Consider the following 219,463-nt stretch of genomic DNA (forward strand, 5'->3'; position numbering starts at 1 on the left):
GGCGGAGATGGGGGTGGGTGTGGGTGAAGGTAAAAGAACCGATTGGGCGGTTCCGCGCCAGCGCGCGCGCTCGGCACCGTCGAAGCCGGGTGAGATGTGGTGCGGGGTACTGTCGACGCGCACGGTCATGGTGACTCGCTGACGGTCGGCACCGTCGGTGAGGATCGGCGGCGTTCTCGTCTGAGCCTGCGTGGCGACCACGCTGGTAACCAGAGCGACGGACGCGAAGGACACGCTGCAGAGCGTTGCGAGGAGCGCTGCGCGGTGGTTCGTGCGCGCTCGAGGCGGACGCCGTCGAGCGGTCGCCCGCGCGCGCCCGACCAACACCGCGACGAGCAGGGCGCCGGCGGCGAGCATCCAGCAGGCGACCGCGAGCGGGCGGGCGGCATCCGGGGCTCCGATGGTGAGCGCGGCGGCGACCCAGAGGGAGACCGCCGGTGGGATCAGGCGGAGGTCGGGCCTCATACGGTCACCCGGTCTTTGAGGCCGTCGAAGAGTTTCTGGCCGATGCCGGTGATGGCGAGGAGGTCGGCGGGCGAGGTGAAGCGGCCGTTCGCGGCGCGCCAGTCGAGGATGCGGGAGGCGAGGGCGGGGCCGATGCGTGGGAGGGTCTCGAGGTCGGATTGCGTGGCGGTGTTGAGGTTGACCGTGGACGCGGACGAGCCAGACGCGGCAGCACCCGAACCGGCAGCGGGCGGCGGCGGAAGCGGCTCCCCGACGCGCGGGACCGCGAGCTGCTCGCCGTCGGTGACAGGGCGGGCGAGGTTGACGGTGCTGAGGTCGGCATCCTCGGTGAGACCGCCCGCCGCGGCAACCGCGTCGAGCACGCGCGCTCCCGCTGCGAGGGTGACCAGGCCCGGGTTGGCGACGGCTCCGAGCACGTGCACCAGCAGTTCCCCGCCCGGCGTGGGCGACGGGTCACCAGCACTCGACGGCGACGGTGCAGGCGCATCGACCGTGGTCGTGGAGCCTTGCTGGCCGAACGCCGACACGACGACCGTCACCACCAGCGCTCCCAGCAGCAGGACGACGGCAGCGCCTACGCCGAGACGAACCCGCCCCGACCGCGGCACAACGACATCCGCCCCGTCCTCCGCAACACGCGCAACACCCGCAACACCCGCAACACCCGCTTCAGCATCCGCATCCGTCTCCCGCATCCCCTCACGCTACGAACCCCGCACACTCCCCCAGCTCCACACGAAAGACCCGTGGAAAACACCGACGGCCGCCCTCCCTGTGGAGAGCGGCCGTCGAAGCCTGCGCGAACGTACTACCCGCGCGCCCGCGTCGCGATGTTCACGAGGCGCGGCGCGCGCACGATCACGTTCACGATCTCGCGGTCGCCCACCGAGCGCTTCACGGCCTCGGAGGCGCGTCCGAGGGCTTCCAGCTCGTCCGTCGAGATCTTCGGGGAGACCTCGAGGCGGTCGCGGACCTTGCCGTCGACCTGGATGACCGCGGTGACCGACTCCTCGATCAGCAGCGTCGGGTCCGGCTTGCGCCACTGGGCCAGCGCGACCGCGGGCTCGTAGCCGAGCATCGACCACATGTCTTCCGCCGCGTACGGCGCGAACAGGTTCAGGGCCATCGCCGTGACCTCTGCCGCCTCGCGCACGGCGGGGTCGGCGGGGCCCGCGCCGCTGTCGATGGTCTTGCGGGTGGCGTTCACCAGCTCCATCAGGCGCGCGACGACGACGTTGAACTTGAACGCCTCGACCAGTCCGGGCGCGTCGGCGAGGAAGCGGTGGGTGACGCGGCGCAGGGCCGTGTCCCCGTTCTTCCAGACCGCGTCCGGGCTGCTGGTCACGTCGTGGGCGACGCGCCAGGCGCGGGCCAGGAACTTGGCGCTGCCGGACGGCGAGACGTCCGCCCAGTCGATGTCGTCCTCCGGCGGTCCGGCGAACGACATGGTGAGGCGGACCGCATCCACGCCGTGCTCGTCGAGCTGCTCGGACAGCTTGACCAGGTTGCCGCGCGACTTGCTCATCGCGGAGCCGTCCATCAGTACCATGCCCTGGTTCAGCAGCGCCGTGAACGGCTCAGTGAAGCTCAGGTAGCCCTGGTCGAACAGCACCTTGGTGATGAACCGGGAGTACAGAAGGTGCAGGATGGCGTGGGTCACGCCGCCGACGTACTGGTCGACGGGCGCCCACTTCTCCGCCTCTGCCGGGTCGAACGCCTGCGTGGAGTCACGGGCGGACAGGAAGCGCAGGAAATACCACGAGCTGTCCACGAACGTGTCCATCGTGTCCGTGTCGCGCGTGGCAGGGCCACCGCAGTTCGGGCAGGCCACGTTGACCCAGTCCGACGCCGCTCCCAGCGGGCTGGTGCCCTTCGGCTGCAGGTCGAGGCCCTCCGCGGGCGGCAGCAGCACCGGCAGGTCGGACTCCGGCACGGGAACCTCGCCGCAGACCTCGCAGTGGATGATCGGGATGGGGGTGCCCCAGTACCGCTGGCGCGAGATCAGCCAGTCGCGCAGGCGGAAGTTCTTCGCCGGCACGCCCAGGCTGCTCGCCTGCAGCGCCTCGGTGACGCGACGGATCGCGTTCGACTTGCTCAGCCCGTCGAACGGCCCGGAGTTGATCAGACGGCCCTCGCCGGTCAGCGCAACGCCGGTCTCCGATGGGTTCTGCAGGGGCAGGTCGTCCGGCAGGATCGGCTCGCCGGTCTCCGGGTCGGTGTGGATGACCGGGATGGCGCCGGTGACGGGCTGGTTCGTGTCGACGACCACGCGCACCGGCAGGTCGAAGGCGCGGGCGAAGTCCAGGTCGCGCTGGTCGTGCGCCGGCACGGCCATGATCGCGCCGTGACCGTAGTCGGCCAGCACGTAGTCCGCCGCCCAGATCGGCAGCTTCTCGCCGGTCAGCGGGTTGATCGCGTGGCGTTCCAGGAAGACGCCGGTCTTCTCGCGCTCGGTGGAGAGGCGGTCCATCTCCGTGGTGCCGCGGACAGCATCCAGGTAGTCGTCGAAACGCTGCTTGACCTCCGGACGCGCATGCTTCACCAGCTCGGCGGCCAGGTCGGAGTCGGGGGCGACCACCATGAACGTCGCACCGTAGAGCGTGTCAGGACGCGTCGTGTACACCGTCACCGGCTCGTCGCGTCCCTCGATCGCGAACTGCACGTCCGCGCCGGTGGAGCGGCCGATCCAGTTGCGCTGCATCGACAGCACCTTGGACGGCCACGCGCCCTCCAGCTGGTTCAGGTCGTCCAGCAGGCGGTCGGCGTAGTCGGTGATCCGGAAGTACCACTGGGTCAGCTTCTTCTTGGTGACCAGGTTGTCGCAGCGCTCGCAGCGGCCGTTGACGACCTGCTCGTTCGCCAGCACGGTCTGGTCGAACGGGCACCAGTTGACCGAGCTGGCCTTGCGGTACGCCAGGCCCTTCTCGTACAGCTTCAGGAACAGCCACTGGTTCCAGCGGTAATACTCCGGATCGCTGGTCTGCAGCACGCGATCCCAGTCGAAGCTGGGCGCGTAACGGCGCATGCTGGCCTTCTGCTGCGCGATGTTGTCGTTGGTCCAGCCATTCGGGTCGAGCCCGCGCTTGATCGCGGCATTCTCCGCCGGCAGACCGAAGGAGTCCCAGCCGATCGGGTGCAGCACGTTGAAGCCCTGCTGACGCCAGTAGCGGGCGATCACGTCGCCCAGCGCGTACGCCTCGGCGTGACCCATGTGCAGGTCGCCGGACGGGTAGGGGAACATGTCGAGCACGTATTTGCGCGGACGGGTGTCCGCCGGGTCGTCCGTGGCGAACGGCTTCAGGTCGTCCCAGACCGGAAGCCACTTGTCCTGGATGGCGGCGAAGTCGTAGTGCGCGCCCTCGGCCGGCGCGTTCGCTGAATCGTGCTCGTGTGCCACGTGACTCTCATTCTTGAAGGTGCTTGGCCGCTGTCGAGTGGATGCGGCCGGGAAGACGTCGGGCGGCGTGCGCCCAAACATCCACACTACTAAACGTTGCGGTCGGCCGATCCGTTCCCTGGTGGCTGTGCGTCCGCTGCGAACAGCCCGGCGGCGGCGAACAACGCCCGCGCTTTGATCCGCACCTCCTCCAGTTCCTCCTCCGGCACGGACAGCGCCGTGATCCCGCCGCCTGCGCCGATGCTCACCCGCCCGTCGCGGAACACGACGCTCCTGATGACCATCGCGAGGTCGGCGGCGCCGTCGAGGCCGAGGTAGCCGAAGCATCCCGAGTAGACGCCGCGCGGGCCGCGTTCCAGCCCGGCCAGGATGCGCATGGCGCTGAGCTTTGGAGCTCCCGTCATCGAACCGGCCGGGAAGCACGCCTCCACCGCGTCGACCGCGCCGAGGCCGGCGCGCAGCCTCCCCTCGACCGTGCTGACCAGCTGGTGCACCTGCGCGTAGCTCTCGACGGCCAGCAGGTGCCGCACGCCGACGGACCCGACCTCGCTCACCCGGCCGATGTCGTTGCGCATCAGGTCCACGATCATCACGTTCTCCGCGCGCTCTTTCTCACTGGCCTCCAGCTCGGCGCGCAGGGCGATGTCGGCGGCGACGGTGGCGCCACGCGGCCTGGTGCCCTTGATCGGCTTGCTGAGCACCCCGCCGGAGGCGGTCACCGCGAGGAACTGCTCGGGCGACGAGCTCACCAGCGTCGTGCCCCCGATGCGCACGAACCCGGCGTGGTGTGCCGGGCTCGAGCTGCGCAGCCGCAGGTGCACGGCGAGCGGGTCGGCGTCGCTGACGGCGTCGGCCCGGTTGGTGAGACAGAGCTGGTAGGCGTCGCCCGCGCGGATGGAGTCCTGGCAGGAGCGGATCATGGCGAGGTATGCGGCGTCGTCGTGCCGCCAGTGCGCCGCTGTCCGCTCGGGCAGTGGATGCGCGTCCGCGTAGCGCGCCGCTGCGCCGTCGGCCGCGTGCAGGCGTTCGGCCGACTCGGCGAGCCAGCGGTCTGCATCCTGTCCGTCCGCGTCCTCCAGCACCAGCAGTTCCACGCCTCCGGTGCCGTGGTCGAACACGACGGCACGGTCGGCGAACAACATCGCTGCCGCAGGCCCATCCTCCGCCGCGAACGGCACCCCGAGCGCCGCTGCCCCGGTCTCGTAGCCCAGCCAGCCCACCCAGCCGAGCGCGAACGACGGTTCGCGCGTGCGCGCCGGAACCAGCTCACGGGTGGAGAGGTCGGCGCGAAGCAGGTCGAGCATGGTGCCAGGACGCGTCGTGGACCCGTCGCCGTCCGTCACCTGCACCGAGCCGCTGTCCAACGCGGCCGTCGCCACGATCGTCCCGGTCGCGAGGATGCTCCGCCCGCTCTCCGCATCCGGTCCGGCGTCCAGCCAGACCGCATCCGGCGCGTCGGCGAACAGCGCGACGAAGGCGTCTGCGGCGTCCGGTCGCCCGTCGAACTGCTGCACACGGAGACGGGTTGGCACTGCATTAGCCTAGGCGAATGGATGCGCGCACCACCCTCTCCGATTGGCGCGACGGCGAACTCGTCGCACTCGACGACTGCGAAGTGGTGGAGCAGACGCTCGACGTGGCCGACTCGTTCCTGGTGGACGACGGCCGGGTGCTCGCGCTCGGCCTGCACCGCTCCCGGTTCCTCGACTCCGCCCGCGAGCAGGGTTTCCGCGACCGCGCCGAGACCGAACGCTTCTGGGACGCCGCCGTCGCGACGATCCCCCGCACCGGCGCCTGGTTCCCGCGGTTCGAGCTGGCGACGATCCGGGATGCGCACCGCCTCCGCTTCCGCCTGCGTCCCGCTCCCCCGCTGACCGACTCCGTCGTCCTCGCGACGGCCGACGGCGACCCCCGCCGCGTGCCGGACATCAAGGGTCCGGACATCGCCCAGCTCGGCGTGCTCCGCCAGCGCGCCCAGCAGGTGGGAGCCGACGAGGCGGTCATCCTCGACAACGGCCTCATCTCCGACGGAACGACGACCGCGCTGCTGTGGTGGCGCGGCGACACGCTCGCCACCCCTCCGCTGACCTTCGCGAAGGTCGACAGCGTGGCGGCGCGCACGGTCCGCGGGGTGGCGGCTGCGCTGCGCATCCCTGTCGACGAGGAGGCCGTGACCCCCGCCGAACTCAAGGGAATGGTGGTCTGGGCCGTGAACGCGCTGCACGGCATCCGGGCGGTGACGTCGTGGGTGGACGGGCCGCAGCTGGCTCAGGATGCGGCGCGTGCGACCGCGTGGCGCAGCCGGCTCGCTGCGCTGGCGCGGGAGGTGTGAGCGGACACGCTCACTGTGCCCCGTGTATTGTCACTGTAATTTATATCCAAGCATTGTGCATTTCATACTGATGTCGCTAACGTCGATGTTCCGGGATAGCTGACTCCTGTTCACGCTGACGCGATCAGGTCGCGGACTCTGCCAGCTCCATCGCTCTACGTGAATGGCACAACAATGAAATCGAAGAAACCGCTCCACGGCATTGCAGCGTTTGCTGGGTGCGTCACAATCGCAGTCGGGCTACTGGGTGCTGCCCCTGCATTCGCCGACACCTCCGAGCCGGCCACGCTCGAGAGCGTCGCTCGCGCTACTCCGGAGACGACGAGAGACGCCGCGCAGATTCCGACGACTGCGTCGGGAACGAACGCAATCGACGCACACGTGGCCGATGCGGAGGTGGTCATTCCTGTCGAGCCCGAAGCGGGCATTTCCGTCGGCACTTCGACTGGCACGATAGGGATTTCGCTTCCGTTCGCGTCGAGCGCGGAAACCGCGACAGTGGAGTCGAAGGGGATCGTGTCGTATGACAACAACAATGGGTCGACCTCCGTGCCCGTTGTCACCGCGGCCGGTGCGCTCCAGATCAACACCGTCATCACCGATTCTGCGGCCCCTTCGCGCTACAGCTACCAGCTGACCCTCCCGTCCGGCGGTCAGATCGTTCCTGCAGGGCGAGGCTATTTCGTGGTCAATGCGGAGGGTGACCCGGTGACCTTTATCGCTGAGCCGTGGGCCAAGGACGCACGCGGCGTTGCCGTACCGACACACTATGAGCTGAACGACACGACGCTCACCCAGGTTGTCGACCACAGGGGCACAGCGAACTACCCGATCGTGGCCGATCCGGCGTTCGTGTGGGAGATGGGTCTCCCTTCGGTCAAGCTCAATCGTGCCGAGACCAAAACCGCGACGACCATGACCGGAATGGCAACCGTCTGCGGCTGGGTGACGCGGCTCACCGGCTATGTCGGAGGAGCGCTGTGTGGAGCGAACGCCGGGTCCATCCTGGTCAACAGTCAGCGCGCATACAACGCTGGCAAGTGCGAACAGCTCTTGATCGGCCCCGGCGTCATCGGGAGCCTCGCGTATTCGGGTGGCTACTGCAAGTGACCATCGTCGACGCGTTCCGACCCGAGGTGCGGCAAGCACTCAACGCCACGATGCCGCGCAAGGTCGCGTCGTTCGCATCGATGCTCCTGCTGGTTGTTCTGGCGTTCACCTTCGGAGCGGTCGTTCCGTGGTGGATCTGGCTCATTGTGCTCGCTGTCGACGGAACGATCTTCCTCGTCCTGGGTAACTTCTGGGCCGGACGGGATGCGGTGGCTACGCAGCGTCGCGGGGACTGAACAGGAAAGGCGTATCGGAGAGGCGCACGTCCGCGCCTCTCCGTTCGTCACCCTTCGCTAGCGGCGGAAATTGCCGAGGAAACTGTCCGCAACAGCAACACAGACTTCGCCGACTCTCGAGAGCCAATGCCGGAAAGCCACTCCGGTCACTCGATTGGGTCGACTCATTGATTCCTCGATCCGCTCGGCGTCTCGCACCAGCCTAGCCGCCCCTCGAGACGCAGCCTTCCGGATACCAGAATCTCCTACGCCACCACCCGCCCGTCCTCGATCCTGACGCTCCTGTCGACCAGCTCGGACGGCACGCGCGTGTGCGCGATCATCAGCACGCTGCGCCCGTCCTCGGCCGCGGTCGTGAGGATGTCGCGCACGACCGTGTCGGCCACAGCGCCGTCGACGTTGGCCGTCGGCTCGTCCACGATGAGCACGGGGAAGTCGGCCAGGATGGCGCGGGCGAGCGCGATGCGCTGCGCCTGACCGCCGGAGACGAGCGCGCCGCGCTCCCCCACCGGCGCGTCGAGCCCGCCGCGGGCGGTCGTCCACTCGCCGAGGCCGACGCGGTCGAGGACGGCGAGGAGGTCGGCGTCCGTCGCCGTGTCCCGCGCGAACAGGAGGTTCTGGCGGAGGTCGGCGTCGAACAGGAACGGCTGCTGCTCGCAGAGGCCGACGATCCTGCGCACATCGTCCTGCCGCGCCGAAGAGGCCTCGACACCGTCGATCGTGTAGCTGCCCGAGTAGTCGATGAGCCGCGTGAGGACGTGGGCGATGGCGGTCTTGCCCGCGCCCGTCGGCCCGGTGAGCAGCACCCGCTCTCCGGGCGCGATCCGCACATCCACGTCGGTCAGCACCGGGATGGATGCGCCGGGCCAGTGCGCGCCGACCCCGGTCAGGCGCAGCTCGGGGACCGACCGCACCACGAGTTCGACCGGCGCATCCCGGTCGACGGGGATGCCGGAGGGAAGCGTCTCCGGGGCCGTCTCCGCGATGCGTTCGGCGCTCGCGACGACCTGACGCCACGAACCGAGCGCGAGCGGCACCATCCCGAAGACCTCGAACACCGCGAGAGGGAGCAGCGCGACGACCGCGAGCTCCGGGCCGTCGATCCGTCCGGCGCCCAGGGCCGGGATGCCCGTGGCCAGGGCGATCGCCGTGGCGGCGCCCGCCAGCACGGAGACGACAGCGCCGGTCAGCGCCACCCCGACCGCCCGCGAACGCACGGCCGCGGTGAGGGCGGCGCTCGCGTCGTCGACCCTCCTGCGCGCGGTGTCGAGCGCGCCGAAGGCGGTGAGGACGTCGAGGTTGCGCACGAGATCGCTGACGGCATCGCTGAGGTCGGCGCGCAGCGGGGCGAGCCTCCGCTCCGCCCGGCCGGACGCCCAGGTGTTCACGAGGGTGCCGACGACGAACGCGAGCGCGAGCGTCAGGAGCAGGCCGAGCGCCGCCTCCGGGAGCAGCAGGAACGTTCCCACAACCGTGAGCAGCGCGATCAGCCCGGACGTCGCCAGCGGCTGGACTACCCGCAGCGGGTAGTTCTGCAGCTCGTCCACGTCGTTCGCCAGCCGGGAGAGCAGGTCGCCGCGGCGCGTGCCGCCGAGGCCGTCCGGTGCGAGCGGCACGAGCCGCCGGTACAGCTCCGTGCGCACCTCCGGCAGCTGCCGGAAGGCGGCGTCGTGCCCGGCCAGCCGTTCGAGGTAGCGGAAGAACGCGCGCCCGAGGGCGAACGCCCGCACCCCGACGACGGCGAGCGAGATGTACATCAACGCCGGCTGTTCGGCGGCGCGCGCGATCAGCCACGCCGACGACGCGAGCAGCGCAACCGCGCTCCCGCCGCTCAGCACGCCGAGCGCAATGGCCGACCACAGCCGCCGCACGGGAGGCAGCGCGAGCCGCAGCACCCGGCGGGCGCCGGGCGACGCGCGGTGCAGGCCAGCGGAGGACGGGACGCCCGCCTCCATCACTCGTTCACTCGACACGGCTTCCGGCCTCCATCCTCAGCACCAGGTCGGCGGCGTCGGCCACCTGTTCCCGGTGGCTCACCACGAGCACGGCCACACCGTCGTCGGCGATCCTGCGCAGCGTGCCGAGCAGCCGCGCCTCAGCGGCCTCATCCAGGGCCGAGGTCGGCTCGTCCAGAAGCAGCACAGTCCCGCCAGAAGATACAGAGGCACCGGATGCGCGCAACCGGTACACCGCACGCGCGACGGCCACCCGCTGCGCCTGCCCTCCGGACAGCCCGGCGCCCCCGACGCCCAGCATCGTCTCCGGCGCCAGCTCGTCCGCAGCGGCCAGCCGCAACGCCTCGACGACCAGCGCGGGTTCGGGATGTGCGGAGCCGAGCGCCACGTTCGACGCGATCGTCCCCGCGATCAGTCCGGGGGTCTGCGCGGCCCAGGCGACGGCATCGCGGCGACCGGCCGCATCCACTGCTCCCCCCGCGCTGATGCCCCCGGTGAACGGCACGAACCCGAGCACCGCGGCGAGCAGCGAGGATTTCCCGCTGCCGCTCGGCGCAGTCAGGACGGCGAGGGTGCCGGGCGGGATGTTCGCGGAGAAGCCGGTCACCACCTCCCGGTCGTCGTAGGAGATGGTCACGTCGTCGAACACGAGTCCTGGCTGTCCGGATGACGAAGCAGCACCCGCCGCAGCACCCCCAGCAGCCCTGTCTTCATCCAGCACCGCGAACGCCGCCTGCGCCGCCTCGATCCCCTCCGTCGCCGCGTGGAAACTCGCGCCGACGTTCCGCAGCGGCAGGAACGCCTCCGGAGCGAGCAGCAGCACGAACAGCCCGACGGACAGGTCCAGCTGCCCGTTCAGCAGCCGCAGCCCGATGGCCACAGCGACCAGCGCCACCGACAGGCTCGCCGCGAGCTCCAGCACGAAGCCGGAGAGGAACGACATGCGCAGCACCTTCATGGTGTGCACCCGGTAGTCGTCGCTCACCGACCGGATGCGCGCCTCCTGCCGGTGCTGACGTCCGAACAGCTTGAGGGTCGAGAGCCCGTCGACCACGTCGAGGAAGCCGCGCGACAGCCGGGACAGCGCAGACCACTGCTTGCTCTGCGCGGCCTGGGTCGCCCAGCCGACGAGCATCATGAACACCGGGATGAGCGGCAGCGTGATCACGACGATCAGCCCGCTGGTCGGGTCCTGCCAGAAGATCACCAGCACCAGGATGGGCGTGGCGACGGCCGTCAGGATCAGCTGGGGAACGTACTTGGTGAAGTAGCCGTCCAGCGCATCCAGCCCGCGGCCGACCGTCACGGTCACGTCGGCCGTGCTCCGCGTGCGCAGCCAGCCAGGACCGAGCCGGCCGATGGCCGCGACCAGCGCGCTGCGCAACTGACCGACCACCGTCGCCCCTCCGCGGGCGGCGGCGGACTCCGCAAGCCAGCCCACCGCCCCGCGCACGAGCACCACCAGCGCCAGCCAGCCCAGCAGCCCGGCCAGCGCCGCCGGCTGCTCCCCCGCGACGCCGCGCACCACCAGCTGCGTCACCAGCCAGGCGAACAGCACCACGCACGCCGTCTGCGCCACGGCGAGCACGCCGCCCACCGCGAGAGTGGTGCGCGCCGCCGCCGCGTAGCGCAGCAGCCGGGGATCGAGGGGACGCACGGGTCAGCCGGCCTCGACGGGCACCGGCGCCTCGGCCGGGATGCTCGCCCGGGTGACGCGCTTGCGGAAGATCCAGTACGTGAACGCCTGGTAGAGCAGGATCAGCGGCAGGAAGATCGCCGCGACCCAGGTCATCACCGTCAGCGTCGTCTGCGAGCTGGACGCGTTCGCGATCGTCAGGCTGTTCTCCGGGTTCGGCGACGACGGCATCACGTTCGGGAACAGCGCGGCGAACAGGGACACCACGGCCAGCGCGATGGTGACGGCCATGAACGTGAACGACCAGCCCTCCGCCCCGCGCAGGTTGGCGACCCAGGATGCGATCAGCGCCACGGCGGCGAGCAGGGCCAGCACCACGAACACCACCGAGAAGTGGGCGATGGCCGTCCACAGCAGGAACGCTGCGGCCACCACGATCGCGGCGAGCCCGGACTTCACCGCCAGCTTCCTGGCACGCTCGCGGATCTCGCCGTCCGTCTTGAGAGAGATGAACACGACCCCGTGCGTGAAGAACAGCAGGAGCGTGGTCAGCCCGCCGAGCAGCGCATACGGGTTGAGCAGGTCGAAGAGCGTTCCGGTGTAGTTGTACTGCGCATCCAGTGCGACGCCCTGCACGATGTTCGCGAACGCGACGCCCCAGAGCAGTGCAGGCAGCAGCGAGCCGACGAAGATCATGCCGTCGAACCACTTCTTCCAGCGCGAGTCCGGTCGCTGGTGCCGATACTCGAACGAGACGCCGCGCACGATCAGCGCGAGCAGGATGAGCAGGAGGGCCAGGTAGAACCCGCTGAACAGGGTGGCGTACCACTCGGGGAACGCCGCGAACAGCGCAGCCCCACCCACGATCACCCAGGTCTCGTTGAGGTCCCACACCGGGCCGATGGTGTTGATCATCACGCGGCGGTCGACGTCGTCCTTGCTGAGGAACGGCAGCGCCATCCCGACGCCGAAGTCGAAACCGTCGAGCACGAAGTATCCGACGAAGAAGAACGCGACGATACCGAACCAGAGAATTGCGAGATCCATCAGAGACTCCTAGTAGACCGTCGTGACAGGGACGTGGTTGCCGTCGTCGTCGACGTGCTCCTCCGCGGGAGCAGGACCCTTCTGGGCCGCGCGCTTCATCAGCGAGAACTCGACGACGGCGAGCGTGCCGTACACCGCGGTGAACGCGATCAGCGAGATCAGCACGGTGAGGCCGGTGACCCCGGGCGACACCCCGTCCTCCGTCTTCATCAGGCTGAACACGATCCAGGGCTGCCTGCCCATCTCGGTGAAGACCCAGCCGACGATCATGGCGAGCATCGAGAGCGGGAACGCCCAGATCGCGGCCTTCCAGACCCACGTGTTGGTGGGCATCCTGCCCTTGCGGGTGAGCCAGAGGCCCACGACGGCGACCAGGACGTGGAGCATCCCGAGCCCGATCATCCAGCGGAACGCCCAGTAGGTGATCCAGATGGTCGGCGTGTAGTCGCCGGGGCCGTAGAGCTGCACGTACTGCGCCTGCAGGTCGTTGATGCCCTCGACCGTGCCGTTCAGCGTGTGCGTCGAGAGGAACGACAGCAGATACGGGATGCGGATCGAGAACAGTTCGTGCACGCCGTCCGGGGTGCCGAGGGTGAAGATCGAGAACGACGCGTCCGCGCCGGTGGAGGTCTTGTAGAGCGCTTCCGCCGCCGCCATCTTCATCGGCTGGGTCTGGACCATCGCGAGGCCGAGCTGGTCGCCGCTCAGCACGGTCAGCGCACCGGCGCCCACCATCACCCACAGGCCGAACTTGAGGGCCGGGCGCATCGTGTCGAGGTGCTGGTTCCTCGACAGGTGCCAGGCCGCCACCGTGATGATGAGGCCGGCGGACACCATGAAGCAGGCGAAGATCGTGTGCGGGAAGGCGGCGAGGGCCACCTTGTTGGTCAGCACGGCGCCGATGTCGGTGAGCTCCGCCCTCCCCTTCTCGGCGTTGATGCTGTATCCGACCGGGTTCTGCATGAACGCGTTGGCCGCGATGATGAAGTACGCCGACAGGATGCTGCCGGCGGCCGTGACCCAGATGGTCGCCAGGTGCAGGCCGCGCGGGAGCTTGTCCCAGCCGAAGATCCAGAGCCCGATGAAGGTCGCCTCCAGGAAGAAGGCGAGCAGGCCTTCCAGCGCGAGCGGTGCGCCGAAGACGTCTCCGACGAAGCGGGAGTAGTTGGACCAGTTCATCCCGAACTGGAACTCTTGCACGATGCCGGTGACGACACCCATCGCGAAGTTGATCAGGAACAGCTTCCCGAAGAAGTGGGTCAGCTGCAGGTAGTGCACCTTCCCCGTGCGGTACCAGGCCGTCTGGAAGATCGCGACGGAGGTGACCAGCCCGATCGTCAAGGGGACGAACAGGAAGTGGTAGATCGTCGTCAGCCCGAATTGCCACCGTGAGAGCAGAAGCGGGTCAAGGAGTTCGTGCACGGGTGTGTCCACCTTCCTCGTCGATTTCTACGCTCTGTAGAACTCGACTTCTACAAAGTGTAGAACATTCTCAGCGTGCCGCGGTACCCTGGATCCGTGGCCAATCTCGGAGAACTGGAACGAGCGATCATGGACGCTCTGTGGAACAGCGGAGCCCCGCTCTCCGCCAACGAACTACGCGACAAGCTAGCGGCATCCAGAACCGACGGCAAGACTCCCGCCCTCACCACCGTGCTCACCGTGCTGTCCCGGCTGGAGCAGAAGGGCTTCGCCGAACGAGACAGGGATGCGCGCCCGCACCTCTACACCGCAGCGGTCTCCCGTGCCGGCCACGTCGCCGACCTGATGCGCGAAGTCCTCGAGACCTCCAGCGACCGCAACGCGGCGCTCGCGTACTTCGTCGGCTCGGTCGACGAGTCGGAGGCGGAGACGCTGCGCCACCTCCTCGACGCCCGCACCTCCTAGCCTCCCGTGCCACCCGTCAACGAGATCGCCGTGCTGCTCGGCGTGCTCGCCGTCGCCCTCGCCTGGCCCGTCCCGGTGCTCCTCGCCCGCGCGAAGTGGCCGGCGTCCGCACCGGTGCTCGCCCTCGCGCTCTGGCAGTCCATCGCGCTCGCCGGTGGCATCTCGATGATCGGCTCCCTGCTGCTCTACGGGCTGCAGCCGTTCGGGCTCGATCTCTGGTCGCGCATCCAGGGTGCGGCCTCGACCGTGTTCTCCGGCCCGCTGCCCGCCGGGGCGTCGCTGCTCAACACCTTCGCCCTGAGCGCAGCCGTCCTCCTCACCGTGCACCTGCTGCTCAACCTCGCACTCACCTCGGCGCGCAGCAGACGCCAGCGCCACCGCCACCGGGAACTCCTCAGCCTGCTCAGCGAACCGCTGCCGGACACCCCGAGCACGCGCATCATCGACCACCCGGCCCCCGCGGCGTACTGCCTGCCGGGCGCGAAGAGCGTGACCGTGCTGTCCGAGGGCATGATCGCGCTGCTCACCCCGGAGCAACTGGATGCGGTGGTCGCCCACGAGCACGCCCACCTGCGCCAGAAGCACCACCTGCTGCTCGACGCGTTCCGCTCCTGGAAGCGGGCGCTCCCCTGGTTCCCCATCGCCAACAGGGCTCAGGATGCCGTCGCCCTGCTGATCGAGATGCTGGCCGACGACGCCGCCCGGCCAGCGGCCGGCGACCGCGTGCTCGCCGACGCCATCCGGGTCGTCGACGACACCGGCACGGCCGGCGCGGTGCTCGGCGCACCCAAGGACAGCCGCACCCCGGAGGAGCGCAGGCACGCCATCGCTGCGCGGGTCGAGCGCCTCGATTCGGCGAACCGGCCGGTGAGCCCCGCGCTCCGGCTGACCGTGGTCGTGCTCGCTGCCGCCCTGGTGATCGTGCCGCCCGTCCTGGTGCTCACCAGCTGACACTGCGCGTTCGTTCAGCCCGCGCCCAGTAGCATTTCCCCATGCCGAAGAAGGGGCCGCAGAAGGGCTCGTACGCCAAGGGAATCGCCAAGCGCGAGGAGATCCTCACGACGGCGCTCGACGTCTTCGCACAGAAGGGCTACCGCGGCGCGTCCCTCCGTGAGATCGCGAGCTCCGTCGGCCTCAGCCAGGCCGGGCTCCTGCACCACTTCTCGTCGAAGGAGGAGCTGTTCGCCGAGGTGCTCCGCAAGCGCGACGAGGTGGACGAGCACGCGCATCCGGAGGGCGGCAGCGTCCGCGGCTTCGACACGCTCGTCGACATCGTGCGCCACAACGCCGACGTGCCCGGCCTCGTCCAGCTGTACGCGACCATCTCCGCGGAGGCGGCGGACGAGGACCACCCCGGCCACGCATACTTCGTCGAGCGCTACGCCATGCTGATCCGCGCCATCGAGGAGCACGTGCGCGCCGAGCAGAGCGCAGACCGCATCGACCCGTCGCTCGACCCGCTGCAGGTGGCGCGCCTGGCCATCGCCGTCGCCGACGGGATGCAGGTGCAGTGGATGCTCGACGACAGCGCGGACATGGCGGCCACCCTCGAGTACTTCTTCACCCTCATCCGGCGCGAGCCCCGGGATGCGCGGACGGCGACGCCGTGAACGAGGCGCTGACCTGGATCCTGGACATCGTCCAGAGCGTCGACCCCGTGCTCCGCACCCTCCTCGCCGGTGTCGGAATCCTGTTGGAGACCTCGATCCTGATCGGCCTGATCGTGCCGGGCGACACCATCGTGCTGGTCGCCAGCACCGCCGTAGCGAGCCCGATCGAGTACTTCGCGCTCGTGGTCGTCGTGATCATCGGAGCGCTGGCCGGGGAGAGCATCGGCTTCGCCCTCGGCCGGTACTTCGGCCCGAAGATCCGGGCGAGCAGACTCGGCCTGAAGCTCGGCCAGAGCAACTGGGACAAGGCGGAGGCCTACCTCGCCAAGCGCGGAGGGATCGCGGTGTTCCTGTCCCGCTTCCTGCCGGTGCTGCACTCCCTCATCCCGCTCACCGTCGGCATGAGCCCGATGCGCTACCGCACCTTCATGGCTTGGACGGCTCCGGCCTGCGTGATCTGGGCGTTCGCCTACGTCTCCGTCGGATCGGCCGCCGCCGGCAGCTATCGCGAGCTGTCGCAGGAGCTGCACGGCGCCGGCTACGTGTTCGTCGCCATCATCGCCGCCTTCATCGTGCTGGCGTACATCGTCAAGAAGGTGCTGCAGAAGCGCGAGGCCAGGCACATGGACGCCGGACACACGGATGCGGCGGTCCGGGAACCCGAACCGCCGCACCTCGACGAGGCCTAGCCCCGCCTGTCGCCTTCCGGCGCTCCTGCTACTTCTTGATGGGGTGGCTGGACAGCCACTCCTTCGCCAGCGCATCCGGCTGCGTCTTGCTGGCGCCCTGGTTCTTGCCGTTGAGGTCGATCAGGTCCTCGGTGGTGAGCTCGGCCGACACCTTGTTCAGCACGTCCTTCACCGTGGAGCTGGCCTTCTTGGAGTTGATCAGCGGCACGATGTTCTGCGCGGCGATCAGGCTCTTCGGGTCTTCCAGCGTGACGAAGCCGTTGTCCTTGATCGCGGGCGTCGTGGTGTAGATGTCCGCCAGCTGCACGTCGCCGTTCTTGAGGGCTGCGACGGTCAGCGGGCCGCCGGAGTCGCTGATCGGCTTGAGCGTGGCGGTCACGCCGTACGCGCTCTTGAGCCCGGGGATGCCGTACGGGCGCTGGCCGAACTCCGGGTTGGCGCCGACGGTGAGCGGCTCGGTGACCTTGGACAGGTCGGAGAGGCTCTTCACGCCCCACTTCTCCGAGAACTCCTTCGTGACGTTGTACGAGTCCGCGTCCTGCGCCTTGGCCTGGTCGAGCACCTCGAAGCCGGATGGCAGCGCCTTGGAGAGCGCCGCGTACACGTCGTCGCTGGAGGTGTCCGTGCTGGACTTGTCGTAGAACTGCAGCAGGTTGCCGGAGTACTCGGGGATGAGGTCGATCGAGCCGTCCTGCAGCGCCTTCAGGTAGACGTCGCGCTGGCCGATGCTGGGCTTCAGGTTGACCTTCACGCCGTTGGCCTCGAGAGCCTGGCCGTAGATCTGCATGAGGATCTCGGACTCGCCGAACGCGGCGGAGCCGATGGTGACGGTGTCGCCGGACGACGACGACGTGGACGAATTGTCCAGTGCTCCGCCGCCGGACGAGCACGCGCTGAGAGCCAGCAGGGCTCCCGCCGCGAGGACGCCGGCCGCGATGCGGCCTCTCTTCGATGCGAACATGTTCGTTTCTCTCTTTCGGTGGGTGCGTTGGGACTGTGGGATGGAAAAATCAGAGGTTGGTGCCGAGCGGGCGGTTCGGGACGGACGGCCCGAGCGGACGCCAGGGGTCCTTCGTGCGCACATCCTGGACCTTGCCGGCCGCGACGCCGCGGGGCACGACGAGCCGCTGCACGATGGCGAACAGCCCGTCGGTGACGAGGGCGAGCGCGATCACCAGGATCGAGCCGCCGAGCATCTCGTCGTACTTCTGCACGGCCAGCCCGTCGAACAGGTAGCGGCCGAGGCCGCCGACCGGCAGGATCGCGGCGACCGTCCAGGTGGCGACCACCTGCAGCGCAGCAGAACGCAGGCCGCCGATGATCAGCGGCAGCGACAGCGGGAGCTCGACCTTGAGCAGGATCTGCAGCTCGGTCATCCCCATGCCGCGGGCCGCGTCAATAGTGCGCCTGTCGACGGATTCGAGGCCGGAGTACGCCCCGGCGAGCACCGGAGGGATCGCCAGGATGGTCAGCGCCATCAGCGGTGGGACGATGCTCAGGTTGAGCGTGATCAGCGCCAGGTAGACCACCAGGCCGAGGGTCGGGATGGCGCGGAGGGCACCGGATACGCCGATCGCGAGCCCGCGGAACCGGCCGGTGTGCCCGATGGCGAACCCGATCGGCAGCGCGATCACCGCGGCCAGGATGAGGGTGAGCAGCGAATACCAGACGTGCTCCCCCAGCCGGGCGGCGATGCCGCTCGGCCCTGCCCAGTTGGCTGGGTCGAAGACCCAGGCGAACGCCGCGAGGATGTCGGTCATGCGCCGGTCACCGCCTTCAGCGCCGCCCGGCGGGTGGCGCGCTTGGTCGTTCCGAGCCTCGTCCACGGCATCAGCAGCCTGCCGAGCAGCACGAGGGCGAGGTCGAAGACGAGGGCGATGATCACGATCGCGACGATGCCGGTCACCACCTCGGCGTTGTTGTACTGGTTGAGGCCCTGCACGAACATGGTGCCCAGGCTGGACACTCCGATCAGGGAGCCGACGCTGACCAGGCTCACGGTGCTCACCGACACCACCCGCAGTCCGGCGAGCAGCACGGGACCGGCGAGCGGGAGTTCCACCGACCAGAACCGGCGCCAGGTGCTGAAACCGATCGCCGTGGCCGACTGCATCACGTCACCCGGCACGCTCGCGAGCGCATCCGAGCTGGTGCGGACCATCAGCGCGAGGGCGTACAGGCTGAGCGCGATCACGACGTTCACCGGGTCGAGGATCTTCGTGCCGAACAGCGCAGGCATCGCCACGAACAGCGGGAGAGACGGGATGGCGTACAGGATGCCGCCCAGGGTCAGCAGCACGCCGCGGCTCACCCGGTAGCGATTCGCCACCCAGCCGATCGGCAGTGCGACGATGAACCCGATGATGATTGGAAAGACGCTCAGCGTGACGTGAGCGACCGTGAGGTCCCAGACCAGGCCGATGTTCGACCACAGCCAACTCACGACGCTTCCTCACCCTGCGCCGGAGCACCCACGACCTGTGCGGTCGTGGCCTTTGCCTCGGAGAGGGCCGAGCCCTCCGAACGCAGCACACCGGCTGTGCGGCCGTCGCTGTCCACGAGCACGCTGCCCGTCGGGGTCTCCTCGATGTGCAGGGCGCGCTTGCCCCTGTCTGCGCCGACGAACGACGCGACGAACTCGTCGGCCGGGTTCGCCAGGATCTCGGCGGGCGTGCCCTTCTGCGCGACGATGCCGCCCTTCCGGAAGATGACCACCTGGGTGCCGAGCCGGAACGCCTCGTCGATGTCGTGGGTCACGAACACGACGGTCTTGTCCAGCTCCCGCTGCAGATGGATCAGCTCGTTCTGCAGCTCGTCGCGCACGATCGGGTCGACGGCGCCGAACGGCTCGTCCATCAGCAGGATGTTCGGGTCGACCGCGAGCCCGCGGGCGACGCCGACGCGCTGCTGCTGGCCGCCGGAGAGCTGGCTGGGGTACTTGTCGGCCAGGGAGCGTTCCAGCCCGACCGTGTCCATGAGTTCCAGGGCGCGCTCCCGCGCATCCCGTTTCTTGTCGCCGCGCAGCAGAGGAACGGTGGCGATGTTGTCGACGACCTTCCTGTGCGGCAGCAACCCGGAGTTCTGCATCACGTAGCCGATGCTGCGCCGCAACTGCACGGGCTTCAGGGACATCACGTCCTGGCCGTCGATCTCGACGGTGCCGCTGCTGGGGTCGACCATCCGGTTGATCATGCGCAAAATGGTCGTCTTGCCGCTGCCGGACGAGCCGACCAGCACCGTGATCTCACGCGACGGGATGACGAGGGAGAAGTCTTCGACCGCGACCGTACCGTCGGGAAACTGCTTCGTTACCGAGCGGAACTCGATCATGTGTGCGGCTCATTCCTCGAAGTTGGCATCGGATCGACACAGGCCTGTCCTTTCAGCCAAACACGATTGAGGCGCTTTGGCAAAGGATTGCGTCGAAATGTGGCGCGGGCGGTCCGGAACAACCGAACCCCCTTTCCGTGTCAGTGGCACTGCACACTCTGTTCGGTGTGGAGGACGTATCGGATGGCAACATGCCACCACCCACTGACATTCCCAACTTCGACGAAGTCGTATCGACCTGACGAGTCTCGAAGCCGGTGTGAGAATATGGCACGAAGAGATACGGGAGCACCACATGTTTTTTGATGATGCGTACGATATTCCTGCCTGGCCACGCGAGATGTCGATCCGCGTGTCGGACGGTGCCACCCTCCTCGAGCTGCTGTGGTTGCGGCACCGCGCGCTCGGTAACGCTGAGCCGGCCCTGCCGTGCGCCGACCTTCCCGGCGAGCCGACGCCATCCGCGGACGTCGTACTCGTCGGGACGTGGGAGAAGCTCTGGAAGGATTCGCTCACTCACCTGCGGCGCGTACACGAAGCCGATCCGGCAACGATACCGGAGCAGCCCACGTTGTGGACCGCGCCGAGCGCCGATGGGCTGAGCACTGCGCTCGGCCTCGACGCCGGCGACGGCGCTCGCACCTGGCGACAGTTCCTGCATTTCGATCCGAACGCGGAAAGAGCAGCCGGCGAGAGCACGCAACGCGCCTTGCAGGCGGGCCTCCGTGTCGTCATCGAGATTCCACTCCGCGACCACTACACGGCGAGACTGAGCAATGCGACGCTTCTGGTGTCGTCGGTGACACGAGGAAACCTGCCGGAGTACAGGGAGGCACTTCGCTCCCTCGCCGGACGATGACGTTAGGAATGGAAATTCTCTCCCGGCGACCCGGAGAGGCACACCGCGCCATTGTTCATCACGACATTCGACCCGGGCAGCACATTCGCGAAGTCGCCGCCTGAGAGTGAGGACGACCAGCTGCTGCTCCACGACGGTCCGCTCCCCCCGAGCCAGGTATGGGACGTCAGCCCGCCCCATCCCCAGACCTGCACCGTCCAGTTCATCGCGATCACTGGACGCGGCACCACGAAGCCCGTCGAGATGAATTTCGTGTTTCCGCGCGAGACCGCGTTGATCCAGGAGTTCCCACACGGTCCGTTGACCCACGTGGTTCTTGTCCGCGTGTCCTGCTTCGCAACGAATTCACGCTCGAACGCGATAGCTTCCGGACTCACCGGCACCGACTGCTGCGTGCCGTCGCCCTGCTCGACGATCGTGTAGGCGTTCGCTTCAGCGACATCGATATCGAACCCAGCGAGCACCATCTACACAGCGGTTCCGGTTTGGAAACACCCGACGGGCGTCAACCCAGCCGCGCTGACTACGTACTAGCGAAGGAAGGCTCTCTTTAGCGTTATTTGCATTACCTGGATTGCACCACGCTCGCGAGGTGCACCCGATCAGGCCTTGTCGCCGTAGCGCTTCTCGAGGTACTCGCGGGCGACGACCCTGGCCTCGGCGATGAAGCGCTCGTCGCCGGTGGGGTCGAGCACGAAGGCCCTGTTGATGAGGGAGTCCATCATCTCCACCACGACTTCGAGGTGGAAGGTGAGCTCGTCGCCGGCCGGGAGGCCGAATTCGTCGGAGAGGATCTCGGCGAAGCGGTGGGCGAAGAAGTCGTCGTCCTGGCCCTGCTCGTCCTCTGGCGCTCCCGAGCGCTCCGCGTCGGTGAAGCGGATGATGCGGAAGCCGGGCTCTGCGCGGAACATGCCGACGAACGCGTCGATCGCGCACTCGACGGCCATCCACCAGTGCTCGGGCTCCTGCGCCCTGATGCCCTGCACGACCGCCTGGCGGTAGCGCACCACAGCGCGGTCGCGCAGCGCCTGGAGCAGCACGATGCGGTCCGGGAAGTAGCGGTAGACGGTTCCGATGGACGCGCCGGCCCGCTCGGCCACCATCGCGGTGGTGAGGCGGTCGAAACCGATCTCGTCCACCACCTCCGCAGCGGCGTCGAGCAGCGCGTCGATGCGTGCTGCGCTCCGCTCCTGGATGGGTTCGGTTCGCACCAGTGGTGCTCCGGATGTGTTCTGACCGGCCACGAGGTCGTTGATGGGCACGAGGGCTACTCCTTTTTTTCCTGCAGATCAACAATACGTCTGTCGGGTCCCCAGCCCCACGGCGTTCAGTACCGTGATAATCGGATCATATTCGGGGAAACCTCATTTATGCCGGGGAATTCGCTCCGACTCGCCGCATACTGCATCCCCAGATCTGGGGGATGCGCACACGGGTGTCCAGCGTCCATGAGAAACTAGTCAGATATGCCCGCCACCCCTGACAAACGCGGCGCGAGCGTCGAGCCCATCATGCATCGCGCGGCGCGCATCGAGGATGCGTTCCACGATTTCCGCGCCCGCCGCGCCCGCAAGCGCGGATATCTGGCGACCGTCGTGCCGTACGCGGGCTACGGAGCTCCGACCTGGGCGCGCATCCTGGGCAGGGTGGTTCTCGCCAAGGAGCCGAAGCCGGGCAGCAGGGCGGAGCGCAAGCACCGCAAGCGCGAGGAGAGCATCCGGGGCTGGCGGTCGTTCACCAGCGTCCCCGTCTCCGACACCCCGGTCACCATCGAGATCGAGGGCGACCGGCACACGGTGATGCCCGACCGCGGCGGCGTGATCGACACGGTCATTCCCGTGCAGCTCACGCCCGGCTGGCACACGGTCAGGATGTTCACCGAGCAGTCGACGCGCGTGTTCGAGGCCCCGGTCTTCATCGTCGACCCGAAGGCGACCTTCGGCATCATCTCCGACGTGGACGACACCGTCATGGTCACGGCGCTCCCCCGCCCGCTGCTCGCCGCCTGGAACACCTTCGTGCTCGACGAGCACGCCCGCGTCGCCACGCCCGGCATGTCCGTGCTGCTCGAACGGCTGGCGGCCACGCATCCCGGCACGCCGGTGATCTACCTGTCGACGGGGGCGTGGAACGTCGCTCCGACGCTCACCCGCTTCCTCTCCCGCAACCTGTTCCCGGCCGGTCCCCTGCTGCTGACCGACTGGGGACCGACGCACGACCGCTGGTTCCGCAGCGGGCGCGAGCACAAGCGCGTCAGCCTGGAACGGCTGGCCCATGAGTTCCCCGGCCTCAAGTGGCTGCTGATCGGCGACGACGGCCAGCATGACGAGATCCTGTACGGCGAGTTCACGACCGCGCACCCGGACAGCGTCACCGCCGTCGCGATCCGGCAGCTGTCCAACAGCGAGGCGGTCCTCGCCGGTGGCCGGTCGAAGGCCGAGAAGCACACCGAGCTGAGTGGCGCGCCGTGGGTGTACGCACCGGACGGCGCCGGACTCAGCGAGCAGCTCAACGACCTCGGGCTGCTGCACTAGGCGAGCCTCCGCCGGTCGTGTCCGGCGTGTCGGCGGTGTCCGGGATACTGGGGCCATGACAGCACGCCGCGCCGACCTGCTCAGGATGCGCAGACGCGCGCAGTTGCTCGACCCGCCCGCTGCGCGCGATACGGCGGCGGGAAACTCGGCACCGAACGACCCGACCGCCGTCGTGCACCGGATGCTCGCGGTCCAGGCCCAAGACTTCGGCGCCGCGTGCTGGGCGCTCGGCGCCCGCAGCCCGGGCAGCACGCGCGACGACGTGCTCGCCGCGCTCGACGCCGGCAGCATCATCCGGTCCTGGCCGATGCGCGGCACGCTCCACTTCGTCCCTCCCGCCGACCTGCGCTGGATGCTCGGGGTCACGACCACGCGCATGGTCGCCGGTCTCACGGCCAGACACCGGCAGCTGGAGCTCGAGTCCGCCGACTTCGTCCGTGCGCGCGACATCGTGACCGACGCCCTCGCGGGCGGAGGACGCATCGGCAGAGCGGAGCTGATGGCGCTGTGGGAGGCGAACGGCATCGCGACGGCCGGGCAGCGCGGCTATCACCTCATCTACTTCCTGGCCCAGACCGGCGTGCTCTGCTGGGGGCCGACGCACAAGACGCAGCAGGCGCTCGTGCTGCTGGACGAGTGGGCACCGCCCGCCACGGCCAGGCAGCTGGAGCCGGACGCGGCCCTCGGCGAGTTCCTGCTGCGGTATCTGCTCGGGCACGGCCCGGCGACCGTCAAAGACTTCGTCTGGTGGACCAAGGGCACGATGGCGGGTGCGAAGACGGCCATCGCGGTGCTCGGTGACCGCATCGGCCGGCTGGAGGTGGACGGCGTCGAGTACCTGGTCGCGGCGGAGCACGCGGACGGCGGGGAACAGGCGGAGGACAGAGGCAAGGCATCCCGCGCCGCCGTCGACCTGCTGCCCGCGTTCGACGAATATCTGCTCGGCTACCAGGACAGGTCGCCGGTGATCGACGACGCGCACTTCACGATCGTCGTGCCGGGCTCGAACGGCGTGTTCGCGCCCATCCTGGTCTCCAAGGGACGGGTGGCCGGCACGTGGAGGCGCACGACGGCATCCACATCGGTGGCCGTCGAGCCGCTTCCGTTCGGGCGGCTGACCGCGGCCGAGCGCGCCGGCGTGAAGCGCGCGGCGACGGCGTACGGCCGCTTCCTCGGCCTGCCAGCGACGGTCACCGCGGAGGGCTGACGCCGGTAGCCTGGGATCGTGGCTCCACGACTTCCCGCCAGCATCCGCATCCCTGCCAACATCAGGACGGCGAGCAGGGTTCCCTTCCTGCAGGTGGCGAAGACCGCGGTCGCCATGATCCTGTCGTGGGTGATCGCGAGCCTGCTGCTCCCCGGCGAGCTTCCCGTGTTCGCGACCATCGCCGCACTGCTTGTGGTGCAGCCGAGCGTGAACCAGTCGGTCGGCAAGGCCATCGAGCGCAGCATCGGCGTGATCGTCGGCGTGCTCATCGCGTACGGCATCGGCCTCGCGTTCGGCACCAACAGCTGGATCGTGCTGGTGGCGGTCGTCGTGTCGATCATCCTGGCCTGGGCGCTGAAGCTCACGCCGGGCACCGCCAACCAGGTGCCGATCACCGCGATGCTCGTGCTCGCGGTCGGCGCGTCCAACCCGGAGTACGCCCTCGCGCGCATCGTGGAGACGATCATCGGCGCCGTCATCGGCGTGATCATCAACATCGCGATCGTGCCCCCTGTGCAGTGGGAGCCCGCTCACCGCGCCATCCTGGGGCTCGGCTCCGAACTGGCGGCGACCCTCGACCGGCTGGCGACCGCGCTCACCACCCCGCAGACCCCGTCGCAACTGAACGCGCTGCTCATCGAGGCGCGGCTGCTGCGCCCGATGGAGAAGAAGGCGGACGCCGCCGTCGCCCAGGCGGAGGACAGCCTCACCCTCAATCCACGACAGGGCAAGCACCGGGTGGCCCTCGACCACGACCTCGAGCTGTTCGCCCGGTTCCGGCCGATCATCACGCGCGCGCTCGGCATGACGCGCGCCTTCCGCGATCACTACGACGACACGCTCGCGGGCGAGCCCACCATCCAGGCCATCGCGGAGGAGCTGCGGAGGTCGGCGCACGACCTGCAGCTGCTCGCCCGCGATCCGGATGCGCCGGTCGTCGAACCCGGCACGGAGACCGCAGGGCTGCCCGTGCTCACCGCTCCCCTCGTCATCGCGACGCCCGACCCGCGCCACTGGGTGCTGCTCGGCTCGCTGATGGAAGACCTGCGCCGCGTGCACGACGAGATCACCGGGGAAGAGACCGCCTGATCGGCGAGTGTGGCCGTAGCATGGCCGCATGTCCGCTGACAGCAGCCCTCCTCGAGGCTCGGCGGCCGAGGTGGCCGACACCGACGACGCCCCGGTCTCCACCAGAAGACTCGAAGCGTTCACCGACGGCGTCTTCGCCATCGCGGCGACGCTGCTGGTCCTCGACCTCGACGTCACGAAGCTCGGCGACATCCACACGGATGCGCAACTCTGGGCCGCCCTCGGCGATCAGTCGTTCGGGTTCGTCAGCCTCATCATCAGCTTCCTGCTGCTGGCGACGCTGTGGCGCATCCACGTCTGGCAGTTCGAGTACGTGGTCAAGGTGGACCCGCGCGCCACGCTCCTCAACACGGTGCGGCTGCTCGGCGTCGTGTTGATCCCGTTCACCACGAGCCTGGCCAGCGAGTACAACGGCTTCGTCGCCGGGCGCATCCTGCTGCCCATCAACTTCCTGTTCGTGATCGGTCTCACGGCGCTGCACTGGTTCTATCTCACGTCGCCGAAGCGCTCACTGGTCGCCGGCCTCTCCCCCGCCGCTGTGCACTCGACGAGAGCCGGCACCATCGTCGCCCTGATCCTGGCGGCACTGACGGTCGCGCTCGCGCCGTGGTTCGGCTCGCTCGCCTTCCTGGTGCAGTTCCTCAACCCGGTGTTCGACCGCTTCCGTGCTGCGAGGCCGCCCGGTGTGCGGAAGCGGCACCACTGATGTGACGTCATTGACCCGGCACCATTGACCCAGAAACGACGACAGGGACCCCGCCGAAGCGGAGTCCCTGTCTGTGCGGTGTCGCGGCGCTTACGCGTCGGCGAGGACCGCCTGGAGCTCGAGCGTGATGGTGACCTGCTCGCCGAGGAGCACGCCGCCGGTCTCGAGGGCCGCGTTGTAGGTGAGGCCGAAGTCCTCGCGGTTGATCGTGGCCTTGGCGGTCGCGCCGGCCTTGTAGTTGCCGTACGGGTCCTGACCGAAGCCGCCGAAGTCGAAGTCGAAGGTGACCGGCTTGGTGACGCCCTTGATGGTGAGGTTTCCGTCGACCAGGAAGTCGCCACCCTCGTGGCGGACGCCGGTGGACACGAAGTCGATGGTCGGGAACTCGTCCGCGAGGAAGAAGTCACCGGTGCGCAGGTGCGCGTCGCGGTTCTTGTCCTTGGTGTTGACAGAGGCGACGTCGGCCTTGGCGGTCACGGTGGACTCGAGCGGGTTCTCCGCCGTGACGAAGGTGGCGTCGAAGTTCTCGAAGACGCCCTTGACCTTGCTGATCATGAGGTGACGGATGCTGAAGCCGACCTCCGAGTGAGCGGGGTCGATGGTCCAGGTGCCTGCCTTGTATCCGGGGATGTCGATGGTCATTCGTTGATCTCCTTGAAGTTTGTCTGCGGCGCTCCGCACGCCGTACAGGTACATGCAAGCGTATGGACCGTTCCGCTATTCCGGAAATCCGAAAAAAAGTTGACGCGTCACTCTTTTACCGCGAGCGAGCGCCGCAGTTCCAGGAGTTTCCTGGCATCCGCATCGATCTGGGCGGCTGGGATGCGGCCGGAACCGACGGCCGCCACGACGGCATCCACCAGCGCATCCGGGTCGAGGCCGGCCGCCGCTGGATCGGCGGGGAGCACGTAGAGCAGCATCGTGTTGCCGGCGGCAAGCGCCTGGATCGCGTTCTCCCGTTGGTCGGCGTACTGCGCGAGGCCGGAGTCCTGGAGCATCCGCATGTCGTCGGTGATCGTCACCCCTCGATAGCCCAGCCGGTCGCTCAGGATGCGGTGCCAGGGCGCGGAGAGCGAAGCGGGAGCCGCATCCACCGCGCTGTAGACGAGGTGGCCGAACATGACCAGCTCGGCCCCCGCCGTGATCCCGGCGGCGAACGGTGGAGCATCCCTGGTCTGCCAGTCGGCGACGCTGAGGCCGGTGGCCGGGATGCTCGTGTGCGAGTCCGCCTCCGTCTCGCCGTGCCCGGGGAAGTGCTTGAGCGTGCTGTAGACCTGGCCGCGCTCCCCGGTCACCGACGCGGAGACGCGCTCGGCGGCCGCGGCGGGCGTCGTGCCGAGCACGCGGTCGAAGATGAACGAGCCAGGGTCGGCCGTCGTGTCGGCGACCGTGCCGAAGTTGACCGTGACGCCCGCCTGCTTCAGCAGGGCGCCGCGCTGGGCGAACGCCGTCTGGGTCGCCGCCGGCGGCTCGGACTTCAGCGCGTCGGCGCCGGGCAGCGAATCCCAGGGCAGCCGGGTGACGTCTCCACCCTCCTCGTCGATCGCCACCAGCGGGGGCAGCTCCGGATCGGAGGCCGTCATCGTCGCGTTCTGGGCGGCCAGGGCGGCGGGACTCGCCGGGATGTTGTCGCCCATCAGGATCATGCCGCCGACGCCGTACCGGTCGACGAAGCCGCGCAGGGCGGACCCGTCCGTGCCCGGCTGGTGCAGCATCAGGAGGCTCGCGACCTTCTGCCGGAGCGTCATGTTCGCCAGCCGCGCCCGCGCGTACGCGGCCACCGGATCGGCGTTGGCCGTCGGCGACGGCGTGGCCGCGGCGCTTCGCGAGGCGGACGCTGTGCGACCCGCTGCTCCGGATGGCGCGCCGGTCGCGCATCCCGTGACCGCGACGGCCGCCGCGACCGTCAGCGCAAGCGCTGCCACCCGGGTTCCTCGTCGACTCCTCACCTCTCGATGGTAGTCGCGCCGCCGGGCGGCCGCCGGTCAGCCGCCGGTCAGCCCTTCACGGCGCCGCCGAGTCCTGCCGAGCGCAGGAAGAGCCCCTGGAACACCAGGAACAGCACGATCGGGATGAGCGTGGAGATCGCCAGCGCTGCGAGGTACACGTCCAGCTGGATCGCCGCCTGCAACGTCGGCAGGCGCACGGACAGCGGCTGGATGGCCGGGTCGCGCAGCACGAGCAAAGGCCAGAGGTAGTCCTTCCATGCCGCGATGATCGCGAACACGGACACCACGCCGAGGATCGGCTTCGACATCGGCAGCACGATCGACCAGAACAACCGGAACGGTCCAGCGCCGTCCGTCCGCGCCGCCTCGAACACCTCACGAGGCAGGTTGTCGAAGAACCGCTTGATCAGCACCACGTTGAACGCGCTCGCGCCCGCAGGCAGCCACACCGCCCAGAACGTGTTGATCAGCGACTGGCCGAGCAGCGGCGGGTTCAGGATGGTGAGGTAGAGCGGGACGAGCAGCACCACCGACGGCACGAACAGGGTGCCGAGGATCAGTCCGTAGAGCACCTTGCCGTACTTCGGCCGGAGCACGCTCAGCGCGTATCCAGCCGTCGTCGCCACCACGATCTGCATCACCCAGGAGCCGAGCGCCACCCAGATCGTGTTCATGAACTGCACGTCGATGTGCACCGTCGACCAGGCGGTGGAGATGTTGGCCCAGTCGACGCCGTTCGGGAACAGCGCCATCGGGGTCCTGAGCGTGTCCTGCGTCGGCGTGATCGCCGACTTCGCGAGCCAGAGCAGCGGTCCGAGACCGACGACGATCAGCAGCAGCAACAGCACCAGATGGGTGATGCGCGTCCCCCACCGGATGCCCGGCTTGCGCCAGTCGGACGGCGACAGGATTCCGCGGTCCCCCGCAGCCTCGCCGCGTCTCGCCCGGCTCCGTCTCCCCCGCCCGCGACGGCGGCCGCCTACCCGGCCGCCCGGCTGCTGCCCGGTGTCGTCGAGTTCGTCGGTCATGACGTTCATGACCTCCGGCGTGAAATCGGTCGAGGTGGTCAATTCTGGCTCCAAGACTTGGTGATGCGGAAGTACACGAGCGAGAGCACGGCGAGGAAGGCGGCGAGCATCAGGCTGAGCGCCGTCGCCGCTCCGTAGTCGCCGCCCAGCGAGTTCTGGAACGCGTAGCGGTAGATGAGCAGCAGCACGGTCACGGTCGAGTTGACCGGCCCGCCGCCGGTGAACAGGTACGGCTCCAGGAACACCTGCGCCGTGCCGATGATCTGCAGGATGAGGGTGATCAGCAGGATGCTCCTCAGCTGCGGCATCGTCACGTGCCAGATCTTCTGCCAGATGTTCGCGCCGTCCACTTCGGCGGCGTCGTAGAGTTCCGGCGCGACGCCGGTGATCGCCGCCAGGTAGATGATGATGGTGCCGCCGGCGGCCGCCCAGGTCGCCTCGACGACAAGCGACGGCATCGCCTGGGTCGCATCCTGGATCCAGGGCTGCGGCGGGATGCCCACCCAGCCGAGGATCGTGTTGAACACGCCGGTCGGGCTCGCGTCGTAGAAGAACTTCCACAGCAGCACGGCCACCACCGGCGGCACGACCACCGGCAGGTAGGCCAGGGCGCTGTAGAGCCCTTTCGCGCGCTTGACCTCGCTCATCAGCACGGCGGCGATCAGCGGGATCGGGTAGCCCAGGAGGAGCGCGAGGAACGCGAACCAGCCCGTGTTGCCGATCGCGGTCCAGAACAGCGGGTCGTTGACGACCTGCACGAAGTTGTCCCAGCCGACGAAGGTGGGGGCGGAGACCAGGTTGGTGTGCTGGAAGCTCATCACCACGCTGCGCACGATCGGCCACCAGGAGAAGACGCCGAAGATGACGATCATCGGCAGCAGGAAGAGGAGGTTGCTGAGGCCTCCTCCGCGCAGCCAGGTGATCGGGGTGCGCCGCGCCACGCGGCGCGGCGTCGGTCGCTGGCGGTCGATCGCTGTCATGGGGTCGGTGCTTTCTGTCGGTGTCGGTCGGTGGGCTGCACGGTCGGCGGGACGCAGCTGCGTCCCGCCGACCGGCCTGGTGCACTACTTGTCGGCGTCGACCAGTTTCTGGATGTCGGAGTCGACCTTGGTCAGCAGCTGATCGATGTTCGCGTTCTTGTCGGTCAGCACGGCCTGGACGACCGCATCCAGTGCTCCGTAGAGCTCCTGGGTGTGCTTGTTGGGCTCCGGCACAAGGTTCGCGTCGAAGATCTTGTCGGTGAACGGCGCGACGTTCTCCAGCGGGATGTTCACCTCCGGCTTGATCCAGGACATCGTCTGGTCGTACGTGGCCTTGTCGAACACCGGCAGCGTCGGGACGCCGACCGGCTGGTTCGACTTCGCGAGCACCTTTGCGTCCGCGACGGCCTGGTCCTCGTTGAGCAGCTTCCGCATGTAGTAGAAGTCGATCCACTTCACGGCCGCCGTCTTCTGTGCCTCGTTCGACTTGGGGCTGACCGCCGCGACGTTGCCGCCGACCAGCACACCGGCATCCTTGTTGCTCGCATCGATCGGCAGCATGGTGAGCCCGTAGTTCTTCGGGTCGACGTTGTTCTGCTGCACCAGCGCGGTGAGCACGTCGGAGCCGGACGGGTACATGGCGATCTGCCCTGCACCGAACGCCTGGTTGATGCCGCTCCAGTCGAGCAGGAAGTTGCTGCCGACCGAGTTGTCCTCCCAGCGCAGGTCGTGCAGGAACTGCAGAGCCTCCTTGGTGACCGGGTTGTTGGTGGTGACCTTCGTCTTCCCGCCGTCGGTGGTCTCCATCCGGCCGCCGCGCGCGTATGTCGTGGTGGTCAGCTCCCAGCCGCCGGTGTTGCCCTGCGTCATCTGCATGTATCCGGCGACGCCGGGCACCTTCTCGGAGATGGTCTTCGCGTCCTTGCGGACCTCGTCCCACGTCGTCGGGGGCTTGTCAGGGTCGAGCCCGGCCTTCTGGAAGATCTCCCTGTTGTACGAGAGACCCATCGCGTACGGGCCGTACGGGATGCCGTAGATCTTGTCGCCGCTCTTCGCCACGGCGAGCACGTTCTCGTTGAACTTGCCCGCGTAGGAGAGAGCCGAGACTTCTTTGGTGATGTCGGCGAGCTGGCCGGCCTGCAGCAGGGACTGCGAGTCGGTGAACGGCACGTTGAAGACGTCGGGGAGGGTGCCGCCGGCGAGCTGGGTCGAGAACGTCGGCCCGGTCCACTGGTACTCCTCCGACTTCACGACGATGTTCGGGTTCGCCTTCTCGAACTCCTTCACGCGGTCGTCGAACGCCTTGAACGCGGCCTTGTCGCTGCCGGGGATGAGACTCGCAACGGTGATGTGCACCTTGCCGTCGCTCGAGTCGCCGCTGCCGGAGCCTGAGCATCCTGCGAGCAGGCCGACCCCGGCGATCGTGATCGCTGCGACTGCTGCGATCGTTCGTGGTGACCTCATTGTCGGTTCCTTTCGGTGGTGTGGTGTGATGCGGTGTGGTGCGGGGATGGAAGCTGCGTGCGCAGCCAGGCGGTGGAGTCCGGGGGCAGCAGACCGTCGACGAGCGGGTCGCTGCTGAGCAGGATGGCGGTGTGCTCCGGCAGAGCCACCGCGTCGGTGGAGAGGTTGGTGACGCTGACGAACTGGTCGCCGCGGGAGAACGCCAGGGTGCCGGGAGGGCCGTCGATCCAGCGCAGGGGTCCGTCGCCGAGCCCGGGCTCCGACCGCCGCAGCCGCAGGGCGTTGCGGTACAGCCACAGCATCGAGCTGGCGTCGGACTGCTGGGCTTCGACGGTCAGGCCCGCCCACGCCTCCGGCTGCGGCAGCCACGGTTCGGCGGACGCCTCACGCGGACTGAATCCGAACGGTGGATGCACGCCCCGCCACGGCAGAGGAACGCGGCAGCCGTCGCGGCCGGGATCCACCCCGCCGGAGCGGAAGTGCATCGGGTCTTCGAGCCGGTCCGCCGGCAGGTCCTCGACCTCCGGGAGGCCGAGCTCGTCGCCCTGGTAGAGGTACAGCGAGCCGGGCAGTGCGGCGGTCAGCAGGGCGGCGGCACGGGCACGGCGGCGGCCGAGGGCCAGATCCGTCGGCGTGCCGACGCGCTTCTTCGCGAACGCGAACGACGAGTCCGCGCGGCCGTAACGGGTCACCGGCCGCGTCACGTCGTGGTTCGACAGCACCCAGGTGCTCGGCGCATCCACGGGGGCGTGGGCGGCGAGCGTCTGGTCGATGGATGCGCGGAGTTCGTGCGCATCCCAGGGCCTCGCCAGGAAGTCGAAGTTGAAAGCAGTGTGCAGCTCGTCCGGCCGCAGGTACATCGCGAACCGGTCGATCTCGGGCAGCCAGATCTCGCCGACCAGCACGCGGGTGCCCGGGTAGGAATCCGCGATGGCCCGCCAGCCCCGGTAGATGTCGTGCAGTTCGTCCCTGTCCTGGTTGGGGTGCTCCCCCGGCCCCGGATGCTCGGGCACCTCCGGCAGGCTCTCGTCCTTCACGAGCAGCGCGGCCGAGTCGATGCGGACACCCGCGACGCCCCTGTCGAACCAGAACCGCAAGATCGCCTCGTGCTCGGCACGCACATCCGGATGGTTCCAGTTGAGGTCGGGCTGCTGCGGCGTGAACAGGTGCAGGTACCACTCGCCCGGCGTGCCGTCTGGGTTCGTGGTGCGGGTCCAGGTCTCGCCGGAGAAGTTGGACACCCAGCCGGTGGGGAGCTCGTCGCCGTTCTCGCCGCGGCCAGGGCGGAACCAGAAGCGTTCGCGCTCCGGAGAGCCGGGACCGGCGGCCAGCGCGGCCTGGAACCACGGGTGCTGGTCGGAGATGTGGTTGGGGACGACGTCGACGATCGTGCGGATGCCGAGGGTGAGCGCCTCCTGGATCAGCGTCTCCGCCTCCGCCAGGTCGCCGAATGCCGGGTTGATGGTGCGGTAGTCGGCCACGTCGTAGCCGCCGTCGGCGAGCGGCGACTCGTACCAGGGCGTGAACCAGATCGCGTCGACCCCGAGGTCGCGCAGGTAGCCGAGGTGCTTCCTGACACCGGCGAGGTCTCCGATGCCGTCTCCGTTGCCGTCGGCGAAGCTGCGGAGGTAGATCTGGTAGATCACCGCGCTGCGCCACCAGAGCGGGTCGGCCGTGGACGGCGAGAGCGCTGGCGCGGCGGGGCCTGCGGCCTGCTCGGCGGCGTCGGCGGTCTCTACGGCGTCAGCAGCGGCGGCGTCTGCAGCATCAGCGGTGGGGGCGGTGGGCTGCGCGCTCAGCACGGGGAGGTCCACGGATGTGCCCTTCGGTCGGGCGACCTCCCGCGGTGCGGTGCGCGCCGACCATCCGTGGCGCGTCCGCGCCGCTCAGGTCGGCGGTTCGGTCGTCGCGATGACGTGTCCGAACTGCCGGCTCCGTCGTCGTGGAGCCGAATGTAGCGTTAATGACAGTTCACTGCAAGAACACGACACTGAGTAATTCGTTTGCGCACATTTGCACTGAATTGCATAACAATTACGCGTGCTGAGCCGGTCCCGTCGACCCTCGGACCACCAGTTCCGGTTCGAAGAACAGCTCGTCCGAGATGGCGGAGTCGCTGGAGATCTGCCGCAGCAGCAGCTCGATCACGGTGCGCCCCATCGGCTCGATCGGCTGCCGGACCGTGGTCAGCGGCGGCTCCGTGCAATTCATCAGCGCCGAGTCGTCATAGCCGACGATCGACACGTCCGCCGGCACGGAGAGGCCGGCGCGCCGCACGGCCCTGATCGCGCCGAGCGCCATCGGGTCGCTGGCGCAGACGATCGACGTCACCCCGGCCTTGAGCAGCCGCGCCGCCCCGGCCTGACCGGCCTCCAGCGAGTAGAGCGAGTGCACGATCAGATCATCGTCGAGCTCGGCTCCCCAGCCCGCCACGATCCGCCGGGCGGCGGCGAGCTTCCGCTGTGACGGCACGTGATCGCGCGGCCCGAGCAGCAGCCCGATGCGCTCGTGCCCGAGCGAGCGGAGATGCCCGAGCGCCTGCGCCGTCGCGACGGTGTCGTCGCAGGACACCGTGGCGAACGGGAGGTCGTCGACCGGCGCGTTGACCAGCACCGTCGGCAGGTTGAGGTCGGTGAGCCTGGCGTAGTGCTCGTGCGACGCATCCTGCTGCGCGTACGCCCCGCCAACGAAGACCACGCCGGACACCTGCTGCTGCAAAAGCAGCTCCACGTAGTCCGCCTCGGAGATGCCTCCGGCCGTCTGGGTGCAGAGCACCGGCGTGTATCCGTTCTGCGCGAGAGCGCCGCCGATCACCTCCGCGAAGGCGGGGAAGATCGGGTTCTGCAGCTCGGGGAGCACGAGTCCCACCAGCCGTGCACGCTCTCCGCGCAGCTTGGTCGGGCGTTCGTACCCCAGCACATCCAGTGCCGTGAGAACCGCCTGTCTCGTCGCCTCGGACACCCCTGGTTTCTCGTTCAGGACGCGGCTGACCGTCGCTTCACTGACCCCGACCTTGCGAGCGACCTCGGCGAGACGTTTCGACATGCGCTCAGCATACGCAATTCCTTGCAAGACAGCGCAAGTCTTTTGCAAGCCCTCCGGACGGCCTAGCATGGCGGCCATGACGAATGCGACGGCGGCGAACAAGGTCACGGCGCTGCTGCTCGCCAGCCACCCGGGTCCGACCGTGGTTGTCACCGTCGTCGCGACCGTGCTCGGCGCGAGTCTGGGCTATCCGCCCGGCCGCCTGGCGGTGCTGGCGCTCGCGATCCTGCTCGGCCAGTTGTCCATCGGCTGGTCGAACGACTGGCTCGACGCAGCACGGGATGCGCAGGTCGAGCGGGCGGACAAGCCGGCCGCCCGCGGCGCGATCGGCGTCGGCACCGTGCGCACGGCGGCCTTCGTAGCCCTGGTCGCTGCCGTCCTGGTCACCCTCGTGCTCGGCCCGTTCGCCGCCGTCGCACACGTGGTCGCCATCGCGGGCGGCTGGGCGTACAACCTCGGCCTCAAGGCCACGGCCGTTTCGTTTCTGCCGTTCGCGGTGAGCTTCGGCATCCTGCCCGCGATCGTCACCCTCGGACTCGAGCCGCCGCGACTCGCGGCCGCCTGGGTGGTCGCCGCCGGCGCACTGCTCGGTGTCGCCGCGCACGTCACCAATGTCCTGCCGGACCTCGCCGACGACGACCGCACGGGCATCCGGGGCCTGCCGCACCGGATGGGGGCCGTGCCGAGCGGGCTGCTCGCCTTCGCCTGCCTCGCCGCGGCCAGCGTGCTGATCGCGTTCGGGCCGGGCTGGCCTCCGCGCATCCCGTTGCTGATCGGGCTTGCCATCGGCGTGGTCATCGCGGTGACCGGGGTCGTCCTGCTGCTGCGCCGCTCGCCGACGCGGCTGCTCATGCAGCTCATCATGGGCTGCGCCGTGGTCGACGTGGTGATGCTCGCCTTCGCCGGTCAGTCGACCGCGGTCTGAACCTTCTCCGCTGCCGGTTCGTGGTTGCGGATGCCGACCGCTGAGACGATGCCGCCGACCAGCATCAGCCCGGCGGCGACGATCATCGCCCTGTCGAGTCCCGCCCGGTCGAGCGTGCCTCCCACGATGAGGCCGATCATGGCCACCGTCACCAGCCCGGCGATGCGCGACACGGCGTTGTTCACCGCGGAGCCGATGCCCGCCTGGGCCGGGTGGATGGCGCCGAGGATCGCGCTGGTGAGCGGGGCGACCGTGATCGAGAGGCCGACGCCGAAGAGCAGGACGGCAGGCAGGAGGTTGGTCCAGAAATTGACGTCCTCCCCCATCATCAGCAACCAGAGGAACCCGCAGCCGGCGATCACCGGCCCGATGGCCATGAACAGCCGGGGGCCGTACTTGCCCGCGAGACCGCCGAACACCCCGGACAGCAGCAGCATGCACAGCGTCGACGGGATGAACACGAACCCGGCCTCCGTCGCCCCGAACCCGGCGACCTGCTGCAGATAGAGCGTGACGGTCAGCGGCGCGAAGGCGAGCGCGCCGTAGACCAGCGCCGTCGCGATGTTGCCGACCCAGAAGTTGTGCACCCGGAACAGCCCGAGCGGCAGCATCGGCTGCTTGGCCCTGGTCTGCCAGAAGAAGAACGCCGCGAGCGACAGGATGCCGACGATGAGCGGGAGGAAGACGCGCGGGCTTCCCCAGCCGTACACGCCCTGCTCGATCAGCGCGAACACGGTTCCCGCCAGGCCGAGGGAGCCGAGCACGGCGCCCAGGATGTCGACGCGGCCGCCCGTCCCGTGGTCCTGCTTCAGCCCGATCATCATGGCGAGCGTGATGCCGATGGGGATGACGTTGATCACGAACACCCAGCGCCAGGAGAGCGTGTCGACGAAGACGCCGCCGAGCACGGGGCCCGCGATCATGGCAACGCCCGTCCAGGCCGTCCAGCGGCCGATCGCCTTCGCCTGCGCCGCGCCGGAGAACGTCGAGATGATGAGCGCGAGCGAGCTCGGAACGAGGAGCGCGCCGGAGACACCCTGCAGGGCTCGCGCGATCACCAGGAACACGCCGGACGGCGCGAACGCGCAGAGCAGTGAGGTCACGCCGAAGCCGATCAGGCCCGCGTACAGCACGCGCTTGCGGCCGAACACGTCCGACAGCGACCCGGCGATCAGGATGAGTGAGCCGAGCGTCACGAGGTAGCCGTCGACCACCCACTGCTGCAGCGGCAGCCCGCCGCCCAGCTCCTTGTCGATGGCGGGCAGCGCCACGTTGATCACCGCACCGTCGAGGAAGGCGACGAAACTGGCGAGGATCGCGATGACGAGCACCCGGAGTTGCGACGAAGACATGCGCTCGGTGGTCATGTTCTCAGTAAACGGGGAGCGAGCCGTAATGGCAACCGCAGACGCCTCCCAGCGTGCCGCGGGTGCGCGCAGGGCGTAGCCTGACCCTGAAATGTCCGACGAGCCGCGCCCTGTCTCCGCGCGCTCCGGGCCCGCAGCGACCCGGATCGCCGTCATCACCCGTGTCTCCTGGCTGCTCGTCCTGGTGCTCACCGCCGTCTTCCATTTCCTCAGAGGCGTTCCGGTGGATGCGTGGATCTTCCTCGGCGGCGCGGTGGTCATCGCGCTCGACGCGCTGGGCTGGCTGCACATCCCGGTGCGCGCGCTGCCCGACGGGCAGACGCTCTCGCGCCGCGTCATCGCGTTCAGCCTGATCGGCGTCGCCGCGCTCACCTTCGCGTTCGCCCCGCTCTACGGCGGCGCAGACACCGCACTCGTGGTGGGCCTCGGGGTGCTGCTGTTCCCGGTGGTGTGGGCGGACCGGCCCAGCGCATCCGGAGCAGTGGATGCGGACGGCAGGCCGCAGAGCCAGGACGCGGCACCGGAGCCGCGCGCCGCGATCCGCCGCGCCGCCATCGCCTGGTCGACGGTGATCGTCGCCGGCTGCGCGTGGGAGATCGCCGCGTTCTTCCTCGGCCGTTCCTCCCCTGCGGCCGAGAATGCGTTCCCTGCGCTGTCCGACCTGGTCGACCCGGCCGTCGCCTGGCCGCCCGCCCGCGCTGCGCTCGTCGTGCTCTGGCTCGCCGGTGGATACGCCCTGCTCAGGAGAGGACGGCGATGAGAGAGGTCACCATCGCGGGCTTCCTGCTGTGCGGCGCCGTCATGGCGCTGCTCGTGCTGCGGTCGCACCGCGATCCGCTGCGGCTGGCGCCGTTCTCCGATCTGCTGGATGTGGTGCTCGCCGACCGCGCGGCCCGGTTCACCATCCTGCTGTTCTGGTGGTGGCTCGGCTGGCACTTCCTGGCGTCTCCGCCGTCGCCGTGAGGCGGGCGACCCGCCTAGTTGTTCCCCTTCGTGCACGTCGCCTGGGCCGCCGTCTGCCCGGTGATGCTGCTCGGCAGCTCGACGGGACCCGAGGTCGCGGGCGCGCCGGGGGTGGCGGGCGCCGACGCATCCGGTGCGGTCGGGTCGGGCGTCGTCGGGGTGGTCGGCTCGGGCGTGCCCGGCGCCGTCGGGTCTTCCGCCGCACGGCCGATGCTGCCGGTGAGTTTCACCGGCTGGTCGTTGACGAGGGCCGTGTTGATGGCGGAGGCGGCGTTGTCGTCGACGATCACCCTGTTCACGTCGTCCGGATCGGTGATCGCCGGGTATTGCAGGAACACCATGTTGTCGAGCCCCGTGTCTTTGAGGGCGAGGGCGATCTCGACGAGCGTCGTCGGGTTGGTGAGCGTGTCGGACGGCGTGATGTTCTCGACCGCCGCCTTCGCCAGCCCATACAGCTGCACCGGATTGCTGAGGACGCCTCCGGAGACGACCTTCCTGGCCAGGGCGGAGAGGAAGACCTGCTGGTTGCTGATGCGGCCGAGGTCGCTGCCGTCCCCCACTCCGTGCCTGCTGCGCAGGAACGAGAGCGCCATGTCGCCGACCAGAGTGTTCTCGCCGGCGGGAAGGTCGAGTGGCGGGGTGGTGTAGTCGTCGGTGACCGGGGTGGCGAGACAGACGCTCACCCCGCCGATGGCGTTCGACATCGCACTCACGCCGTTGAAGTTGATCACGGCGCCGAACGGGATGTCGATGCCGGTCAGCTGCTCGACGGTCAGCACCACGCAGCCCAGCCCGCCGCGCGACAGCGCCGTGTTGAACATCGCGCTGCTGGAACCGTCGATGGTGCCGCCGCCGTTGGGGGCCGGGCAATCCGGGATCTCCACCATCAGGTCGCGGGGGAAGCTCACCACCATGGCGCTCTTATGGTCCTGGGCGATGTGCAGCAGCATCGTCACATCGTTGTTGCCTTCCCCGGTGCTCGCGTCCTGCTCCTCCGCCGAGTCGTAGACGCCGCCCAGGTTGCTGCGGCTGTCCGTGCCGGTGAGGAGCAGGTTCACGCCGCCCTGGATCGCCCCGACGTTCGGGATCGCCTGCTTGGTGTGCCCGGGCAGTGCCGGAAGCGCGACGCCCGTCTTCACCGAGCGGGCGACATCCCAGACGGCGAACGCGGCCACAGAGCCGATGCTCACCACGACCACGGCGACCGCCGCGGCGAGGATGCGCATGACCGTGCCGACGGCGCGGCGACGGGGCAGACGGCCGTGCCGGACGGCGGTTGGCCCCTGTGCGCGCTGGTGCCGGCGCGGGAGGTCGGTCATCGAAGGTCCTTCGGAGGGTCGGGCGAAAGAAGGGATGACGGAATCCTAGCTACAAGTCCTCGCGATGACCTTGGAGGCTCACTGGGTGTTCTGAAAGCCCCCTCACGCCGCTCAGCGCTGGGCGTCGGCCCTGCGCGTCCGCGCACGCAGCGGCGAACGGTGCGCCAGCTCGACCACGATCGCCCTGTCGTTCCCCGGATTCGCCGGGTCGAACCACAGCCGGGTCTGCTGCCCGTTCTGGATGGGGTCCGCCGCCGTGATCAGCATCGGCCGCTGCACCCAGCGCTGCGTGCCCTGCAGGTCGGTGAAGCCGAACGTGACCGTGGTGAAGATCCGGTCGCTCTCGTGGAACACGGTGTATCCCTTGTCGGTGACGACCGCCGTCACCTGCGTGCCCGTCCGCATCGCCGCCTCGTCCGCGTTCTCGCGCCGCGCACGCGCACCGGCCGCCGCGATCCCGAGCACCAGGCAGACGACCGCGAGGGCGAGCAGCCCGTAGCCGATCATCGTGACGAACGCCGGGCCGCTCTCCGCGGACACCACGATCACGCCCGCCCCTGCGCCGAGCAGCACGGCGGCGTTCCCGTACATGATGCCGAGGTCGCCCCGCTTCATCACGAGCGCCGCCCACGCGATCGACGCCCCGATGGCGAGCATCATCCCGAGCGGGATGGCGACCAGGATGAGCACGGGCGGATCCTCCGGCTGGGTCGCCATCATCGTCCCGAAGCCGCCCCAGCCGTACCCGGCGGCGAGCCCTCCGACCAGCAGCAGGATCAGCGTGACGACCACACGCACGTTCGACGGCCGTCGCTCCGCTCGCTCGCGCCGGGCGATGGTCGGGTCGACGGTGCTCATGCCCTCATTCAATCGGCATCGGGATGAGCAGCACAAGAACCCCTTGTCCCGCGCCCGAGCGGCGTGCAACACTATCCACCGTGATCCGTTAGCAGCGATTCCCTCCTCCCCACGACCGTGGGTGAGTTGACCGATCCTGCAAACAAAGGTTTCTCATGTCACGTTACGATCACACCCGTCCCGCCCCGGCCTTCACCATCTCCGCCGTCACAGTGCCGGACACCATCGACGCACCGGACGCCGCCGACTTCATCGGCCTGGCCGCCGTGCGCAGCGCGGTCATCGCCGAGCTGCGCGGCGACACCTCGCCGCTGCCCGCCCCCGAGATCGCCGCCGCCGAGCTCCTCCCGAACTGGAAGGACGAGTCCATCGGCAGCAGGGGCTTCGTCGCCCACGTGGACGGCAGGGTGGTGGGGCGCGGCACTCTCGTGCTCCCCGCGGGTGCCTCCGAGTGCTGGGCGGCGGTGGCGGTGCTCCCCGGCTACCGCGGCGACGGCATCGGGGCGGCCATCTACGCCCGGCTCGAACAGCTGGCCGTGGATGCCGGCCGCCGCACCATCCAGAACCAGACGGACTACGCGGCCGGGATCGGCGGCGACAGCCTTCCTGCGCCCACCGGGTTCGGCTCCATGCCGCTGGATCTCGCCTCCACCCGGTTCCTGCTCCGGTTCGGCTTCACGCTGGAACAGATCGGGCGGCTGAGCAGCCTCGGACTCCCGATGGACGCGGATGTCATGGCGTCCTGCCTGCAGGAAGCGCTGGCCGCTTCGACCGGGTATCGCACGGTCACCTGGCAGGGCCGAACGCCCGACGCCTGGGTGGACGCGCTCGCCCTGATGCGCACCAGGATGAGCACCGACACCCCGAACGCCGGTATCGAACAGTCCGAAGATGTCTGGACCGCCGAGCGCGTCCGCTCCGTCGACGACCACTGGGAGGCGAGCCCGCGCACCATCCTCACCACCATCGTGGTGGATGCGGAGACGGGAGAGCCCGCCGGGTACACCGAACTCGACGTGCCCGCCGAACCGGACCGCCCGGCGGAGCAGATGGACACCCTCGTGCTCGCCGGCCACCGCGGCCGTCGCCTCGGGATGCTGCTGAAGCTCACCAACCTGCGCGAGCTCGGCGACCGCTTCCCGGCCAGCAGGTCGGTCGAGACGATGAACGCGGAAGACAACCGCCACATGCTCGACGTGAACGAGGCCGTCGGCTTCCGCCCGCTGGCGTATTCGGCCCGCTGGAAGAAGACGATCGGCTGACGGCCGGTGGATGCGCGGGGCCGACCCGGGTGTGCCCGCTCGGCCCCGCGCATCCGGTGTCACGCGTCTCGGCGGCGTCTGCTTGCTCGGGCGACGAGACCGGCGGATCCTGTGCCGACGGTGATCAGGGCGAGTGCGGCCCACCACGCCGCGCTGTCGCCCGCGCGGGAGCCCGTCGCCGCGAGAGCCGTCGTGGGTGCGGCGGTGGTCGCGTCGGCGAGCGAGGACGTTGACGGTCCGGGGTCGCCCACGGGCTGTGTCCCTGTCCCCGGCTGCCCGGGCTCGCCCGCGCCGCCGCCTCCCGTTTCGCCGCCCGCTCCCCCGTCGCCGGGCACGGTCTCCGCGTCGTCCGGGGCCCACGCCGCGGAGAACGTCTGCGCCGCCATCAGCGGCTGCAGCGCATCCCGCACCTGGTCGTCGGCGAAGTGGCGTCGCATCGCGCCGTGGTCGACCGCGTTGCTGACGGCCGCGAGGATCATCGACTGGTCGAGCGACAGGTAGCGCTTCGCGATCGTCCCGCTCTTCACCGCGACCGCGTCGTAGAACCCGCCGGGCCCGTACGCGTGCAGGTCGTTCTCGATGCCGCGCAGGTTGGCGACCGCGGCCGCCGGGTCGTAGCCGAGTGCGAGGAAGGAGGCGTGCGGGGTCACGACGCCGTCGCCGAACGACGGGTCAGGATTGTGGCCGCGGTCGGCGTCCGGGCAGTCGCGGTACGACTGGTCGACGTCGGTGTTCTCCTGGTCGGAGAGGTAGCCGTCCGCCTTCATCCCCGCGAGGTCGACGCCGTACTCGCGGTAGCCGCCCGCCGGGTTGCTGGACGGCGAGAACCCCCAGTATCCGTATCCGGCGTCCTCTCCGTGCTTCTCCTGCACCGCGACGGTGATCGGGTGGTTGAGCCCCCACGAGGTCGGCCCCCACTGCTCCTCCGGCACCAGCAGCGACGGCATCAACGCCTCGAACATGCTCCCGCCCCAGCTCGGCACAAACGACATCCCGTCGTACGAGTACGCCCCTTCGTACACGGTCAGCCCGTCGTACACCCGGTCCTGCCCGGTGGGCCGCTGCTCCTGCCACGACCAGTCGCAGCCGTCCGGCATGGTGCGGAACGTGCCGTACATCCCGGATGCGGGGATCTGCCCGTTCACGATGCCCAGGTAGGTGGCGATGCGGCTCTCGCTGACCGTGGTGTCGTAGTGGTGGCAGGTGTAGACGAGCGTGACGGGCGCGCCGTTGTAGGCGGGAGCCTCGCATCCGGTCTCCCCGACGGGTGGCGTCTCCCAGAACCCGCCGCGGTTGGCGCCGGCGGGGAGCACGGGCTGCTTGCCCTGCGGGTCGTAGAAGACGCCGAAGTCCATCGAGTCGTAGAGCGCGCGCGCCCGGGCGCTGAGGGCCGGATCGCTGTCCGCCTCGGCGTTGGCGACCATCCGGAGCCCGGCGGCCAGCCAGCCGTTGTCGACCGTGCTGAGGAACGGGTTGACCACGGTGCCGTTCTCCGGCCAGGTGGTCAGCTTCGTGCCGTCCGCCGGTGAGTACCAGTTGTAGAACATGCCGCTCGCGGCGTTCCGCTCGAGCGTCTCGAGGGTGCCGATGGTGGTCGCTACCCTGTCGTGCGCCTCCGCACCGCCGATGATGCCGAGATCGCGCACCGCGAGCGTCGACCACAGGTAGCCGCCGATGTTCGTCGGTGAGGTGAACCCGGATGCGGTGGCCGGGCTGAGGTCGCCGCCGATGTTGTCAGCGGGGAGGCCTGTCGTGGGGTCGGTCATGGCGGCCATCGACCGCCAGGTGTCCGCGGCCCACCGCGTGAGCTCTGCGGTGTACGGGGTGACGTCAGTCGATGCGGGGCCGGTGGTGTCGACGGTGCTGGCGGCGGGTGGGGCGGCGCTCGCGGGCGCGGCGATCGCCCCACCGACGAGGGCGGAGGTGACCAGCGCGACACCCGCGCCGATCGCTCTGGAGAGGGTGGGAGGGGGCATCGTCGTCCGCTTCATTGCTGGCTTCCTTCGGTGTGGAGCATCCCGAGGTGGTCGTGCTGGGATATCAATTCGGGACAGTGTATGCGCATACATCCCGAAATGGCAACCACTCCGGCCCGACGACCGAGTGTCAGGACGGACGCGAAAAAGGGTCAGCCCCCGCGATTTCTCGCGGGGGCTGACCCTTCGGTGGTGGATCTGAGGGGACTCGAACCCCTGACCCCCTGCATGCCATGCAGGTGCGCTACCAGCTGCGCCACAGACCCAGACGCTGTTCCCGATCTCTCCGAAACAACTCGTTTAGCGTACTACATGATCCAGGTCTGGAAGAAACCAGCGCGACGCTCGGGCGTGCCGCGGTCAGTCGAAGCGTTCGCTGAGCCAGTTCTCGCGCTTCTTCTTGTACGGGTACTGCTGCTGCGCGTGGCCGGGCTGCTGCGACCCCTGCTGCGGAGCCTGCCCGTACTGCGGCTGCTGGCCGTACTGCTGCGCTCCGCCACCCGCTCCACCACCCGCCACCGGCTGCGCGCGGTCGATGATCTTGTCCAGCTCCCCGCGGTCGAGCCACACTCCGCGGCATTCGGGGCAGTAGTCGATTTCGATTCCACTGCGCTCGCTCATCACGAGGGTGGCGTTGTCTGTCGGGCATCTCATGCCGTCAGTCAATCAGCGCAGCATGAGAGAACTCTCACACACTGCGCAAAGAACGCCGAACCGGGATGCGCTACTCGGCGCCCTCGTGCACGGGCAGTTCGAGCGGGATGACCGGGCAGTCTTTCCAAAGGCGTTCGAGCGCATAGTACATGCGGTCTTCCTCGTGGAAGACGTGCACGACCAGGTCGCCGAAGTCGAGGAGGACCCAGCGGCCTTCCGCCTTGCCTTCGCGACGCAGGGTTTTGACACCCGCCTCGTTCAGCTGGTCTTCGATCTCACCGGCGATGGCGATGACGTTGCGCTCGACACGGCCGCTGACCAGCAGGAACGCGTCGGTGAGGGGCAGCGGGCCGGAGACGTCGAGCGCCACCAGGTCTTCGCCGGACTTGGAGTCCGCTGCCTTCGCTGCGAGCTGCAGGATCTGCTTGGCGTGCTCTGTCGCGGTCACGGTCGGGCCTCCGTCGTGGGGGCGGCGGGGTGGAACAGGGTGGAAAGGATGATCAGAACACCTTCAAGACGTAAGCGGAGATGAGGAGGCCGATGACACCGACGGCGAGCACGCCTGCAGTGACGATCAGCACGACGGGCAGTTTGCCGCCGCGCTTCTTCGGCGGGGCGATGACGCCGCGGGTCGACGTGTGCGAGCTGATGGCCCGGGATGCACGGATCGGCGCGACCTCGGACGTGTTGAACTCGTTCTCGTCGCCGTCGAGCAGGCGGTCGAGGTCGGAGGAATCGATCCTGTCCGGGTGGGCGCCCGTTGCACCGAGCCCGCGGGGCAGGTCGATCGAGCCGGTGACGAGGATCTCGCCGGTCGCGGTGAGCGGGCCGGTCGCGTCTGCGGTCGGCAGCACGGGCAGGATGAGCGCGTTCGTGGTGGTCGCCGAGCCGGACTGGCCGACGTTGCGCGAGATGATCTGGTCGAACGGCTGGTTCTTGTCGTCCAGTTCGGCCGCCGTCGACCAGTGACCGGTCGGCGGGGTGAACGGCTGGCGTTCCAGCGTGCTGTCGGCCTCGTCGGAGCGTGCGTCCGCATCGGAGCCGGACGACTTCTCGGCAGGCGCCGACGTCGGTGCGAGCAACGACGAGTCGGCAGTGGATGCGCTGACCGAAGCGGCCGGAGCAGCGGTGCCCTCCGGCGAGGAGGCGGGAGCGGACGACGCGGCGCTTGCTGCGCTGTCGGACGACGCCCCGAGCGGGGCGAACGGCCACGCGGTCGGCGACGACGACGCGACCTCCGGCTCGGCGGCCGGACGCGCGGGCGCCGGGTCGGCGGGCGGGGTGAACGTGACCGGGATGACCGCATCCGGCTGCCCGGCCTGCTGGTTGGCCTCCTGGGCCTGGAGCATTGCACGCAACTCGCGACGCGTCAGAGCACGCTCGGGGGTGGCTTGCGTGGCGGGCGGGGTGCCCTGCGACGCCGGCGTTGCGGGCGCGGGTGCTGAAGCCTCGGGCTTGACGACGGGGACGGGAACCGTCACCGGCTCCGGCTGGGACACGTCACTCGCCTGCTTGAACATGGTCGACGACTCCGGTGCATCCTGAGTGGTGGACGCAGCGGGCGCGGCCGGAAGATCGAAGGCGTTGCCGAACGTCGGCAGGTTCGGGCGCGACGGGGGCGTGACGCCCGGCTCCTCGAAGGCAGAGGCAGGGATCGCGGGCCGCTCGGCGGCCTCGTCCGTGCCTGCATCGCCCTGGGCATCGCGGTCGGCCTGGTCGGACGAGAACGTGTACGGCGTCGTCAAGGTCGGGATCTCGCCACCCGGCGTCGGCTGAGCCGTGCCAGCACGGCGGGACGCCTGGCCGGCAGCCTGCTGTTCCGCCGAGCGCTCGTTCTCGCGCGCCTGTCGCCGTGTCTGTGGCGGCGGGTCTTGCCACAAAGTCATGCCACACTCCGATACAGATGGTGTTTGGAGATGTACTGAACAACCCCGTCCGGCACCAAGTACCAGACCGGGAATCCCCTGCTCACCCGGGTCCGGCAGTCGGTTGACGAGATCGCCAAGGCCGGAACTTCCAACAAGCTTACGTCCTGGGTCGGCAATCCAGAAATACTCAAGTCATGTCCCGGACGACTCACAGCCACGAAGTGAGCGAGGTCCCAGAGCTCCTGCACATCCCGCCAGCTGAGGATCTGCGCGATGGCGTCCGCCCCCGTGATGAAGAAGAGTTCGGCGTCCGGCCGTGACTCGTGCAGGTCGCGCAGGGTGTCGATCGTGTAGGTCGGACCCTCGCGGTCGATGTCGACGCGGCTCACCGTGAAGCGCGGGTTGGAGGCCGTCGCGATCACCGTCATCAGATAGCGGTGCTCCCCCGGCGTCACTTCGCCCTTCTGCCACGGCTGGCCGGTCGGGACGAAGATGACCTCATCCAGATCGAACGACTGGGCGACCTCGCTGGCCGCGACCAGGTGCCCGTGATGGATGGGGTCGAACGTGCCGCCCATCACACCGATGCGCGTGCGACGCTTCTCCGTCAGCTGCATTCGTCAGGCAGTGGTCAGTGACCCTGGGTGGGGTGGCCGTCGCCGTGGTGCGTGGCGCCTGGCGCTCCTGCGTGGGATGCGGCACCGGGGCCGGCCTTGTGGCTGTGGCGGTTCGCCACGTCGCGGTACGACCAGATGACGAAACCGAGGACGGTGAAGATCACGATCGCGATCGCGCCGTACGCCCATGTCGGCATGGGGAGTTCAACGTGCGTTTCGGCCTCGGCCAGCAGCAGCGACAGGTGGGTCATCGAGTTTCTTCCTTTCCGGTGGCGCGAACGCCTGCGAACCAGTCTAGTGGCGCGTCACGCCCGGAACTGCCCTGACCCGCGGACGATCCACTTGGTGCTGGTCAGCTCCGGCAGGCCCATCGGCCCGCGCGCGTGCAGTTTCTGGGTGGAGATGCCGACCTCCGCCCCGAAGCCGAACTCGCCTCCGTCGGTGAACCGGGTGGAGGCGTTCACCATCACCACCGCGGAGTCCACCTCGGCCAGGAAGCGCTCCGCGTTGGCGAGGTCGTTCGTGATGATGGCCTCGGTGTGCTGGGTCGAGTACGTGCGGATGTGCTCGATCGCCTCGTCCAGGTCGTCGACGACCTTCACCGAGATGTCGAGGCTCATGTGCTCCGTCGCCCAGTCCTCTTCGGTGACGGGAACGGCGGACTCCGCGTAGCCGATGGAGCGCTCGTCCGCGTGGATGGTGACACCGGATGCGGTGAGCGCACCGAGCACGGGAGGCAGTAGCCGGTCGGCGGCGGAGCGCAGCACGAGCAGCGTCTCGACCGCGTTGCAGACGCTCGGCCGCTGCACCTTGGCGTTGCGCACGATGTCGACGGCCCAGTCCTCACGGGCGGACTCGTCCAGCACGATGTGCACGACGCCCGCGCCGGTCTCGATCACAGGGACCGTCGACTCGGTGACGACCGTGCGGATCAGGTCTGCGCTCCCCCGCGGGATGAGCACATCCACGTAGCCGCGCGCCTTCATCAGCTGGGTGGCGCCGTCGCGACCGAACTCGTCGATGGTCTGCACGGCGTCGGACGGCAGCCCGACGGAGGCGAACGCATCTTGGATCACCGCGACGAGCACGCGGTTGGTGGTGATCGCCGCGCTTCCGCCGCGCAGCACGGCGGCGTTGCCGCTCTTCAACGCGAGGGCCGCGATGTCGACCGTGACGTTCGGGCGCGCCTCGTAGATCGCGCCGACCACGCCGAACGGCACGCGCACCTGCGTGATCGACACGCCGTTCGGCAGCGTGCTCCCCCGCACGGCCTCGCCGACGGGGTCGGTCAGGCCGACGACCTCCAGCACCGCGTCCGCCAGCGCGCCGAGACGCGTCTCGGTCAGCGTGAGCCGGTCGAGCAGCCCTGTCGACAGCCCGTTCTCACGGCCGTTGGCCAGGTCGAGCTCGTTCGCCTCCAGGATGCGCGGAGCCTGCGACTGCAGACCGGCCGCGACCGCGCGGAGGGCGGCGTTCTTGGCGTCGGTGTTCGCCGTGGCGAGCACGCGCGACGCGCGCTTGGCAGCTGCGAGCTTCTCGACGAGCGAGAGCGATTCGGTGATGGTGTCGACCATGACTCAAGTTTAGGGCGCTGCGACCGCATCCCGCGCTGGGGCGAACCAGGTGCCGACCGCCTCGCCGCCGAGGGCCTGCGAGACGTTCGACGTGGCGGTCAGGATCACGGCCGTGCCGTTCTCCGCGGCCTGGCGCGCAGCGGACACCTTCGTCAGGGCGCCGCCTGTGCCGACGCCGGACAGTCCGGTCGAGCCGATCTCGACGCCCTCCAGGGCGTCGTCGTACTCGACGACGTCGATGCGCTCCGCGCCCGGCTCCTGCGGCGGCTTGGTGTAGAGCGCATCCACGTCGGACAGCAGCACGAGCAGGTCGGCCTCGACCAGCAGCGCGACGAGCGCGGCCAGCCGGTCGTTGTCGCCGAACCGGATCTCGTGCGTCGCCACGGTGTCGTTCTCGTTGACGATGGGCAGGATGCGCAGGTCGAGCAGCCGCTCCATCGCCCGCTTGGCGTTGATGCGGTGCGTCGGGGTCTCCATGTCACCGGCGGTCAGCAGCACCTGGCCGGCGACGATGTCGTACCGGTCGAGGCTGTCCTGATAGCGGTAGATGAGCACGTTCTGCCCGACGGCGGCGGCGGCCTGCTGCGTCGCCAGGTCGGTCGGGCGCTCCTGCAGCGCCAGATACGGGATGCCCGTGGCGATCGCACCGGACGACACCAGGATCACCTGGGTGCCGCGCCCGTGCGCTTCGGCGAGAGCATCGACCAACGGACCGATCTGCCCGGCGTTCTCCCCGCTGATGGAGGACGAACCCACCTTGACGACGACGCGTCGCGCGGTGGGGACCTGGCTGCGGTCGTCGATGGTCATTCCGAATCGGTCTCCCTGTTCTGGCCGCCCTGGCCGTTCTGCCCCTGCTCGCCCTCTGCGGGGGCGAGGTCTGCGACATCGTCTGCGTAGTCGTCGTCCTGCCAGAGGCCGGCCTCGCGCTCGCGCAGCAGCTCCGCGCGGGCCTCGGCCTTCGCATCCATTCTGTCGAAGTAGTCCTCGCGACGCTGGTTGCGGGTGGGGCGGGCGTTGCCGTCGAGGCGCACGTCCGTTCCGCGCGGCGACGTGATGAGCTCGGCCGTGGAGGTGAGGGTCGGCTCCCAGTCGAAGACCACGCCGTTGTCCCTACCAATGACCACAGTGGAACCGGAGACGGCTCCCGCCTTGAACAGGCGGTCCTCGACGCCGAGCTTCGCCAGCCGGTCGGCCAGGAAGCCGACGGCCTCGTCGTTCGAGAAGTCGGTCTGCGCGACCCAGCGCTCCGGCTTGGCGCCCAGGATGCGGTAGACGGGGCCGTCCGAGCCGCCCTCGACCTTGACGACGAACCCACCGTCGTCCACGGCCTGCGGGCGGATGACGATGCGCGGGCGCTCCGCCTCGGCCGCCGCCTGATCCGCACGTGCCTGCTCGACCACCTCGGCCAGGGCGAAGGACAGCTGACGCAGGCCCTCGTGGCTGACGGTCGAGATCTCGAACACGCGGTAGCCGCGCGCTTCCAGGTCGGGCCGGACGAACTCGGCCAGCTCGCGGCCCTCCGGCACGTCGATCTTGTTCAGGGCGATGAGCTGCGGGCGCTCCAGCAGCGGGGTCTGCCCCTCCGGCACGGGATACGCCCCGAGCTCGCCGAGGATCACGTCGAGGTCGCTCAGCGGGTCGCGGCCGGGCTCCAGCGTCGCGCAGTCGAGGACGTGCAGCAGGGCGCTGCAGCGCTCGACGTGGCGGAGGAACTCGAGCCCGAGGCCCTTGCCCTCGCTCGCGCCCTCGATCAGGCCTGGCACGTCGGCGACGGTGAAACGGGTGTCTCCCGCCTGCACGACACCGAGGTTGGGGTGCAGCGTGGTGAACGGGTAGTCGGCGATCTTCGGCTTCGCGGACGACAGGGCGGCGATCAGACTCGACTTGCCCGCCGACGGGTAGCCGACGAGCGCGATGTCGGCGACGGTCTTGAGTTCGAGGAGGACGTCGCCCTCCCAGCCCGGCGTGCCGAGCAGCGCGAAGCCGGGGGCCTTGCGCTTGGGGTTCGACAGGGCGGCGTTGCCGAGCCCGCCGATGCCGCCGGGAGCGACGACGTAGCGCATCCCCGGCTCGTTCATGTCGATCAGTTCGACGCCGGACGGGTCTTTGACCACGGTGCCGACGGGGACGGGGAGTTCGAGCTCTTCGCCGAGGTGGCCGCTGCGGTGGTCTCCCATGCCGAAGCCGCCGTTCTGCGAGGAGCGGTGCGGCGCGCGGTGGTAGGCGAGCAGGGTCGTGACCTGGGGGTCGGCCACGAGGACGATGTCGCCGCCGTTGCCTCCATTGCCGCCGTCCGGTCCTGCCAGCGGCTTGAACTTCTCCCGTCGGACGGAGACGCACCCGTTGCCGCCGTTGCCGGCGCGCAGGTGCAACGTCACGTGATCCACGAACGTTGCCATGGGGGTCCCTCGATTCCTGACTGTTCAGTCTGTAAATGGAGAAAGGGCGGGCCGAAGCCCGCCCATCCTCGAATGCTGGTGCGTGGTGCGGGGCTTTACGCCTCGGCGGCCACGATGTTGACGACCTTGCGGCCGCCCTTGTTGCCGAACTCGACCGAGCCGGCTGCGAGGGCGAACAGGGTGTCGTCGCCGCCACGTCCGACGTTCACGCCGGGGTGGAAGTGGGTGCCGCGCTGGCGGACGATGATCTCGCCCGCTCCGACGACCTGGCCACCGAAGCGCTTCACGCCGAGGCGCTGTGCGTTCGAGTCACGACCGTTGCGAGTGGAGCTCGCTCCCTTTTTGTGTGCCATCTGCTTCTTCTCCTAAGCCTGAGGTCGATCGGCTACTTGATGCCGGTGATCTTGACGCGCGTGAGGTCCTGACGGTGCCCCTGGCGCTTCTTGTAGCCGGTCTTGTTCTTGAACTTCTGGATCACGATCTTCGGGCCACGGAGGTCGTTGAGAACCTCAGCGGTGACCTTGACCTTCGCCAGCGAACCGGCGTCGGAGGTGATCTTGTCGCCGTCGACAAGCAGCACAGCAGCCAGCTCGACGTTGCCGTTCTTATCAGCCTTGATCCGGTCCATCGTCACGATGGTGCCGACCTCGACCTTTTCCTGCCGGCCTCCGGCGCGCACAACTGCGTAAACCACTTTTACGTACCTTTTCTTCGGGGAACAGCTCCCCTCGGCTCGATGAGCCGCGGACCTGGTCCTGTCTGTTTACTCTTCAGGAAGTTACTGGCGAGTCCGTCTTCGTCGCAGTGCGACGGAGCGGCTCTCAGAAAACCATGATGGTCGAGCGGGATACGCCCGACACACACCAACGGTCAACTTTACCCGACGACCCTTCTATCGTCAATTCAACGAGAGGGCTCCGGGGCCGATCGACGCCATCGACGGCGTCGGTTCCTATGATCATTGTATGACGGTCCTGATCGATCCCCCGGCATGGCCCGCCCACGGCATGTTGTGGTCGCACCTGGTGAGCGATTCCAGCCTCGACGAGCTGCACGCGTTCGCGGCCGCCAACGACATCGCGCGGCGCGCGTTCGACCTGGACCACTACGACGTGCCGGACAAGCGCTACGACGAGCTGGTGGCTGCGGGAGCCACCGCCGTGGACGGCAAGGAGCTGGTCATCCGGCTGCGCGCCAGCGGACTGCGAGTGAAGGCGCGGGATCGAGTGCGCAAGCACTGACCCCGCGCCTTCACTCGGTTCGGGATGCGGTGGGCTACTCGCCCTGCTCCGCCCGGGTGATCTCTGCCCGCGTGATCTGGGGCGCGGTGTCTCCACCGACGATCGCCGCCGTGCTCACCCTGCGGCTGCGTCCGCGGCCCTGACCGGGCTGCTTCGGCTGCGGAAGGGCGTCCAGCACGGAGTCGAGCAGCAGCTCGGCCTCCTTGGTGGGCGTGCGACGCGTCACAGGAGCCGCTGCGGGCTCAGGAAGCTCGATCAGGGGCACGGACGCGTCCGCACTCTCGCGGGCCGCTGCCGGGCGCTCAGCGGGCGCCTGCGGCTCGCGCTGCTGCTGCTCGCGCACCGGCGCCGTCTCGGCCTGCGGGGCGCTCTCCTGCGTCGCCGGCTGCTCAGTGGCTGCCTGCTCGGCCTCCGCCGCCTTGGCCCTGTCGCGCTTGCCGCTCTTCCTGCGGGACTTCTTCGGCGCATCCTGCTGCTGCTCCTGCTCGCCGGCGACGTGCTTGCCGTGCGCGGACTCCGCGGAGGCGGCAGGCGCGTCCACCGGCTGCTGGTGCTCGTCGTGCGGGTGGGCCAGTGTGCTCGCCGCGATCTGGGCCAGCGCGTTCTTGGCGTCGTCGGTGATCGCGTGGGTCACGCCGGTGGGGGTGCCACCGCCGTTACCGTTCGAGCCGCCGTTGCCGTTTCCGTTCGACGAGCCGTTGCCATTGCCGTTGCCGTTCGACGAGCCGTTGCCGCCGGACTGCTGACCGCCACGGCCGCGGCGGCGCTCGCTCTGCGGCTGCTGCTGCGGGGTCTGACGGTGCTTGACGACCGGGTCGTGGTGCACGATGACACCGCGGCCTGCGCAGGCCTCGCACGCCTCGCTGAACGTCTCGAGCAGGCCGAGGCCGAGCTTCTTCCTCGTCATCTGCACGAGGCCGAGCGAGGTGACCTCTGCCACCTGGTGCTTGGTGCGGTCGCGGCTCAGGCACTCGATCAGGCGGCGGAGCACGAGGTCGCGGTTGGACTCGAGCACCATGTCGATGAAGTCGACGACGATGATGCCGCCAACGTCGCGCAGGCGTAGCTGGCGGACGATCTCCTCGGCGGCTTCCAGGTTGTTCTTGGTGACGGTCTCTTCCAGGTTCCCGCCGGAGCCGACGAACTTGCCGGTGTTGACGTCGACGACCGTCATCGCCTCTGTGCGGTCGATCACGAGCGAGCCACCGGACGGCAGCCAGACCTTGCGGTCGAGCGCCTTCTCGATCTGCTCCGTGATGCGGAACTCGTCGAACGCATCCCGCTCGCCCGTGTACGCCTCGACGCGGTCGAGGAGGTCGGGGGCGACCTGACGGAGGTAGTTCTCGATGGTGCTCTGCGCATCCTGGCCGGCGATGATCAGCTTCTGGAAGTCCTCGTTGAAGACGTCCCTGACGATCTTGATCAGCAGGTCGGGCTCGCTGTGCAGGAGCGCGGGCGCCCCGACGGTCTCGACCTGCCTGCTGATGTCGGCCCACTGCGCAGTGAGGCGCGTGACGTCGAGCGTCAACTGCTCCTCAGTCGCACCCTCGGCGGCGGTGCGCACGATGACGCCGGTGTTCTCCGGCAGGACCTCTTTGAGGATCTTCTTCAGACGGGCACGCTCGGTGTCCGGAAGCTTGCGGCTGATCCCGTTCATCGAGCCGTTCGGCACGTAGACGAGGTAGCGGCCGGGCAGCGAGACCTGGCTGGTGAGGCGGGCGCCCTTGTGCCCGACGGGGTCCTTCGTGACCTGGACGAGCACGCGGTCGCCCGGCTTGAGCGCCAGCTCGATGCGGCGCGGCTGGTTGCCGGTCTCCGCGGCATCCCAGTCGACCTCGCCGGAGTACAGCACGGCATTGCGGCCACGGCCGATGTCGACGAACGCAGCCTCCATGCTGGGCAGCACGTTCTGCACGCGACCCAGGTAGACGTTGCCGATCAGCGACGCCTCCTGCGACTTGGCGACGTAGTGCTCGACGAGCACTTTGTCTTCGAGCACGCCGATCTGGATGCGGCCGCCCTTCTCGCGCACGATCATCTGGCGGTCGACGGACTCGCGGCGGGCGAGGAACTCGGCCTCGGTGATGACGGGACGGCGGCGGCCGGCGTCACGGCCGTCGCGGCGGCGCTGCTTCTTCGCCTCGAGACGGGTCGAGCCCTTGATGCGCTGCGGCTCGGTGATGAGCTCCGGCTCGCGCGGGGCGCGGACCTTGACGACCGTGTTGGCCGGGTCGTTCGACCCGGAGCGGTTCTCCTCGCCTGCGCGGCGGCGCGAACGGCGGCGGACCGTGCTCGGCTCGTCGTCGTCGTACTCGTCGTGTGGGAGCGGAGGCAGCGGCAGGATGTCCGGGGCCTGGAACAGCAGCGTCGTCGGCGGGAGGCCGGGCAGCGCCGTGTCCGCCTCGGCGGCGGGAGCATCCGGTGCGGCGGGAGCTGCGCCTGCGGCGTCGGCGCTGTCCGTCGCCGCGTCGGCGGGCTGGGCCGCGCCAGCATCCGGAGCCTGCTCCGTCGTCACGGCCGGTTGCCCGGCCGGGAACGGGCCGGAGCCGATGATGTCGTCGTGGCTGTCGTGGTTGTCGTGGATCTTCTCGTCCATGGGTGTTCTCTCCTGGACGGCGGGCGCGGTCGAGGCATGCCCGGCCACCGTCGGCGCGGAGGACGCAATGGCCTCACGCGAATCGTTCGCAGGCACGGCGGAGGCGCTCTTCTTGGCGCTCTTCCTGGAACCGAAGAGGCGCGATCGCTTCCTGGGCCCCGCTTCCGATCCGTTGTTCTGCGTGTTGTCAGTATTTTCGTTTTCCACCATCGCTGGTGCACTCCTCGACCAGCCGCGGTCTCCCGCGCGCCGGGTACTTTCATAAGGGCAGCAGACGCGTTGCGCCTGCGACCGCCAATCCTTCACGCGTGCGGTCGGCTCGTGGCGCGGTCCGCAGACGATCTCGTTTCTTTACGTTCGTTGTCGGTCGGCCACCTCGGCCGGCCGTTCGGGCGTCGCAACGCCCATAAGCCTTCGCTGGCGTCTCTCCGGCACACGCCGCAGAAACCAGTTGCAACGATTATCGCATGACCGCACCAGGAACGCGGCTGCCTCTCAGGTCGACACGCGATCGGTCATGCCATAATCCGACTGTGTCCACCACTACAGCCGAGCGCCGCCCGACCGTACTCGCCATCTTCCTGATCGTCGCCGGGGCCATCGGCCTCTGGGCTGCTTTCATGCTCACGATGGACAAGTTCCACCTTCTCGAGAACCCGGATGCGCAGCTGTCGTGCAACTTCAGCCTGCTCGTCGGGTGCACGAAGAACCTCAACTCCTGGCAGGGGTCGCTGTTCGGCTTCCCCAACCCGCTGCTCGGCCTGATCGGCTGGACCGCGACCATCGCGGTGGGCGTCGGGGTGCTCGCCGGGGCGCGCTTCGCCAAGTGGTTCTGGATGCTCTTCAACCTCGGCGTGATCGGCGCGATGGCCCTGGTCATCTTCCTCATCACGCAGTCGATCACCGTGCTCAACGTGCTCTGCCCGTGGTGCATGGTCACCTGGCTGGTCACCATCCCGACCTTCTGGGCCGTGACGCTCTACAACCTCAAATCGGGCAACATCCCCATCCCGGAGTCCGGGCGTGTCTTCTTCGGCAAGCTCTACTCCTGGGTGCCCCTGATCACGGTGATCTCCTACGCGATCGTCGCGATCCTCGCCCAGATCCAGCTCGACTGGATCAACAACGTCTTCGTCTAGCCCCCATAAATTCGAGTCCGAACTTATTCACGGTGACACTCGGCGTGTCGCGTGAACAAGTTCGGACTCGATGGGTTTCAGGCGAACCAGAGGGCGAGCTCGCGCGCGGCGGACTCGGGCGAGTCGGAGCCGTGCACGAGGTTCTGCTGCACCTTGAGGCCCCAGTCGCGGGCGAAGTCGCCGCGGATGGTGCCCGGCGCGGCCGTGGTCGGGTCAGTGGTGCCGGCGAGCGAGCGGAAGCCCTCGATCACGCGGTTGCCCGCGAGGCGGATCGCGACGATGGGGCCGGACTCCATGAACTCGACAAGCGGCTCGTAGAACGGCTTGCCCTCGTGCTCCGCGTAGTGCGCGGCGAGCAGGTCGCGGTCGGCCTGCAGCATCCGGATGTCGACGAGCGAGTAGCCCTTCGCCTCGATGCGGCGCAGGATCTCGCCCGTGAGGTTGCGAGCGACGCCGTCCGGCTTGACGAGCACCAGGGTCTCTTCGACGGGGGTGGTCATGGATTCTCCGTTCCGTTTGCGGCCGCGTGCGCGGCCTTCTTGTTGCGGTCGATGCGGGCGCCCGCGATCATGCAGTACGCCCACATGGCCGTGAAGATGGCGCCGACGATGAAGAAGGCGGGGACGAGGAAGCCCGCCGCCACGACGACGAGCTGGACGAACCAGCCGAGCACGATGCCCACCGGGGAGCGCAGCGTGCCGATGGCGACGATCATCAGGACGACGAGCGCCGCTCCCCCGCCGAGCGCGACGCCGGCGGGCAGCGAGCCGAGGCCGAACAGCACCAGGGCGCCGAGGAAGACGACGATCAGCTCGAAGCCGAGCACGATCGAGCCGAGCAGTTCCCTGACCGTGCGCTCCCGGCGCGGCCGTGCGGCCTTCGCGGGCTTCTCCGCGTCGCTCACGAGCTGGTCGGCTTCCACTCGCCGGCCTCCGCGATGGCCATCGCGTCGCCGACGAGCACGATCGAGCCTGTGACGACCACGGCGCGCTTCGGCTCCTCCGCCGCCCACTCTCGGGCAGCATCCAGCGCCTCCTCGAGGTCGCCGTAGACGATGGTCGCCTCGTCGCCGACCTCGTCGAGCACGATCTCGCCCAGCTCGTCGGCCGGAAGCGCGCGATCGGAGCGCGGCTCCGTCACGTAGAACTGGGTGGCGACCGGGGCGAGCGCGCGCACGATGCCGCGCGCATCCTTGTCGGCGAGCGAGCCGAATACGAAGGTCAGCTCGTCGAAGTCGAAGTAGCGGCGCATCGCATCCGCGAGGGTCTGAGCGCCCGCCGGGTTGTGGGCGGCGTCCACCAGCACGGTCGGGTCGACGCCGATCAACTGCAGGCGTCCCGGCGAGGTCGCCGTGGCGAAGCCCTCCTCCAGGAGGTCGGCCTTGAGCGGCTGCGTGCCCCGGCCGAGGAACGTCTCGACGGCGGCGACAGCGACGGCGGCGTTCTGCGCCTGGTGGTCGCCGTACAGCGGGAGGAACAGCTCGTCGTACGTGGCGGCAAGGCCCCGGATGCTCACCAGCTGCCCGCCGACGGCCACCGAGGTGGATGCCACGTCGAACGCTCCGGGCTGCACGGCGATGGTGGACTCGGTGAGCCCGGCCGCGGTGGTCAGCTCGGCCAGCGCATCCGGTGTCTGGGCGGAGCTCACCACGTCGGCGGCGGGCTTGATGATGCCGGACTTGGTGCGCGCGATCTCCGCGACGGTGTCGCCGAGCGCCTTGGTGTGGTCGAGCGAGATCGGGGTGAACACCGCCACCTGGCCGTCGCCGACGTTGGTGGAGTCCCACTCGCCGCCCATGCCGACCTCGATCACGGCCACGTCGACCGGCGCGTCGGCGAACGCGGCGTATGCGAGCACGGTCAGCGCCTCGAAGAACGTGAGCGGCGCCTGGCCTTTCTCCGCGAGCTCGCCGTCGACGATCTCGATGTACGGCTGCACATCCTCCCAGTTGCGCACGAGCGCTTCGTCGGAGATCGGCTGGCCGTCGATCACGATGCGCTCGTTGAAGCGCACCAGGTGCGGACTGGTCAGCAGGCCCGTCCGCAGGCCGTACGCACGCAGGATGCTCTCGGTGATGCGGCTCGTCGACGTCTTGCCGTTCGTCCCCGTGATGTGGACGATCGGATACGCGCGCTGGGGGTCGCCCAGCAGTTCGACGGCGCGCCGGGTGGCATCCAGCCTGCGCTCGGGCGCACCCTCGCCGATGCGCGCGAGCAGCGCCTGGTAGACGGCGTCCGCCTGGTCGCGGAACTCCTCGGAATCGTCGCTCACTCTGCCTCCTCGATCCTGGTCACGCCGACCGTGAACTCCCCCGCGTTGGCGAACTGGCCGGCGGAGAAGGTCTTCTCGAACGCCGCCTCCGCCGCAGCGAACTCGACGACGAGCGCCAGTGTCTCCGTCGCGATGTCGACGTCTCCGGCGAGGCCGAGCGCAGCCACATCGTCTCCGTGTGCGAACGCCAGGTTCAACCGGATGCGGTCGCTCACGTCGAGTCCTGCCGCCTTGCGGGTGTCCTGCACCGCGCGGATGATGTCGCGCGCCAGGCCCTCGGCCTGCAGCTCCGGCGTGGTCACCGTGTCGAGCAGCACGAAGCCGCCGCCCGGCAGCAGCGCCAGCGCCGACGTGGACTCGCCGTCCGCCTGCGCCGTCTCGAGCACCAGCTCGTATTCGCCGTCGGCCAGTTCGACGCCACCCGCCGTCACGACGCCGTCGGTCTCCGACCAGTCGCCGGCGCGGGCGGCTTGGATGACCTGCTGCACCTGCTTGCCGAGCCGCGGACCGGCGGCGCGCGCGTTCACGGTCAGCTTGCTCGTGATCCCGTAGCTGGCTGCGCTGTCGTCGTGCAGCTCGACCAGCTCGACCGCCTTGACGTTGAGCTCGTCGCGCAGGATGCCCTCGAACGGGCGCAGCGCATCCGCGTTCTCGGCGACGACGGTCAGCGAGGCGAGCGGCAGCCGGACGCGGAGCCCGGCCTGCTTGCGCAGCGACAGCGTGGTGGAGCTGATGCTCCTGATGCGGTCCATCGCATCCACCAGCGCGTCGTCCGCGGGGAACTCTGCGGCGTCCGGCCAGTCGGTCAGGTGCACGCTCCGCTCGCCGGTGAGGCCGCGCCAGATCCGCTCGGTGACGAGCGGCAGCAGCGGGGCGGCCACGCGGGCGACCGTTTCGAGCACCGTGTAGAGGGTGTCGAACGCCTCGGTGCCGTTGCCCTCCGCATCCACGCCCTGCCAGAAACGGTCGCGCGAACGCCGCACGTACCAGTTGGTGAGAATGTCGGCGAAGTCGCGCAGCTTAGCGGCCGCGAGGGTGCTGTCGAGCGCTTCGAGGTCGGCCGTGACGTCCTCGACGAGGTCGCGCGTCTTGGCCAGCAGGTAGCGGTCGAGCACGTCCGTGGAGTCGGTGCGGCGCTTCGCCTCGTATCCGGTGGCGTTCGCGTACAGGGAGAAGAAGTACCAGGTGCTCCACAGCGGGAGCAGCACCTGGCGGACACCCTCCCGGATGCCCTCCTCCGTCACGATCAGGTTGCCGCCGCGAAGCACAGGGCTCGCCATCAGGAACCAGCGCATCGCGTCGGAGCCGTCGCGGTCGAACACCTCGTTGACGTCCGGGTAGTTGCGCAGCGACTTCGACATCTTCTGCCCGTCGCTGCCGAGCACGATGCCGTGGCTGATCACGTTCTTGAACGCCGGGCGGTCGAACAGGGCGGTCGACAGCGTGTGCAGCATGTAGAACCAGCCGCGGGTCTGCCCGATGTACTCCACGATGAAGTCGGCCGGGTTGTGCCCGTCGAACCACTCGCGGTTCTCGAACGGGTAGTGCACCTGGGCGAACGGCATCGAACCGGAGTCGAACCAGACGTCGAGCACGTCCGGGATGCGGCGCATGGTCGAGCGGCCGGTCGGGTCGTCCGGGTTCGGGCGGGTGAGGTCGTCGATGAACGGCCGGTGCAGGTCGGGCTCCCCCGCCGCGTTCGTCGGGATGGTGCCGAAGTCGGCCTCCAGCTCGGCCAGCGAGCCGTACACGTCGATGCGCGGGTATGCGGGGTCGTCGCTCTTCCAGACCGGGATCGGCGAACCGAAGTAGCGGTTGCGCGAGATCGACCAGTCGCGGGCGTTGCCCACCCACTTGCCGAACTGGCCGTCCTTCACGTTCTCCGGCACCCAGTTGATCTGCTGGTTGAGCTCGCCCATCCGGTCGCGGAAGTCGGTGACGCGGACGAACCAGCTCGACACCGCCTTGTAGATCAGCGGGTTGCGGCAGCGCCAGCAGTGCGGGTACGAGTGCTCGTAGCTCGCCTGGCGGAGCAGCCTGCCGTTCTCGCGCAGCAGCGTGGTGAGCGGCTTGTTCGCCTCGAACACCTGCAGGCCTGCCACGTCTTCGATCACGGGCAGGAAACGCGCTCCGTCGTCCACCGAGATGATCACGGGGATGCCGGCCGCCTCGCAGACGCGCTGGTCGTCCTCGCCGTATGCCGGCGCCTGGTGCACGATGCCGGTGCCGTCCTCGGTGGTGACGTAGTCGTCGACCAGGATGCGCCACGCGTTCTGGGTGCCGTACTCCTCGACGTCGGCGTAGTAGTCCCACAGCCGGTCGTATGTGACGCCCTCGAGCTCTGCGCCACGGACGCGACGGGTGATCGCGGCCAGCGCATCCGCCGCCGTCTCGTAGCCGAGGTCTTTCGCGTAGTTGCCGACCAGCTCGGTGGCGAGCAGGTATTCGCCGCTCAGCACCTCGTCGTCGGGGGTGCCGTGCGCGTCGGCAGCGCCGTTCGGACCGGCGGGCACGACCGCGTACTCGATGTCAGGGCCGACGACCAGCGCGAGGTTGGTCGGCAGGGTCCACGGGGTGGTCGTCCAGGCCAGGGCACGCACGCCGGTGAGGCCGAGCGCCTCCGCCTTCGCCCCGGTGAGCGGGAAGGTGACCGTGACGGTCTGGTCCTGACGCATCTTGTAGACGTCGTCGTCCATCCGCAGTTCGTGGTTGGACAGCGGGGTCTGGTCGCGCCAGCAGTACGGCAGCACGCGGTAGCCCTCGTAGGCGAGGCCCTTCTCGTGCAGCTGTTTGAACGCCCAGATCACCGACTCCATGAAGGTGACGTCGAGAGTCTTGTAGTCGTTGTCGAAGTCCACCCAGCGCGCCTGGCGGGTGACGTACTCCTGCCATTCGCGGGTGTAGTGCAGCACCGAGTCCTTGGCGGCCTGGTTGAAGGCCGCGATGCCCATCTCCTCGATCTGGCTCTTGTCGGTGAGCCCCAGCTGCCGCTCGGCCTCCAGCTCGGCGGGCAGGCCGTGGGTGTCCCAGCCGAACCGGCGCTCGACCTTCTTGCCGCGCATCGTCTGGAAGCGCGGGAAGACGTCCTTGGCGTAGCCGGTGAGCAGGTGGCCGTAGTGCGGCAGGCCGTTGGCGAAGGGAGGGCCGTCGTAGAAGACCCACTCCGGCGCATCCTGCCGGTTGTCGATGGATGCGCGGAAGGTGCCGTCCTCTTTCCAGAACGCGAGGACCTCTGTCTCGATCTCCGGGAAGCTCGGGCTCGGGCTGACGCCCGCCTGCTCGGCGTCGCGCGCCGACGATTCGTCCGGTGACTTGGGGTACGGCATCTCACTCCTGGCAGGTCGTTCGTCTGCACGAGGACGCCGGACGCTCGAAACGTCCGCCGCGGTACCACCCCGCTTGCCGCATCCACTCACGGTGTGGACGCGACCGCTCTTCGTTGGCTGTGACGGGCCAGACCCGTTCGGTTCTACTGGGCGCGCCTCGCGGTGCGCTGTTCTTCCGAAGACTCGCCGGTGATCGCCGGGTCGATGTCTGTACGCACGATTCTAGCTCGTTTACGAGCGGATTTCGGGCACTTCGCCCAGCCAACTGGCGGTCGGATGCGCACGGTCGTCGATGAGGAGGCCACAGTTCCGCGCGATTGCATTGAAACGCATTTGATTTCAGCACCGCCATGCTTCTATTCTGCATATCAGGTGTCACCGTCGACTCCGAAAGAACAAGGAACGAGTTATGAAATCAGTCAAAAAGGCCCTTGCCGCCACGATCCTTTCCGCCGCATTCATCGTGGGCGGAGCAGGCGTGGCGCAGGCTGCCACCGTGTACTACAAGGGCAGCGCAATCTCGTGGGACTACGGTCGCGCCTGGGGCGTTTACAGTCAGTCCGATGTCCAGTCAGGTTCGTACGAACACCACTCGACCGCCAATACCACGGCCTCCGGCTGGAAGAAGCCCGGAGTCGTGGCTAGCGCCTCCCAGTACGTAGGCACTGGAACGGCCACCGCGTACTGGAACGCGCGAGGCTAATCACCCTCCGATAGATCGGTCGGCGGTGACACCCATGTCCTTCTCGTCGAAGGTGTTGTGCTCGCTCCTCGTCATCCTGATCGGGTGCCTGGGAAGTGTCCTTCTCGTGTTCAGTCAGGGCGCGGCGCTCAAGCAAGATCTTGACCACTACCCCGGTGCATCCACCACCGTTCACCTGGCCGGTATTCCGGAGGAGCGTTCGGATCGCATCCTCGCGGTTCTCAGCGCGTTCGCGGAGACAGACGGACGATCGATCGTTCGAATCGACGATCAGTTGTCAAACGTCGACGGAGGTTTGACCGGTGTGCGGATCGGTCTGGTGGCAGACCCGGTCAACCTTTCGTCTGCGCTCCCTCTCCATTTCCTCGGCACTGCACTCTTCGGGGCTGGCGAGCTCCGCGATCTACTCACCGGCGATCGTGCCCGATCGATCGGTCTCGACGCCAACGAGTCGGACGTCATCCATAAGATTCCGGAGCTGGCTTTCGCTCCCCGTATCGCCGCAGTCCAGCTGTCGCGCCTCGTTGAGACGTCAGGAACCATCAACGGGGCATACCGCATAGCCGGCGCGAACGAAGCCCAAATCGACGACCTACTCGCTTCGCTCGAACCCCTCACCAATAAGTCCGCCCAAACGATGCAGACGGAACTCCGCGGCAAGCAGACTGACGCCGGGCTCGCTGCATTCATTCTGTTGGGCTTCCTCCTTGCGGCGTCACTTCTGCTGCTCTTCCTCCTCGTCTTCGAGGCAATACGGTCCTCACGTGCGCTCGGGGTACACCTTCTGCTCGGACGGACGACCAGCGGATTCGTCCTCTCACTTTTCAGGCCAGTCCTGTTCTCGTGTGGGTTCGCAGCTGTCGCGTCTTCAGCCCTCGTCCTCGTGCTGATGCCGGGTTATGCGCTCAGCCCTGCTCTCGCGTTCACCGCCGTAAGCTCCGCTGCTGCTGGGACGGCGGTGACCCTGATGTGCATTGCCGTCGCAGCTGCCGGGCCACTATCGATCAAGCCCGTGGATGCGATTCTCGGGCGCTACTCGAAAAAGATTCTTCTCGTGACCATATCCGGCTTCTATCTGTTCTCGGTCGCCGGATTCTCGGTGGCGTTCTTCGCGCTCGATGGACCGATGAAGGAAGTTGGCGCACTCACGGATGTCGGGCGTTCGTGGGCAGATATCGAAGATCAGCAGATCCTTTATCGCGAGGCCCCCGGCAATGATCAGGCAAGCTTCACCGGTCAGTCCAGCAAGCACGCACGCGATATTTACGAGTGGTACAGGTCCATTTCCGACGAGCCAGGCGTCAGCCTCGTTAGCACAGAACACTACGATCGGAGGGTGCTCGACCAGTGGCACGGTATCTACAGTTCCGTGCCTGAGAAGCCGTTCTGGTACATGGCCGCTTCGCCGAGCTATCTCGCCTCGCAGGGATTCACTCTCGCCGACGACCTCGTCCATCGTGCGTCGCGCGGAGAACGCACTTACCTCATTCCCGGCTCATGGACAGCACGAACGAAGCAAGCCATGCACGAATGGCTTACCGAAGATAGTCGTATTGACTATGAAGCGTCGATCGAGACGAGCTACCTGAAGAGCCCAGCCGTGAGCTTCGTGGAGTATTCCCCGAGAACACCTCTGTTCATGTGGAATGTCGATCCGACGCTGGCTCAGAGAGTCGTCGACCCCGTAATCCTCATTCTCACGCCCGAGAACATGATTCCCTTCGAAAGTGAAAGCCTTGCAGCCGTCGGGCTGGAGAACAGCTACGTGAAACTGACCGCGGCGGCAGCGCAGAACTTCACCAGCCCGTCCTACCTAGACCGGTTCAGCCTCGCGGACAACAAGCCCGAGTTCCTCCCCGTGAGCAGTTTCATCGCAGGCCTCAAGAAGACGATTCACGATTTCCTCGCATTGTTCGCAACCGTTGCCGTCTTCCTTTGTGTGTTCTGCCTCATATTGCTGGTGACGCTGATGAAGCTCTTCTCAACGACGTATCGCGAATCGCTGGCGGTCAAGCGCATGCTCGGCCACTCATTGAGCCGCCTCTTCGCCTCAACGATCATCGTGGTCGGCGCGGCCGGCGCTCTTGCCGTTGGATCGGCGATACTCGCGCAATCCACCAGCGCTCTTCTCGCGAACATCGTGATGCTCACCATTCAAGTGCTGATGATCGCGCTCCTCGGCAGAAGGTATTCGCAGCTGCAGATCAGCTCGACTCTCAAGGAATAGGATCCCCCGTGAAGCCCTTGCTCACCATCGAAAATCTTACGAAGACCTACGGCTCTCGTACCGTTCTGGACAACATCACGCTTGACGTGGCGAACGGTGATTCGATCGCCATCATGGGACGATCCGGCAGCGGGAAGTCCACGCTCTTGAACATCATCGGGCTTCTCGAGCAGCAAACCTCGGGCACGATGACCTTCCGCGGAACGACACTCCCACGAATCAATAGATCGGCGGCGACTGCCCTTCGCCGCGACCACATCAACTATCTGTTCCAGTCCTTCGCGTTGATCAATTCGTCGTCGGCGATCGAGAACATCCTCATCGGGCTCCATAGCGTCAAGCTACGCCGCGCAGTCAAGGAGAAGCAGATCATGGAGTTGCTTGGGCACCTTGGGCTGCACGGCGTTGCCCGCGACAAAGTGATGACTCTCTCCGGTGGCGAGCGCCAGCGAGTGGCGCTAGCGCGCTGCCTGCTGAAACCTGGCGAGCTCATTCTCGCGGACGAACCGACGGGAGCGCTGGACGATGCCCTGGCCGAAATTGCGGTCACGGAGATGCTCAGCCTTCAGCGGGACTACGGAAAGACGCTCATCGTCGTCACCCACGACCGCCGAGTCGCCGACCGGTGTGATCGGATCCTCGAGCTCGACTCGGGATCGCTCACTGCGTGATCGGCTGATCAGTCCAAGCCGGGCACTTCGCCCAGCGCGGACGCGTACCCGGCGCAGACCGGCCCGACCGCGGCCACGATCACCGGCGCGAGCGGACCGCGACGCACGCCGCTGCGCGCCCAGACCGCCGCGGCAGCACCCGCCGCCCCGATCACGGAGGTGGCGATGGCGCGCGGGAGGAGCGCATCCTGCCTGTCGCCCAGCCGCGCGGCGACGAAGGCGCTCAGCTGGCGCACCAGCGCGAGGAAGCGCGGGAGGGCCGACGCCTCCAGCTCGCCGTCCGTGCCCATCAGTTCGTACTGCGTCACGGCGAGCGGGAGGCGGGCAGGGCCGAACTCGTTCGCGAGGGCGGTCACCGCATCCAGCACGGCGGTCATCGGAGGAGCGCTCGGGTCGGCGGCGGCCAGCACCCTGTCGAACCCGCGCAGGCTCTCGTCCACCTCCAGCCAGAGCAGGTCGCTCTTGGAGCCGAAGTAGTTGAAGAAGGTGGCCCTGCTCACCCCTGCTCGGCGCGCGATGTCGTCGACGGTGGTGCCGTCGTAGGTCTTCTCGAGGAACAGCTCACCGGCGGCCTCCGCGAGCATCCGGCGACTGGATGCGCGGGGGCGCCCGGAGCGGGAATGGTCTGCCTGTGCCACGCGTTACCTCCTCACGCCTATTATTGGACCCGGTCCACATATTAACGGACCACTGCAGCCCGCCAGACAAGGAACCCCGTGACCTCCCCCAACGCGACAGCACCAGACACCATCGTCCGCAGCGACACCGACCGTCCGGGCATCACCCCCGGCACCGCCCGCAGGGTGACCATCGCCTCGTTCGTCGGCACATCGCTCGAATCGTACGACTTCTATCTGTTCGCGTACTTCAGCGCGTTCTTCGTCGGCCCGCTGTTCTTCCAGCCGCTCGGCGTCTTCGGCGGAGTGCTCGCCGGGTTCCTCACCATCGCGGCCGGGTTCGTCATCCGGCCCATCGGCGCCATCGTCTTCGGCCACCTCGGCGACAGGATCGGTCGCCGCCCCACGCTGCTCATCACCATCCTGATGATGGGCATCGGCACCGGCCTCGTCGGCGTGCTGCCGACGTACGCGGTCGCGGGCTGGTTCGGCGCCATCGCCCTGGTGCTGCTGCGCCTCGTGCAGGGCCTGTCGCTCGGCGGGGAGTGGGGAGGCTCGATCCTGCTCGCGACCGAGTACGCCAACCCGAAGCGGCGCGGCTTCTACGCCGCCCTCCCCCAGCTCGGCTCCCCCGTCGGGTCGATCCTGAGCGCCGTGGTGTTCATCCTGATGTCGACGCTGCTCAGCCCGGAAGACATCGCGGCGTGGGGCTGGCGCATCCCGTTCCTCACGGCCATCCCGCTGCTGCTCGTCTCGCTCTACCTGCGCTGGTCGATCGACGAGACCCCGGTGTTCAAGCAGCTGCTGGAGACCGGCAAGCGCGACAGGTTCCCCGTGCTGCAGGTGTTCCGCAAGGCGCCGACCGGGTTCGTGATCGCCATCGGCGCCGCGATCCTCGGCATCGGCTCGTACTCGCTGATGAACACGTACATGGTCGACTACGGCACGGCCGTGCTGAAGTTCAGCTTCTCCGACCTGCTCATCGCCACCACCATCGGCGGACTGCTGCAGCTGGTGACCATCCCGCTGTTCGGCGTCTGGGCGACCAGGATCGGCTCGGCGCGCGTCGTCGCCATCGGCGCGATCGGCACGCTCGTGATCGCCTTCCCGATGTACTTCCTGCTGCAGTACGCGACCTTCCCCATCCTGGTCGGCAGCATGATCGTCGGCGGCATCCTTCCGACGCTGTCGTGGGCAGGGCTCGGCGGGCTGATGTCCGACCTGTTCCCGAGCGACGTGCGATACAGCGGCCTCTCCGTCGCGTACAGCATCGCCGCCCTTCTCACGGCGTTCGTGCCCGCGCTGACGCTGCTGCTCGGCAACGCGACGGGAAACGCCTGGTGGCACCCGGGGATCGTGCTCGGCATCATGAGCGTGATTACCCTCGTCGCCGCCCTGTTCGCCGCCCGCCGCAGGCCGATCATCGACGAGGTCGTCACTCCCGAGTGACGCTCAGGTACCCTGGAGGGACTGCACACTCAGGCACCTCACCATCGACACGGTGCCGCATATAGCGAATCGGAGAACGATGAACGCCGCCAACCCGGTGCCTGACAAGCCCGCCCTCGAAGGCCTGGAGGCCAAGTGGGGCTCCCACTGGCAGAGCGCAGGAACCTACCTGTTCCCCCGGGATGCGGCCCTCGCCGCCGACCGCGAGTGCATCTACTCCATCGACACGCCCCCGCCGACGGCGAGCGGTTCGCTGCACATCGGCCACGTCTTCAGCTACACGCACACCGACGTCATCGCCCGCTACCACCGGATGCGCGGCCAGCACGTCTTCTACCCGATGGGCTGGGACGACAACGGCCTGCCCACCGAGCGGCGCGTGCAGAACTACTACGGCGTCCGCTGCGACCCGACCCTGCCGTACGACGCCGACTTCGTGCCGCCGTTCGAGGGCGGGGACAACAAGTCGAGCAAGGCCGCTGACCAGAAGCCGATCTCGCGGCGCAACTTCATCGAGCTGTGCGAGCGCCTGACCGTCGAGGACGAGAAGCAGTTCGAGGCGCTGTGGCGTTCGCTCGGCCTCTCCGTCGACTGGACCCAGACGTACCGCACCATCGGCCAGGAGGCGCTGTTCACCTCCCAGCTGGCGTTCCTGCGCAACATCGAGCGTGGCGAGGCGTACCAGGCGATGGCCCCGACGCTCTGGGACATCACCTTCCGCACGGCCGTCGCCCAGGCGGAGCTCGAAGACCGCGAGCAGCCGAGCGCATACCACCGGGTGTCTTTCCACGGCGCAGACGGGCCGATCTGGATCGAGACCACGCGTCCCGAACTGCTGCCGGCCGGTGTGGCCCTGGTCGCGCATCCCGACGACGAGCGGTACAAGCCGCTGTTCGGCACCACCGTCACCACGCCGGTGTTCGGCGTCGAGGTCCCGGTGCTCGCGCACCACCTCGCGCAGCCGGACAAGGGCTCCGGCATCGCCATGATCTGTACCTTCGGCGACATCACCGACGTCACCTGGTGGCGCGAGCTCGACCTGCCGAACCGCGCGATCATCGGCTTCGACGGCCGCATCGTCAGCGAGGCGCCGGACGCCATCGCGTCCGAGGCCGGCAAGGCCGCGTTCGCCGAGCTGGCGGGCAAGACCGTGTTCTCGGCCAAGCAGGCCGTCGTCGAGCTGCTCCGCGCATCCGGCGACCTGGAGGGCGACCCCAAGCCCATCCAGCACCCGGTCAAGTTCTTCGAGAAGGGCGACAAGCCGCTCGAGATCGTCTCGACCCGCCAGTGGTACGTGAAGAACGGCGCCCGCGACGAAGCACTCCGCGCGCGGCTGATCGAGCTCGGCCAGAGCATCGACTGGCACCCCGAGTTCATGCGCGTGCGCTACGAGAACTGGGTCGGCGGCCTCACCGGAGACTGGCTCATCTCGCGCCAGCGCTTCTTCGGCGTGCCGATCCCGGTCTGGTACGCGCTCGACGGCGACGGCAACCCGGTGTTCGACGAGCCCATTCTGCCGTCGCACGACCAGCTGCCCGTCGACCCGTCGTCGGATGCTGCCCCCGGCTTCGAGGAGTCGCAGCGCAACCAGCCCAACGGCTTCATCGGCGAGCACGACGTGATGGACACCTGGATGACCTCCTCGCTCACCCCGCAGCTCGCCGGCGGCTGGAAGAGGGACGACGCGCTGTTCGACGCCGTCTACCCGTTCGACCTGCGCCCGCAGGGCCAGGACATCATCCGCACCTGGCTGTTCTCCACCATGCTCCGCTCCGAGCTGGAGAACCACGTTGCCCCGTGGGCGCACACCGCGCTCTCCGGCTTCATCGTGGACCCCGACCGCAAGAAGATGTCCAAGTCCAAGGGCAACGTCGTCACCCCCGCCGACATCCTGGAGAAGCACGGCTCGGACGCCGTGCGCTACTGGGCGGCATCGTCGCGCCTCGGCACCGACGCGGCCTTCGACCCGCAGAACCCGACGCAGATCAAGATCGGCCGGCGCCTCGCCATCAAGATCCTGAACGCGGCGAAGTTCATCCTGGGCTTCGAGGCGACGGGCGCCGACGACCTCGCACTGGTCACCAGCCCGCTCGACAGGAGCATGCTGCACAACCTGGCCACGGTCGTCTCCGACGCCACCACGGCGCTCGACGGCTACGACCACGCGCGCGCCCTGGAGATCGCGGAGACGTACTTCTGGACGTTCTGCGACGACTACCTCGAGCTCGTCAAGGAGCGCGCATACGGAGAGCAGAGCGCCGAGCAGACCTCGGCCGTCGTCGCCCTCCGCATCGCGCTGTCGGCGTTCCTGCGCCTGTTCGCCCCCGTCGTGCCCTTCGCCACCGAGGAGGCGTGGAGCTGGTTCAACGACGGCTCCGTGCACACCGCGGCGTGGCCGGAGGCGTCGGAGGTCGCAGGCGCGTGGGCTGACGACGCAGCTGTGCTCGGCATCGTCGGCCGCGCGCTGACCGCCATCCGCGGTGCGAAGACCACCGCGAAGGCGTCCCAGCGCACGCCCGTCGACTCGGCTGTCATCGCCGGCCCGGAGGCCGAGATCGCGGCCATCGAGAGCGCCGCGGGAGACCTCCGTTCGGTGGGCAAGATCGCCGAACTGCGTTTCGCTGCAGCCACTGACCTTTCCGTGACCGATATCCTGCTGGCCCAGGCCCCGAGCGAGGAGGAACGATGACCGTGACGGTCCGGAGTGTGGAAGACAACGAGTTCTTCACCTGGCTCGACCTCTACGCAGGCTACGGCGAGTTCTACGAGCAGCCGCTGACGGACGAGAAGGCGCTGCTCGTGTGGAGCTGGATCACCGATCCGGACAACGAACTCGAAGCGTACTTCGCGGTCAACGACGATGGCACGCCGATCGGTCTCGCGCACGTGCGCGAGTTCGTCCGGCCGCTCGACGGCAGCCGCGGTCTCTACCTCGACGACCTGTTCGTCGCGAAGGACGCCCGCGGAGACGGGGCGGGCACGGCCCTCCTCGAAGCGCTGCGCGACCGCGCCCGCGAGCACGGCCTGTCCGTCGTTCGCTGGATCACCGCGAAGGACAACGAGACGGCCAGGCGCGTCTACGACCGCGTGGCCGAGAAGACCAAGTGGGTCACGTACGACCTCGTCCCGTGAACCCCTCGCGCGCATCCACCACCCCCGACGGCATCGACCGGCCGGGATGCGCGCGATAAGGTCGAAACACACGCACCAAGATCCAGCCGTGCGGGGAAGGCGAACGGAGGCACCCATGTCGATTGAAGTCCGACCGGTCGCAGACGGCGATTTCTTCGCCTGGCTCGACCTGTACGAGAAGTACGCGGCGTTCTACGAGACCCAGCTCACCGACCAGAAGGCCCTGCTGCTCTGGTCCTGGCTGACCGCTCTCGACCACGAAGAGGACGGACTGGTGGCCGTCGAGGACGGTCGCATCGTCGGCCTCGCCCACGTCCGCGAGTTCGCCCGCCCGCTCGAAGGCGACAGGGGCCTGTTCCTCGACGACCTGTTCGTCGCGGAGGAGGACCGCCACAAGGGCATCGGCCGCACGCTCATCGACGCCGTCCGCTCCCTGGCGGAGGAGCGCGGCCTCGGCGTCGTGCAGTGGATCACCGCGCGCGACAACTCCGAGGCCCAGCAGGTCTACGACTCCGTCGCCACCCGCACCTCGTGGGTCACGTACGAGATCGACCTTCCCGCTGCGCGGGCGAGCGCCTGATGCAGCTGGGAACGCGCTGGTCCGTCGGCGGCGAAGCGCCGAGCAGCCTCCCCGAGGTGGTCGCGTACGCGGTCACGACGGTCGAGGAAGAACTCGTGGCGACCGACGTCGCCACGGACGGCTGGAAGTGGACGCTCACCTGGCTGGAGGGCAAGCCGGTCGTCGAACTCGACGACGGCACGGTCATCCGGTTCAACCCGCAGGAGGACTCGGCGACGATCACGCAGCCGGTCCACGGCGAGCCGGACGAGTTCGATCAGGACTGACGGTTCCGCTGAGTCGCGCATCCATCAGCGCGGCAGCTGAGGCAGCTGACGCGCCGCCTTGTCGCGGGTCCGCTCGACGGCAGCGAGCTGGTCGGCGAAGGTCGGCGCCGTGCGGAGCGTCGCACGGCGCACGCCCCACTCGGTGAGGGCGCTGCCGAAGCGGATCGCGGTGCGCTGGGTCCAGGTGGCCTGGTGGATGCTGGGAACAGTGACGTCGATGACGGTCATGATCCGGTTCCTTCCGTGGTGGTTTCGTGCGCCGGTTCGTGTGAACCGGCGGAGAGCAGGAGTCGCACCGCGATGAGCGTCAGTGCGAGGACGACGGCGCCGCCGATGACGAACGGCAGGCGCAGGTCGATGCGGGCGACGAATCCGCCCAGCACCGTGGCGATCGGGGTGAGCCCCCAGCCGATGGTGCGCACGATCCCCATCGCGCGCCCCAGCATGTCGTTGGGCACGATGGCCTGACGGAGCGCGCCCCACGGCACGTTCCAGACCGCGACGCCGAACGCGCCGACCGCGTATGCCACGATCGCGACGACCACGTTGGCGGTGACCCCGACGCAGAACATGCCGATCCCGCACACGAGCATCGAGCAGAACATCACCGGACCGCGGCCGAAGCGCTCGACGAGTCTGCTCGCGATGAGCGTGCCGGCCAGGGCTCCGACGCCGACGCCCGCCGTCACGACGCCGATGAGGGCGGCCGGGACGGAGAAGGTCTGCAGCAGGAGCAGCACGACGCTCCCCTGCGCGAAGGCGAGGGCGGAGGCGGTCAGCGAGGTCAGGATGATCATCGTCCGCAGGAACCGGTGGTGGACCAGGAACGAGACGACGGCGCGGAACGGGGGCCGGGTGTCGGCGGCGACGCCGTCTGCACTCTGTGCGGCCTGTGCGGCTTGTGCGGCCGCCCCCTTCCGGTACGCGCCGGCAGCGGCGGCGGGGATCGTAAGCGCCAGCAGCCCGGCGATCAGGAACCCTCCACCCGTCAGCCAGACCGGCAGCGCGATGGCGGCGGCGAAGAGGAAGCCGGCGATCGGGGTGGCGATGAAGTTCTGCACCACGATCTCGGCCGACTGCATCCGGCCGTTCGCCCTGTCGAGCTGATCGCGGGTGACGAGGCTCGGGACGACGGTGGTGGTGGCGTTGTCGAAGACGGTCTCGCCCATCCCGAACAGCAGCACGCAGCCGTAGAGCAGCCAGATCGTCAGCGAGTCCGTCGAGACGAGCACGGCCAGCAGGGCGGCGACGGCGAAGCGGAGCGTGTTCGCGACCGCCATCGCGATGCGGCGGTCGACCCTGTCGAGCAGCATGCCGGCCGGGATGCCGAACAGCAGCCAGGGCAGGAACGTCACGGCGCTCAGGCCCGCGATGAGGGCGGGATCCCTGGTGAGCGTCGTCGCGATCAGCGGCACGGCCGTGCGCCCGATCCCGTCGGCGAGGTTGCTGGCGATGGCCGACGTCCAGAGCCTGTTGAACCCGGCGCTCATCGGCGCCCTGGTCACCCGCTGCTGGGTGTCCGCGCTCATCGCTCGCTCGCCTCCACCAGCGGGAACGCGTTGAACTGCACCTGCACGCGGAGGCTGCCTTCCGCGCCGGCGCCGTCTCCGCCGCCGTCGTGGCTGTCGGGGCCGTTGCCCTCGGCGCGCCACTTGTCGCGGAGCCTGGTCTGCATCGCGTAGTACTCGCGGCCGAACTCGGCCAGCTGGTCGATGGTGAGCTGGAGGTGCGACGTGGAGAGGGTGCTGGCCTGCATCCACTCGCTGCCGTAGACGTCGAGGCCGCGGCGCAGGAAGGCGGTGAGGCGGCGCTCGTTGTTCTGCTGCCACTCGCGGGAGATGAGTTCGTTGGCTTCCCGGCCTGCCGGGGTGGCCAGCGTCTCGGGCGAACCGATGGTGACGCCGCCGGGCGCCATCTTCCACCAGCGCTCGCGGCCGGACCCCTTCTCGGCGTCCTCCACGATGATGCCGTGCTTGGCGAGCTGCCGCAGGTGGTAGCTGGTCGACCCGCTCGACTCCCCCAGGCGCTCAGCGAGGCCGCTGGCCGTCGCCGGCCCGAAGTCGGAGAGCTCGTTCATGATCTCCACCCGCAGGGGATGCGCGAGCGCCCGGAGCGCCTCCATCCCCAGTGCGTCGTGCATCGGGTACGAGATCGCCGGGGGCTTCGTGCCGTCGTTCTGCGGCTGCTCGGGCTTTTCTTCGGTGGCCATGGTGAGAGAGTAGCAATGCAAAGACTTCTTTGCAAGAGGTTCTTTGCAATTACTTCTTTGCAATCATTCGTTTGCATGGGATCCTGCGCGGCGGCGGTGCGCGGCCCTAGGCTGGATCAATGGCAGACACGAACCCGTTCTTCTCCCCCAGCACCCTTCCGTACCAGTTACCGCCGTTCGCGGACATCCGGGACGAGCACTACCGCCCCGCTTTCGACAGGGGTTTCGAGGAGCAACTGGCGGAGGTGGCGGCGATCACCGCCTCCACGGACGAGCCCACCTTCGAGAACACGTTCGTCCCGCTGGAGAAGTCCGGCCAGACCCTGCAGCGGGTCGCCGAGGTCTTCTTCAACAAGAGCTCGTCGGACTCCAGCGACTTCACCAACGCGCTCGAAGAGGAGATCGCTCCCCTGCTGGCCGCCCACCAGGACGCGATCCGGCTCGACCCGGCGCTGTACGGCCGAATCAAGGCCATCTACGACGAACGGGATGCGCTGGGGCTCGACCCCGAATCCCGCTACCTGGTCGAGCGGTACTACGAGGAGTTCACCCTCGCCGGCGCCGGCCTCAGCGACGCGGACAAGGAACGGCTGCGCGAGTACAACCAGCAGCTGTCCACTCTGACCACCCGATTCGAGAAGAACCTCCTGGCCGACACCAACGACCTCGCGGTGGTCTTCGACGACGTCGCCGACCTCGACGGCCTCGGCGACGGCGCGATCTCCGCTGCGGCGGAGGCGGCGAAGGAGCGCGGCCTCGACGGGAAGTACGTGGTCACCCTGGTGCTGCCCACCGGCCACCCGTTCCTCGCGAGCCTCACCACCCGCGGCGTGCGGGAGCGGATCATGACGGCATCCCGTTCCCGCGGCATCCGGGGCGGAGACAACGACAACCGTCAGCTCGTGCTCGACATCACCCGTCTGCGCGCCGAGCGCGCCCGGCTGCTCGGCTTCGAGACCCACGCCGGCTATGTCACGGCCGGGCAGACGGCCAAGACCCCGGAGGCGGTCGCGGCCATGCTCGGACGGCTCGCACCTCCCGCCGCCCGCAACGCCCGCGCCGAGCAGGCCGACCTGCAGCAGCAGCTCCCCGACGGCACCGAACTGGCCGCCTGGGACTGGGCGTACCTCACCGAGAAGGTGCGGCAGGCGAAGTACGACATCGACGTCGCCGCGATGCGCCCGTATTTCGAAGCGGAGCGCGTGCTGCGCGACGGCGTCTTCTACGCGGCCACCAGGCTCTACGGCATCACGTTCGAGGAGCGTCCAGACCTCGTCGCCTACCACCCGGAGGCGCGGGTCTTCGAGGTGCGCAACGAGGACGGCTCCGAGCTCGGCCTCTACATCCTCGACCTGTACACGCGCGACTCGAAGCGGGGCGGAGCGTGGATGAACCCGCTCATCTCCCAGTCGGCGCTGCTCGACTACCCGACCGTCGTCGTCAACAACCTCAACGTGCCGAAGCCCGCCGCCGGGGAGCCCACGCTGCTCAGCTACGACGAGACCAACACGCTCTTCCACGAGTTCGGGCACGCCCTGCACGGGCTGTTCGCGCAGGTCACGTACCCGAAGTTCGCGGGCACGAACGTCTACCGCGACTTCGTCGAGTTCCCCAGCCAGGTCAACGAGATGTGGATGCTCTGGCCGGAGATCCTGGAGAACTACGCCGTGCACAACGAGACGGGCGAGCGGATGCCGCAGGAGCTCGTCGACAAGCTGCACGAGTCCGAGGCGTTCAACGAGGGTTTCCAGACCAGCGAATACCTGGCTGCGACGCTGCTCGACCAGGCCTGGCACGCGATCACCGCCGACGACACGGTCACCGACGTCGCCGCCTTCGAGGCGCGGGCCCTCGCGGACGCCGGCCTCGACAACCCCGCCGTGCCGCCCCGCTACGCGAGCACGTACTTCGCGCACACCTTCTCGGGCGGATACGACGCGGGGTACTACTCCTACATCTGGAGCGAGGTGCTGGATGCGGACACGGTCGCCTGGTTCACCGAGAACGGCGGCCTCACCCGCGACAACGGCGACCGCTTCCGCCAGCGCCTGCTCGGCGTCGGCGGCTCGAAAAACCCGCTGGAGGCCTACCGCGACTTCCGCGGCCGCGACGCGGTGATCGAGCCCCTGCTCGAACGCCGCGGCCTCGCCGACTGATCCGTCGGTCTCCCCCGCGCGCGCTCCGCTCCGGCGGGGCGTCGCGCGGGGAGACCGGGTCAACCGGAACGCGCGTTACGCGGACTTCTCCTCGCGGCGCGGACGGTGAGGAACGATCGTGGGCGCTGCGTTCTCAAGCACCGCTTCGCGGGTGACCACGACGCGGGCGACCTCTGCGCTCGACGGCACCTCGAACATGATCGGCCCGAGGACCTCTTCCATGATCGCGCGGAGTCCGCGGGCGCCCGTCTTGCGGAGCACCGCCAGGTCGGCGATGGCTTCCAGGGCCGGCTGCTCGAATTCGAGCTGCACACCGTCGAGCTCGAACATGCGCTGGTACTGACGCACCAGAGCGTTCTTCGGCACCGTGAGGATCTGCATCAGCGCATCCTGGTCGAGCGGCGTCACCGTGGTGACCACGGGCAGACGGCCGATGAACTCCGGGATGAGCCCGAACTTGTGCAGGTCTTCCGGCAGCACCTCGCTGAACAGGTTGACGTCGTCGCCCTTCGAGTGCAGCGGGGCACCGAAGCCGATGCCCTTCTTGCCTGCACGCTGGGAGATGATGTCTTCGAGCCCGGCGAACGCGCCTGCCACGATGAACAGCACGTTCGTGGTGTCGATCTGGATGAACTCCTGATGCGGATGCTTGCGCCCGCCCTGCGGAGGAACGGAGGCGACCGTGCCCTCGAGGATCTTGAGCAGCGCCTGCTGCACACCCTCGCCGGACACGTCGCGCGTGATCGACGGGTTCTCCGCCTTGCGCGCGATCTTGTCGACCTCGTCGATGTAGATGATGCCCGTCTCGGCGCGCTTCACGTCGTAGTCGGCGGCCTGGATGAGCTTCAGCAGGATGTTCTCGACGTCCTCGCCCACGTAGCCCGCTTCGGTGAGGGCTGTCGCGTCGGCGACGGCGAACGGCACGTTGAGCCGCTTCGCCAGCGTCTGGGCCAGATAGGTCTTGCCGCAGCCCGTCGGGCCGATCAGCAGGATGTTGCTCTTCGCGATCTCGACGTCGTCCATGACGTCGGCCGAGGTGATCGACGCCTTGGCGCGAACCCGCTTGTAGTGGTTGTAGACAGCCACCGCCAGCGCACGCTTCGCGGCCTCCTGGCCGATCACGTACTCCTCGAGGAATCCGAAGATCTCCTTGGGCTTCGGCAGGTCGAATTCGCCTGCCGTCTCTTCGCCTGCTTCGGCGAGTCGCTCTTCGATGATCTCGTTGCACAGCTCGACGCACTCGTCGCAGATGTACACGCCCGGTCCGGCGATCAGTTGCTGGACCTGCTTCTGGCTCTTGCCACAGAAGGAACACTTGAGCAGATCGGCGCTTTCCCCGATGCGTGCCATCCCTCTCCCCTCCTTCTCAGGGTCTTTCCCGTCGAGCCTAACCTGTGCGAGCGACATTGGCGCGCACCTGGCCGCATTTGGTCACGCGCGCCACGCGCATCCCGTTCTGCCTACAGCAGATGGCGGAAGTACCGGCCGGGCGCGTCGAGGAACGAGCGCCAGTGCCGCACGATCTCCAGCTCCTCCCAGGTCGTCGACCGGATGCCCCACTCGCCCACCTCCAGGATGCGCGCGCCGGGCAGCGCGGCCAGAATCGGCGAGTGCGTCGCGCACAGCACCTGCGTGCCGCGCGCCACCATCTCGTTGAGGTTGGACAGCCAGCGCAGCGACGACTCGAACGACAGCGCGGCCTCCGGCTCGTCGAGGCAGACCAGGCCGGCGACGTACTGCGGGTGGTTCAGCTTGTTGTCGAGCAGGTCGTTGAACGACTCGCCGTGACTCAGCGCGTGCAGGTGCGCATCCGGACTGCCGGGCAGCGACTCCAGATACGAGTAGTAGCCGTGCATCGTCTCCGCCCGCAGGAAGAACCCCCAGCGCGGCGCGGACGGGCTGCGCTCGACCAGCAGCCACTCGCCGAGCGGCGACTCGCTGGGCCTCGTGCTGTGCGAACCCTGGTTGCTCCCGCCCTCGGGCGGCAGCCCGTACGCGGTCGCAACGCCCTCCACGATGGTGGACTTGCCGCTGCCGTTCTCGCCGACCAGGAAGGTCACGCCCGCCGCGAGCTCCAGCCCGGAGCGGAGCACCTGCGCGACGGCCGGGATGTTCGCCGGCCACGCATCCGGATCGTACGGAGCATCCGCATAGGCCCTGACACGCCGAACGGGGCGACCGTCGTCCAGACGATCGCCCCATTCGTTCATCGCGGAAGGCTCCGGATGCTGTCTTACTTGACCAGCGCCGGCAGCGTCTTACGGCTGGTGAGCACCTGGTCGATCAGACCGTAGTCGAGCGCCTCGGCGGCCGACAGGATCTTGTCGCGGTCGATGTCCTTGTTGACCTGCTCCTGCGTGCGGTTGGAGTGGCGCGCGAGCGTCTCCTCCAGCCACGTGCGCATGCGCATGATCTCATTGGCCTGGATCTCGATGTCGGACGCCTGCCCCTGTCCGGCCTCGCCGACGGCGGGCTGGTGGATCAGGATGCGGGCGTTCGGCAGTGCGAGACGCTTGCCGGGGCTGCCTGCCGCGGTCAGCACGGCGGCTGCGGAGGCCGCCTGGCCGAGCACCACGGTCTGGATCTGCGGGCGGATGTACTGCATCGTGTCGTAGATCGCGGTCATCGCGGTGAACGAGCCACCGGGCGAGTTGATGTACATGACGATGTCGCGGTCCGGGTCCTGGCTCTCGAGCACGAGGAGCTGGGCCATGATGTCGTCGGCGGACGCGTCGTCCACCTGCACGCCGAGGAAGATGATGCGGTCCTCGAACAGCTTGGCGTACGGGTCCTGGCGCTTGTAGCCGTATGCCGTGCGCTCTTCGAAGCTCGGGAGGATGTAGCGCGATCCCGGAGCCTGGACTCCGTTGAACGCCTGACCTCCGAGGTTGGGGATGTTCATGTCGATTCCTATTCCTTCCGAGGTCTTACTTCTCGTCCGCGGTTCCACCGCCGCCGACGACCTCGGTCGCCGTCTCGCGGATGTGGTCGACGAAGCCGTACTCGAGGGCCTCCTGCGCGGTGAACCAGCGGTCGCGGTCACCGTCTGCGTTGATCTGCTCGACGCTCTTGCCCGTCTGGGCCGCCGTGATCTCCGCGAGGCGCTTCTTCATGTCGAGGATGAGCTGCGCCTGAGTCTGGATATCGCTCGCGGTGCCGCCGAAGCCGCCGTGCGGCTGGTGCAGCAGGACGCGGGCGTTGGGGGTGATGTACCGCTTGCCCTTGGTGCCGGCGGTGAGGAGCAGCTGCCCCATCGATGCCGCCATGCCGATGCCCACCGTGACGATGTCGTTCGGCACGAACTGCATGGTGTCGTAGATGGCCATGCCGGCCGTGATCGACCCACCGGGCGAGTTGATGTAGAGGTAGATGTCTCGCTGAGCGTCCTCCGCGGCGAGGAGAAGCAGCTTCGCGGCGATCTCGTTCGCGTTCTCATCCCGGACCTCGGACCCGAGCCAGATGATGCGGTCCTTCAGCAGTCGGTCAAAAACACTGGGTTGCATGCCCATGTCGGCCATGTGTCGCTCCATTTCCTTGTCGCTTCGTGAATGAATCTATCGGAGCCCGTGGCCCATTTCCGGCCTGTTCGCCCTGGGCAGACGAGCGCGCCGCCGGTGGGGTCGGGCGGCGGGGTCGGCGGTCGGGTCCGACCGCGATCAGCTGAGCGCGAGCATCGCGACGCCGCCGAGCACCACGACTGCTCCCGCCATCCGCTGGGCCGGCCGCGGCTCGCGCAGGATCAGCCACCCGGCCAGGCTCACCAGCACCACGCTCAGCTCGCGCGCCGGGGCGACGAGCGACACCGGGGCCAGCTGGATGGCGCTCAGCACCAGGATGTACGACAGCGGAGAGAGCACGCCGACCACCACGGCCTGCCAGCGGAACCGCCGCCACACCGCGACGACCTCGGCGCGGCGGGTGATCAGCACGGGCGCGAGCAGCACCACCTCGCCGAGACTGCAGCCCACCATGAAGGCCACGGGCGAGACGCCGAGGTCGTTGACGGTGAAGGCGTCCCAGAGCGTGTAGACCGCGATGGTCACGCCGGTGAGGAGACCGTAGAGGATGCCGGGGCCGAGCATCCGGGGTCGGCGGGAGGAGCGCATCCCGGGCTGTGGGGTGGGTTGTGCGTCCATTCCCGTCGCCGGTCGGCCAGTGGTAAGGCCAATGCCGACGATGCCTGCAACCACCACCGCGGCGCCCGCCAGCGCGAGGGCAGATGGATGCTCGTGGAACAGCACGATCGCGAACACCACGGACAGCAGCGGCCCCGTGCCGCGCGCCATCGGGTATACGACGGAGATGTCGCCGTGCGCATACCCGCGCTGCAGCACCCACATGTATCCCACGTGGATCACCGCCGACACCCCGGAGCCGATCAGCAGCCAGCGCAGGTCCGCACCGTTGATCGCGATGTCGATGCCGGCGATCGGCAGCCAGAGCACCGTGGAGGCGATGGCGCCGAGCAGGATGAACGGCAGGCCGCTGGCGCTCGCCCGTTTGGAGGCGAGGTTCCAGGTGGCGTGCGCGAACGCGGCGACGATGACGAGGAGAAGGGCGACGGGTGGCACAAGGATCCTTTCGTTCGCCGCGATGGCACGGCGAAGGGATCCTCCGGGCTTTTGTCCTGTCAGATGACGGCGACGCTGCGCGCTGCCGTGGTGCCGCTCGGACCAGACCTCCCGCGAACTCTTCCGGGGAACGGAACCCTAGGCACTGTCGAGGACAACGCTACCGGGTCGTGAGGTCGCGCGCATACGCGGCGACGGCGCGCCGGTACAGCGGCAGGTGCGGAGCGAGCGCCGCAGACGCGCCCCGGGTACGCGAAAGGCCGGGCACTGTGCGTGCCCGGCCTGCGCGTGTGGTGCTTACTTCTTCTCGGAAGCTGCCTTCTTCTTCGGAGCAGCCTTCTTCTTGGGCTTCTCCTCGGCCGGGGCCTCCTCGGCGGCGGGCGCCTCATCGGCGGCCGGGGCCTCGTCGGACGCAGCGGTCTCGGCGTCCGCTTCCTCGTCGTCCGGAGTGATGGTGAACTCGCTCAGGTCGACCTTCTTGCCGTTGCTGTCGACGACCTCTGCGCGGCTGAGGACGATGGTGAGCGCCTTGTTGCGGGCGACCTCTCCGACCATCGACGGGATCTGGCCGTTCTCGCTGAGGATCTTCACGAACTCGTTCGGGTCCATGCCGTACTGCGATGCACCCTGGATGAGGTACTGGCTCAGCTCGTCCTGGTTGACCTTGACGTCTTCGACACGGGCGATCTCGTCGAGCAGGATCTGCGTGCGGAAGGTCTTCTCGCTGGACTCGGCGACCTCTGCGCGGTGCACGTCGTCTTCGAGACGGTTCTCCTGCTCCAGGTGGCGGTGCACCTCGTCCTCGACCAGCTGGGTCGGGACCGGGATCTCCACCTGCGCGAGCAGCGTGTCGAGCAGCTGGTCGCGGGCGGCGGTGCCCTGGCCGAACGTCTTCGAACGCTCGACCTGCTCGCGGACGCTCTCACGCAGCTCGGCGATGGTGTCGAACTCGCTGGCGATCTGCGCGAAGTCGTCGTCCGCCTCCGGAAGCTCGCGCTCCTTGACGGCGGTGAGGGTCACGGTGATCTGGGCGTTCTCACCCTCGTGGTCCCCACCCATGAGCGGAGCCTCGAACGTGGTGGTCTCACCGGCGGTGAGCGTGTCGAGCGCCTCGTCGATGCCCTCGATGAGCTCGCCGGAACCGATCTCGTAGGAGATGCTGTTGGCGGTGTCGACCTCTTCGTCACCGATCACGGCGACGAGGTCGATCTGCGCGAAGTCGCCCTTTTTGGCGGGGCGGTCGACGGTGACGAGCGTGCCGAAACGGCTGCGCAGGTTGTCGAGCTCGGTGTCGACGTCCTCGTCGCTGATGTCCGCGGCGTCGACCGTGATCTTCAGGTCGTTGTATGCGGGCAGCTCGATCTCGGGGCGCACATCCACCTCGATGGTGAGCAGCAGGTCGCCGGAGAAGTCCTTCTCGTTGGGCCACTCGGTGATGTCGGCCTCCGGACGTCCGAGCGGACGCACGTCGTTCTCGTCGACGGCCTGACGGTAGAACCCGTCCAGCCCCTCGTTGACGGCGTGCTCCAGGACGGCAGCCTTGCCGACACGCTGGTCGATGATCGCCGGCGGAACCTTGCCCTTGCGGAAGCCCGGGATGTTGACCTGCTCAGCGATGTGCTCGTAAGCGTGCTTGATAGACGGCTTGAGCTCCTCCGGCGTCACCGAGATGGTGAGCTTGGTGCGAGTGGGGCTCAGCTTTTCGACCGTGGTCTTCACGTTGTTGGCTTCTCCTGATAATTGAAACGATGGTCTCGTCGGAAATGACTGGTCGGGGCGACAGGATTCGAACCTGCGACCTCCCGCTCCCAAAGCGGGCGCTCTAGCCAAGCTGAGCTACGCCCCGGGTTCTAGCCAACCCGCCCGGTCCGTTACCCCGACACGAACAAACCCGTCGGGGGCGAAAGACCACGCGCAAGTCTACTGCACGACCATGACCCGCCGCGCGCCAGAGCCCTCACGGCGGTCCGCCACGCGCGTGGCGGTCGGACCGGGGTCCGAACCTGTACTACGATGTTCTGGTGCCCATCGCGAGATGGGAGCGGGGATGTAGCTCAATGGTAGAGCCTCAGTCTTCCAAACTGATTACGCGGGTTCGATTCCCGTCATCCCCTCTGATTCCGGCTTCCGCGTCACGCTCGCACGTGCAGCAGCACGTCCTCGGAGGCGAACCCCGCCCGTCTGTAGAACGGCACGGCCCCGGCGCTCGAGTGCACCGTGACCGGTTCCAGCCCGAGGTCCGCTGCGCGTTCGAGCACGGCACGCACGAGCCGTGCTCCGATGCCCGAGTTCCGAAGCTCGGGGACGACGTAGACGCACTGCACGTCGCCGAACGCGCGATCGAACGCACGCGCGCTCGGCACCCGCTGTGTGATGGCGAGCCAGGCCATCCCGATCACGATGCCGTCGGACGCGACGGCGGCGAAACAGGTGTGCGTCGACGTGTGGGCGCCGCCCCATTCCGCGAACCGCTCGGAGAAGACGTCTCGCGACTCGTCCGGCGAGCCACCGTTCTCCAGCAGCGAATCCCAGCGCAGACCACCGACGTCGAGCAGTTGGGAGGCTGAGGCAATCCTGACATCCACGGCGACGTTCATCCGGTCACACTACTGAAGGGCCGCATCCGGGGCTGCGAATGCTGCGCACCATTCTTGGGCAGCTGCTACCGTCGCCTCGCGATCCCACGACGTGGTGTCCAGCACGGTCAGCGTGTCGGGCGCACCGACGCGCGACTGCCGCAACTCCTCGTTCAGGGCGACGTGACGGTCGACGTCGATTCCTTTCCTACTACCGGGCCTCCCGATGATCCGGGCGCGGATCGTCGCTTCGTCGGCGGTCAGAGCCAGGAAGTGGACGGGGACGGATGCCTCCATCCGGGTGGTGAGCACCTGCTCGGGGAGGGCGACTCCGCAGAGGACAGGGATGAGTCCGTTGTCCTGGATCTCGAGGCCGAGCTGCCACAGATAGGCCCAGAACGCCAGGTAGTCGCGGCGGCCGTCGGCGACGGCGTGCGCGCCGGATGCAAGAGTGTCCCCATCCAGCGCCAGCACACCCGAAGCAGCGGCCAGCGCCGCGCAGACGAGGGACTTTCCCGACGCAGGCACGCCCGTCACGACCAGAAACGGCAGGTCAGGGCGCTCGCGTTCCGCGCCACAGAAGTCGCACACGACAACGCGACCCGTTACGCTCCCCCGGCCATAACTCCCGCACTGCACGCACACCATCGCCATGCACCCATGTTCGTGCACCTCCACACGACAACGCTCAGCGACCCACGCACAACGCAGAAGCGGCCGCTCCCCCGCAGAGGAACGGCCGCTCGCACGGAAACCGCGGGGACTACTCCGTCCCCACCGCCTTGTCGGCCGCGTCGCGGGCGCCGTCGATCTGGCCCTCGAATTTGCCTCCGGTGACCTTGTTGGCCGCGTCGGCGACGCCGTCGAGGAGTTTGTCGCTGATGTCTTCGGCCTGCTCGCTCTTGAGGGCGTTCTTGACCTGGTCGCTGTCGAGGAACTCTTTGGCCTTGCTGGTGATGTCGTCGAATCCGGCCATTGTGGCACCTGCTTTCGTCGATGGATCGAAGTGCCTACATTCTGGTGTTCCCGCCCGCGCGCGGCAAGGTTCAGCGTTGCAGGAAGGCCAGCACCGCGAGCACCCGGCGGTGGTCGTCTCCGGAGTCCTCCAAGCCCAGCTTCTGGAAGATTGCGGTGACGTTCTTCTCGACGGCGCCCACCCCGATGACGAGGCGCTGGGCGATCCCGGCGTTCGTCCTGCCTTCCGCCATCAGTTGCAGCACCTCGCGTTCGCGCGGGGTGAGCGACGCGAGCGGGTCCGTGCGGCGCACGAGCAGTTCGCGGACCACCTGCGGGTCGAGGACGGTGCCGCCGTCCGCCACGCGGGTGACCGCATCCCGCAGCTCGTCGAGGGAGGCGATGCGGTCCTTCAGCAGGTAACCGGTGCCGCCCTGGCCGCTCGCCAGCAACTCCTGGGCGTACGTGCCCTCCACATACTGGCTCAGCAGCAGCACGCCGATCTCCGGATGCGTCGCCCGCAGCGTCAGCGCAGCGCGCACGCCTTCGTCGCGGAAGGTCGGCGGCATCCGCACATCCAGCACCGCCACATCCGGCGCGAGCGAGCCGATGGACTCCAGCAGGGTGTCCGCGTCGCCGTACGCGCCGACCGTCTCGAAGCCGGCTTCGTCGAACAGCCGCACCAGGCCCTCGCGCAGCAGCACGGAGTCGTCGGCGATGACCAGGCGGAGACCGTCAGGAGAATTCACCCCACCAGCCTAGAGGGGCCTCACAGCACGCCGCGGCGGGGCGCCCACCCGAATGGATGCGCACCCCGCCGCCCACACGCCGCCAGCACGCCGCCGACTACACCGGGATGCGCGCCCCGATCCTCGTCGGACCGCCCACCGGGCTGTCCACCACGAACTCGCCGCGCAGCCCGTGCACGCGCTCGCCCAGGCCGGCGAGGCCGTGGCCGGCCACCGTCGACGCTCCCCCGGCGCCATTGTCGGTCAGCCAGACGCTCAGCCATGCCGCGCCCGTCGCCGGGTCGACCGTGCGGTCGAGGAACAGCCGCGCCTCGGTCGCACCGGAGTGCTTGGCCAGGTTCGCGGACAACTCCGCCGCCACGAAATACACGCTGCGCTCCAGCTCGGGCGAGAACCGCACGCCGGGCTCGATCGACGACTCCACCCGCAGCGGGATGGGGCTGCGTGCCGCGAGCGAGTCGATCGCGGCGACGAGTCCCCTGTCCTGCAGGATCGGCGGAGCGAAACCACGGGACAGCGCCCGCAGCTCCTCCAGGGTGTCGTGCGCCTGCTGCCCGGCCTCCGCGAGGATGGCGCGGGCCGCATCCGGATCGTCGGCGAGCTTCCGCTCCGCGGCCGCGATGTCCATCTGCAGCCGCACCAGCCGCTGCTGCGGGCCGTCGTGCAGGTCGCGCTCCAGGCGGCGCAGCGCCTGGTCCTCCGCCACGATGGCTGCACCGCGAGAGGCGGACAGGTCGGCGACCTCTCGCTGCAGCGCCTCCGAGCGCCACGCCCCGAGCATCCCCTGCGCGATCACACTGTGCAGCGAGATGAGCCCGCGGGTGATGAACGGGAGGGTCAGGGCGAAAATCACGCCGATGACGAGGTCGAGGATCGCCTCGCCCATCACCGGATCGAACGTCGAGCGGACATTGAAAACCCAGTCCACGATGATGCGCGACAGGTACACCTCGCGGTCGCCGTTCGGGATGAACCTCTCCCAGAACCACGCCGTCAGCCCGCCGAGCGCGACGGCCGACCACGCGATGGTGAGCGTCCACGAGACGATGCTGACGATGGGGTTGATGATGAGCGTGTGCAGCAGGTACAGCCAGTAGTGCCCGTTCACGAACGGACCGAACATCGTGCGCCAGAACGTCTGCGGCCGGGACGGATCCGTCCACTGCGGTTCGGTGATCTCCGGACGGCCGGCCCAGCGCAACCGCGTGATCTCGAGCGTGCCGAACGCGCGGACGACGTAGAACGTGGCGATCAGCACGAACAGCCCGACATAGATGATGAGCGTGCCGACGCCCGTCCAGAACAGAGTCAGCCCCACCGACATGCCAACGATCGCGATCGGCATGGTCAGCAGCAGGAACCCGAGTTCGCGGGGAACGCCGCGCCACAGGGCGCCGTACCCTCGCCGGGATGCGGCGGGCGCCGTCTGTGCAGGGGATGCGCCGGCGGGCTGGTCGGGGGTGCTCACAGCATCCAGAGTGCCAGACGCCGCGGCGACGTGGAGCGGAGGGGTGTCAGTGCTCATGGTGTGGTCTCCTTGATCATGACTCCAGCCTTCCGAACCGGCGGTACGGCCGGTATCGGGTGGCCGCCCGGACCGGTACGGGGGTTACCCCACCCTTAGTTAGCGGAGGCTCAGCTTCGTTGCGGAATTTCACCGAACGCGTAGCGTTGTCACCAGTCAGATGAAAGGACGCCAACCCATGACGGACATCGCCGCAACCCAGAGTGTTTCGAACCCCGACGTCGCCGCAGGAGTCGCGCAGTTCCTGAGCCCGGTCGTCATCGACCTGACCGCCCTGGTCGTCAACGGAAAGCAGGCGCACTGGCACGTGCGCGGCGCCAACTTCATCGGCGTCCACGAACTGCTCGACACGATCGTCGCGCACGCCCAGGAGTGGGCAGACCTCGCCGCGGAGCGCATCGTCGCCCTCGGCCTCCCGGTCGACGCCCGCCTCGGCACCGTGGCAGCCAAGACCAGCACCACCGAACTCACCGCCGGCTTCCGCCAGTCGAACGACACGATCGCCGAGGTCATCGGCCAGATCGACGCAGCGCTCGCCAACGTGAACGCCGCCGTCAAGGAACTCGACGAGCTCGACCAGACCAGCCAGGACATCGCCATCGAGATCGCCCGCGGCCTCGACAAGGACCGCTGGTTCCTGTTCGCGCACATCAGCAAGTAACGCTGCACAGACACCCGGAACGGCCCTGGATCGCCCGACGATCCGGGGCCGTTCCGTGTGTCAGGCGATGGATACTGCGGCCGGCCGGGCGCTACACCCAGCCGACGCCGTCGTGCGTGAAGCGGCCGCCGAGCAGGGTCGCCGCCACGGGCATCCCGCGCAGGTCGGCGGAGCGGCAGGTGAACGGGTCGGCGTCGAGCACCGCGATGTCGGCCGGCTCCCCCACGCCGATGTGCGACCGGGTGGATGCGCGCAGCGCGGCATCCCGCGCCAGCGCCTGCTCCGAATGCCACGGCTCCCGGCCGTCGCGTGAGCGGGTGACCGCGGCCGACAGCGCGATCCACGGGTCGAGCGGCGCGACGGGAGCGTCGGAGCCGAACGCGATCACCGCCCCGGATGCGTGCAGCTCGGCGAGCGGGAACGCCCGCCCCGTGCGACCCCGCCACAGCACGTCGGCGACGTCGCGGTCGTCCATCGCGTGCTCCGGCTGAACGCTCGCGGTGACACCCAGGCGCGCGAAGCGGGGAACGTCGGCGGCGTCGAGCAACTGCGCGTGCTCGATCCTGCCGCCGCAGCCGACCTCCTCGAACGCGTCGAGCGCGAGCGTGTTGGCGCGGTCGCCGATGGCGTGCACGGCCGGTTCGATGCCGTTCGAGGACGCCCGGCGCATCCACTGGACGAGTTCTGCGGTGCTGAGGTTGGCGACGCCGTGGCCGCCGTCCGGATAGGCGCCGACGCAGAGGGCCGTGCGGGTGTTGAGCGAGCCGTCGCTGATGATCTTCGCAGGACCGACGGTGAGCAGCCCGTCGGTGCCGCCGATCGCCGCGCCGGTGCGGAGGCCGGCGGCGATGGCGCGTTCCAGGTCGTCCGGGTAGATGCCGAACTCGACCCGCAGCGAACGGGCGGCGCCGGACGCCGCTGCGCCCATCCTGCGCCGCCACACCTCCAAGTTCCAGCCGTACTCGAGGTCGACGATGCCCACCACGCCGCGCGCAGCGGCGGCCTCCGCCGCCTCGGCCGCCCACCGGTCGAGGGTGGCGTCGTCCGCGGCCGACAGCATGCTCGTCACCGCGAAGCTCGCGTCCTCGCGGAGCACGGCGGCCGACGGGTCGTCGGCGGTGTCCGGAGCGAACCGGCGCGCGGCGGCGGTGCTCAGCCAGGAACAGTGCAGGTCACCGGCGATCAGCACGACCTCCCGCCTGTCCGCCGCCGCGTCGAGCAGCGCGCGGGTGGGCTGGTCCGGCCAGAGGGCGTCGTGGAAGCCGAAGCCGACGAGCGGCTCCTCCGCCTCCGCTCCCGCCTTGCGCTCCGCGGCGATGCGGTCGCGCACCAGGTCGGCGGCCTCCGCGGCCGAGTGTGCGTGCGACAGGTCGAGGCGCCGTGCGGTCTGCGCCCACTGCGTGAAGTGGACGTGCTGATCCCAGAGCCCCGGCACGATCCAGCGGCCGTCGAGATGCGCCACCCGCACGCCGTCGCCACCTCCGGTCGACGCCGACCGCGCGTCGACGCTCCCGGTCGGGCCCACCGCGGCGATGCGCCCGTCGCGCAGCAGCACGTCGTGCGCGCCATCCACGCCCGGGATGCGCGCCCCGGTCAGCAGCAGGGGAACCCCCGGCACCGCATCCGGCTCGGACGATGCGCGAGCGTCCGGCGTCACCGGGCTGCGCGCATCCGGTCGTGCACCCTGCGCATCTCGGCGGCGAGGTCGCGGCTGGCGTAGACGCCGTCGCCCTCGAGCTCGCCGATGATCCTGTCGACCGTCTCGGCCGGCTTGTTCTGGCTGAGCTTGCTCTTGGCGACGATCTTCGTGGGCGTGAGGCGCATCCCGACCGTGCCGGAGGAGATGCGCTGCGCATACGCGGCGTCCTGTGGCGTGCCCTCCATGCGGCGCGGCGACGGCATCCGGTCTTCGAAGTGGTCGACCAGCCGGCCGAGCACCGCGAAGTTCTCCTCGTCGCTCAGGATCTCCGGGACGCCGCTCAGGTGCGCCGCCGTGAAGTTCCAGGTGGGCACGGCGGGGTTGGCGTCGTACCAGCCGGGCGAGATGTAGCCGTGCGGACCCTGCACGATGACGAGCAGCTCGTGCTGCCCGAGTTCGTGGAGCAGGTCGTCCGGTCGGCCGACGTGGGTGACGATCGAGAGATCGTCCCGCGACTCGTCCACCAGGATCGGATAGTGCGACGCGACCAGCCCGGCCTCGGTCGAGCTGACGATCGTGGCCCACGGGTTGAGGCGGATCAGCCGCTTGATCTCCTCGACGTCGGCGAGGGCGAAGCTGGGATTCTGTCTCATCGTCGGTCTCCGCTCAAGCCTGGTCTTTGGGGCACCAGTACAGTTTGCGCCCTCCGAGCAGCTCCATCACGATGTGCGTGCCGCACACGCGGCACGGCAGTCCCTCGCGCTTGTAGACCCAGTGCCGGTCTTCGCGGCTCGCCATCGCCTTGCGGTACGCCTCGGGGTCGAGGTCGTCCATCGTCATCATCTGACCGGTCTCCACGCCGATGCGCAGCAGCCTGCCCCAGTCGCGCCAGAGCTCGCGCACCGTGTCCTCCGGCACCTGCTTGCCGGGCGTGTGCGGATTCTGCCTGGCACGGAACAGCAGTTCGGCCCGGTAGACGTTCCCGATCCCCGCCACCACGTTCTGGTCCATCAGCAGCAGCGCGATGGAGGTGGGCTTCTTCCGGACGGCGGTGACGAAGCGGTCTTCTGCCGCCTGGTCGTCGGAGAGCAGCGGGTCCGGGCCGAGCTTGGCGATCACCGCATCCACTTCTGCCGGGTCGAGCACCTCGCACGCCGTCGGGCCGCGGAGGTCGGCGACGGCGGTGTCGCTGAGCAGCCGAACGCGCACCTGGCCGATCGGCTCCGGCGGGAACGTCGTGATCTCGTCCTCCACCTTCTCCGACTCCGCCATGCGCAGCCGGGTGCGCCGGGGCGCCCCGATGCTGTGCAGCGAGTTCTCGCCCGCCCTGTCGAGCACCGTGTCGTCGTCCACGGCGGTGCCGCGCTGGTTGGTCTGCCCCATCCGGCCGTTGGCCGCAGCGATGGTCGGGTCGATGCTGATGTCGCCCGCGAAGTCCCACGCGCCGTAGATGCCCAGGTGGATGCGCAGCCACAGCCCGTTGTCGAACTCCAGGAACATCTGCTTGCCCACGGCGCGGGCGTCGGTCATCACGTGCCCGTCGATGCGGGATGCGCCCTCCGCGAAGCGCCCCTGCGGCGACGACACCTGGATGCGGTGCCCGACGAAGTTGCTCGCGAACTGGCGCGCGATGCGGTGGACGGAGTGGCCCTCGGGCATCAGCGGTCCACGTTCTTGCCCGCGATGTCTCCCGTCGCCTCGAACTCGGCGAGCTGGGCGATGCGGCGCACGTGGCGTTCCTCGAACGAGAACGGCTCGGCGATGAAGACGTCGATGAAGCGCGTGGCCTCTTCGACCGTGTGCTGCCTGGCTCCGATGGAGATGACGTTGGCGTCGTTGTGCTGGCGGGCCAGCTGCGCCGTGCTCTCGTTCCAGACCAGGGCGGCGCGGGCGCCGATCACCTTGTTGGCCGCGATCTGCTCTCCGTTGCCCGAACCGCCGAAGACGACGCCGAGCGCCTCCACCCCCGCCTGCTGGTCGGCGACGACCGCCTTCGCAGCGTTGATGCAGAACGCCGGGTAGTCGTCGATGGGGTCGTAGGTCGTGGGACCGTGATCGACGACCTCGTGACCGGCCTCGGTGAGGTGGGCCTGAAGGTGGGTGCTGAAGTCCAGACCGGCGTGGTCGGTGGCGATGTGGATGCGCATGCACCCAGTTTAGGGACGGCCACCGACGCCGAGGGACCGCTGACAGCCGATGCGTCTAGGGTTGTCCATTGGACACAATCCGTCGAATCTTCAAGGAGTCAGCGTTGCCAGGAGAAAACCTCACCCGCGTCGAAGCCCAGGAGCGTGCTTCGCTCGTCAGCACCCATTCCTATGACGTCGTCCTCGACCTGACGACCGGGCCGGAGACGTTCCTCAGCACCACCACCGTGCGCTTCGACGCAGAAGAGGGAGCGTCGACGTTCATCGACGCGATCACCCGCACGGTCCACAGCGTCACCCTCAACGGCGTCGAGCTCGACCCCGCGCAGGTCAGCGACGGCGTGCGCATCCAGCTGGACGGCCTGCAGGCACAGAACGAGCTGACCGTGGTCGCAGACGCCATCTACACCAACACCGGTGAGGGCCTCCACCGCTTCGTCGACCCCGTCGACGGCGAGGTCTACCTCTACAGCCAGTTCGAGGTGCCGGACTCGCGCCGCATGTTCGCGGTGTTCGAGCAGCCGGACCTCAAGGCCGAGTTCACCTTCACGGTGACGGCGCCCGCGCACTGGGCCGTCGTCAGCAACTCCCCCACCCCCGAGCCGACGGACGCCGGCGACGGCGCGAAGACCTGGGCCTTCCCGGCGACCAGCCGCATCTCCTCGTACATCACCGCGCTCATCGCCGGCCCGTACGAGTCCGTGCACAGCGAGCTCACCAGCCGCGACGGCCGCACCATCCCGCTCGGCGTCTACGCGCGCAAGTCGCTGGCCGAGTACCTGGATGCCGACTACATCTTCGAGAAGACCCGTGAGGGCTTCGCGTTCTACGAGGAGAAGTTCGACTACGCGTACCCGTTCGAGAAGTACGACCAGCTCTTCGTGCCCGAGTTCAACGCCGGCGCGATGGAGAACGCCGGGGCGATCACCTTCACGGAGACCTACGTCTTCCGCTCCAAGGTCACGGACGCCATCAAGGAGCGCCGGGTCGTCACGATCCTGCACGAGCTGGCGCACATGTGGTTCGGCGACCTGGTGACGATGAAGTGGTGGAACGACCTCTGGCTGAACGAGTCGTTCGCCGAGTACGCCTCCACGCTGGCCACCGCAGAGGCCACGGAGTGGCACGAAGCGTGGACCACCTTCGCTGCGATGGAGAAGGGCTGGGCGTACAAGCAGGACCAGCTGCCGTCCACGCACCCCATCGTCGCGACCATCAACGACCTGGAGGACGTGCAGGTCAACTTCGACGGCATCACGTACGCCAAGGGCGCATCCGTGCTCAAGCAGCTGGTGGCGTGGGTCGGCCAGGACGACTTCCTCGCCGGTGTCGCCCAGTACTTCAAGAAGCACGAGCACTCCAACACAGAGCTGCGCGACCTGCTCGTCGAGCTGGAGGCGACCAGCGGCCGCGACCTCACCGACTGGTCGGAGAAGTGGCTGGAGACCGCGGGCGTCAACACGCTCCGCCCGGAAATCGAGGTGGATGCCGACGGCACGATCACGTCGTTCTCCGTGCTGCAGACCGCCGCAGCCGACTACCCCACCATCCGTCCGCACCGTCTGGCGATCGGGTTCTACAACCTGGTCGACGGCCGCCTCGTGCGCGACCACCGCATCGAACTCGACGTCGACGGTGAGCGCACCGACGTCGCCGAGCTGGTCGGCCTCGCCCGTCCGGCCCTCGTGCTGCTGAACGACGACGACCTCGCGTACGCGAAGATCCGTCTCGACGAGCAGTCCCTGCAGGTGGCCATCGAGCACCTCTCGTCCATCGAGAACCCGCTCGCCCGCTCCCTCGTCTGGGGCGCCGCCTGGGATGCGACCAGGGATGCCGAGACGCCGGCGAGCGACTACGTGCGCCTCGTCCTCGGCAACATCGCGCCGGAGACCGAGTCGACCACCATCCGCACCACGCTGAGCCAGCTGCTCCTCGCCGCTGGGTCGTATGTCGCCCCCGAGCGACAGAAGGCGGCCACCGAGGAGGTCGCCTCCACGCTGTGGACGCTGGCGCAGCAGGCGGAGGCCGGAAGCGACGCGCAGTTCCAGTTCGTCAAGTTCTTCGCCGCTGCAGCGTCGACCGACGAGCAGCTCGCGAACGTCGCCGCCCTGCGCGACGGCACCGTGACCCTGCCCGGCCTCGAGGTCGACACCGACCTCGCCTGGGAGCTGCTGATCGCACTCGCCGCGGGCGGCAAGGCCGGTCGTGCGGAGATCGACGCAGCCCTCGCGAAGGACAACACGGCGAACGGCGCGCAGTTCGCCGCCCAGGCCGCAGCGAGCATCCCGACCCAGGAGGGCAAGCAGGCCGCCTGGGACTCGGTGTTCGCCACGGACACGGCGCCGAACACGATCGTGCGCTTCACCGGCCTCGGCTTCCAGCGCGCGGCGGACAAGGATGTGCTCGCCACGTTCGTGACGCCGTACTTCGAGGCGCTGCAGAGCGTGTGGGAGTCGCGCAGCTACAAGATCGCCGAATACCTGGTGGCGGGCATGTACCCCGCGCCGCTGGCGAACGCCACCCTGCGCGACGCGACCCGCGCCTGGCTCGACGCGAACGCCGAGCCCGCCGCACTGCGCCGCCTCGTGGTCGAGAACCTGGCCGGCGTCGAGCGCGCTCTCGCCGCCCAGGAGCGCGACGCCCGCTAGCCGGGAACGACCGACGCAGCAGCAGCACCATCGAGTGGCCCCGCATCGCCCAGCACATCCCGTGCCCGGGCGGTCGCGGGGCCACTCGCGTCTCCGGGCACGCGCGTCTCGTACCGGGGTACGACAGCCACCGGATGCGGGACCAGACCGCGCGGGGATGCCGCAAACCCCGCCGGTTCAATAGGGTCTAACCATGATCCAACTTGACCGCCTCACCAAGACGTACGGTGCGAAGACCGCCGTCAACGACATCACGGCGACCATCCAACCGGGCAAAGTCACCGGCTTCCTCGGCCCGAACGGCGCGGGCAAGTCGACGACCATGCGCATGATCATGGGACTCGACCGGCCGACGCACGGCACGGCCCTCGTCAACGGGAAGCGCTACGCCGACCACTCGTCGCCGCTCACCGAGGTGGGCGCGCTGCTCGATGCCAAGGCCGTCCACACCGGCAGGAGCGCGTACAATCACCTCCTCGCCATGGCCGCGACCCACGGCATCCCGAAGCGGCGCGTGCACGAGGTGATCGGTCTCGCTGGCCTCGAAGCCGTCGCAGGCAAGCGCGTCGGCGGCTTCTCGCTCGGCATGGGCCAGCGCCTCGGGATCGCGGCGGCCATGCTGGGCGACCCCGCCACGCTCATCCTGGACGAGCCGGTCAACGGTCTCGACCCGGAGGGCGTGCTCTGGGTGCGGCAGTTCGCCAGGCACCTCGCCTCGGAGGGCAGGACCGTGTTCCTCTCCTCGCACCTGATGAGCGAGATGGCGCAGACCGCCGACCACATCATCGTCCTCGGCCGTGGCCGCATCCTCGCGGACGCCCCCGTCGGCGACATCCTCGCGGGAGCCACCCGCAACGCCGTCCGCGTCCGCACGCCGCAGGCCGAGGAGCTGGCCCGCGCCATCGCGGGAGCGGACGTCACGATCACCGGGATCGAGGCCAGCCTCCTCGAGGTCTCCGGCCTCACCAGCGCCCAGGTCGGAGAGGCCGCCGCCCAGTTCGGCATCGTCCTCCACGAGCTCACCCCCCTCAACGCCTCCCTCGAAGAGGCCTACCTCGAACTGACGCAGGACGAGGTCGAATACCGCACGGAGGTCTCCCGATGAGCACCGCAACAGCAACCGCCCCCATCCGGCACACCTCGCTCGGACACCTGAACTTCGCCCGCGTCGTGCGGTCGGAGTGGATCAAGCTGCGCTCGCTGCGCTCCACGTTCTGGACATACGCGATCGTCGTCGTGGTCGGGCTCGGGATGACCTGCCTGGTCGCGTTCACCATCCCCGACACGATCGCGAAGCAGATCCCGGCCGCTCAGCACTCGGCGTTCGTGGTCAACACCGCGTCGTTCGGCGTGACGTTCGGCCAGCTGGCCGTCGCCGTGCTCGGCGTGCTCGCCATCAGCGGCGAGTACTCGACCGGGATGATCCGGTCGTCCTTCGCGGCCGTTCCCAAGCGCCTGCCCGTGCTCGCTGCCAAGGCGATCGTGCTCTTCATCGCCTCGTTCGTGGTCGGCGTCGTCACCGTGGCAGGCTCGTGGGCCATCGCGGCCCCCGTGCTGTCCGGCAAGGGCTTCTCCGCGGACTTCGCCTCGGCGGACACCCTCTGGGCGATCGTCGGCGCCGGAGCGTACCTCGGCCTCGTGTCGGTGTTCGCGCTCGGTCTCGGCACGATCCTCCGCGCGGGTGCAGGCGGCATCGCCGCGGCGCTCGGTGTGGTGTTCCTGCTGCCGATCATCGTGAACCTCGTCGGCTCGCTGACGAACATCGAGTGGATCACCAAAGCGAACAACTATCTGATCAGCGCGGCAGGCGCCGGGATGGCCGGGTCGGACAACGGCGGGTTCGAGCCGTGGGCGAACGTGCTCATCGTGCTCGCCTGGACCGCCGTGTCGTTCGTCATCGGCGCGATCATCCTCAAGCGCCGCGACGCGTAACGCGCCGCACCCCCGCTCCGCATGACAGACGAACAGCTCACCCCCGGCCGGACCTCTCCGGCCGGGGGTGATCTGCAGCTTCCGAGGCCCCCGGGGGTCATCCGGCGCACGATGGCCGCGCATCCGGTGGTCGTCGACAGCATCGTCGCAGCCAGCTACCTCCTCCCGTCGCTGCTCGCCGGCGTGATCGGGATGGTCGTGGAGCCGAGCTGGCAGCTCGGCGTGTACGTCGGGCTGGCGGCCGTCGCCGGCGCAGCCCTGTTCCTCCGCAGGCACAACCCGGTGGCGGTGTTCGCGGTGGGCGCCGCCGTCATGGCGATCACCGTCTTCCTCGGCCACGAGATCGACCCCGTGCCCGCCTTCTACGCGCTGTACGCCCTTGCGGTCTACCGCTCCGCCCGCGCGGCCTGGATCGGGTTCGCGGTGCTCTCCGGTCTCGCCATCGCCACGCTGACCTTCTCGGCCTTCGTGGCGCACGCCGCGATCTTCCACCCGTTCGACAGCGCCGTGGTGCCGTCGGCGATCGTGATCGTCTCCCTCGCACTGTTCTTCGTGCTTGTCGGCATCAACATCGGCAACAGGCGCCGCTACCTCGTCGCCCTGATCGACCGGGCGCAGCAGCTGGCCCGCGAGCGCGACCAGCAGGCGGTGATCGCCGCGACGGCCGAACGCAACAGGATCGCGAGGGAGATGCACGACATCGTCTCGCACAGCCTCACGGTGATGATCACGCTCGCCGACGGCTCCGCCGGGCTGGCCGCGATCTCGCCGGAACGCTCCGCCGATGCGATGCGGATGGTCGCGGAGACCGGGCGCGGCGCGCTCGGCGACATGCGGCGCCTCCTCGGCGTGCTGCGCGCGACCGACGGCGACGGTGACGAGCGCGCCCCGCAGCCCGGCGTCAGCGAACTGAGCGAATTGGTCGAACGCTTCCGCGCAGCCGGGCTCCCCGTGCGCGTCACGGTCGACGGCGTCGCCCCGACCGACACCGGCCAGCAGCTCACCGTGTTCCGCGTCGTGCAGGAGGCGCTGACGAACGCCCTGCGCTACGCGGCGCTCGCGACGACGGTGGAGGTGCGCATCCGGTTCGGGACGGAGACCATCGAGATCACCGTGGACGACGACGCGGCCGTGCACGGCGCCCTCGGGCAGGGTTCCGGTCGCGGACTGCTCGGGTTGAGCGAGCGCGTCGCCCTCTACGGAGGCAGACTGGAGGCAGGACCCAAGCCCGGAGGCGGATGGCGGCTGCGCGCGATCCTCGAGGCGATCCCGCCATCGCCGACCCAGACCCCGCCGCCAACACAGACCCCGCCGCCCACACAGACACCGGCCCAGACGCCGACGACCAGCCCGACCACCACCCCCGAGGAGAACACCCCGTGACCGACGACAACCCGATCCGCGTCCTGCTGGTCGACGACCAGGCGCTCGTCCGGCTCGGCTTCCGGATGGTGCTCGAAGCGGACACCGGACTGCACGTGGTCGGCGAAGCGGCGGACGGCCTCGAAGCCGTGCGGCTCGCCGTCGAGACCCGGCCCGACGTGATCCTGATGGACGTGCGCATGCCGTCGCTCGACGGGATCGAGGCCACCCGGCGCATCGTGGCGGCCAACCCGGATGCGCGCATCATCATCCTCACCACGTTCGACCTCGACGAGTACGCGTTCGGCGGACTCCGGGCCGGCGCGAGCGGGTTCCTCCTCAAAGACGCACGGCCGAGCGAGCTGACCGACGCGATCCGGGCGGTCGCTGCGGGAGACGCTGCGGTGTCCGGGAGGGTGACCAGGTCGATGCTGGAACTGTTCGCCGACCGGCTGCCCGCCGCATCCACCGGCCAGCCGGCGGGCGCCGACCCCACGGCCGCGCTGACCCCGCGCGAGCGCGAGATCCTGCTGGCCATCGCCGAAGGGCTCTCCAACGGCGAGATCGGCACGAAGTTCTTCCTCACCGAGTCGACCGTGAAGACGCACGTCGGGCGGGTGCTGTCGAAGCTGCACCTGCGCGACCGGGTGCACGCGGTGATCTTCGCCTACGACAACGGGCTGGTCGAGCGCTGACGGTGGCGCCGGGTCCAGCGGCCGCCAAGGCGGCCCTCGGTAGGCTTGCATTCCTATGGTGAAGATGAACTTCTGGACTGATTTCGGCGCGTGGGCCATTCAGAGCGGCTGGACGCTGCTCAACGTCGCCTCGATCATCGTCGGTGCCTTCCTGCTCAGCTGGATCCTGCGAGTGGTCATCCGCCGCGTGGTGCGGCAGATCGTCACCGGGGTCAAGAAGAACCAGAACGTGACGGACACCCAGGCCATCTCGGCGTCCCCGCTTGCGGCCGTTCGCGTGGTGCAGAGGACCAGGACGCTCGGCTCCGTGCTCAGCAACATCGTCAACGTGACCATCGGCATCATCGCGATCGTCATGGTCATCGGCGTCCTCGCTCCGACCGCGCTGACCTCGTTCGCGCTGCTCTCCGCCGCCATCGGCGCCGGACTCGGTTTCGGCGCCCAGAACATCGTGCGCGACGTCCTCAACGGCCTGTTCATCGTGATGGAGGACCAGCTCGGCGTCGGCGACGTCGTCGACCTCGGGCCGGCCACCGGCGTGGTGGAGGCGGTCGGCATCCGGATCACCCAGGTGCGCGACGTGAACGGGACGCTCTGGTTCGTCCGCAACGGCGAGATCCTGCGCGTCGGCAACATGTCGCAGGGCTGGTCGCGCGTCATCATCGACCTGGCCGTGCCGTACGAGGTGGACATCGAGGCGGTCGAGGCGAAGATGCTGGAGACGGCGACCGCGCTCGCGACCAGCCCGAAGTGGCGCTCGCGCATCCTGGAGAAGCCGGAGCTGTGGGGCCTCGAGTCGATCTCGGCCGACGCGATGGTGATCCGCATCGTCATCAAGACGCGCACCACCGCCAGGGACGACGTGTCGCGTGAGCTGCGCGTGCGCCTGAAGGCCGCCCTCGACGAGATGGATGTGAAGCTGCCGTCGCTCAACGCGATCGTGCTGAGCGGCTTCGACGGCGCGGCGAGCGTCACGGGGGCGCACCCTCCGCGCACCCGTCCGACGCCGGTGGTGCCGGAGACCCCGCTCAAGGGCCGCAAGGCCCGGGCGGCGGCGAAGCGGTCCGGCGCTGCACCGGCCGACCCGCGCGCACTGCGGATCGCCGGAGTGAAGACCACCGGCGCCGCGAAGCCCGCCGCCGAGGCGAAGGCTGCGAAGCCCGCCACTGGACAGACTCCCAAGACCCCCGGCACCGCGAAGCCCGCCACCGGACAGACCCCCAAGGCCACCGGAGCCGCCAAGCCGTCCACCGGCAGCGGCGCAGGCGACGACGCACCCAAGACCAAACCACCGGCGGAGTGACATGACCATCCCCATCCAGCCGACTCCCCCGCGCCCCTCCGGCGACCCCGGCGGCGAGACGGCAGCCACATTCTACGAGCAGATCGGCGGGCGCGAGACGTTCCGCCGCCTGGTCGACGCGTTCTACCGCGGCGTCGCCGACGACCCCGTGCTCAAGCCGATGTACCCGGAGGACGATCTCGGCCCCGCCGCCGAACGGCTCACCATGTTCCTCGAGCAGTACTGGGGCGGCCCCGGCACGTATAGCGAGCAGCGCGGGCACCCCCGGCTCCGGATGCGCCACATGCCCTTCAAGGTCAACCCGGACGCCCGCGACCGCTGGCTCCTGCACATGCGCGCCGCCGTCGACGAGCTCGACCTCCCGCCGCTTGCCGAGGAGACGCTCTGGTCGTACCTGGAGCGCGCCGCACACGCGATGGTCAATACGTTCGAGGACTGAACCGCGATACTCTCTCGGAAGAACCGTGCCGAAGGAGACACAGGATGAGCCGAACCCCGCAGCAGCCGGATGCGATCGTCGTCGGAGCCGGCCTCGCCGGGCTCGTCGCGGCCGGTGAACTCCTCGATGCAGGCAAGTCCGTCACGATCGTCGAGCAGGAGCCGGCCGCATCCCTCGGCGGACAGGCGTGGTGGTCGTTCGGCGGCCTGTTCCTCGTCGACTCGCCGGAGCAGCGCAGGATGGGCGTGCACGACTCGCTCGCGCTCGCCAGGCAGGACTGGTTCGGCAGCGCGGGCTTCGACCGGGACGAGGACCACTGGCCGCGCCGCTGGGCGGAGGCCTACCTGCAGTTCGCCGCCGGAGAGAAGCGGGCGTGGCTGCACGAGAAGGGCGTCCGGTTCTTCCCCATCGTCGGCTGGGCCGAGCGCGGAGCGGGAGCGGCGGGCGGCCACGGCAACTCGGTCCCCCGCTTCCACATCACCTGGGGCACGGGTCCGGGCGTCGTCGCCCCGTTCGCCGCGCGCCTCGCGGACGGCGTCGCGACCGGGCTGGCGACCGTCCTGCACCGGCACAGGGTCGACGAACTGATCGTCGAGGACGGCAGGGTCACCGGGGTGCGCGGGGCGGTGCTCGCCGAAGACGCGGCAGAGCGCGGAGCTCCGAGCAACCGCGACCAGGTCGGCGACTTCGAGCTACGTGCAGGCGCCGTGATCGTCACGAGCGGCGGCATCGGCGGCAACCACGACCTCGTCCGCGCCGCCTGGCCCGCCAGGCTCGGCACACCGCCCGCGCACATGCTGTCCGGCGTGCCCGCCCACGTCGACGGCCGGATGCTCGGGATCGCCGAGACGGCGGGCGCGCACCTGATCAACGGCGACAGGATGTGGCACTACACCGAGGGCATCCAGAACTGGGATCCGGTGTGGCCGCAGCACGGCATCCGGATCCTGCCCGGCCCGTCGTCGCTCTGGCTGGACGCGAGCGGAGACCGGCTGCCTTCGCCGCTGTTCCCCGGCTTCGACACGCTCGGGACCCTGGAGCACCTGCGCAGGATCGGCTCGGACTACAGCTGGTTCGTGCTCACCCAGAAGATCATCGAGAAGGAGTTCGCGCTGTCCGGCAGCGAACAGAATCCCGACCTCACCGGCAAGGACCTCCGGCTGCTCGCCAAGCGCGTCTCACCCGGCGCGCCCGGACCGGTGGAGGCCTTCAAGGAGAAGGGCGCCGACTTCGTGGTGGCGGACACCATCGACGAGCTCCTCGCCGGGATGCAGGCGCTCTCCGACGTCCCGCTCGACAGCGACCTCGTCGCCCGGCACATCCGGGAACGCGACCGCGAGCTCGACAACGACTTCGGCAAAGACCTGCAGCTCGCCGCGATCCGGGCGGCGAGAGAGTACCGCGGCGACAAGCTCATCCGGGTGGCCAGCCCGCACAAGCTGCTCGACCCGAAGGCCGGGCCGCTCATCGCGGTGAAGCTGCACATCCTCACCAGGAAGAGCCTCGGCGGCATCGAGACCGACCTGGATGCGCGCGTGCTCGGCGCGGACGGCTCCCCCATCCCCGGCCTGTACGCGGCCGGGGAGGCGAGCGGGTTCGGCGGCGGAGGCGTGCACGGCTACCGCGCGCTGGAGGGCACGTTCCTCGGCGGCTGCCTGTTCAGCGGCCGCCAGGCAGGGCGCGCCGCCGCGGCGACGGTCTAGGCGCGCAGGCTCCACGCCTGGCGACGGACCAGGATGTGGCCGCGCTTGGTGGTCAGCCGCGTCCACGGTCCCGTCTCCAGGATGGTCACCGGCTCGCCCTCCGCGAGGAAGCCGAGGCTCTCCGCCGCGAACGCCGCACCGGCCGGCACGTACTCGAGCGTGTCGATCGGCCGACCCCACACCTCGGCGCGCACCCGCTGCACCAGCTGCTCGCCCGTGCCGCTCGGGATGGACTCCGCCACCTCGGCGATGCCGGCCTTCGCCGTCTCCGCCAGCAGCCCGTACGTGGTCTCTCCCACCGGACGCCACCCGCCGCGCGGCGGGGAGATGCCCGCCCAGGTGACGGTCGACACCTCCAACGGCATCCGGATCTCGACGGGCCCGACACCGGCGGCGGGCGTGATCGCCTCGCCGATCCGCGCGAGCCGGTCGAGCAGCGAGCGGATCGGCACCACGGCGTCGAAGTCCGCGCCCTGCACGATCGCGAACGTGCGCAGGCCGAGAACGGTCGGGGTCTGGTCGAGCAGGCCACGCGGATAGAGGATCGCCGTATAGACGGCGAGCACCCCCGACCCACCGATCAGGCGTACCGACCCTTCCTCGACACGGGCCGCCCTGGACAGGTATGTCTGCAGGTCGGCGACGGCGAGGGAATCCACGAGAGAAAATGACTGGCTCATCTGCTGTCTAAACTACCAAGAGAGAACTCAATGGAGGCACAGTGACCGAGCCCCTGGCATCACTTCTGACCGCGCTCGATCTGACGGACACCGGCGCGAGGACCAGCGAAGACATCTTCACCGGCCCATCCCAGTGGATGCCGCTCGGTCGCGTCTTCGGCGGCCAGGTGCTCGCGCAGTCCATCGTCGCCGCCTCCCGCACCGTCCCGGACGGGCGCGCGATCCACTCGATGCACGGCTACTTCCTGCGTCCCGGCGACGTGAACCTGCCGATCACGTTCTCCGTTGACCGTATCCACGACGGCCGGTCCTTCTCGACCAGGCGCACTCAGGCGTACCAGAGCGGTCAGCCGATCCTGTCGATGATCGCCTCGTTCCAGGACGAGGACGAGGGCCTGACGCACCAGGTCGAGATGCCGACGGACATCCCGGATCCGGAGACGCTGCCGAACTCGGCGGACAGCCTGGAGAACGTGGAGCATCCCGTGGCGCAGTACTGGGCGAGCGAGCGGCCGTTCGACATCCGCCACATCACCTCCCCCATCTACCTGACGGTCGACGGAGAGCACGTCGCCCACCAGGCCGTCTGGTTCCGCTCGATCGGCGCACTGCCGGACGACCCGGACCTGCACCGCGCAGCCCTCGCGTACGCGAGCGACTACACGATCATGGAGTCCGTGATGCGCAGGCACGGCGTCGCCTGGGCCACCCCCGGACTGCGCGCGGCGAGCCTGGACCACGCGATGTGGTGGCACCGTCCTGCACGCGTCGACGAGTGGCTGCTCTACGTGCAGGAGTCGCCGAGCGCAAGCGGGGGTCGCGGACTCGCCCTCGGCCGCATCTTCAGCCGCGACGGGCGCCTGGTGGCGAGCGTCGCGCAGGAGGCGATGGTGCGGGTGCCGCTGGCCTAGCCGCCCGCGGCGGCTACCCGAAGCTGGTCTTCAGCAGCACCGTCCCGTCGACCGCGGACCGGATGTCGATGGATGCGATGTCCGCCTTGGCGACGCTGGTGGTGGCCGTCGGCTTCACGGTGGAGCCAGGACCCGCGGTCCACGTGGCGACCTGCGTCTGCGTGCCCGCCCGGTCGGTGACGACCATCGCGTACGCCCAGCTCTTGCCCTCGGTGCCGCTCACCTCCGAGTAGCTGCAGCTCGACTCGATCCTGGTCCCCCACGGCTCGGTGACGAGCCGGACGTCGGCAGAGAGCGCGCTGGGCTCCACCTGGCTCAGCGTCACCCTCGTCCCCGCCACGTCGGTGTGCGGCGCGAACACGGCCGGAAGCGCGAACACCGACACGGCGACGATCGCGGCGGCGGCCAGCAGCGTGCCGGCGGTCCACCAGCGGGTGCGCATCCGGCGGCGGCGCGCGGCGCTGAGGAGGGCGGGGAACACATCCGGTGCAGGCTCGGTGGTGTTTGTGCTGTCTGTCGTGCCTGTGGCGCCGGCGGTTGCTGCGCCTCTCGGCGCGGGGTCGAGCAGCGCGAAGGCGTCCTCGGCCGACACCTGTCGCAGCAGGCCGGGCAGCCCGGCCAACTCGGCCACGTCAGCGGTGCACGCCGCGCAGGTGCGCAGGTGCTCCTCGTACGCACGCCGGTCGGCGGGCGACAGGGCCCCGAGCACGTATGCTCCGTCCCAGGTGGCGAACTCCTCGTGTCCGGTCATCGCTCCGTCACTCCCCTCTCCTGCAGGGCGAGTCGAAGCGCTCGCAAACCGTAGTGGATGCGCGACTTGACCGTCCCCTCCGGAACGTCCAGTTCGCGCGAGATCTCCGCGATCGACCGTCCGCCGTAGTAGGCGTGGACGATCACGGCGCGGTGTTCGACGGACAGCTCGGCCAGCGCATCCGACACCAGCCAGGCGTCCAGCACGGCGTCCGACTCGCTGTTCCCCGGGCGCTCCGGCAGGGTGTCCGTGCCGTATTCGTGCAGGTTGCGCGCGCTGCGCTTGTCGTCGATCACGAGGTTGCGGGCGACGGTGAACAGCCACGCCCGCGCCGACGACTGCGACTGGTCGAGCACGGCAGGCCGCTTCCACGCCCGCAGCAGGGTCTCCTGCACAATGTCGTCGGCCATCGCCCTGTCGCCGGTGAGATGCACGACATAGCGCCAGACCGCTTGCGCGTGCTGATCGTGCAGTTCGCGCAGCAGCCGCGCATCCTCGTTCGCCATGACACCTCCACCACAGACACGGGACAGGATGCGAAAAGGTTCATCTGCGACACTGCGCGGTGAACCGTATGCACAGCAGCTTCGTGCATACCGTAAGAGAACGCTACGCCGACCGGGAGGACCCCGCATGAACGACTCGACACCGCTCACCCGCCGCACCCTCGTCCAGCTCGGCGGTGCCACCGCCGTCGGCGCCGGGGCGTTGCTGCTCACGGCCTGCACGGCGGACGGCGCCGACGGCTCGGAGTCGACGGGCTCGGACAGCTCCGTGAAGGTGCCGCTGTCGTCCATCCCGGTCGGAGGCGCCGTCTCGGCGAAGATGGGCTCTGCGCCGATCGTGGTCTCGCAGCCGACCGCGGGAAAGGTGGTCGCGTTCAGCGCCGTCTGCACCCATCAGGGATGCACGGTCGCACCGCAAGGCAAGGAGTTCGACTGCCCGTGCCACGGCTCGCGCTTCGACGCCACCACCGGCGACGTGCTCGGCGGACCGGCCAGCCAGCCGCTCCCGAAGCTGACCGCCACCGTGTCCGGCGAGACGGTCACCGTGACGAAGTAGGCGGCGTCAGGCGCGCTTGGTGAACTGCACGGGGTCGTCGAGGTACGGCGTCCAGGCTGCCCGCTCGCGCTCGTTGATGCGTCGCGGACGCTGGCTGGCCGCATCCACCAGCACGATGGTCGTCGCCGCCCGCGAGTACAGGATCTCCGGCTCGGTTCCGGCGGGCGACCGCACCTCGTAGCAGACCTCCAGGCTCGCCCCGCCCAGCCTGCCCAGCCACAGCTGCACGTCGAGCGGCTGCCGCAGATACGGGATGGGGGCGAGGTACTCGATCTCCTGCCGCGCGATCAGCGTCAGCGTGTCCGCGCCCGGCCGCCCGTCGAGGACGGCGGTCGACCCTCCCACCGCCTCCTCGGCGTCGTCGGTGACCCAGAACGCCTCGATCCGCGCCTCCTCCAGGAGACGCAGCATCTCGGCGTTGTTGACGTGCCCGTACGCATCCAGGTCGCTCCACCGGAGCTTGATCGGAACATGCAGTCGCATCAGGCAGCCCTTCGGTCTGTGCTCGGATGTCAGTCGCGCGTGAGCTTGCGGTACGCGGAACGGTGTGGCTTGGCGGCGTCCGGGCCGAGTCGCTGCACCTTGTTCTCCTCGTACGCCTCGAAGTTGCCCTCGAACCAGTACCAGTTCGCCGGGTCTTCCTCCGTGCCCTCGTAGGCGAGGATGTGCGTGGCGATCCTGTCGAGGAACCACCGGTCGTGGGTGATGACCACGGCACAGCCGGGGAACTCGAGCAGTGCGTTCTCGAGGCTGGACAGGGTCTCGACGTCCAGGTCGTTCGTCGGCTCGTCGAGGAGCAGCAGGTTGCCGCCCTGCTTGAGCGTCAGCGCCAGGTTCAGCCTGTTGCGCTCACCACCGGAGAGCACGCCGGCCTTCTTCTGCTGGTCAGGGCCCTTGAAGCCGAACGTCGACACGTACGCACGCGACGGCACCTCGGTCTTGCCGACCTGGATGTAGTCGAGCCCGTCGGACACGACCTCCCACAGCGTCTTGTTCGGGTCGATGCCGCCACGCGACTGGTCGACGTAGGAGATCTGGACCGTCTCGCCGATCTTCAGCTCGCCGCCGTCGAGCGGTTCGAGACCGACGATCGTCTTGAACAGGGTGGTCTTACCGACACCGTTCGGGCCGATGACGCCGACGATGCCGTTGCGCGGAAGCGTGAACGTGAGGCCGTCGATGAGCTTGCGGTCGCCGAACCCCTTCTCCAGGTTCTTCGCGTCGATGACGACCTGGCCGAGACGCGGTCCCGGCGGAATCTGGATCTCCTCGAAGTCGAGCTTCCTGGTGCGCTCCGCCTCCGCCGCCATCTCCTCGTACCTGGCCAGACGGGCCTTCGACTTGGCCTGGCGGCCCTTGGCGTTGCTGCGCACCCAGTCGAGCTCCTCGGAGAGGCGCTTGGCGAGCTTCGCGTCCTTCTTGCCAGCGACTTCGAGACGCTCGCGCTTCTTCTCGAGGTAAGTGGAGTAGTTGCCCTCGTACGGATACAGGTGACCGCGGTCGACCTCGGCGATCCACTCCGCGACGTGGTCGAGGAAGTACCGGTCGTGGGTGACGGCGAGCACGGCACCGTGGTACTTGGCCAGGTGCTGCTCCAGCCACAGCACGCTCTCGGCGTCGAGGTGGTTGGTGGGCTCGTCGAGGAGGAGCAGGTCGGGCTTCTGCAGCAGCAGCTTGCAGAGCGCGACGCGGCGCTTCTCACCACCGGAGAGCGTGTTGACCGGCCAGTCCCCCGGCGGGCAGCGGAGCGCATCCATCGCCTGCTCCAGCTGGGAGTCGAGGTCCCAGGCGTCCTGGGCGTCGATCTGCTCCTGCAGGGTGCCCATCTCGGCGAGCAGCGTGTCGAAGTCGGCATCCGGGTCTGCGAGCAGCGCGGAGATCTCGTTGAACCGGTCGACCTTGCCCTTGATCTCGCCGACGCCCTCCTGGACGTTCTCGAGAACGGTCTTGTTCTCGTCGAGCACGGGCTCCTGCATGAGGATGCCGACGGTGTACCCGGGCGTGAGCTTCGCCTCGCCGTTGCTCGGGGTGTCGAGCCCGGCCATGATCTTCAGAATGGTCGACTTACCGGCGCCGTTCGGACCGACGACACCGATCTTCGCTCCGGGCAGGAACGCCATCGTGACGTCGTCCAGAATCAGTTTGTCGCCGACCGCTTTGCGGGCGCGCACCATCGAGTAAATGTATTCGGCCATGAGGTCCAGTCTATTCGGAGGATGGGGCCGGCCGGTCCAGCGGGAGGGAGGGCTGCGTTACCAGTCGATCGCCCTGGTTTGGCCGACGAGGCAGCCGCCGGTGCCGAGGACCGGGGTGGTCAGGCTGTTGTAGCCGCCCGCGTCTGCGCCGTTCTGGCCGATGAGGCAGGTGTCGCCGAGCTTGACCGAGAACTGGATCGAGTTGGCGGCCAGGCCGATCGTGGTGGTGTCGACCGTGAGTTGCATGGCCGACTTGTCGAAGCCGGCCGCGACGAGGGCGTCGATGAAGTCGCGGCCCTTCGCGGCGGGGTTCGCCGCGAGGGTGGCCCGGTTGACCTTGTCGAAGAAGGGGAGGTTCTGCTGGGCGGTGCCGCCGGGGACGAGTTCCGGAACTGCGGCTGGAGTGCTCGTAGCGGACGGCGTGGAGGATGGTGTCGGCGCTGTCGTGGCCTGGGCGGGGGTTCCACCGACGCAACCGGCGAGCGAGCCTGCGATGAGGAGCACCCCGGCGGTGGATGCGAGCAGGTGGCGCAGCGGGCGCGCGGTGGCGGTCGCACCCGCGGGAGCGTGGGTGGGCCGGGCAGCGGCCGGCGCGGCGTGGGGGCTGGGCAGGTGGGGCATCGCTCTCCGTCGCTGGACTCCGGCCCGGGCGGGCMGCTGCCTGGACGGCAGCGCTCGAATCGTTATGCCTCATTCTAGACAGCCGTCGCTGAGGGAACGTCGACCGCGCGGACGCCCTGGACGGTGCGGGCGAACGTCGCGCTCCCCCACGCGAGGTCGTGGCCGAGGGCGTCCGCCTCGATCTCCGCCGTGATCCCGCGCGAGGATGGGTCGTCACCGTCGGACCATTCGCGCACCGTGAGACGGCCGGTGACCAGGACCGGATCGCCGCGGCTGACGCAGCCGGCCACGTTGGAGGCGAGCTGTCGGTATGCGGAGACCGTGAACCAGTTGCACCGGGTGTTCTGCCAGGCGTCCGCATCCACGTCGTAGACGGTGTTCGTGGTGATGAGGCGGAAGCTCGTGACCGAAAGGCCCTCGGTGGTGACGATGTGGCGCGGGTCGGTCGCGACGACTCCGGTGACGGTGATGGTGTCGTTCATGGTGCTCTCCTCGAAAGGCTCGGTGTGGTGTTCCGAGTCTGCGGGGAGAGCGTCGGCGTCGGACCGGGCGCGAGAGAACTGTGGAGAAGTCGGCTCGGCCAGATGCTGTGGAGGAGCTGGGCGGAAGGGGCGCGACGGAGAAGTGCGGCGCAGAAGCCCGCGCGGCCGCTACGCCGCGATCACATACGGCGCGTACGAGGCCCTGATCTTGTTCACCTTCGGCTGGGCAACCGCCCGGCAGTATCCCTGCCCGGGGTTCTTGGCGAAGAAGTCCTGGTGGTACTCCTCGGCGCGATAGAAGGTGCCGAGCGGCTCGAGCGTGGTGACGACAGTGCCGTCCCAGTAGGTCTTCGCGCGCTCGATGGCCGCTTCGAACTGGGCCTTCTGCTCGTCGCCGTCGTAGAACATCGCGGAGCGGTACTGGGTGCCGACGTCGGCGCCCTGGCGGTTCAGCTGGGTGGGGTCGTGGAGGGTGAAGAACACGTCGAGGATGACGCTCGGCGGGATCACCTCGGGGTCGAAGGTGACCGCGACGGCCTCGGCGTGGCCGGTCGAGCCGGTGCAGACCTCTTCGTAGGTGGGGTCGACGGCGGTGCCGCCCGTGTATCCGGAGACGACGTCCTGCACGCCGCGGAGGACACGGTAGACCGCATCCAGGCACCAGAAGCACCCACCGGCGATGACATATGTGTCCATCAACATCCCTTTCGTTTCGACCGTCCTCATTCTCCTACGATGAAGACATGGCTTACGAACCCGCGGAGAACCGCTACGAGACGATGACGTACAACCGCAGCGGACGCAGCGGGCTGAAGCTTCCAGCCCTGTCGCTCGGGCTGTGGCACAACTTCGGCGACGAGCGCCCGATCGAGACGCAGCGCGCCATCGTGCGCCGCGCGTTCGACCTCGGCGTCACGCACTTCGACCTCGCCAACAACTACGGGCCTCCCGCCGGCACCGCCGAGACCAACTTCGGACGCATCCTGCGCGAAGACCTCCTGCCGTACCGCGACGAGATCGTGGTCTCCACGAAGGCCGGGTACTTCATGTGGAACGGCCCATACGGCGAGTGGGGCTCCCGCAAGACGATGCTGTCGTCCCTCGACCAGAGCCTCGGCCGCCTCGGGCTGGACTACGTCGACATCTTCTATTCGCACCGGCCGGATCCGGAGACCCCGATCGAGGAGACGATGGGCGCGCTCGCCACCGCCGTGAAGCAGGGCAAGGCGCTCTACGCCGGCATCTCCAACTACTCGCCGGAGCAGACCACGGCAGCTGCGGCGGCCCTGGCCGACCACGGCGTCCCGCTGCTCATCCACCAGCCGCGGTATTCGATGTTCGACAGGCACATCGAAGACGGCCTGTTCCCCGTGCTCGAGAAGGTGGGAGCCGGGAGCATCGTCTTCTCGCCGCTCGCCCAGGGGATGCTCACCGACCGCTACCTGGACGGCACCGTTCCCGCCGGCTCCCGCGCGGCCACCAGCCACTTCCTGTCGGAGAAGCAGCTCAGCCCGGTCTACCTGGAACGCGCCCGCGCGCTCAACGACATCGCCGCCGCCCGCGGCCAGTCGCTCGCGCAGCTGGCGCTCAGCTGGGTGCTGCGGCAGCCGGGCGTCACGAGCGCGCTGATCGGCGCATCCAGCGTCGCCCAGCTGGAGCAGAACATCGCCGCGCTCGACGCACCAGCACTCACCGCGGACGAGATCGCCAGCATCGAGCCGTACGCCGTGGACGGCACGGAGCACCTCGAAGACGAGTAGCGGCGGGCGGGTTCGGTCACACCTTGATCACGGGGACGCGGACGCGCCGGGCGGCGTGCCGGAGATGAGAGACCGCCGAGGTTAACATCACCGCATGCAGTGGTGGAATGATTTCGTGGATTGGCTCACTTCGTCCGACGCGCAGCCGGTGGTGTTCAACGCGGTGGTTCTCGCCGTCGCCGTGATCATTGCCGGACTGCTGGGCGCCTGGATCGCGCGCGGCGCGGTCAAAGGGCTGCTCTCCCGCACCGACCGTCAGCAGAAGGCGTCCGCCATCGCGGCGCTCGTCGACGCTGCGACGGAGGCGTCCGTCTGGAACTCCCTCACCCCGGGTGAGCAGGTGCTCTCCGACCGCGCCGTCGGCCAGGCCGACATCATGGTGCGACTGCTCCCGATCAAGGGCTCCGGCATCGCGGCGAACTGGGCAGGACACCAGCTCGCAGAGATGAAGCGTGCGTCTGCCACGTTCGGCTACCAGCTCGACCCGGCCATCGCGGAGTTCCGCGACCGCCTCATCGAATGGCAGAACAAGCCGAGCCGCGCGCGCCGCATCTTCCAGGGCGACCTCGAACGCTGGCGCTTCGAGAACACCGACACCGACCGCACGCTGATCGCACAACAGGATGCGTGGGTCGCCCAGCAGCACCACGAGCAGTATGCGCCGACCACGGCCGACACTGGCGACCAGACGGCACAGGCACAGGCACCGGCACCGGCCGGCCAGACGCAGCTCGCTACGACGCCGCTTCCCTCCTATGCGGCAGAGCGCACCGGCAGCGACACGGGCACCGGCCCCGTCGCCTCCGACACCGCCCCGACGTCGAAACTCAACCAGCCGGTCTGATCCGGCCCCGGTCCACGAAGAAATGGTCCAGGACTGCCACGGTGTGGCGGTCCTGGACCATTTTCGTGAGCGGCGAGGTCTAGCGCCTCAGCGCGAGTAGTCGCCTCGGCGATGCCACCACTCGTCGAACATGCTGGCGGGCAGCTGCCGTTTGTGCTCCGTGGCCAGGTAGCGCGCCTCGATGGTCTCCGCGACCCTGTCCGGCACGTCCTCGCCTTCGAGGAACGCGTCGATGTCGGCGTAGCTGAGGCCGAGGTTGTCCTCGTCGGTCTGGCCCGGGTTGTGGTCGAGGAGGTCAGCGGTCGGAGCCTTCGTGTAGAGGCGCGCCGGCGCATCCAGGTACTCCAGGAGGGCGCGGCCCTGCCGCTTGCTGAGTCCGGCGAGCGGCAGGATGTCGGTGCCGCCGTCGCCGTACTTCGTGAAGAAGCCCGTGACCGCCTCCGCCGCGTGGTCCGTGCCGACCACGAGCAGGCGGCGCTGCCCGGCGATGGCGTACTGAGCGACCATCCTGGCGCGCGCCTTGACGTTGCCCTTGTTGAAGTCGGACATGTCGTCGCCGATCGCATCCAGGTACTCGTCCTCGATGCCGTCGACGCCGCGCTGGATGTTGAACGTCACCGTGCGCTGCGGCCGGATGAACGACAGGGCGAGCTGGGCGTCGTCCTCGTCGTGCTGCACCGCATACGGCAGCCGCACGGCGATGAACTCGGCGTCGATCCCGCGTTCGGCGAGGCGTTCGACGGCGAGCTGGCTGAGGCGGCCGGCGAGCGAGGAGTCCTGTCCGCCCGAGATGCCGAGGACGAGACCGGATGCGCCGGTCGTCGTCAGGTATTCGACGAGGAACCCCACCCGTTTCTCGACCTCGGCGGCGGGGTCGATGACAGGGCTCACGTTCAGTTCGTCGATGATTCTGGCCTGGAGTTCACGCATGATCATCACCATATCCCCGGTGCGTTTCCGCCGTGTGAACGGCCGCTGATCGCTCGCAGCCAGTAGCATCGGCGCATGGACCCCGCCGTCGGAACCATCGTGCTCGTCCCGCTGCTCGCGGTGGTGGCGTCGTTGCTGGCCACGGCGGTCGGCCGGGTGGCGAAGATCCCGCTCGTCGTGTTCGAGATCCTGCTCGGCCTGCTGATCGGCCCGGCCGTGCTCGGCTGGGTGCCGAAGTCGGACATGCTCGACGCTGTCGCCAACTTCGGTCTGGCGTTCCTGTTCTTCATGGCGGGCAACGAGATCGACTTCGCGGCGATCAAGGGACGGCCGCTGAAACGCGCATCCCTCGGCTGGCTGATCTCGCTGGTGGCCGGGGTGGTCATCGGCATCCTGCTGTCCCCGGATGCGGTGACCGGCGTGTTCGTGGGGATCGCACTGACCTCGACCGCGCTCGGCACGCTGATGCCGGTGCTGCGGGATGCGGGCGAACTGAAGACGCCGTTCGGGCGCGCCGTCACCGCGGTCGGCGCCGTCGGCGAGTTCGGTCCGCTGCTCGCCATCTCGCTGTTCCTCAGCGGACGGAAGCCGCTCGCGGCCTCCCTGGTGCTGATCGCGTTCGCGGTGATCGCCGGCCTCGCCGTCTGGTTCGCCGCGCGCGGAGGGCACGAACGCTTCCACGGGCTGGTGCGGGCGACGCTGCACACCAGCGGGCAGTTCGCCGTGCGGTTCATCGTGATGGTGATCGCGGCACTGGTCGGGCTGAGCCTCGCGCTCGGGCTCGACATGCTGCTCGGGGCGTTCGCCGCCGGGGTGATCTGCCGGGTGCTGCTCTCCGGAGCCGCGGAGCCGGACGCGAAACTCGTCGAGGGGAAGCTCGAGGCGGTCGCGTTCGGCGTGCTGGTGCCGGTGTTCTTCATCAACACCGGGATCGGCTTCGACCTCCGCGCGCTCGTCACCGACCCGCACGCGCTGCTCCTGCTGCCGATCTTCCTGGTGCTGATGCTGATCGTGCGCGGGCTGCCGGGCTCGCTCGCCGCGCCGGGCGGGTCGACGTTCGCCGACCGCAGCGCGCTCACGCTGTTCAGCGCCACCGGTCTGCCGATCATCGTCGCGGTGACCAACATCGGGGTGGCGGAGGGCGACCTGAAGACCGGGACGGCCACCGCGCTCGTCGGAGCCGGGATGCTGTCGGTGCTCGCGTTCCCGATCATCGCGCTCACGCTGCGCAAGCGCTCCTCCGACGGCGGCCTCCGCCCACCGGACCCCGATCGCATCCCGATCGTCGGCTGACCCGCTGCACCCTCGCGACGGGGCGGGCGGCTAGGGGATGCGGGTGACGGCCCTGGCGAGGATGGCCGTGGTGAGCGCGTCGACCGGCTCGCGCGCGGCGGCAGGGTTGGAGAGCAGGGTGAAGTCGACGTGGCCGAGGTCGGGCAGGCCGAACCGGTTGGTGACCTTGATGAGGTCGGTGGGGATGAGCGACCGGGGGAACACCGCGATCCCGATACCGGCGCGCACCGCGGCCAGCACCCCGTTCACCTCGCGCGTGTTGCAGGTGATGCGCCAGGTGCGGCCGGCGGCCTCCAGCGCGTCGATCGTGATCTGACGGCTGATGCTCGGCCCCTGGTATGCGATCAGCGGCACAGGATGCTCGGGCTCCAGCACCGTCTTCTCCTGCCCCATCCAGACCAGTTCGTCGGTGGCGACGACCGTGCCCTCCGTCGTGCCGGGGTTCTGCTTGATGAAGATGAGGTCGAGGTGCCCGGCCTGCAGGCGGCGGTACAGCGGCGCCGATTGGTCGACGGTGAGCTCCAGGTTGATCTGCGGGTGCTGCTGCCGGAAGTGGCGCAGGATGCGCGGGAGCGTCGTGATCGCGAGGTCGTCCGCCGCGCCGAAGCGCAGTCGCCCGCGCATCGCCGAGCCGCTGAAGTAGCGGTCGGCCTCCGCGTGCGCCGCGAGGATCGTGCGGGCGAACCCGGCCATCGCGTCCCCGTTGTCCGTCAGCCGCACATCCCGGGTGTCGCGGGCGACCAGCTGCCGTTTCGCCGCCGCTTCGAGCCGTCGGACGTGCTGGCTGACCGTCGGCTGGCTGATCCCGAGCCGCGCGGCGGCCTTCGTGAAGCTGTGCGTGTCGGCCACGGCGAGGAAGGTGCGGAGCAGCACAGGGTCGAACATCGCGCATCCATTCGGTAATCCAATAGGAGTTATAGGTTCAATTCGCTGCAAGAATAGCTCAGGTTGCGTAACGTCGAAGGTGCAGAAACCTCATACGAAACTCGATACGCAGGAATACACGTGGCAAACTCCACCGCAGCAGCCCCACCGACCGGGCCCATGCCCGTTCTCAGCACGCGCCCACCGTGGCGGGAGACGTTCGTCTCACTGAAGGTCCCCAACTACCGCAAGTTCGCCGCAAGCAACCTCGTCGCCAACACGGCCGTCTGGATGCAGCGCATCGCGATGGACTGGCTGGTGCTCCAGCTCTCCGGCAGCGTCGCGGCCGTCGGCATCACGGTCTTCATGCAGTTCATGCCGATGCTCGTGCTCGGCCTGCACGGCGGCGTGATCGCCGACCGGTACAACAAGCAGAAGATCCTCATCGTCACGCAGACCTGCGCCGCGCTGCTGGCCGGCGTCCTGGCCGCGCTCACCCTCACCGGACTCACCCAGGTGTGGCACGTCTACCTCATCTCGTTCCTGCTCGGACTGGTGACCGTGGTCGACAACCCCACCCGTCAGGTGTTCGTCAACGAGCTGGTCGGACCGAAGTACCTGCGCAACGCGATCAGCCTGAACTCGTCCATCTTCCAGCTCGGCGGCCTCATCGGCCCCGCGGTCGGCGGCATTCTGATCACCGCGGTCGGCGGCGGCTGGTCGTTCGTGATCAACGCCGTCGCCTGCCTCGCCGTGGTCGGCTCGCTGCTCTCGCTCAACCGCTCGCAGCTGCACCACTCCCCTGCTGCCCCGCGTGCGAAGGGCCAGCTGGCCGAGGGCATCCGGTATGTGCGCCGCAAGCCCGTGATCTTCTGGACCGTCGTGATGGTCGCGATCATCGCCGTCTTCGCGTTCAACATGCCCGTGTTCCTCGCGGCCTACGCCAACAACGTCTACGACGTCGGCGCGCAGGGCTACGGACTGTTCAACGCGCTGGTCGCTGCGGGCGCGCTGGTCGGCGCCCTCGCATCCACTCGCCGCACGAGCGTGCGGCTGAGCATGGTGGTCGGCACGGCTGCCGCGCTCGGCTTCATCCAGGCCATCGCAGGATTCGCGCCGTCGGAGATCGCGTTCGGCGTGCTCCTCATCGGCATCGGCGTGGGCAACCTGCTGTTCATCACGGCGGCGAACTCGCTGGTGCAGATGTCGTCGAACGTGCAGATCCGCGGCAGGGTCATCTCGCTCTACATCCTGGTGCTGCTCGGCGGCCAGGCCATCGGCGGACCGTTCATGGGCTGGGTCGTTGAGCAGGTCGGGCCGCATATCGCGATGATGATCTCCGGCGTCGTCCCCGCGGTCGCCGCCGTGGTGATCGCCCTGCTGATCGCCAGGAGCGCGAGCCTGCGGCTCCGGTTCGGCCTGCGGGGCCGCCGCCCCACCATCGCCATCGTCAACAGGGCGGGCAAGAGCGGCGCGACGCTCTGACGCCGACGGGCTGCGGTATCGTGGAAATCACGCCCCCGTAGCTCAGCGGATAGAGCAGGAGCCTTCTAATCTCTTGGTCGCAGGTTCGATTCCTGCCGGGGGCACCGCTGTGCAGTACGACTGGGCCGCACCGCCGCGCCGCGCCGAACCTGAGCTCAGACCGCTTTCGCCGCGGCAACCAGCACCTGCTGCAGCGTCGGAACGCCCTCCGCGCGGAACACCTCGTCGCCGGCAGCCGTCGCCACGATCACCGTGGGGGTGACCCGGATGCGGTCGGCCTCCGCGCTCTGCAGGTTGCGGGCGACGTCCAGCTCGGTCACGGTCACCAGCGGCACGAGCCGCGCCGCCTCGGCCAGCACGGCGCGCGTCTGCATGCACGGTTCGCAGAACGCCGACGTGTACAGGGTGAGCCGGACAGCGTCTCCGTCGGTGACGGGACGGCCAACGGCCGATGTCGAATCCACGGTTCCAGTGTACGTCCGGGGAACATCCGGAGACCATCGAGCCAAGCGGCGGCTGTCGGCGCGCGCATCCCGGCACCGGTGGGCAGACTCGGGATGTGAGCCGCACAGCTTTCACCCGGTATGTCGCCCTCGGGGACTCGATCACCGAGGGCCTCTGCGATGCCCCGCCCGCGCGCGGAGCGCAGCACCCTGAACCGGCCGGGGCGTGGATCGGCTGGGCCGACCGCCTCGCCGCCATCCTCGACGGGGACGCCAGACTGGCGGGGCATCCGTTCGAGTTCGCCAATCTCGCCGTCCGGGGGCGTCGCATCGCCGACGTGGTCGACGGGCAGGTGCCGCACGCGCTGCGGCTCTCCCCCGACCTGGTCTCGGTGATGGTCGGCGGGAACGACCTGATGAGCCCGGCCGCCGATCCGGATGCGCTTGCCTCGCGTCTCGACTCCGGCATCCGGTCGCTGCGGGCGGCCGGCGCGACCGTCCTGCTGGCGAACCTGTTCGACCCGCAGTTCGCGTTCTTCCTCAAGCCGTTCCGCGGGCGCGCCGCCGTCTTCAACGCCAACATCTGGAGCATCGCGCGGGATCACAGGGCCATCGTGCTCGACGTGTGGGGCGTGCGCGAGTTCCGCGAGAGCAGCATGTGGGCGAGCGACCGCGTGCACCTGAGCGCCCGCGGCCACCGGCTGCTCGCCGCGCACGCGGCGCACACGCTCGGCGTGCCGTATGCGGAGATCGCGGCGACGACCGCCGGAGAGGCGGCAGCCGACCAGCCGGTTCCCCCGCCGGAGGAGATCCCGCTGCGCACCTGGCTGCGCGTGTACGCGATCCCGTGGGCGGCCAGGCGCATGCGGCGCATCTCCGCCGGGGACGGCATGGATGCGAAACAGCCGGTGCCGCTGCCCGTCGGAGGGCCGCACTAGACTTTCAGCATGGCAAATTCCTCGGATCGTCTGGTCTGGATCGACTGCGAAATGACCGGACTCGACCTCGAGGTCGACGAACTCGTCGAGATCGCGGTGGTCATCACCGATTTCGAACTGAACGTGCTCGACCCCGGCCTCAGCATCGTCATCAAGCCGGACGCGTCCGCGCTCGAGAACATGAACGACTTCGTGCGCGACATGCACACCACCTCCGGGCTGATCGACGAGATCCCGAACGGCAAGAGCCTGGCGGAGGCCGAGTACGAAGTGCTGGAGTACGTGCTCAAGTTCGCGCCGACCGCGCGCACGGCCCCGATCGCCGGGAACACCATCGGCACCGACCGGATGTTCATCGCCAAGTTCATGCCGCGCCTCGACAACCACCTGCACTACCGCAGCGTCGACGTGTCCTCCATCAAGGAGCTCTCCCGCCGCTGGTACCCGCGCATCTACTTCAACGCGCCCGACAAACACGGTGGGCACCGCGCTCTCGCCGACATTCTCGAGTCGATCCGGGAGCTCGATTACTACCGCCGCGCAGCGTTCGTGGGCGAACCGGGACCCACCACGGACGACGTTCAGAGCGTGTCGGCGGCCGTAGTGGAAAAATGGGCCCCGCGAATGTAATAGAATCGTCGAGTTGCTTTGTTCGGGACCGCGTTCCGGACGAAGACATGGTGGGTATAGCTCAGTTGGTAGAGCGCCTGGTTGTGGTCCAGGAGGTCGCGGGTTCAAGCCCCGTTACTCACCCCAAGTAAATGAAGCCCCCGCGCGAGTGCGGGGGCTTCGTCGTTGAGGCCGGGCTCTCAGTCCGCCGAGCGGTGCAGCAGGAACATCCCGCCATGCACCGGGAGGTCCCGCCGCGAATCGTCCGTCTCCACGTACTCGTCGATCACCGCGACGATCCTGCGGTCCAGTTCCTCGATGTCCTCCGGCGACAGATGCAGGGAGAATCGCGCGTACGTGGCGATGGACGTCGGCCCCGCCTCCGCCAGCTCCTGCTGGAACGCCTCCACCGGCGCGAACCCGTCGCTCGGGTCCGACCCGGCCAGCGCATCCGACAGCCACCAGCTGCGCCCCGTCGAGCGGTACGGCTTCTCCAGCGCGCCGCTCTCCCCCGTGCGCACCGGCGCGGGTTCCAGGAAGCCCGCATCCACGAGCTGGCGCACGTGATAGTGCGCCGTGCCTGGATCGACGCCGAGGCGGTCGGCCAGCTGCTTGTTGGTCAACTCGTACTGCCCGCACAGGCGCACCATGCGCACCCGCAGTGGATGCGCGAGCGCTTTCGTCTCCTTCACCGTCGCCGGGCGCCGCTTGGCATCGACCGGATGGATGGGGGCACTGTCGCTCTCGCTCATACGCAGACTCTACGCTTCGATCCGACTTTCTCCCATCGATTGAGTTTTCTCAATCACTGTGTCATCGTTCTTCCATGACCTCGTCCCTCGGAGCGCCGTACTGGAAGCTGTGGACCTCGTCCGCGCTCTCCAACCTGGCCGACGGCGTGATGAAGGTCGCGCTCCCGCTCGTGGCCATCCGCTACACCGAGTCACCGGCGCTGATCGCAGGACTCGGCTTCGCGTTCACCCTGCCCTGGCTGCTGTTCGCCCTCACCGCCGGCGCCCTCGCCGACCGCTTCGACCGCCGGCGCCTGATGCTCATCGGCAACACGGCCCGCGCCACGCTGCTGGCCGCGCTCGTCGTCATCGCTCTGCTCGGCGGAGGATCCATCTGGATGCTCTACGCCGTTGCCCTGTTCGTCGGCACGGCGGAGACGGTCTACGACACCTCCGCCCAATCGATCCTCCCCCAGCTCGTGAGCAGGGACGCGCTCTCCCGCGCCAACGGCCGCCTCTACGCTGCAGAGCTCACCACCAACCAGTTCGTCGGGCCTCCGCTCGGCGGCTTCCTCGTCGCATCCGGGATCGCCGTCGCCTTCGGGGCGCCCGTCCTGCTCTGGGTGCTGGCGATCGGGATGCTGCTGCTCGTCCGCGGGCGCTTCAGCACCGACCACCCCGGCACCACCACCATCCGCACCGACATCGCCGAGGGGCTCCGCTTCCTCTGGCACAACACCATCCTGCGCGTCCTGGCGATCATGGTCGGCGTCTTCAACCTGGCGTCGAGCGCCACCTTCACCGTTCTCGTGCTCTACGCGGTCGGCCCGAACTCGGCCATGAAGCTGACCGACCCCGGCTACGGCCTGCTGCTCACCGCGTCCGCGCTCGGCAGCGTGCTCGGCTCCTTCGCCGCGGAGTGGGCGGAGCGGAGGCTCGGCCGGGCCAGGGCGCTCGCCCTCACCATCCTGGGCAGCGTGCTCACGGTCGCAACGCCCGCGTTCACGACCGACGCGTGGGTCATCGGCGCCGCGTTCTTCCTCGGCGGCATCACCGTGTCGATCTGGAACGTCATCACGGTCTCGCTCCGCCAGCGCATCGCACCGCCCCGCCTCCTCGGCAGGGTCAACAGCGCATACCGGCTGGTCGCCTGGGGCACCATGCCGCTCGGCGCGGCTCTCGGCGGTGTGATCGCCGAATTCTTCGGCCTGCCTGCGGTCTTCCTCAGCATGGGCGTCGTGGTGGTCTGCCTCCTGCTCGGGATGTTCTGGGTCACCGACACGCGCATGGATGCGGCAGACGAGGCCGCGGAACGCGAGCACGCCGCCGCGACCGCCACAGCCACCTCCGCCGCCGGCGGGCCGTCCCCCGCCGAGGAAAACGGCCGCTGATCAGCAGCAACGCACACACGACTTTGCCAGGCTCCGTGCCTCTCGCGTCCAGACTGGCCGTCTAACGTTGTCGGGTCGACGGCACTGTACGCCGTCGTGCCGTGCACCTGCCGCGCATCCACCCCCCCAACCCCCGGATGCCCGCCGAACGTTTCGCGCGGCACACCCGCGTTGCGCACAGCACGCCATCGGACCACCAGGTCGCCGGTGGATCACGCCTGTGCCTGCGCGGTGTCAGCCCGCCGGGCCGCAGCCTCACCGCTGCAGAGCCGTGCCTCCCCTGCGCCCGTGCGCAGAACGGCAGGCGGGGAAGCCCGTAACCAGGAACCACATGCCCCTCACTTTCAAGAACACCACCATCCCCTTCCGCCACATCGTCGCCGGCGTCACCGCCGCCCTGATGACGGCATCGCTCTTCGCTCCCGCGGTCGCCCAGCAGCAGAGCGAGAAGCAGACCCGCGAACTCTCCGAGTCCACCGGGATGCACCACGAACAGCTGGGCGTGTACGAGAGCATCGTGCGCCACCGCCTCGAGTCCGAGGCGAAGACCACCATCGTCGGCGCCACCCGCACCGTCGACGCATACGCGGCGAAGGCAGACCCGACGGCGGCCAAGACCGCCATCGCCGGCCTCGACAGCTATCACAAGCTCGACGACTCGACGCTCCGCACCACCATCGACAGCGCGAAGGCCGCGTCCGACGCCCTCGCGGCAGCGGCGGCGGAGGCAGACCGCAAGGCGGCGGAGGCCGCAGCGGCCGCACTCGCCAACGCCAACACCCCGGACGGCGCCAAGTCCGTCGCCCGCTCGCTCCTCGCCGCGCACGGCTGGGGCGACGACCAGTTCTCCTGCCTCAGCAACCTGTGGCAGAAGGAGTCCGGCTGGAACTACCAGGCGTACAACGCGGGCAGCGGAGCCACCGGCATCCCGCAGGCCCTCCCCGGAAGCAAGATGGCCACGATGGGCAGCGACTGGCAGACCAACGCCGGCACCCAGATCAAGTGGGGCCTCGACTACATCTCCCGCTCGTACGGCACCCCGTGCAGCGCCTGGTCGCACTCGCAGTCGGTCAACTGGTACTGATCCACGGCACGGGCGCCCGGTAGACTCGCGCGGGTGAACACCCCCACCGTCCAGGGAGCCCACCTCGTCGGCAGCGTCAACCTGCCAGACGCGGAGACCGTCTTCCGCACCGTCAGCACCCACCTCGGCGACCGGATGCACCGCATCCCGGATGGCGAGGTCGGTGAGCGGTTCTACTGGATCCAGTTCCAGACCAAGCGCTTCGACACGATGAGCGGGCTGTCCCGCATCCCGGTCGAGCCGTTCTACATCCGCGGTGTCTTCGACGGGCGCCCCTTCGTGATCGACGACGGGGTGTCCGCCGACGACCTCGTGTTCCCGAACCTCGGTTACGCCGACGCGGCCCTGGAGTCGTTCGCAACCTTCGACAGGATGCGCGCGGCCGGCGAAATCGCGGAAGGCACCCGGTTCCAGGTGTCGCTGCCCACACCGGCGGCCATCACCGGGGCGTTCGTGGTCGCCGAGCACCGCGCGGCGTTCGAGCCTGCATACGAGCGGGCCCTGTTCGCCGAGCTCCAGCGCATCGTCGACGGCATCCCGCACGACAGCCTCGCGATCCAGTGGGACACGGCCGTCGAGTTCGCCCTGCTCGAGTCGGCGAACATCCGGTCGCACCACGCCATCGTGCCGTGGTTCGACGACGTTCTCGGCGGTGTCGTCGAACGCGCCGTCCGACAGGCAGCGGCCGTCCCGGCCGATGTCGAGGTCGGATACCACCTCTGTTACGGCGACGTCGAGGAGGCGCACTTCGTGCAGCCGACGGACGCCGGTCACCTGGCCGACGTGCTCGGCGGCGTGCTCGGCGCTGCGACGCGCCCGATCACCTGGTTCCACCTGCCCGTGCCGATCGAACGCGACGACGCCGAGTTCTTCGCACCGCTCGCCGGCGTGACCGTGCCCGAGCACACCGAGCTGTACCTCGGGCTGCTGCACCACGAGGACGGCGTCGACGGCGCCGAGCGCAGGATCGCGGCGGCGGTGGCCGTTCAGCCGAGGTTCGGCGTCGCGACGGAGTGCGGGTTCGGCCGCGGTCCGAGCGAGCGCACGGTCGAACTGCTCGACCTGCACGCCGCCACCGCCCAGGCGTGGTGACCGTGCCGATCCAGCTGGACGCCGACGCCTTCGAGCGCCTGGTCACCGACGAGCTCGACGAACTGCCGGACGAGATGGTCGACGGGCTCGACAACGTCGTGTTCGTGGTCGAGGACCGTCCGGAAGACGGCTCGCTCGACCTGCTCGGGCTGTACGACGGGGTCGCGCTCACCGAGCGCGACAGTTACGGCTTCGGCGAGATGCCGGACCGGATCATTCTCTATCGCGAGCCGCTGCTGTCGATCTGCGACGACATCGACCAGCTCCGTGAGGAGATCCACGTCACGCTGGTGCACGAGATCGCGCACTTCTACGGCATCGACGACGCCCGCCTGCACGAGCTGGGCTGGGCCTGACCGGCTCGGCCGGCCCGGCCCGCCAGCTGCCCGCCTAGAGGGACTCTTCCTCTTTCTCGGTCTCGACGGGGTCGCTGTCCGGGGCGTCGAACGAGTACGACACGTACTTCTCGCCGTTGACGGTGCGCTCGGCACCCGCCACGTACCAGAACAGCGACTCGAGACCCTCGATGGCCGCCACGGCGCCGATGCGCTCGTCCACTTTGCCGTCGATCAGGAGGCGTCGCTCGGTCGTTCCGGCCAGGGGGCCGTCGACGTATTCGACGATGTACTCGGTCTCAGTCTGTTCTGCTGCGGTCATGCCTCAACGTTAGTCCTCTGCGCTGCCTGCCGGGCTGCGGCCAGCGGCCAGTCGGTCACGTCGAGCACGAGCGAGGCGTTCTCCCTCGGGCGTTCGCGCGCGAGGTAGCGCTCGAAGTCGTGCTGCCACTGGTCCCAGTGGGTGGCGAAGGAGAGTCCGTCGCGGGCGAGCGCGCGCTCCTTTCGCAGGGCGTCGTCCGCGTCGAGCCAGAGCGCGAGGTCGGCGAGCCGCGCGTTCGCACGAGCGAGCGTCCCGCATCCCTCGACGATCAGGGGCGCGTCGCCGTCGACGGTGTGCCACTCGGCGGGGGCGTCGGCCGCCCAGTCCCAGCGTCGCCACCGTCCTGCCCCGGATGCGCGGAGCGGCGCGAGCAGGTCCGTCCCGACCGCCTCGCTCGCCGCATCCAGGCCGCCCCAGCCCGGGTACAGGTCGTCCATCCGCACCAGCCGTGGGGCGACGTCGCCCGGCCAGTCCGCCAGCAGCAGGTCGGCGAGGGAGCTCTTCCCCGCCCCGCTCGGCCCGTCGATGAGCACGACCGGCGCCGCCCGGCGCACGGTCGCATCCCGGATCGCTCGCTGCAGCGCATCCCGCAGCCGCAGCTCGGCGTCACGCGCCGAGGACATGCCACGTCCCCGCTGCGATGGCGGCGCCGGCCGCGGTGATCGCGACGGCTGCGGCGACGGAGAGCGCCACCCAGTCCCGCCCGCGGAACACGCTCTGCCGCGCCCAGGTGCGCACGGTCGACGCCCCGAAGCCGCGCGCCTCCATCGCCGTCGCGAGCTTGGTGCCCCGGCGGATCGACAGCACGAACAGGGCGAACGCCTGGCCGAGCATCCGGCGGAGCGCTCCGGACTCCGAGATGCCGCGGGCGCGCCTGGCGAGGCTGAGCGCGCGCCAGTCGTCGACGAACAACCCGACCAGCCGCAGCCCGGCCAGGCCGCCGAGCACGAACCGCGCAGGAAGGTGAAGCACCTGTGCCAGGCCGTCGGCCAGGTCGGTCGGGTCGATGGTGATGAAAAGCAGCACGGCGGGGAGGCCGATCGCGAGGATGCGCAGGGTGGTCGCGACCGCCAGCTGGATGGAGCCGTCGCTGATCTCCACGAACATCCACTGCACGTAGACGACGCCGCTGGTGCGGCCGTAGAGCAGCGTGGTGATCCCGGCGAGCGGCGCGGCGATCCAGACCGGAGCCGTGCGCAGCGCGAGCACCCGGAACGGGATGCGCGAGAAGCACAGCAGCACCAGCTCGAGGCCGAGCGCGACTGCGGCGGAGACGATGTCGATGGACAGCAGCAGCACCACCGTGACGATGAGGGCCGCGCCCAGCTTGGCGACCGGGTTGACGGCGCCGAGCGGTCCCTGGCGCACCGGGGCGATGATGCTCACGCGCGCACCTCCGTTCCGGCGCCGAGCGCGAGCCTGGTCGCGCCGATGGCGGTCACGAACTCGTCGTCGTGGGTCGCGGCGACGATGGCGTGCCCGTCGGCGCGCAGCTCGGCGATCATCGCGACCAGGCCGGCCCAGGTGTTGGCGTCCTGGCCGAACGTCGGCTCGTCGAGCACGAGAACGGTGGGCCGGGTGGCGAGCGCCGTCGCCACCGAGAGGCGGCGCTTCTGGCCGCCAGAGAGCGTGAACGGGTTCGCGTCGGCGAACGGTGCGAGCGAGAGCCGGTCGAGCAGCTCGTCGACCCGCGCGGTCACCGCGCTCTCCGGCTCGCGCAGGACGCGCGGCCCGATGGCGAGCTCGTCCCGGACCGTGGAGGCGACGAACTGGTGCTCCGGATTCTGGAACACGCTGCCGATGCGGGTGAGCAGGTCGCGCGAGCGCCACGCGGAGGGCTCGTGCCCGGCCTGACCGGCGAGGGCCGCCTCTGCGCGCAGTACCCCGCCGAGCGGAGGGAGCAGGCCGCCGAGGGTGAGCGCCAGGGTCGACTTGCCCGCGCCGTTCCTGCCGACCAGGGCGAGCGCCGAGCCCTCGGCGATGCGCGCATCCACCCGGTCGGGCAGCGCTGCGGCAGCGAGCTCGGCCGTCCTGTCCGCGTGGCCGCGCCTCCCCCGCCGGGCGCGACGGGCGACGGCAGGACCGCGGCCGAACGCCAGCGCGTCGGCGGTCAGCAGCGGTGCGCCGGTGACGACCTCCCTGGCGACGGGCACCGGTTCGTCGGGCAGCCAGACGCCTGCCGTCCTCAGCTCGTTCGAGGTGTCGGCGAGCACGGCATCCGGATGTCCGTCGGCGAGCACACCGCCGTCGGAGGCGAGCACGATCACCCTGTCCACGATGCCGCGCCAGACGGCCACGCGGTGCTCGACCACGATCAGCGTCGCCCCGGTGGCCTCGAGCACGGACTCGACAGCCTCACGCACCTCGATCACGCCGTCCGGGTCGAGGTTCGCCGTCGGCTCGTCGAGCAGCAGCAGTCCCGGCCGCATCGCCAGCAGCCCGGCGAGGGCGAGCCGCTGCTTCTGACCGCCGGAGAGCTCCGCGGTGGGGTGGTCGAGCGGCACCCGGAGCCGCACCGCGTCGAGCGCATCCCGCACCCTCGGCCAGATCTGCTCGCGCGGCACGCCGAGGTTCTCGCAGGCGAAGGCCACGTCGTCTCCGACGCGCGCGAGGATGACCTGCGAGTCCGGGTCCTGCAGCAGCAGCCCGCTCGCCCCACGCGCATCGGCCGGGCGCCGTCCCCCGACGGTGACGGACCCGACGGTCTCCCCGTCGTCGTCCCCGCCGAGCACCCCGGCGAGGCCGGCGAGCACGGTCGACTTGCCCGCCCCGGATGCGCCGAGCAGCAGCACCCGCTCCCCCGGCTGGATGCTCAGGCTCAGTCCGCTGACCGCCCACGCGTTGCGCCCGGCATAGCGCCAGCCCCAGTCGTCGACCCGAACGGCGACCGGGGCTGACGGTCCGCGCAGACCATCCGCACTGCCTGCGATGATCAGACCCTGCCTGTCGCCTCGCGACCGGATGCGAACCTGCTGAGCGCGCCGGTCTTCGCCAGCGCGCGCACGAGCAGCCAGGAGAGCAGCCCGGCCACGACGATGCCGGAGATGGTCGTGGTGATCGTGTACGTCACGACGAAGCCGAGCTTGGAGCCCGGGTACCAGTAGAGGAGATCCAGGATCGACTCGGCGATGCCCGCTCCTGCGCCCGCGAGCAGCGCGACGGGCAGCCGCCAGTTTGCGTAGAGGAACAGGGCGAAGACGATCTCGACGCCGAGGCCCTGCACCAGCCCGGAGATGAGCGTCGCGAAGCCCCACTGCGTTCCGATCAGCGCCGAGACGGTCGCGGCGACCAGCTCGGTGTAGATCGCAGCACCCGGCTTGCGGATGATCAGCGCACCGAGCACGCCCGCGAACAGCCACGGCCCGTTCAGGATGCCCTGGAAGCCCGGGAGCACAGCGCTCACCGGACCGGAGATGGGATTGTCGAGCTGGCCCCAGACCCAGAAGACGACGCCGGAGGCGACGGCGACCACGCTGGCGACGACGATGTCGACGACCCGCCATTTCAGGACGCGCGTGCTGCGATCGGCTGTGGTGCTCGGAGAGAGTGTTGCGTGCACTGTTCGTGCCCTTTCGTTCGTGGAAAGAGGGCACGGGATTCGAGAATGTCTCCCTGCGCTGGCATGATCCAGATCAGGTTCAACGGTCGAAACTTGAGAAGTTTCCTCTCAGCCCGGCTCACCGGACTCCCGTGTTCGCGTTCAGTCTACTTCTTCAACGCCCGGATGATGCGTGCCCAGGCGTGGCCGGCCACCCAGACGAACGGGATGGCGACCGCGAGCAGCGTGATGATGTTCGGACGGAAGTGCACACCGGTCTCGTCGTTGATGTACGCGCCGAACGGGATGCTCACGCCTCCACCGCCCGCTCCACCGGGGGCGTCGGCGTCCTCGCCCTCCCCGGCCGAGCCTGCGCCGAAGCCGTACTGCACGGCCGCGACAGGGACGATGGTGGTCCCGTCGATCTCCACGGGCTCGCCGTAGACCGACTTGATGCCGTTTGAGCTGATCGTTTCCGCGAGCTTCAGGGAGATGTTGGTCATGCAGCAACCGTACCCTCCCGCTCCCAGGCTCACCAGGGCAGTGCTCAGCCTCTGTCCAGCGTTTGCGGCGGGTTCTCAGCGGTGCACCGTGAATAATCGTGCGAGTGTCGATGATCCGTTCCAGCCGTGGCCCGCGCGGCATCGTCACAGGCCTGCTCGCCCTCATGGTGGGCGCCCTGCTGCTCTGGCACGGTCTGCTGCCGAACATCGTGGGGTCCGCGTCGCTGATCGAGACCTTCCTGCCGTGGCTCGGCGGGGTCATCCTGCTGCTCGGCATCGCCTCTCTGCTGCGGCTGTCCCTGTTCGGCGGGCTCTGCGTCGCGGCGGCCGCCGCGGTCTGGGGCAGCATGTTCCTGCCGACCATCCTGCCCGGGATGCACGCGGGAGCGCCGTCGCTGACTGTCGCGAGCGAGAACATCCACGCCCAGAACACTGCGGCGGGCGCGATCGCGAAAGACCTCGCCGACCGCGCGCCGGACGTGATCGCCCTGCAGGAACTCGACGCCACCTCGCGGGAGACGGTCGCGGGCGTCCTCGCCCCCGGCTACCCGCACAGTGCCGTCGTCGGCACGGTCGGCGTCTGGAGCAAGTACCCGATCAGCGACGAGCAGCGGCTCGACCTCGGCCTCGGCTGGGACAGGGCGGTGCGGGTCGACCTGGCGACGCCGGGAACGCCGACGCGCGTCTACGCGGTGCACATCGCGTCCGTCCGGCCCGGCGCATACCAGTCGCGCGACACGATGCTGTCGCAGCTGGCGGAGACGGTCGCCGCAGACGACGCGGCGAAGCTGATCGTGGTCGGCGACTTCAACACGGCGAGCACCGACCGCAAGTTCCAGCCGCTGCTGTCCACGCTTACCGAGGCGCCGGACAGCACGCTCGGCTTCGGCTTCACCTGGCCGGCCGAGTTCCCGGTCGCCCGGCTCGATCACGCGCTGGTGCGCGGCATGACGAACGTGTCGAGCGACGTGCTGCCGGACAACGGCAGCGACCACCGCGGCATCATCGTCGGGCTGCGCTGACCGGTCACGCGCTCAGCCTGCTGCGCTGACGCTCAGTCGCTGAGCCAGCGCGGGTTGCGGCCGTCGTCGGCCGCCGCGTCGGCGTCCGGCTGGCGTTTAACCAGGGAGGCCGGCCCGATCATCCCGCGCCCGAACCGTGCGCTGACCGCGTCGAGCGTTCGCTCGGTCTCGCGCCACTCGTCGTCCGGATCCCAGAGCGCCAGGCTGTCGCCTCCGCCGTCGAGCAGCTGCTCGGCGCGCACGCCGATGAGGCGGATCGGGGTGCGGCCGAGGTCGAGCCCTTCGTAGACCTGCCACGCCTCCTCGAAGATGCGCCTGCCGACGTTGGTCGGCTCGCCGAGGGTGCGCGAGCGCGTCACGGTGCGGAAGTCGGAGAACCGCAGCTTGAGGGCGACGGTGCGCCCGACGAACCCGTGCTTGCGCAGCCGCTCCCCCACCTGGTTGGACAGCCGCAGCAGCTCGCGGCGCAGCAGGTCCTGATCGGAGACGTCGGTCTCGAACGTCATCTCGTGCCCGACGCTCTTCTCGCGGGTCTCCGTGACCACAGAGCGGGGATCCCTGCCGTTCGCGAGCTCGTGCAGCTTGCGTCCGGAGGCGTCGCCCACCGCCTTCTGCAGCACGTGCAGCGGTGCGTCGGCGAGGTCGGCGACCGTGCGCATCCCGAGTCGATCGAGCGCCTGCTGGGTGCTGGCGCCCACGCCCCAGAGCGCCCCGACCGGCAGCGGGCGCAGGTAGGAGATGATCGCGGACTCCGGGATGACCAGCACGCCGTCCGGCTTGGCCCGGCCGGAGGCCAGCTTGGCCATGAACTTGGTGGGCGCTGCGCCGACCGAGCAGGTGAGGCCGGTCTCGGAGTACACACGCGCCCTGATCAGCTCGGCGATACGGCGCGGAGACCCGAGCAGCCGCCTGGCGCCCGCGACATCCAGGAACGCCTCGTCGATGCTCAGCGCCTCCACCAGCGGGGTGACCTCGGAGAAGATCGCCATGACCTTCTCCGAATACTCCTTGTACTTGTGCATGTGCGGCGGCAGGATGATCGCCTGCGGGCAGAGCCGGAGCGCCTGGGAGACGGGCATCGCGGAGCGCACCCCGAACTTGCGCGCCTCGTACGTCGCGCTGGTCACGACCGAGCGCGGGCCCGGGTGACCGACGATGGCGGGCTTGCCGCGCGCATCCGGTCGGTCGAGCAGTTCGACGGAGGCGAAGAACGCGTCCATGTCGACGTGCAGGATGGTGGCGGACGAGTCGTCGATCGGCTCGGTGGTCACCCGCCTGTCGTTGCCGTCCGCTCGTCCCACCAGACAAGCTTGCCACGTGCCGCCGACGGTGTCGTCGGGTAGCGTGAGCATCATGGAATTCAGGTACCTCGGCAACAGCGGACTCAAGATCTCCGAGATCATCTACGGCAACTGGCTCACCCACGGCTCCCAGGTGGAGAACGACATCGCGACGCAGAGCGTCCGTGCTGCACTGGATGCGGGCATCACCACCTTCGACACCGCGGACGCGTACGCGAACACGGCGGCGGAGAAGGTCCTCGGCGACGCGCTCAAGGCCGAGCGCCGCGCCTCCCTCGAGATCTTCACGAAGGTCTACTGGCCCACCGGCCCCAAGGGCCACAACGACGTCGGGCTCTCCCGCAAGCACATCTTCGAGTCGATCGACGGCTCCCTGGAGCGTCTCGGCACCGACTACGTCGACCTCTACCAGGCGCACCGGTACGACTACGAGACGCCGCTCGAGGAGACGATGCAGGCGTTCGCCGATGTCGTGCGCGCCGGAAAGGCGCTCTACATCGGCGTCTCCGAATGGAACGCGGAGCAGCTGCGCGCCGGTGCGGCGCTGGCGAAGGAGCTGAACTTCCAGCTGATCTCCAACCAGCCGCAGTACTCGATGCTGTGGCGGGTCATCGAGGGCAAGGTCGTCCCGGCCTCCGTCGAGCTCGGTATCTCGCAGATCGTCTGGTCGCCGGTGGCGCAGGGCGTGCTGACCGGCAAGTACCAGCCGGGTGAAGAGGTGCCGGAGGGCAGCCGCGCCGCGGACAGCAAGGGCGGCGCGAACGCGATCAAGTCGTTCATGAACGACGACGTGCTCACCGCCGTGCAGCGCCTCCGCCCGATCGCCGACGAGCTCGGCATCACGATGGCGCAGCTCGCCGTCGCCTGGGTGCTGCAGAACCCGAACGTGGCCGGAGCCATCGTCGGAGCATCCAAGCCGGAGCAGGTCGCCTCCAACGCCGCCGCAGCGGGCATCCGCCTCTCCGGCGACGTGCTCGCCCGCATCGACGAGGCGGTCGGCGACGTAGCCGTCACCGACCCGGCCGAGACCGTCTCCCCCGCTCAGCGCCCCGCCTGATCGGCGAGGAGCTAGACGAGGGCGGCGACGACGGGGGCGAACCAGGCGCGGAAGGCGTCGGAGTCGTCTCGGAGGGTCGTGCTGAGGATGACTGAGTGCGGGCCGACGATCCAGGCTCCGCGCTCCTCGAGCGGGAGCACGGAGAGATCCAGCCGGAAGTAGCCGGCCTGCCTCCGCAGCTCGTGCTCGCGGTCGCGCACCACATCCACGATGTCGGCTGCGCGCCTGGCGTGCGTCTGCGCGCTCGCCCTGGCGTACTCGTCGTGCCGCTCCGTCGCCCACAGCAGCGCCTCGTCGAAGTGCTCCAGGATGAGGTCCTGCAGCTCGATCGCCCTGTCGAACGCCGAGAAGTGAGGCGGCTGCAGCAGCGACCCCGCCGCCCTCCGCTCCCTGTCGACGGTGAGCTCGAACCACGCCAGCCACTGCTCGGCCAGCGGGCTGCCCTCCGCTCCGGGATGCGCTGGGCGCCGCCGGGCGGGAAGCACGGGGAGCGCTCCGGTCGCCGGATGCAGCACGGGAGCGACCGCCGGCGTCAGCCGCGGGATCACGGGGTCGCCGACCCCGTCGAGGTGTCCGAGGTCGCGGAGGGCGAGCGCCATCAGCAGGTCCCAGGGACAGTCCTCGGTGACCTGCCATCGAAGGGTGCCCTCGACGAACATGCCGTCATTGTAGGAGCGTCCGCCGCGCGGGGCCAGTGATTGCGGGTAAAGGGCACGGCCCGCCCTCCCGAAGCCGGGGAGGACGGGCCGTTCGGACGACGAGGCCGGTCAGCTCCTGAGGAGCGTTCCGTCCAGCTCGTCGTCCTCGGCGGGCTGCGCCGTGTCGGACGCAACCGCCTGCTGGGAGGCCGCTTCCGCATCCAGTGTCGGATGCGTCGAACCGTCGATCTCGGCGGTCGTCGCGACCACATCGCGCTCGATGGTGGTGGCCAGCGGCTTCTCCTTGACGAAGCAGAGCAGCACGACCGCGACGAGCAGCAGCGGGACCATGTAGAGGAACACCGGGGTGAGCGCATCGTTGTACGACCCGACGATCACGTCGCGGATCGGCGCAGGCAGGCTCTTGACGATCGCGGGGGTGAGCGAGTTGGTCCCGCCGCCCGCCGCCTGGCCTCCTGCCGGCATCCGCTCGGTGAGCAGTTCGGTGAGGCGCGACGCGAACAGGCTGCCGACGATCGCGGAGCCGAGCGAGGCTCCGATCTGACGGAAGTAGTTGTTCGCCGCCGTCGCCGTGCCGACCTGGGACACCGGGAACGCGTTCTGCGCGATGAGGATCAGGATCTGCATGCTCATCCCGAGCCCGATTCCCATGACGGCCAGGTAGCTGCAGAGCACCCACACCGGCAGGGTCGGGGTCATGGTCGACAGCAGCACCAGGGCGACGCCGACGATCACCGTTCCCGCGATCGGCAGCCACTTGTACCGTCCGGTCCTGCTGACCAGCTGGCCGGAGACGATCGAGGTGATGAGCAGCGCGGCCATCATCGGGATCATCAGGAAGCCGGCCTCGGTCGCGTTCGCCCCGGTGACCATCTGCAGGTAGGTGGGCAGGTAGGCGAGGGCGCCGAACATCGCGATGCCGATGATCAGGCCGGCGATCGTGGTCAGGTTGAAATTGCGGTCCTTGAACAGGGCCAGCGGCATGATCGGCTCCGCCGCCGCCTTCTCGACGAAGACGAAGGCGATGCCGGCCGCGACCGTTCCCACGATCAGCGAGACGATCACGGGCGAATCCCAGGCGTACGTCGTGCCGCCCCAGGTGGTCAGCAGCACCAGGCAGGTGGATGCGATGGCGAGCAGCCCCATCCCGGCCACGTCGATGCGCGGCTTGCCTGCGGTGTTCTTCGGCAGGCGGAGGAAGGCGACGGCGGACGCGATGGCCAGGATGCCGAGCGGGATGTTCATCCAGAACGCCCAGCGCCAGCCGATGCTCTCGGTGAACCAGCCGCCGAGCAGCGGGCCAGCGACGGATGAGAGGGCGAAGACGCCGCCCATGATGCCCATGTACTTGCCGCGCTCGCGGGCGGGGACGACGTCGGCGATGATCGCGTTGGAGAGGATCATCAGTCCGCCGCCACCGAGACCCTGCACGGCACGGCCGACGATCAGCCAGCCCATGTCGCCCGCCAGGCCGCCGACGACCGAGCCGGCCATGAACAGCCCGATGGCGATGATGAACAGGCCCTTGCGGCCCATCAGATCGCCGAGCTTGCCGTAGACCGGCATCATGATCGTGGACGCCAGGATGTACGCCGTGGTCACCCACAGCATGTGCTCGACGCCGTTCAGCTCGCCGACGATCGTCGGGAGGGCCGTGGAGAAGATCGTCTGGTCGAGGGATGCGAGGAGCATCGTGACCATGAGGCCGGCGAAGACGAGGAGGATCGCCTTCTTCTTCGGAGTCCCGTCGGGCATCGCGCCCGCGGTCTCCTGGTGGAGTGCTGTCTGACTCATGCGAGTGCCGTGATCACCTTTCCGGCGAGCTCGACGGCCCGCCTCTGAAGTTCTGCTGTGTCGCGCACGGAGCCGTCGGCGACCCACTCCTTGACGGCAGCGCGGATGGCGCCGCCGCAGAGCGGGAGGATCAGCTCGGCGAGCGAGTCGCGTTCGGCGTCCGGGAGGGCGGATAACGCAGGATCGTTCGTGAGGAAGAGGGAGACGCCCGCGACGAGCTGCTCCCCCATCCGTGTCATCTGGGCGAACTGCCGCCGGAGGAGTTCCGGATGCTCCTTGACGATCGCCATCCTCGCCTCGTGCAGCTCGGTGTCTCCGATCGCCGGGCCCATCACGTGCAGCAGCAGGCCGATGACCTGTTCGACGACCGGCAGCCCGGCGGTGGCCGCCCTGTGCTGGTCGAGGAAGGCGTCGTCGATGGGGAGGTCGCGCATCCCGAGGATGGCGTCCTCTTTGCTGTCGAAGTAGTTGAAGAAGGTGCGGGGCGAGACGGGCACACGGGCGCAGATCGCGTCGACCGTGGCGTTCTCGAGTCCGACCTCTGCCACCAGCAGCACGGTGGCGCGTTCGAGCTGCGCCCGTGTCTCCAGGCGTTTGCGCTCGCGCAGTCCGAGGGTTTCCGATATCACTCAACTATTATTGCACTCGCTGCAAGCTTTCTAAACTGAAAGAATGCAGTTCTGCACTATTCACGGAGAACGCTCAGCTTCGCGCATCCAGCTCCTCGATCAGGCGGAGCACGGTGCGCCAGTTGCGCCCGGTCGCCACCGGTCCGACCTCGCGCCAGAACGAGGGAGTGAGCTTCGACTTCGAGACGCCGAGCGGGCACCACTGGTACACGGCGCGTTCCCCGATGCTGACCACCTCCGGAGCGATCGCGTCCGCGTCCGGAACGCCGAGCGCGGACGGCACGGGGTGGTCGAGGAAGGTGACCATCAGCTTCGAGTGGTCGTCTCCGGCATCGAGCAGCGGGTTCGCCGCCGCGACGGTGCGGAACGCCTTCTCGGTCAGCAGGATCACCCGGGCGGAGACGCCGGAGCGCTTCTCGATGGCCCTCTCGACGGCCGCGGCCTGTGCGGCCGACGGGGCGGCTGCGGCGTCGAACACGACGTTCCCCGACTGCAGGAAGGTCGAGACGCGCTCGAACCCGGCCTCCGTGAACGCCGCGGCCAGGTCGCCCTTCGCCACCCGCGTGGATGCGCCGACGTTGATCCCGCGGACCAGCCCGACCCCGTGCATCCGGATGCCGCTAACCGTCGATCGGGTCTGCGGCCACCAGCAGCGCCTGTGCGATGGTCGCCTGCTCGTACGGGCCGCGGCCGTCGCGCCGCCGCTGCGGCTCGCTGAACGCGACCAGCCACGACGTCACGTCTCCGGCGGGCAGGTTGACGCTGCGCAGGCTCGCTGCACCCGGCGCGATGATGACCCCGGTGGGCTCCCCCACCCAGTCGTCACCGCTCTCCTCCTGCGGCTCGCGCACGTACACCTGCACGCCGACGCCGAACGCCGGGGCCGTCGAGGCGGCTGTCTTGCGGTTCTTCATGCTCCAAGCATCCCACCCGGCGGGCCGGCTGCCCGGTCAGCGGGCGGCGGACGGCTCGATCCGCCCATCCGGACGGTGCCGCTCCGGGTCGAGGAGACGACGCAACGTGAACCGCTCCGCGACGGTCCATGCCGTCGAGGTCAGGATGTAGACAGCGGCGGCGAGCGGCACGAACGCCGCGAACACCACGGTCACGTACGGCAGGAACGACAGCGCGCGCAGCAGGCCGCCGGAACCGGGCGTGGCGGCGCCCTCCGGCTGCGGGAGCGTGAGCACCCTCCTGGACACGGTGGTGACGATCGCGATCAGCCCGAGCACGACGAGGTAGACCAGCATCGCGGGCCACACCTCCGCTCCGGCACTGGTCAGGCCGACGAAACTCGTGCCGAGCGGCGCGCCGAAGACGTGCTCGCCGAGCAGCTCGTTGGCGTGACCGGAGATCGCCGGATGGGTGAAGACCGCGTAGACCAGCGAGATCACTGGGAGCTGCGCGAGCAGCGGGAGCATCCCCGCGAACGGAGAGACCTTCTCCGTCTGGTAGAGCTCCATCGTCTTCCTGGCGAGCAGCTCGCGGTCCTTGCCGTGCCTGCGTTGCAGCTCGGCGATGTGCGGCGCCAGACGGCGGCGGTTGTACTCGGCGCGCACCTGACTCATCCCGACCGGGATGAGGAGCGCGCGGACGATCACGGTGAGGGCGACGACGGCCAGCAGGCCGCTGAGAGCTCCTGCGACCGGCGCGAGAGCGCCGGACAGGCCGGTGACGAGAGCGTATGTCGCGTCGAGGACGGCCGCGATGGGGCCGAAGGAGAAGATGTCCACGAGAAGTTTCCCTGCTGTCGAACGGATGGGGGGGATTCCGTCTGACCGCGCTCGGCAGCTGAGGCTGCCGGCAGGGCTGCGCCGCCCATCGGGGTGGCGGGAGGTTCTCCTGCTACGCGGTCCGCAGGGCGAGACCGGGCGCTCGCGGGCGCGGGCGGCCGTCGGCATCCGGATCGGACTGGCGGAGCATGGCGCTCTTGTCCGCCGGTTCGATGGGCCGTTCGAGCCGGGCCCGGATGCGCAGCGACGCCGCCAGTGCTGCCACCGACGTGAGCCCGGCGGCCGCGACGACCGCGACGAGTCCGATCGCGCCGGCCATACCGGCGAGAGCGATGATGCTGGCCGGTGTGGATGCGGCGAGCACGCCGTCGAGCGACGCGGCGAAGACCCGCCCCAGCAGCTCGAAGAACGTCAGCATGGGATGACGCTAACAAATTCACGGCCGATTCGCTGGAGGTGTTCGCCGTGGGCGCATCCACCCCCGAGGGGTCCATGATGGAAGCATGACTCGTGTTGTGATCGTCGGTGCCCACGGAAAAGTCGCCCAGCAGCTGATGCGGGTGCTCTATGACAACGGTGACGACTTCGTCGGCATCGTCCGGAATGAGGAGCACGCGGACGACGTCTATCGCCTGGGCGGAGAGGGCGTGCTGCTCGACATCGAGAAGGCGACGCCCGAGCAGCTCTCCACGGCGTTCGCCGGGTCGGACGCCGTGGTGTTCGCCGCCGGTGCCGGCGCCGGCTCCGGCATCGAGCGCAAGCGGACGGTCGACTACGAAGGCTCCGTGAAGTCGATGCAGGGCGCCGTGCTCGCGGGCATCCGCCGCTTCGTGCAGGTCTCCGCCTGGGGCGTCGACGCGCCGCTGCCGGACGACACCGAGCCGGTCTGGCGCGCATACGTCGAGGCGAAGCGGGATGCGGACGCCGTGCTCCGCGAATCCGGGCTCGACTGGACCATCCTGCGTCCGGGCGGTCTCACCACCGAGGAGGGCACGGGGCTCGTGACCATCGGGGACAGCGTCGAGCGGGGCAGCATCCCGCGCGAGGACGTCGCCCGCCTGATCAGCGCCTGCATCGATGAGCCGGGCACCATCGGGCACGTCTGGGAGGCCGTCTCCGGCAGCACGCCGATCGACGACGCGGTGCGCGCGCTGGTCGCCTCCGCGTAGGCTTGCCAGCGTGAGCCAGACACCGGACGGCGCAGACGCCGCAGCCACCTCCGACGCCACCACTTCCGCTCCAGGCACCGACGCCACGGGCACCGCTCCCGGCGACTACGCCGCGCGCCCGTGGCTCGCGAGCTATGCGCCGAACGTGCCGGACGACGTCGACCTGCCCGACGGCTCTCTCGCGCACCTGATCGACGAATCCGTCGCCCGCTACCCGCGCAACGTCGCCCTCGAGTTCTTCGGGGCGACCACCACGTACGCGGAGCTGGGCGACCAGATCGCCCGTGCCGCCGAGGGGCTGCGCAAGCGCGGCGTGCGCAAGGGAGACAGGGTCGCGCTCGTGCTCCCCAACTGCCCGCAGCACGTGGTCGCCTTCTACGCCGCTCTGCGTCTCGGCGCCGTGGTGATCGAGCACAACCCGCTCTACACGCCGCGCGAGCTGCGGCACCAGTTCGAGGACCACGGTGCGACCGTCGCCATCGTCTGGGACAAGGTCGCGAAGACCGTTCAGGAGCTCCCGGCCGACCTCGGAGTGACCACGGTCGTCTCGATCGACATCACCAGGGCGATGCCGGCGACCAAGCGCGCCGCCCTGCGGCTGCCGGTCCGTGCAGCACGTCAGGCCAGAGAGCAGCTCACCGCGAAGGTCAGCGGCACGGTCACCTGGGAGACCCTGATCGGCGGCCGCAGGCTGAAGGCCTCGTATCCGCGGCCCGAGCGCGACGACCTGGCGCTCATCCAGTACACCAGCGGCACCACCGGCCTGCCCAAGGGCGTCATGCTCAGCCACCTCAACCTCACGGTGAACGCCGCGCAGGCCCGGGCGTGGGTGCCCACCATCGAGCGGGGCACCTCGGTGGTGTACGCCGTGCTCCCCCTCTTCCACGCCTACGGGCTGACGCTCTGCCTCACCTTCGCGATGAGCATGGGGTCGCGCCTGGTGCTGTTCCCGAAGTTCGATCCCGACCTGGTGCTGGATGTGGTCAAGAAGCGCCCGGCGACCTTCCTGCCGGCGGTCCCTCCGATCTACGACCGCCTCGTCGCGGCCGCGGAGAAGCGGAAGGTGTCGCTGTCCGGCATCGAGATCGCCATCTCCGGGGCGATGAGCCTGCCGGAGAGCATCGTTCGGCTCTGGGAGAGCAAGACCGGCGGCTATCTGGTCGAGGGCTACGGACTGTCCGAGTGCTCCCCCGTGCTGATGGCCAACCCGGTCGGCACCACGCGCAGGGACGGCACCGTCGGCCTCGCGCTCCCGAGCACGCGGCTGCGCGTCGTCGACCCGGACGATCCGTCGCAGGACCGCCCGTTCGGCGAGGAGGGCGAGCTGCTCGCCAAAGGCCCGCAGGTGTTCTCCGGATACTGGCACAAGGCCGACGAGACGGCGAAGGTGTTCACCGACGACGGCTGGTTCCGCACCGGTGACATCGTGACGATGGATGCGGACGGCTTCGTGCGCATCGTCGACCGCATCAAGGAGCTCATCGTCACCGGCGGATTCAACGTCTCGCCGACGGAGGTCGAGGACGCGCTGCGCGACTTCGAGGGCGTCGCGGACGTGGCCGTGGTCGGCGTCCCGCAGGAGCGCGGGGGCGAAGACGTGGTCGCCGCCGTCGTGATGAAGCCGGGTGCCTCGTTCGACGAGGCCGCGATCCGGGCGTTCGCCAGGGACACGCTGACGCCGTACAAGGTGCCGAGGCACGTCACCCAGGTGGAGGATCTGCCGCGCTCCATCGTGGGCAAGGTGATCAGGCGCAAGGTGCGCGACCAGCTGCTCGCGGCGAAGGACTGACCGGCCCGGACCGCTAGAGCGGGAACACGAGCAGCGAGCCCGTCGCCGTCGCGACCGCCTTGCCGGAGGCGTCCGTCACCACCCCGTCGGCGAACGCGACCCTGCTGCCCGGCTTCGTGACGTGTGCCACGCAGGTCAGCGGACCGGCGCCCGCGTAGACAGGGCGCAGGTAGTTCACCTTGATCTCGATGGACGTGTATCCCTGACCCTGCGGCAGCGTCGTCTGCACCGCGCATCCGAGGGCCGAGTCGAGCAGCGTGCAGACCAGCCCGCCGTGCACGGTGCCGATCGGGTTGTAGTGCGACTCGTCCGGTTCGCAGACGAACGTCGCCGTGCCCGGCCCGACGTCGGTGAGCCGCATGCTCATCAGGTTGGTGATCGGCGGGGGCGGAAGCTCCCCGTCGAGCATCGACCGGAGATAGTCGAGGCCGCTCATGGTGGGCATGACGGCCACTCCCGGTGCCGGGTCCTCCCATTCGACGACGCGCTGTCGTTCGCTCACTCACTCGTCCTTTCGCGGCAAGGCGGGATCGTCCGGCGGTAGCTCGGACGGTTCCTTCACCGGCTCCAGCGTCTCGGCATTGATGGGGGTCTGTCCAGGGGGAAGGTTGGAGAAGTCCGGCGCGATGATCGTGGGCGGGATGCCGGAGTCCGGCAGCCCGAACGCCGGGACGACGCCCTCCGGCGACAGCACCAGGTCGTCGGAGCGCCGTGGGAGGGTCCTGCCGCGGAAGTAGTCCGGCCGCCGCCACCACCAGATCGCCATCAGCACGAGGCCGATCAGCAGACCGCCGACACCGACCACGGCCTCGGCGCCGATGCCGAAGATGGTCACGTTCTTGCCGTTGTCGTCCACCAGCCAGTCCACGGCGGCGAAGTTGATCAGCCCGTAGATGAAGACGTAGGTGAGCATCAGCCCGCCGACCAGCGGGAACAGCCCGCGCAGGATGATGCTGCGGAAGCTGTGGAACAGCGTCTTGCGGTAGTACCAGACGCAGGCATACCCGGTGAGTCCGTAGTAGAACGCGATCATCAGGCCGATCGACCCGATCAGCGCCAGCAGCAGCGCCGGGCTGATGAAGGTGAAGATGAGGAAGAAGACCGCGGACACCAGCCCCATCCCGATCGTGGCCCAGGTCGGCGTGAGGAACCGGGGGTGGATGCGCGCGAACTGCTCGGGGATGGCCTTGTACGCCGCCATCGACAGGGCGGTGCGCGCCGTCGGCAGGATCGTGGTCTGGGTGGAGGCGGACGCCGAGGTCAGGATGGAGAAGCCGAGCAGCGCCATCAGGATCGCGCCGACCGGGCCAGGACCGAACAGCGTCGGCCCGATGGCCGAGAACACGTCGCCCGAGTTGGCCGGGTTCGCCAGCCCGATTCCCTTCTCCCCCACGCCCGCGAACGCGACCGTCGCGACTGTGACCACCGCGTACGTGGCGAGCAGCAGCAGCGTGCTGATCACGGCGGCGCGGCCGGGGGTCTTCCCCGGATCCTTCGTCTCCTCGTTCACCGAGACGGCCGTGTCCCAGCCCCAGTAGATGAAGATCGCGGTCAGCATGGCCGGTGCGATGGTCTTGCTGAAGTCGAGGGTGAACGGGTTGAACCAGTCCCACTGCGGGATGAGCGAGTACGGCTCCGCGTTGCCGGTGTAGACCTTCACGAGCGCGAACGCGGCGAAGAAGATCAGGATGACGACCTCGAACGAGAGCAGCACGTACTGCAGCCTGGCCGAGATCTCGATGCCGCGGTAACAGATCCAGGTCATGATCGCGATCCAGAGCAGTCCGGCGATCGTCGTCGCCACGGTGTTGGTCGCGAGGTCGGCGACGGCGGGCAGGCCGAAGCTGCCGACGAAGGTGAATGAGTACGACCCGGCGATCTGCGCCAGGTTGGACATCACGATCACGTCGGCGACGATGATGCCCCAGCCGCCCATCCACCCGGTCACAGGCCCGAACGCTCTGGTCGCCCAGGTGAACGTCGTTCCGCAGTCCGGCTCCGCCTTGTTGAGCTCCTGATACGCGACCGCGATCAGATACATCGGGATGAACGCGAGCAGCACGATGCCGGGCGCCTTCACCCCGGCGACGACTGTGCCGCCGACGACGATGAAGCCGAGGCTCGCCGCCAGGCTGTACGCGGGCGCGGTGGATGCCACCCCGACCACGACGCTGGAGACCAGGCCGAGGGCCCCGCCTTTCAGCCCCTTGGATTCCACATCCTCCGGTTTGGAGGGGACGGTCGCTGTCATTTCTGCGCCTCCACCGACTCGGGTCCGCTCTCCACTGAGCGGGCCGGCTGGAGACAGGCTAACCCCAAACGACGCCGAGCAGGTCCTCAGTCCGCCGCGAGGCGCGCCAGGCGACGGCGGGCGGCGAGTTCGGCCTGCGTCTGCGGGCCGAGCAGCACCCCGGCTCCCGCGAGCACGGTCGCCGCCGCCCTGTCCACGGGGAACACCCGGTCGAGCGGTGTCGTGCGGAGGCCGAGCATCGCGCGGTGCCGTGGTTCGAGGCTGGCGACGGCCGCCCGGAAGACCACCCGGTACGACGGCCGGAGCATCCTGCGCAGCGGAGGATGCCGGATGAACTGCACGATCTCCTCCACCTCCGGTCCTCCGCGCAGCTCCCCGTCGTCGGTGTACGCGCCGATCTGCGCGCGCAGCTCCGCCGCACTGCGCGGCGGCTCCGCGACGCCCATCAGCTCACCGGCCGACGCCCACTGCGACACGTAGCCGTCCGCTCCACCCGGGATGGGACTTCCCCAGCGCTCGTGCGCCGTCAGGAACGCGTCGGTGAAGGCGATGTGCACCCAGGCCGCCAGTTCCGGATCGTTCGCAGAGTACGGCCGCGTGACGCCGTGGCCGTCGACGAACGTGCCGGTGACCCTCTTGTGCATCGCTTTCACCATCTGCGTGCTCGCGATGGCCTGACCTGTGCTGCCGAACGTGACCGTGTGGATCCACTGGATCGTGCCGGCCAGACGCCCGAGCGGATCCTCCCGGTAGCGCGAGAAGTCCCTGACCCCGGCGAGAGCTCCGGGATGCAGCGCCTGCAGCAGGAGCGCACGCACCCCGGCGACGAGCGTCGGCATCCCGCCGTGCACCACCCAGGGCGCGCTTCCCGCTTCGAAGAAGCCGGCGTCCTCCCCGTCCTCCAGACCGAGCACCCAGCGGGGCACCTCGTCGGAGCGTCCGGCCAGCGTCTCGATGAGGCGCGAGCGGACGGGTTCGAGGATGCCGGTCATGCGCCGGCGCCGAGCGCATCCAGGCCGAGACCGTCGACGACGCGGGCGTTCGGCAGCTGCCCGAGCAGGCGTCCCGGCAGCAGGATCTTCGACCGGCGGACGCCGGAGCCGATGATGACCACGTCGGTCTCCGCGACGCGCGCGTCGACGAACACCGGCCACTCGGCGGGCAGGCCGATCGGCGTGATGCCGCCGTACTCCATCCCGGTCAGCTCCACGGCGCGGTCCATCGACAGGAACGACGCCTTGCGCACATCCAGCAGCCGCTTGACCGTGTTGTTGACGTCGGCGCGCGTGGTCGCGAGCACCACGCAGGCCGCGATCCGCTCGACGCCCTCGCGCTTGCCTGCAACCACCACGCAGTTGGCGAGCGTCGCGGCATCCAGGCCGAACCGCTCGCGCGTGGCCGCCGTGTCCGAGATGGCGGGGTCAATCTCCACCACGCCGACATCGTCCAGCCATCCGGATGCGGTCAGCGCCCCCGCGGTCGTCGGCGCGAGCAGTTCCGTGGCAGTGGAGGCGGGGGCCGTGGTCAGCCCGCCGAGTGTGAAGACGCCCATCCCCCTAATCTGCATCACGCGCCGCCCGAACGCCAACCCCGCCGCGCCTCCGTCGAAACAGAAGCGCGGCGGGGTCTGAGCGTTGCTACTCGGCGGAGCCTGCGCGCTCGAGTACGAGCTCGCGCACGCGGGCGGCGTCTGCCTGGCCCTTCATGGCCTTCATCACGGCGCCGATCACGGCACCGGCGGCCTGGACCTTGCCGTCGCGGATCTTCGCGAGCACGTCCGGCTGCGCGGCCAGCGCCTCGTCGATGGCGGCGATGAGCGCTCCGTCGTCCGACACGACCGCGAGGCCGCGCGCATCCACGACCTGCTGCGGCGAGCCCTCGCCGGCGATGACGCCTTCGAGCACCTGGCGGGCGAGACGGTCGGTGAGCGTTCCCGCCTCGACGAGGCCGGCCAGCTCGGCGACGTGCCCCGGGCTCACCAGCGTGCCAGCCGGAACGCCCTGTGCGTTCGCCAGGCGGGCGATCTCGCCGGACCACCACTTGCGGGCGGCGGCCGGGGTCGCACCGGCGGCGATGGTCGCCTCGACCTCGTCGAGGAGGTCGGCGTTCGCGATGTCCTGGAACTCCAGCTGCGTGAAGCCCCACGCCTCGATGAGGCGCTTGCGGCGCAGCGACGGCTGCTCCGGCAGGGTGCCGCGCAGCTCGTCGACCCACTCGCGCGCCGGGGCGACGGGAACCAGGTCGGGCTCCGGGAAGTAGCGGTAGTCGTCCGCGTCGGACTTCGGACGTCCAGCACTCGTGGTGCCGGTGTCCTCGTGCCAGTGCCTGGTCTCCTGGACGATCGTGCCGCCGGCGGCGAGAATCGCGGCCTGGCGCTGGATCTCGTAGCGCACCGCACGCTCGACCGAGCGCAGCGAGTTGACGTTCTTGGTCTCCGTGCGGGTTCCGAGCTTTCCGGAGCCGCGGGGACGCAGGGAGACGTTCGCGTCGCAGCGCACGTTGCCCTCTTCCATCCTGGCGTTGGAGACGCCGAGCGCCTTCACGATGTCGCGGATCGTGTGCACGTAGACGCGCCCGATCTCCGGAGCGTCGTGCTCCGCTCCCTCGATCATCTTGGTGACGATCTCGACCAGCGGGACACCGCCGCGGTTGTAGTCGACCAGCGAGTAGTCCGCGCCCTGGATGCGTCCGGTCGCCCCGCCGACGTGCGTCAGCTTCCCGGCGTCCTCCTCCATGTGCGCGCGCTCGATGTCGACCGTGATCGTGCGGCCGGACTCCAGCTCGATGGTGACCGCGCCCTCGAAGGCGATCGGCTCGTCGTACTGCGAGGTCTGGAAGTTCTTGGCCGTGTCCGGGTAGAAGTAGTTCTTCCTAGCGAACCTGCTCGACTCCGCGATCTCGCAGCCGAGGGCGAGGCCCAGCCGGATGCTCGACTCGATGGCCTTCTTGTTCACCTGCGGCAGACCGCCGGGAAGACCCAGGCAGGTGGGGCAGGTGTTCGTGTTGGCACCGGAACCGAACTCGTTCGCGCAGCCGCAGAACATCTTCGTCTTGGTGTTCAGCTCAACGTGCACCTCGAAGCCGAGCACCGGCTCGAAGAGTTCGAGAGCCTTGTCGTAGTCCATCAGTTCTGCTTTGGCCATCAGACGGCTCCCTCTTCGCTCGCGAACATCTCGGTGGCGCTCAGGTCGGGCGCCTGACTCAGCAGGGTGCGACCCCACTTCTGCTCCAGGAGCTGCTCGAGCGCTGCGCCGATCGTGTACAGCCTGGCGTCGGCACGCGCCGGCGTCATCAGCTGCAACCCGACGGGCAGGCCGTCCTCGGGCGCGAGGCCGATCGGCAGGCCCATGCCCGGCACGCCGGCCAGGTTGGCCGGGATGGTGGTGATGTCGTTGAGGTACATCGCCATCGGGTCTGCGAGCTTCTCGCCGAACTTGAACGCCGTGGTCGGCGCGCTCGGGCTGACCAGCACATCCACCTTCTCGAAGGCGGAGGAGAAGTCGCGCTGGATGAGCGTGCGCACCTTCTGGGCGCTGCCGTAGTACGCGTCGTAGTATCCGGCGCTCAGGGCGTAGGTGCCGAGGATGATGCGGCGCTTGACCTCCGGGCCGAACCCGGCGTCGCGGGTGGCGGACATGACGCGCTCGACCGTGACGGGTCCCTCCGCCGGGTTGGTGCGCAGACCGAACCGTACAGAGTCGAAGCGGGCCAGGTTGCTGGACGCCTCTGCGGGGAGGATCAGGTAGTACGCGGCGACCGCGTACTCGAAGCTGGGGGCGCTGACCTCGACGATCTCCGCACCGGCCGATTCGAGCAGCGCGAGCGCCTCGTCGAAGCGCTGCTTGACGCCCGCCTGGTAGCCCTCGCCGGAGATCTCCTTGATGACGCCGACGCGGATGCCCCGCAGGGCTCCGTCGACGAGTCCGGCGCGCGCGGCGTCCGCCATCGACGGCCAGGTGTCGCTGAGCGACGTGGAGTCGAGCGGGTCGTGCCCGCCGATCACGTCGTGCAGCAGACCGGCGTCGAGCACGGTGCGGGACACGGGGCCGACCTGGTCGAGCGAGCTGGCGAGCGCGATGGCGCCGTACCTACTGACGCCGCCGTACGTCGGCTTGACGCCCACCGAGCCGGTGACGGCTGCGGGCTGGCGGATCGACCCTCCGGTGTCCGACCCGAGCGCGAGCGGAGCCTCGAACGCGGCGACCGCAGCGGCGGAGCCACCGCCCGAGCCACCGGGGATGCGCTCCAGGTCCCACGGGTTGCGGGTGGGCCCGTATGCGGAGTGCTCCGTCGACGAGCCCATCGCGAACTCGTCCATGTTGGTCTTGCCGAGCGGCACGAGGTCGGCCTCGCGCAGCTTGCGCACGACGGTCGCGTCGTACGGAGGCAGCCAGCCCTCGAGAATCTTCGATCCGGAGGTCGACGGCATGTCGTTGGTGGCGAGCACGTCTTTGATGGCGATGGGAACGCCGGCGAGTGCCGACAGCTTCTCACCGGATGCGCGGCGCGCGTCGATCGCGGCGGCGGTGGCGAGCGCCTTCTCCCCCGCGACGTGCAGGAACGCGTGGACGTCGGCATCCACGGCCTCGATGCGGTCGAGGTGGGCGCGGGTGGCGTCGACGCTCGACACGTCTCCTGCGGAGAGCAGGTCGGAGAGGGCGGCGGCGGAGAGCCTGGTCAGGTCTGTCATTCGTGCGTCCTACTCTTCGTCCAGGATGGCGGCGACCTTGAACTTGTCTCCGTCGCGGTCGGGGGCGCCGGAGAGCGCCTGCTCAACGGTCAGAGACGGCCGCACGTCGTCGTCGCGGAAGACGTTGGTGAGCGGCAGCGGGTGGCTGGTGGCAGGGACGTCCGGTCCGGCCACCTCTGTGACCTTCGCGACCGCTTCGACGATCTGGCCGAGCTCGCTGGTCAGGCTCGCGATCTCTTCCTGGCTGAGGTCGATCCTGGCGAGGTTCGCCAGGTGCGCGACCTGCTCTGCACTGATTTCGGACATGCGTCTCCGTGGTGACTCGTGGGTGGACTCACCAATTCTATTGCGCGCCGAAGAGTCCCGTTCCCAGACGGGTCACCGCGTCGTACGCCTCCTTGTATGTGCGGGGCGTCTCCTCCTCCGGCAGCCCGTAGCGCGCCTGCAGCAGTCCGACGAGGCCGATGCCCGGCGGGCTGAGCGGCCGGTCGTCGTCGCCGGGCGCCGGCGCCTGCTGCTCCGGGTTGGCCGGGAGGAACTGCGGATGCGTGTCCGGCCAGGTGCCCGGCTGTCTCGGCGTCGACCTGTTGACGGCGTTGTCGATCGTCGCCGCTCCCCTGTCCCTATCGGTCAGGTGCTTGAGCTTGTGCTTCTTCACGAGCGTGCTGACCACGGCCGCGTGGTGCATCTCCTCGTTGATGATCGTGCCGCGCTGCGTGTACGCCGAGATTGCGATGGTGGGAACGCGGACGCCGAGCCGGTCGAACGTGAACCCCATCTCGCCCGGCCCCGAGCCGTCCGGGGGCGTCGCCGGACCGGGGACGGCGTGGTCGTACGTGCCTCCGTGCTCGTCGAACGTGACGAGCAGCATCGTGTTCAGCGCGTTGGAGCCCTTCGCGCTGCGCGACGACCGCACGGCGCTGTACACCCGGTGCAGCAGCAGGTCGCCCGCCCGCACGTCGGAGATGGCGCCGCCCACGATGATCTGACCGTCGACGTTCTCCTCGGTCATCGGGCCGCCGGGTGGATGCATGTCGTTGTGGTCGTAGAGCAGCCGCGGCTCCACGAACGCGTACGCGGGCAGGGTGCCCTCCTCCACATCCCGATAGAAGTCGGTCATCGTACGGAAGTTGCTGTGCCAGTACGGCTCGAGCACCGGAGCGTGGATGAAGCCGGTGAGGGAGATGATCTGACGGTCGTCGAAGTAGACCCGCCAGCTGATCCCGGCCTCTTCGAGCCTGTTGAAAATGGTCGGGGAGTCGTTGGCGGCGTCGAACCACTTCTTCAGCCCGCCCTCTCCCCCATTGGTGACGTAGCCGTGCGAGGTGGACGCGTGGAAGAACGAGCGGTTGCAGAAGGTCTGGGACGGAACGGCGCAGTGCCAGTCGTCGTAGACGGCGAACTGCTTGGCCAGGGTGGAGAACACGGGAAGCATGTCCGGCGTGAACGAGCCCATCACCCTGCGGTACTCCTCGGGGACGGGGTCGCGCTTCAGGTCTTTGCGGAGCTCGCCGACATAGTCCTGCACGAACCCCTTCATCCGCGCCTCCGTGCCGGCGGGCGGAGCGTTGAACGGCGGCAGCATCTCGCGCTCGCGCGCTGTCGCGTTCGTGGCAGGGTCGACGGTGCCGAACAGCTGCGTGTTGACGTGCGGGTACGCCTCTCCCGGGTCGGGAGACGGCTGCCGCATCACGAAGTCGGTGGTGCCCTCGTACGGATGCGCCGCGACGACGCCTCCTGCCGGGTCCGGATTGCTGTACTCGCCGAACGCGAGGCCGTCGAACCTCTTCCCCGCCGGGAGGTTCTTCTCGTCGTAGAGGTAGCCGAGCAGGTTGTCGAACGACCGGTTCTCGTACATGAGCACGATCAGGTGCTCGAAGCCCGGCTTGTCCGGCACGGGAAGCGGCGGGTACTCCTCGCCGGTCTCGTGCTCGACCTCCTGGGCGGGATGCGACGCGACCGATGCACCGATCGCCCCACCGGCGACGCCGCCGACGGCCGCACCGATCCCCGCGATCCCCGCCGTCTTCAGGAAGGCACGCCGGGACGGAGCGGGCTGGCCCACGTCGCGCTCGTCGTCATCCGGCTGCATCGTCTCCCATTATGCGCGCAGCAGGGCGGCCGTCCAGGGTCAGCGCGCCGAGGCGGTCACGACGCCGCCGGACGATCCCGTCCCGCTGATCACCAGGCGGCCCTGGTCGATGCCGATCATGGCGAGGTTGCGCATGCACTCCGTGCCGGCCGTGAAGTACTCGTTGTGACCGGACGAGCCGCTGAGGTTCTTGCCGGTGATCGGGTCGACAGCTCCTCCCACATCCATCCGCTGCGCGCCGTAGGACGCGGAGCCCGGGTCGCTTCCGAAGAACGCGCTGTGCACGACCGGGTCGAGGTCGGCCTGGCCGACGAACACGTTGCCGCCGCGCACGCTCAGCTGCTGCACCGACTGCGCGTCGCTGCCCGGCGAGCCCATCAGCGCCAGCGCATCCACCGTCACCGTGTGCCGCTGGAGGGCGAGTAGCGCGGCCGTCGACCCGTAGGAGTGCGCGAGCACGCTCAGGTACGGCGGGTTCTCCTTCCGCAGCTCCTGGATGCCGACCAGGGTGCGCTCCAGGCTGTCCGCGCCCTCTTCGGCGAGCTGCATCCCGCCGATGTTGGTGAGCACGGGCGTCTGGTAGCCGATCCAGGCGACCACGGCGACGCCCGGCGCCCCGCCGGAGGAACGCGGCCCGAGGAGTCTGTGCAGGAACGCGGTCTGCTCGTCGTGAAGATTCTGCGCGACCTTGGCCCAGTCGACGATCTGCTCCCCCACCGACATGTACATGCCGGGCACCAGCACGCTCACGTAGCGCGCGGTCGACAGGTCGCCGACGACGATCGACGCTCTGGCGTCGTCGGAGGTGTCGAGGTTGACCAGGGTGCGCTTCACGCCGTCCTTGACGGTGAGGGCCTTCTTCACGTTGTCCAGCGTGGTGAGCCTGCGCTCCAGCTCCAAGCGCACGGCCTTGCCGTTCTCGGTGGTCAGTCGCTTCGTGGTCGAGGCGATCGTGCGGCTGAGGTCGATCGCGTTCGCCTTGCCACGGACCGAGTACGGGATGCCCTCCAGGTTGCCGATCACGTGCGGGGCCTCGGCGACGAGCGCCGCCTGCTTGACGGGGTCGAGCAGGCGCCAGACCGCGGAGACGTCACCGGCGCGCGGCGGCGTGACGAGCATCCGGTCGAGGTCGGCCTTGTGCGCGCTGACGAAGCCGGGCACCGCGGCGGCGCTCAGCCCGGCGATGGAGCCGAGCAGCGATCCCGGCGCGACGGCCGACGTCCCGCTGCCGGAGGGAGCATCGGCGACGACCGTGTCGTACGAGGAGGCGCTGTAGCTGTATGCCGCGATCGGAGGGAGATCTGCGGGCGCGACGGAAACCCCGGTCAGCCCTGTGGCGACCGAGGTCATGGCGATAACAGCTGCAAAGCCGACCAGCACTCCGTCCGGGTCCCTCCGAGAGCGACGAGCTAAGCCCTTGCAGTGCGCCCCGGGCGAGCGCACTCTTCGATGCTATCGGTAGCGCGATCGCGTCAGGCCGGTCATTCTACCCCCTGTTCAGGCGTAGACGGACCAGTCCTGGCTCAGGATTGCTCGTCTACGGCCTCCGAATCGCCCGAATCGTCCAGAGCAGACGGCCCAAGCTCGACAAGAATCCGAAACTGCTCCGCGTCGAGGATGCGCAGCCCAAGCGCCTCCGCCTTCGCGAGCTTCGACCCTGCGCCCGGTCCGGCAGCGACGAAATCGGTGTTCTTCGACACGCTGGATGCTGCCTTGCCGCCGGCGGCGATGATCGCCTCCTGCGCGCCCTCCCTCGTATAGCCCTCCAGAGAGCCGGTGGCGACGACGGTCAGCCCGGCGAGCACGCCGCCCGCCTCCGCCGCTGCACCAGGACCGGGATGCCCCGGCGTCGCGAACTGCACGCCGTCCGCGGCCCAGCGCTCCACGATCTCGCGGTGCCAGTCCACCTCGAACCAGGCGAGCACCGCGTCGGCGATGATCCCGCCGACGCCGTCGACCGCGGCCAGCTCGTCCCTGGTGGCGGTGCGGATCGCATCCAGCGACCCGAAGTGGTTGGCCAGCGCCCGGGCGGCGACCGGACCGACGTGCCGGATGTTCAGGGCGACCAGGATGCGCCAGAGCGGCTTCACGCGCGCCGCGGCCAGGTTGGCCAGCAGCTCGACCGCGTTCTTCGACGGCACGTGGTCTTCGTCTCCGCCGAACTCGGCGGCGTCCGGGTCGTACGCGCTGTCCTTCTTCTGCCGGCGGCGGCGGAACGGGGTGTCCGTCTTCTCCGCGCCGGAGTCGGTGAGCTTGGGCAGCCCGGTCTCCGAGTCGCGCACGACGACCTCGACAGGGAAGATGTCTTCCATCCGGAGCCCGAACAGTCCGGCCTCGGTGGGGAGCGGTGGTGTCGGCGGGTGCAGCGGCTGGGTGAGGGCGGCCGCGGCCACCTCCCCGAGCGCCTCGATGTCGAGCGCACCGCGCGACCCGATGTGCTCGACGCGCCCGCGCACCTGGGCCGGACAGAACTCGGAGTTGGGGCAGCGGAGGTCGATGTCGCCCTCCTTCGCGGGGGCGAGCTTCGTGCCGCACTCCGGGCAGTTCTCCGGCATGACGAACTCGCGCTCCGTGCCGTCGCGCAGCTCGACCACCGGGCCGAGGACCTCGGGGATCACGTCGCCCGCCTTGCGCAGCACGACGGTGTCGCCGATGAGGACGCCCTTGGCCTTGACCACATCCTGGTTGTGCAGCGTGGCCTGGCGCACCTCCGAACCGGCCACCTTCACCTTCTCCATGACGGCGAACGGCGTCGCACGCCCTGTCCTGCCGACGCTCACGACGATGTCGAGCAGCTTGGTGTTGACCTGCTCCGGCGGGTATTTGTAGGCGATGGCCCAACGCGGCGCACGGCTGGTGGCTCCCAGTTCGTCGTGCAGCGCCAGCTCGTCGACCTTCACCACGATGCCGTCGATCTCGTGCTCGACGCTCGCGCGGTGCTCGCCGAAGTATTCGATGAACTCGGCGACCTTGTGGGCGTCGTCGAACACCCGGTAGTGCGACGAGGTGGGCAGGCCCCACTCCTTCAGCAGGTCGTAGACCTCGGACTGGCTGGCCACCGGCGGGTTGGCCCACGCTCCGATGCCGTGCACGAGCATGTGCAGTCGCACCAGCCTGTTGTGCATGAGCGCGAGCTGCGCCTGGTTCTTGTTCTCCGCCTTCTGGCGCAGCGACCCGCTGGCCGCGTTGCGCGCGTTGGCGAAGACCTTCTCGCCCTGCTCCAGCTGGGCGGCGTTCAGGGCCTCGAACTCGGCGACGGGGAAGAACACCTCGCCGCGCACCTCCACCAGCGGAGGGTGGCCCGTGCCGGACAGCTTCGCCGGGATGGCCGGGATGTACCGGATGTTCTCGGTGACGTCTTCGCCCACGACGCCGTCGCCGCGGGTCGCGGCGCTCACCAGCGTGCCGTACTCGTAGCGCAGGTTGATCGCGAGGCCGTCGATCTTCAGCTCGCTGAGGTAGTGGACCCGGCGCCCTGCATCGCGCTCCACCTTGGCCGCCCACGCCTCGAACTCCTCGATCGAGAAGACGTTGTCGAGGCTGAGCATGCGCTCGGCGTGCTCGACCGGCGCGAACAGCGTGGTCTGCGCGCGACCGCCGACGGTCTGGGTGGGGCTGTCCTGGCTCTGCAGCTCGGGGTGCAGACGCTCCAGCTCTTCGAGCCGCTGGATCATGCGGTCGTAGTCCTGGTCGCTGACGAGCACGGTGTCGCGCTCGTAGTACGCATCCCGCAGCTCCAGGATGCGCGTGGTCAGTTCCGCGGCCTCGGCACGGGCGTCCGTGTCGCTCTGCGCCGTGCTGCTGTCGATGTCGTCGTGCGTGCTGGTGTCGTCTGCCACGACAGACAGCTTATTCACCACCACCGACGTCCAAGCGGGGGCGCGCCCCTCGGCGCCTAGCCGACGGGGACGGCGGAGACCGTGCGGTCGATGGTGGTCTGGCCGAGCACGCGCGTGCCGACGTAGACCACGGCGGTCTGGCCGGGGGCGACGCCGTTGAGCGGCACGTCCGGGCGGATCACCAGCTCGCCGTCGCGCACCACGGCCACGGCGGACACAGGGTCGGCGTGCGCGCGGATCTGCACGTCGCAGGCGAACTCCTCGCCGGCGTCCTCCGGAGCGCGGCCGGCCCAGGTGAACCGGGAGCCGGCGATCTCGGCGATGTCGAGCGCCTCCTTCGGGCCGACGACGACCGTGTTGTCCTTCGGGCGCACCTCGAGCACGAAGCGGGGCTTCCCGTCGTCCGACGGGTAGCCGATGTTGAGGCCCTTCCTCTGGCCGACCGTGAACGCGTGGGCGCCATCGTGGCTGCCCAGCCGGTTGCCCTCTCTGTCGAGGATGTCGCCGGTCTCCGCGCCGACGCGGTCGGCGAGCCAGCCGCGGGTGTCTCCGTCCGGGATGAAGCAGATGTCGTGCGAGTCCGGCTTGGTGGCGACGCTGAATCCGCGCTCCGCCGCCTCGGCGCGCACGTCGGCCTTCGACGGCGTGGCACCGAGCGGGAACATCGCGTGCGCGAGCTGCTCGGAGGTGAGCACGCCGAGCACGTACGACTGGTCCTTGGCCCACGCGCTCGCCCGGTGCAGCTCGCGGTTGCCGTCGTCGTCGGTCAGGATCGTGGCGTAGTGGCCGGTGCAGACCGCATCGAAGCCGAGGTCGAGGGCCTTCTCGAGCAGCGCGGCGAACTTGATCTTCTCGTTGCAGCGCATGCAGGGGTTCGGCGTGCGGCCTGCGCTGTACTCCGCGATGAAGTCGTCGACCACGTCGAGCTTGAAGCGCTCGGAGAAGTCCCACACGTAGTACGGGATGCCGATGATGTTGGCCGCGCGCTGCGCATCCATCGAGTCCTCGATCGTGCAGCAGCCGCGGCTGCCGGTGCGCAGCGTGCCCGGCATCCTGCTGAGCGCCAGGTGCACGCCCACCACTTCGTGCCCGGCGTCCACGGCGCGTGCCGCCGCCACCGCAGAGTCCACCCCGCCGCTCATCGCTGCCAAAATCTTCACCCGGCGATTGTACGCGCCCACCCTGGATGCGGTCGCCGGGCCGGACGGGCGCACCAGTGAGCGCGCCAGCCGAACGCGTCAGGCGAGCCGGGAGGCGCGGGTGGCCAGCCCGGCGCGGGACGCCTGGGCGTACGCGGACGGGAGGGCGGCGAGCAGCGCATCCACGTCGGCGTCCGTGGTGGTGCGGCCGATGGTGAAGCGGAGGGCGCTGCGGGCGTCGTCCTCGCTGCGGCCCATCGCCAGCAGCACGTGCGACGGCTCCGGGATGCCCGCCTGACAAGCGGAGCCCGTGGAGACGGAGACACCGGCGAGGTCGAGCAGGAACAGCAGCGAGTCGCCCTGGGCGCCCGGGAAGGTGAAGTGCGCGTTCGAGGCGACCCTCTCGCCGCTCTCCGGATCCGGCCCGCTCAGCCGCGCCTCGGGCACGGCAGCCTGCACACCGTGGATCAGCCGATCCCGCACCGCGGTCAGCCGCGCGCTCTCCTCCGCCAGCTCGGCGGCCGCCGCGCGCGCCGCCACGGCGAACGACACCGCAGCAGCAACATCCTGGGTGCCGCTGCGCACCTGCCGCTGCTGGCCGCCGCCGTGCACCAGAGGCACGACGCTCGCGCTGCGGGAGAGCACGAGCGCGCCGATGCCGACCGGTCCGCCGATCTTGTGCGCCGACACGCTGAGCGCCGCGACGCCGAGCGAGGAGAAGTCGATCGGCAGGTGCCCGTACGCCGCCACCGCGTCGATGTGCGCCGGCACGCCGGCCGCCGCGGCGAGCGCCGCCAGTGCCTCGACGGGCTGGATGGTGCCGACCTCGTTGTTGACGGAGAGAAAGGTGAGCAGCGCTGTCTCGTCTGCGCGTGCGGCGAGCGCATCCCGGGCGGCGTCGAGCCGGATGCGGCCGTCGGCGTCCAGGGGCAGCCAGTCCGCCTGTGCGCCTTCGGCGTTCTGCAGCCAGTCGATCGTGTCGATCGTGGCGTGGTGCTCTCCTCCCGGCGCGAGGATGCGCGGCCGGTGGGCGCCCGTGTTGCGCTGCCAGTACAGTCCTTTGATCGCGAGGTTGATCGCCTCGGTGCCTCCCGAGGTGAAGACCACTTCGATCGGGTCGCAGCCGAGGGTGGCGGCGACAGTCTCTCTGGCCTCTTCGAGCATCCGCTTGGCCTGCTGGCCCTGGCTGTGGATGGACGAGGGGTTGCCGACGACGCCCATCGCCTCCGCGTACGCGGCGATGGCGTCCGGCCGCATCGGCGTGGTGGCCGCGTGGTCGAGGTAGACAGGCACCGGCCCTCCTTCGCTCAGATCGGCTCGTCGGCTATTCACTACTGTAGATCGCATGAGCCCCGCTGATCCTCTGCGCAACCTCGGCGTCCGCGTCGGCACTCACGGCGGCGAGCTGCGGGTGTGGTCCGAGCACGCCGACGGCATGGAGCTGTGCCTGTTCGACGCGAAGGACCCGAACTGGCTGGTGAAGACCGTGCCGATGACCAAGGATGCGAACAACGTCTGGGTGGGCAGGTCGCGCTCGCTGGCCGTTGGCGCCCGGTATGCCATCCGGGTGTCCGGCCCAGCGTCTCCCACCAACGTGTTCAATCCGGAGACGATGCTGCTCGACCCGTATGCGCGCGGGCTGGTGCGGGTGGGCTCCGACGGGTGGCGCGGCACGGTCGTGGCGGACGGCTTCGACTGGGGGGACGTGCGCAAGCCGAACATCCCGCTGGATCACACTGTGGTCTACGAGGCGCACGTGAAGGGCATCAGCAAGCTCAACCCCGGTGTGCCGGAGGAGCTGCGCGGAACGTACGCAGGTCTCGCACACGAGTCGACCATCGGCTACCTGAAGGATCTGGGCGTCACCGCCGTCGAGCTGCTCCCCGTGCAGGCGTTCGTCTCCGAGCAGCGGCTGCTGCAGCAGGGGCTCACCAACTACTGGGGATACAACACCCTCAACTTCTTCTCCCCGCACGCCCCGTATGCGTCGCGTGCTGCGCAGGCGGCCGGTCCGGATGCGGTGCTCGCCGAGTTCAAGGGCATGGTCAAGCTGCTGCACCAGGCCGGGCTCGAGGTCATCCTCGACGTGGTCTACAACCACACGGCCGAGGAGGGGCTGGGCGGTCCGCGCACCAGCTTCCGCGGCATCGACAACGCCACCTACTACCGGCAGGACGAGACCGGCGCGTACATCGACGTGACCGGATGCGGGAACACCCTGAACTTCGGGCATCCGGTCCCCATCCGGCTGGTGCAGGATTCGCTGCGCTACTGGGCGAATGAGATGCAGATCGACGGGTTCCGGTTCGACCTGGCCGCGACGCTGGGGCGCGGGGCGGACGTGCAGTACAGCCCGGAGCATCCCCTGCTGCAGAGCGTGCTCAGCGATCCGGCGCTGGCCGACGTGAAGATGATCGCCGAGCCGTGGGATGTCGGGATGGGCGGCTGGCAGACGGGGAACTTCCCGGCCGGCTGGTCGGAGTGGAACGACCGCTACCGCGACAGGGTGCGGAACTTCTGGCTCGCCGACATCGCGGAGGCGAGGAGGAACGGGAACCCTCCGGTCGGCATCGGCGGCTTCGCGACCAGGCTCGCCGGGTCGTCGAACACCTTCTCGCCGGAGCGCGGACCGCTGGCGTCCGTGAACTTCGTGACGGCGCACGACGGGTTCACGATGGCGGATCTGACCGCGTACGACGTGAAGCACAACCTCGGCAACGGCGAGAACAACCGAGACGGCACCGACAACAACCGGTCGTTCAACCACGGCATCGAGGGCGTGACGACCGACGAGGCGGTCCTCCTCGACCGGCACAAGGCGATCAGGAACCTGATGGGCACCCTGCTGCTGTCCGCCGGCGTGCCGATGATCACCTCCGGCGACGAGTTCGGTCGCAGCCAGCGCGGCAACAACAACGCATACTGCCAGGACAGCGAGCTCACCTGGCTGAGCTGGCTGCGCACCCGCGAGCAGCGGGAGATGTACGACACCACCCGGCGGCTGCTCGAACTCCGCAGGGACAATCCCGCGCTCCGTCCGAGCAAGTACGCGGTGTTCGGTCAGTCCACCAAGAACGCCAGCCACATGGACTGGTTCGACGCGTCCGGCGCGCTGATGGACGACGAGGACTGGAACTCGCCGGAGAACCGCACCCTGCAGTACCTGGCGGCGTCGACGCCCGACCAGGAGGAGTTCAACCGCATCCTGCTGATCGTGCACGGCGTCGAGGACGACGTGGAGGTGCGACTCCCCGTCGCACCCGGCGTCGACTCGTACCGGCTGCTCTGGGACAGCGCGACCGAGGTGCCGATCGACGAGGAGCACGAGACACTCGCCCCCGGCGCCACCCGGCTGGTGGGAGGCGCGTCGATGCAGCTGTTCCGCGCCAACGGCCCGCGGCTGGAGCCGTCGGAAACGGCCGTCCAGCAGCACCCGGCCGAGGCAGCGGAGGCAACGGCGTAGTGGCGAAGGCGAAGTCGCCGTCCGGGAGAATGGCAGGCACCCCGGCGACCGTCGCGCTGACGGCGGCCGGCATCCCGTTCACGGTGCACGCGTACGACCACGACCCGGCGGCCGCCTCGTACGGGCTGGAAGCGGCGGAGGCGCTCGGCGTCGAACCCGACCGCGTGTTCAAGACGCTGCTCGCCGACACCGAGCTCGGCCTCGTGGTCGGCGTGGTGCCGGTGACCGGGATGCTCGACCTCAAGGCGCTCGCCGCTGCCGTAGGCGCCAAGCGCGCGACGATGGCCGATCCGGCCGTCGCCGAACGCAAGACCGGCTACGTGGTCGGTGGCATCAGCCCGATCGGGCAGAAGACCAGGCTCCGCACGGTGCTGGACGAGACGGCCCAGCTCTGGGATACGGTGTTCGTCTCCGGCGGCAAGCGCGGGATGGACGTGGAGCTCTCCCCCACCGACCTCCTCGCCGTCACCGCCGGAGAGCTCGCGGCCATCGCCGCCTGACGGTCAGCTCGCGACCGCCACCAGCCCCAGTTCCGCATCGGAGATCAGCAGCGGGTTGCGCGGCACGACGCGCACCGTGTAACCGAAACCGCCTGCGTGGTCGAGCTCGACCGTTCCGCGGTACTCGCGCGCCACGGTCGGGTCGTCGACGCCCGGCTCCGCTTCGTCGACAGCGAGCGCCTCGTGGCGAACGTCGGTCAGGTCGTCGCCCTCGTGGCTGCGGCCGTAGACCAGCTGCACCTCCACGTCGTCCGGGCTCAGCCCGCCCAGGTGCACCAGTGCGCGCACGTGCAGCTCGTCGCCGACCTGCGGCACAGCATCCACACCTCCGGCGTCGACGTGGGCGACCGTGACGCCCGGCCAGGCTGCGCGGACACGTGACTTCCAGGCGGCGAGGCTGCGGGCGGCGGCGAAGCCGTCTGCGGTGAGCCTGCGCTCGAACGTGGTGGCGGGAACGTAGAGGCGGGTGACGTACTCGCGCACCATCCTGCCCGCGCTCAGCTCGGGCGACAGCGTGGAGAGGGTGTGCCGGATCTGGCCGACCCACCTCTCGGGCACGCCGTCGCTGTTGCGGTCGTAGAACCGCGGGGCGATCTGGTGCTCGATCAGGTCGTAGAGCGCCTCGGCTTCGAGCGCGTCGCGCTCCGCCCCGTCTCCCGCCGCGTCGGCGGACGGGATCGCCCAGCCGTTCTCCCCGTCGTAGAACTCGTTCCACCAGCCGTCCAGGATGGAGAGGTTGAGCGCGCCGTTCAGCGCCGCCTTCATCCCGGAGGTGCCGCACGCCTCGAGCGGGCGCAGCGGGTTGTTCAGCCAGATGTCCGTGCCGGGGTAGAGCAGCTGCGCCATCCCGATGTCGTAGTCGGGCAGGAAGACCATGCGGGTGCGGATGTCGGGCTCCGAGGCGAACTGCACCAGCTTCTGGATGAGGCGCTTGCCCTCGTCGTCTGCCGGATGCGACTTGCCGGCGATCACGATCTGCACCGGCCGGTCGGCGTTCAGCAGGATGGACCGCAGCCGCTCCGGGCTGTGCAGCATCAGCGTGAGGCGCTTGTACGTCGGGACGCGCCGGGCGAACCCGATGGTCAGCACGGACGGGTCGAGCAGCTCGTCCATCCAGGCCGGGGCGATGCCGCCGGGGTTCTGCGACTCCCACGCGGCCTGCAGGCGGCGCCGGGCGTCCTCCACCAGTTGCTCGCGCATCCTGGTGCGCACCGACCACAGGTCGAGGTCGGTGACGGCCTGGCCGTTGGCCCAGTCCGCTGCGGTGGTGTCGTCGGTGCCGAGGCGTTCCTCGGCGAGCGCGAGCAGCATCGGGTCCGTCCAGGTGGGGGCGTGTACGCCGTTGGTGACCGAGTCGATCGGCACCTCCTGCGCGTCGAACCCCGGGTAGAGCCCGTTGAACATCTGCCTGCTGACCTCGCCGTGCAGCCGCGAGACGCCGTTGGCGTGCTGGCCGAGCCGGAGGCCCATCACAGCCATGTTGAACACGTCCGGCGAGCCGCCCGGGTAGTCCTCGGCGCCGAGGGAGAGCACCTGCTGCGGGTCGACGCCCGGCAGGAGGTCGGTGGAGAAGTAGCGCTGGACGAGAGGGGTGTCGAACCGGTCGATGCCGGCGGGGACCGGGGTGTGCGTGGTGAACACCGTTCCCGCACGCACCACCTGTAGCGCCTCGTCGAAGGTGAGGCCCTCGCCGATCAGGTCGGAGATGCGCTCCAGGCCGAGGAACCCTGCGTGGCCCTCGTTGGTGTGGAACACCTCGGCGGCCGGAGTTCCGGTCAGGTCGTTCCACGCCTTGACGGCGCGCACGCCGCCGATGCCGAGCAGCAGCTCCTGCAGCAGGCGGTGCTCTCCTCCTCCGCCGTACAGGCGGTCGGTCACCGAGCGCAGCCGCTCCTCGTTGTCTGGGATGTCCGTGTCGAGCAGCAGCAGCGTCACACGTCCGACGGCGACCTGCCAGACGCGGGCGTGCAGCACGCCGTCGGGGAGGGCGAGCGTGATCTGCACCGGGGTGCCGTCCGGGTTGCGCAGGACGGACAGCGGAAGGCCGTCCGGGTCGAGCACCGGGTAGCTCTCCAGCTGCCAGCCGTCCGGTGTGATCGCCTGGGCGAAGTATCCCGAGCGGTAGAAGAGGCCGACGCCGACGAGAGGCACGCCGAGGTCGCTCGCGGCCTTGAGGTGGTCGCCGGCGAGGATGCCGAGGCCGCCCGAGTATTGCGGCAGGGCGGCGGCGATCCCGAACTCCGGGGAGAAGTATGCGATGGAGTGAGGAGCGGAATCGTCGAGCGACTGGTACCAGCGCGGCTCGCTCAGGTATGCACGCAGGTCCTCCCGGATGTGGGAGGCCCAGTCGACGTAGCCCTGGTCGGCGGCGAGTTCGGCGAGCCGAGCAGGCTCGACGGCGCCGAGCAGCGCGATCGGATCGTGGCCAACCTGCTGCCACAACTCGGGCGCGATCCTCGCGAACAGCTGGCGGGTCGGCTCATGCCAGGACCAGCGTAAATTGCCTGCAATCTCTTCGAGAGCAGAGAGATTCTCTGGCAGGACGGCACGGACGGTGAACCTTCGGATAGCCTTCACGCTGCCACTCTAGGGGAGCCTGATGTCCGGCACGTTAATGCGTGTACGGTCGGGGTGTGGCAAAGAGTGCAGCGACCAAAACAGTATCGGCCGGACAGCCTGCATCCCCTGCGGACGGCGGCGCACCGGCGCAGACCGACTACGTTCCCCTGCTGGGGCGCATCCCGATCCTGGGGCTCTCCCCCCAGGTGGACGACGGCCTCTGGCCGGCGGCGGCGTTCAGCGGTGAGGTGATCCCGTTCCGGGCCACGGCGTTCAGGGAGGGCCACGACCAGATCGGCGTCGACCTACTTCTGCTCGACCCGAACGGCGTGCAGACCGAGCACAGGATGCACCCCGTCGACCCGGGCACCGACCGCTGGGAGGTGCTCGTCCAGCTGGAGACGGAGGGCCTCTGGAAGTACCGCGTGCAGGCGTACGCCGACGAGTACGCCACCTGGCGGCACAACGCGGAGGTCAAGATCCCGGCCGGCATCGACACCGAGCTGATGCTGACCATCGGGCACGAGCTGCTCACCCGCGCGGCGACGGACAAGCGCCGCAGCACGGCGGAGCGCCGCCACCTCACCGAGACCGCCAAGGTCGTCGCCGACACCACCAAGACCGTGGACGAACGGTTCGCCGCCGCCATCGAGCCGCGCGTCGCCGGGATCCTCACCGTGCGCCCCGTCGTCGACCTGCCCACCCTGTCCGCGACGCGCGGCGTGCAAGTGGAGCGCACCCGCGCGGGCGTCGGCAGCTGGTACGAGTTCTTTCCGCGCTCCGAGGGCGCGAAGAAGCAGCCGGACGGCACCTGGAAGTCCGGCACGTTCCGCTCGGCGGCGAAGCGCCTGCCGGAGGTCGCCGCGATGGGCTTCGACGTCGTCTACCTGCCGCCGATCCACCCGATCGGGCGGACGTTCCGCAAGGGGCCGAACAACACGTTGGATGCGGGACCCAACGACCCTGGTTCGCCCTGGGCCATCGGCTCGGCGGAGGGCGGCCACGACGCCATCCACCCCGACCTCGGCACGGAGAAGGACTTCGTCTACTTCGTCGGCAAGGCCAAGCAGGCCGGGCTCGAGGTCGCGCTCGACCTCGCGCTGCAGGCCGCACCGGACCACCCGTGGGTCACCGAGCATCCCGAGTGGTTCACGACCCTGCCGGACGGCACGATCGCGTACGCCGAGAACCCGCCGAAGAAGTACCAGGACATCTACCCGATCAACTTCGACAACGACCCGGAGGGCCTGCGCGAGGAAATCCTGCGCATCGTCCGCTACTGGATGTCGCTCGGCGTCCGCATCTTCCGCGTCGACAACCCGCACACCAAGCCGCTGGCGTTCTGGGAGTGGCTGATCCGCACGGTCAACGCCACCGACCCGGATGTGGTCTTCCTCGCCGAGGCGTTCACCCGCCCCGCGATCCTGCACACGCTCGCCAAGGCGGGCTTCCAGCAGTCGTACACCTACTTCACCTGGCGCAACACGAAGGAGGAGCTGGAGGAGTTCCTCACCGGCCTCGCTACAGAGACGGCGGACTTCCTGCGCCCCAACCTGTTCGTCAACACCCCGGACATCCTCACCGAGTACCTGCAGTTCGGCGGCCCGGCCGCGTTCAAGGTGCGCGCGGCCATCGCGGCGACGGCCGCGCCGACCTGGGGCGTCTACTCCGGCTTCGAGCTGTACGAGAACGTCGCCCGCGCCGGCGCGGAGGAGTACATCGACAACGAGAAGTACGAGTACCGCCCGCGCGACTACGGCAGGGCGCAGACCCTCGGCCAGTCGCTCGCGCCGTACCTGACCATGCTCAACCGGGCGCGCAGCGAGCATCCGGCGCTCCGCCAGCTGCGCAACCTGCGGGTGCACGCCAGCGACGACGACTCGATCCTCGTCTACTCCAAATACCTCGCCGGCGAGTTCACCCGCAGCGGCAAGCCGGATGCGGTCATCGTCGTGGCGAACGTCGACCCGCACTCGGTGCGCGAGACGATGGTGCACCTCGACGTCGCCGCGTTCGGCGTCGAGCCCGGCGCCCTGTTCGAGGTCAAAGACATCGTCACGGGTGCGAAATGGACCTGGGGGGCCGACGACTACGTCCGGCTCGACGCGTTCACCGAGCCCGTGCACATCCTTACCGTGAAGGCAGGTTCCTGATGAGTCCCATCCCCGAAGGCGCGGCAGCCGTTGAGCTCCCCACCCTCGACGACGGGCTGCTCCTCGCCGTCGCCACCGGCAGCTACCACGACCCGCACGCCATCCTCGGCCAGCACGCGGTCAGCGCGCCGGGCGTCGCAGACCGCATCACGGTCATCCGGACGCTGCGCCCGCTCGCCAGCGAGGTGACGGCTGTGCTGTCGACCGGCGCGCACATCGAGCTCGCGCACGTCGCCCACGGCGTCTGGCAGGGCATCGACATCATCGGAGCCGACACGTACACGATCGAGGCCCGCTACCCGGACGGCAGCGTCTGGGACGCAGAGGACCCGTACCGGTTCGCGCCCACCATCGGCGAGCTGGACATCCACCTCATCGCCGAGGGCAGGCACGAGCAGCTGTGGACGGCTCTCGGAGCGCACCTCCGCGAGATCGACGGCGTGCACGGCACGGCGTTCACCGTCTGGGCGCCGCACGCCCGCGCCGTGCGGGTAGTCGGCGACTTCAACGACTGGGACGGCGAACGCCACTCCCTGCGCAGCATGGGCTCCTCCGGCGTCTGGGAGATCTTCCTCCCCGGCATCGGCGCCGGGGCGATCTACAAGTTCGACCTGCTCGGCCAGAACGGCGCGTGGGTGCGCAAGGCGGACCCGATGGCCAGGCAGGCGGAGACTCCCCCGGCCACCGCCTCCGTCGTCACCGCCTCCGAGCACGTCTGGGGCGACGACCAGTGGATGCGCGACCGCTCCTCCCACGACGCCCACTCCGGTCCGATGAGCATCTACGAGCTGCACTTCGGCAGCTGGCGGCCGGGCCTCGGCTACCGCGAGGCCGCCGACCAGCTGATCGACTACGTCGGCGCCCTCGGCTACACGCACGTCGAGTTCCTGCCGCTCGCGGAGCATCCCTTCGGCGGATCGTGGGGATACCAGGTCACCGGGTACTACGCGCCGACCAGCAGGTTCGGCTCCCCCGACGACCTGCGCTACCTGATCGACCGGCTGCACCAGGCCGGGTTCGGCGTGATCATGGACTGGGTGCCCGGCCACTTCCCGAAGGACGACTGGGCGCTGGCCCGGTTTGACGGGCAGGCGCTCTACGAGCACTCCGACCCGCGCCGCGGCGAGCAGAAGGACTGGGGGACGTACGTCTTCGACTTCGGCAACTCGCAGGTGCGCAACTTCCTCGTCGCGAACGCGCTCTACTGGCTGGAGGAGTTCCACGTCGACGGCCTGCGGGTCGACGCCGTCGCCTCGATGCTCTACCTCGACTACTCCCGCGCTGACGGCGAATGGCTGCCGAACATCCACGGCGGCCGGGAGAACCTGGAGGCGATCAGCTTCCTGCAGGAGGTCACGGCCACCTCGTACAAGCGGAATCCGGGCACGGTGATGATCGCCGAGGAGTCCACCAGCTGGCCGGGCGTCACCCAGCCGACCTCCTCCGGCGGCCTCGGCTTCGGCCTCAAGTGGAACATGGGCTGGATGCACGACGCGCTGCAGTACATCGAGGAGGACCCGATGTACCGCAGCTACCACCACAGCGAGATCACCTTCTCGTTCGTCTACGCGTTCAGCGAGAACTTCCTCCTGCCGATCAGCCACGACGAGGTCGTGCACGGCAAGGGCTCGCTGCTCGGCAAGATGCCGGGCGACCACTGGCAGCAGCTCGCGAACGTGCGGGCATTCCTCGCGTTCATGTGGGCGCACCCCGGCAAGCAGCTGCTGTTCATGGGCCAGGAGTTCGGGCAGCCGTCGGAGTGGAGCGAGGAGCGCGGCCTCGACTGGTGGATCCTCGACCAGCCGTCGCACCGCGGCCTCTGGGACCTGGTGGCCCAGCTGAACGCCGTCTACAAGGCCACCCCCGCGCTCTGGGCGCTCGACAACGATCCGGCCGGCTTCGAGTGGATCGACGGCTCGGACGCGGCGGGCAACGTCGTGTCGTTCTTGCGCAAGGACGCGGACGGCTCACCGATCGCCGTCGTGATGAACTTCTCCGGCGCCCCGCACACGGGCTACCGCGTCGCGCTGCCGTTCGCCGGTCAGTGGGAGGAGCTGCTGAACACGGACGCCGAGGCGTTCGGCGGCTCCGGAGTCGGCAACCTCGGGGCGGTGGATGCGGTGGACGAGCCCTGGGCAGGACGCCCGGCGTCCGCGCTGGTCACGCTTCCCCCGCTCGGCGCCCTGTGGCTCAAGCCGCGTTCGAGCTGAGCCAGGTGGCGTAGTCGATGCCGGGCAGGGCAGCATCCGGAACCAGGTTGCTGCCCGCCCGGAGGAACGTGCCGAGCTGACCGCCGAGCCGCACCGGCACGATCGCGCCGCGCGCGCCGGTGGCCGCCTTCCACTGCTCCGCGAGCTCCCTCGTGGTCTCGACCTTCGGGCCGCCGACCGTGAGCGTGGAATCCTCCTCGCCCTGGCCGTCGACGGCGTCGACCAGCAGCCGGGCGACATCGGTGACCGCGATCGGCTGGAAGCTGGTCTTCGACGGAGCCGGGATGACGCCCGCCTTCCCCCGCGCGAAGATCGACGACACGAAGTCGTGGAACTGCGTCGTGCGCAGGATGCGGGTGCTGAGCGGAGACTCCCGGTAGACGCGCTCCTGGGCGGCCTTGGCGCGGTAGTAGCTGTACCCGGACTGATCGACGTTCACGATGGACAGCAGCACGGCCTGGTGCACGCCGAACCGGGCCGCGGTGTGCAGCAGGTTCTGCGAGCCGTGGGCGAAGACGTGGGCGGCGGTCCTGCCGGAGCCGTTGGTGGTGTCCACCAGCACGTCGACGCCCTCGAGCACCGCTTCGAGCCCGTCTCCGGAGACGACGTCGGCCGTCTCGTACACGGCGCCGAGCACATACTGCTCGCTGTCGTCGTCCGGCACCCGGCGGGAGGCGACGATCACGTCGTGGCCACGGCCCACGGCTTCATTGGTGACGGCGCGACCGGCGAGGCCGGTTCCTCCGACGACGAGAACGCGGGCCATGCAGGGGCCTCCCGGCAGATCGATACGATGCGGTTAGGAGCGGAAGCCGCTGGGGCCGGTGATCGGCTCAGTACAGCAGCGACGCCAGCCTAGCCCGCGCCTTCACGACGCGCTGGTCATCCACACCGACGATCTCGAAATAGTCCAGGATGCGCGTGCGCACCGCGTCCTTACCCGCGGCGTCGAGCTTCGGGAACAGCGTGAGCAGCCGGTCGAACGCGTCGTCGACGTGTCCGCCGGAGATGTCGAGGTCGGCCACGAGCAGCTGCGCGTCCACGTCGTCGGGGGCGGAGGCCCCGGCCGAACGGATCTCGTCGAGCGACTTCCCTGCCAGGCGCGCGAGCAGGCTCACCTGGGCGAGGCCGGCGACGGCCATGCTGTCGCGCGGGTCCTGGGCGATCGCGGTCTTGTACTCGGCGATGGCCGTGTCGAAGTCGCCGCGCTCGATCGCCTCGTACGCCTCCGCGTGGTGCGGGGGAAGCGGCTCCGGCGTCGGCTCCGCCTGCTCCGCCGCGTCTCCGGCCTCCGACACGGCTGCGCCGTCGACGGCCGCGCGTCCGGTCACGCCGTTCTGGGCGGCGAGCTGCAGGAGCTGCTCGAACACGTCGCGCACCTGCTGCTCCGGGATCGCCCCGGCGAAGAGCTGCACGGGGCGTCCGCCGATGACGGCGGCGACGGCGGGGATCGACTGCGCCTGGAACGCCTGCGTGAGCTGCGGGTTCGCATCCACGTCGACCTTCACCAGCACCAGGCGGCCGCCGTACTCGGCGATCAGCCTGTCCAGGATGGGACTGAGCTGCTTGCACGGCTCGCACCACTCGGCCCACAGATCGACGACCACCGGGACGGTCATCGAGAGGTCGAGGAAGTCGTTAAAGTTGGCGTCCGTGCCCTCGAAGTAGAGGCTCGGCAGGGCGACGTCGCCGCCCTGCTCCCCCGCCGGTGCCGTTCCGGCGGCCGCGCCGGCCGCTGCGGGCTGCCCGGACGTCATGGCCCGGTTCACGAGCGAGGTGAGGTCGACGGCTCCGCGCAGGTTCGTGGGGCTCGGCGGGATCTGGCTCATTGGACTTCCTTGGCTGAGACGAGGCCCTGGGCGAAGCCCAGGAGGGTGATCTTGGAGGACGAGCCCGCCGGCGGCACGTAGAACGCCAGCTGGTATCCGTAGGTGGATGCGATGCCCGTCTTGGACGACGCTACTCCGGAAAGCGCGGCGGAGGTCGGCCCTGCGTCCACTTCCGCTCCGGCCTCGACGACGCGCAGGGTCTGCGTCTCCTCGAGGTTGACCCAGACGATCGCACCGGAGTCGTTGGTCGCCATCGCGATGTCCGGTCCTGCGCCGACCGCGCTGGTGAAGTCGAGCGACGACGTCGCGCCGAACTTCTGCTGCAGCTCGGCCTTCTGCTGCGCCTTCCAATCGGCGCCGACCTGCGTGCGCAGGGTGTCGCCCTCCGGGCTGAACAGCGCGGCGGACGTGCTCGCGTCCCCGTTCATCAGCACGTCGCCGTATGCGGCGGCGAGTTCCTTCGGGGGCAGCTTCAGCAGCTTCGAGTCCGGCGGCACGACGGCGGAGCCGATGCTGGCCGGAGCGAGGTTCGGGACCTTGGCCTTCGGTTCGAGCGAGACGGCGTACGTCACGAGGTAGTTGTCGCGCGGGGTCTCCTGAACCAGCGTCAGCGCGAGAGGAGCCTGGGCCGCCCCGTTGGCGTCCTTCGGCGTCTCCACCACGGCGGTGACCGTGCGCGGCCAGGTGTCCGTGGCTTGCGGGAGCGAGAGCACGATCGGGCTGGCCGGGATGGCCGGAAGAGCGGGCTCGTCCGCCTTCTTGGCGCGGATGGCGTAGTTGGCCTCGCGCAGCTGCAGGGCAGGACCGGTGAAGCGCTGCTTGGCGATGGCCGGGTCGGCCTTCGCGTCGGCCGTGGTCGCCGTGGCGGAGATGCGCTTCACGATGCGCTCCAGCTGCGGCACGGTGACGGCGGGGGGAAGCTGGTCCTTGGCCTTGGGCAGCTCGGTGGTGATGGGGCTCGCCGTGCGGATCGGGACGGAGGACGACTGCACGGAGCCGATCGAGCATCCACTGAGCGCCAGGGCGCCGACGAGCGTGATCGGCACGGCGACCATCGAGCGCCTGACCGACCGACGGCCCTTCGGGGTGGCCTCGACGGCCTTGGACGGCTTGTATTTGGGCGCCTTCGGCAGCTTCGGCATCTTCGGTCCGCCCTTCCTGCGCGGGCCACGCGACTTGCGGATGGCGTACAGGCCCCAGAGGTAGAGGCCGATGCCCACCACCAGCAGCACGAGGCCGCCGATGATCAGCGGGAAGGCGAACGGGGTGCTCGAGTCGACCGGCCAGGTGACGCGGATCTGGTTCGGAGCAGCCTTCGTGCCGTCTCCGGCGACGATCACGCTGATGCTGTCCGGGACGTTCATCCTGGTGACCTGCGCGTCTTCGCCGTCGAACTCCTCCAGCCACATGTCGGAGCCGGCCGGGTTGGGGTTCGGCGTGGCGGCCGCGTCGCCCGTCGTCGCGCCCTCCGCCGGGGTGGTCGTCGCCGGGTCGGCGGGAGCGGCCGGGGTGGACGTCGGGGCGGGAGTGGCCGTCGACGTCGATTCACCGTCCGTCGTCTTGGTGGTGACCGTCTTCATCGTGATGTCGCCGGTGGTCTTGTCGAGCCCGAGGCTCACGTACTTCTCGGAGCCCAGCCAGGCCTTCACGTCGGCGGTCCTGCCGTACGCGACCACCTGCGACTTGGCGTCTCCGCCGCTCACCGACAGGGTCTGCTGCCCGGGATGTGCGTTCAGCACGGCACCGTCGATCACGATGAATCGAGGGTCGCCTTTGACAGTCGTGGTCGCGGCGATCTGCGACGGGGGCGCGAAAACCGTGCGCTGGGCGATTCCCGCGACGATCATGACGGCCGCCACGACGAACGCGACGATGGCGAGTACGAAACGCAAGCAAGCTCCTTCTGTGCCGGAGACGACGGGAGGCACAGTTACACAAAGATACCGGGTCACCCTGGGAGCCGTCTAACCATTGCCTCCACGGATGCACTGTCCACCGGTGCGCGCCCCTGGCTTGAAATGTAGGATCGTCGGGGTGCACGCCAGGCGCCGCACCCCCCGAGCTTTCAGGAGTATGAAGTGGCCACCGACGAATCGAACTTCACCCAGGTCTTCCGCGGCTACGACAAGGACGAGGTCGACAAGGCCCTGCAGGAGCTGCGCCGCGACCTGATCAAGTCGAACACGCAGGCCGCGGACGCCACCAAGGAGATCAAGCGCCTGCAGGTGCGCGTCGAGGAGCTCAACGCGGAGATCGAGGAGGTCGGCAGCCCGACGTTCTCCGGCCTCGGCACCAAACTGGAGAACACCCTCAGGGTCGCCGAAGAGCAGTCCACCCGGCTGATCGCGCAGGCCGACATCGACGCGGAGAAGCTACGCGCCGGAGTCGCAGCCGAGGTCGAGAAGATCAAGACCACCGCATCCCAGCAGGCGGAGCGCATCCTGGCCGACGCCAGGGCCCGCGCGACGACCGCCATCGAGGATGCCCAGATCGAGTCGGCCGAGCTGCTGGAGAAGACCAGGGCGGACAAGGAGACGCTGCTCACCGACGCGATGCGCGAGGCCGCGGCGATCCGCGGCGCCGTCGCCACGGAGGCGGCGGAGGTCAGAGCCACCAGCAAGCGCGAGGCGTCCGCCGTCCGCGCGGAGGCCGACAGAGAGGCCGCCGAGCTCAAGGCCGTGGCCACCAGGGAGGCGGAGGCCGCTCGCGCAGAGGCCGCCCAGCTCGACCGCGAGATCGAGACCAGGCGCACCGAGCTCGCCACCGCGTTCGCGGAGGACAGGGCGGCGTTCGAGCGCGAGTCCGAGCAGACCAGGCTCGACCTGGCCAGGCAGGTGGCGGAGACGGCGGACCGCCTCGAGGCGGAGCAGACCAGCACGCGCAACGCCCTCGCCGCCGAAGCCGCCCAGGCGCGCGCGGACCTCGCAGCAGAGGTCGAGCAGCAGCGGGCGGCCATCGCCGCGGAGACGGCCCAGACGAAGGCCGACCTCGAGAACGAGTCCAAGACCACACGCCTCGCGCTGCAGACCGAGGTGGAGCAGACCAAGAAGGCCCTCGCGGTCGAGGTCGAGCAGACCAAGGCGTCGCTCGACGCCGAGGTGGAGCAGACGCGGTCGTCGCTCGCCGACGAGGTCACCAGCACGAAAAGCGCCCTGGCCGACGAGGTCACCCGCACGAAGCAGGAGCTCGCCGACGAGGTCACTCGCACGAAGAGCGCGCTCGCGGACGAGGTCACGACCACGAAGAGCGCACTCGCGGACGAGGTCACCACCGCCAAGAGCGCCCTCGCCACCGAGGTCAGCACCACGAAGAGCGCCCTCGACGCCGAAGCGGCGACCACCAGGAGCGCCCTGGCCGAGGAGGTCGAGCGCACCAGGAAGGAACTCGCCGACGAGGTCCTGCAGACGAGAACCGCCCTCGAAAAGGAGGCGACCGAGACCAGGGCGCAGCTCGAGTCCGACCGCGCGACCACCGCGGCCTCCCTCGCCGCAGACCGCGAGCAGACGGCCACCGCGCTCGCCACCGAGGTCGAGCAGACCAGGGCGGCCCTCGCCGCGGACGCCGAGCGGCAGCGCCGCGAACTGGATGCGGAGGCCACCGAGCTGCGCGCATCCCTCGCCGAGGAGGTCGACGCGGCCAGGACTTCGCTCGCCGACGAGCTCGCGCGCGAGCGCAGCGCCCTCGCGGCGGAGACCGCGAACGTCCGGTCGGAGCTCGCCGCCGAGGTGACCTCCACGAAGTCGGCCCTGGCCGCAGAGGTCGAGCAGACGAAGTCCGCTCTCGACACCGAGGTCACCACCACGAAGTCGGCCCTCGCCGCCGAGGTCGAGCAGACCAAGGCCGAGCTGGCCGCCGAGGTCGAGCAGACCCAGACCACCCTCGCCGCGGAGGTCGAGCAGACGAAGTCGGCCCTCGCCGCGGAGGTCGAGCAGACGAAATCCGCCCTCGCCGCCGAGGTCGAGCAGACGAAGTCGGCCCTCGAGACCGAGGTCACCACCACGAAGTCGGCTCTCGCCGCAGAGGTCGAGCAGACGAAGTCCGCCCTTGCCGCCGAGGTGGAGCAGACCAAGTCGAGCCTCGACGAGGAGGTCCAGCGCATCCAGAGCACGCTCGCGGAGGACACCCGCCGCACGGCCGTCGACCTGGCCGACCAGCGCGAGGCGACCGCCAACGAGCTGGAGAACGACAGGGAACAGCAGCGCCTCGCCCTGCAGCGCGAGGCGGAGCAGACCCGCGTCGACCTCGCGGCGGAGACCGAGCAGGCCCGCGTCGCCCTCGAGCGGGAGACCGCCGAGGCGCGCGCGACCCTGGCCGCCGAGGTCGCCGAGGCTCGCACGGCGCTGGAAGCCGAGCTCGCCTCCCTGCGCAGCGCGTTCGAGCAGGAGTCCGTGCAGGCGCGGTCCGCCCTCGACACCGAGCTCACCACGATGCGCACCGAGGTGCTCGAGACCGTGGATGCGCGCACCCGCGAGATCGAGCAGGCCCGCATCGACCTCGACGTCGAGCTCAAAGCGCGCCGCGACGAGGCCGAGAAGGACTACCTGCTCCGGCACCAGGAAGCGGTCGCCCAGACCCAGAAGTACCTCGACGAGGCCAACACCCAGCTCGCCGACGCCGTCAAGCGCACGGCGCAGGCGCGTGCGGAGGCGGAGAAGGCCGAGAACGAGGCGCGCACGACAATCAAGTCGGCGAAGTCCGAAGCGGACGAAACTGGGCGTACCATCGTCGCCGAAGCCGAGGAACGCGCAGCTGCGCTGATCGAGGACGCCGACGAACGGACACGCCGCCTGGTGGCGGACGCCGAGGAGCGGTTGGCCCAGATTAGGATTGAGCGCGAAGCCGTTGCCGGCTACTTCGAGAACCTGCGTGGAGTCCTGCAGCAGGCCGAGAAGGTGACCACCGACAGAGACTGACCAAGAGCACCGTGGGGGCCCCGTGAAGATCCTGAACCCGTTCCGCGTCGGATTGATCGGAACCCTCGGGGTCGGGCTGGGTTTCCTGCTCCTGACGTCGATCGTCAACCTGGCGACGATCCTCACGTACATCGGAGCCGCCCTCTTCATCGCGCTCGGCATCGAGCCGCTGATCTCGTTCCTCGAACGGCGCAAGTTCCCGCGCTGGGCGGCGCTCACCGTCACCCTGGTGGTCATCATCGGGCTGGTCACTCTGCTCATCTGGGCGATCGTGCCGGTGGCCGTCGACCAGCTGTCCCAGCTCATCCAGGGCATCATCGGCTGGGTCAACCACGGGGATGCGGAGAAGTGGTTCGAGGGGCTGCAGCACCAGTTCCCGACCATCGTCAACCAGGACAACATCGACGCCGTCACCAAGTGGCTGCAGCAGAACCTGCCCAACATCACCTCGCAGGTGCTGCAGACCGGCATCGGCATCGTCAGCGGCGTGTTCGGCGGGATCATCATCATCATCCTGACCATCTACTTCACGGCGTCGCTGCCGAGCATCAAGCGCGCCACCTACCAGCTGGTGCCCGCCTCCAAGCGCTCCCGGTTCGCCGACCTCGGCGACCAGATCACCGACTCCGTCGGCAAGTACGTGATGGGGCAGGTCGCGCTGGCGCTGGTCAACGGCGTCCTGAGTGCGATCTTCCTGACGATCATCGGCGCCAAGTTCCCGATCCTGCTCGCGTCCGTGGCGTTCTTCTTCTCGCTGATCCCGCTCGTCGGCACGATCACCGGCTCGGTGATCATCACGGCGGTCTGCCTGCTGGCCGGGCCGCCGACCGCCATCGCTGCAGCGATCTACTACATCATCTACATGCAGGTCGAGGCGTACGTGCTCAGCCCGCGCATCATGAACCGCGCGGTGGCCGTGCCCGGCGCCCTGGTCGTGGTCGCCGCCCTCGCGGGTGGAACGCTGCTCGGCATCCTCGGCGCGCTGATCGCCATCCCGTTCGCCGCCGCGATCCTGCTCATCATCAAGCAGGTCGTCATCCCGCGCCAGAACGAGCTCTAGCCCGCGGCGCGGCGCCGGCGCCCGTCGTCGTCGCTAGTCGACGGGCGGGTACGTGGTCGGCAGAGGAAGCGCGGACGGGTTCACGCGCGCGACGATCTCGGTCAGCACGCGCCTGGTCTGCGTCTCGCCGACCCACAGGTGCTTGCCGCCCTCAACGTCGACCAGCTCGATCTGCGGAAGCGGCGCGAACCGTTCGGCGGCCGCATCCGGTTTCAGGTAGTCGTCGTGCTCCGGGATGAGCGCCACGATCGGGCGGCTGTCCCCCGCCCACGCCGCCAGGTGCTCCGGCTTCGCGCGGTGCAGCGGCGGGGAGAGCAGGATCACCCCGGCGACGGGATACTGGCGTCCGTACATCAGCGCCAGCTCCGTTCCGAACGACCAGCCGACCAGCCACGGCTTCGGCAGTCCGCGCTCCGCGACGAAGTCCATCGCCGCCTCGACGTCGTACCGCTCGTCGACGCCGTGCCCGAACGCGCCCTGGCTGGTGCCGCGCGGCGACGTCACCCCGCGCAGGTTGAAGCGCAGCACGGCGATGTCGGCCAGGGCCGGCAGCCGCCCCGCCGCCTTACGCAGGATGTGCGAGTCCATGAAGCCGCCACCCGTCGGCAGCGGGTGCAGCGTGACGAGGGTCGCGACCGGCGGGCGGTCGACCGGGCTCGCCAGCTCGCCGACCAGGGTGAGGCCGTCGCGCGTGTGCAGCTCGATGTCTTCGCGTCGTGCAGGCAGCTCGATGGCGCCGCGGATCTCGGTGGGGGCAGTCGTCACGGACGTGACCTCTCTCGTCAGCTGATCTTCCAGCAGTGGGCGTGCCAGTGCCGCCGCGCGGCGATGTCCGCAGCGTCGCCCATCACGCCGTCGGCGCGCCAGGTGACCACGTGCGCGACGCCGGGGGCGACGTCTTTCCCGCAGCCCGGGCAGACGTAGCTCTTCTGCGCCTGGAGCGCGGAGACGGGCTGCACGTTCCAGACCACGCCACGGCGGGTCTCCGTCTGCCGCCAGCCCGCGAGCAGACGGCCGAGGCCGTTCTCCTCGTCGTCGTCGCCGGGCACCCGGCCCTGGCGACCTCGGGGACGGTTGCTGCGCGGCATCTGTCCAGTCTAAACGCCCGATTCACGGCCGGTCTTCGCGTTGCGCCATCCGCGATTCGTCGAAGTCCAGCATCGTCTGCGCCCTGCTCAGGATGCGCGACGAGTAGTTCCCCCTGCTGCGCGCTTCGAGCAGCGCGGCGCGTTCGGCATCCAGCACGGCGGCCCGCAGCGTGCGGTACTGCTGGTGCGGCCCGACGGTCTCCTCCTCCTGCTCCTCGCGCTCGACGCGCTCCCACTCGGCCTCCACCCGCAGCAGGGTGTCCTGCCGCACCCGATCGACCACCTGGTCGTCGAGCTTCTGGCCGTCCGCCAGCGGGATCTCGGGGTTCTCGAGCGCGGCGATGCCCGCCTCGCTGAGCTCTTCGAGCAGGCCGGCGAGCTCGCGCCGGTCGGCGGCGGCGTCCGTGCCGGAGACGCGCAGCAGCCGGATCATCAGCGGCAGCGTGCCCCCCTGCGCCAGCAGCGTGACGAGCGCGACGGTGAAGGCGATCAGGATGAGCTCCGCCCGGTACGGGATGCTGCCGTCCGCCGGCAGCGACTGGGCCGCCGCGAGCGTGACGACCCCGCGCATCCCAGCCCAGGTGAGCACGGCGCCACCACGCCAGCCGATCGGTGACTCCTGCAGCTCGGTGATGTCGGCCGAGCGCCGTTCCAGATACCGGGTGAGCCGCCGCCAGCGCCGGTGCCCGCGCTCGGTGGTGGGCTCATCCCTGTTGCGCACCCGGTCGAGGCCCGCGCTGACCCGGTCCTCCAGCTCCGCCGCCCTGCGCTGCGTCGCCCGCAGCCAGATCACGATCGGCATCATGAACGCGGCCCGGATGAGGAGCAGGAGCACGCAGAGCAGCAGCCCGATGCCCACGGCGGTGGCGACGGTAATGGACTCCTTGTCGCTCTGGACGCTGCCGATGATCGTGTTCAGCTGCACGCCCATCAGCAGGAAGACGCCGTTCTCCAGCACGAACTGCACGGTGCGCCAGTTCAGCCGCTCGGCGATGCGGGCCTGCGCGCTGAATTTCCTCGCAGCGTTGTGGCCGGTGTAGAGCCCCGCGACGACCACCGCGAGGATCCCGGATGCGCCGAGTTCCTCCGTCGGGATGTACGCGATGAACGGCACGGCGAACGACATCGCGGTCTCCAGCACGGAGTCGTTCAGCCGGGAACGGAAGTAGACGGTGACGATGCCGACGACGAGCCCGATCACGATGGCGACCACCACGGAGAACGCGAAGTTCCAGGCGACGGATCCGATACTGACCACGGCCGCCGTCGCCGCCAGCGCCGACTTCAGGAGCACCAGGGACGACGCGTCGTTGACCAGGCTCTCGCCTTCGAGCACCGTGACCAGCCGGGCGGGAAGGCCGAGACGTTTGGCGACCGCGGTGGCGGCCACCGCATCCGTCGGGCTGACGACAGCGCCGAGCGCGATGCCCTCGGCGAGCGACAGTCCGGGAAGCAGCGCGTGCAGCACGACCCCGACGATCACGGCCGTCACGATCACCAGGCCGACGGACAGCGCCGAGATGGTGCCCAGGTTGCGGCGGAAGTCCATCAGCGGCACCTGGATCGCCGCCGCGTACAGCAGCGGTGGGAGGACCGCGGAGAGGATCACCCAGGGCGGCACCTCGATCGGAGTCGGCAGGCCGGGGATGTACGAGCTGGCCACCCCGACGAGCACGAGCACCAGCGGAGCCGCGACGCCGAGCTGCTTCGAGAATTTCGAGACGGTGACGAGAACGATCACCCCGATGACACCGATCAGCGCGAACTCCATGCAGCAACGCTACCGTTTCGCGGCCGCTGTGACCGTTGCAGCCGCCATCCGGCGCTCAGAGCGCCGCTGACCGCTCAGGATGCTCCCGAGGGGATCAGTACCAGCCGGAGCTCTCCGAGTGGCTCCACGCGCCGCAGGGCGTCGAATAGCGCCCGGAGATGTAGCCGAGCCCCCAGGTGATCTGGGTGGCCGCGCTGTTCTGCCAGTCCGGACCGGCCGACGCCATCTTGCTTCCGGGCAGCGCCTGCGGGATGCCGTATGCGCCGCTGCCCGCGTTGTAGGCGTAGACGTTCCAGCCGGATTCGCGGTTCCAGAGCGACACCAGGCAGTTGTACTGGTCGTCTCCCCAGCCGCGCGCCTGCAGCATCTGGTACGCGATGGCCTGAGCGGAACCGGGGTCCGGCGTGCCGGCGGCGGGTGCGCCACCACCGGATCCGGAGTCGGAGCCGGAGTCGCTGGAGGTCGCGGCGGGCTTCGGAGGCGCCACCACGACGGGCTTCGGCTTCGGCTTGACCGTCATCGCCTCGCGCGTGACCGTCGCGGTGTACGAACCGGGGGCGGTGAGCGACTGCACGGGAGCGTCGCCGAACCGGCTGGTCGCCTGCACGGTGTCCGCGTACGCCGGGGTCGCCGCCGATCCCGAATACGGGTCGACCACATTCACGAGCGCGAAGCCGACGGCCGCCGTGAAGGCGAAACCGTAGAGGGCCGCACGCGACCGGATGTGCGGACGCCGGGGTCGCTTGAACGCTACGCCGACCGGGTTGGCCGGAGACAGCGGAATGATCTCTGCTTCTCGTCTACCCACGATCACAGAACCATAACGAACAATTGACGAACTGCCAACACAGCCCACCCATACTCAGCGAACAGCCAGCATCACATCCGTCACGCCGTCGAGCAGCAGATCGACCTGGATTTCGCGGTATCCGCCGCGCTGCGGACGGAACGTGACGGTGCGCACTTCTTCGACGCTCATCGGTCGTCCGTCCTGGAAATACCGCGACAGCCGGGTGGCGAAACGGTCGACGTCGCCCTTGTTGTATCCGTAGGTCAGGAAGCTCACGCGCTCGAACCGCTCCCCCGCCGGACGCTCCAGCCGGTTGAGGATCACCTGCGCCGTGGTGCGCGCCTGCTCGAACCAGGCGGCGTCTCCCATCGCGGTCCGCGCGGACTCCCGCTCGCGCGCCGCGAAGGCGTCCTCGAGGCGTTCGAGGGCGGCGTCGACGTGCGACGTCGAGTATCCGCCCTTCTTCATCGCGAAGGCGGTGTGCCGGATGTCTGCGGCCGTCAGGAGGGGCGCGTCGTCCGCCGTGCCGCCGTCTGCTGCGCCTCCGTCGTATGCGCGACGCGCTGTCTGCAGGAACTCGTCGACCTGTTCGGTGTCGTACCCGATGACCGATTTGCGAGTGCGGGGGAAGGTGCTCACTCCCCTATTGTGTCATCCGAAGATCAGGAACAGCGCGTACGTGACCGCCGCGGACGGCAGGATCGAGTCGAGCCTGTCGAGGAACCCGCCGTGGCCGGGCAGCCAGGAACTCATGTCCTTGATGCCCAGGTCGCGTTTGATCAGCGACTCGGCGAGGTCGCCCAGGGTGGCCGTGAGCAGCAGCGCGATGCCGAAGACGACGCCGAACCACCACGTCATGTGCAGCATGAACACCGAGAGCAGCACGCCCGCGATCACGCTCGTCACGGCGGCGCCCGCGAAGCCTTCCCAGGTCTTCTTCGGGCTGATCGTGGGCGCCATCGGGTGCTTGCCGAACGATAGCCCGCTCACATAGGCACCGGTGTCGACGGCGACCACCAGGATGATGAACGCCAGCACCCACCACTCCCCGCCGTCTTCCGCGAGCAGCAGGATCGCGAAACTGCCGAGCAGGACGACGTAGAGCTGCACGAGCACGCTCCACGTCAGGTCGCGGACCAGCGCCGCTCCCCCGCGCCGCGCATCCGGCCGGGCGGCCTCTTCGATCAAACGCCAGACGACCACGAACAGGATGCCGGCGGACAGCGAAACGAGCTGCCCGCCCGCGTGGAAGAAGAACGACGCGGGAACGATCGCCAGCGCGGCGATCAGCGTGGGCGTGCGGGGAACGCGGTGGCCGGCCCCGCGGAACGCCTGGGTCAGCTCGAAGCCGGCGAAGCCGACCATCGCCATCCCGAACACCAGGAAGATCTCCTTGATGAAGATCAGGCTGAACAGCAGGAGGGCGCCGACGCCGACGCCGATCAGGATCGCGAGGATCAGGTTGCGGCCTGTGCGCTCCGCGATGCGCTCGTTCGTCGCATCCAGTTGCGCCTTGCGGGCGAGCACCTGACGCTCGAAATCCGCCCTGGTGGCCTGCACCTGGGCTCGGAACTCGGCCTTCGACACCGACCGGCCCCGCTTGGGGATGACGGGTTTCTCAGGATCGCCCGGTGTGTCGTTGGTCATCAGCGCCTAGACCTCGAGGAGCTCGGCTTCCTTGCGCTTCAGTGCGTCGTCGACGGCGTCGACGTGCGAGCGGGTGATGTTCTCGAGCTCCTTCTCACCGCGTGCCACGTCGTCGTCGCCGACCTCGCTCTTGAGGGCGTCCAGGTCGTCCTTCGCCTTGCGGCGGATGTTGCGGATCGCGACCTTCGCGTCCTCGCCCTTGGTGCGGACGATCTTGACGAACTCCTTGCGGCGCTCCTCGGTCAGCTCCGGCAGGGTGACGCGCACGATGTCGCCGTCGTTGCCGACGTTCGCCGACATGTTCGGCATCGCGACGATGGCCTTCTCGATCTCCTTCAGCGCCGACTTATCGTACGGCGTGACGAGCAGGACGCGGGCCTCCGGGTTCTGCAGACCGGCGAGCTGCGCGAGCGGCGTCGGGGAACCGTAGTAGTCGACGAGCACCTTCTGGAAGAGCGCGGGGTTCGCGCGACCCGCACTGACCGTGCTGAAATCGTCCTTCGCCGCCTCCACGGTCTTGCTCATGCGCTGGGTGGCGTCGGAAATCACATCCGCGATCACGGTCTCTCCTTCAGTCGGTGGAACGGTTTCTAGTCTAGAGCCCCGGATGCGGGCGGATGCCGCGGGCGGCGGTTGCGGCGGCAGCCTCAGCCGAGCAGGGTGCCGATCTCGGCGCCGAGCAGTGCTGCTGTCACGTTGCCTGCCGGCTCGATGCCGAAGATGCGCATCGGCATCCCGTTGTCCATGCAGAGGCTGAGCGCGGTCGAGTCGACGGCCTTGAGGCCCTGCTGCAGCGCGTCCTGGTGGCTGATCTGGTCGATCTTGCGCGCATCCGGGTTGGTGCGGGGGTCGTCGTCGTACATGCCGTCGACGCCGTTCTTGGCGACGAGCACCACGTCGGCCTCGATCTCGAGGGCGCGCTGGGCGGCGACGGTGTCCGTCGAGAAGTACGGCAAGCCTGCGCCGGCACCGAAGATGACCACGCGGCCCTTCTCCAGGTGACGCTCCGCACGACGCGGGATGTACGGCTCGGCCACCTGGGTCATCGCGATGGCGGACTGCACACGGGTCTCCGCGCCTGCCTGCTCGAGGAAGTCCTGCAGGGCGAGCGAGTTCATGACGGTGCCGAGCATCCCCATGTAGTCGGCGCGGCCGCGGTCCATGCCGCGCTGCGACAGCTCTGCTCCGCGGAAGAAGTTGCCTCCGCCGACGACAATGGCGATCTCGACGTCCTGCGCCGCCTGCGCGATCTCGCGGGCGATGGCGCTGACGATGTCCGGGTTGACGCCGAGCTGGCCGCCACCGAACGCCTCACCGGAGAGTTTGAGAAGGACCCTGCGCCTCTTGTTGGATTCCGACATGCGTAACTGAGTCCTTCCGTGAGCGATCTCGTTAAAGCTAGTGGGTGTGCGAGCCCTGTACCGAACGCGGTCGGCATGCGCACAGAAAAGGAGTCCGGATCGCACGAGACGATCCGGACTCCTTCATGGTGCTGCTAGGCGCCGACCTTGAACCGGGCGAAGCCGGACACGGTGATCCCCGCGTCCTTGACCACCTGGCTGATGCTCAGCTTGTTGTCCTTTGCATAGTCCTGCTCGAGGAGCGCGACCTGCTTGAAGTACGCACCGAGGCGACCCTCGATGATCTTCGGCAGTGCCGCCTCCGGCTTGCCCTCGTTGCGCGAGATCTCCTCGACGATGCGACGCTCGTTCTCGACGGCCTCCGCCGGGACGTCCTCACGGGTGAGGAACTCCGGGTTGGCGAACGAGATGTGCTGAGCGATGCTGCGCGCGGTCTCCGCGTCGTCGCCGGCGTAGCCGAGCACGACACCGACCTGCGGGGGCAGGTCTTTGGAGGTCTTGTGCAGGTAGACCGCGAAGTGCTCGCCGGTGACGACGGCCACGCGGCGCAGCTCCACCTTCTCGCCGAGGATGGCTGCCTCGTCGCCGATGAGCTCGGCGACGGTCTGGCTGCCGGCGGGGGCCGCGAGGGCCTCCTCGACCGTGGTGGCGCCCGCGGCGGTGACCGCGTCGAGGACCTTCTCGGCGAGGGCGCCGAACTTCTCGCCCTTCGCGACGAAGTCGGTCTCGCAGGCGAGCTCGATCATCGTGGCGGTCTCGCCGTTCTCCTTGGCCGCGACGAGGCCTTCGCTCGTGGAGCGGTCTGCACGCTTCGCGTTGCCCTTCGCACCCTTCAGGCGCAGGATCTCGGTGGCCTTCTCGATGTCTCCATCGGCCTCCTCGAGCGCCTTCTTGGTGTCGACCATGCCCGTGCCGAGCTGCTCGCGCAGGGCCTTGATGTCAGCGATGCTGATGTTTGCCATGTTCGTTGAGAACCCTTGTCTTCTGAAACTGTGTGGTGAGGAAGCGGACTACTTGGCTTCGGTCTCGGCCTCGACGACCGCCTCGGTGGCGTCGTCGGTCGCGACGGCGGCGGCCTCGTCGGCAGCCTCGGTCTCGGCGACGGCCTCTGCGACCGCTTCGCCCTCGGCGACGACCTCAGCGGAGTCCGCCTTGGCCTCAGCGAGGTCGGCGTCTGCCGCCTTCTCGGTCTCGGCACTGGCCTGGACCTCTTCGCCGGACGCCTTCAGGAGCTCCTGCTCCCACTCGGCCAGCGGCTCGGCGGGCTCGGTGCCCTCTTCCGGCTTCTGGTGACGCTGGATGAGGCCCTCTGCCGCTGCGTCGGCGACGATGCGGGTGAGGAGGCTGACGGAGCGGATGGCGTCGTCGTTGCCCGGGATCGGGTACTGGACCTCGTCCGGGTCGCAGTTGGTGTCGAGGATGCCGATGACCGGGATGCCCAGCTTCTTGGCCTCGTCGATCGCGAGGTGCTCCTTCTTGGTGTCGACCACCCAGAGAGCGCTCGGGGTCTTCGACAGGTTGCGGATGCCGCCGAGCGACTTGTGCAGCTTGTCGAGCTCGCGCTTCTTGATGAGGAGTTCCTTCTTGGTGAAGCCACTCGTGGTGCCTTCGAAGTCGAGCTCCTCGAGCTCCTTCATGCGAGCGAGACGCTTCGACACGGTCTGGAAGTTGGTCAGCAGACCACCCAGCCAGCGCTGGTTGACGTAGGGCTGGCCGACGCGGGTCGCCTGCTCGGCGATGGCGTTCTGGGCCTGCTTCTTCGTGCCGACGAAGAGGATGGTGCCACCGTGGGCGACCGTCTCGCGGACGAACTCGTACGTCTTGTCGATGTACGCGAGCGACTGCTGCAGGTCGATGATGTAGCTGCCGGAGCGCTCGGTGAGGATGAAGCGCTTCATCTTCGGGTTCCAGCGACGGGTCTGGTGTCCGAAGTGGACGCCGCTGTCGAGCAGCTGGCGCATGGTTACAACGGCCATGATGCCGTTCTCCTTTTCTGGGCATCCGGAGCCAGGGCGTTCTGCGCCGGCAGGCGGATGCGCGTTGCGGTTGTCAGTGGCGACCGAGTGGCCGCCGCTCCTGGTGCCCTGCGCGCGCATCCGCTTCGCTCACCGCGCGGATGACCGCTGGAGAAAGAAGACCGGTGGATGTCGCGCCAGCCGGTGAAGGCCTCGACCCGTGAAGGTCGTGTGGGCACGCGTAGTCACTCCGACGGGCGGAGTGCTTCAGACAGCTTATCAGGAACGGCGGGCCGTCGGGCGCGCCGGCGTCAGACGGTGTCGCCGGTCGACCGCACCTGCGGACCGCGGCTCTTGCCCGCGTTCGTGAACAGCGTCTCCGCGTGTTCGAGCGCCATCCCGTTCGTCTCCGGGATCTTGAAGAACACGAAGAAGAACGACAGCAGCGCGAAGATCGCGTACATCCCGTACGTGAACGGCAGGGAGAAGTCGGACATCGGCGGGAAGCTGATCGTGACCAGGAAGTTCGCGATCCACTGCGCAGCTGCGGCGACGCCGAGTGCCTTGCCGCGGATCTTGGTCGGGAAGATCTCGCCGAGCAGCACCCACACCAGCGGACCCCACGACGCCCCGAAGCAGACCACGAACAGGTTCGCGGCGACCAGCGCGATCGGTCCCCACGCTCCGGGAAGGGTGACGGCTCCGTCGACCTTCTCGGAGAACGCGAACGCCAGCGCCATCACGCCGAGCGACACGGTCATGCCGATCGACCCGGTGAGCAGGATCGGGCGCCGCCCGACCCTGTCGACCAGCAGGATGGCCACAATGGTGACGGCCACGTTCGTGACCGAGGTGATCACGGTGATGAGCAGCGAATTGCTCTCCGTGAAACCGACGGCCCGCCAGAGGGTGGTCGAATAGTAGAAGATCACGTTGATGCCGACGAACTGCTGGAACACCGACAGGATGATGCCGATCCAGACGATCGGCTTGAGCCCGAACCTGTTGCCGCGCAGCGTGGCCTTCTTGCCTTCCTTGTCCTCCGCGATGGCCCGCTCGATGTCGGCGATCTGCCGGTCGACGTCGCTCTCCGGAACGAGCGTGGAGAAGATCGCCTTGGCCTCGTCGTGGCGTCCGTTCGCCAGCAGGAAGCGCGGAGACTCCGGCAGCGTGAGCGCGAGGATGCCGTAGACGACCGACGGGATCACGCCGACCAGGAACATCCACCGCCAGGCTTCCATCCCGAGCCACAGCTGGTTGGATGCGGACCCCGCGACCCCGGCGAGCAGTGCGTCGGAGAGGAGGGCGACGAAGATACCGATGGTGATGGCGAGCTGCTGCAGCGACGCGAGGCTGCCGCGCGACTGCTTCGGAGCGATCTCGGCGATGTATGCAGGGGCGACGACGGACGCGATCCCGATGCCGAGACCGCCGATCACGCGCCAGATGCCCAGATCCCATGCGGAGAACGCCAGCGCGGACCCGATCGAGCTCACCAGGAACATCACGGCGCCCAGCAGCATGACCTTCAGCCGGCCCCAGCGGTCGGCGAGGCGTCCGGCGATGTACGCACCGGCGGCACAGCCGAGCAGGGCGATGGCGACGATGAACCCGGTGACGAACGCGTTCAGGGCAAAGTGCTTCTGAATCGAGTCGACGGCCCCGTTGACGACGGACGAGTCGAAGCCGAACAGGAAGCCACCGACGGCCGCAGCGATCGCCAGCCCGATGACCTTCCTCCGCATGGCTCCGGTCGGCTTCGGCACATTCGCATCCGACGACGCTGTGGCTGACGCCGACGACGACGCCTTCTGCTGCTCAGACATGTAAGACCTTTTTTCGGTTGTGGCTGTACGGCGCGCGGCTGGTCGCGGCTGCAGCGGGCTGCCGCTCGCTGCGGGCTGCCGCTGGCTGCGGCGAACCGGCGACCCACACGATACTCCGAAGGCCGGTGGGGGCAAGGGCGGGCGTCGGTCCGGGTGTGTTGGGCGCAGTTCTCCACAGGAGGCGGCGCTGGGGTGTTGTCCACGGGATTCCTGCCGGGGCGGGAGCGAAAGAGTGCGGCGGACAGGGTTGAGGTATGGAAGTGGTGAGCGAGCGCGGAGGGGCTGTGGATGCGACAGGTGCGGTGAGGCGGGCGGTGGTGTTGGCGCTGGTGCTCGCGTTGATCGGAGCGCTTGCTTCAACCAAGCCAGTGGATGCGGTGGCCAGCACCACCTCCGCCTCCGCCACAGCCGCCACCACCACCACCACCACCACCGCCCAGCAAGGCGCGTGGGCGTGGCCGGTGCAGCCTGCCGTGCTGTCGAACGCGTATGCGGCTCCCCCGACGCCGTACGCGGCAGGGCACAGGGGCATCGACCTCGCCGTCGCTTCCGGCACCGGGGCGGCGGTACCGGTCACGGCCCCCGCCCGAGCCACGGTGAAGTTCGTCGGCACGGTCGTCGATCGCCCGGTCCTCACGCTCGACCACGGCGACGGCATCCTCTCCAGTTACGAGCCCCTCGCATCGGAGCTGACGCTGGGGACGGAACTCGCATCCGGCCAGCTCCTCGGCCACGTCGCGGACGGCGGCCACTGCGCAGCAACCTGCCTCCACGTCGGCGTGCGCGTCGACGGCGAGTACGTCTCACCCCTGCTGTTCTTCGACCGCGTGCCGAGAGCGGTGCTGCTCCCCCTGCATCCATCGGCGAACGCCGCCGCGCAGCCTGAGTCAGGCGCGAGGGTGGGCGGTGCGGTAGCTCTCTTTGAGTCGTTCCGTGGAGACGTGGGTGTAGATCTGTGTCGTTCCCAGGCTGGCGTGTCCGAGCAGCTCCTGCACCGCGCGCAGGTCGGCTCCGCCGTCGAGCAGGTGCGTGGCGGCCGTGTGCCGGAGTGCGTGAGGGCCAGAGGGTCCCCCGCCCGGGATGTCCGCGAGCAGTCCGGCAACCAGCCCATAGACCGCGCGTGACCCAAGCCGAGCCCCGCGGGGCCCGAGCAGCAGCGCCGGCCCCGACCGCTCGGTCACGAGCACCGGCCGCGCGCGTCGAAGGTAGTCGACGACAGCCGTCTGAGCAGGAACACCGAACGGAACCACCCGCTCTTTCGCCCCCTTCCCCAGCACACGAACGGTCAGCCGGTCCAGGTCGACGTCGTCGACATCCAGCCCGGTCAGCTCGGACACACGAATACCGGTCGCGTACAGCAGTTCAATGACGGCCAGGTCGCGCACCCGACCGGGATCCCCGTCTTCGGCGAGCGCCGCGAGTCGCGCGAGGAGCGCGTCGATCTGCGCGCGATTGACCACGCGCGGCAGCATCTTGTCCGCCTTCGGCGCCCGCAGCCGGACCGCCGGATCGTTGTCGTCCCCGGTTTGCCGGGCCACCCACGCGCTGAACCCTTTCGCGGAGGCCGACCGCCGAGCCAGTGTCGCCTTGGACAGACCGTGCTGGGACGAGTCCCACAGCCAGTCACGCAACACCTCAAGACTCAGCCCCGACGTCTCCTCAACCCCCCGCGCAGCAGCGAACGACGCCAGCCCGGTCAGGTCCGACCGGTACGCCCGCACCGTCTGCGGCGAATAGCCCCGCTCCACCGTGAGATGCACGGCGAAGTCGTCGATAGCCCGGGCGAGTTGCACCCTCCCAGCCTCCCCCACGACCGGCCGGCGCGCGCGGCGACTCCCCGCTGCCGCTCGGTTTGGTGGTGTCGCCGAGGCGAGGTCCCCAACGCCGGGCGCCCATCGCTCGGCTCAGCGCGTCGTGCGCCATCCTCCCCCGTCTTCCGTTACCTGACCGGCGAGTTCGAGCCGGCCGAGCGTGGCCATGACCTCGGATGGCGAAAGACCTGCCCTGGCCGCGATGTCGGGGATGCTGCGTGGGGTCCGTGCGCTGAGCGCGTCTCTGAGTCGCACGTCGTGCCCGTCCACCTGCGGGGATTCGGCGAAGGCGGGAGGCTGGTTTGCGGCCACATCTGGGTGTGGGGATGGGTGTGGGTCAGGTTCCAGGAGCTCGATCGTCGGGCCTTCCCGCTCATTCGACGGGGCCCGGTCATGCGTCATCGGCCTGTTGCATCCCACCGGCGCCCCCACTCCGGCCGAATCCGGTGGGAACGGGTCGCCCGCCAGCTCTGCCATCTCGTCCGGCGTGGTGACGCAGACGGCGTCGTACTCGCGGATGAGGCGGTGACAGCCCGACGAGGCGGGGGACGTGATCGGGCCGGGGACCGCACCGAGCGGCCGGCCCATCATTGCCGCGTGGCCCGCCGTGTTGAGGGATCCAGAACGGCTGCCTGCCTCGATGACGATGGTGGCTGTCGCGACGGCGGCGATCAGTCTGTTGCGCTGGAGGAAACGCCAGCGGGTAGGCGGCGAACCACACGGAAGTTCACCGATGAGCAACCCCCGCTCGGCGATGCGCTGCAGGAGCCGGGTGTTCCCGGCCGGATACAGGCGGTCGACCCCGCCGGCGAGGAAGGCGACGGTCGTCTGGTTGCTCGCGAGCGTTGCTCGGTGCGCTGCGCCGTCGATCCCGTAGGCGCCGCCGGAGACGATCGCGAAGCAATTGTCGCTGAGCGCGGCCGCGCTCTCCATCGCGACGTGCTCACCGTAGCCGGTGGATGCGCGTGCTCCGACGAGCGCGATCGAGCGGTCGAGCTGGCGGAGGCGCGCAAGGTCTCCGCGCACCCAGAGGGTGAGCGGGGCGCCGTGACCCAGCGCATCCAGAGCTGACGGCCAGTGATCGTCGGCGGGAGTGAGAAGGGTGGCGTGGAGATGCGCCGCCGACGTGAGAGCCCGCGTGGCGGTGGCGAGTGCGATTCTCGGCTTCCAGCGTTCGAGCGCGGCAGTCAGGCGTCGGCTCAGCGTGTCGGCGGCGAGTTCGTCCACCTCGCGCAGACGGCCGAGCACGATGTCTGCCGGATCTCCGACGACGATGCTGCGCAGTGCCTCCCGGGGGCCGAGGGTGTCGGCGAGCAGTCGGGCGTCGGTGTCCCCTGGTTCGATCAGGGTGGAGATGGCTGCCCAGGCGAAACGCGTCTCCAGCGCGTGGACCCCGTCCTCGGTGAGTCGGGGTTCCCGCGAGCGGGAGTCCGCCTGGGCTCGGTCGCCAGAGTCCGGTGGGCGCTCGCTGCTGGCCGGGGTGGTGTCGGTGAGCACAGACGCCGTCGGGGTGACGGGGCGGAGAAGGTCGGCGAGGTCCGCGTGCGGGATGCCGAGGAAATCCGTGGGGGTCATCGTCGCGAGTCCGGACGTCCGGATGGGCGCATCGTGCTCAGGGCGAAAGCCCGCAGCGGACACGGGACGCAGGTGAGTTCACCCACCCGGATACGCGGTGGTGCTGGAGACGTTTCCGCGGCAGGTGTTCCGGCGGGAGTCAGAGATGGTTCGTTCACGGTGGTTCCTTGGGGTGTGGCGTGGGTTCCGATGGCGAGGCGGGGCATCATGCTGCTCCCCGTCGGAGGAAGAGGGCGGCTCCGATGTGGTGGCCGGTGGGGGTGGATGCGCCGTCGAGGTCGGCCATGGTCCAGGCGAGGCGGAGGGTTCTGTCGTAGCCGCGCATCGTGATGGCCCCTCGGTCGAGGGCTCGGTCGAGGGCTCCGACCGTCGCGCGTGGGAGACGGAGGGCGCCGGTTCGGAGCCAGGCGCCGGAGACGTCGGCGTTCCTGGTCCAGTCGGTGCCGCCGAGGCGGGCCGCCGCCGCGGCCCGGGCGATGACGACGCGTTCTCGGAGCAGAGCACTCGCGGAGACCGTCGCCGGTGGGGTCGCGGCCCCGGGATCGAAGCGGAATCGCTCGGCGCTGGACGTTCCGGAGGCGGCTGGAGGCTCTGCCGAGGGATGCGGTCGGATCCGGAGGCCGCTCGCCATGCCGGAGGCCGGCGCAGGCGAGGCCTCCGGGGCCGATCGGATCCGGAGGGCGGCGAGACCGATGCGGCGGACGGCGAGGCGGATGTCGACGCGGTCGAGGAGGGGGCCGGAGAGGCGGGCCAGGTAGCGGCGGCGGGCGATGGGGGTGCAGGTGCATTCCTCGTCGGGTGAGCCGTAGCGGCCGCAGGGGCACGGGTTGGAGGCGAGGACCAGCTGGAAGCGGGCGGGGAAGGTTGCCGTGCCGGTGGCGCGGTGGATGGTGATGGTCCCCGATTCCAGGGGTTGCCGGAGCGAGTCGAGGACCGAGGGCGGGAACTCGGCGGCCTCGTCGAGGATGACTCAAAGGCGTACGATCGAGCAATGAAGCGAGTTGTGTTCTATGTCCGAGTGTCCCGCAGCACGGACGAATCGGTCAGCCTGGCACGCCAGGCCGCGGAGCTCCACGATCTTGCCGACTCAGAGGGCTGGACTGTGGTCGGCACCTTCTCGGATGACGGCATCTCAGGACGGGTGGCACGAGCTCAGGCCGACGCGGCTTTGGACGCGATCGCAACAGGGAAGGCTGACGTGCTCGCCGTCTGGGAGCTCAGCCGGTTCAGCCGGATGGGCCTTGGCGCTGTGGCGAAACTGGTGACCGTGCTACGCGAGCGTCCCGGATCGCTGTTCGTGGCCAAGAAGGAGGGATTGCGAAGCGATCAGCCCGCCTTTGGCATTATGGCGTCGGTCATCGCGGAGGTGGCCGCTATGGAGGCTGAGGCGACCCGAGACAGGATTAGGTCGATGCGGAGCCATGTGCTCAGCCAGACGGACCCAGACGATCAACGTTGGCTTGGAGGCCACCCGCCCATCGGTTATCGCACCGTGGCGCGTTCTGACGGTCCAGGCAAGATGCTCGTAGTTGACGCGTACGAGGCAGCGCAACTCCGCGAGGTCGCGAGACGGTTGATCGCCGGCCACGCTCTGACAGAGGTCACCCACTATCTGGTTGAGCAGGGAGTACCCACGGCGCAGTCGCCGGCGCGGAAGGCACGGCAGACTGGACAGCCGACCGAAGGACTGGCGGCCGGAAACTGGCGGATCACGACGTTGTCGAAGGTGATGCGGTCGCCCACGCTTCTGGGCCGGACCACTCGCGAGGTCGAGGTCGGGAAGCGAAGCGACGGAAGCGCCATCATCGAGACCCGAGTCGTATCGGACTCCGCGGGCATGCCGATCCAGAGGTGGGAGCCTGTCCTGGATGCGGGGACGTTCGCGGCCTTGCAGGCGGTCTTGAAGGTGCGGGGACCTAACCGAGTGCGGAAGGCGGCATCGTGGCTGAGTGGGCAGCTGATTTGCGGGTTGTGCGGACACGTCATGTACGCCACGTCGCGGTCGGACCGGCCGAGCGGCAGCTTCCGATGTGTGAACCGCAACATGGTTGGGCAGGCGTGTCCAGGTGTCTCGATTCAGCGGTCGCTGACTGAGGGCTACATGGAGAGCGTCATACTCAGGATGATTGGTGACCTTGACGAGTACCGCGTCGAGCAGGAGGGCGCGGGTCCTGATTCTCAGGCGCTCGACACTGTGGCGCAAGCGATCACGGACGTTCAAGAGGCGCTCGTCGCGGATGGTGCCGACTACAGCAAGCTCCTCCCCCAGCTCGATCGGCTCAAGGCCGAGCGCCAACGGCTGCTGAGCGATCCAGGTGACGTCGTGACGATCCGCGTTCCGACCGGTCGCAAGCTTCGGGATGCGTGGGCAGGCGGCTCGATCAGAGAGAAGCAGTTCATGATCGCCGACATGCTCGACGGCATTCGAGTCATGCCGGCGACGTCGAACGGTCGGACGAGTCGTGTCGAGGATCGGCTGGTGCCGGTGTGGATGGAGCATCCGGTCCAACTCGATTGACCGGAAGGTCACTGGTCTCGTGGCTCAGGGGGCTCCGTCGCAAGTAGCAGCCGCGACACGTTTGTCTCATCAGCCACCCAGACAAGGAGACCGACATGGCTACCAAGACCGAGACCACCGCAGCCGACAACACCATCGAGGCGCGAGCCGCTGCCGTCGCCGCCGCGATCGAGCGACTGAGCATGGCCGCTGCAGAAGGCGGCGCCGTGACCAAGGACAACGTTCGCGAGCTCGTCGCCACGTTGACGGAGCTTCAGGCGTCACTCAAGGCGATTCGTGATGCCCACATGAAACTGATCCGCAACACGCAGTCCGAAGAATCGCGGAGCCGTCAGAAGGCGCGGGTGGCGAAGGCGCTTGCGCTGCTCGCCGCGCAGGAAGCCGCGGAGGCCAATGCAGGCGAGTAGCCGGCCAAACAGAAAAAGCCCCCGCGACCAGTGCGAATCTGGCTGCGGGGGCTTTTCGTTGTGCGGGAGCGCTACTCGCCGAGGGCGTTCGAGAGTGCGCGGTAGATGCTCATGAAGGCGTCACGCTGCTTCTGGTTCTCCGGCTTACTGAGCGGCAGAGTCACCTTGGCGCCGTGATCCCACTCCGCCGTGATCTTGAAGTCACCGGGCCATGTTGAGAAGGCGGAGCTGGTGAAAAGCGATCCTGCTCCCCCAACGCTCAACTGGACGAGTCCACCGCGAGGCCGTGCCGCGACCTCCGTCTTCACATCATCGTCGCCCTGGACGCCCATAACGCCTGCAATCACCACGGTCTTGTCGGTGAAGACAACCACCCTTGCGGAGAAGGCGCCGTTTGCATCCCACTCGATATGCGAGTCGGCGTAGTCGATTGCGCGGACACCGATCGCGAGCACGATGTCGCTGACGAAATGGCCGAACCACGACGCCTTCGAATCAGCACGTACGCGATGCCAGCCTTCGCTGACAAGCAGACGGTTCACGTCGTCGACGACAGCTGCAAGGTCCTCATCCATTTGGGACCACCTTTCGATTCCCACCCCGTCGGTACGAGGCTCCTACATCCACGGTAAAGACAGGAACCGACATAAACTCAAGTATCGCCGCGTGTCGCGATCCGTGCTGGGCTTGCTGGATTGGCTCAGTACGCAGAGAGCTACGAGTCAGACGCCTGCCCAGGTCAGCGAGAATCAGTTCTGGGGAGGTTTCGTTGACCCCGAGGCTACTTGCCTAGTGGGCTCGATTCTGGGGCTCCAGATTCGAACGACTCAAGAGCCTTTTCGAGCCGCCGCGCGGTGACGTTTAGCGCGCGTTCTGCCTTGACGAGCGTCTGTTCGGCCTCGATCGACGCGGCGCGGAGTCGCAGACGGCGCTCATCCATGACGATGTGCGGGGTCGGGTCGGAGGTTAGGCCCTTGCTGCGCTCGGTCGTGTCCTCCCGAGGTTGAGGGGTGTTGCCAGTTTGCCACTGCGACTGTTGGACATCTTCGCCGTGCTGGAGCGCCCAGAGACGAAGGTACGCGGCTCCGAAGGCTTCCAGGACGTTGCTCGTGGTGGTTGCTGTCATCGCACCCGCCGTCCAAAGTGTGCCAGCGTCGCGGTTGCCGCAGAGTGGGATTGCCACCCCGGCTCGTCGCCGATCTTTGCGCCGCACGTTCCGCAGCGAGTCGGGTCGGTGGCGAGAGCTGCGGGGTCAGCTGGGCAGTTTGGGCAAGTCCCAACTGAGAGGACTCCCCCGGTTGCCTGGCTGGGCGACTGGCTTAGTGTGGTTGATTCCTGCATTGCCGGCCTCATTTCCTGTTAGGTGTTATGTACGATCTGCTCATGGGCGAGAATGCGGCGGCGCAACTATACGAACTGCTCGATAAGTGGCGCGTTGTCCCTACCGGGAAGCAGCTTTACGGGGTCCGCGATGCTCCATCACGCGCGGACTACGGCTTTTGGGTGGGTCAGCTTTCGGCGGCCGCGCTTCTTGACGAGGTAGCCCGTGACATCGCTAGCCTCCGCGAGATGGGTCGGAACGTTGCGCCCTATGAGCGGGCATTTCCAAGGTGGGCTCAAGCAGTGTTTGTGCCCAACACGTCGTGGGCTGATGCCAACAACACATACGAGATCATCGATCAGACCACGCTCGATGTGCTTTTCACATTGAGTGAGGTTCTCAGCGGCATGACTCCACGCCCTGTGTTGGACGCCACCCGCAAAGCGGACGCGCGCATCGCCCTGAACGACCTAATGGACTATGTCGCCGGCGGCGAGCTACCGCTGAACGACGCTGCTGCCCGCTACCTATTCGAGTTGATCAATAGCGTGCAAACCGCTCTTGAGGAAGCAAGCACGATTGGCAGCATCGACCTGTTGCGCCGCGTCACTGAGCTCGTTGGCTTCTTGAACATGTTGGCTGATCAGCTCGGCGATACGGGTGATAACGGGACGGTCGCCGATAAGCTCCGCAAGTACGCCGCCCGCGTCGTGCCCTACGCGGTGGTCACCGTGAACACCGCATTCGCTCTGCTCGGAGCCGCCGCTGATGTGAAGGCACTGACGGGCGGCTGAGTCAGCGACTGCTTGGTCGGGGCTCCAGATCCTGCCTGCTGGCGCGGCGCATGGCGCGGCGCCTTCGATTCTTGTACCGCGACTGAGCGCGCACCTGTTCGATGCGAGCCCGGATCACTTCGGCGTGCCAAGGGCTGGCGGCGTCGTCAAGTAGGGCCTCCAGACGACAGATGCCCTGGGGTAAAGAATTGCGGTAGACGGCACGGGCGCGGTCGTCGGCTTTCTTGATTGCCCAGTCGCGGCGTTGCGCGCGCGTGGGCTCGGTGTACTGCGTGGTCACTTGAATCCTCCGATTGCAGCGAGGGCGATGAGGCCGAGACTGAAGAAGCCGAGGCTGAGGCGCGCGGGCGTGACGCCGAGCATGAGGAGCTTTGAAAAGAACATGACCTTGGACGGGCCTTTCAGATGTGCAGGACGGCAATGAGAGAAGCCCGACGCCAAGGGCCGTCCAAGAAACTTGGCGTCGGGAGTAGCGGGAGCCGGGATGGACACGGCTGCCATGGATCTATCGTGTCGCGCGGATTAGCTAGGAGCCGTTCGTGGAGCCCGATTCCCGGGAAAGCCTGGCCTTCTGGCGACGGTAGTAATAGGCGAGAGACGCGCGTCGCTCCGCTTCGCGCCCTTCTGGGGTAGCTCGCCAGGCTCGCTTACGGTCACGTGCACAGACGCGGCAGTGTGGGCCGTGGCCGTCGCTGCGAGAAGGTGCAGGCGAGAACTCAGTGAGAGGCAGCTCTCGCTCACAATCCGGGCATCGCTTGGTCTTGACCGGCGACAGGCGCGACTCGATCTGGTCGGCTGCTGCCGAGATGGTGGCTACATCGTTGTTCACGGGGTGAACCTTTCTGAGTTCAGTGGACAGCCGATGGTGTGCAGAATGGGCGGTCGGGAGGTGGTTGATTGTGCAAGCCGCGTGACTCGCACCTCTTTACTGCGCGCGAGCGCGCGATGGGGTGGGTGCCCCGGACACATTTAATTGATTGCCTGGAGATGAGCCGGCTGGCCGTCAGCACCAGGAATTAGCCCGCCTACCGGGCGTGTGCAATTACCGGCTAGACCGCGAAGCTCTTGACACTGGGCTACTGGCCGTGCGCCCGCGTTCGCGCATATTCCTTGGTCGCTGATGTGCACCGGTCGCATCGACACCCAGCTCCGTACTTGGAGGTGGTGCCGTGCTGTGCGGTCGGCATCGTGCCGTGAGCCTGAGCATCCGCGGTGTTCATGGCACTGGTACCCCACGCGAGGTTGTCCACGCTGTTGTTCGTCGGGTTGCCGTCGAGGTGGCGCACGAGCGGGTAGTCGTGTGGGTTGGGGATGAACGCTTGAGCTACCAGCCGGTGGATGTAGGACCACTTGTTCGGTCCATAGACAGCCACCGCGACATGGCCACCGTTGCCGCGCGGACAAGGCCTTATGAGTCGTGCTGGTCTGTTGGCCTTGCAGTTCTTCACACGACCGCGAGTGCTCACGTGGTAGGTGGTGCCGTCGATTGCGCGCCACTGTTCGCCGGGAAAGTCAACGATAGGCGCGGCGAGGTCCCGTTGCCGGGCTGGATCGCGGGACCAGCGCAGATAGCTTCGGTTGATAAAGGCGCAGGCCGGGCAGCCTGCTTGATACTGGCGTCCGGTGCCGCACTTGCCTTCGTGGAAGGCGATCAGGTCGGCTGGGACGCGGCGCCGCGCAGCCGCGAGCGACCAGGGCTTGGTGGGGTGTGTCATCGTGGGGTCCTCTCATGGACCTGGGCTGTATGGACCTCGTACGTCCGTACAGCGAAAAAGGGGGACGCGAGCCACCCACCGTGAAGATGGGTGGCTCGCGTCAGGGGTGGTTAGGCGCCGGCGAGAGCGACCTTGGCCAGGGCGGCCGGCGAGAAGATCGAGAAGTCGAAGCGACCCTCGGTACGCGCCTTGACCTGGTTGGAGTCGAAGCCCGCGTACGGGTTCCACTCGGTCTCGATGCCGGTCTGGTCGGTGTCGATCGCAACCGCACTGCGGTCGAGCACCAGGGCGGATCCGGACGCAACGCCGCTGGTCACGGAGACCACGTCGCGGCCCCAGAGCTTCGGAGTCTCCTCCTCGGCACCGACGCCACCGGACACGTCGAACGAGCCGCCAGCGTTGCGGGTGGTCACGATCTCGAAGTAGTCTTCGGAGTTCAGCACGATGAGGTCAGCGTTGTAGCCGAGGTCCTCCACCGCCTGGATGCCCTTGCGAACCGAGACAATGGGCGACGCAGCCGCGGAAACGGTCTGGATGCCCGAGGCACCGAGGAACGCAGCCACAGCCGCGGCCTGAACCTTGCTGCCGACCATGTACAGCAGCTCCTGGGACACGAACCGCTCGAGTGCGGCGTTGTCCTTGAGCAGGTACTTGTCGATGGGCTCCGAGAGTGTCGCGAAGACCTTCAGCGCGCCGTCGATGTCATCGATCGTGACGACCGAGGTCGGCTTGGTCGCACCGGGCGCGACCACGTCCGCGTTGTTGGTGCGGACGGTCTGACGCAGGTACTTCCAGGTCGGCGCGCTGTGCTGGATAACGGGCAGGGCCGAGAGCAGCGAGAGACCGCCACCGGGCAGGCGGACGGGCTCAGGAGCAACCTCGACGTTCGTGGTCACCGCACCGGCCGCGGTCAGCGACTTGATGCCGGGCGCAGCCATCTGGCGAGCCAGCGACTTGATGCCCTTGGGCGTGAAGTCGAGGTAGCCGGACTTGGTGTCGCTGGTCGCGCCGGTGAAGGCGTGGCCGTTGAGGCCCGGGTCGGTCTTGACGTTGCCGAGGTTGCCGAGGTTGGCAGTGAGGCTAGCGTTTGCCTCGCCGCGCTCCATCGCGATCAGCTGGGCCTTGATTTCGATTGCCTCGTTCGCGAGACCCTTGAGCTCGCTCTCCTGCGCGGAGGTGAGCCCGGTGCCGTTGGCGAGGAGGTCGCCGATGTAAGCGGCCTTGATCTGGATCGCCGAGAGGCGGTTCTGAAGAGTGGACTTGGTGTCCATAGTGATGCTCCTTGATAGGAATTCGAGTGCAGCGGTGCGTGCTGCGGTGAATGCCTCCAAGACGGTGTAGCCGCGAGTCAGCTCGGAACGCCGTTGTCCTCCTGGACCTCGGGCGAATCGTCATTGCTGGTCGTGCTTGTGGCCTTGTGCCTGGACCGCACGGTTCCTCTCCTGAGGCGTGGCGCGGGTGGGCGTGGCGAATGAGCTTGCCGAGATGGCGAGCTCGAACCTCGCGTAGATGCGAGGAAGAGTGGTGGGCGTCCGGGCTGGTCAAGCTCCGGACGCCGTGAAGCGGGTCGGGTCTGGGCACACCACCAGAATTTTCCCGCTCGACTCCTATATGCCACGTTGGGGGGGACGGATGGAGTCGTATGGGGAGCTGTTTGGGGGCTTTTGGCAGCACTGTTGCGCATCCGTTGCAAACGGCGCCGCCGAGCCACTACGACCGCTTGGGGATGTCAGAACCTAGTATACATCTGCTATAATTTTAGTATGGCAGATTGATCGATCGGCCTTTGAACTGATCAGCCGAGACCACCGCGTCTAGAACTGATCACAACCCAGTAAGGACGGAAGACTAATGAGTTCTTTCAAACCAATTCGTTGCCCTCATCACGGATGCAACCTCCTAGCCTTCGCCAATTCGGCGGGCTTCGGAGACATTCGACCTGAGTACGTGTGCGCCGCGGGCCACGTCACTCCCGCGGTGACCAACCAGTAGCGCGTCGTTCGAACGAGTCGCGCCTTATTCTCCGGAGTTGTCCGGGGAGGCGGTGCGTTGGTCGGTGAGCTCGTGGGCTGGCGTGTGCGCCGGGCGAGCGAGCTTGCCGGCTTGGTAGTCGAGCTTCGTCCGCGGGAGTCGTAGACCTCGCGGGGCTCGCCAATCGCGATTCGACACAAGCGAGGCGAGCCAGTCGCGGCGGTCGGCTGGCACGCCTACCGCCGTCATCCAGTCGATGGGGTCGTGCTCCATCTTGTTGGAGTTGCACCGATCGCACGCGGGCACCAGGTTCGCCGGGTTGGATCGTCCGCCCTGGGAGTACGGGTAGAAGTGGTCAACCGTGGTGGCGGCGCGTCCGCAGTAGACGCAGCGCCAGAGTGCGTGGTCGCGCCAGCGGTGTTCCGCGAGGGGAACGAGATCGCGGGTACGCCGTGTCAGCACGCGGCGAAGCCGCGCAGGATTTCGGCTACCCGAGCCCGGAAGCGCGCGTCGTTCTCGCCGGCTGACTCGCCGCCCGCTACCTGATCGGCTTCGGCCCGTGCGGCGGCGATCAGGCCCACGAGGCGGTCAGTCGCGGGGTCGCGGAGGTCGGGTGAATCCGGCTGAATCGTGTGAACCGCGGGACCGCGGAAACCGTAGAAGTGGAAGACACCGTCTCGACGGACTTCACGGAAGCCGCGTGAGCGCAGGTCGTCGTAGAACCCACGCTTGCTGAGGCCGCGGGGCTTCGCCGTGCTGTAGATGGTCCAGAGCTCCGTACGGGGCAGCGCGTGCGAGCCGTCGAGGTCGAAGATGGACTCCAGGCCGCGGGTGTTTGGGGTGGCGGCGTCCGGCATGGTCCGATCCTACGATGCGACCGTCCGGAGGGCGCAAAAGGACGAGAGGGCAAGTTTGAGGGCAAAAGGGCAAGTTTGGGCCAAATGTGCGTTACTTCCCTAGGGATTGTTATTTCACTAGGGAATTAAGGGGAATGCGCCCCCAAACTTGCCCTTTTGCCCTTAAACCTGCCCTTTCACGCCCTCCCAAGGGCCCTTTCGAGCCCTTTCGGGGTCTCCGGGGATGTTTCTCTGGTGTTTGCCGGGGAGGTGGGCAAGCCGGCAAGTTCACCCAGAAGGGCGCTTTTAGGTCATTCTCGACTCGTCGAGGAAGAGGACGCCGTGGGTGGCCCGGACGATCGCGCCCGGCACGATCCGGGCGGTTCCACCACCGACGATCGCCGCGGCGGAGGCCGTGTGATGCGGGGACTCGAACGGTGGGCGGCGGATCAGGCCGCGGGGCGACGATGACGGGTCGCCCGTGCTGCCACGGCCTGCGATGCCCGCGTCGGTGAGAGAGCGGATGCAGGTGACCTCGATGGCCTGCTCGTCGGTGAGGTCGGGGAGAAGGCCGGGAAGACGCGTGGCGAGCATCGTCTTGCCGGCGCCCGGTGGGCCGATCATCGAGAGGTGGTGGCCGCCGGCGGCTGCGACGACGAGGGCCTCGATTGCTTCCTCGTTTCCCGCCACGTCGGCGATGTCGGGCTCGGGATGCGCGCGGACTGTCGCCGGGTCGGTGGCAGGCGCACCGACAACCGCAGCACCTACCGGCACGACATCCACGGGCTCGAGGTCGCTTCCGTGGTGGATCGCCGCGTGGCGGAGGCTGGTGACGGGGACCACCTCCACCCCGTCGACCAGGGCCGCCTCCTCGGCGTTGGCGGCGGGGACGAGGACGCGCGCGAACCCGGCGGCCCTGGCCGCGATGACGGCGGGCAGGATGCCAGGGACGGGACGGACGCGGCCGTCGAGTCCGAGTTCGCCGAGGTGGACGGCGGCTGCCGCGGACTCCGCGCTGAGGTCTCCGGCCGCTGCGAGGGCGGCGACCGCGATGGCGAGGTCGAACGCCGAGCCCTGCTTGCGGAGGGAGGCCGGGGACAGGTTGACCGTCAGCTTGCGCTGGGTCAGCGGGCAGCCGGCGTTCATCGCGGCGGAGGTCACCCTCTTGCGGGATTCCCCGAGTGCGGCGTCGGGGAGGCCGATCAGCGAGAACGCAGGCAGGCCGGCGGCGATGTCCGCCTCGACCTCGACCACGTTGCCGTCGACCCCGTTCAGGGCGATGGCGTATGTGCGGGCGAGCGGCATCAGGCCACGCCCTCGAGGTGCTCGACCGACGGGCGTGCGCTCCAGGCGTCGATAACCGCGATGGCGTCGATCCGGATGCGGCCGGGCACCGGGCCGTGCTGGCGGCACCACTCGGCGGCGAGGCGTCGGAGCCGCGCGGCCTTCGCCAGGGTGATCGCCTCGAACGGATGGCCGTACGCCACCGACGTCCTGGTCTTGACCTCGGCGAACGCCGTCACGCCGTCGCCGCGGACGATCAGGTCGAGTTCACCCGACGCGCATCGCCAATTCCGGTCGAGCACGACGAAACCTCGCGCCTCGAACCACTCCGCCGCCACGTTCTCTCCGCGGCGGCCCAACTCGTCTTTCGCTGCCATTGCTGCCTCCCACGTCCAGCCTCACGGGGAGGGGGCAGTGGAAGGGCTGCGGGAAGAAAACTGTGGAGAGATGCGGAAGAAGGTCAGGCTGTGGAGAACGCGAGCCCTACTCGTCGAGCGCGAGTTCCTTCGGGAGCTCGAACTCCTTGCTCGACAGCTCCTCGATGTTCACGTCTTTGAACGTGAGCACGCGCACCGATTTCACGAAGCGGTCGGAACGGTACACATCCCACACCCACACGTCGTTCATCGTCAGCTCGAAGTAGAAGTCGTGCTCGGTGTCTCGGCGCACGAACTCCACCTCGTTCGCGAGGTAGAACCGGCGCTCGGTCTCGATCACGTACTTGAACTGCGAGACGACGTCCCGGTATTCGCGGTACAAAGCCAACTCGACCTCGCGGTCGTAGTCGTCGAACTCGTCTTCATCCATTGTTCGTCAAGTCTATGCCGGACGGAGGGGTCATGTCGGAATGGGGAGCGTTGCCGCATCCCGCAGCCAGGTCAGCCGGTGCAGCGCGCTCGGTCCGAGCTCGGCGATGGCGTCGAAGTGTTCGCGGCTGGAGTAGCCCTTGTTCGATACCCAGCCGTAGCCCGGATAGTCGGCGCTGTGCTCGATCATCAGCCGGTCGCGGTGCACCTTCGCGATCACGCTGGCGGCGGCGACCGACGCGCAGTCCCTGTCCGCCTTGATCCGCGTCACCACGCGGGCCGGGCGCATCAGCACCGGGTTCAGGTAGTCGTAGTTGCCGTCCAGGATGAGGGTGCTCTCCCGGATCTGCGCCCCGCCCTGCTCGAGCAGTTCCATCGCCCGAGCGCCCGCAAGTCCGAGGCAGCGCATGATGCCGAGCGAGTCGACCTCCGCGGCGGACGCCATGCCGACCGCGTGGTGCAGCACCCACTTGCGGCAGTGCGGCTCCAGCGCCTCGCGAGCGGCCTCCGGCAGGAGTTTCGAGTCGCGCAGGCCGACCGGGATGCGCTTCACGGCGGTGTCGATGACGACCATCCCGACCGCGACCGGTCCGGCCAGGGCGCCGCGGCCGACCTCGTCGACACCGACGATCGAGGTCACACCCGTGCGGTAGAGGGACTTCTCGAACCGGAGGGTGGGGCTCACCGACGCCATCATCGCTTGTCCTCCTCCGCCCCGCGGAACACCTCGGGGTAGTTGTCGAGCCAGGTCCACCGGCTGGTCGGCCAGCTGATCACGAACGCCCGCCCGACAACATGGTCGATCGGGACGAAGCCGTGACCCGGCAGGCTCTGGTTGCGCGACGAGTCCTGGGAGTTGTACCGATTATCCCCCATCACCCACAGTTCGCCCTTCGGAACCGTGACATCGAACGCGAGTGTCGCGGCGTTCTTCTGCCCGGGCTGCAGCAGCACGTACGGCTCGTCCAGCGGGCTGCCGTTCACGGTGACTCTTCCATCGACGTTGCAGCAGGCGACGTGGTCGCCCGGCAACCCGATGACGCGCTTCACGAGGTGATCGTTGCTGTCGGAGGCGGAGAGGCCGATGAAGGTCAGCGCCTGGTCGATGGCCTGCGAGACAGGGCTCTCCCTGCTGGGCGGCTGCGGAGGGAGCCAGCCGCCCGGATCCCGGAACACGACCACATCGCCGCGGCTGATTGGGAACAGCCCGGGCTCCAGCTCGTTGACGATGATCCTGTCGTTGATCTGCAGCGTGTTCTCCATCGACGCCGACGGGATGTAGAACGAGCGGACCACGAAGGTCTTCACCAGGAAGGACACCAGGATGGCGACCACCACGATCACCGCGAGGTCGCGGAGGAAGAGTCGTACGCTCCGCCGCCTGCTCCTGCTGCGCCTGCGCGCGCCGCGCCGTTCCTGAGCCACGCGGTCCGACCGGGTGGGCACTGCTTCGTCCGTCATTTAACCGTCTGAGCTCCCTGCCCAAGTGTATGGGACAGGGAGCTCAGGCGATGCGTGGGCGGATGCCGCGCGTCGAGGTCTTCCGGCGTGAGCCGAGAAGCCTAGTTGTCGCGCTTCTCCTTGATCTTCGCCTTCTTGCCGCGCAGTTCGCGCAGGTAGTAGAGCTTGGCGCGACGGACATCTCCGCGGGTGACGACCTCGATCTTGTCGATGACCGGGGAGTGCACCGGGAAGGTACGCTCGACGCCGACCTGGAAGCTGACCTTGCGGACCGTGAAGGTCTCGCGGACGCCCTCGTTGGAGCGACCGATGACGACGCCCTGGAAGACCTGGATACGAGAGCGGCTGCCCTCGATGATGTTGACGTGAACCTTGACGGTGTCGCCCGCGCGGAAGTCGGGAATGTCCGACTTCAGGGACGCGGCGTCGACGGAATCGAGGATATGCATTGCTGTTCGCTCTCTGTACCCGCCACAGGTCGAGGACGGACTTGGGGCCACCTCCTGCTCAGAGCAGGCGACGACCGGGAATCAACGGTATGGGGTGTGCGCGAGAAGTGCTGGCTCCCCTGTGGCAGAGCCTGGCCGCGGCACAAAGATCAATTCTGCCATGAACAGGATGCGTTTGCCAAAGCGGTCAGTGCTCGTCGCGCCGCTCTTCGATCACGATGACCTCCGAGCCCTCCTCGAACAGCGCATCCGGTCGCCGGACCTGCTGCGGCTGCGCGGCGCGCTCGTAGGCCTCGAAGGTCTGCTGCACGCGCATCCTGGCCTCGGTGACCAGCTGCCAGAGCGCCACCCAGAACGCGGCGAGACCGAGCAGGATGCCGAGGACGGCGAGCCAGCTCATCACGCCGGGGATGAAGCAGCCGAAGGCGACGATGGATGCGTGCCACGCGCCGATCAGGCCCACGTCCCACCAGGAGACGGCCTTGGTGTCCCGCACGGTCTTGCGCGCCATGATGATGCCGCCGATCGCGAGCATTGCGATGAACAGCACAGGGCAGAGGATGAGCAGGCCGATGAAGCTCCAGCCGCCGGAGCCGAAGATCGCCCAGCCGATGAGCAGCCAGACAGGCAGGATCACGGCGGAAGGGAACAACCACCAGTAGAACGCCTTGCGGAGGATCACGGCACCAGCGTATCCGCGCTCGCCTGTGCAGCGGCTGCGGGTTCGCCGAAAGCCGAAAGGGCCAGGATGCACCGCGCGTGCAACAATCATGGAACACTGGGTGTCGACGTGAAGGAGACACCGTGATCGAGTTGAGGACCCCCGCCGAGATCGAGCAGATGCGGCCGGCCGGCCGTTTCGTGGCCGATGTGCTGCAGCAGACCGCTGCCGCGGCGAAGGTGGGCGTGAACCTGCTGGAGCTCGACCGCATCGCGCACGACCTGATCAGGAAGGCCGGCGCGGAGTCCTGCTACATCGACTACCACCCGTCGTTCGGCGCCAGCCCGTTCGGCAAGGTCATCTGCACGTCGGTGAACGACGCCGTGCTGCACGGACTCCCCCACGATTACCGCCTGCAGGACGGCGACCTGCTGACCCTCGACTTCGCTGCATCCGTCGACGGCTGGGTGGCGGACTCGGCGATCAGCCTGGTGGTGGGTCAGCCCCGGGATGCCGACCTCCACCTCATCGACACCACCCGCCGCGCCCTCGCCGCCGGGATCCAGGCCGCGCAGCCGGGTGGCAGGGTCGGTGACATCTCCGCCGCCATCGGCGCCGTCGCGCACGCGGAGGGATACACGGTCAACCTGCAGTTCGGCGGCCACGGCGTCGGCCACACGATGCACGGGGACCCGCACATCGCCAACGACGGACGCGCCGGCCGCGGCTACCCGCTGCGTCCAGGCCTCGTCATCGCGATCGAGCCGTGGTTCCTCGAGTCGACCGACGAGATCTACACCGACAGGGACGGCTGGACGCTCCGCAGTGCAGACGGCTCGCGCGGGGCGCACTCCGAGCACACGGTCGCGATCACCGAGGACGGCCCGCTCGTCCTCACCGCCCGAGACTGACGGCTACACGGTCTGGCGCAGATGTCCAGGCCTTCAGCGCCTTCCACCGGCGGTCTACCGTTCTGGCGGGTCGGAGAATCCGGCCGGCAACGGAAGGGAGCCCCTATGGCTGACGTGACCGAATCCGTCGATGTGGATGTCGACGTGACCACCGCATACAACCAGTGGACTCAGTTCGAGTCTTTCCCGCACTTCCTCGACGAGGTCGAAGAAGTGAAGCAGGTCGATGAGACCACCAATCACTGGCGCGTGAAGATCGGCGGCCAGGAGCGCGAGTTCGACACCGTCATCACCGAGCAGCTGCCGGATGAGCGCGTCGCCTGGAAGAGCATCTCCGGCGATGTCCAGCACGCCGGCGTCGTGACCTTCCACCGCCTGTCGGACACGACGACCAAGGTCACCGTGCAGCTGGAATGGACGCCGTCCGACCTGATCGAGAAGATCGGCGCGGCCATCGGAGCCGGGAGCCACGCGGTGAAGAAGGACCTGGAGAACTTCAAGCGCTTCATCGAGAGCCAGGGCGCAGAGACCGGCGCGTGGCGGGGTGAAGTGGGGCACTGATCCCGAACTCTTCGCGCACGGAGACGGCGTGACACGCCCGCCCGCTCGGTCAGCCGTGCGGGCGGGCGTCTGTCGTTCCGCTACGGCAGCAGGTCCGGCCGCACAGCGCGCGTGCGCTCGAGCTGCTGCTCGTGCCGCCACGCCGCGATGGCGCCGTGGTTGCCGGAGAGCAGCACGGGAGGCACGTCGTGGCCGCGCCACGACGCAGGCTTGGTGTAGCTGGGGTATTCGAGCAGGCCGTCCTCGTGGGACTCCTGCACCAGGCTCTCCGGGTTGCCGACCACGCCGGGGATGAGCCTGCCGATCGCCTCGATCATCGCCATCGTCGCCACCTCTCCCCCGTTGAGGACGTAGTCGCCGATGCTCATCAGCCGCACCCTGGCCCGGGATGCCGTGTCGTCGAAGACGCGCTGGTCGATGCCCTCGTAGCGGCCGCATCCGAAGACCAGGTGCTTCTCCTCGGCGAGCTCGCGCGCGATCGACTGGGTGAAGACGTCTCCGGCCGGGGACGGGAAGATCACCAGCGGATCGCCGGGGCTCGCCTCCAGGATGCCGTCGAGCGCCTCGCCCCACGGCTCCGGCTTCATCACCATGCCGGCTCCGCCGCCGTACGGGGTGTCGTCGACCGTGCGGTGCCTGTCGTGGGTGTGGTCGCGCAGGTTGTGCACGCCGAGGTCGATCAGGCCGGTCTGCCTGGCCTTGCCGAGCAGCGAGATGTCGAGCACATCGAAGAACTCGGGGAAGATCGTGACGATGTCGATGCGCATCCATCCAGCTTATGCGAGCGCGCGCCGCTTATTGCGGGACGACGGCGAGCTCCCTGTCCCTGGGCACGAGCGGGGTCGCGATCACCGGGCAGAGCGCCACCGCTGCGAAGGCGAGCGGGTAGCCGAGCAGCGTGATGAGGCCGCCGACCGCAGGGCCCACCACCGACGCCGCCAGGAACTGGCCCGTGTTTTGCGTGCCGAGCGCCCTGCCGGACCAGAACGGCCCGGCGATCTCCGCCACCGAGGTGTACGCCAGTCCGTTGTCCGCCACGGTGACGATCGCCGCGACGATCAGGATCACCGCAGCCCACACCGCGCCGAGCGCCGACGCTGCTCCCATCAGCAGCATCACCACGGCAGCCGCGACGGACACCCAGCGCAGCGGCAGCAGGTGGCTGCCGACCTTGTCGCTCAGCACCCCGACGCCGATGCGCCCGATCGCCCCGGCGAACTGGCTCACGCCGATCACGATCCCGGCGGCGAGGGCGGAGAAGTGCAGCTCGGTCACCAGCCAGACCAGTCCGAACGTCGACACCGTGAACTGCGGAACCACCAGCAGCATCGACACCCCGTGGATGCGCCACAGCAGCGAGGTCTCCTTGTACGGCTTCCACACGGCCAGTGGATGCGCATCCCCTCCCGTCGTCCGCGGAGGCCGGGGCGGGTCGACGATGCCGACGGCGCAGAGCACGGCGGACACGGCGCAGAGCACGGCGGGCACCGCCAGTGCAGCGCCGATCCCGCCCGCCGCGGCGAGCTGCGGGATGGTCAGCGCCGCGACGGCCACGCCGAGCGGCTGGCACATCTGCCGGATGCCCATCGCGAGCCCGCGACGCTCCTTCGGGAACCAGCCGATCACCACGCGCCCGCTGGCGGCGTTGGGGCTCGCCGACGCCATCCCGCCCAGCAGGAACAGCGCGCCGAGGCTGAGGTAGTCGCTCGCGAACATCGCCGCGAAGGCGACGGCGGCGGTCAGCGCGAGTCCGGAGGCGATCACCCAGCGCTCGCCGATCCTGTCGCTGAGCGCTCCCCAGCCGATGAGTGTGATGACCAGCCCGAGGGTCGGTGCGGATGCGAGCAGCCCGGCCTGGGCGAGGCTGAGCCCGCGCTCGGTGTGCAGCAGCGGGATGAGGAAGGCGGGCGTCGACACGAACACGGTGGAGCTGGCCTGGGCGATGACGCCGAACGACAGCATGAGCCACGGTCGCGGGGTGCGTTGTACGGTGGAGGTCACGAGGTATACCCTAGTGGTATACCAAGCCGGTATACCAAAAGGAGTCCCCGCGTGGCTGAGCAAACGACCGTCTACGACCGGCTGCGCGCGCAAATTCTCGACCTCGAACGGATGCCGGGCGCACGCCTGACCGAACGCGGCCTCGAAACCGACCTCGGCGCGTCCCGCACCCCGCTCCGCGCCGCCCTGATGCGCCTGGAGGCCGACGGCCTCGTCGAGCGCGACGGCCGCGCCTGGCAGATCACCCCCATCGACCTCGGCGAGATCGCCCGGCTCAGCGAACTCCGCGACGCCGTCGAGTCCGCTGCGATCCGGCACAGCTGCGCCCGCGCCTCCGACGACGCCATCGAAGACCTCACCACCCGCCTCGGCGCCTTCGACCTGCACCGGCCGAGCGACGACGCGATGATCGCCGGCACCCACTTCCACGTAGAGCTCGCGCAGCTGTCCGGCAACCACTTCTTCGCCGACAGCGTCGACGCGGCCATGACCAGGCTCGCCCGCACCCGCTGGCTCGAAGTGCGCACGGAGGACGCGCGCCGCACCGCCTGGCAGGAGCACCGCGACATCCTCGGCCTGCTTGCCGCCCGGGATGCGGAGGCAGCGGCAGACAGCATCCACCGGCACATCGTCGGCACGCACGAGCGCCTGATGGCGGCACTGGATGCCGACACCCGCACCCTGCGCGCCCGCGGCCTCGCGATCGTGCGCTGACGGCGGGTGCCGGACGCAGAAGAGCCCCGACTCTCGTCGGGGCTCTTCGGGCAATCAGTGCAATGACGGCTGGCGGCTACTCCGCGTCGTTCTCCGGCTCGGCGTCCGTGTCTGCCTCGGCATCCGCGTCGTCGTCGTCCGGCAGTTCTTCGAACAACCCGGCGGGCGGGGTGAGCGTCACCGTTCCCGCCGTCACGTCGACCTCGGGCACGATCGCCTTGACGAACGGCACGAGCACTTCGCCGTTCGCGGTCTTGATCGCGAGCAGGTCTTGCGCAGGAAGGTGGTCGACACGGGCGACGACGCCGACCTTCTGGCCGTCACGGAGGGCATCCAGTCCGACCAGCTGGTGGTCGTACCAGGCGTCCTCCTCGTCGGGGAGCTCTTTCACATCCTGGCTGACCCAGAGGATCGCCTTGATGAGGGTCTCCGCCTCCGAGCGGTCGTCCACGCCGGCGAAGAACGCCACGGCGTGGCCGTTGTACCAGCGCAGTTCGGTCAGCTCGAGCGACTTGCCGTGCCACTTGGATGCGGTCGGCACCTGCAGGGTGAAGACCGCTCCTGGGACGAAGCGCTTCTCCGGCTCGTCCGTGTAGAGCTCGACCTTGATCGCGCCCTTCAGGCCGTGCGCCTTGGTGAGCCGTCCGACCCGCAGCTGGGTCTCATCCGGCCGCGGTGCGGCGTCCTTGCGGGGCAGCTTGTGGTCGGCCACCTCAGTCGTCGACGACGTCGACGCGAACGCGTCGGCCGTCGGCCAGTGCACCGACCAGCGTCCGCAGCGCCTTGGCGGTGCGGCCGGACCGGCCGATGACCCTGCCGAGGTCCTCGGGGTTCACACGAACCTCGAGGACCTCGCCACGGGGCGAACTCTTTGCAACGACGTGCACGTCGTCCGGGTGATCCACGATCCCCTTGACGAGGTGCGCGAGTGCGGGTGCGAGCAAGGTGTTACGCCTTCTCGCCGTCGGCGGCAGCCTCGGTGATTTCCTCGGCCTCGGCAACGACCTCGGCCTCAGCGGCCTCCTCGGCCTCGACCTCTGCCTCGACGACGGCCTCGGCCTCTGCTGCGACAGCAGCGGGCTTCTCCGCCTTCGGCTTGAGGACCGGCTTCTTCTTCTCGTCGGCCTGGAACTCGACCTTGGCTTCCTTGACCTTGACGGTGCTGGTGGCGTTCTTGTCGCCCTTGAACTGGCCCCAGTCTCCGGTGAGCTTGAGGAGTGCGAGGACCTGCTCGGTCGGCTGGGCGCCGACGCTCAGCCAGTACTGCGCGCGCTCGGAGTTGACCTCGATGACCGAGGGGTCCTCGGTCGGGTGGTACAGACCGATCTCCTCGATGACACGGCCGTCGCGCTTGGTGCGCGAGTCGGCGACGACGATGCGGTAGTACGGTGCGCGGATCTTGCCGAGGCGCTTCAGACGGATCTTGACAGACACAAATTCTCCTGTGTGTATGAGTGACGTGACGAACTGTCTGCCGTGAGCGTGGGGGCACACTCGGCAGGAGGTCTATGGTGTTCCACCGCACCTGATTAGAGGGTCGGGTACGAGGGAACTCAACTAGCTATTCTGTCAGATACCGCCGCCCTTTGAACAATCGAATGATCAGGACGCCCACTATGCAGATCGAATTCTCGGAATCCGAGCGTTCCACCGTCGGAATCGAGTGGGAGCTGGCGCTGGTCGACTCGTCGACGGGAGACCTCGTGCAGATCGCCGAGGAGGTGCTCACAGAGCTCTCCGGGCCGGACGGCGAAGAGCACCCGCAGATCACCCACGAACTGCTGATGAACACCGTCGAGCTGGTCAGCCGGGTGCACCGCACTGTCCCGGATGCGGTCGACGACCTCCAGGGGCTGATCGGGCTCGTCCGCGAGGTCATCGACCCGCTCGGCGTCGAGCTGATGTGCGCGGGGACGCATCCGTTCGCCCAGTGGTTCGACCAGAAGGTCACGCCGAACGAGCGCTACGACCGACTGCTCGACCGCACGCAGTGGTGGGGGCGTCAGATGATGATCTGGGGAATCCACGTGCACGTCGGCATCGACGACAGGGAGAAGGCGCTGCCGATCGTCAACGGCCTGCTCACCTACTATCCGCACTTGCAGGCGCTCAGCGCATCCAGCCCGTTCTGGGCGGGGGCGAACACGGGATACGCCTCCAACCGAGCGCTGATGTTCCAGCAGCTGCCGACGGCGGGGCTGCCCTGGCAGTTCGGCAGCTGGGCGAACTACGAGGAGTACGTGCAGGATCTGGTGACGACCGGCGTCGTGACCGACCACAGCGAGGTGCGCTGGGACATCCGGCCGTCTCCGAAGTGGGGAACGGTCGAGATGCGCGCCTGCGACGGGATGTCGACGGCGGACGAGGTCGGCGCCGTCGCCGCGATCATCCACTGCCTCACCGACCGGATGTCCGGCCAGCTGGACGACGGAGAGGAGCCGGTCACGCTGCAGCCCTGGTTCGTCAGGGAGAACAAGTGGCGCGCCGCCCGCTACGGCCTGGATGCGGAGATCATCACCGCACCGGACGGCAGCGAGCGGCTGGTGTCCGACGCGCTGCGCGACCTGATCGTCGACCTCTCCCCCACGGCGGAACGCCTCGGCTGCCTGGCCGAGCTGGAGACGGTCGACGTGATCCTGTCGAAGGGCGCGAGCTACCAGCGGCAGCTGCGGGTCGCAGAGGCGAACGGCGGCAGCCTGCAGGCGGTCGTCAGCTCGCTCACGCACGAGCTGCGCGACGGACTCGACAGGAGCTGACCCTGCCGCCGCTCCACCGGTCGCTGCCCCGCCCGCTCCCCCGCTCAGCATCCTCTGCGAACCGGCAACGTATGCTTTCTGCTGTGCTCGCCCGACCGATAACCCGAATCGCCGCCGCCGCCATCGCCGCCATCGTTCTCACCGTGACCGCAGGATGCACCGCCTTCGCCGGCGGAGCCAGCGTCACGGGAGAGCCGACGCCGGCCCCGACGTCGCAGGCGTCCTCCGACGCGCCCGTGCGCGCCGCCGCCATCGGAGACTCGATCGCGATCGGCAACGGCGTCCCCTCTGACGACGCCTGGCCGTTTCTCGTCGCCGACCAGTTCGGCTGGACGCTCAATGACTTCGCCGACAGCGCATCCGGCTTCATCGCGCCGGGACTCAACACGCACACCTACGAGGCGCAGGTGACCCAGGCGATCGCGCTGCGGCCGCAGGTCGTGCTCGTCGCCGCCACCCGCAACGACACGCTCGGCTCGACCATCGAGCTCAAGCAGACGGCGACGGCACAGCTGCAGAGGCTGCGCACCGCCCTCCCGGACGCGGTCATCATCGGGGTCGGCCCGATCTGGGGTGCCGGCACCCCGACCCCGGCGACTCCGGTGGTCGCGAGCATCGTCCGCAGCGCCGTGCTCGCGGTCGACGGCACCTGGGTGGATGTCGGCCAGCCGTTCCAGAACCGCGCCGATCTGGTGCAGAAGGACAACGTGCATCCCACGACGGAGGGGCAGCAGTTGCTCGCCGGGCTGATCGCGGACAAGATCGCGGCGGCCAGGGTCACGACGAAGTCCGCCAACGCCTCATCGCACTGATTCGCGGCCACCGGATGCGGTCTGCGGCCGCCCGCTGATCGAACCTTCTGAAACACACAGCTTTCACGCAGCTTCCGCCCCTTACTCTCGCTCCGTGCGCTTGTCTACCCGTGGCCTCCGAGTGGCCCTTCTCGCCGCCGCCACGGCTGTCGCCGTCGTCCTCACCGGATGCACGGCCGCCGCACCGCAGGAACCCGTCGCCGGACAGCGCTCGGCCGCGGCGCCCCAGGTCGCGGAGCGTCCCGTCGCCGTCGCGATCGGCGACTCCATCGCGTTCGGCAAGGGCATCCAGCAGGACCAGGCCTGGCCCGCCCTCGTCGCGAAGGTGCACGACTGGCGGCTCACCGACCTCGCCGTCTCCGGCTCCGGCTTCCTGCACCCCGGCTGGAACGGCACGACCTTCCAGCAGCAGGTCGACCAGGCCGTCGCGCTGAAGCCGTCGTACATCCTGATCGCCGCGACCAGGAACGACCGGCTGGAAGACCCGGCGGCGCTCGCTCAGAAGAGCACGGAACTGGTGGGAGCGCTCCGCTCCGCGTTCCCGCGCGCGCACATCATCGGCGTCACCGCCATCTGGGGCTCCGACCAGCCGCCGGCGACCATCACGATGGTCGACGACGCGTTCCGCTCCGCCGTGGAGGACGTGGACGGCACGTTCGTCGACATCGGCTTCCCGCTCGTCGGCCACCCGGAGTGGCTGCAGGCGGACGGCATCCACCCGAACCCGGCCGGTCAGGAGATCGTCGCGAAGGCGATCGAGACCAAGCTCGCGCCGAAGTCCCTCGCGCTGTAGCGCTCGCGCCCTAGCGGCCGAGGAACTTCTGCAGCGAGGCCAGCTCTTCCTCGGATGGGCCACCCTGCTTGCCGGCGCCCGCGCCGCCGCCGAGGCCGAAGCCCGAGCCGCCCTGCGCGCCGGTCGACGGCTTCGCGCCGGAGCTGAGCGCTGCGTTCTCCGCCGCGCGCTTGGCCGGGTTGCCGGAGCGCGAGCCCTTCTTCTTGGGCTGCTGCTTGGCCTTGCCGCCGTAGCTGGCGCCCGGGATCGGACCCATGCCCGGCACATTCGGCACGCCGCCCTTGGCGACGGTCTTCATCATCTTGGCGGCCTGCTCGAACCGGTTGACGAGCTGGTTCACCTCGGTCACTGTGGAGCCCGAGCCCTTCGCGATGCGCAGGCGGCGCGAGCCGTTCAGCAGCTTCGGCGTGGTGCGCTCCGCCTTGGTCATCGACTGGATGATCGCCTCGGTGCGCACGATCTCCTTCTCGTCGAAGTTGTCGAGCTGCTGCTTCATGGCGCCGGCTCCCGGCAGCATGCCCATCATCTTCTTGATGGATCCCATGTTGCGCAGCTGCTGCATCTGCTTGAGGAAGTCGTCGAGCGTGAAGCTGTCCGTCGCGAACTTCTCGGCGACCTTGCGCGCCTCCTCCTCGTCGAAGGCCTCCTGGGCCTGCTCGATGAGGGTGAGGATGTCGCCGAGGTCGAGGATGCGCGACGCCATGCGGTCGGGGTGGAACGGCTCGAAGTCGTCCAGCCCCTCACCGATGGAGGCGAAGATGATCGGGCGTCCGGTGACGGACGCGACGGAGAGGGCCGCGCCACCGCGGGCGTCGCCGTCGAGCTTGGACAGCACGACACCGGTGAAGTCGACGCCGTCCTGGAACGCCTTGGCCGTGGCCACCGCATCCTGACCGATCATGGCGTCGATCACGAACAGCACTTCGTCTGGGTCGACGGCCTTGCGGATGTCCGACGCCTGCTTCATCAATTCGGCGTCGACGCCGAGGCGGCCGGCGGTGTCGACGATGACCGTGTCGTACTGCTTGGTCTCCGCGAACTTCAGGGCGTCCTTCGCGACGCGCACCGGGTTGCCGACGCCGTTGCCCGGCTCCGGGGCGTAGACGGGGACCCCCGCCTGCTCTCCGACGATCTGCAGCTGGGTGACGGCGTTCGGGCGCTGGAGGTCGGCCGCGACGAGCACGGGCGTGTGCCCGTCCTTCACGAGCCACTTCGCGAGCTTGCCGGCGAGCGTGGTCTTACCTGCGCCCTGGAGGCCGGCGAGCATGATGACGGTCGGCGGCTTCTTCGCGAACTGCAGCCTGCGCTGCTGGCCGCCGAGGATCTCGACGAGCTCCTCGTTGACGATCTGCACCACCTGCTGAGCCGGGTTGAGGGCCTTGTTGACCTCGTCGCTCAGGGCGCGCTCGCGCACCTTGCCGGTGAACTCCTTGACGACGGGGAGCGCGACGTCGGCGTCGAGCAGGGCGCGACGGATCTCGCGCACGGTGCCGTCGACGTCGGCCGGAGAGAGCTTGCCCTTGGTGCGAAGGTTCTTGAAGGTATCTGCCAGGCGGTCAGACAGCGATCCGAAAGTAGCCATGATCCAACCAGTTTACCGGGCGGATGCTGTGCGTCAGGATTGCGTGTCGACCGCGACCACGTCGCCCCGGATGTCGAACGACACGGTGAGCAGCGCATCCGTCTCGTCCGGGCTGATCGAGTAGTCGAACGTGGCGAAGACCTCCTCCTCGTCGGAGTGGTCTGGCTGCAGCAGGATGCGCAGCAGCTGCAGGGAGCGCAGCACGTCGACGGCGATGTCGCCCGAGTTGTGGACGAGCAGGTCGAGCAGCGTCTCCCCCAGCTTCTCGACGTGCTCGTCGATGTATGCCACGGTGGCGGACTGGCGCGAGCTCAGCTCGGCGATCAGCGCATCCCGTGCCCGGGCGTCGAACCCGTCGATGGCCTGGATGAGCGCGGCGGCGGAATCCAGGGCGAACTCGGTCACCGCGGATTCGTCGTCGGCCAGCAGGTCGACCTCGACCACCTGCTCGGAGAGGTCGGCGGAGTCGTTCCAGGCGAGCCCACCGGATGCGGTCTCGTCGATGATGCCGAAGTAGTCGTGTTCGATGGCCATGCCCGCGCCCCTAGCCGACCAGCTGCTGAGCGAAGACGTGCGCGGTGAAACCGGTGAGGTCGTTGATGCCCTCGCCCTGGCCGACGAGCTTGATCGGGATGCCCGTCTTCTCCTGCACGGCGAGCACGAAGCCGCCCTTGGCCGAGCCGTCGAGCTTCGTGAGCACGAGCCCGGTGACCCCGGCGTGCTCGATGAACGCCTCCGCCTGGGCGAGCCCGTTCTGACCGGTGGTCGCGTCGAGCACCAGCAGCACCTCGGCGATGGGAGCCTGCTTCTCCACCACCCTCTTGATCTTGGACAGCTCGTCCATCAGGCCGCCCTTGGTCTGCAGCCGCCCTGCCGTGTCGATGATCACGATCTCCGTGCCGTCGTTCTTGGCCTTCTCGACGGTCTGGAACGCGACGGACGCCGGATCCTGGCCCTGCTGCTGCGGGCGGACGATCTCCACCCCTGCGCGCTGTGCCCAGGTGGCGAGCTGCTCGACGGCCGCCGCACGGAACGTGTCCGCCGCGCCGACGACGACGGTGCGGTCGTAGGTGCGCAGGAACTTGGCGAACTTGCCGATGGTGGTGGTCTTGCCGACGCCGTTGACGCCGACGACCAGCACGACGGCCGGGCGGTCGCTCAGCTTGAGCGTGGTGTCGAGCTTGGAGAGGCGCTCTTCGAGGCTCTCGCGGAGCATCCGCTGCAGGTCGGCCGGATCGGTGGTGTGGTAGCGGTCGACCTTGGCGCGCAGGTCGTCGACGATCGCCTCGGTCACATCCGGTCCGAAATCGGCGGTGATGAGCGCCGTCTCGAGGTCGTCCCAGGTGGTGTCGTCGATCGTCTTCTTCGCGAACATGCCGCGGAGCGCGCCGGACAAAGACCAGGGGGTGCGTTCTGCCATAGCTCCCAGCGTAGTTGTTAGCGTGTGACCATGTTCTCTCTCGTGGCGGTGTCGGCGGAGCTCGCCGAGCAGCTGGTGGCGATCGAGACCGGCGGGGACGACGCCGTGCACCAGGCGCGCACCAGGGTGCGCAGGCTGCGGAGCATCCTCGGGGTGTATCGGCGCGCGTTCGAGAAGGACGACGCGAAGCGGCTGCGACGGCGGCTCAGAGTGCTGGGCACGCGGCTGGGCGTGGTGCGCGATCTGGAGGTTCTGGCCGACGCGCTCGATGGGCTGGCGGCCGATCCTGGGCTCGACACACCGACGATGGATGCGGTCGTCGCCTTCGCCGCGGACGCCCGCTCCGCCCACGCCGCCGCCGTCACGCGCCTTGTCTCCGAGTTGAGCGGCAGGAGCGACCGCCGTCTCGTCGCCGACACCGTCTCGTTCGCGGCCGGCCCTCCGCTCAGCAGCCGCGGAGCCGACCACCCGAGGAAGACGGCCAGGAAAGGGCTGCGCCGCGCCGCCCGCCGGGTGACCGCGCCGGCGGACGCCTCGCTGGAGGCCAAGCACACGACCAGGAAGGCCGCCAGGCGCCTACGCTACGCGGCAGAGGCCGTCGCTGACCTGTTCGGCCGGGACGCCGTGCGGCTGGCAGCGGCGGCGGAGGCGCTGCAGGACGCGCTCGGCGACCACCGCGACCTGGTACTCCTCGCCGCCCACCTGCGGCAGAAGGCGGAGGACGCCGACCTGTCGCCCGCTGCGGCGGCCGGGGTGGAGCGTCTGGCCTCCGCCTGCGAGGAGCGCGCCGACGAGAGACTGGCTGGGCTCGACGACCTCGTGGCCGGCGTGGCGGACGCGCTCTGATCCGCTAGGAGGCCTGCTCCTGCGCCACGCGCTGGCCGACCACCGCGGAGACGCCGTCCTGGCGCATCGAGACGCCGTAGAGGGCGTCCGCGATCTCCATCGTGCGCTTCTGGTGGGTGATAACGATGAGCTGGCTCGACTCGCGGAGGTCTTCGAAGATCGTCAGCAGGCGGCCCAGGTTGGCGTCGTCGAGGGCGGCCTCGACCTCGTCCATGATGTAGAACGGGCTGGGGCGCGCCTTGAAGATCGCGATCAGCAGTGCGACGGCCGCGAGCGAGCGCTCACCGCCGGAGAGCAGCGACAGTCGCTCGATCTTCTTGCCCGCCGGCTTCACGGACACCTCGATACCCGTGGTGAGCAGGTTCTCCGGGTCCGTCAGCGAGATGCTTCCCGTTCCTCCCGGGAAGAGGATGGGGAAGACGTAGCCGAACGCCTCCTTGGTGTCCTCGAAGGCCGACTCGAAGATGGTCTGCATCTTCTCGTCGATGTCCTCGATGATCGTCAGCAGGTCTGTGCGCGTCTTGGTGAGGTCGGTCAGCTGCTCGGTGAGGAACTTGTGCCGCTGTTCGAGGGCGGCGAACTCTTCCAGCGCGAGCGGGTTGACGCGGCCGAGCTGCGCCAGCTTCCGCTCGGCGGCGGCGAGGCGCTTCTGCTGCTGCTCCCGGTTGAAGGGGACCGTCTCGCGCTCGGCGTCGCCGTCCTGGCCCGCGTCGCCGTCCTGATCGGAGTCCTCCGCCGCATCCGGCGTGGGCGCGTCGACCGGGATGGGCACCTCCGGGCCGTACTCGGCGACCAGCACATCCTCGACCAGGCCGAGTTCGCTGCCCGCGCGTTCGAGCAGGCTCGACAAGTGCAGCTTCTTCTCGTAGATCTGCAGTTCGAGGCCGTGCACGCTCTCGGTGATGACCTGCAGGCGATCGCGCACCGCGTTCTCCTCGCGGCGCAGCGTGGCGAGCTCGTCGTTCTGGCTCGACCGCTTCGCCTCGGCGGCGGCCAGCTCCACCCTCGCCTGCGCGACGGACCGGTCGACGGAGTCGAGCACGGCGGGAAGCGCCTCGATGACGCCGGTGGCCGCATCCACTTGGCGGCGGCGGATGACGGCGCGGCGGGCGGCCTCCTCGGCGGCGGCGCGCTCGGCGTCCAGCTGCCGGGCGAGCGCCTCTCCCCTGGCCTGCTCGGCACGCACGCGCTCCTTGGCCGTCTCGACGGAGAGCCGGGATTCGACCTCCGCCTCCCTGGCGCCCTCCAGTTCGGCGGAGAGCGCATCCCGTGCGGTCACGTCGAGGATCGGGCGCGGGCGGGACCGTGCCGTCTCCAGTTCCGACTTCGCCTTATCGGCGGCGGCCTCCGCTTCCGCGACGCGTTCCGCGGCGAGCGACAGCGCCGTGCTCAGGCGGTCGAACTCGGCCTGCGACGCCTCCAACTGCACCTTGAGCCTGTTGAGCTGCTCGGTCTGCGCCGCCAGCTTCGCGTCGAACTCGCGGAGCGAGGCGAGCGCGGCCTGCGACTGCTCCTTCGCCACCTGCAGCACACCGCGCTGCTCGGCGAGGGCGAACTTGGCCCTGTCGATCAGGGAGGTGACCTCGCCCAGCCGGTCTGCCGCAGCATCGCGGTCGGCGATCAGCTCGATGCGGCTCTGCTTCGCGCCGGAGCCGCCGCGCAGCACGTAGTCGGTGAGCACCTCTCCGGACTTCGTGATGATCGTCACCGGGCCGCCGAGCTTCCGCTTCGCGAACGCGGCGGACGCCGCCCTGGCGGCATCCAGGTCGTCGGCGATGGCCGTGAACGCCAGGATGCCGAGCACGCCGTCCGGAGCCTCGACCACCGAGCGCGCGGCGACGACGCCCGCGACACCGGACAGGTCGACCTCGGACGCGGACGCGTCGGCGATGATGACCTCCACCCGGCCCAGATCGTCGGACGATGCCTGGGCGACCGCGTCGAACGCGCTCGCCCTGTCGTCGGCGAGCACCGCATCCGCCAGCGACCCGAGGGCCGCGGCGATCGACGCCTCGAATCCGGGATGCACGCGGATGTGCTCGGCGACCAGCCCGCGCACACCCGGCAGCCGCGCGGCGACCAGGGCGGCCGAGCCGTCCTTCTGGTCGAGCGCGGACGACAGCGCGCTGGTGCGCGCCGCGAGGGCGTCGCGCTCGCGCTCCAGGGTGTGCAGCTCCTCGCGGAGGCGCTCGATCTCGCCCTCCGCCTCGAAGACGTCGGCCTGGGCCAGCTCGTACGCCTCGTCGAGGTTGCCCTCGCCGACGTCGGCCGTCGCCGCCTCCGCCTCGCGGGCGGCGAACTCGGCGCGCGCCTTCTCCCGGCGGTCGGTGGCGGCATCCAGGGCGTTCTGCTGACGCAGCACCTCTCCGCGCACGGCCGCGAGTCGCTGCGCCGCCGCGTCGGCCTGGCCGGTCAGCTTGGACAGTTCGAGGTCGTGGCGGGAGACGAGGGCGCTCTGGGCGGCGATCTCGTCGTCGACGGCGTCGAGCCTGCCACGGGCGGACCGGGTGGCGGCCTGCGCGGCGGTCCACGCGGCCTCCGCCTCGGTGACCACGGTGCGGAGCCTGTCGACCTCGTCGCGCGCATCCTGGACCATCTGCTGGCTGACGCTCGGGCCGGCATCCGGTGCGTCGGCCTGGCTGCCGAGCAGCGCGAGCCGCTGGTTGGCCATCGTGTAGAGATTGCGGAGGCGCTCCTGCACGGACTCGAGGCCGAACGCGGTGCGCCGGGCGATGTCGACCTCGTCGCCGACCTGCGCCTGTTCGAGCCGTGCGACCCTCAGCTGCTTCTGCTCCAGCTGCTCCTGCAGAACGATCCGCTCGCTGTGCCGCTCGGACTCCGTGCGGCCGTGGTCGTCGAGCGCCGTGCGCAGCGCCACCACGTCGTCGGCCAGGATGCGCGCCCTGGCGTCGCGAACGACGGCCGCGATCGACTGCGCCTCCCTGGCGATCTCCGCCTGGTGGCCGAGCGGCTTCAGCTGCCGCCTGATCTCCCCGGCGAGGTCGCTCAGCCTGGTGAGGTTGGTCTGCATCGCCTCCAGCTTGCGGAGGGTCTTCTCCTTGCGCCGCCGGTGCTTCAGGATGCCGGCGGCCTCCTCGATGAAGCCGCGCCGGTCCTCCGGGCTGGCGTGCAGCACCGCATCCAGTTGCCCCTGGCCGACGATGACGTGCATCTCGCGGCCGAGTCCGGAGTCGCTGAGCAGCTCCTGCACGTCGAGCAGGCGGCAGGCCGAGCCGTTGATCGCGTACTCGCTTCCGCCGTTGCGGAACAGCGTGCGCGAAATGGTGACCTCGGAGTACTCGATCGGGAGTGCGCCGTCGGAGTTGTCGATGGTGAGGGTGACCTCTGCGCGGCCGAGCGGGCCGCGGGTGGAGGTCCCTGCGAAGATGACGTCCTCCATCTTGCCGCCGCGGAGCGTCTTCGCGCCCTGCTCCCCCATCACCCAGGCGAGCGCATCCACCACGTTGGACTTGCCGGAGCCGTTCGGCCCGACCACGCAGGTGACGCCCTGCTCGAACGCGAAGGTCGTCGGCTGCGCGAACGACTTGAACCCCTTGAGCGTCAGGCTCTTCAGATACACCCGCCGCTCCTCGCTCTCGTCCGTCTACCGCGCCGTCGCCCCAAATTTACCCGACCCGTCCCCTGCTCCCCGCCACCGAACGCATCGAGTCCGAACTTATTCACGCCTGACACCGGCGTGTCGCGTGAACAAGTTCGGACTCGATGGATTGGGAGGTCAGCCGACGCCGAGGTAGGCCTCCTTGATGGCGGGGTTGGCGAGGAGCTCCTTGCCGGTGCCGGAGTGGGTGATGGAGCCGGTTTCGAGGACGAAGCCGCGGTGGGCGCGGGCGAGGGCCTGGTTGGCGTTCTGCTCGACGAGCAGGATGGTCGTGCCCTGCTTGTTGATCTCGGTGATGATCGAGAAGATCTGCTTGATGAACTGCGGGGCGAGCCCCATCGACGGCTCATCGAGCAGCAGCAGCCGCGGCGCGGACATCAGGGCGCGGCCGATGGCGAGCATCTGCTGCTCGCCTCCGGACATCGTCCCTCCCACCTGCGTCTTGCGCTCGGCCAGGCGCGGGAACAGGTTGAACACGCGCTCGAAGTCCGCGTCCATCCCGCTGCGGTCCTTGCGGCCGAACGCGCCCATGTCCAGGTTCTCCAGCACCGTCATGCCGGGGAAGATGCCCCGGCCCTCCGGCGCCTGCGAGATGCCCCGGATCACCCGGATGTGCGCCTTCATCTTCGTGATGTCCTGGCCGTCGAAGGTGATCGACCCCTGCGACGGGTTCAGGATGCCCGAGATCGTCTTCATCGTGGTCGACTTGCCAGCGCCGTTCGCCCCGATGAGGCTGACGATCTCGCCCTCCTCCACCGAGAACGACATGTCGTGGATGGCCTCGATGCGCCCGTAGGAGACGCTCACGTTCTTCAGTTCAAGCAACGTCATCTTCAGGCTCCCCCAGGTAGGCGGCGATCACGCGCTGGTCGTTGCGGATCGCGAGCGGAACGTCGTCGGCGAGCTTCCTGCCGAACTCGAGCACCACGATCCTGTCGGTGACGCCCATCACCAGGCGCATGTCGTGCTCGATCAGCAGCACGGTGTACCCGTCGGCCCTGATCGTGCGGATGAGGTCCATCAGGTCCTCTTTCTCCGCGGGGTTGAAGCCGGCGGCCGGCTCATCCAGGCAGAGCACCTTCGGGTCGGTCGCGAGAGCGCGCGCGATCTCGAGCCTCCGCTGGTAGCCGTACGGCAACTGGCGGGATGCGGTGCTCGCCAGGTCGGCGATGCCCACGAACTCGAGCAGGGCCATCCCGCGTTCGATCGCCGACTTCTCTTCGCGGATGTGCCGGGGCGACCGCACCAGGGCGCCCGGCACGGAGGTGCGGTGCCTGGCGTCCAGACCGACCACCACGTTCTCGAGCGCGCTCATCTCGCCGAACAGGCGGATGTTCTGGAAGGTGCGCGCCAGGCCGAGGCGCGTGATCTGGTGCTGCTTCTGCCCCTTGATCGACTTGCCTTCCAGCAGCACGTCGCCGCTGGTCGGCTTGTACACCCCGGTCATGGCGTTGAAGCAGGTGGTCTTGCCCGCACCGTTCGGGCCGATCAGCCCGAGGATCTCGCCGCGCTTGATGTCGAAGCTCACGTCGTCGAGGGCGAGCAGGCCGCCGAACTTGACGGTGAGGTTCTTCACCTCGACGAGCTTGTCGCCCACCTCCACCGCGATGTCGCGGTCGGGGGCGGCCGCAGCCGCGACGTCGAGGTCGACGTCCAGGTCGGCGAGGGCCGCCTGGTCTGCGCCGTCCGGAAGGTCGGCGCCGGCGTCGGCACCGGCATGTGCGTTGGCGTCTGTCATGATGCGCCTCCGTTCGGCGTTGCTGGCGGTGTGGTCGGCGCGCTCGGCGTCCTCGGTGTGCTACCCGTCGCCGGGGGCGCCGGTTTGCTCACCAGATACCGGTATGCGTTGCGGCCGTAGGCGAGCAGGCGCTGCTTGGCGGGCACGAGACCCTTCGCCCGGAAGATCATCAGCACCACCAGGGCGACGCCGAAGATCAGGTACTTGTAGTCGGCGATGGCGGTGAAGCGCAGCGGGATGTACGCCACGATCGCACCACCGAGCAGGGCTCCCACCTTGTTGCCCGTACCGCCGAGGACCACGGCGGCGAGGAACAGGATCGAGGTCTGCACGTCGAACTTCTGGTTGTTCACGAAGCCGACCTGACCGGCGAACAGTGCTCCGGAGAGCCCGCCGACCGCCGCGCCGATCGCGAACGCCCACACCTTGTACTTGAAGGTCGGGACGCCCATGATCTCTGCGGCGTCCTCGTCCTCGCGGATGGCGATCCAGGCCCGGCCGACGCGGCTGCGCTCCATGTTGCCTACCAGCAGCAGCACGATGATGATGATCGTCAGCGTCAGCCAGTACCACGGGATGCCGTTCGAGTTCGAGAAGATCGGGATGCCCTTGGCATCCTCTCCCGGCGGGTGCCCGACGTTCTGGAAGCCGACCTGACCCTTCAGCGCCGGGATGATCGTGGCCAGGATGCGCACGATCTCACCGAAGCCGAGCGTCACGATGGCGAGGTAGTCACCACGCAGGCGCAGCGTCGGCACGCCGAGCACGACGCCGAAGATCATCGCGACCGCCATCGCCACCGGAATCGTCCAGAGGTACGGGATCTTGAGGAACGGCGAGTCCGGACTCGTCAGCATCGCCGCGGTGTACGACCCGACCGCGAAGAACGCCACGTAGCCGAGGTCGAGCAGACCGGCGTAGCCGACCACCACGTTCAGGCCGACGGCGATCAGCGCGTACACGGCCATCGCGAAACAGGCCAGCGGCCAGTCGTTGCCCGGCTCCGTGGTCAGCGGGAAGAAGTTCAGGTACGGAAGGGCGAAGGCGAGAGCCACCACGATGAGCATCCACAGCCACTGGATCTGGCGTGGCAGCCCGTTCCAGCGGTCGCGGAAGCCCTGGAGGGGCCCGCCCCTCTTGCGCTTGGCCTCCGCAGCATCCAGTGCCTGCTCGCTGCGCGCATCCGGGAGCACCCGGGGTCCGTCTGACGTGCTCATGCTCTGCTCCTCCCCAGTGAGGTACCGAGGATTCCCGTCGGCTTGACCAGCAGCACCAGCACCAGCACCACGAAGGCGATGACGTCTGTCCACTGGGAGTCGCCCAACAGGATCTGTCCGTAGTTTCCGATCAATCCGAGCAGAAGTCCACCCAGAAGCGCTCCGCGCACGTTGCCGATGCCGCCGAGCACCGCGGCGGCGAACGCCTTGATGCCGAGCACGAAGCCGCCCGTGTATATGACACCGGATGGCACGAGCATCACGTAGAACAGGGCAGCTGCACCGGCGAGGATGCCGCCGAGCACGAACGTGATCACGATGATCCGTTCCTTGTTCACGCCCATCAGGGTCGCGGTGTCCGGGTCCTGGGCCACGGCGCGGATGCCGCGGCCGGTGCGGGTGCGCCGGATGAACATGTCGGTCAGGATCATCAGCACGACAGCGGCCACCACGATGATGATCGACTGGCTGTTGATGATGGTGCCGAACACGTCGAACACCGGGATCGGCTTGAACATCGTCACCGCAGGCTCGGCGTTCGCGCCACGGATCACGAAGATCAGCGACTGGATGGCGAACGACGCGCCGATGGCGGTGATGAGGAACGCCAATCGTGGCGCATTGCGTCTTCGCAACGGCCGGTATGCGATCCGTTCGAGCAGGAACGCGGTGACCGCGGACGCCACCATGCCGACGAGCAGGGCGAGGAGGAGGTCACCGATGATCGCCGCGAGCGACAGGTTCGGGATGGAGGGGCCGAAGCCCAGCGAGGTGAGGGTGATGACGACGCCGTACGCGCCGACGATGAACACCTCGGAGTGCGCGAAGTTGATCAGGTTCAGCACACCGTAGACGAGCGTGTACCCGACGGCGATGAGGCCGTAGATGGCCCCGAACGTGAGTCCGTCGAAGGTCGCGCCCCAGAAGTTCTGTATCAGGGAAGGGACATCGAAGTTGATCCAGGAGTTGTCGATGACCGGGTGGAGGACAAGGGTTTCGAGCATTCAGGCATCCAGATCGAACAGGAAGGGATCGTACGTGATCCGGTCGGAAACGGACAGGTGGGACGACGGATGCGGCGGGCGGCGCGGGAGGCCGCCCGCCGCATCCCTTTCTATGTCGCGCTATCCGATGGTTCCGATCGGGACGATCTTGCCGCCCTCGACCTTGTACCCGTAGACGGTCGGCGCCTGCAGCTCACCCGTGGAGTCCCACTTGTAGTGCTTGCTCAGCCCGTCCTTGTCGTAGGACTTCACAAAGTCCTTGAGGTCGGCACGGGTGGTCTTGCCCTGGTCGATGCCGGACAGGAGCACGGTCGCCGCGTCGTAGCCCTCGATGGAGTACGTGCCGGGCTCGGCGCTCGCGAGCGTCTTGTACGCCTTCTCGAAGTCCGGGATCAGCTCGCCCGGGATGCAGGGGCAGGTGAAGTACGCGTTGCTGGATGCGTCGCCGGCCAGCTTGATGAACTGGTCGTCCTTCACGCCGTCCGGTGCGACGAACGTTCCCTCGAAGCCCTTCGCGACCAGCTGCTGGTCGAACGGAGCACCCTCGGCGTAGTAGCCCGAGTAGTAGACCGCGTCCGGCTTGGCGTTGATGATCTTCGAGACGACGGCCGAGAAGTCCTTCTGGCCGGTGGTCACCTTGTCGGTTCCGACGAGCGCGTCGCCGAGAGCCTTCGAGGTGGTGGTCGCGAGGCCGATGCCGTAGTCGGAGTCGTCCTGGACCAGGTAGACCTTCTTGGCTTCGAGCTTGCCCGTGAGGAACTTCGCGGCAGCAGGACCCTGCACCGCGTCGTTGCCGAGGCCACGGAAGAAGGTCGTCCAGCCGTTCTTCGTCAGGTCCGGGTTGGTCGCGGACGGGGTGATGTGCACCAGCCCCTGCTGCTCGAAGATGTTGCCGGTCGCCTTCGACTCACCCGAGAACGGGAGGCCGATGACGCCGACGATGTCCGCCTCGTTGACGGCCTGCGTGACCGGGCCGGTCGCCTTGTTCGGGTCGCCCTCCGTGTCGAACTTCTTGAAGCCGACCTGGCAGCCCTTGTTGGCCTCGTTGTGCTGGTTGATCGCCAGCTGGATGCCGTTGTAGATGTTGATACCGAGCTGGGCGTTCGGGCCCGTCTCCGCTCCGACATAGCCGATGGTCAGCCCAGCGGCACAGGTCGCCTTTCCGTCACCGGCGGGGAGGACGGCGTCCTTCGGGGTGTCGATCGAGGTGATGGCCGGAATGTTGACCTTCGAACTCGAGTTTGTCGATCCCCCCGTGGACGCCTGGTTGGCGCACCCCGCCAGGAACAGCGCGGCTGACGCTGCAACAGCCGCACCGATGATGACTTTCTTTCGTAGCATCTCTTGCCTCTCGACGTGAAATTCGTAACGAAGCGGCGTGGTTGCCTCTTCGCACCACGAATATGTGTGTCGAGAGTACATGCATTGCAACTAATCGCAACGCACTTTCTTACGGAGATTTACACGATCGAAACCAAATCGGCTCGGCCTGTTCACGGCGACGAGGCCGGGTTAGGCTCGGGAGCACTCGGTTCGCGCAACCGGCGAGGAGGCGATGGATGCTCGGTGACGGCCACGTCACGATCGTGCGGATTCCCCTGCCGGAGCGTCTCGGCACTCCCGAATCCGCGGCCTTCGAAGAGCTGGTGTCCGTGATGAACGGGATCGCCGTCTCGCTCTGGGGCAACGACGATTTCGTGTACACCGCCGAGGCCGAGCTGGCGTCGTTCCGCGCGCAGGAGTTCCACGAGAAGCTGCTCTTCGCCGCGGTGCTCGACGGCGCCGTCGTCGGGCGTGTCGTCGCCGACTTCCCTCTGGAGGAGGACGCGGTGACGGCCACGCTGCTCGTCGACGTCGCCCCCGCCGTGCGCGGCCGCGGGATCGGGGCGCTCCTGCTGGCGAAGGGCGAGGAGCTGGCGGCGGACGGCGGGAGGACGGCGGTGTCCGCGTACACCGAGCATCCGGCTGCCACGATCCGGCCGGGCGGCGACGTCGTGCGCGCCTCCGCGGGAAGCAGCGGGCTGCCGGCGGACTCCCCCGACGTGCGCTTCGCCCTCTCCCACGGCTACCGGCTCGGCCAGATCGAACGGTCGAGCGAGCTGACGCTTCCGCTCGACCCCGGCCGCGCCGCCGCCCTGCTGGCGGACGCCGTCGACCACTCGCGCGACTACCGCACGATCAGCTGGTGGCGGCACGCCCCGGACGAGCTGGCCTCCGCCTTCTCCGCTCTCAAAGAACGGATGACGGTCGACGTGCCGCACTCCGGGATCGCCCTCGACGACGAAGCCTGGACCCCGGAGCGGGTCCGCCGCCACGAGGACGAGCTAATCGAGCGCGGAGAGCCGCTGCTCGTCACGGTGGCCCAGCACATCCCGAGCGGCGAGTTGGCCGCGTACACGGAGATCGCGGTGCCGGACGACGGAGACAAGGCGGAGCAGTACGACACGCTGGTGGCCGCCGCGCACCGCGGGAAGCGGCTCGGCACGCTGGTGAAACTCGAGAACCTGCGCAGGCTGTCCGACCTGGCCCCGCGCATCCACCGGCTGCTCACCTGGAACGCCGACGAGAACGCGCCGATGCTCGCGGTCAACGACGCCTTCGGCTTCCGCCCGCACGCCCTCACCGGCAACTGGCAGAAGACCCTGCGCTAGCGGGCCCGGCTCGCCCCATCCCGTGCCCACGCAAACTCCGTCCGAACGGAGTTCTCGCTTCTCCCGCCCGATTTCTCCGCTCCAACGGAGTCTCCGGCGGCGTGTCGCACAGATCCTCCGGTTTTGCGCTTGAGCGGAGATCCCGGCCGACACGCCGCCGGTTTCTCCGTTGGAGCGGAGATTCGGGAGGTGCTGGCCGTTATCTCCGCTTGACCGGATCCTGATGGGGATGAGGCTGTGGCGTGGGGG

The 219,463-nt window shown here is 68.8% G+C and carries 212 protein-coding genes, 5 tRNA genes, 3 pseudogenes and 1 riboswitch; of the genes and pseudogenes, 73 read left to right on the plus strand and 147 right to left on the minus strand.

The features are described 5' to 3' along the window. The 4 genes and pseudogenes from B7438_RS04730 to pabB form a co-directional block, all read right to left on the minus strand. Positions 1-465 (minus strand): annotated as a pseudogene (locus B7438_RS04730) (hypothetical protein); the annotation flags it as partial. Continuing rightward, a complete protein-coding gene (locus B7438_RS04735) occupies positions 462-1,073 on the minus strand; it encodes a helix-hairpin-helix domain-containing protein (protein ID WP_256921870.1) in 612 nt (203 codons plus the stop codon). The gene B7438_RS04735 and the pseudogene B7438_RS04730, both read right to left, overlap by 4 nt. A 200-nt stretch (positions 1,074-1,273) precedes the next feature. Continuing rightward, complete coding sequence (gene leuS, locus B7438_RS04740; RefSeq protein ID WP_373270185.1) at positions 1,274-3,943, minus strand: leucine--tRNA ligase; 2,670 nt, start codon at positions 3,941-3,943, stop codon at positions 1,274-1,276. An 8-nt stretch (positions 3,944-3,951) separates the two neighbouring features. Further along, positions 3,952-5,394, minus strand: coding sequence for an aminodeoxychorismate synthase component I (gene pabB, locus B7438_RS04745; protein WP_085368418.1), 1,443 nt, complete (start codon positions 5,392-5,394; stop codon positions 3,952-3,954). A 17-nt stretch (positions 5,395-5,411) separates the two neighbouring features. Between pabB and B7438_RS04750 the strand changes: the two genes are divergently transcribed. The 3 genes from B7438_RS04750 to B7438_RS04760 all read left to right on the plus strand — a co-directional run bounded on the left by B7438_RS04750 (position 5,412) and on the right by B7438_RS04760 (position 7,540). Beyond that, a complete protein-coding gene (locus B7438_RS04750) occupies positions 5,412-6,194 on the plus strand; it encodes an aminotransferase class IV (RefSeq protein ID WP_085368419.1) in 783 nt (260 codons plus the stop codon). Between the two features lie 174 nt (positions 6,195-6,368). Next, positions 6,369-7,304: a hypothetical protein gene (locus B7438_RS04755; protein WP_143465616.1), complete on the plus strand. Its 936-nt coding sequence runs from the start codon at positions 6,369-6,371 to the stop codon at positions 7,302-7,304. Next, entirely contained in the window at positions 7,301-7,540 is a 240-nt protein-coding gene (locus tag B7438_RS04760) for a hypothetical protein (protein WP_085368421.1), read from the plus strand. The genes B7438_RS04755 and B7438_RS04760 overlap by 4 nt, the downstream gene beginning before the upstream one ends. Before the next feature lie 245 nt (positions 7,541-7,785). On the opposite strand, the gene cydC is transcribed toward B7438_RS04760, so the two are convergent. Genes cydC through B7438_RS04780 form a run of 4 tightly spaced genes read right to left on the minus strand, consistent with a single transcriptional unit; the run spans position 7,786 to position 13,600 of the window. Beyond that, positions 7,786-9,495 (minus strand): thiol reductant ABC exporter subunit CydC, encoded by a 1,710-nt coding sequence (gene cydC, locus B7438_RS04765; protein ID WP_085368422.1) that lies wholly within the window; start codon positions 9,493-9,495, stop codon positions 7,786-7,788. 7 nt (positions 9,496-9,502) lie between these two features. After that, positions 9,503-11,152: a thiol reductant ABC exporter subunit CydD gene (cydD, locus tag B7438_RS04770; protein ID WP_085368423.1), complete on the minus strand. Its 1,650-nt coding sequence runs from the start codon at positions 11,150-11,152 to the stop codon at positions 9,503-9,505. 3 nt (positions 11,153-11,155) lie between these two features. After that, complete coding sequence (gene cydB, locus B7438_RS04775; protein ID WP_085368424.1) at positions 11,156-12,178, minus strand: cytochrome d ubiquinol oxidase subunit II; 1,023 nt, start codon at positions 12,176-12,178, stop codon at positions 11,156-11,158. 9 nt (positions 12,179-12,187) lie between these two features. Then, complete coding sequence (locus tag B7438_RS04780; RefSeq protein ID WP_085368600.1) at positions 12,188-13,600, minus strand: cytochrome ubiquinol oxidase subunit I; 1,413 nt, start codon at positions 13,598-13,600, stop codon at positions 12,188-12,190. A 96-nt stretch (positions 13,601-13,696) separates the two neighbouring features. Between B7438_RS04780 and B7438_RS04785 the strand changes: the two genes are divergently transcribed. The 4 genes from B7438_RS04785 to B7438_RS04800 are packed head-to-tail and all read left to right on the plus strand — an operon-like array spanning position 13,697 to position 16,364. Next, positions 13,697-14,065, plus strand: a complete 369-nt coding sequence (locus B7438_RS04785) for a BlaI/MecI/CopY family transcriptional regulator (protein ID WP_085368425.1) — start codon at positions 13,697-13,699, stop codon at positions 14,063-14,065. Positions 14,066-14,071: 6 nt separating this feature from the next. After that, positions 14,072-15,016, plus strand: a complete 945-nt coding sequence (locus B7438_RS04790; RefSeq protein WP_085368426.1) for a M56 family metallopeptidase — start codon at positions 14,072-14,074, stop codon at positions 15,014-15,016. A 41-nt stretch (positions 15,017-15,057) separates the two neighbouring features. After that, positions 15,058-15,675, plus strand: a complete 618-nt coding sequence (locus B7438_RS04795; protein ID WP_085368427.1) for a TetR/AcrR family transcriptional regulator — start codon at positions 15,058-15,060, stop codon at positions 15,673-15,675. After that, positions 15,672-16,364, plus strand: coding sequence for a DedA family protein (locus B7438_RS04800; protein WP_085368428.1), 693 nt, complete (start codon positions 15,672-15,674; stop codon positions 16,362-16,364). Before B7438_RS04795 ends, B7438_RS04800 begins: the two co-directional genes overlap by 4 nt. Positions 16,365-16,392: 28 nt before the next feature. Here the strand turns inward: B7438_RS04800 and B7438_RS04805 are convergent, their stop codons facing one another. Genes B7438_RS04805 through B7438_RS04820 form a run of 4 tightly spaced genes read right to left on the minus strand, consistent with a single transcriptional unit; the run spans position 16,393 to position 19,694 of the window. Further along, a complete protein-coding gene (locus tag B7438_RS04805) occupies positions 16,393-17,325 on the minus strand; it encodes an ABC transporter substrate-binding protein (protein ID WP_085368429.1) in 933 nt (310 codons plus the stop codon). Between the two features lie 49 nt (positions 17,326-17,374). Then, a complete protein-coding gene (locus B7438_RS04810) occupies positions 17,375-18,124 on the minus strand; it encodes an ABC transporter permease (protein ID WP_085368430.1) in 750 nt (249 codons plus the stop codon). After that, positions 18,121-18,807: an ABC transporter permease gene (locus tag B7438_RS04815; protein WP_085368431.1), complete on the minus strand. Its 687-nt coding sequence runs from the start codon at positions 18,805-18,807 to the stop codon at positions 18,121-18,123. Before B7438_RS04815 ends, B7438_RS04810 begins: the two co-directional genes overlap by 4 nt. Continuing rightward, positions 18,804-19,694, minus strand: coding sequence for an ABC transporter ATP-binding protein (locus tag B7438_RS04820; protein WP_085368432.1), 891 nt, complete (start codon positions 19,692-19,694; stop codon positions 18,804-18,806). Before B7438_RS04820 ends, B7438_RS04815 begins: the two co-directional genes overlap by 4 nt. Before the next feature lie 295 nt (positions 19,695-19,989). Here B7438_RS04820 and B7438_RS04825 point away from each other — a divergent pair, with 295 nt between their 5' ends. Further along, positions 19,990-20,553 carry a hypothetical protein gene (locus B7438_RS04825; protein WP_143465618.1) on the plus strand — a complete coding sequence of 188 codons (564 nt, stop codon included), beginning with the start codon at positions 19,990-19,992 and terminating at the stop codon, positions 20,551-20,553. A 2-nt stretch (positions 20,554-20,555) separates the two neighbouring features. Here the strand turns inward: B7438_RS04825 and B7438_RS04830 are convergent, their stop codons facing one another. Next, the gene (locus tag B7438_RS04830; protein ID WP_085368434.1) at positions 20,556-21,020 is read right to left on the minus strand and encodes a hypothetical protein; all 465 of its coding nucleotides are present in this window, start codon (positions 21,018-21,020) and stop codon (positions 20,556-20,558) included. 135 nt (positions 21,021-21,155) lie between these two features. Further along, on the minus strand, positions 21,156-21,815 hold the full coding sequence (locus tag B7438_RS04835) for a TetR/AcrR family transcriptional regulator (RefSeq protein WP_085368435.1): 660 nt from the start codon (positions 21,813-21,815) through the stop codon (positions 21,156-21,158). Between the two features lie 204 nt (positions 21,816-22,019). On the opposite strand from B7438_RS04835, the gene B7438_RS04840 reads away from it, so the two are divergent. From B7438_RS04840 to B7438_RS04855, 4 genes are read left to right on the plus strand one after another with little or no spacing between them, the layout of a single operon-like run. Beyond that, positions 22,020-23,087, plus strand: a complete 1,068-nt coding sequence (locus B7438_RS04840) for an App1 family protein (protein WP_085368436.1) — start codon at positions 22,020-22,022, stop codon at positions 23,085-23,087. Between the two features lie 55 nt (positions 23,088-23,142). Continuing rightward, a complete protein-coding gene (locus B7438_RS04845) occupies positions 23,143-24,294 on the plus strand; it encodes a winged helix DNA-binding domain-containing protein (RefSeq protein WP_085368437.1) in 1,152 nt (383 codons plus the stop codon). A gap of 18 nt (positions 24,295-24,312) precedes the next feature. Further along, positions 24,313-25,383 carry an aromatic acid exporter family protein gene (locus tag B7438_RS04850; protein ID WP_256921871.1) on the plus strand — a complete coding sequence of 357 codons (1,071 nt, stop codon included), beginning with the start codon at positions 24,313-24,315 and terminating at the stop codon, positions 25,381-25,383. 28 nt (positions 25,384-25,411) lie between these two features. Continuing rightward, entirely contained in the window at positions 25,412-26,089 is a 678-nt protein-coding gene (locus B7438_RS04855) for a TMEM175 family protein (protein WP_085368438.1), read from the plus strand. A gap of 90 nt (positions 26,090-26,179) precedes the next feature. Here the strand turns inward: B7438_RS04855 and B7438_RS04860 are convergent, their stop codons facing one another. The 7 genes from B7438_RS04860 to B7438_RS04890 form a co-directional block, all read right to left on the minus strand. Next, positions 26,180-26,731: a YceI family protein gene (locus B7438_RS04860; protein ID WP_085368439.1), complete on the minus strand. Its 552-nt coding sequence runs from the start codon at positions 26,729-26,731 to the stop codon at positions 26,180-26,182. A gap of 107 nt (positions 26,732-26,838) precedes the next feature. Then, entirely contained in the window at positions 26,839-28,014 is a 1,176-nt protein-coding gene (locus B7438_RS04865) for a glycoside hydrolase family 3 N-terminal domain-containing protein (RefSeq protein WP_085368440.1), read from the minus strand. A 71-nt stretch (positions 28,015-28,085) separates the two neighbouring features. Next, entirely contained in the window at positions 28,086-29,108 is a 1,023-nt protein-coding gene (locus tag B7438_RS04870) for a carbohydrate ABC transporter permease (protein WP_256921872.1), read from the minus strand. Continuing rightward, positions 29,105-30,046 (minus strand): carbohydrate ABC transporter permease, encoded by a 942-nt coding sequence (locus B7438_RS04875; protein ID WP_256921873.1) that lies wholly within the window; start codon positions 30,044-30,046, stop codon positions 29,105-29,107. The genes B7438_RS04870 and B7438_RS04875 overlap by 4 nt, the downstream gene beginning before the upstream one ends. A gap of 84 nt (positions 30,047-30,130) precedes the next feature. Further along, positions 30,131-31,510 carry an extracellular solute-binding protein gene (locus B7438_RS04880; protein ID WP_085368441.1) on the minus strand — a complete coding sequence of 460 codons (1,380 nt, stop codon included), beginning with the start codon at positions 31,508-31,510 and terminating at the stop codon, positions 30,131-30,133. Further along, positions 31,507-33,156, minus strand: coding sequence for a glycoside hydrolase family 13 protein (locus B7438_RS04885; protein WP_256921880.1), 1,650 nt, complete (start codon positions 33,154-33,156; stop codon positions 31,507-31,509). The genes B7438_RS04880 and B7438_RS04885 overlap by 4 nt, the downstream gene beginning before the upstream one ends. Positions 33,157-33,544: 388 nt before the next feature. Further along, positions 33,545-34,555: a LacI family DNA-binding transcriptional regulator gene (locus B7438_RS04890; protein ID WP_085368443.1), complete on the minus strand. Its 1,011-nt coding sequence runs from the start codon at positions 34,553-34,555 to the stop codon at positions 33,545-33,547. 76 nt (positions 34,556-34,631) lie between these two features. Here B7438_RS04890 and B7438_RS04895 point away from each other — a divergent pair, with 76 nt between their 5' ends. Further along, positions 34,632-35,480, plus strand: coding sequence for a UbiA family prenyltransferase (locus B7438_RS04895; RefSeq protein WP_085368604.1), 849 nt, complete (start codon positions 34,632-34,634; stop codon positions 35,478-35,480). On the opposite strand, the gene B7438_RS04900 is transcribed toward B7438_RS04895, so the two are convergent. Beyond that, on the minus strand, positions 35,462-36,847 hold the full coding sequence (locus tag B7438_RS04900; protein WP_143465622.1) for an MFS transporter: 1,386 nt from the start codon (positions 36,845-36,847) through the stop codon (positions 35,462-35,464). The genes B7438_RS04895 and B7438_RS04900 overlap by 19 nt on opposite strands. 91 nt (positions 36,848-36,938) lie before the next feature. On the opposite strand from B7438_RS04900, the gene B7438_RS04905 reads away from it, so the two are divergent. Then, positions 36,939-37,607, plus strand: a complete 669-nt coding sequence (locus tag B7438_RS04905; RefSeq protein ID WP_085368444.1) for a hypothetical protein — start codon at positions 36,939-36,941, stop codon at positions 37,605-37,607. Further along, positions 37,604-37,810 (plus strand): DUF6186 family protein, encoded by a 207-nt coding sequence (locus B7438_RS04910; RefSeq protein WP_085368445.1) that lies wholly within the window; start codon positions 37,604-37,606, stop codon positions 37,808-37,810. The genes B7438_RS04905 and B7438_RS04910 overlap by 4 nt, the downstream gene beginning before the upstream one ends. Positions 37,811-37,824: 14 nt before the next feature. Here B7438_RS04910 and B7438_RS04915 read toward each other — a convergent pair whose 3' ends face one another. After that, positions 37,825-39,129 (minus strand): LCP family protein, encoded by a 1,305-nt coding sequence (locus B7438_RS04915; protein WP_085368446.1) that lies wholly within the window; start codon positions 39,127-39,129, stop codon positions 37,825-37,827. Positions 39,130-39,240: 111 nt separating this feature from the next. Further along, positions 39,241-39,987 (minus strand): DUF3592 domain-containing protein, encoded by a 747-nt coding sequence (locus tag B7438_RS04920; RefSeq protein ID WP_085368447.1) that lies wholly within the window; start codon positions 39,985-39,987, stop codon positions 39,241-39,243. Between the two features lie 155 nt (positions 39,988-40,142). Between B7438_RS04920 and B7438_RS04925 the strand changes: the two genes are divergently transcribed. After that, the gene (locus tag B7438_RS04925) at positions 40,143-41,249 is read left to right on the plus strand and encodes a GNAT family N-acetyltransferase (RefSeq protein WP_085368448.1); all 1,107 of its coding nucleotides are present in this window, start codon (positions 40,143-40,145) and stop codon (positions 41,247-41,249) included. A 59-nt stretch (positions 41,250-41,308) separates the two neighbouring features. On the opposite strand, the gene B7438_RS04930 is transcribed toward B7438_RS04925, so the two are convergent. The 12 genes from B7438_RS04930 to rplU form a co-directional block, all read right to left on the minus strand. Continuing rightward, complete coding sequence (locus B7438_RS04930) at positions 41,309-43,240, minus strand: glucoamylase family protein (protein ID WP_085368449.1); 1,932 nt, start codon at positions 43,238-43,240, stop codon at positions 41,309-41,311. 175 nt (positions 43,241-43,415) lie between these two features. Next, positions 43,416-43,491 (minus strand) — tRNA-Ala (locus B7438_RS04935). Positions 43,492-43,585: 94 nt separating this feature from the next. Then, the gene (locus B7438_RS04940) at positions 43,586-43,879 is read right to left on the minus strand and encodes a zf-TFIIB domain-containing protein (RefSeq protein WP_085368450.1); all 294 of its coding nucleotides are present in this window, start codon (positions 43,877-43,879) and stop codon (positions 43,586-43,588) included. 70 nt (positions 43,880-43,949) lie between these two features. Then, a complete protein-coding gene (rsfS, locus tag B7438_RS04945) occupies positions 43,950-44,327 on the minus strand; it encodes a ribosome silencing factor (protein ID WP_085368451.1) in 378 nt (125 codons plus the stop codon). 52 nt (positions 44,328-44,379) lie between these two features. Continuing rightward, positions 44,380-45,765, minus strand: coding sequence for a hypothetical protein (locus B7438_RS04950; protein ID WP_143465626.1), 1,386 nt, complete (start codon positions 45,763-45,765; stop codon positions 44,380-44,382). Then, positions 45,762-46,364 carry a nicotinate-nucleotide adenylyltransferase gene (gene nadD / locus B7438_RS04955; protein WP_085368453.1) on the minus strand — a complete coding sequence of 201 codons (603 nt, stop codon included), beginning with the start codon at positions 46,362-46,364 and terminating at the stop codon, positions 45,762-45,764. The genes B7438_RS04950 and nadD overlap by 4 nt, the downstream gene beginning before the upstream one ends. Positions 46,365-46,378: 14 nt before the next feature. Then, the gene (locus B7438_RS04960; RefSeq protein ID WP_085368454.1) at positions 46,379-46,615 is read right to left on the minus strand and encodes a hypothetical protein; all 237 of its coding nucleotides are present in this window, start codon (positions 46,613-46,615) and stop codon (positions 46,379-46,381) included. Between the two features lie 54 nt (positions 46,616-46,669). Next, positions 46,670-47,938, minus strand: a complete 1,269-nt coding sequence (locus B7438_RS04965; RefSeq protein WP_085368455.1) for a glutamate-5-semialdehyde dehydrogenase — start codon at positions 47,936-47,938, stop codon at positions 46,670-46,672. 9 nt (positions 47,939-47,947) lie between these two features. Continuing rightward, on the minus strand, positions 47,948-48,748 hold the full coding sequence (gene proB, locus B7438_RS04970; protein WP_085368456.1) for a glutamate 5-kinase: 801 nt from the start codon (positions 48,746-48,748) through the stop codon (positions 47,948-47,950). Beyond that, the gene (obgE, locus tag B7438_RS04975) at positions 48,745-50,340 is read right to left on the minus strand and encodes a GTPase ObgE (RefSeq protein WP_085368457.1); all 1,596 of its coding nucleotides are present in this window, start codon (positions 50,338-50,340) and stop codon (positions 48,745-48,747) included. Before obgE ends, proB begins: the two co-directional genes overlap by 4 nt. A gap of 95 nt (positions 50,341-50,435) precedes the next feature. After that, positions 50,436-50,693, minus strand: coding sequence for a 50S ribosomal protein L27 (gene rpmA / locus B7438_RS04980; RefSeq protein WP_055893481.1), 258 nt, complete (start codon positions 50,691-50,693; stop codon positions 50,436-50,438). Between the two features lie 32 nt (positions 50,694-50,725). Then, the gene (gene rplU / locus B7438_RS04985) at positions 50,726-51,034 is read right to left on the minus strand and encodes a 50S ribosomal protein L21 (RefSeq protein ID WP_055893478.1); all 309 of its coding nucleotides are present in this window, start codon (positions 51,032-51,034) and stop codon (positions 50,726-50,728) included. A gap of 271 nt (positions 51,035-51,305) precedes the next feature. On the opposite strand from rplU, the gene B7438_RS04990 reads away from it, so the two are divergent. Then, positions 51,306-51,581 (plus strand): DUF4031 domain-containing protein, encoded by a 276-nt coding sequence (locus B7438_RS04990; protein ID WP_085368458.1) that lies wholly within the window; start codon positions 51,306-51,308, stop codon positions 51,579-51,581. Positions 51,582-51,615: 34 nt separating this feature from the next. Here B7438_RS04990 and B7438_RS04995 read toward each other — a convergent pair whose 3' ends face one another. Further along, positions 51,616-54,387 carry an Rne/Rng family ribonuclease gene (locus B7438_RS04995; protein WP_085368459.1) on the minus strand — a complete coding sequence of 924 codons (2,772 nt, stop codon included), beginning with the start codon at positions 54,385-54,387 and terminating at the stop codon, positions 51,616-51,618. 323 nt (positions 54,388-54,710) lie between these two features. Between B7438_RS04995 and B7438_RS05000 the strand changes: the two genes are divergently transcribed. After that, the gene (locus B7438_RS05000) at positions 54,711-55,316 is read left to right on the plus strand and encodes a vitamin K epoxide reductase family protein (RefSeq protein WP_247597385.1); all 606 of its coding nucleotides are present in this window, start codon (positions 54,711-54,713) and stop codon (positions 55,314-55,316) included. 77 nt (positions 55,317-55,393) lie between these two features. Here the strand turns inward: B7438_RS05000 and ndk are convergent, their stop codons facing one another. Genes ndk through ileS form a run of 4 tightly spaced genes read right to left on the minus strand, consistent with a single transcriptional unit; the run spans position 55,394 to position 60,913 of the window. Beyond that, positions 55,394-55,816: a nucleoside-diphosphate kinase gene (gene ndk / locus B7438_RS05005; protein WP_055893466.1), complete on the minus strand. Its 423-nt coding sequence runs from the start codon at positions 55,814-55,816 to the stop codon at positions 55,394-55,396. Next, a complete protein-coding gene (locus B7438_RS05010; protein WP_085368461.1) occupies positions 55,813-56,238 on the minus strand; it encodes a DUF4233 domain-containing protein in 426 nt (141 codons plus the stop codon). The genes ndk and B7438_RS05010 overlap by 4 nt, the downstream gene beginning before the upstream one ends. Next, a complete protein-coding gene (locus tag B7438_RS05015) occupies positions 56,217-57,587 on the minus strand; it encodes a folylpolyglutamate synthase/dihydrofolate synthase family protein (RefSeq protein ID WP_085368462.1) in 1,371 nt (456 codons plus the stop codon). The genes B7438_RS05010 and B7438_RS05015 overlap by 22 nt, the downstream gene beginning before the upstream one ends. After that, the gene (ileS, locus tag B7438_RS05020; RefSeq protein WP_085368463.1) at positions 57,584-60,913 is read right to left on the minus strand and encodes an isoleucine--tRNA ligase; all 3,330 of its coding nucleotides are present in this window, start codon (positions 60,911-60,913) and stop codon (positions 57,584-57,586) included. Before ileS ends, B7438_RS05015 begins: the two co-directional genes overlap by 4 nt. A 409-nt stretch (positions 60,914-61,322) precedes the next feature. Here ileS and B7438_RS05025 point away from each other — a divergent pair, with 409 nt between their 5' ends. From B7438_RS05025 to B7438_RS05035, 3 genes are read left to right on the plus strand one after another with little or no spacing between them, the layout of a single operon-like run. Continuing rightward, positions 61,323-61,616, plus strand: coding sequence for a hypothetical protein (locus B7438_RS05025; RefSeq protein ID WP_085368464.1), 294 nt, complete (start codon positions 61,323-61,325; stop codon positions 61,614-61,616). A 34-nt stretch (positions 61,617-61,650) separates the two neighbouring features. Continuing rightward, entirely contained in the window at positions 61,651-63,843 is a 2,193-nt protein-coding gene (locus B7438_RS05030; protein WP_085368465.1) for a hypothetical protein, read from the plus strand. Between the two features lie 8 nt (positions 63,844-63,851). Next, complete coding sequence (locus B7438_RS05035) at positions 63,852-64,514, plus strand: ABC transporter ATP-binding protein (RefSeq protein WP_085368466.1); 663 nt, start codon at positions 63,852-63,854, stop codon at positions 64,512-64,514. An 8-nt stretch (positions 64,515-64,522) separates the two neighbouring features. Here the strand turns inward: B7438_RS05035 and B7438_RS05040 are convergent, their stop codons facing one another. Continuing rightward, complete coding sequence (locus B7438_RS05040; protein ID WP_256921874.1) at positions 64,523-65,152, minus strand: TetR/AcrR family transcriptional regulator; 630 nt, start codon at positions 65,150-65,152, stop codon at positions 64,523-64,525. Between the two features lie 78 nt (positions 65,153-65,230). Here B7438_RS05040 and B7438_RS05045 point away from each other — a divergent pair, with 78 nt between their 5' ends. The 5 genes from B7438_RS05045 (at position 65,231) to B7438_RS05065 (ending at position 70,558) form a co-directional block, all read left to right on the plus strand. Then, positions 65,231-66,580 (plus strand): MFS transporter, encoded by a 1,350-nt coding sequence (locus tag B7438_RS05045; protein WP_085368468.1) that lies wholly within the window; start codon positions 65,231-65,233, stop codon positions 66,578-66,580. A 79-nt stretch (positions 66,581-66,659) separates the two neighbouring features. Further along, positions 66,660-69,269: a valine--tRNA ligase gene (gene valS / locus B7438_RS05050; RefSeq protein ID WP_085368469.1), complete on the plus strand. Its 2,610-nt coding sequence runs from the start codon at positions 66,660-66,662 to the stop codon at positions 69,267-69,269. Then, the gene (locus B7438_RS05055) at positions 69,266-69,712 is read left to right on the plus strand and encodes a GNAT family N-acetyltransferase (protein ID WP_085368470.1); all 447 of its coding nucleotides are present in this window, start codon (positions 69,266-69,268) and stop codon (positions 69,710-69,712) included. The genes valS and B7438_RS05055 overlap by 4 nt, the downstream gene beginning before the upstream one ends. A 115-nt stretch (positions 69,713-69,827) precedes the next feature. Then, complete coding sequence (locus B7438_RS05060) at positions 69,828-70,292, plus strand: GNAT family N-acetyltransferase (protein ID WP_085368471.1); 465 nt, start codon at positions 69,828-69,830, stop codon at positions 70,290-70,292. After that, complete coding sequence (locus B7438_RS05065; protein ID WP_085368472.1) at positions 70,292-70,558, plus strand: hypothetical protein; 267 nt, start codon at positions 70,292-70,294, stop codon at positions 70,556-70,558. The genes B7438_RS05060 and B7438_RS05065 overlap by 1 nt, the downstream gene beginning before the upstream one ends. A 24-nt stretch (positions 70,559-70,582) precedes the next feature. On the opposite strand, the gene B7438_RS05070 is transcribed toward B7438_RS05065, so the two are convergent. From B7438_RS05070 to B7438_RS05080, 3 genes are read right to left on the minus strand one after another with little or no spacing between them, the layout of a single operon-like run. Next, entirely contained in the window at positions 70,583-70,786 is a 204-nt protein-coding gene (locus B7438_RS05070; RefSeq protein WP_085368473.1) for a hypothetical protein, read from the minus strand. Continuing rightward, positions 70,783-72,087, minus strand: a complete 1,305-nt coding sequence (locus tag B7438_RS05075; protein ID WP_085368474.1) for an MFS transporter — start codon at positions 72,085-72,087, stop codon at positions 70,783-70,785. Before B7438_RS05075 ends, B7438_RS05070 begins: the two co-directional genes overlap by 4 nt. After that, positions 72,084-72,767, minus strand: coding sequence for a transcriptional regulator (locus tag B7438_RS05080; protein ID WP_085368475.1), 684 nt, complete (start codon positions 72,765-72,767; stop codon positions 72,084-72,086). The genes B7438_RS05075 and B7438_RS05080 overlap by 4 nt, the downstream gene beginning before the upstream one ends. Positions 72,768-72,886: 119 nt before the next feature. Here B7438_RS05080 and B7438_RS05085 point away from each other — a divergent pair, with 119 nt between their 5' ends. Continuing rightward, the gene (locus tag B7438_RS05085; protein ID WP_085368476.1) at positions 72,887-74,923 is read left to right on the plus strand and encodes a M3 family metallopeptidase; all 2,037 of its coding nucleotides are present in this window, start codon (positions 72,887-72,889) and stop codon (positions 74,921-74,923) included. Positions 74,924-74,998: 75 nt separating this feature from the next. Here B7438_RS05085 and clpX read toward each other — a convergent pair whose 3' ends face one another. The 7 genes from clpX to B7438_RS05120 form a co-directional block, all read right to left on the minus strand. After that, the gene (clpX, locus tag B7438_RS05090; RefSeq protein WP_085368477.1) at positions 74,999-76,273 is read right to left on the minus strand and encodes an ATP-dependent Clp protease ATP-binding subunit ClpX; all 1,275 of its coding nucleotides are present in this window, start codon (positions 76,271-76,273) and stop codon (positions 74,999-75,001) included. Positions 76,274-76,383: 110 nt separating this feature from the next. Next, entirely contained in the window at positions 76,384-77,133 is a 750-nt protein-coding gene (locus B7438_RS05095) for an AAA family ATPase (protein ID WP_085368478.1), read from the minus strand. Between the two features lie 23 nt (positions 77,134-77,156). Continuing rightward, on the minus strand, positions 77,157-77,825 hold the full coding sequence (locus tag B7438_RS05100; protein WP_085368479.1) for an ATP-dependent Clp protease proteolytic subunit: 669 nt from the start codon (positions 77,823-77,825) through the stop codon (positions 77,157-77,159). Positions 77,826-77,850: 25 nt separating this feature from the next. Next, positions 77,851-78,441 (minus strand): ATP-dependent Clp protease proteolytic subunit, encoded by a 591-nt coding sequence (locus B7438_RS05105; RefSeq protein ID WP_055893424.1) that lies wholly within the window; start codon positions 78,439-78,441, stop codon positions 77,851-77,853. A 138-nt stretch (positions 78,442-78,579) separates the two neighbouring features. Beyond that, positions 78,580-79,494, minus strand: a complete 915-nt coding sequence (locus tag B7438_RS05110; protein ID WP_085368480.1) for an EamA family transporter — start codon at positions 79,492-79,494, stop codon at positions 78,580-78,582. Positions 79,495-79,791: 297 nt separating this feature from the next. Beyond that, positions 79,792-81,213, minus strand: coding sequence for a trigger factor (gene tig, locus B7438_RS05115; RefSeq protein ID WP_179150727.1), 1,422 nt, complete (start codon positions 81,211-81,213; stop codon positions 79,792-79,794). Positions 81,214-81,262: 49 nt separating this feature from the next. Next, positions 81,263-81,340, minus strand: a tRNA-Pro gene (locus tag B7438_RS05120). Positions 81,341-81,537: 197 nt separating this feature from the next. Between B7438_RS05120 and B7438_RS05125 the strand changes: the two genes are divergently transcribed. Continuing rightward, a tRNA-Gly gene (locus B7438_RS05125) sits at positions 81,538-81,608 on the plus strand. 18 nt (positions 81,609-81,626) lie between these two features. Here B7438_RS05125 and B7438_RS05130 read toward each other — a convergent pair. The 5 genes from B7438_RS05130 to B7438_RS05150 form a co-directional block, all read right to left on the minus strand. Then, positions 81,627-82,091: a GNAT family N-acetyltransferase gene (locus tag B7438_RS05130; RefSeq protein WP_085368482.1), complete on the minus strand. Its 465-nt coding sequence runs from the start codon at positions 82,089-82,091 to the stop codon at positions 81,627-81,629. 9 nt (positions 82,092-82,100) lie between these two features. After that, complete coding sequence (locus tag B7438_RS05135) at positions 82,101-82,607, minus strand: hypothetical protein (RefSeq protein ID WP_143465630.1); 507 nt, start codon at positions 82,605-82,607, stop codon at positions 82,101-82,103. 226 nt (positions 82,608-82,833) lie between these two features. Next, positions 82,834-83,046 carry an antitoxin gene (locus B7438_RS05140; protein ID WP_085368484.1) on the minus strand — a complete coding sequence of 71 codons (213 nt, stop codon included), beginning with the start codon at positions 83,044-83,046 and terminating at the stop codon, positions 82,834-82,836. Positions 83,047-83,116: 70 nt separating this feature from the next. Further along, positions 83,117-83,773, minus strand: coding sequence for a response regulator transcription factor (locus tag B7438_RS05145; RefSeq protein WP_085368485.1), 657 nt, complete (start codon positions 83,771-83,773; stop codon positions 83,117-83,119). Between the two features lie 97 nt (positions 83,774-83,870). Beyond that, on the minus strand, positions 83,871-85,298 hold the full coding sequence (locus B7438_RS05150; protein WP_085368486.1) for a sensor domain-containing protein: 1,428 nt from the start codon (positions 85,296-85,298) through the stop codon (positions 83,871-83,873). Positions 85,299-85,476: 178 nt separating this feature from the next. Between B7438_RS05150 and B7438_RS05155 the strand changes: the two genes are divergently transcribed. Then, positions 85,477-85,959, plus strand: coding sequence for a Dps family protein (locus tag B7438_RS05155; protein ID WP_085368487.1), 483 nt, complete (start codon positions 85,477-85,479; stop codon positions 85,957-85,959). A 91-nt stretch (positions 85,960-86,050) separates the two neighbouring features. Here B7438_RS05155 and B7438_RS05160 read toward each other — a convergent pair whose 3' ends face one another. From B7438_RS05160 to B7438_RS05175, 4 genes are read right to left on the minus strand one after another with little or no spacing between them, the layout of a single operon-like run. Then, complete coding sequence (locus B7438_RS05160; protein WP_256921875.1) at positions 86,051-87,616, minus strand: amidohydrolase; 1,566 nt, start codon at positions 87,614-87,616, stop codon at positions 86,051-86,053. Then, complete coding sequence (locus B7438_RS05165; RefSeq protein ID WP_085368488.1) at positions 87,613-88,251, minus strand: FMN-binding negative transcriptional regulator; 639 nt, start codon at positions 88,249-88,251, stop codon at positions 87,613-87,615. The genes B7438_RS05160 and B7438_RS05165 overlap by 4 nt, the downstream gene beginning before the upstream one ends. 13 nt (positions 88,252-88,264) lie before the next feature. Further along, positions 88,265-89,257: an Fpg/Nei family DNA glycosylase gene (locus B7438_RS05170; RefSeq protein ID WP_085368489.1), complete on the minus strand. Its 993-nt coding sequence runs from the start codon at positions 89,255-89,257 to the stop codon at positions 88,265-88,267. After that, entirely contained in the window at positions 89,257-89,745 is a 489-nt protein-coding gene (locus tag B7438_RS05175) for a ribose-5-phosphate isomerase (protein WP_085368490.1), read from the minus strand. Before B7438_RS05175 ends, B7438_RS05170 begins: the two co-directional genes overlap by 1 nt. A 104-nt stretch (positions 89,746-89,849) precedes the next feature. Between B7438_RS05175 and pepN the strand changes: the two genes are divergently transcribed. The 8 genes from pepN (at position 89,850) to B7438_RS05215 (ending at position 99,827) form a co-directional block, all read left to right on the plus strand. Then, positions 89,850-92,393 carry an aminopeptidase N gene (gene pepN / locus B7438_RS05180; RefSeq protein ID WP_085368491.1) on the plus strand — a complete coding sequence of 848 codons (2,544 nt, stop codon included), beginning with the start codon at positions 89,850-89,852 and terminating at the stop codon, positions 92,391-92,393. Positions 92,394-92,586: 193 nt separating this feature from the next. Beyond that, positions 92,587-93,498 (plus strand): ATP-binding cassette domain-containing protein, encoded by a 912-nt coding sequence (locus B7438_RS05185; RefSeq protein WP_085368492.1) that lies wholly within the window; start codon positions 92,587-92,589, stop codon positions 93,496-93,498. Continuing rightward, positions 93,495-94,325, plus strand: coding sequence for an ABC transporter permease subunit (locus tag B7438_RS05190; RefSeq protein WP_085368493.1), 831 nt, complete (start codon positions 93,495-93,497; stop codon positions 94,323-94,325). Before B7438_RS05185 ends, B7438_RS05190 begins: the two co-directional genes overlap by 4 nt. Positions 94,326-94,346: 21 nt before the next feature. Next, entirely contained in the window at positions 94,347-95,708 is a 1,362-nt protein-coding gene (locus B7438_RS05195) for a sensor histidine kinase (RefSeq protein WP_085368494.1), read from the plus strand. After that, entirely contained in the window at positions 95,705-96,382 is a 678-nt protein-coding gene (locus tag B7438_RS05200) for a response regulator transcription factor (RefSeq protein WP_085368495.1), read from the plus strand. The genes B7438_RS05195 and B7438_RS05200 overlap by 4 nt, the downstream gene beginning before the upstream one ends. 55 nt (positions 96,383-96,437) lie before the next feature. Next, positions 96,438-97,685: a mechanosensitive ion channel family protein gene (locus B7438_RS05205; RefSeq protein WP_143465633.1), complete on the plus strand. Its 1,248-nt coding sequence runs from the start codon at positions 96,438-96,440 to the stop codon at positions 97,683-97,685. Position 97,686: 1 nt separating this feature from the next. Beyond that, entirely contained in the window at positions 97,687-98,124 is a 438-nt protein-coding gene (locus tag B7438_RS05210; RefSeq protein WP_085368497.1) for a globin, read from the plus strand. A gap of 44 nt (positions 98,125-98,168) precedes the next feature. Further along, on the plus strand, positions 98,169-99,827 hold the full coding sequence (locus B7438_RS05215) for an FAD-binding dehydrogenase (RefSeq protein ID WP_085368498.1): 1,659 nt from the start codon (positions 98,169-98,171) through the stop codon (positions 99,825-99,827). Here B7438_RS05215 and B7438_RS05220 read toward each other — a convergent pair. After that, on the minus strand, positions 99,824-100,507 hold the full coding sequence (locus B7438_RS05220) for a hypothetical protein (RefSeq protein ID WP_085368499.1): 684 nt from the start codon (positions 100,505-100,507) through the stop codon (positions 99,824-99,826). The two genes, B7438_RS05215 and B7438_RS05220, sit on opposite strands and share 4 nt — an antisense overlap. 41 nt (positions 100,508-100,548) lie before the next feature. Here B7438_RS05220 and B7438_RS05225 point away from each other — a divergent pair, with 41 nt between their 5' ends. Further along, positions 100,549-101,418 carry an acyl-CoA thioesterase II gene (locus tag B7438_RS05225; protein ID WP_179150728.1) on the plus strand — a complete coding sequence of 290 codons (870 nt, stop codon included), beginning with the start codon at positions 100,549-100,551 and terminating at the stop codon, positions 101,416-101,418. Positions 101,419-101,431: 13 nt separating this feature from the next. Here the strand turns inward: B7438_RS05225 and B7438_RS05230 are convergent, their stop codons facing one another. Both B7438_RS05230 and B7438_RS05235 read right to left on the minus strand, forming a co-directional pair. Continuing rightward, positions 101,432-102,169: an anti-sigma factor gene (locus B7438_RS05230; protein WP_085368500.1), complete on the minus strand. Its 738-nt coding sequence runs from the start codon at positions 102,167-102,169 to the stop codon at positions 101,432-101,434. Next, positions 102,166-102,675: a sigma-70 family RNA polymerase sigma factor gene (locus B7438_RS05235; RefSeq protein ID WP_085368501.1), complete on the minus strand. Its 510-nt coding sequence runs from the start codon at positions 102,673-102,675 to the stop codon at positions 102,166-102,168. Before B7438_RS05235 ends, B7438_RS05230 begins: the two co-directional genes overlap by 4 nt. A 127-nt stretch (positions 102,676-102,802) precedes the next feature. Between B7438_RS05235 and B7438_RS05240 the strand changes: the two genes are divergently transcribed. Then, positions 102,803-103,231, plus strand: a complete 429-nt coding sequence (locus B7438_RS05240) for a ubiquinol-cytochrome c reductase iron-sulfur subunit (RefSeq protein WP_085368502.1) — start codon at positions 102,803-102,805, stop codon at positions 103,229-103,231. Between the two features lie 6 nt (positions 103,232-103,237). Here the strand turns inward: B7438_RS05240 and B7438_RS05245 are convergent, their stop codons facing one another. The 5 genes from B7438_RS05245 to msrA form a co-directional block, all read right to left on the minus strand. Further along, positions 103,238-103,714, minus strand: a complete 477-nt coding sequence (locus B7438_RS05245) for a thioesterase family protein (RefSeq protein WP_085368503.1) — start codon at positions 103,712-103,714, stop codon at positions 103,238-103,240. A gap of 29 nt (positions 103,715-103,743) precedes the next feature. Continuing rightward, on the minus strand, positions 103,744-105,426 hold the full coding sequence (gene ettA, locus B7438_RS05250; RefSeq protein WP_085368504.1) for an energy-dependent translational throttle protein EttA: 1,683 nt from the start codon (positions 105,424-105,426) through the stop codon (positions 103,744-103,746). Between the two features lie 57 nt (positions 105,427-105,483). Then, the gene (locus tag B7438_RS05255; RefSeq protein ID WP_256921876.1) at positions 105,484-106,047 is read right to left on the minus strand and encodes a hypothetical protein; all 564 of its coding nucleotides are present in this window, start codon (positions 106,045-106,047) and stop codon (positions 105,484-105,486) included. A gap of 74 nt (positions 106,048-106,121) precedes the next feature. Further along, positions 106,122-106,529: a single-stranded DNA-binding protein gene (locus B7438_RS05260; protein WP_085368505.1), complete on the minus strand. Its 408-nt coding sequence runs from the start codon at positions 106,527-106,529 to the stop codon at positions 106,122-106,124. A gap of 168 nt (positions 106,530-106,697) precedes the next feature. Beyond that, entirely contained in the window at positions 106,698-107,225 is a 528-nt protein-coding gene (gene msrA, locus B7438_RS05265) for a peptide-methionine (S)-S-oxide reductase MsrA (RefSeq protein WP_085368506.1), read from the minus strand. Between the two features lie 47 nt (positions 107,226-107,272). Between msrA and B7438_RS05270 the strand changes: the two genes are divergently transcribed. Together B7438_RS05270 and B7438_RS05275 are read left to right on the plus strand one after the other, a co-directional pair. After that, entirely contained in the window at positions 107,273-108,289 is a 1,017-nt protein-coding gene (locus B7438_RS05270) for an aldo/keto reductase (protein ID WP_085368507.1), read from the plus strand. 115 nt (positions 108,290-108,404) lie between these two features. Beyond that, the gene (locus B7438_RS05275; protein ID WP_247597380.1) at positions 108,405-109,133 is read left to right on the plus strand and encodes a hypothetical protein; all 729 of its coding nucleotides are present in this window, start codon (positions 108,405-108,407) and stop codon (positions 109,131-109,133) included. Between the two features lie 87 nt (positions 109,134-109,220). Here the strand turns inward: B7438_RS05275 and nadE are convergent, their stop codons facing one another. Then, positions 109,221-110,063 (minus strand): ammonia-dependent NAD(+) synthetase, encoded by an 843-nt coding sequence (gene nadE / locus B7438_RS05280; protein ID WP_085368609.1) that lies wholly within the window; start codon positions 110,061-110,063, stop codon positions 109,221-109,223. Between the two features lie 75 nt (positions 110,064-110,138). Between nadE and B7438_RS05285 the strand changes: the two genes are divergently transcribed. Next, positions 110,139-111,356: a cation:proton antiporter gene (locus B7438_RS05285; RefSeq protein ID WP_085368508.1), complete on the plus strand. Its 1,218-nt coding sequence runs from the start codon at positions 110,139-110,141 to the stop codon at positions 111,354-111,356. Between the two features lie 30 nt (positions 111,357-111,386). Here B7438_RS05285 and B7438_RS05290 read toward each other — a convergent pair whose 3' ends face one another. Continuing rightward, positions 111,387-112,241 carry a LysR substrate-binding domain-containing protein gene (locus B7438_RS05290; RefSeq protein ID WP_085368509.1) on the minus strand — a complete coding sequence of 285 codons (855 nt, stop codon included), beginning with the start codon at positions 112,239-112,241 and terminating at the stop codon, positions 111,387-111,389. A gap of 159 nt (positions 112,242-112,400) precedes the next feature. On the opposite strand from B7438_RS05290, the gene B7438_RS05295 reads away from it, so the two are divergent. Then, positions 112,401-113,705, plus strand: coding sequence for an MFS transporter (locus B7438_RS05295; protein WP_085368510.1), 1,305 nt, complete (start codon positions 112,401-112,403; stop codon positions 113,703-113,705). A 31-nt stretch (positions 113,706-113,736) separates the two neighbouring features. Further along, positions 113,737-113,809, plus strand: a tRNA-Arg gene (locus B7438_RS05300). Between the two features lie 51 nt (positions 113,810-113,860). Here B7438_RS05300 and B7438_RS05305 read toward each other — a convergent pair. Continuing rightward, positions 113,861-114,169, minus strand: a complete 309-nt coding sequence (locus B7438_RS05305; RefSeq protein ID WP_085368511.1) for a thioredoxin domain-containing protein — start codon at positions 114,167-114,169, stop codon at positions 113,861-113,863. A gap of 95 nt (positions 114,170-114,264) precedes the next feature. Between B7438_RS05305 and B7438_RS05310 the strand changes: the two genes are divergently transcribed. From B7438_RS05310 to B7438_RS05320, 3 genes are all read left to right on the plus strand, one after another. Beyond that, complete coding sequence (locus B7438_RS05310; RefSeq protein WP_085368512.1) at positions 114,265-115,086, plus strand: SGNH/GDSL hydrolase family protein; 822 nt, start codon at positions 114,265-114,267, stop codon at positions 115,084-115,086. Positions 115,087-115,095: 9 nt separating this feature from the next. Continuing rightward, positions 115,096-115,716: an oligoribonuclease gene (gene orn / locus B7438_RS05315; RefSeq protein WP_085368513.1), complete on the plus strand. Its 621-nt coding sequence runs from the start codon at positions 115,096-115,098 to the stop codon at positions 115,714-115,716. 50 nt (positions 115,717-115,766) lie between these two features. After that, positions 115,767-115,842, plus strand: a tRNA-His gene (locus tag B7438_RS05320). A gap of 53 nt (positions 115,843-115,895) precedes the next feature. Here B7438_RS05320 and B7438_RS05325 read toward each other — a convergent pair. Continuing rightward, on the minus strand, positions 115,896-116,447 hold the full coding sequence (locus tag B7438_RS05325) for a transcriptional regulator (protein ID WP_085368514.1): 552 nt from the start codon (positions 116,445-116,447) through the stop codon (positions 115,896-115,898). 74 nt (positions 116,448-116,521) lie between these two features. Between B7438_RS05325 and B7438_RS05330 the strand changes: the two genes are divergently transcribed. The 4 genes from B7438_RS05330 (at position 116,522) to B7438_RS05345 (ending at position 120,349) form a co-directional block, all read left to right on the plus strand. After that, positions 116,522-117,817 carry an MFS transporter gene (locus B7438_RS05330; protein WP_085368515.1) on the plus strand — a complete coding sequence of 432 codons (1,296 nt, stop codon included), beginning with the start codon at positions 116,522-116,524 and terminating at the stop codon, positions 117,815-117,817. A gap of 331 nt (positions 117,818-118,148) precedes the next feature. Further along, positions 118,149-118,901, plus strand: a complete 753-nt coding sequence (locus tag B7438_RS05335) for a hypothetical protein (protein ID WP_085368516.1) — start codon at positions 118,149-118,151, stop codon at positions 118,899-118,901. A gap of 33 nt (positions 118,902-118,934) precedes the next feature. Continuing rightward, positions 118,935-119,993, plus strand: coding sequence for a hypothetical protein (locus tag B7438_RS05340; RefSeq protein WP_085368517.1), 1,059 nt, complete (start codon positions 118,935-118,937; stop codon positions 119,991-119,993). Beyond that, positions 119,990-120,349 carry a metallopeptidase family protein gene (locus B7438_RS05345; protein WP_373270186.1) on the plus strand — a complete coding sequence of 120 codons (360 nt, stop codon included), beginning with the start codon at positions 119,990-119,992 and terminating at the stop codon, positions 120,347-120,349. The genes B7438_RS05340 and B7438_RS05345 overlap by 4 nt, the downstream gene beginning before the upstream one ends. Positions 120,350-120,383: 34 nt before the next feature. Here B7438_RS05345 and B7438_RS05350 read toward each other — a convergent pair whose 3' ends face one another. The 6 genes from B7438_RS05350 to B7438_RS05375 form a co-directional block, all read right to left on the minus strand. After that, positions 120,384-120,650, minus strand: a complete 267-nt coding sequence (locus tag B7438_RS05350) for a hypothetical protein (RefSeq protein ID WP_085368518.1) — start codon at positions 120,648-120,650, stop codon at positions 120,384-120,386. Continuing rightward, positions 120,647-121,273 (minus strand): ATP-binding protein, encoded by a 627-nt coding sequence (locus B7438_RS05355; protein WP_085368519.1) that lies wholly within the window; start codon positions 121,271-121,273, stop codon positions 120,647-120,649. The genes B7438_RS05350 and B7438_RS05355 overlap by 4 nt, the downstream gene beginning before the upstream one ends. After that, entirely contained in the window at positions 121,257-122,036 is a 780-nt protein-coding gene (locus tag B7438_RS05360) for an energy-coupling factor transporter transmembrane protein EcfT (RefSeq protein ID WP_085368520.1), read from the minus strand. The genes B7438_RS05355 and B7438_RS05360 overlap by 17 nt, the downstream gene beginning before the upstream one ends. Further along, positions 122,033-123,580, minus strand: coding sequence for an ABC transporter ATP-binding protein (locus B7438_RS05365; protein ID WP_373270188.1), 1,548 nt, complete (start codon positions 123,578-123,580; stop codon positions 122,033-122,035). Before B7438_RS05365 ends, B7438_RS05360 begins: the two co-directional genes overlap by 4 nt. A 2-nt stretch (positions 123,581-123,582) precedes the next feature. Next, positions 123,583-124,209: an ECF transporter S component gene (locus B7438_RS20795; protein WP_085368521.1), complete on the minus strand. Its 627-nt coding sequence runs from the start codon at positions 124,207-124,209 to the stop codon at positions 123,583-123,585. A gap of 33 nt (positions 124,210-124,242) precedes the next feature. Beyond that, positions 124,243-124,343, minus strand: a riboswitch (TPP riboswitch). A 12-nt stretch (positions 124,344-124,355) separates the two neighbouring features. After that, positions 124,356-124,691, minus strand: coding sequence for a GerW family sporulation protein (locus tag B7438_RS05375; protein WP_085368522.1), 336 nt, complete (start codon positions 124,689-124,691; stop codon positions 124,356-124,358). Between the two features lie 110 nt (positions 124,692-124,801). Between B7438_RS05375 and B7438_RS05380 the strand changes: the two genes are divergently transcribed. After that, positions 124,802-125,713, plus strand: coding sequence for an endonuclease/exonuclease/phosphatase family protein (locus B7438_RS05380; RefSeq protein WP_168689308.1), 912 nt, complete (start codon positions 124,802-124,804; stop codon positions 125,711-125,713). Positions 125,714-125,745: 32 nt separating this feature from the next. On the opposite strand, the gene dinB is transcribed toward B7438_RS05380, so the two are convergent. After that, the gene (gene dinB, locus B7438_RS05385) at positions 125,746-127,014 is read right to left on the minus strand and encodes a DNA polymerase IV (RefSeq protein ID WP_373270189.1); all 1,269 of its coding nucleotides are present in this window, start codon (positions 127,012-127,014) and stop codon (positions 125,746-125,748) included. 52 nt (positions 127,015-127,066) lie between these two features. On the opposite strand from dinB, the gene B7438_RS05390 reads away from it, so the two are divergent. Next, positions 127,067-128,071, plus strand: a complete 1,005-nt coding sequence (locus tag B7438_RS05390) for an aldo/keto reductase family protein (RefSeq protein ID WP_085368524.1) — start codon at positions 127,067-127,069, stop codon at positions 128,069-128,071. Positions 128,072-128,082: 11 nt separating this feature from the next. Here the strand turns inward: B7438_RS05390 and B7438_RS05395 are convergent, their stop codons facing one another. The 7 genes from B7438_RS05395 to B7438_RS05425 form a co-directional block, all read right to left on the minus strand. Further along, the gene (locus tag B7438_RS05395; RefSeq protein WP_085368525.1) at positions 128,083-128,730 is read right to left on the minus strand and encodes a hypothetical protein; all 648 of its coding nucleotides are present in this window, start codon (positions 128,728-128,730) and stop codon (positions 128,083-128,085) included. A 108-nt stretch (positions 128,731-128,838) separates the two neighbouring features. Next, the gene (locus tag B7438_RS05400; protein ID WP_085368526.1) at positions 128,839-130,524 is read right to left on the minus strand and encodes an MDR family MFS transporter; all 1,686 of its coding nucleotides are present in this window, start codon (positions 130,522-130,524) and stop codon (positions 128,839-128,841) included. Continuing rightward, positions 130,521-131,153, minus strand: coding sequence for a TetR/AcrR family transcriptional regulator (locus tag B7438_RS05405; protein WP_085368527.1), 633 nt, complete (start codon positions 131,151-131,153; stop codon positions 130,521-130,523). Before B7438_RS05405 ends, B7438_RS05400 begins: the two co-directional genes overlap by 4 nt. Positions 131,154-131,226: 73 nt before the next feature. Then, positions 131,227-131,763 (minus strand): DUF1697 domain-containing protein, encoded by a 537-nt coding sequence (locus B7438_RS05410; RefSeq protein ID WP_085368528.1) that lies wholly within the window; start codon positions 131,761-131,763, stop codon positions 131,227-131,229. Between the two features lie 10 nt (positions 131,764-131,773). After that, on the minus strand, positions 131,774-132,067 hold the full coding sequence (locus B7438_RS05415; RefSeq protein WP_247597377.1) for a hypothetical protein: 294 nt from the start codon (positions 132,065-132,067) through the stop codon (positions 131,774-131,776). A gap of 36 nt (positions 132,068-132,103) precedes the next feature. After that, positions 132,104-132,886: a YidC/Oxa1 family membrane protein insertase gene (locus tag B7438_RS05420; protein ID WP_085368529.1), complete on the minus strand. Its 783-nt coding sequence runs from the start codon at positions 132,884-132,886 to the stop codon at positions 132,104-132,106. 112 nt (positions 132,887-132,998) lie between these two features. Beyond that, a complete protein-coding gene (locus tag B7438_RS05425) occupies positions 132,999-133,304 on the minus strand; it encodes a DUF6412 domain-containing protein (RefSeq protein ID WP_085368530.1) in 306 nt (101 codons plus the stop codon). 85 nt (positions 133,305-133,389) lie between these two features. On the opposite strand from B7438_RS05425, the gene B7438_RS05430 reads away from it, so the two are divergent. Further along, positions 133,390-134,055 (plus strand): SDR family oxidoreductase, encoded by a 666-nt coding sequence (locus B7438_RS05430; protein ID WP_085368531.1) that lies wholly within the window; start codon positions 133,390-133,392, stop codon positions 134,053-134,055. Positions 134,056-134,065: 10 nt separating this feature from the next. Continuing rightward, entirely contained in the window at positions 134,066-135,844 is a 1,779-nt protein-coding gene (locus B7438_RS05435; RefSeq protein ID WP_143465635.1) for a long-chain-fatty-acid--CoA ligase, read from the plus strand. 13 nt (positions 135,845-135,857) lie between these two features. Here B7438_RS05435 and B7438_RS05440 read toward each other — a convergent pair whose 3' ends face one another. From B7438_RS05440 to B7438_RS05495, 12 genes are all read right to left on the minus strand, one after another. Beyond that, positions 135,858-136,289, minus strand: a complete 432-nt coding sequence (locus tag B7438_RS05440; protein ID WP_085368614.1) for a PaaI family thioesterase — start codon at positions 136,287-136,289, stop codon at positions 135,858-135,860. A gap of 57 nt (positions 136,290-136,346) precedes the next feature. Continuing rightward, the gene (locus B7438_RS05445) at positions 136,347-138,095 is read right to left on the minus strand and encodes an APC family permease (protein ID WP_085368533.1); all 1,749 of its coding nucleotides are present in this window, start codon (positions 138,093-138,095) and stop codon (positions 136,347-136,349) included. A gap of 86 nt (positions 138,096-138,181) precedes the next feature. Beyond that, complete coding sequence (locus tag B7438_RS05450) at positions 138,182-139,087, minus strand: oxygenase MpaB family protein (protein WP_085368534.1); 906 nt, start codon at positions 139,085-139,087, stop codon at positions 138,182-138,184. Further along, positions 139,084-139,647, minus strand: coding sequence for a YbaK/EbsC family protein (locus tag B7438_RS05455; RefSeq protein WP_085368535.1), 564 nt, complete (start codon positions 139,645-139,647; stop codon positions 139,084-139,086). The genes B7438_RS05450 and B7438_RS05455 overlap by 4 nt, the downstream gene beginning before the upstream one ends. Positions 139,648-139,732: 85 nt before the next feature. Next, positions 139,733-141,238, minus strand: a complete 1,506-nt coding sequence (gene gatB / locus B7438_RS05460; RefSeq protein WP_085368536.1) for an Asp-tRNA(Asn)/Glu-tRNA(Gln) amidotransferase subunit GatB — start codon at positions 141,236-141,238, stop codon at positions 139,733-139,735. After that, complete coding sequence (gene gatA, locus B7438_RS05465) at positions 141,238-142,785, minus strand: Asp-tRNA(Asn)/Glu-tRNA(Gln) amidotransferase subunit GatA (RefSeq protein ID WP_085368537.1); 1,548 nt, start codon at positions 142,783-142,785, stop codon at positions 141,238-141,240. The genes gatB and gatA overlap by 1 nt, the downstream gene beginning before the upstream one ends. A 9-nt stretch (positions 142,786-142,794) precedes the next feature. Continuing rightward, positions 142,795-143,091 (minus strand): Asp-tRNA(Asn)/Glu-tRNA(Gln) amidotransferase subunit GatC, encoded by a 297-nt coding sequence (gene gatC, locus B7438_RS05470; RefSeq protein WP_085368538.1) that lies wholly within the window; start codon positions 143,089-143,091, stop codon positions 142,795-142,797. Between the two features lie 37 nt (positions 143,092-143,128). Continuing rightward, positions 143,129-144,877: an alkaline phosphatase family protein gene (locus B7438_RS05475; protein ID WP_085368539.1), complete on the minus strand. Its 1,749-nt coding sequence runs from the start codon at positions 144,875-144,877 to the stop codon at positions 143,129-143,131. A gap of 39 nt (positions 144,878-144,916) precedes the next feature. Beyond that, positions 144,917-146,227 carry an alpha/beta hydrolase gene (locus tag B7438_RS05480; protein ID WP_085368540.1) on the minus strand — a complete coding sequence of 437 codons (1,311 nt, stop codon included), beginning with the start codon at positions 146,225-146,227 and terminating at the stop codon, positions 144,917-144,919. 173 nt (positions 146,228-146,400) lie between these two features. Then, a complete protein-coding gene (gene ligA, locus B7438_RS05485) occupies positions 146,401-148,716 on the minus strand; it encodes an NAD-dependent DNA ligase LigA (protein WP_085368615.1) in 2,316 nt (771 codons plus the stop codon). Positions 148,717-148,772: 56 nt separating this feature from the next. Then, positions 148,773-149,876 carry a tRNA 2-thiouridine(34) synthase MnmA gene (gene mnmA / locus B7438_RS05490; RefSeq protein WP_179150729.1) on the minus strand — a complete coding sequence of 368 codons (1,104 nt, stop codon included), beginning with the start codon at positions 149,874-149,876 and terminating at the stop codon, positions 148,773-148,775. A gap of 78 nt (positions 149,877-149,954) precedes the next feature. Then, positions 149,955-151,148: a cysteine desulfurase family protein gene (locus B7438_RS05495; protein ID WP_085368542.1), complete on the minus strand. Its 1,194-nt coding sequence runs from the start codon at positions 151,146-151,148 to the stop codon at positions 149,955-149,957. Positions 151,149-151,200: 52 nt separating this feature from the next. Between B7438_RS05495 and glgX the strand changes: the two genes are divergently transcribed. After that, positions 151,201-153,318, plus strand: coding sequence for a glycogen debranching protein GlgX (glgX, locus tag B7438_RS05500; RefSeq protein WP_085368543.1), 2,118 nt, complete (start codon positions 151,201-151,203; stop codon positions 153,316-153,318). 29 nt (positions 153,319-153,347) lie between these two features. Next, entirely contained in the window at positions 153,348-153,818 is a 471-nt protein-coding gene (ybaK, locus tag B7438_RS05505) for a Cys-tRNA(Pro) deacylase (protein WP_179150730.1), read from the plus strand. A gap of 3 nt (positions 153,819-153,821) precedes the next feature. Here the strand turns inward: ybaK and glgP are convergent, their stop codons facing one another. Beyond that, a complete protein-coding gene (gene glgP, locus B7438_RS05510) occupies positions 153,822-156,395 on the minus strand; it encodes an alpha-glucan family phosphorylase (protein ID WP_085368545.1) in 2,574 nt (857 codons plus the stop codon). Positions 156,396-156,451: 56 nt separating this feature from the next. Here glgP and B7438_RS05515 point away from each other — a divergent pair, with 56 nt between their 5' ends. Further along, positions 156,452-158,530, plus strand: coding sequence for an alpha-1,4-glucan--maltose-1-phosphate maltosyltransferase (locus tag B7438_RS05515; RefSeq protein ID WP_373270187.1), 2,079 nt, complete (start codon positions 156,452-156,454; stop codon positions 158,528-158,530). Beyond that, positions 158,530-160,740: a 1,4-alpha-glucan branching protein GlgB gene (glgB, locus tag B7438_RS05520; RefSeq protein WP_085368546.1), complete on the plus strand. Its 2,211-nt coding sequence runs from the start codon at positions 158,530-158,532 to the stop codon at positions 160,738-160,740. The genes B7438_RS05515 and glgB overlap by 1 nt, the downstream gene beginning before the upstream one ends. On the opposite strand, the gene B7438_RS05525 is transcribed toward glgB, so the two are convergent. The 3 genes from B7438_RS05525 to B7438_RS05535 all read right to left on the minus strand — a co-directional run bounded on the left by B7438_RS05525 (position 160,721) and on the right by B7438_RS05535 (position 164,461). After that, complete coding sequence (locus B7438_RS05525) at positions 160,721-161,506, minus strand: SDR family oxidoreductase (RefSeq protein WP_085368547.1); 786 nt, start codon at positions 161,504-161,506, stop codon at positions 160,721-160,723. The two genes, glgB and B7438_RS05525, sit on opposite strands and share 20 nt — an antisense overlap. Positions 161,507-161,573: 67 nt before the next feature. Then, positions 161,574-162,569 carry a tetratricopeptide repeat protein gene (locus B7438_RS05530; RefSeq protein ID WP_085368548.1) on the minus strand — a complete coding sequence of 332 codons (996 nt, stop codon included), beginning with the start codon at positions 162,567-162,569 and terminating at the stop codon, positions 161,574-161,576. Further along, complete coding sequence (locus B7438_RS05535; RefSeq protein WP_085368549.1) at positions 162,566-164,461, minus strand: hypothetical protein; 1,896 nt, start codon at positions 164,459-164,461, stop codon at positions 162,566-162,568. Before B7438_RS05535 ends, B7438_RS05530 begins: the two co-directional genes overlap by 4 nt. Before the next feature lie 186 nt (positions 164,462-164,647). Between B7438_RS05535 and B7438_RS05540 the strand changes: the two genes are divergently transcribed. Next, positions 164,648-167,482: a DivIVA domain-containing protein gene (locus tag B7438_RS05540; protein ID WP_085368550.1), complete on the plus strand. Its 2,835-nt coding sequence runs from the start codon at positions 164,648-164,650 to the stop codon at positions 167,480-167,482. A 22-nt stretch (positions 167,483-167,504) separates the two neighbouring features. After that, positions 167,505-168,542, plus strand: coding sequence for an AI-2E family transporter (locus B7438_RS05545; protein WP_085368551.1), 1,038 nt, complete (start codon positions 167,505-167,507; stop codon positions 168,540-168,542). Positions 168,543-168,575: 33 nt separating this feature from the next. Here B7438_RS05545 and B7438_RS05550 read toward each other — a convergent pair whose 3' ends face one another. The 12 genes from B7438_RS05550 to B7438_RS20800 all read right to left on the minus strand — a co-directional run bounded on the left by B7438_RS05550 (position 168,576) and on the right by B7438_RS20800 (position 179,557). Further along, positions 168,576-169,307, minus strand: a complete 732-nt coding sequence (locus tag B7438_RS05550; protein WP_179150731.1) for an alpha/beta hydrolase — start codon at positions 169,305-169,307, stop codon at positions 168,576-168,578. A gap of 17 nt (positions 169,308-169,324) precedes the next feature. Then, the gene (locus tag B7438_RS05555) at positions 169,325-169,630 is read right to left on the minus strand and encodes a hypothetical protein (protein ID WP_085368553.1); all 306 of its coding nucleotides are present in this window, start codon (positions 169,628-169,630) and stop codon (positions 169,325-169,327) included. 22 nt (positions 169,631-169,652) lie between these two features. Beyond that, positions 169,653-171,401 carry a sodium:proton antiporter gene (locus tag B7438_RS05560; RefSeq protein WP_085368554.1) on the minus strand — a complete coding sequence of 583 codons (1,749 nt, stop codon included), beginning with the start codon at positions 171,399-171,401 and terminating at the stop codon, positions 169,653-169,655. A 94-nt stretch (positions 171,402-171,495) separates the two neighbouring features. After that, positions 171,496-172,209, minus strand: coding sequence for a lytic transglycosylase domain-containing protein (locus B7438_RS05565; protein WP_247597373.1), 714 nt, complete (start codon positions 172,207-172,209; stop codon positions 171,496-171,498). A gap of 54 nt (positions 172,210-172,263) precedes the next feature. Then, complete coding sequence (locus B7438_RS05570) at positions 172,264-172,830, minus strand: DivIVA domain-containing protein (protein WP_085368555.1); 567 nt, start codon at positions 172,828-172,830, stop codon at positions 172,264-172,266. Between the two features lie 12 nt (positions 172,831-172,842). Then, complete coding sequence (locus B7438_RS05575; RefSeq protein ID WP_085368556.1) at positions 172,843-173,838, minus strand: phosphatidate cytidylyltransferase; 996 nt, start codon at positions 173,836-173,838, stop codon at positions 172,843-172,845. 6 nt (positions 173,839-173,844) lie between these two features. Further along, on the minus strand, positions 173,845-174,399 hold the full coding sequence (gene frr, locus B7438_RS05580; RefSeq protein WP_085368557.1) for a ribosome recycling factor: 555 nt from the start codon (positions 174,397-174,399) through the stop codon (positions 173,845-173,847). Between the two features lie 86 nt (positions 174,400-174,485). Beyond that, complete coding sequence (pyrH, locus tag B7438_RS05585) at positions 174,486-175,199, minus strand: UMP kinase (protein WP_085368558.1); 714 nt, start codon at positions 175,197-175,199, stop codon at positions 174,486-174,488. Between the two features lie 134 nt (positions 175,200-175,333). Next, on the minus strand, positions 175,334-176,161 hold the full coding sequence (gene tsf / locus B7438_RS05590) for a translation elongation factor Ts (RefSeq protein ID WP_085368559.1): 828 nt from the start codon (positions 176,159-176,161) through the stop codon (positions 175,334-175,336). Between the two features lie 48 nt (positions 176,162-176,209). Beyond that, positions 176,210-177,175, minus strand: a complete 966-nt coding sequence (gene rpsB / locus B7438_RS05595; protein ID WP_085368560.1) for a 30S ribosomal protein S2 — start codon at positions 177,173-177,175, stop codon at positions 176,210-176,212. A 290-nt stretch (positions 177,176-177,465) separates the two neighbouring features. Further along, the gene (locus B7438_RS05600) at positions 177,466-178,980 is read right to left on the minus strand and encodes a sugar porter family MFS transporter (protein ID WP_085368561.1); all 1,515 of its coding nucleotides are present in this window, start codon (positions 178,978-178,980) and stop codon (positions 177,466-177,468) included. Beyond that, a complete protein-coding gene (locus B7438_RS20800; protein WP_256921883.1) occupies positions 178,973-179,557 on the minus strand; it encodes a hypothetical protein in 585 nt (194 codons plus the stop codon). Before B7438_RS20800 ends, B7438_RS05600 begins: the two co-directional genes overlap by 8 nt. On the opposite strand from B7438_RS20800, the pseudogene B7438_RS20805 reads away from it, so the two are divergent. Further along, positions 179,454-179,729 (plus strand): annotated as a pseudogene (locus tag B7438_RS20805) (peptidoglycan DD-metalloendopeptidase family protein); the annotation flags it as partial. The gene B7438_RS20800 and the pseudogene B7438_RS20805 sit on opposite strands and share 104 nt — an antisense overlap. 138 nt (positions 179,730-179,867) lie before the next feature. Here B7438_RS20805 and B7438_RS05610 read toward each other — a convergent pair. The 3 genes and pseudogenes from B7438_RS05610 to B7438_RS20810 all read right to left on the minus strand — a co-directional run. Next, complete coding sequence (locus tag B7438_RS05610) at positions 179,868-180,773, minus strand: tyrosine recombinase XerC (protein WP_085368618.1); 906 nt, start codon at positions 180,771-180,773, stop codon at positions 179,868-179,870. 111 nt (positions 180,774-180,884) lie between these two features. After that, positions 180,885-182,366 (minus strand): DNA-processing protein DprA, encoded by a 1,482-nt coding sequence (dprA, locus tag B7438_RS05615; protein WP_085368562.1) that lies wholly within the window; start codon positions 182,364-182,366, stop codon positions 180,885-180,887. 205 nt (positions 182,367-182,571) lie between these two features. Further along, a pseudogene (locus B7438_RS20810) lies at positions 182,572-183,336 on the minus strand (ATP-binding protein); the annotation flags it as partial. A 21-nt stretch (positions 183,337-183,357) separates the two neighbouring features. Here B7438_RS20810 and B7438_RS05625 point away from each other — a divergent pair. Next, positions 183,358-184,884, plus strand: coding sequence for a recombinase family protein (locus tag B7438_RS05625; RefSeq protein WP_085368564.1), 1,527 nt, complete (start codon positions 183,358-183,360; stop codon positions 184,882-184,884). 95 nt (positions 184,885-184,979) lie between these two features. Further along, the gene (locus tag B7438_RS05630) at positions 184,980-185,291 is read left to right on the plus strand and encodes a hypothetical protein (protein ID WP_085368565.1); all 312 of its coding nucleotides are present in this window, start codon (positions 184,980-184,982) and stop codon (positions 185,289-185,291) included. A gap of 71 nt (positions 185,292-185,362) precedes the next feature. Here the strand turns inward: B7438_RS05630 and B7438_RS05635 are convergent, their stop codons facing one another. Then, positions 185,363-185,866 (minus strand): hypothetical protein, encoded by a 504-nt coding sequence (locus B7438_RS05635; protein WP_085368566.1) that lies wholly within the window; start codon positions 185,864-185,866, stop codon positions 185,363-185,365. A 206-nt stretch (positions 185,867-186,072) separates the two neighbouring features. Continuing rightward, on the minus strand, positions 186,073-186,417 hold the full coding sequence (locus B7438_RS05640) for a hypothetical protein (RefSeq protein ID WP_085368567.1): 345 nt from the start codon (positions 186,415-186,417) through the stop codon (positions 186,073-186,075). Positions 186,418-186,674: 257 nt separating this feature from the next. Between B7438_RS05640 and B7438_RS05645 the strand changes: the two genes are divergently transcribed. After that, positions 186,675-187,406, plus strand: coding sequence for a hypothetical protein (locus tag B7438_RS05645; protein WP_143465639.1), 732 nt, complete (start codon positions 186,675-186,677; stop codon positions 187,404-187,406). A 1-nt stretch (position 187,407) separates the two neighbouring features. Here the strand turns inward: B7438_RS05645 and B7438_RS05650 are convergent, their stop codons facing one another. The 13 genes from B7438_RS05650 to B7438_RS05705 form a co-directional block, all read right to left on the minus strand. Then, a complete protein-coding gene (locus B7438_RS05650; RefSeq protein WP_085368569.1) occupies positions 187,408-187,686 on the minus strand; it encodes a hypothetical protein in 279 nt (92 codons plus the stop codon). Beyond that, positions 187,683-187,907 carry a hypothetical protein gene (locus B7438_RS20200; RefSeq protein WP_143465641.1) on the minus strand — a complete coding sequence of 75 codons (225 nt, stop codon included), beginning with the start codon at positions 187,905-187,907 and terminating at the stop codon, positions 187,683-187,685. The genes B7438_RS05650 and B7438_RS20200 overlap by 4 nt, the downstream gene beginning before the upstream one ends. A 575-nt stretch (positions 187,908-188,482) precedes the next feature. Further along, positions 188,483-189,121: an HNH endonuclease gene (locus B7438_RS05655; RefSeq protein WP_085368570.1), complete on the minus strand. Its 639-nt coding sequence runs from the start codon at positions 189,119-189,121 to the stop codon at positions 188,483-188,485. Between the two features lie 110 nt (positions 189,122-189,231). Then, positions 189,232-190,392, minus strand: a complete 1,161-nt coding sequence (locus B7438_RS05660; RefSeq protein WP_085368571.1) for a phage major capsid protein — start codon at positions 190,390-190,392, stop codon at positions 189,232-189,234. 745 nt (positions 190,393-191,137) lie between these two features. Further along, a complete protein-coding gene (locus tag B7438_RS21010; protein WP_085368572.1) occupies positions 191,138-191,554 on the minus strand; it encodes an HNH endonuclease in 417 nt (138 codons plus the stop codon). Continuing rightward, positions 191,548-191,949: a hypothetical protein gene (locus tag B7438_RS05670; protein ID WP_085368573.1), complete on the minus strand. Its 402-nt coding sequence runs from the start codon at positions 191,947-191,949 to the stop codon at positions 191,548-191,550. The genes B7438_RS21010 and B7438_RS05670 overlap by 7 nt, the downstream gene beginning before the upstream one ends. A gap of 285 nt (positions 191,950-192,234) precedes the next feature. Next, entirely contained in the window at positions 192,235-193,233 is a 999-nt protein-coding gene (locus tag B7438_RS05675) for an ATP-binding protein (protein WP_085368574.1), read from the minus strand. Next, the gene (locus B7438_RS05680) at positions 193,233-193,589 is read right to left on the minus strand and encodes a YraN family protein (protein ID WP_085368575.1); all 357 of its coding nucleotides are present in this window, start codon (positions 193,587-193,589) and stop codon (positions 193,233-193,235) included. Before B7438_RS05680 ends, B7438_RS05675 begins: the two co-directional genes overlap by 1 nt. Positions 193,590-193,695: 106 nt before the next feature. After that, positions 193,696-194,019, minus strand: a complete 324-nt coding sequence (locus B7438_RS05685; RefSeq protein WP_055893100.1) for a DUF2469 domain-containing protein — start codon at positions 194,017-194,019, stop codon at positions 193,696-193,698. Positions 194,020-194,049: 30 nt separating this feature from the next. Next, positions 194,050-194,712 carry a ribonuclease HII gene (locus tag B7438_RS05690; RefSeq protein WP_085368576.1) on the minus strand — a complete coding sequence of 221 codons (663 nt, stop codon included), beginning with the start codon at positions 194,710-194,712 and terminating at the stop codon, positions 194,050-194,052. Beyond that, positions 194,712-195,479 carry a signal peptidase I gene (gene lepB / locus B7438_RS05695; protein WP_085368577.1) on the minus strand — a complete coding sequence of 256 codons (768 nt, stop codon included), beginning with the start codon at positions 195,477-195,479 and terminating at the stop codon, positions 194,712-194,714. The genes B7438_RS05690 and lepB overlap by 1 nt, the downstream gene beginning before the upstream one ends. A 101-nt stretch (positions 195,480-195,580) precedes the next feature. Next, positions 195,581-195,928, minus strand: coding sequence for a 50S ribosomal protein L19 (gene rplS / locus B7438_RS05700; protein ID WP_085368578.1), 348 nt, complete (start codon positions 195,926-195,928; stop codon positions 195,581-195,583). 187 nt (positions 195,929-196,115) lie between these two features. Further along, on the minus strand, positions 196,116-196,610 hold the full coding sequence (locus B7438_RS05705; protein WP_085368579.1) for a hypothetical protein: 495 nt from the start codon (positions 196,608-196,610) through the stop codon (positions 196,116-196,118). Positions 196,611-196,732: 122 nt separating this feature from the next. On the opposite strand from B7438_RS05705, the gene map reads away from it, so the two are divergent. Together map and B7438_RS05715 are read left to right on the plus strand one after the other, a co-directional pair. Beyond that, positions 196,733-197,500, plus strand: coding sequence for a type I methionyl aminopeptidase (map, locus tag B7438_RS05710; RefSeq protein ID WP_085368580.1), 768 nt, complete (start codon positions 196,733-196,735; stop codon positions 197,498-197,500). Positions 197,501-197,605: 105 nt separating this feature from the next. Further along, positions 197,606-198,061 (plus strand): SRPBCC family protein, encoded by a 456-nt coding sequence (locus B7438_RS05715; protein WP_085368581.1) that lies wholly within the window; start codon positions 197,606-197,608, stop codon positions 198,059-198,061. An 80-nt stretch (positions 198,062-198,141) separates the two neighbouring features. Here B7438_RS05715 and trmD read toward each other — a convergent pair whose 3' ends face one another. Together trmD and B7438_RS05725 are read right to left on the minus strand one after the other, a co-directional pair. Continuing rightward, a complete protein-coding gene (trmD, locus tag B7438_RS05720) occupies positions 198,142-198,828 on the minus strand; it encodes a tRNA (guanosine(37)-N1)-methyltransferase TrmD (protein WP_085368582.1) in 687 nt (228 codons plus the stop codon). A gap of 28 nt (positions 198,829-198,856) precedes the next feature. Continuing rightward, positions 198,857-200,023 carry an MFS transporter gene (locus B7438_RS05725; protein ID WP_085368583.1) on the minus strand — a complete coding sequence of 389 codons (1,167 nt, stop codon included), beginning with the start codon at positions 200,021-200,023 and terminating at the stop codon, positions 198,857-198,859. Between the two features lie 90 nt (positions 200,024-200,113). On the opposite strand from B7438_RS05725, the gene B7438_RS05730 reads away from it, so the two are divergent. Next, positions 200,114-200,776 (plus strand): GntR family transcriptional regulator, encoded by a 663-nt coding sequence (locus B7438_RS05730; RefSeq protein WP_085368584.1) that lies wholly within the window; start codon positions 200,114-200,116, stop codon positions 200,774-200,776. A gap of 76 nt (positions 200,777-200,852) precedes the next feature. Here the strand turns inward: B7438_RS05730 and rimM are convergent, their stop codons facing one another. Genes rimM through rpsP form a run of 3 tightly spaced genes read right to left on the minus strand, consistent with a single transcriptional unit; the run spans position 200,853 to position 202,210 of the window. Continuing rightward, on the minus strand, positions 200,853-201,488 hold the full coding sequence (rimM, locus tag B7438_RS05735) for a ribosome maturation factor RimM (protein ID WP_085368585.1): 636 nt from the start codon (positions 201,486-201,488) through the stop codon (positions 200,853-200,855). 1 nt (position 201,489) lies between these two features. Next, positions 201,490-201,720 (minus strand): RNA-binding protein, encoded by a 231-nt coding sequence (locus tag B7438_RS05740; protein ID WP_055893072.1) that lies wholly within the window; start codon positions 201,718-201,720, stop codon positions 201,490-201,492. 4 nt (positions 201,721-201,724) lie between these two features. Continuing rightward, on the minus strand, positions 201,725-202,210 hold the full coding sequence (rpsP, locus tag B7438_RS05745) for a 30S ribosomal protein S16 (RefSeq protein ID WP_085368586.1): 486 nt from the start codon (positions 202,208-202,210) through the stop codon (positions 201,725-201,727). 182 nt (positions 202,211-202,392) lie between these two features. On the opposite strand from rpsP, the gene B7438_RS05750 reads away from it, so the two are divergent. The 3 genes from B7438_RS05750 to B7438_RS05760 all read left to right on the plus strand — a co-directional run bounded on the left by B7438_RS05750 (position 202,393) and on the right by B7438_RS05760 (position 205,137). Beyond that, positions 202,393-203,532 (plus strand): glutamate--cysteine ligase, encoded by a 1,140-nt coding sequence (locus B7438_RS05750; protein ID WP_085368587.1) that lies wholly within the window; start codon positions 202,393-202,395, stop codon positions 203,530-203,532. Positions 203,533-203,615: 83 nt separating this feature from the next. After that, the gene (locus B7438_RS05755) at positions 203,616-204,344 is read left to right on the plus strand and encodes an SGNH/GDSL hydrolase family protein (RefSeq protein ID WP_256921878.1); all 729 of its coding nucleotides are present in this window, start codon (positions 203,616-203,618) and stop codon (positions 204,342-204,344) included. Positions 204,345-204,438: 94 nt separating this feature from the next. Beyond that, positions 204,439-205,137 (plus strand): SGNH/GDSL hydrolase family protein, encoded by a 699-nt coding sequence (locus B7438_RS05760; RefSeq protein ID WP_143465643.1) that lies wholly within the window; start codon positions 204,439-204,441, stop codon positions 205,135-205,137. 10 nt (positions 205,138-205,147) lie between these two features. Here B7438_RS05760 and ffh read toward each other — a convergent pair whose 3' ends face one another. Genes ffh through ftsY form a run of 3 tightly spaced genes read right to left on the minus strand, consistent with a single transcriptional unit; the run spans position 205,148 to position 208,139 of the window. Beyond that, a complete protein-coding gene (ffh, locus tag B7438_RS05765; RefSeq protein ID WP_085368589.1) occupies positions 205,148-206,719 on the minus strand; it encodes a signal recognition particle protein in 1,572 nt (523 codons plus the stop codon). A gap of 33 nt (positions 206,720-206,752) precedes the next feature. After that, on the minus strand, positions 206,753-207,253 hold the full coding sequence (locus B7438_RS05770; protein WP_085368590.1) for a DUF2004 domain-containing protein: 501 nt from the start codon (positions 207,251-207,253) through the stop codon (positions 206,753-206,755). Positions 207,254-207,263: 10 nt separating this feature from the next. Further along, the gene (ftsY, locus tag B7438_RS05775) at positions 207,264-208,139 is read right to left on the minus strand and encodes a signal recognition particle-docking protein FtsY (RefSeq protein WP_085368591.1); all 876 of its coding nucleotides are present in this window, start codon (positions 208,137-208,139) and stop codon (positions 207,264-207,266) included. Positions 208,140-208,169: 30 nt separating this feature from the next. On the opposite strand from ftsY, the gene B7438_RS05780 reads away from it, so the two are divergent. Next, positions 208,170-208,985: a CHAD domain-containing protein gene (locus B7438_RS05780; RefSeq protein ID WP_256921879.1), complete on the plus strand. Its 816-nt coding sequence runs from the start codon at positions 208,170-208,172 to the stop codon at positions 208,983-208,985. A 4-nt stretch (positions 208,986-208,989) separates the two neighbouring features. Here B7438_RS05780 and smc read toward each other — a convergent pair whose 3' ends face one another. The 6 genes from smc to B7438_RS05810 all read right to left on the minus strand — a co-directional run bounded on the left by smc (position 208,990) and on the right by B7438_RS05810 (position 217,904). Continuing rightward, complete coding sequence (smc, locus tag B7438_RS05785; RefSeq protein ID WP_085368593.1) at positions 208,990-212,565, minus strand: chromosome segregation protein SMC; 3,576 nt, start codon at positions 212,563-212,565, stop codon at positions 208,990-208,992. Between the two features lie 156 nt (positions 212,566-212,721). Next, entirely contained in the window at positions 212,722-213,429 is a 708-nt protein-coding gene (locus B7438_RS05790) for an ABC transporter ATP-binding protein (RefSeq protein WP_373270190.1), read from the minus strand. Further along, a complete protein-coding gene (locus tag B7438_RS05795; RefSeq protein WP_085368595.1) occupies positions 213,422-214,342 on the minus strand; it encodes an ABC transporter ATP-binding protein in 921 nt (306 codons plus the stop codon). Before B7438_RS05795 ends, B7438_RS05790 begins: the two co-directional genes overlap by 8 nt. Beyond that, on the minus strand, positions 214,339-215,559 hold the full coding sequence (locus B7438_RS05800) for a branched-chain amino acid ABC transporter permease (RefSeq protein ID WP_085368596.1): 1,221 nt from the start codon (positions 215,557-215,559) through the stop codon (positions 214,339-214,341). Before B7438_RS05800 ends, B7438_RS05795 begins: the two co-directional genes overlap by 4 nt. Then, the gene (locus tag B7438_RS05805) at positions 215,556-216,563 is read right to left on the minus strand and encodes a branched-chain amino acid ABC transporter permease (RefSeq protein WP_085368597.1); all 1,008 of its coding nucleotides are present in this window, start codon (positions 216,561-216,563) and stop codon (positions 215,556-215,558) included. Before B7438_RS05805 ends, B7438_RS05800 begins: the two co-directional genes overlap by 4 nt. A gap of 120 nt (positions 216,564-216,683) precedes the next feature. After that, complete coding sequence (locus B7438_RS05810) at positions 216,684-217,904, minus strand: branched-chain amino acid ABC transporter substrate-binding protein (RefSeq protein WP_085368598.1); 1,221 nt, start codon at positions 217,902-217,904, stop codon at positions 216,684-216,686. Between the two features lie 218 nt (positions 217,905-218,122). On the opposite strand from B7438_RS05810, the gene B7438_RS05815 reads away from it, so the two are divergent. After that, positions 218,123-219,214, plus strand: coding sequence for a GNAT family N-acetyltransferase (locus B7438_RS05815; protein ID WP_085368599.1), 1,092 nt, complete (start codon positions 218,123-218,125; stop codon positions 219,212-219,214). Positions 219,215-219,463: the final 249 nt, after the last annotated feature.

Source organism: Leifsonia sp. NCR5, assembly GCF_002105485.1.
Classification (GTDB): Bacteria; Actinomycetota; Actinomycetes; order Actinomycetales; family Microbacteriaceae; genus Leifsonia.

Bases quoted from the DNA above. Each gene is read 5' to 3' on its own strand.
- leuS (WP_373270185.1), bottom strand. From the start codon at position 3,943: ATGTTTGGGCGCACGCCGCCCGACGTCTTCCCGGCCGCATCCACTCGA.
- B7438_RS04750 (WP_085368419.1), top strand. From the start codon at position 5,412: ATGGATGCGCGCACCACCCTCTCCGATTGGCGCGACGGCGAACTCGTC.
- B7438_RS04755 (WP_143465616.1), top strand. From the start codon at position 6,369: ATGAAATCGAAGAAACCGCTCCACGGCATTGCAGCGTTTGCTGGGTGC.
- cydC (WP_085368422.1), bottom strand. From the start codon at position 9,495: ATGGAGGCGGGCGTCCCGTCCTCCGCTGGCCTGCACCGCGCGTCGCCC.
- cydB (WP_085368424.1), bottom strand. From the start codon at position 12,178: ATGGATCTCGCAATTCTCTGGTTCGGTATCGTCGCGTTCTTCTTCGTC.
- B7438_RS04795 (WP_085368427.1), top strand. From the start codon at position 15,058: ATGCCGAAGAAGGGGCCGCAGAAGGGCTCGTACGCCAAGGGAATCGCC.
- B7438_RS04805 (WP_085368429.1), bottom strand. From the start codon at position 17,325: ATGTTCGCATCGAAGAGAGGCCGCATCGCGGCCGGCGTCCTCGCGGCG.
- B7438_RS04810 (WP_085368430.1), bottom strand. From the start codon at position 18,124: ATGACCGACATCCTCGCGGCGTTCGCCTGGGTCTTCGACCCAGCCAAC.
- B7438_RS04820 (WP_085368432.1), bottom strand. From the start codon at position 19,694: ATGATCGAGTTCCGCTCGGTAACGAAGCAGTTTCCCGACGGTACGGTC.
- B7438_RS04825 (WP_143465618.1), top strand. From the start codon at position 19,990: ATGTTTTTTGATGATGCGTACGATATTCCTGCCTGGCCACGCGAGATG.
- B7438_RS04830 (WP_085368434.1), bottom strand. From the start codon at position 21,020: ATGGTGCTCGCTGGGTTCGATATCGATGTCGCTGAAGCGAACGCCTAC.
- B7438_RS04840 (WP_085368436.1), top strand. From the start codon at position 22,020: ATGCCCGCCACCCCTGACAAACGCGGCGCGAGCGTCGAGCCCATCATG.
- B7438_RS04845 (WP_085368437.1), top strand. From the start codon at position 23,143: ATGACAGCACGCCGCGCCGACCTGCTCAGGATGCGCAGACGCGCGCAG.
- B7438_RS04855 (WP_085368438.1), top strand. From the start codon at position 25,412: ATGTCCGCTGACAGCAGCCCTCCTCGAGGCTCGGCGGCCGAGGTGGCC.
- B7438_RS04860 (WP_085368439.1), bottom strand. From the start codon at position 26,731: ATGACCATCGACATCCCCGGATACAAGGCAGGCACCTGGACCATCGAC.
- B7438_RS04875 (WP_256921873.1), bottom strand. From the start codon at position 30,046: ATGACAGCGATCGACCGCCAGCGACCGACGCCGCGCCGCGTGGCGCGG.
- B7438_RS04880 (WP_085368441.1), bottom strand. From the start codon at position 31,510: ATGAGGTCACCACGAACGATCGCAGCAGTCGCAGCGATCACGATCGCC.
- B7438_RS04890 (WP_085368443.1), bottom strand. From the start codon at position 34,555: ATGTCGAAACGTCTCGCCGAGGTCGCTCGCAAGGTCGGGGTCAGTGAA.
- B7438_RS04895 (WP_085368604.1), top strand. From the start codon at position 34,632: ATGACGAATGCGACGGCGGCGAACAAGGTCACGGCGCTGCTGCTCGCC.
- B7438_RS04900 (WP_143465622.1), bottom strand. From the start codon at position 36,847: ATGACCACCGAGCGCATGTCTTCGTCGCAACTCCGGGTGCTCGTCATC.
- B7438_RS04905 (WP_085368444.1), top strand. From the start codon at position 36,939: ATGTCCGACGAGCCGCGCCCTGTCTCCGCGCGCTCCGGGCCCGCAGCG.
- B7438_RS04910 (WP_085368445.1), top strand. From the start codon at position 37,604: ATGAGAGAGGTCACCATCGCGGGCTTCCTGCTGTGCGGCGCCGTCATG.
- B7438_RS04915 (WP_085368446.1), bottom strand. From the start codon at position 39,129: ATGACCGACCTCCCGCGCCGGCACCAGCGCGCACAGGGGCCAACCGCC.
- B7438_RS04920 (WP_085368447.1), bottom strand. From the start codon at position 39,987: ATGAGCACCGTCGACCCGACCATCGCCCGGCGCGAGCGAGCGGAGCGA.
- B7438_RS04925 (WP_085368448.1), top strand. From the start codon at position 40,143: ATGTCACGTTACGATCACACCCGTCCCGCCCCGGCCTTCACCATCTCC.
- B7438_RS04930 (WP_085368449.1), bottom strand. From the start codon at position 43,240: ATGAAGCGGACGACGATGCCCCCTCCCACCCTCTCCAGAGCGATCGGC.
- B7438_RS04940 (WP_085368450.1), bottom strand. From the start codon at position 43,879: ATGAGATGCCCGACAGACAACGCCACCCTCGTGATGAGCGAGCGCAGT.
- B7438_RS04950 (WP_143465626.1), bottom strand. From the start codon at position 45,765: ATGACTTTGTGGCAAGACCCGCCGCCACAGACACGGCGACAGGCGCGC.
- nadD (WP_085368453.1), bottom strand. From the start codon at position 46,364: ATGCAGCTGACGGAGAAGCGTCGCACGCGCATCGGTGTGATGGGCGGC.
- B7438_RS04960 (WP_085368454.1), bottom strand. From the start codon at position 46,615: ATGACCCACCTGTCGCTGCTGCTGGCCGAGGCCGAAACGCACGTTGAA.
- B7438_RS04965 (WP_085368455.1), bottom strand. From the start codon at position 47,938: ATGGTCGACACCATCACCGAATCGCTCTCGCTCGTCGAGAAGCTCGCA.
- proB (WP_085368456.1), bottom strand. From the start codon at position 48,748: ATGACCATCGACGACCGCAGCCAGGTCCCCACCGCGCGACGCGTCGTC.
- obgE (WP_085368457.1), bottom strand. From the start codon at position 50,340: ATGGCAACGTTCGTGGATCACGTGACGTTGCACCTGCGCGCCGGCAAC.
- rpmA (WP_055893481.1), bottom strand. From the start codon at position 50,693: ATGGCACACAAAAAGGGAGCGAGCTCCACTCGCAACGGTCGTGACTCG.
- B7438_RS04990 (WP_085368458.1), top strand. From the start codon at position 51,306: ATGACGGTCCTGATCGATCCCCCGGCATGGCCCGCCCACGGCATGTTG.
- B7438_RS04995 (WP_085368459.1), bottom strand. From the start codon at position 54,387: ATGGTGGAAAACGAAAATACTGACAACACGCAGAACAACGGATCGGAA.
- ndk (WP_055893466.1), bottom strand. From the start codon at position 55,816: ATGACCACCCCCGTCGAAGAGACCCTGGTGCTCGTCAAGCCGGACGGC.
- ileS (WP_085368463.1), bottom strand. From the start codon at position 60,913: ATGCCGTACCCCAAGTCACCGGACGAATCGTCGGCGCGCGACGCCGAG.
- B7438_RS05025 (WP_085368464.1), top strand. From the start codon at position 61,323: ATGAAATCAGTCAAAAAGGCCCTTGCCGCCACGATCCTTTCCGCCGCA.
- B7438_RS05030 (WP_085368465.1), top strand. From the start codon at position 61,651: ATGTCCTTCTCGTCGAAGGTGTTGTGCTCGCTCCTCGTCATCCTGATC.
- valS (WP_085368469.1), top strand. From the start codon at position 66,660: ATGAACGCCGCCAACCCGGTGCCTGACAAGCCCGCCCTCGAAGGCCTG.
- B7438_RS05055 (WP_085368470.1), top strand. From the start codon at position 69,266: ATGACCGTGACGGTCCGGAGTGTGGAAGACAACGAGTTCTTCACCTGG.
- B7438_RS05060 (WP_085368471.1), top strand. From the start codon at position 69,828: ATGTCGATTGAAGTCCGACCGGTCGCAGACGGCGATTTCTTCGCCTGG.
- B7438_RS05065 (WP_085368472.1), top strand. From the start codon at position 70,292: ATGCAGCTGGGAACGCGCTGGTCCGTCGGCGGCGAAGCGCCGAGCAGC.
- B7438_RS05070 (WP_085368473.1), bottom strand. From the start codon at position 70,786: ATGACCGTCATCGACGTCACTGTTCCCAGCATCCACCAGGCCACCTGG.
- B7438_RS05075 (WP_085368474.1), bottom strand. From the start codon at position 72,087: ATGAGCGCGGACACCCAGCAGCGGGTGACCAGGGCGCCGATGAGCGCC.
- B7438_RS05080 (WP_085368475.1), bottom strand. From the start codon at position 72,767: ATGGCCACCGAAGAAAAGCCCGAGCAGCCGCAGAACGACGGCACGAAG.
- B7438_RS05085 (WP_085368476.1), top strand. From the start codon at position 72,887: ATGGCAGACACGAACCCGTTCTTCTCCCCCAGCACCCTTCCGTACCAG.
- clpX (WP_085368477.1), bottom strand. From the start codon at position 76,273: ATGGCACGCATCGGGGAAAGCGCCGATCTGCTCAAGTGTTCCTTCTGT.
- B7438_RS05095 (WP_085368478.1), bottom strand. From the start codon at position 77,133: ATGAACGAATGGGGCGATCGTCTGGACGACGGTCGCCCCGTTCGGCGT.
- B7438_RS05100 (WP_085368479.1), bottom strand. From the start codon at position 77,825: ATGAACATCCCCAACCTCGGAGGTCAGGCGTTCAACGGAGTCCAGGCT.
- B7438_RS05105 (WP_055893424.1), bottom strand. From the start codon at position 78,441: ATGGCCGACATGGGCATGCAACCCAGTGTTTTTGACCGACTGCTGAAG.
- B7438_RS05130 (WP_085368482.1), bottom strand. From the start codon at position 82,091: ATGAACGTCGCCGTGGATGTCAGGATTGCCTCAGCCTCCCAACTGCTC.
- B7438_RS05140 (WP_085368484.1), bottom strand. From the start codon at position 83,046: ATGGCCGGATTCGACGACATCACCAGCAAGGCCAAAGAGTTCCTCGAC.
- B7438_RS05150 (WP_085368486.1), bottom strand. From the start codon at position 85,298: ATGAGCACTGACACCCCTCCGCTCCACGTCGCCGCGGCGTCTGGCACT.
- B7438_RS05155 (WP_085368487.1), top strand. From the start codon at position 85,477: ATGACGGACATCGCCGCAACCCAGAGTGTTTCGAACCCCGACGTCGCC.
- B7438_RS05165 (WP_085368488.1), bottom strand. From the start codon at position 88,251: ATGAGACAGAATCCCAGCTTCGCCCTCGCCGACGTCGAGGAGATCAAG.
- B7438_RS05170 (WP_085368489.1), bottom strand. From the start codon at position 89,257: ATGCCCGAGGGCCACTCCGTCCACCGCATCGCGCGCCAGTTCGCGAGC.
- B7438_RS05175 (WP_085368490.1), bottom strand. From the start codon at position 89,745: ATGCGCATCCACATCGCCACCGACCACGCCGGTCTGGACTTCAGCACC.
- B7438_RS05185 (WP_085368492.1), top strand. From the start codon at position 92,587: ATGATCCAACTTGACCGCCTCACCAAGACGTACGGTGCGAAGACCGCC.
- B7438_RS05190 (WP_085368493.1), top strand. From the start codon at position 93,495: ATGAGCACCGCAACAGCAACCGCCCCCATCCGGCACACCTCGCTCGGA.
- B7438_RS05195 (WP_085368494.1), top strand. From the start codon at position 94,347: ATGACAGACGAACAGCTCACCCCCGGCCGGACCTCTCCGGCCGGGGGT.
- B7438_RS05205 (WP_143465633.1), top strand. From the start codon at position 96,438: ATGGTGAAGATGAACTTCTGGACTGATTTCGGCGCGTGGGCCATTCAG.
- B7438_RS05210 (WP_085368497.1), top strand. From the start codon at position 97,687: ATGACCATCCCCATCCAGCCGACTCCCCCGCGCCCCTCCGGCGACCCC.
- B7438_RS05215 (WP_085368498.1), top strand. From the start codon at position 98,169: ATGAGCCGAACCCCGCAGCAGCCGGATGCGATCGTCGTCGGAGCCGGC.
- B7438_RS05220 (WP_085368499.1), bottom strand. From the start codon at position 100,507: ATGAGCCAGTCATTTTCTCTCGTGGATTCCCTCGCCGTCGCCGACCTG.
- B7438_RS05230 (WP_085368500.1), bottom strand. From the start codon at position 102,169: ATGACCGGACACGAGGAGTTCGCCACCTGGGACGGAGCATACGTGCTC.
- B7438_RS05235 (WP_085368501.1), bottom strand. From the start codon at position 102,675: ATGGCGAACGAGGATGCGCGGCTGCTGCGCGAACTGCACGATCAGCAC.
- B7438_RS05240 (WP_085368502.1), top strand. From the start codon at position 102,803: ATGAACGACTCGACACCGCTCACCCGCCGCACCCTCGTCCAGCTCGGC.
- B7438_RS05245 (WP_085368503.1), bottom strand. From the start codon at position 103,714: ATGCGACTGCATGTTCCGATCAAGCTCCGGTGGAGCGACCTGGATGCG.
- ettA (WP_085368504.1), bottom strand. From the start codon at position 105,426: ATGGCCGAATACATTTACTCGATGGTGCGCGCCCGCAAAGCGGTCGGC.
- B7438_RS05255 (WP_256921876.1), bottom strand. From the start codon at position 106,047: ATGCCCCACCTGCCCAGCCCCCACGCCGCGCCGGCCGCTGCCCGGCCC.
- B7438_RS05260 (WP_085368505.1), bottom strand. From the start codon at position 106,529: ATGAACGACACCATCACCGTCACCGGAGTCGTCGCGACCGACCCGCGC.
- msrA (WP_085368506.1), bottom strand. From the start codon at position 107,225: ATGGACACATATGTCATCGCCGGTGGGTGCTTCTGGTGCCTGGATGCG.
- B7438_RS05270 (WP_085368507.1), top strand. From the start codon at position 107,273: ATGGCTTACGAACCCGCGGAGAACCGCTACGAGACGATGACGTACAAC.
- nadE (WP_085368609.1), bottom strand. From the start codon at position 110,063: ATGCGTGAACTCCAGGCCAGAATCATCGACGAACTGAACGTGAGCCCT.
- B7438_RS05285 (WP_085368508.1), top strand. From the start codon at position 110,139: ATGGACCCCGCCGTCGGAACCATCGTGCTCGTCCCGCTGCTCGCGGTG.
- B7438_RS05290 (WP_085368509.1), bottom strand. From the start codon at position 112,241: ATGTTCGACCCTGTGCTGCTCCGCACCTTCCTCGCCGTGGCCGACACG.
- B7438_RS05295 (WP_085368510.1), top strand. From the start codon at position 112,401: ATGCCCGTTCTCAGCACGCGCCCACCGTGGCGGGAGACGTTCGTCTCA.
- orn (WP_085368513.1), top strand. From the start codon at position 115,096: ATGGCAAATTCCTCGGATCGTCTGGTCTGGATCGACTGCGAAATGACC.
- B7438_RS05325 (WP_085368514.1), bottom strand. From the start codon at position 116,447: ATGAGCGAGAGCGACAGTGCCCCCATCCATCCGGTCGATGCCAAGCGG.
- B7438_RS05330 (WP_085368515.1), top strand. From the start codon at position 116,522: ATGACCTCGTCCCTCGGAGCGCCGTACTGGAAGCTGTGGACCTCGTCC.
- B7438_RS05335 (WP_085368516.1), top strand. From the start codon at position 118,149: ATGCCCCTCACTTTCAAGAACACCACCATCCCCTTCCGCCACATCGTC.
- B7438_RS05350 (WP_085368518.1), bottom strand. From the start codon at position 120,650: ATGACCGCAGCAGAACAGACTGAGACCGAGTACATCGTCGAATACGTC.
- B7438_RS05355 (WP_085368519.1), bottom strand. From the start codon at position 121,273: ATGTCCTCGGCGCGTGACGCCGAGCTGCGGCTGCGGGATGCGCTGCAG.
- B7438_RS05375 (WP_085368522.1), bottom strand. From the start codon at position 124,691: ATGACCAACATCTCCCTGAAGCTCGCGGAAACGATCAGCTCAAACGGC.
- B7438_RS05380 (WP_168689308.1), top strand. From the start codon at position 124,802: ATGATCCGTTCCAGCCGTGGCCCGCGCGGCATCGTCACAGGCCTGCTC.
- B7438_RS05390 (WP_085368524.1), top strand. From the start codon at position 127,067: ATGGAATTCAGGTACCTCGGCAACAGCGGACTCAAGATCTCCGAGATC.
- B7438_RS05395 (WP_085368525.1), bottom strand. From the start codon at position 128,730: ATGTTCGTCGAGGGCACCCTTCGATGGCAGGTCACCGAGGACTGTCCC.
- B7438_RS05400 (WP_085368526.1), bottom strand. From the start codon at position 130,524: ATGAGTCAGACAGCACTCCACCAGGAGACCGCGGGCGCGATGCCCGAC.
- B7438_RS05410 (WP_085368528.1), bottom strand. From the start codon at position 131,763: ATGCACGGGGTCGGGCTGGTCCGCGGGATCAACGTCGGCGCATCCACG.
- B7438_RS05415 (WP_247597377.1), bottom strand. From the start codon at position 132,067: ATGAAGAACCGCAAGACAGCCGCCTCGACGGCCCCGGCGTTCGGCGTC.
- B7438_RS05425 (WP_085368530.1), bottom strand. From the start codon at position 133,304: ATGCTGACGTTCTTCGAGCTGCTGGGGCGGGTCTTCGCCGCGTCGCTC.
- B7438_RS05430 (WP_085368531.1), top strand. From the start codon at position 133,390: ATGACTCGTGTTGTGATCGTCGGTGCCCACGGAAAAGTCGCCCAGCAG.
- B7438_RS05440 (WP_085368614.1), bottom strand. From the start codon at position 136,289: ATGCCCACCATGAGCGGCCTCGACTATCTCCGGTCGATGCTCGACGGG.
- B7438_RS05445 (WP_085368533.1), bottom strand. From the start codon at position 138,095: ATGACAGCGACCGTCCCCTCCAAACCGGAGGATGTGGAATCCAAGGGG.
- B7438_RS05450 (WP_085368534.1), bottom strand. From the start codon at position 139,087: ATGACCGGCATCCTCGAACCCGTCCGCTCGCGCCTCATCGAGACGCTG.
- B7438_RS05455 (WP_085368535.1), bottom strand. From the start codon at position 139,647: ATGGGCGTCTTCACACTCGGCGGGCTGACCACGGCCCCCGCCTCCACT.
- gatB (WP_085368536.1), bottom strand. From the start codon at position 141,238: ATGGCCAAAGCAGAACTGATGGACTACGACAAGGCTCTCGAACTCTTC.
- gatA (WP_085368537.1), bottom strand. From the start codon at position 142,785: ATGACAGACCTGACCAGGCTCTCCGCCGCCGCCCTCTCCGACCTGCTC.
- gatC (WP_085368538.1), bottom strand. From the start codon at position 143,091: ATGTCCGAAATCAGTGCAGAGCAGGTCGCGCACCTGGCGAACCTCGCC.
- B7438_RS05475 (WP_085368539.1), bottom strand. From the start codon at position 144,877: ATGCAGCCGGATGACGACGAGCGCGACGTGGGCCAGCCCGCTCCGTCC.
- B7438_RS05480 (WP_085368540.1), bottom strand. From the start codon at position 146,227: ATGACCTCGGTCGCCACAGGGCTGACCGGGGTTTCCGTCGCGCCCGCA.
- glgX (WP_085368543.1), top strand. From the start codon at position 151,201: ATGAGCCCCGCTGATCCTCTGCGCAACCTCGGCGTCCGCGTCGGCACT.
- ybaK (WP_179150730.1), top strand. From the start codon at position 153,348: ATGGCAGGCACCCCGGCGACCGTCGCGCTGACGGCGGCCGGCATCCCG.
- glgB (WP_085368546.1), top strand. From the start codon at position 158,530: ATGAGTCCCATCCCCGAAGGCGCGGCAGCCGTTGAGCTCCCCACCCTC.
- B7438_RS05525 (WP_085368547.1), bottom strand. From the start codon at position 161,506: ATGGCCCGCGTTCTCGTCGTCGGAGGAACCGGCCTCGCCGGTCGCGCC.
- B7438_RS05530 (WP_085368548.1), bottom strand. From the start codon at position 162,569: ATGAGCCAGATCCCGCCGAGCCCCACGAACCTGCGCGGAGCCGTCGAC.
- B7438_RS05555 (WP_085368553.1), bottom strand. From the start codon at position 169,630: ATGCCGCGCAGCAACCGTCCCCGAGGTCGCCAGGGCCGGGTGCCCGGC.
- B7438_RS05560 (WP_085368554.1), bottom strand. From the start codon at position 171,401: ATGGAGTTCGCGCTGATCGGTGTCATCGGGGTGATCGTTCTCGTCACC.
- B7438_RS05575 (WP_085368556.1), bottom strand. From the start codon at position 173,838: ATGACCAACGACACACCGGGCGATCCTGAGAAACCCGTCATCCCCAAG.
- pyrH (WP_085368558.1), bottom strand. From the start codon at position 175,199: ATGTCGGAATCCAACAAGAGGCGCAGGGTCCTTCTCAAACTCTCCGGT.
- tsf (WP_085368559.1), bottom strand. From the start codon at position 176,161: ATGGCAAACATCAGCATCGCTGACATCAAGGCCCTGCGCGAGCAGCTC.
- rpsB (WP_085368560.1), bottom strand. From the start codon at position 177,175: ATGGCCGTTGTAACCATGCGCCAGCTGCTCGACAGCGGCGTCCACTTC.
- B7438_RS05600 (WP_085368561.1), bottom strand. From the start codon at position 178,980: ATGTCTGAGCAGCAGAAGGCGTCGTCGTCGGCGTCAGCCACAGCGTCG.
- dprA (WP_085368562.1), bottom strand. From the start codon at position 182,366: ATGACCCCCACGGATTTCCTCGGCATCCCGCACGCGGACCTCGCCGAC.
- B7438_RS05625 (WP_085368564.1), top strand. From the start codon at position 183,358: ATGAAGCGAGTTGTGTTCTATGTCCGAGTGTCCCGCAGCACGGACGAA.
- B7438_RS05630 (WP_085368565.1), top strand. From the start codon at position 184,980: ATGGCTACCAAGACCGAGACCACCGCAGCCGACAACACCATCGAGGCG.
- B7438_RS05635 (WP_085368566.1), bottom strand. From the start codon at position 185,866: ATGGATGAGGACCTTGCAGCTGTCGTCGACGACGTGAACCGTCTGCTT.
- B7438_RS05640 (WP_085368567.1), bottom strand. From the start codon at position 186,417: ATGACAGCAACCACCACGAGCAACGTCCTGGAAGCCTTCGGAGCCGCG.
- B7438_RS05645 (WP_143465639.1), top strand. From the start codon at position 186,675: ATGGGCGAGAATGCGGCGGCGCAACTATACGAACTGCTCGATAAGTGG.
- B7438_RS20200 (WP_143465641.1), bottom strand. From the start codon at position 187,907: ATGGCAGCCGTGTCCATCCCGGCTCCCGCTACTCCCGACGCCAAGTTT.
- B7438_RS05655 (WP_085368570.1), bottom strand. From the start codon at position 189,121: ATGACACACCCCACCAAGCCCTGGTCGCTCGCGGCTGCGCGGCGCCGC.
- B7438_RS05660 (WP_085368571.1), bottom strand. From the start codon at position 190,392: ATGGACACCAAGTCCACTCTTCAGAACCGCCTCTCGGCGATCCAGATC.
- B7438_RS05670 (WP_085368573.1), bottom strand. From the start codon at position 191,949: ATGCCGGACGCCGCCACCCCAAACACCCGCGGCCTGGAGTCCATCTTC.
- B7438_RS05675 (WP_085368574.1), bottom strand. From the start codon at position 193,233: ATGCCGCTCGCCCGCACATACGCCATCGCCCTGAACGGGGTCGACGGC.
- B7438_RS05680 (WP_085368575.1), bottom strand. From the start codon at position 193,589: ATGGCAGCGAAAGACGAGTTGGGCCGCCGCGGAGAGAACGTGGCGGCG.
- B7438_RS05685 (WP_055893100.1), bottom strand. From the start codon at position 194,019: ATGGATGAAGACGAGTTCGACGACTACGACCGCGAGGTCGAGTTGGCT.
- B7438_RS05690 (WP_085368576.1), bottom strand. From the start codon at position 194,712: ATGGCGTCGGTGAGCCCCACCCTCCGGTTCGAGAAGTCCCTCTACCGC.
- lepB (WP_085368577.1), bottom strand. From the start codon at position 195,479: ATGACGGACGAAGCAGTGCCCACCCGGTCGGACCGCGTGGCTCAGGAA.
- rplS (WP_085368578.1), bottom strand. From the start codon at position 195,928: ATGCATATCCTCGATTCCGTCGACGCCGCGTCCCTGAAGTCGGACATT.
- B7438_RS05715 (WP_085368581.1), top strand. From the start codon at position 197,606: ATGGCTGACGTGACCGAATCCGTCGATGTGGATGTCGACGTGACCACC.
- trmD (WP_085368582.1), bottom strand. From the start codon at position 198,828: ATGCGCATCGACATCGTCACGATCTTCCCCGAGTTCTTCGATGTGCTC.
- B7438_RS05725 (WP_085368583.1), bottom strand. From the start codon at position 200,023: ATGCTGTCGTTCGGCGTCATCGCCCAGGCCAGCTCCACCGTGTTCGTG.
- B7438_RS05750 (WP_085368587.1), top strand. From the start codon at position 202,393: ATGCAGATCGAATTCTCGGAATCCGAGCGTTCCACCGTCGGAATCGAG.
- ffh (WP_085368589.1), bottom strand. From the start codon at position 206,719: ATGGCTACTTTCGGATCGCTGTCTGACCGCCTGGCAGATACCTTCAAG.
- B7438_RS05770 (WP_085368590.1), bottom strand. From the start codon at position 207,253: ATGGCCATCGAACACGACTACTTCGGCATCATCGACGAGACCGCATCC.
- ftsY (WP_085368591.1), bottom strand. From the start codon at position 208,139: ATGGCAGAACGCACCCCCTGGTCTTTGTCCGGCGCGCTCCGCGGCATG.
- B7438_RS05780 (WP_256921879.1), top strand. From the start codon at position 208,170: ATGTTCTCTCTCGTGGCGGTGTCGGCGGAGCTCGCCGAGCAGCTGGTG.
- B7438_RS05795 (WP_085368595.1), bottom strand. From the start codon at position 214,342: ATGACAGACGCCAACGCACATGCCGGTGCCGACGCCGGCGCCGACCTT.
- B7438_RS05800 (WP_085368596.1), bottom strand. From the start codon at position 215,559: ATGAGCACGTCAGACGGACCCCGGGTGCTCCCGGATGCGCGCAGCGAG.
- B7438_RS05805 (WP_085368597.1), bottom strand. From the start codon at position 216,563: ATGCTCGAAACCCTTGTCCTCCACCCGGTCATCGACAACTCCTGGATC.
- B7438_RS05810 (WP_085368598.1), bottom strand. From the start codon at position 217,904: ATGCTACGAAAGAAAGTCATCATCGGTGCGGCTGTTGCAGCGTCAGCC.
- B7438_RS05815 (WP_085368599.1), top strand. From the start codon at position 218,123: ATGCTCGGTGACGGCCACGTCACGATCGTGCGGATTCCCCTGCCGGAG.